This window comes from Bradyrhizobium sp. SZCCHNRI3043 (assembly GCF_032377735.1).
Lineage (GTDB): Bacteria > Pseudomonadota > Alphaproteobacteria > Rhizobiales > Xanthobacteraceae > Bradyrhizobium.
The window spans coordinates 172,311-401,708 of record NZ_JAUHID010000004.1; the positions used below are offsets into that span (position 1 = coordinate 172,311).

General features: G+C 66.2%; 199 protein-coding genes, 1 tRNA gene and 6 pseudogenes (2 of these 206 running past the window's edge). 112 read left to right on the forward strand and 94 right to left on the reverse strand.

Going from position 1 to position 229,398, the window contains the following annotated elements:
* Positions 1–175, forward strand: the 3' portion of a protein-coding gene (locus tag QX124_RS11830) for a PHB depolymerase family esterase (RefSeq protein ID WP_315797249.1). The gene continues 1,292 nt to the left of window position 1, outside the view; 175 of the gene's 1,467 nt are visible here — the last part of the coding sequence; its start codon lies off the left edge, out of view; the stop codon is at positions 173–175.
* 49 nt (positions 176–224) lie between these two features.
* Here QX124_RS11830 and QX124_RS11835 read toward each other — a convergent pair whose 3' ends face one another.
* Entirely contained in the window at positions 225–893 is a 669-nt protein-coding gene (locus tag QX124_RS11835) for an MBL fold metallo-hydrolase (protein WP_315797250.1), read from the reverse strand.
* A gap of 492 nt (positions 894–1,385) precedes the next feature.
* On the opposite strand from QX124_RS11835, the gene QX124_RS11840 reads away from it, so the two are divergent.
* Positions 1,386–1,868, forward strand: coding sequence for an MmcB family DNA repair protein (locus QX124_RS11840; RefSeq protein ID WP_315797251.1), 483 nt, complete (start codon positions 1,386–1,388; stop codon positions 1,866–1,868).
* Positions 1,869–2,025: 157 nt separating this feature from the next.
* Here the strand turns inward: QX124_RS11840 and QX124_RS11845 are convergent, their stop codons facing one another.
* The 3 genes from QX124_RS11845 to QX124_RS11855 all read right to left on the reverse strand — a co-directional run bounded on the left by QX124_RS11845 (position 2,026) and on the right by QX124_RS11855 (position 2,889).
* On the reverse strand, positions 2,026–2,286 hold the full coding sequence (locus QX124_RS11845) for a DUF1488 domain-containing protein (RefSeq protein WP_315735356.1): 261 nt from the start codon (positions 2,284–2,286) through the stop codon (positions 2,026–2,028).
* A 100-nt stretch (positions 2,287–2,386) separates the two neighbouring features.
* Positions 2,387–2,791, reverse strand: coding sequence for a hypothetical protein (locus QX124_RS11850; protein ID WP_315797252.1), 405 nt, complete (start codon positions 2,789–2,791; stop codon positions 2,387–2,389).
* Positions 2,752–2,889 (reverse strand): hypothetical protein, encoded by a 138-nt coding sequence (locus QX124_RS11855; RefSeq protein WP_315735351.1) that lies wholly within the window; start codon positions 2,887–2,889, stop codon positions 2,752–2,754. The genes QX124_RS11850 and QX124_RS11855 overlap by 40 nt, the downstream gene beginning before the upstream one ends.
* A gap of 510 nt (positions 2,890–3,399) precedes the next feature.
* On the opposite strand from QX124_RS11855, the gene QX124_RS11860 reads away from it, so the two are divergent.
* From QX124_RS11860 to QX124_RS11870, 3 genes are all read left to right on the forward strand, one after another.
* Complete coding sequence (locus QX124_RS11860) at positions 3,400–3,669, forward strand: hypothetical protein (RefSeq protein ID WP_315735348.1); 270 nt, start codon at positions 3,400–3,402, stop codon at positions 3,667–3,669.
* A complete protein-coding gene (locus QX124_RS11865) occupies positions 3,662–3,958 on the forward strand; it encodes a hypothetical protein (RefSeq protein ID WP_315797253.1) in 297 nt (98 codons plus the stop codon). The genes QX124_RS11860 and QX124_RS11865 overlap by 8 nt, the downstream gene beginning before the upstream one ends.
* 205 nt (positions 3,959–4,163) lie before the next feature.
* Entirely contained in the window at positions 4,164–4,529 is a 366-nt protein-coding gene (locus QX124_RS11870) for a hypothetical protein (RefSeq protein ID WP_315735343.1), read from the forward strand.
* A 21-nt stretch (positions 4,530–4,550) separates the two neighbouring features.
* Here the strand turns inward: QX124_RS11870 and QX124_RS11875 are convergent, their stop codons facing one another.
* Positions 4,551–5,105, reverse strand: coding sequence for an ActR/PrrA/RegA family redox response regulator transcription factor (locus QX124_RS11875; protein ID WP_315715137.1), 555 nt, complete (start codon positions 5,103–5,105; stop codon positions 4,551–4,553).
* A 174-nt stretch (positions 5,106–5,279) separates the two neighbouring features.
* A complete protein-coding gene (locus QX124_RS11880) occupies positions 5,280–6,635 on the reverse strand; it encodes an ActS/PrrB/RegB family redox-sensitive histidine kinase (RefSeq protein WP_315735341.1) in 1,356 nt (451 codons plus the stop codon).
* A 97-nt stretch (positions 6,636–6,732) separates the two neighbouring features.
* On the opposite strand from QX124_RS11880, the gene QX124_RS11885 reads away from it, so the two are divergent.
* From QX124_RS11885 to QX124_RS11905, 5 genes are all read left to right on the forward strand, one after another.
* Positions 6,733–7,524: an ABC transporter ATP-binding protein gene (locus tag QX124_RS11885; RefSeq protein WP_315797254.1), complete on the forward strand. Its 792-nt coding sequence runs from the start codon at positions 6,733–6,735 to the stop codon at positions 7,522–7,524.
* A complete protein-coding gene (locus QX124_RS11890) occupies positions 7,521–8,333 on the forward strand; it encodes an ABC transporter permease (RefSeq protein ID WP_315773163.1) in 813 nt (270 codons plus the stop codon). Before QX124_RS11885 ends, QX124_RS11890 begins: the two co-directional genes overlap by 4 nt.
* 124 nt (positions 8,334–8,457) lie before the next feature.
* Entirely contained in the window at positions 8,458–9,786 is a 1,329-nt protein-coding gene (locus QX124_RS11895; RefSeq protein WP_315735335.1) for a polyhydroxyalkanoate depolymerase, read from the forward strand.
* Between the two features lie 208 nt (positions 9,787–9,994).
* Positions 9,995–10,834: a SprT family zinc-dependent metalloprotease gene (locus tag QX124_RS11900; protein ID WP_315735333.1), complete on the forward strand. Its 840-nt coding sequence runs from the start codon at positions 9,995–9,997 to the stop codon at positions 10,832–10,834.
* Positions 10,835–11,152: 318 nt separating this feature from the next.
* On the forward strand, positions 11,153–13,834 hold the full coding sequence (locus tag QX124_RS11905) for an EAL domain-containing protein (protein WP_315797255.1): 2,682 nt from the start codon (positions 11,153–11,155) through the stop codon (positions 13,832–13,834).
* Positions 13,835–13,974: 140 nt separating this feature from the next.
* Here the strand turns inward: QX124_RS11905 and QX124_RS11910 are convergent, their stop codons facing one another.
* Complete coding sequence (locus tag QX124_RS11910) at positions 13,975–16,185, reverse strand: penicillin-binding protein 1A (RefSeq protein WP_315773167.1); 2,211 nt, start codon at positions 16,183–16,185, stop codon at positions 13,975–13,977.
* 155 nt (positions 16,186–16,340) lie between these two features.
* Here QX124_RS11910 and QX124_RS11915 point away from each other — a divergent pair, with 155 nt between their 5' ends.
* The 4 genes from QX124_RS11915 to QX124_RS11930 all read left to right on the forward strand — a co-directional run bounded on the left by QX124_RS11915 (position 16,341) and on the right by QX124_RS11930 (position 18,501).
* On the forward strand, positions 16,341–16,769 hold the full coding sequence (locus tag QX124_RS11915) for a DUF1330 domain-containing protein (RefSeq protein ID WP_315797350.1): 429 nt from the start codon (positions 16,341–16,343) through the stop codon (positions 16,767–16,769).
* Between the two features lie 400 nt (positions 16,770–17,169).
* Positions 17,170–17,484 (forward strand): metalloregulator ArsR/SmtB family transcription factor, encoded by a 315-nt coding sequence (locus QX124_RS11920; protein ID WP_315715146.1) that lies wholly within the window; start codon positions 17,170–17,172, stop codon positions 17,482–17,484.
* Positions 17,481–17,840: a polyketide cyclase gene (locus tag QX124_RS11925; RefSeq protein ID WP_315797256.1), complete on the forward strand. Its 360-nt coding sequence runs from the start codon at positions 17,481–17,483 to the stop codon at positions 17,838–17,840. The genes QX124_RS11920 and QX124_RS11925 overlap by 4 nt, the downstream gene beginning before the upstream one ends.
* A gap of 43 nt (positions 17,841–17,883) precedes the next feature.
* Entirely contained in the window at positions 17,884–18,501 is a 618-nt protein-coding gene (locus QX124_RS11930) for an ATP-dependent Clp protease proteolytic subunit (RefSeq protein WP_315735320.1), read from the forward strand.
* 257 nt (positions 18,502–18,758) lie between these two features.
* Here QX124_RS11930 and QX124_RS11935 read toward each other — a convergent pair whose 3' ends face one another.
* The 3 genes from QX124_RS11935 to QX124_RS11945 all read right to left on the reverse strand — a co-directional run bounded on the left by QX124_RS11935 (position 18,759) and on the right by QX124_RS11945 (position 23,754).
* On the reverse strand, positions 18,759–19,985 hold the full coding sequence (locus tag QX124_RS11935) for an ABC transporter substrate-binding protein (RefSeq protein WP_315735318.1): 1,227 nt from the start codon (positions 19,983–19,985) through the stop codon (positions 18,759–18,761).
* A 514-nt stretch (positions 19,986–20,499) separates the two neighbouring features.
* Entirely contained in the window at positions 20,500–20,865 is a 366-nt protein-coding gene (locus QX124_RS11940) for a DUF1304 domain-containing protein (protein ID WP_315797257.1), read from the reverse strand.
* 93 nt (positions 20,866–20,958) lie between these two features.
* Complete coding sequence (locus QX124_RS11945; RefSeq protein WP_315797258.1) at positions 20,959–23,754, reverse strand: [protein-PII] uridylyltransferase; 2,796 nt, start codon at positions 23,752–23,754, stop codon at positions 20,959–20,961.
* A gap of 196 nt (positions 23,755–23,950) precedes the next feature.
* On the opposite strand from QX124_RS11945, the gene QX124_RS11950 reads away from it, so the two are divergent.
* From QX124_RS11950 to QX124_RS11970, 5 genes are all read left to right on the forward strand, one after another.
* Positions 23,951–24,925 (forward strand): aliphatic sulfonate ABC transporter substrate-binding protein, encoded by a 975-nt coding sequence (locus QX124_RS11950; protein WP_315797259.1) that lies wholly within the window; start codon positions 23,951–23,953, stop codon positions 24,923–24,925.
* A gap of 293 nt (positions 24,926–25,218) precedes the next feature.
* Positions 25,219–26,064: an ABC transporter permease gene (locus QX124_RS11955; protein ID WP_315735310.1), complete on the forward strand. Its 846-nt coding sequence runs from the start codon at positions 25,219–25,221 to the stop codon at positions 26,062–26,064.
* Positions 26,064–26,849: an ABC transporter ATP-binding protein gene (locus QX124_RS11960; protein WP_315797260.1), complete on the forward strand. Its 786-nt coding sequence runs from the start codon at positions 26,064–26,066 to the stop codon at positions 26,847–26,849. The genes QX124_RS11955 and QX124_RS11960 overlap by 1 nt, the downstream gene beginning before the upstream one ends.
* A 56-nt stretch (positions 26,850–26,905) precedes the next feature.
* Positions 26,906–27,415, forward strand: coding sequence for an OsmC family protein (locus tag QX124_RS11965; RefSeq protein ID WP_315756858.1), 510 nt, complete (start codon positions 26,906–26,908; stop codon positions 27,413–27,415).
* Positions 27,416–27,634: 219 nt separating this feature from the next.
* Complete coding sequence (locus QX124_RS11970) at positions 27,635–28,438, forward strand: hypothetical protein (protein WP_315797261.1); 804 nt, start codon at positions 27,635–27,637, stop codon at positions 28,436–28,438.
* 214 nt (positions 28,439–28,652) lie between these two features.
* Here the strand turns inward: QX124_RS11970 and mutS are convergent, their stop codons facing one another.
* Positions 28,653–31,385, reverse strand: a complete 2,733-nt coding sequence (gene mutS, locus QX124_RS11975) for a DNA mismatch repair protein MutS (RefSeq protein WP_315797262.1) — start codon at positions 31,383–31,385, stop codon at positions 28,653–28,655.
* A 362-nt stretch (positions 31,386–31,747) separates the two neighbouring features.
* On the opposite strand from mutS, the gene pcaF reads away from it, so the two are divergent.
* From pcaF to QX124_RS11995, 4 genes and pseudogenes are all read left to right on the forward strand, one after another.
* A complete protein-coding gene (pcaF, locus tag QX124_RS11980; protein WP_315797263.1) occupies positions 31,748–32,956 on the forward strand; it encodes a 3-oxoadipyl-CoA thiolase in 1,209 nt (402 codons plus the stop codon).
* A gap of 132 nt (positions 32,957–33,088) precedes the next feature.
* Positions 33,089–33,982, forward strand: a complete 894-nt coding sequence (locus QX124_RS11985) for a dioxygenase (RefSeq protein ID WP_315797264.1) — start codon at positions 33,089–33,091, stop codon at positions 33,980–33,982.
* A 59-nt stretch (positions 33,983–34,041) separates the two neighbouring features.
* Positions 34,042–35,106 (forward strand): phosphotransferase, encoded by a 1,065-nt coding sequence (locus QX124_RS11990; RefSeq protein ID WP_315797265.1) that lies wholly within the window; start codon positions 34,042–34,044, stop codon positions 35,104–35,106.
* Between the two features lie 172 nt (positions 35,107–35,278).
* A pseudogene (locus tag QX124_RS11995) lies at positions 35,279–35,554 on the forward strand (SPFH domain-containing protein); the annotation flags it as partial.
* 359 nt (positions 35,555–35,913) lie between these two features.
* Here the strand turns inward: QX124_RS11995 and QX124_RS12000 are convergent.
* From QX124_RS12000 to QX124_RS12010, 3 genes and pseudogenes are all read right to left on the reverse strand, one after another.
* Positions 35,914–37,474, reverse strand: a pseudogene (locus QX124_RS12000) (DHA2 family efflux MFS transporter permease subunit).
* Between the two features lie 6 nt (positions 37,475–37,480).
* Complete coding sequence (locus tag QX124_RS12005) at positions 37,481–38,629, reverse strand: HlyD family secretion protein (RefSeq protein ID WP_315797266.1); 1,149 nt, start codon at positions 38,627–38,629, stop codon at positions 37,481–37,483.
* Positions 38,622–39,101, reverse strand: coding sequence for a MarR family transcriptional regulator (locus QX124_RS12010; RefSeq protein ID WP_315756866.1), 480 nt, complete (start codon positions 39,099–39,101; stop codon positions 38,622–38,624). The genes QX124_RS12005 and QX124_RS12010 overlap by 8 nt, the downstream gene beginning before the upstream one ends.
* A gap of 175 nt (positions 39,102–39,276) precedes the next feature.
* Between QX124_RS12010 and QX124_RS12015 the strand changes: the two genes are divergently transcribed.
* From QX124_RS12015 to QX124_RS12030, 4 genes are all read left to right on the forward strand, one after another.
* Positions 39,277–39,768: a Fur family transcriptional regulator gene (locus tag QX124_RS12015; protein WP_315756867.1), complete on the forward strand. Its 492-nt coding sequence runs from the start codon at positions 39,277–39,279 to the stop codon at positions 39,766–39,768.
* A gap of 199 nt (positions 39,769–39,967) precedes the next feature.
* Positions 39,968–40,921 (forward strand): DMT family transporter, encoded by a 954-nt coding sequence (locus QX124_RS12020; protein ID WP_315735294.1) that lies wholly within the window; start codon positions 39,968–39,970, stop codon positions 40,919–40,921.
* Between the two features lie 13 nt (positions 40,922–40,934).
* On the forward strand, positions 40,935–42,236 hold the full coding sequence (ispG, locus tag QX124_RS12025; protein WP_315797267.1) for a flavodoxin-dependent (E)-4-hydroxy-3-methylbut-2-enyl-diphosphate synthase: 1,302 nt from the start codon (positions 40,935–40,937) through the stop codon (positions 42,234–42,236).
* Between the two features lie 477 nt (positions 42,237–42,713).
* Positions 42,714–43,226 carry a GNAT family protein gene (locus QX124_RS12030; protein WP_315735290.1) on the forward strand — a complete coding sequence of 171 codons (513 nt, stop codon included), beginning with the start codon at positions 42,714–42,716 and terminating at the stop codon, positions 43,224–43,226.
* Positions 43,227–43,410: 184 nt separating this feature from the next.
* On the opposite strand, the gene QX124_RS12035 is transcribed toward QX124_RS12030, so the two are convergent.
* Both QX124_RS12035 and QX124_RS12040 read right to left on the reverse strand, forming a co-directional pair.
* Positions 43,411–45,018: a Na+/H+ antiporter gene (locus QX124_RS12035; RefSeq protein ID WP_315797268.1), complete on the reverse strand. Its 1,608-nt coding sequence runs from the start codon at positions 45,016–45,018 to the stop codon at positions 43,411–43,413.
* 30 nt (positions 45,019–45,048) lie between these two features.
* A complete protein-coding gene (locus QX124_RS12040) occupies positions 45,049–45,423 on the reverse strand; it encodes a nuclear transport factor 2 family protein (protein WP_315775717.1) in 375 nt (124 codons plus the stop codon).
* Positions 45,424–45,642: 219 nt separating this feature from the next.
* Between QX124_RS12040 and QX124_RS12045 the strand changes: the two genes are divergently transcribed.
* Positions 45,643–47,514, forward strand: coding sequence for a caspase domain-containing protein (locus QX124_RS12045; RefSeq protein WP_315797269.1), 1,872 nt, complete (start codon positions 45,643–45,645; stop codon positions 47,512–47,514).
* On the opposite strand, the gene QX124_RS12050 is transcribed toward QX124_RS12045, so the two are convergent.
* A complete protein-coding gene (locus QX124_RS12050; RefSeq protein WP_315735282.1) occupies positions 47,515–48,207 on the reverse strand; it encodes a DUF1345 domain-containing protein in 693 nt (230 codons plus the stop codon).
* A 9-nt stretch (positions 48,208–48,216) separates the two neighbouring features.
* Positions 48,217–49,140 carry a farnesyl diphosphate synthase gene (locus tag QX124_RS12055; protein WP_315735280.1) on the reverse strand — a complete coding sequence of 308 codons (924 nt, stop codon included), beginning with the start codon at positions 49,138–49,140 and terminating at the stop codon, positions 48,217–48,219.
* 185 nt (positions 49,141–49,325) lie between these two features.
* Here QX124_RS12055 and QX124_RS12060 point away from each other — a divergent pair, with 185 nt between their 5' ends.
* The 3 genes from QX124_RS12060 (at position 49,326) to QX124_RS12070 (ending at position 51,238) form a co-directional block, all read left to right on the forward strand.
* Positions 49,326–49,997, forward strand: coding sequence for a biosynthetic peptidoglycan transglycosylase (locus tag QX124_RS12060; protein WP_315797351.1), 672 nt, complete (start codon positions 49,326–49,328; stop codon positions 49,995–49,997).
* 168 nt (positions 49,998–50,165) lie between these two features.
* Positions 50,166–50,348, forward strand: a complete 183-nt coding sequence (gene rpmF / locus QX124_RS12065; RefSeq protein WP_006610266.1) for a 50S ribosomal protein L32 — start codon at positions 50,166–50,168, stop codon at positions 50,346–50,348.
* A 188-nt stretch (positions 50,349–50,536) separates the two neighbouring features.
* A complete protein-coding gene (locus tag QX124_RS12070; RefSeq protein ID WP_315797270.1) occupies positions 50,537–51,238 on the forward strand; it encodes a hypothetical protein in 702 nt (233 codons plus the stop codon).
* Between the two features lie 18 nt (positions 51,239–51,256).
* Here the strand turns inward: QX124_RS12070 and QX124_RS12075 are convergent, their stop codons facing one another.
* Positions 51,257–51,538, reverse strand: coding sequence for a hypothetical protein (locus tag QX124_RS12075; RefSeq protein ID WP_315775713.1), 282 nt, complete (start codon positions 51,536–51,538; stop codon positions 51,257–51,259).
* Between the two features lie 306 nt (positions 51,539–51,844).
* On the opposite strand from QX124_RS12075, the gene QX124_RS12080 reads away from it, so the two are divergent.
* On the forward strand, positions 51,845–53,512 hold the full coding sequence (locus QX124_RS12080) for a bifunctional diguanylate cyclase/phosphodiesterase (protein ID WP_315797352.1): 1,668 nt from the start codon (positions 51,845–51,847) through the stop codon (positions 53,510–53,512).
* A gap of 20 nt (positions 53,513–53,532) precedes the next feature.
* Here the strand turns inward: QX124_RS12080 and phaR are convergent, their stop codons facing one another.
* Positions 53,533–54,126 (reverse strand): polyhydroxyalkanoate synthesis repressor PhaR, encoded by a 594-nt coding sequence (gene phaR, locus QX124_RS12085; RefSeq protein WP_315735740.1) that lies wholly within the window; start codon positions 54,124–54,126, stop codon positions 53,533–53,535.
* Positions 54,127–54,509: 383 nt separating this feature from the next.
* Here phaR and QX124_RS12090 point away from each other — a divergent pair, with 383 nt between their 5' ends.
* From QX124_RS12090 to QX124_RS12105, 4 genes are all read left to right on the forward strand, one after another.
* Positions 54,510–55,688 (forward strand): acetyl-CoA C-acetyltransferase, encoded by a 1,179-nt coding sequence (locus QX124_RS12090; RefSeq protein WP_315775712.1) that lies wholly within the window; start codon positions 54,510–54,512, stop codon positions 55,686–55,688.
* Between the two features lie 271 nt (positions 55,689–55,959).
* Positions 55,960–56,685 (forward strand): beta-ketoacyl-ACP reductase, encoded by a 726-nt coding sequence (locus QX124_RS12095; RefSeq protein ID WP_315715178.1) that lies wholly within the window; start codon positions 55,960–55,962, stop codon positions 56,683–56,685.
* A gap of 151 nt (positions 56,686–56,836) precedes the next feature.
* On the forward strand, positions 56,837–57,709 hold the full coding sequence (locus QX124_RS12100; protein WP_315783357.1) for a DMT family transporter: 873 nt from the start codon (positions 56,837–56,839) through the stop codon (positions 57,707–57,709).
* Positions 57,710–57,938: 229 nt separating this feature from the next.
* Positions 57,939–59,948, forward strand: coding sequence for a putative bifunctional diguanylate cyclase/phosphodiesterase (locus QX124_RS12105; RefSeq protein ID WP_315735270.1), 2,010 nt, complete (start codon positions 57,939–57,941; stop codon positions 59,946–59,948).
* Position 59,949: 1 nt separating this feature from the next.
* On the opposite strand, the gene QX124_RS12110 is transcribed toward QX124_RS12105, so the two are convergent.
* Positions 59,950–60,384 (reverse strand): cupin domain-containing protein, encoded by a 435-nt coding sequence (locus QX124_RS12110; RefSeq protein WP_315797271.1) that lies wholly within the window; start codon positions 60,382–60,384, stop codon positions 59,950–59,952.
* A gap of 14 nt (positions 60,385–60,398) precedes the next feature.
* A complete protein-coding gene (gene gloB, locus QX124_RS12115) occupies positions 60,399–61,166 on the reverse strand; it encodes a hydroxyacylglutathione hydrolase (protein ID WP_315756882.1) in 768 nt (255 codons plus the stop codon).
* A 193-nt stretch (positions 61,167–61,359) separates the two neighbouring features.
* On the opposite strand from gloB, the gene QX124_RS12120 reads away from it, so the two are divergent.
* The gene (locus tag QX124_RS12120) at positions 61,360–62,136 is read left to right on the forward strand and encodes a class I SAM-dependent methyltransferase (RefSeq protein WP_315797272.1); all 777 of its coding nucleotides are present in this window, start codon (positions 61,360–61,362) and stop codon (positions 62,134–62,136) included.
* Positions 62,137–62,224: 88 nt separating this feature from the next.
* Here the strand turns inward: QX124_RS12120 and QX124_RS12125 are convergent, their stop codons facing one another.
* The 5 genes from QX124_RS12125 to QX124_RS12145 form a co-directional block, all read right to left on the reverse strand.
* The gene (locus QX124_RS12125; protein ID WP_315797273.1) at positions 62,225–63,058 is read right to left on the reverse strand and encodes a DUF4167 domain-containing protein; all 834 of its coding nucleotides are present in this window, start codon (positions 63,056–63,058) and stop codon (positions 62,225–62,227) included.
* A gap of 562 nt (positions 63,059–63,620) precedes the next feature.
* Positions 63,621–64,508, reverse strand: coding sequence for a peptide chain release factor N(5)-glutamine methyltransferase (prmC, locus tag QX124_RS12130; protein WP_315797274.1), 888 nt, complete (start codon positions 64,506–64,508; stop codon positions 63,621–63,623).
* 193 nt (positions 64,509–64,701) lie between these two features.
* On the reverse strand, positions 64,702–65,787 hold the full coding sequence (gene prfA, locus QX124_RS12135) for a peptide chain release factor 1 (RefSeq protein ID WP_315797275.1): 1,086 nt from the start codon (positions 65,785–65,787) through the stop codon (positions 64,702–64,704).
* A gap of 60 nt (positions 65,788–65,847) precedes the next feature.
* Positions 65,848–68,115 carry a phosphoenolpyruvate--protein phosphotransferase gene (gene ptsP, locus QX124_RS12140; protein WP_315735256.1) on the reverse strand — a complete coding sequence of 756 codons (2,268 nt, stop codon included), beginning with the start codon at positions 68,113–68,115 and terminating at the stop codon, positions 65,848–65,850.
* 302 nt (positions 68,116–68,417) lie between these two features.
* Positions 68,418–69,674, reverse strand: a complete 1,257-nt coding sequence (locus QX124_RS12145) for an aspartate kinase (RefSeq protein ID WP_315775706.1) — start codon at positions 69,672–69,674, stop codon at positions 68,418–68,420.
* A 164-nt stretch (positions 69,675–69,838) separates the two neighbouring features.
* Here QX124_RS12145 and QX124_RS12150 point away from each other — a divergent pair, with 164 nt between their 5' ends.
* Positions 69,839–70,306: a PH domain-containing protein gene (locus QX124_RS12150; protein WP_315735252.1), complete on the forward strand. Its 468-nt coding sequence runs from the start codon at positions 69,839–69,841 to the stop codon at positions 70,304–70,306.
* 47 nt (positions 70,307–70,353) lie between these two features.
* Positions 70,354–71,118, forward strand: a complete 765-nt coding sequence (ubiG, locus tag QX124_RS12155; protein WP_409997692.1) for a bifunctional 2-polyprenyl-6-hydroxyphenol methylase/3-demethylubiquinol 3-O-methyltransferase UbiG — start codon at positions 70,354–70,356, stop codon at positions 71,116–71,118.
* Between the two features lie 361 nt (positions 71,119–71,479).
* Here the strand turns inward: ubiG and QX124_RS12160 are convergent, their stop codons facing one another.
* Positions 71,480–71,761, reverse strand: coding sequence for a GIY-YIG nuclease family protein (locus QX124_RS12160; protein WP_315797353.1), 282 nt, complete (start codon positions 71,759–71,761; stop codon positions 71,480–71,482).
* A gap of 238 nt (positions 71,762–71,999) precedes the next feature.
* Between QX124_RS12160 and QX124_RS12165 the strand changes: the two genes are divergently transcribed.
* Positions 72,000–72,899 (forward strand): EamA family transporter, encoded by a 900-nt coding sequence (locus QX124_RS12165; protein ID WP_315797276.1) that lies wholly within the window; start codon positions 72,000–72,002, stop codon positions 72,897–72,899.
* Here the strand turns inward: QX124_RS12165 and QX124_RS12170 are convergent, their stop codons facing one another.
* From QX124_RS12170 to QX124_RS12190, 5 genes are all read right to left on the reverse strand, one after another.
* Positions 72,900–73,337, reverse strand: coding sequence for an EamA family transporter (locus QX124_RS12170; RefSeq protein WP_315797277.1), 438 nt, complete (start codon positions 73,335–73,337; stop codon positions 72,900–72,902). It lies immediately after the preceding gene.
* A gap of 141 nt (positions 73,338–73,478) precedes the next feature.
* Positions 73,479–73,961 (reverse strand): DUF1178 family protein, encoded by a 483-nt coding sequence (locus QX124_RS12175; RefSeq protein ID WP_315735242.1) that lies wholly within the window; start codon positions 73,959–73,961, stop codon positions 73,479–73,481.
* On the reverse strand, positions 73,958–74,836 hold the full coding sequence (locus QX124_RS12180; RefSeq protein WP_315735240.1) for a carbon-nitrogen hydrolase family protein: 879 nt from the start codon (positions 74,834–74,836) through the stop codon (positions 73,958–73,960). The genes QX124_RS12175 and QX124_RS12180 overlap by 4 nt, the downstream gene beginning before the upstream one ends.
* On the reverse strand, positions 74,833–75,108 hold the full coding sequence (gene grxC / locus QX124_RS12185) for a glutaredoxin 3 (RefSeq protein ID WP_315735238.1): 276 nt from the start codon (positions 75,106–75,108) through the stop codon (positions 74,833–74,835). Before grxC ends, QX124_RS12180 begins: the two co-directional genes overlap by 4 nt.
* Before the next feature lie 29 nt (positions 75,109–75,137).
* Positions 75,138–75,941, reverse strand: coding sequence for a ComF family protein (locus tag QX124_RS12190; RefSeq protein ID WP_315775703.1), 804 nt, complete (start codon positions 75,939–75,941; stop codon positions 75,138–75,140).
* A gap of 78 nt (positions 75,942–76,019) precedes the next feature.
* On the opposite strand from QX124_RS12190, the gene QX124_RS12195 reads away from it, so the two are divergent.
* Positions 76,020–76,877 (forward strand): methyltransferase domain-containing protein, encoded by an 858-nt coding sequence (locus tag QX124_RS12195; RefSeq protein ID WP_315797278.1) that lies wholly within the window; start codon positions 76,020–76,022, stop codon positions 76,875–76,877.
* 120 nt (positions 76,878–76,997) lie between these two features.
* Here the strand turns inward: QX124_RS12195 and QX124_RS12200 are convergent, their stop codons facing one another.
* Positions 76,998–77,408: a (deoxy)nucleoside triphosphate pyrophosphohydrolase gene (locus QX124_RS12200; RefSeq protein ID WP_315735232.1), complete on the reverse strand. Its 411-nt coding sequence runs from the start codon at positions 77,406–77,408 to the stop codon at positions 76,998–77,000.
* 182 nt (positions 77,409–77,590) lie between these two features.
* Here QX124_RS12200 and QX124_RS12205 point away from each other — a divergent pair, with 182 nt between their 5' ends.
* Complete coding sequence (locus QX124_RS12205) at positions 77,591–78,919, forward strand: TadE/TadG family type IV pilus assembly protein (RefSeq protein ID WP_315797279.1); 1,329 nt, start codon at positions 77,591–77,593, stop codon at positions 78,917–78,919.
* A 63-nt stretch (positions 78,920–78,982) separates the two neighbouring features.
* Here QX124_RS12205 and argJ read toward each other — a convergent pair whose 3' ends face one another.
* Positions 78,983–80,224 carry a bifunctional glutamate N-acetyltransferase/amino-acid acetyltransferase ArgJ gene (gene argJ, locus QX124_RS12210; RefSeq protein ID WP_315797280.1) on the reverse strand — a complete coding sequence of 414 codons (1,242 nt, stop codon included), beginning with the start codon at positions 80,222–80,224 and terminating at the stop codon, positions 78,983–78,985.
* A gap of 253 nt (positions 80,225–80,477) precedes the next feature.
* Positions 80,478–81,377 (reverse strand): peptidylprolyl isomerase, encoded by a 900-nt coding sequence (locus QX124_RS12215; RefSeq protein ID WP_315797281.1) that lies wholly within the window; start codon positions 81,375–81,377, stop codon positions 80,478–80,480.
* Positions 81,378–81,770: 393 nt separating this feature from the next.
* Here QX124_RS12215 and secA point away from each other — a divergent pair, with 393 nt between their 5' ends.
* Complete coding sequence (gene secA, locus QX124_RS12220) at positions 81,771–84,623, forward strand: preprotein translocase subunit SecA (protein WP_315797282.1); 2,853 nt, start codon at positions 81,771–81,773, stop codon at positions 84,621–84,623.
* 155 nt (positions 84,624–84,778) lie between these two features.
* On the opposite strand, the gene QX124_RS12225 is transcribed toward secA, so the two are convergent.
* Both QX124_RS12225 and QX124_RS12230 read right to left on the reverse strand, forming a co-directional pair.
* Entirely contained in the window at positions 84,779–85,213 is a 435-nt protein-coding gene (locus tag QX124_RS12225; RefSeq protein ID WP_315797283.1) for a hypothetical protein, read from the reverse strand.
* A gap of 250 nt (positions 85,214–85,463) precedes the next feature.
* Positions 85,464–86,762, reverse strand: a complete 1,299-nt coding sequence (locus QX124_RS12230; protein ID WP_315797284.1) for a flavin-dependent oxidoreductase — start codon at positions 86,760–86,762, stop codon at positions 85,464–85,466.
* A 211-nt stretch (positions 86,763–86,973) separates the two neighbouring features.
* On the opposite strand from QX124_RS12230, the gene QX124_RS12235 reads away from it, so the two are divergent.
* A complete protein-coding gene (locus QX124_RS12235) occupies positions 86,974–87,999 on the forward strand; it encodes a glycerophosphodiester phosphodiesterase (protein WP_315797285.1) in 1,026 nt (341 codons plus the stop codon).
* Between the two features lie 135 nt (positions 88,000–88,134).
* On the opposite strand, the gene QX124_RS12240 is transcribed toward QX124_RS12235, so the two are convergent.
* The 3 genes from QX124_RS12240 to QX124_RS12250 form a co-directional block, all read right to left on the reverse strand.
* Entirely contained in the window at positions 88,135–88,644 is a 510-nt protein-coding gene (locus QX124_RS12240) for a GNAT family N-acetyltransferase (RefSeq protein WP_315775696.1), read from the reverse strand.
* 62 nt (positions 88,645–88,706) lie between these two features.
* A complete protein-coding gene (locus QX124_RS12245) occupies positions 88,707–90,614 on the reverse strand; it encodes an acyl-CoA synthetase (RefSeq protein WP_315797286.1) in 1,908 nt (635 codons plus the stop codon).
* A gap of 342 nt (positions 90,615–90,956) precedes the next feature.
* On the reverse strand, positions 90,957–91,400 hold the full coding sequence (locus tag QX124_RS12250) for a MarR family winged helix-turn-helix transcriptional regulator (protein WP_315735215.1): 444 nt from the start codon (positions 91,398–91,400) through the stop codon (positions 90,957–90,959).
* Positions 91,401–91,585: 185 nt separating this feature from the next.
* Here QX124_RS12250 and QX124_RS12255 point away from each other — a divergent pair, with 185 nt between their 5' ends.
* Entirely contained in the window at positions 91,586–92,767 is a 1,182-nt protein-coding gene (locus tag QX124_RS12255) for a substrate-binding domain-containing protein (RefSeq protein WP_315797287.1), read from the forward strand.
* Positions 92,768–92,892: 125 nt separating this feature from the next.
* On the opposite strand, the pseudogene QX124_RS12260 reads toward QX124_RS12255, so the two are convergent.
* A pseudogene (locus QX124_RS12260) lies at positions 92,893–93,263 on the reverse strand (EAL domain-containing protein); the annotation flags it as partial.
* A gap of 164 nt (positions 93,264–93,427) precedes the next feature.
* On the opposite strand from QX124_RS12260, the gene QX124_RS12265 reads away from it, so the two are divergent.
* Entirely contained in the window at positions 93,428–94,318 is an 891-nt protein-coding gene (locus tag QX124_RS12265) for a hypothetical protein (RefSeq protein ID WP_315797288.1), read from the forward strand.
* A 57-nt stretch (positions 94,319–94,375) separates the two neighbouring features.
* On the opposite strand, the gene QX124_RS12270 is transcribed toward QX124_RS12265, so the two are convergent.
* From QX124_RS12270 to QX124_RS12300, 7 genes are all read right to left on the reverse strand, one after another.
* A complete protein-coding gene (locus QX124_RS12270; protein ID WP_315797289.1) occupies positions 94,376–95,695 on the reverse strand; it encodes a hypothetical protein in 1,320 nt (439 codons plus the stop codon).
* A gap of 262 nt (positions 95,696–95,957) precedes the next feature.
* The gene (locus QX124_RS12275; RefSeq protein ID WP_315797290.1) at positions 95,958–96,665 is read right to left on the reverse strand and encodes a class I SAM-dependent methyltransferase; all 708 of its coding nucleotides are present in this window, start codon (positions 96,663–96,665) and stop codon (positions 95,958–95,960) included.
* Positions 96,655–97,119 carry an Rrf2 family transcriptional regulator gene (locus QX124_RS12280; RefSeq protein WP_315735202.1) on the reverse strand — a complete coding sequence of 155 codons (465 nt, stop codon included), beginning with the start codon at positions 97,117–97,119 and terminating at the stop codon, positions 96,655–96,657. Before QX124_RS12280 ends, QX124_RS12275 begins: the two co-directional genes overlap by 11 nt.
* Positions 97,120–98,108: 989 nt before the next feature.
* Positions 98,109–99,602: a L,D-transpeptidase family protein gene (locus QX124_RS12285; protein WP_315797291.1), complete on the reverse strand. Its 1,494-nt coding sequence runs from the start codon at positions 99,600–99,602 to the stop codon at positions 98,109–98,111.
* Positions 99,603–99,896: 294 nt separating this feature from the next.
* Positions 99,897–100,859, reverse strand: a complete 963-nt coding sequence (locus QX124_RS12290; protein ID WP_315797292.1) for an acetyl-CoA carboxylase carboxyltransferase subunit alpha — start codon at positions 100,857–100,859, stop codon at positions 99,897–99,899.
* Between the two features lie 219 nt (positions 100,860–101,078).
* A complete protein-coding gene (gene xerD / locus QX124_RS12295) occupies positions 101,079–102,035 on the reverse strand; it encodes a site-specific tyrosine recombinase XerD (protein ID WP_315735196.1) in 957 nt (318 codons plus the stop codon).
* Between the two features lie 171 nt (positions 102,036–102,206).
* A complete protein-coding gene (locus tag QX124_RS12300) occupies positions 102,207–102,353 on the reverse strand; it encodes a histidine kinase (RefSeq protein WP_315735738.1) in 147 nt (48 codons plus the stop codon).
* 155 nt (positions 102,354–102,508) lie between these two features.
* On the opposite strand from QX124_RS12300, the gene QX124_RS12305 reads away from it, so the two are divergent.
* The 3 genes from QX124_RS12305 (at position 102,509) to QX124_RS12315 (ending at position 105,697) form a co-directional block, all read left to right on the forward strand.
* Entirely contained in the window at positions 102,509–103,174 is a 666-nt protein-coding gene (locus tag QX124_RS12305; RefSeq protein WP_315735194.1) for a shikimate kinase, read from the forward strand.
* Positions 103,171–104,319, forward strand: coding sequence for a 3-dehydroquinate synthase (gene aroB, locus QX124_RS12310; protein WP_315797293.1), 1,149 nt, complete (start codon positions 103,171–103,173; stop codon positions 104,317–104,319). Before QX124_RS12305 ends, aroB begins: the two co-directional genes overlap by 4 nt.
* Before the next feature lie 73 nt (positions 104,320–104,392).
* Positions 104,393–105,697 (forward strand): HlyC/CorC family transporter, encoded by a 1,305-nt coding sequence (locus QX124_RS12315; protein ID WP_315735190.1) that lies wholly within the window; start codon positions 104,393–104,395, stop codon positions 105,695–105,697.
* A 7-nt stretch (positions 105,698–105,704) separates the two neighbouring features.
* Here the strand turns inward: QX124_RS12315 and QX124_RS12320 are convergent, their stop codons facing one another.
* The gene (locus QX124_RS12320; RefSeq protein ID WP_315797294.1) at positions 105,705–105,974 is read right to left on the reverse strand and encodes a BolA family protein; all 270 of its coding nucleotides are present in this window, start codon (positions 105,972–105,974) and stop codon (positions 105,705–105,707) included.
* A 110-nt stretch (positions 105,975–106,084) separates the two neighbouring features.
* On the opposite strand from QX124_RS12320, the gene QX124_RS12325 reads away from it, so the two are divergent.
* The gene (locus QX124_RS12325) at positions 106,085–106,729 is read left to right on the forward strand and encodes a J domain-containing protein (RefSeq protein ID WP_315756912.1); all 645 of its coding nucleotides are present in this window, start codon (positions 106,085–106,087) and stop codon (positions 106,727–106,729) included.
* 43 nt (positions 106,730–106,772) lie between these two features.
* Here QX124_RS12325 and QX124_RS12330 read toward each other — a convergent pair whose 3' ends face one another.
* Positions 106,773–107,861, reverse strand: a complete 1,089-nt coding sequence (locus QX124_RS12330) for a citrate synthase/methylcitrate synthase (protein ID WP_315797295.1) — start codon at positions 107,859–107,861, stop codon at positions 106,773–106,775.
* An 81-nt stretch (positions 107,862–107,942) separates the two neighbouring features.
* On the opposite strand from QX124_RS12330, the gene QX124_RS12335 reads away from it, so the two are divergent.
* Positions 107,943–109,166 (forward strand): citrate synthase family protein, encoded by a 1,224-nt coding sequence (locus QX124_RS12335; RefSeq protein WP_315775684.1) that lies wholly within the window; start codon positions 107,943–107,945, stop codon positions 109,164–109,166.
* 5 nt (positions 109,167–109,171) lie between these two features.
* Here QX124_RS12335 and QX124_RS12340 read toward each other — a convergent pair whose 3' ends face one another.
* Positions 109,172–109,828: a DedA family protein gene (locus QX124_RS12340; RefSeq protein WP_315797296.1), complete on the reverse strand. Its 657-nt coding sequence runs from the start codon at positions 109,826–109,828 to the stop codon at positions 109,172–109,174.
* A gap of 294 nt (positions 109,829–110,122) precedes the next feature.
* On the opposite strand from QX124_RS12340, the gene cobS reads away from it, so the two are divergent.
* The 11 genes from cobS (at position 110,123) to QX124_RS12395 (ending at position 123,263) form a co-directional block, all read left to right on the forward strand.
* Positions 110,123–111,121: a cobaltochelatase subunit CobS gene (cobS, locus tag QX124_RS12345; protein ID WP_315735178.1), complete on the forward strand. Its 999-nt coding sequence runs from the start codon at positions 110,123–110,125 to the stop codon at positions 111,119–111,121.
* 144 nt (positions 111,122–111,265) lie between these two features.
* Complete coding sequence (gene cobT, locus QX124_RS12350) at positions 111,266–113,167, forward strand: cobaltochelatase subunit CobT (protein ID WP_315735175.1); 1,902 nt, start codon at positions 111,266–111,268, stop codon at positions 113,165–113,167.
* A gap of 66 nt (positions 113,168–113,233) precedes the next feature.
* Positions 113,234–114,310 (forward strand): esterase-like activity of phytase family protein, encoded by a 1,077-nt coding sequence (locus QX124_RS12355; RefSeq protein WP_315797297.1) that lies wholly within the window; start codon positions 113,234–113,236, stop codon positions 114,308–114,310.
* Between the two features lie 103 nt (positions 114,311–114,413).
* On the forward strand, positions 114,414–115,526 hold the full coding sequence (locus QX124_RS12360; RefSeq protein ID WP_315797298.1) for an NADH:flavin oxidoreductase/NADH oxidase: 1,113 nt from the start codon (positions 114,414–114,416) through the stop codon (positions 115,524–115,526).
* Positions 115,527–115,743: 217 nt separating this feature from the next.
* Positions 115,744–116,844: an LLM class flavin-dependent oxidoreductase gene (locus tag QX124_RS12365; protein WP_315775680.1), complete on the forward strand. Its 1,101-nt coding sequence runs from the start codon at positions 115,744–115,746 to the stop codon at positions 116,842–116,844.
* A 182-nt stretch (positions 116,845–117,026) separates the two neighbouring features.
* The gene (locus tag QX124_RS12370; protein WP_315735167.1) at positions 117,027–117,452 is read left to right on the forward strand and encodes a hypothetical protein; all 426 of its coding nucleotides are present in this window, start codon (positions 117,027–117,029) and stop codon (positions 117,450–117,452) included.
* Positions 117,453–117,775: 323 nt separating this feature from the next.
* Complete coding sequence (locus QX124_RS12375) at positions 117,776–119,323, forward strand: ABC transporter substrate-binding protein (protein WP_315797299.1); 1,548 nt, start codon at positions 117,776–117,778, stop codon at positions 119,321–119,323.
* A gap of 78 nt (positions 119,324–119,401) precedes the next feature.
* On the forward strand, positions 119,402–120,373 hold the full coding sequence (locus QX124_RS12380; RefSeq protein WP_315797300.1) for an ABC transporter permease: 972 nt from the start codon (positions 119,402–119,404) through the stop codon (positions 120,371–120,373).
* Positions 120,370–121,209 carry an ABC transporter permease gene (locus tag QX124_RS12385; protein WP_315773198.1) on the forward strand — a complete coding sequence of 280 codons (840 nt, stop codon included), beginning with the start codon at positions 120,370–120,372 and terminating at the stop codon, positions 121,207–121,209. The genes QX124_RS12380 and QX124_RS12385 overlap by 4 nt, the downstream gene beginning before the upstream one ends.
* Before the next feature lie 4 nt (positions 121,210–121,213).
* Positions 121,214–122,824, forward strand: a complete 1,611-nt coding sequence (locus tag QX124_RS12390) for an ABC transporter ATP-binding protein (RefSeq protein ID WP_315797301.1) — start codon at positions 121,214–121,216, stop codon at positions 122,822–122,824.
* Between the two features lie 250 nt (positions 122,825–123,074).
* Entirely contained in the window at positions 123,075–123,263 is a 189-nt protein-coding gene (locus tag QX124_RS12395; RefSeq protein ID WP_315735157.1) for a hypothetical protein, read from the forward strand.
* Positions 123,264–123,318: 55 nt separating this feature from the next.
* Here the strand turns inward: QX124_RS12395 and rpsU are convergent, their stop codons facing one another.
* Positions 123,319–123,642: a 30S ribosomal protein S21 gene (gene rpsU / locus QX124_RS12400; protein WP_315773200.1), complete on the reverse strand. Its 324-nt coding sequence runs from the start codon at positions 123,640–123,642 to the stop codon at positions 123,319–123,321.
* 456 nt (positions 123,643–124,098) lie between these two features.
* On the opposite strand from rpsU, the gene QX124_RS12405 reads away from it, so the two are divergent.
* The 3 genes from QX124_RS12405 to QX124_RS12415 all read left to right on the forward strand — a co-directional run bounded on the left by QX124_RS12405 (position 124,099) and on the right by QX124_RS12415 (position 125,076).
* On the forward strand, positions 124,099–124,305 hold the full coding sequence (locus QX124_RS12405; protein WP_315735153.1) for a cold-shock protein: 207 nt from the start codon (positions 124,099–124,101) through the stop codon (positions 124,303–124,305).
* 127 nt (positions 124,306–124,432) lie between these two features.
* Positions 124,433–124,669 (forward strand): transcriptional regulator, encoded by a 237-nt coding sequence (locus tag QX124_RS12410; protein WP_315735151.1) that lies wholly within the window; start codon positions 124,433–124,435, stop codon positions 124,667–124,669.
* A 62-nt stretch (positions 124,670–124,731) separates the two neighbouring features.
* Positions 124,732–125,076, forward strand: coding sequence for a hypothetical protein (locus tag QX124_RS12415; RefSeq protein WP_315756922.1), 345 nt, complete (start codon positions 124,732–124,734; stop codon positions 125,074–125,076).
* A gap of 60 nt (positions 125,077–125,136) precedes the next feature.
* On the opposite strand, the gene QX124_RS12420 is transcribed toward QX124_RS12415, so the two are convergent.
* Both QX124_RS12420 and rpmB read right to left on the reverse strand, forming a co-directional pair.
* Positions 125,137–126,399 (reverse strand): DUF2235 domain-containing protein, encoded by a 1,263-nt coding sequence (locus QX124_RS12420; protein ID WP_315735148.1) that lies wholly within the window; start codon positions 126,397–126,399, stop codon positions 125,137–125,139.
* Positions 126,400–126,740: 341 nt separating this feature from the next.
* The gene (gene rpmB, locus QX124_RS12425; protein WP_315735146.1) at positions 126,741–127,049 is read right to left on the reverse strand and encodes a 50S ribosomal protein L28; all 309 of its coding nucleotides are present in this window, start codon (positions 127,047–127,049) and stop codon (positions 126,741–126,743) included.
* 641 nt (positions 127,050–127,690) lie between these two features.
* Here rpmB and QX124_RS12430 point away from each other — a divergent pair.
* From QX124_RS12430 to QX124_RS12450, 5 genes and pseudogenes are all read left to right on the forward strand, one after another.
* The gene (locus QX124_RS12430) at positions 127,691–128,470 is read left to right on the forward strand and encodes a DUF3108 domain-containing protein (protein ID WP_315756949.1); all 780 of its coding nucleotides are present in this window, start codon (positions 127,691–127,693) and stop codon (positions 128,468–128,470) included.
* A gap of 448 nt (positions 128,471–128,918) precedes the next feature.
* Positions 128,919–132,479 (forward strand): helicase-related protein, encoded by a 3,561-nt coding sequence (locus QX124_RS12435; protein WP_315797302.1) that lies wholly within the window; start codon positions 128,919–128,921, stop codon positions 132,477–132,479.
* 61 nt (positions 132,480–132,540) lie between these two features.
* Positions 132,541–132,807 (forward strand): annotated as a pseudogene (locus tag QX124_RS12440) (RNA-binding S4 domain-containing protein); the annotation flags it as partial.
* A 114-nt stretch (positions 132,808–132,921) separates the two neighbouring features.
* On the forward strand, positions 132,922–133,260 hold the full coding sequence (fdxA, locus tag QX124_RS12445) for a ferredoxin FdxA (protein WP_315715248.1): 339 nt from the start codon (positions 132,922–132,924) through the stop codon (positions 133,258–133,260).
* A 501-nt stretch (positions 133,261–133,761) separates the two neighbouring features.
* Complete coding sequence (locus QX124_RS12450) at positions 133,762–134,592, forward strand: CarD family transcriptional regulator (RefSeq protein ID WP_315715249.1); 831 nt, start codon at positions 133,762–133,764, stop codon at positions 134,590–134,592.
* 401 nt (positions 134,593–134,993) lie between these two features.
* Here QX124_RS12450 and QX124_RS12455 read toward each other — a convergent pair whose 3' ends face one another.
* Positions 134,994–136,460 carry a M48 family metalloprotease gene (locus QX124_RS12455; RefSeq protein ID WP_315735734.1) on the reverse strand — a complete coding sequence of 489 codons (1,467 nt, stop codon included), beginning with the start codon at positions 136,458–136,460 and terminating at the stop codon, positions 134,994–134,996.
* A 48-nt stretch (positions 136,461–136,508) separates the two neighbouring features.
* Positions 136,509–137,285 carry a thermonuclease family protein gene (locus QX124_RS12460; RefSeq protein WP_409997687.1) on the reverse strand — a complete coding sequence of 259 codons (777 nt, stop codon included), beginning with the start codon at positions 137,283–137,285 and terminating at the stop codon, positions 136,509–136,511.
* 213 nt (positions 137,286–137,498) lie between these two features.
* Here QX124_RS12460 and QX124_RS12465 point away from each other — a divergent pair, with 213 nt between their 5' ends.
* From QX124_RS12465 to QX124_RS12475, 3 genes are all read left to right on the forward strand, one after another.
* Complete coding sequence (locus QX124_RS12465; RefSeq protein ID WP_315783486.1) at positions 137,499–138,683, forward strand: ABC transporter substrate-binding protein; 1,185 nt, start codon at positions 137,499–137,501, stop codon at positions 138,681–138,683.
* Between the two features lie 201 nt (positions 138,684–138,884).
* Positions 138,885–139,679: an enoyl-CoA hydratase gene (locus QX124_RS12470; RefSeq protein WP_315783278.1), complete on the forward strand. Its 795-nt coding sequence runs from the start codon at positions 138,885–138,887 to the stop codon at positions 139,677–139,679.
* Between the two features lie 131 nt (positions 139,680–139,810).
* Positions 139,811–140,584 (forward strand): hypothetical protein, encoded by a 774-nt coding sequence (locus tag QX124_RS12475; protein WP_315797303.1) that lies wholly within the window; start codon positions 139,811–139,813, stop codon positions 140,582–140,584.
* A gap of 112 nt (positions 140,585–140,696) precedes the next feature.
* Here QX124_RS12475 and QX124_RS12480 read toward each other — a convergent pair whose 3' ends face one another.
* The 3 genes from QX124_RS12480 to QX124_RS12490 all read right to left on the reverse strand — a co-directional run bounded on the left by QX124_RS12480 (position 140,697) and on the right by QX124_RS12490 (position 143,896).
* Entirely contained in the window at positions 140,697–141,503 is an 807-nt protein-coding gene (locus tag QX124_RS12480; RefSeq protein WP_315735138.1) for an enoyl-CoA hydratase/isomerase family protein, read from the reverse strand.
* A 151-nt stretch (positions 141,504–141,654) separates the two neighbouring features.
* Positions 141,655–142,812, reverse strand: coding sequence for an acyl-CoA dehydrogenase family protein (locus QX124_RS12485; protein WP_315797304.1), 1,158 nt, complete (start codon positions 142,810–142,812; stop codon positions 141,655–141,657).
* A gap of 19 nt (positions 142,813–142,831) precedes the next feature.
* Positions 142,832–143,896: an acyl-CoA dehydrogenase family protein gene (locus QX124_RS12490; protein ID WP_315797305.1), complete on the reverse strand. Its 1,065-nt coding sequence runs from the start codon at positions 143,894–143,896 to the stop codon at positions 142,832–142,834.
* 233 nt (positions 143,897–144,129) lie between these two features.
* Here QX124_RS12490 and QX124_RS12495 point away from each other — a divergent pair, with 233 nt between their 5' ends.
* Positions 144,130–144,909, forward strand: coding sequence for an SDR family oxidoreductase (locus QX124_RS12495; RefSeq protein ID WP_315735132.1), 780 nt, complete (start codon positions 144,130–144,132; stop codon positions 144,907–144,909).
* A 55-nt stretch (positions 144,910–144,964) separates the two neighbouring features.
* On the opposite strand, the gene QX124_RS12500 is transcribed toward QX124_RS12495, so the two are convergent.
* From QX124_RS12500 to QX124_RS12510, 3 genes are all read right to left on the reverse strand, one after another.
* Entirely contained in the window at positions 144,965–145,231 is a 267-nt protein-coding gene (locus QX124_RS12500; protein WP_315735131.1) for a GlsB/YeaQ/YmgE family stress response membrane protein, read from the reverse strand.
* Positions 145,232–145,265: 34 nt separating this feature from the next.
* A complete protein-coding gene (locus tag QX124_RS12505) occupies positions 145,266–145,850 on the reverse strand; it encodes a YidB family protein (protein ID WP_315735129.1) in 585 nt (194 codons plus the stop codon).
* A 104-nt stretch (positions 145,851–145,954) separates the two neighbouring features.
* Positions 145,955–146,671, reverse strand: a complete 717-nt coding sequence (locus tag QX124_RS12510; protein WP_315735127.1) for a hypothetical protein — start codon at positions 146,669–146,671, stop codon at positions 145,955–145,957.
* A gap of 354 nt (positions 146,672–147,025) precedes the next feature.
* On the opposite strand from QX124_RS12510, the gene QX124_RS12515 reads away from it, so the two are divergent.
* Entirely contained in the window at positions 147,026–149,152 is a 2,127-nt protein-coding gene (locus QX124_RS12515) for an FAD-dependent oxidoreductase (protein ID WP_315797306.1), read from the forward strand.
* Positions 149,153–149,180: 28 nt separating this feature from the next.
* Here the strand turns inward: QX124_RS12515 and QX124_RS12520 are convergent, their stop codons facing one another.
* The 3 genes from QX124_RS12520 to QX124_RS12530 are packed head-to-tail and all read right to left on the reverse strand — an operon-like array spanning position 149,181 to position 151,686.
* Complete coding sequence (locus tag QX124_RS12520; RefSeq protein ID WP_315797307.1) at positions 149,181–150,125, reverse strand: M28 family peptidase; 945 nt, start codon at positions 150,123–150,125, stop codon at positions 149,181–149,183.
* 23 nt (positions 150,126–150,148) lie between these two features.
* The gene (locus tag QX124_RS12525) at positions 150,149–150,766 is read right to left on the reverse strand and encodes a fused MFS/spermidine synthase (RefSeq protein ID WP_315735121.1); all 618 of its coding nucleotides are present in this window, start codon (positions 150,764–150,766) and stop codon (positions 150,149–150,151) included.
* Positions 150,763–151,686, reverse strand: a complete 924-nt coding sequence (locus tag QX124_RS12530) for a fused MFS/spermidine synthase (protein ID WP_315735118.1) — start codon at positions 151,684–151,686, stop codon at positions 150,763–150,765. The genes QX124_RS12525 and QX124_RS12530 overlap by 4 nt, the downstream gene beginning before the upstream one ends.
* 356 nt (positions 151,687–152,042) lie before the next feature.
* On the opposite strand from QX124_RS12530, the gene QX124_RS12535 reads away from it, so the two are divergent.
* The 3 genes from QX124_RS12535 to QX124_RS12545 all read left to right on the forward strand — a co-directional run bounded on the left by QX124_RS12535 (position 152,043) and on the right by QX124_RS12545 (position 155,187).
* A tRNA-Arg gene (locus tag QX124_RS12535) sits at positions 152,043–152,119 on the forward strand.
* A gap of 187 nt (positions 152,120–152,306) precedes the next feature.
* Positions 152,307–152,999 (forward strand): flavin reductase family protein, encoded by a 693-nt coding sequence (locus QX124_RS12540; protein WP_315797308.1) that lies wholly within the window; start codon positions 152,307–152,309, stop codon positions 152,997–152,999.
* Positions 153,000–153,081: 82 nt separating this feature from the next.
* Positions 153,082–155,187, forward strand: a complete 2,106-nt coding sequence (locus tag QX124_RS12545) for a tetratricopeptide repeat protein (RefSeq protein ID WP_315797309.1) — start codon at positions 153,082–153,084, stop codon at positions 155,185–155,187.
* Positions 155,188–155,225: 38 nt separating this feature from the next.
* Here the strand turns inward: QX124_RS12545 and QX124_RS12550 are convergent, their stop codons facing one another.
* Positions 155,226–155,693, reverse strand: a complete 468-nt coding sequence (locus QX124_RS12550; RefSeq protein ID WP_315797310.1) for a hypothetical protein — start codon at positions 155,691–155,693, stop codon at positions 155,226–155,228.
* A gap of 157 nt (positions 155,694–155,850) precedes the next feature.
* Positions 155,851–156,888 carry an LLM class flavin-dependent oxidoreductase gene (locus QX124_RS12555; RefSeq protein WP_315797311.1) on the reverse strand — a complete coding sequence of 346 codons (1,038 nt, stop codon included), beginning with the start codon at positions 156,886–156,888 and terminating at the stop codon, positions 155,851–155,853.
* Positions 156,889–157,771: 883 nt separating this feature from the next.
* Between QX124_RS12555 and QX124_RS12560 the strand changes: the two genes are divergently transcribed.
* Positions 157,772–158,803 (forward strand): alpha/beta fold hydrolase, encoded by a 1,032-nt coding sequence (locus QX124_RS12560; protein ID WP_315797312.1) that lies wholly within the window; start codon positions 157,772–157,774, stop codon positions 158,801–158,803.
* Between the two features lie 113 nt (positions 158,804–158,916).
* Here QX124_RS12560 and QX124_RS31860 read toward each other — a convergent pair whose 3' ends face one another.
* Complete coding sequence (locus QX124_RS31860; RefSeq protein WP_409997694.1) at positions 158,917–159,168, reverse strand: hypothetical protein; 252 nt, start codon at positions 159,166–159,168, stop codon at positions 158,917–158,919.
* Between QX124_RS31860 and QX124_RS12565 the strand changes: the two are divergent.
* Positions 159,049–159,778 (forward strand): annotated as a pseudogene (locus QX124_RS12565) (fatty acid desaturase). The gene QX124_RS31860 and the pseudogene QX124_RS12565 sit on opposite strands and share 120 nt — an antisense overlap.
* Positions 159,779–159,907: 129 nt before the next feature.
* On the opposite strand, the gene QX124_RS12570 reads toward QX124_RS12565, so the two are convergent.
* On the reverse strand, positions 159,908–161,968 hold the full coding sequence (locus QX124_RS12570) for an ATP-dependent helicase (RefSeq protein WP_315797313.1): 2,061 nt from the start codon (positions 161,966–161,968) through the stop codon (positions 159,908–159,910).
* A gap of 196 nt (positions 161,969–162,164) precedes the next feature.
* On the opposite strand from QX124_RS12570, the gene QX124_RS12575 reads away from it, so the two are divergent.
* The 9 genes from QX124_RS12575 (at position 162,165) to QX124_RS12615 (ending at position 173,019) form a co-directional block, all read left to right on the forward strand.
* Entirely contained in the window at positions 162,165–164,477 is a 2,313-nt protein-coding gene (locus QX124_RS12575; RefSeq protein WP_315797314.1) for a Tex family protein, read from the forward strand.
* A gap of 166 nt (positions 164,478–164,643) precedes the next feature.
* Entirely contained in the window at positions 164,644–165,288 is a 645-nt protein-coding gene (locus tag QX124_RS12580; protein WP_315797315.1) for an NAD(P)H-binding protein, read from the forward strand.
* Between the two features lie 331 nt (positions 165,289–165,619).
* Complete coding sequence (locus QX124_RS12585) at positions 165,620–166,513, forward strand: TRAP transporter substrate-binding protein (RefSeq protein ID WP_315797316.1); 894 nt, start codon at positions 165,620–165,622, stop codon at positions 166,511–166,513.
* Between the two features lie 35 nt (positions 166,514–166,548).
* Positions 166,549–168,564, forward strand: coding sequence for a HAMP domain-containing methyl-accepting chemotaxis protein (locus tag QX124_RS12590; RefSeq protein ID WP_315797317.1), 2,016 nt, complete (start codon positions 166,549–166,551; stop codon positions 168,562–168,564).
* Positions 168,565–168,623: 59 nt separating this feature from the next.
* A complete protein-coding gene (locus tag QX124_RS12595; RefSeq protein ID WP_315797318.1) occupies positions 168,624–169,316 on the forward strand; it encodes an alpha/beta family hydrolase in 693 nt (230 codons plus the stop codon).
* A 104-nt stretch (positions 169,317–169,420) separates the two neighbouring features.
* Positions 169,421–169,903, forward strand: coding sequence for a hypothetical protein (locus tag QX124_RS12600; RefSeq protein ID WP_315735090.1), 483 nt, complete (start codon positions 169,421–169,423; stop codon positions 169,901–169,903).
* Between the two features lie 478 nt (positions 169,904–170,381).
* Positions 170,382–171,383: an ABC transporter substrate-binding protein gene (locus QX124_RS12605; RefSeq protein ID WP_315797319.1), complete on the forward strand. Its 1,002-nt coding sequence runs from the start codon at positions 170,382–170,384 to the stop codon at positions 171,381–171,383.
* A 42-nt stretch (positions 171,384–171,425) separates the two neighbouring features.
* Positions 171,426–172,199, forward strand: a complete 774-nt coding sequence (locus QX124_RS12610) for an ABC transporter ATP-binding protein (protein ID WP_315797320.1) — start codon at positions 171,426–171,428, stop codon at positions 172,197–172,199.
* Positions 172,192–173,019: an ABC transporter permease gene (locus QX124_RS12615; RefSeq protein WP_315783232.1), complete on the forward strand. Its 828-nt coding sequence runs from the start codon at positions 172,192–172,194 to the stop codon at positions 173,017–173,019. Before QX124_RS12610 ends, QX124_RS12615 begins: the two co-directional genes overlap by 8 nt.
* A 10-nt stretch (positions 173,020–173,029) precedes the next feature.
* Here the strand turns inward: QX124_RS12615 and gtdA are convergent, their stop codons facing one another.
* Complete coding sequence (gene gtdA, locus QX124_RS12620) at positions 173,030–174,067, reverse strand: gentisate 1,2-dioxygenase (protein WP_315783230.1); 1,038 nt, start codon at positions 174,065–174,067, stop codon at positions 173,030–173,032.
* 100 nt (positions 174,068–174,167) lie between these two features.
* Here gtdA and maiA point away from each other — a divergent pair, with 100 nt between their 5' ends.
* The gene (gene maiA / locus QX124_RS12625; protein ID WP_315735728.1) at positions 174,168–174,800 is read left to right on the forward strand and encodes a maleylacetoacetate isomerase; all 633 of its coding nucleotides are present in this window, start codon (positions 174,168–174,170) and stop codon (positions 174,798–174,800) included.
* The gene (locus tag QX124_RS12630; protein WP_315735076.1) at positions 174,790–175,299 is read left to right on the forward strand and encodes a MarR family transcriptional regulator; all 510 of its coding nucleotides are present in this window, start codon (positions 174,790–174,792) and stop codon (positions 175,297–175,299) included. Before maiA ends, QX124_RS12630 begins: the two co-directional genes overlap by 11 nt.
* Before the next feature lie 38 nt (positions 175,300–175,337).
* Here QX124_RS12630 and QX124_RS12635 read toward each other — a convergent pair whose 3' ends face one another.
* The 3 genes from QX124_RS12635 to QX124_RS12645 form a co-directional block, all read right to left on the reverse strand.
* On the reverse strand, positions 175,338–176,951 hold the full coding sequence (locus tag QX124_RS12635) for a benzoate-CoA ligase family protein (protein WP_315797321.1): 1,614 nt from the start codon (positions 176,949–176,951) through the stop codon (positions 175,338–175,340).
* Positions 176,948–178,087 carry an FAD-dependent monooxygenase gene (locus QX124_RS12640; RefSeq protein WP_315797322.1) on the reverse strand — a complete coding sequence of 380 codons (1,140 nt, stop codon included), beginning with the start codon at positions 178,085–178,087 and terminating at the stop codon, positions 176,948–176,950. The genes QX124_RS12635 and QX124_RS12640 overlap by 4 nt, the downstream gene beginning before the upstream one ends.
* Positions 178,088–178,199: 112 nt before the next feature.
* Positions 178,200–179,153, reverse strand: a complete 954-nt coding sequence (locus QX124_RS12645; protein WP_315797323.1) for a RimK-like protein — start codon at positions 179,151–179,153, stop codon at positions 178,200–178,202.
* A gap of 287 nt (positions 179,154–179,440) precedes the next feature.
* Between QX124_RS12645 and QX124_RS12650 the strand changes: the two genes are divergently transcribed.
* The 6 genes from QX124_RS12650 to QX124_RS12675 all read left to right on the forward strand — a co-directional run bounded on the left by QX124_RS12650 (position 179,441) and on the right by QX124_RS12675 (position 185,545).
* Positions 179,441–180,214, forward strand: a complete 774-nt coding sequence (locus QX124_RS12650; protein ID WP_315797324.1) for a ferredoxin--NADP reductase — start codon at positions 179,441–179,443, stop codon at positions 180,212–180,214.
* Between the two features lie 210 nt (positions 180,215–180,424).
* Positions 180,425–181,990: an acyl-CoA synthetase gene (locus QX124_RS12655; protein WP_315797325.1), complete on the forward strand. Its 1,566-nt coding sequence runs from the start codon at positions 180,425–180,427 to the stop codon at positions 181,988–181,990.
* 216 nt (positions 181,991–182,206) lie between these two features.
* Positions 182,207–183,832 (forward strand): FMN-binding glutamate synthase family protein, encoded by a 1,626-nt coding sequence (locus QX124_RS12660; RefSeq protein WP_315783220.1) that lies wholly within the window; start codon positions 182,207–182,209, stop codon positions 183,830–183,832.
* Positions 183,833–183,913: 81 nt separating this feature from the next.
* On the forward strand, positions 183,914–184,600 hold the full coding sequence (locus QX124_RS12665) for an RNA polymerase sigma factor (protein WP_315735060.1): 687 nt from the start codon (positions 183,914–183,916) through the stop codon (positions 184,598–184,600).
* Between the two features lie 96 nt (positions 184,601–184,696).
* Entirely contained in the window at positions 184,697–185,218 is a 522-nt protein-coding gene (locus tag QX124_RS12670) for a DUF4142 domain-containing protein (RefSeq protein ID WP_315797326.1), read from the forward strand.
* A gap of 9 nt (positions 185,219–185,227) precedes the next feature.
* The gene (locus tag QX124_RS12675; protein ID WP_315783214.1) at positions 185,228–185,545 is read left to right on the forward strand and encodes a cupredoxin family copper-binding protein; all 318 of its coding nucleotides are present in this window, start codon (positions 185,228–185,230) and stop codon (positions 185,543–185,545) included.
* Between the two features lie 11 nt (positions 185,546–185,556).
* On the opposite strand, the gene QX124_RS12680 is transcribed toward QX124_RS12675, so the two are convergent.
* The 6 genes and pseudogenes from QX124_RS12680 to QX124_RS12705 form a co-directional block, all read right to left on the reverse strand.
* A complete protein-coding gene (locus QX124_RS12680; protein ID WP_315775643.1) occupies positions 185,557–186,858 on the reverse strand; it encodes a nitrate/sulfonate/bicarbonate ABC transporter ATP-binding protein in 1,302 nt (433 codons plus the stop codon).
* A gap of 15 nt (positions 186,859–186,873) precedes the next feature.
* Entirely contained in the window at positions 186,874–188,607 is a 1,734-nt protein-coding gene (locus tag QX124_RS12685; protein ID WP_315797327.1) for an ABC transporter permease subunit, read from the reverse strand.
* 1,042 nt (positions 188,608–189,649) lie between these two features.
* Positions 189,650–190,960 (reverse strand): hemolysin family protein, encoded by a 1,311-nt coding sequence (locus tag QX124_RS12690; RefSeq protein ID WP_315797328.1) that lies wholly within the window; start codon positions 190,958–190,960, stop codon positions 189,650–189,652.
* A gap of 309 nt (positions 190,961–191,269) precedes the next feature.
* Complete coding sequence (locus QX124_RS12695) at positions 191,270–193,255, reverse strand: carbohydrate porin (protein WP_315797329.1); 1,986 nt, start codon at positions 193,253–193,255, stop codon at positions 191,270–191,272.
* A 264-nt stretch (positions 193,256–193,519) separates the two neighbouring features.
* Entirely contained in the window at positions 193,520–193,804 is a 285-nt protein-coding gene (locus QX124_RS12700; protein WP_315735045.1) for a hypothetical protein, read from the reverse strand.
* Positions 193,805–193,942: 138 nt separating this feature from the next.
* A pseudogene (locus QX124_RS12705) lies at positions 193,943–194,434 on the reverse strand (creatininase family protein); the annotation flags it as partial.
* Positions 194,435–194,952: 518 nt separating this feature from the next.
* Here QX124_RS12705 and QX124_RS12710 point away from each other — a divergent pair.
* On the forward strand, positions 194,953–197,013 hold the full coding sequence (locus tag QX124_RS12710; RefSeq protein ID WP_315774069.1) for a carbohydrate porin: 2,061 nt from the start codon (positions 194,953–194,955) through the stop codon (positions 197,011–197,013).
* A gap of 178 nt (positions 197,014–197,191) precedes the next feature.
* Here the strand turns inward: QX124_RS12710 and QX124_RS12715 are convergent, their stop codons facing one another.
* Together QX124_RS12715 and QX124_RS12720 are read right to left on the reverse strand one after the other, a co-directional pair.
* The gene (locus tag QX124_RS12715; protein WP_315774068.1) at positions 197,192–197,467 is read right to left on the reverse strand and encodes a hypothetical protein; all 276 of its coding nucleotides are present in this window, start codon (positions 197,465–197,467) and stop codon (positions 197,192–197,194) included.
* Positions 197,468–197,696: 229 nt separating this feature from the next.
* The gene (locus QX124_RS12720) at positions 197,697–198,527 is read right to left on the reverse strand and encodes a creatininase family protein (RefSeq protein WP_315774066.1); all 831 of its coding nucleotides are present in this window, start codon (positions 198,525–198,527) and stop codon (positions 197,697–197,699) included.
* Between the two features lie 129 nt (positions 198,528–198,656).
* On the opposite strand from QX124_RS12720, the gene QX124_RS12725 reads away from it, so the two are divergent.
* From QX124_RS12725 to QX124_RS12755, 7 genes are all read left to right on the forward strand, one after another.
* Positions 198,657–199,646, forward strand: a complete 990-nt coding sequence (locus tag QX124_RS12725) for an ABC transporter substrate-binding protein (protein ID WP_315774065.1) — start codon at positions 198,657–198,659, stop codon at positions 199,644–199,646.
* A gap of 25 nt (positions 199,647–199,671) precedes the next feature.
* Complete coding sequence (locus QX124_RS12730) at positions 199,672–200,472, forward strand: ABC transporter ATP-binding protein (protein ID WP_315774063.1); 801 nt, start codon at positions 199,672–199,674, stop codon at positions 200,470–200,472.
* 83 nt (positions 200,473–200,555) lie between these two features.
* The gene (locus QX124_RS12735; RefSeq protein ID WP_409997693.1) at positions 200,556–201,284 is read left to right on the forward strand and encodes an ABC transporter permease; all 729 of its coding nucleotides are present in this window, start codon (positions 200,556–200,558) and stop codon (positions 201,282–201,284) included.
* Positions 201,284–202,267 (forward strand): 2-hydroxyacid dehydrogenase, encoded by a 984-nt coding sequence (locus QX124_RS12740; RefSeq protein WP_315753887.1) that lies wholly within the window; start codon positions 201,284–201,286, stop codon positions 202,265–202,267. The genes QX124_RS12735 and QX124_RS12740 overlap by 1 nt, the downstream gene beginning before the upstream one ends.
* A gap of 92 nt (positions 202,268–202,359) precedes the next feature.
* The gene (locus QX124_RS12745; protein ID WP_315774075.1) at positions 202,360–202,956 is read left to right on the forward strand and encodes an AprI/Inh family metalloprotease inhibitor; all 597 of its coding nucleotides are present in this window, start codon (positions 202,360–202,362) and stop codon (positions 202,954–202,956) included.
* Between the two features lie 159 nt (positions 202,957–203,115).
* On the forward strand, positions 203,116–204,768 hold the full coding sequence (locus QX124_RS12750) for a PAS-domain containing protein (protein ID WP_315797330.1): 1,653 nt from the start codon (positions 203,116–203,118) through the stop codon (positions 204,766–204,768).
* Positions 204,769–204,875: 107 nt separating this feature from the next.
* Complete coding sequence (locus QX124_RS12755; RefSeq protein WP_315797331.1) at positions 204,876–205,205, forward strand: hypothetical protein; 330 nt, start codon at positions 204,876–204,878, stop codon at positions 205,203–205,205.
* A 3-nt stretch (positions 205,206–205,208) separates the two neighbouring features.
* Here QX124_RS12755 and QX124_RS12760 read toward each other — a convergent pair whose 3' ends face one another.
* Complete coding sequence (locus tag QX124_RS12760; protein WP_315797332.1) at positions 205,209–206,615, reverse strand: PLP-dependent aminotransferase family protein; 1,407 nt, start codon at positions 206,613–206,615, stop codon at positions 205,209–205,211.
* 155 nt (positions 206,616–206,770) lie between these two features.
* Here QX124_RS12760 and QX124_RS12765 point away from each other — a divergent pair, with 155 nt between their 5' ends.
* Positions 206,771–207,631, forward strand: a complete 861-nt coding sequence (locus QX124_RS12765) for a DMT family transporter (protein ID WP_315753878.1) — start codon at positions 206,771–206,773, stop codon at positions 207,629–207,631.
* A gap of 11 nt (positions 207,632–207,642) precedes the next feature.
* Here QX124_RS12765 and QX124_RS12770 read toward each other — a convergent pair whose 3' ends face one another.
* The 3 genes from QX124_RS12770 to QX124_RS12780 all read right to left on the reverse strand — a co-directional run bounded on the left by QX124_RS12770 (position 207,643) and on the right by QX124_RS12780 (position 211,044).
* A complete protein-coding gene (locus QX124_RS12770) occupies positions 207,643–208,356 on the reverse strand; it encodes a hypothetical protein (protein WP_315797333.1) in 714 nt (237 codons plus the stop codon).
* Between the two features lie 149 nt (positions 208,357–208,505).
* A complete protein-coding gene (gene radC / locus QX124_RS12775; RefSeq protein ID WP_315735722.1) occupies positions 208,506–209,219 on the reverse strand; it encodes a RadC family protein in 714 nt (237 codons plus the stop codon).
* 274 nt (positions 209,220–209,493) lie between these two features.
* A complete protein-coding gene (locus QX124_RS12780; protein ID WP_315797334.1) occupies positions 209,494–211,044 on the reverse strand; it encodes an alpha/beta fold hydrolase in 1,551 nt (516 codons plus the stop codon).
* 146 nt (positions 211,045–211,190) lie between these two features.
* On the opposite strand from QX124_RS12780, the gene mddA reads away from it, so the two are divergent.
* Together mddA and QX124_RS12790 are read left to right on the forward strand one after the other, a co-directional pair.
* Positions 211,191–211,970, forward strand: a complete 780-nt coding sequence (gene mddA, locus QX124_RS12785) for a methanethiol S-methyltransferase (RefSeq protein WP_315797335.1) — start codon at positions 211,191–211,193, stop codon at positions 211,968–211,970.
* Between the two features lie 185 nt (positions 211,971–212,155).
* The gene (locus QX124_RS12790) at positions 212,156–213,346 is read left to right on the forward strand and encodes an MFS transporter (RefSeq protein ID WP_315797336.1); all 1,191 of its coding nucleotides are present in this window, start codon (positions 212,156–212,158) and stop codon (positions 213,344–213,346) included.
* Here the strand turns inward: QX124_RS12790 and QX124_RS12795 are convergent, their stop codons facing one another.
* The 3 genes from QX124_RS12795 to QX124_RS12805 all read right to left on the reverse strand — a co-directional run bounded on the left by QX124_RS12795 (position 213,347) and on the right by QX124_RS12805 (position 216,489).
* Entirely contained in the window at positions 213,347–214,150 is an 804-nt protein-coding gene (locus tag QX124_RS12795; RefSeq protein ID WP_315797354.1) for an intradiol ring-cleavage dioxygenase, read from the reverse strand.
* 97 nt (positions 214,151–214,247) lie between these two features.
* Positions 214,248–215,072, reverse strand: a complete 825-nt coding sequence (gene map / locus QX124_RS12800) for a type I methionyl aminopeptidase (protein WP_315773590.1) — start codon at positions 215,070–215,072, stop codon at positions 214,248–214,250.
* A gap of 97 nt (positions 215,073–215,169) precedes the next feature.
* Positions 215,170–216,489 (reverse strand): mechanosensitive ion channel family protein, encoded by a 1,320-nt coding sequence (locus QX124_RS12805; RefSeq protein ID WP_315735015.1) that lies wholly within the window; start codon positions 216,487–216,489, stop codon positions 215,170–215,172.
* Positions 216,490–216,698: 209 nt separating this feature from the next.
* Between QX124_RS12805 and QX124_RS12810 the strand changes: the two genes are divergently transcribed.
* Positions 216,699–218,492, forward strand: a complete 1,794-nt coding sequence (locus tag QX124_RS12810) for a potassium/proton antiporter (RefSeq protein WP_315797337.1) — start codon at positions 216,699–216,701, stop codon at positions 218,490–218,492.
* A 3-nt stretch (positions 218,493–218,495) separates the two neighbouring features.
* Here QX124_RS12810 and QX124_RS12815 read toward each other — a convergent pair whose 3' ends face one another.
* Entirely contained in the window at positions 218,496–219,014 is a 519-nt protein-coding gene (locus tag QX124_RS12815) for a hypothetical protein (protein WP_315797338.1), read from the reverse strand.
* A 175-nt stretch (positions 219,015–219,189) separates the two neighbouring features.
* On the reverse strand, positions 219,190–220,131 hold the full coding sequence (gene mepA / locus QX124_RS12820) for a penicillin-insensitive murein endopeptidase (protein WP_315797339.1): 942 nt from the start codon (positions 220,129–220,131) through the stop codon (positions 219,190–219,192).
* A 393-nt stretch (positions 220,132–220,524) separates the two neighbouring features.
* Between mepA and QX124_RS12825 the strand changes: the two genes are divergently transcribed.
* The gene (locus tag QX124_RS12825) at positions 220,525–222,744 is read left to right on the forward strand and encodes a putative bifunctional diguanylate cyclase/phosphodiesterase (protein ID WP_315797340.1); all 2,220 of its coding nucleotides are present in this window, start codon (positions 220,525–220,527) and stop codon (positions 222,742–222,744) included.
* Here the strand turns inward: QX124_RS12825 and ftrA are convergent.
* The gene (gene ftrA / locus QX124_RS12830) at positions 222,718–223,749 is read right to left on the reverse strand and encodes a transcriptional regulator FtrA (protein ID WP_315735007.1); all 1,032 of its coding nucleotides are present in this window, start codon (positions 223,747–223,749) and stop codon (positions 222,718–222,720) included. The two genes, QX124_RS12825 and ftrA, sit on opposite strands and share 27 nt — an antisense overlap.
* Before the next feature lie 97 nt (positions 223,750–223,846).
* Here ftrA and QX124_RS12835 point away from each other — a divergent pair, with 97 nt between their 5' ends.
* A complete protein-coding gene (locus QX124_RS12835) occupies positions 223,847–224,245 on the forward strand; it encodes a rhodanese-like domain-containing protein (protein ID WP_315797341.1) in 399 nt (132 codons plus the stop codon).
* Between the two features lie 18 nt (positions 224,246–224,263).
* Here QX124_RS12835 and QX124_RS12840 read toward each other — a convergent pair whose 3' ends face one another.
* Together QX124_RS12840 and lepA are read right to left on the reverse strand one after the other, a co-directional pair.
* Positions 224,264–226,231 carry a methyl-accepting chemotaxis protein gene (locus tag QX124_RS12840; protein WP_315797342.1) on the reverse strand — a complete coding sequence of 656 codons (1,968 nt, stop codon included), beginning with the start codon at positions 226,229–226,231 and terminating at the stop codon, positions 224,264–224,266.
* Between the two features lie 149 nt (positions 226,232–226,380).
* Entirely contained in the window at positions 226,381–228,192 is a 1,812-nt protein-coding gene (gene lepA, locus QX124_RS12845) for a translation elongation factor 4 (protein ID WP_315775624.1), read from the reverse strand.
* A 116-nt stretch (positions 228,193–228,308) separates the two neighbouring features.
* Here lepA and QX124_RS12850 point away from each other — a divergent pair, with 116 nt between their 5' ends.
* On the forward strand, positions 228,309–229,398 hold the 5' portion of the coding sequence (locus tag QX124_RS12850) for a glycosyltransferase family 39 protein (protein ID WP_315783943.1). The gene runs 515 nt beyond the window's last position; only the first 1,090 of its 1,605 coding nucleotides appear in the window; the start codon lies at positions 228,309–228,311; its stop codon lies off the right edge, out of view.

The window sequence follows — 229,398 nt, forward strand, 5'->3', positions numbered from 1 at the left end:
GAGGCCGGAGTCCAAGCCCGTGGCCGTCTCCAAGCCCGTGGAGCCGAAACGGCTGGAGTCGGCGACCGGCGAATCTTCGATCAACGGCAGTGGCGCGACCGTCAGGCCGCGGCGCCGAACCATCGACGTCGCTGCCGTGATCGACCGTGCCCTGCAAGCGGCCGGCCTGAAGTAGGCGGCCACAACCGCAGCCGTTCAGAGCTCGCTCGCGAGGGACGCGCGGGTCAGACGTCCCCGGTCAGGAACGGGTTGGTCATGCGCTCCTGGCCGAAGCTCGATCCGGCGCCATGGCCGCAGATGAAGCCGACGTCGTCGCCGAGCGGCAGCAGCTTGTCCTTGATCGATCTGATCAGCGTCTCATGGCTGCCGCCGGGCAAATCGGTGCGGCCGACCGAGCCGTTGAACAGCACGTCGCCGACCTGGGCGAAGCGCATCTCCTTGTTGAAGAACACGACGCTGCCGGGCGAATGTCCCGGGCAATGCAGGATGTCGAAGCTGAGCTCGCCGATCTCGACGCGGTCGCCCTCCTCGAGCCAGCGATCCGGTGTGAAATCGCGCACGCCTGTGATGCCGAAGCGCGCGCCGCTGGCGACGACGTTGTCGAGCAGGAACTTGTCGGCGACATGCGGGCCTTCGATCGGCACCTTCAGCGCGTCGCGCAGATCGGCCGCGCCGCCGACGTGATCGATATGGCCGTGCGTCAGCCAGATCTTCTCGACGGTGATATTGGCCTGCGCGATCGCCGCCTGAATGTTGGGCACGTCGCCGCCGGGATCGATCACGATCGCCTTCCGGGTCGCCTCGCACCACAGGATGGTGCAGTTCTGCTCGAACGGCGTGACGGGCACGATCATCGCGCCGGCCTTCGCCTTGGTGGTTTCGGGTTCGCTCATGGCGCCAGCATGCCGATTTTTCGCAGTGCGCCAAGCGAAAAACACCGCGTCACGGCGACCTGACACCTCACCGGCATCATCCATCGCCTGCCACTCTTTCGACGCTCGATGTCGATGCGATCTGGCTGTCGCCGATCTTCACTTCGTGGGCCGCAAAGTACGGCTGACGGCCTGACGGCCGCCGCGACCACGATCAACACGCCGATGCCGGTCGGGATCGACGAGGCGACATTGTTGGCGTGTCTGAGGACGGAGACGTCCGATCCAAGGTGGCGCATGCACGTGCAGGCGTTTTTCGACGAGGTCGATGTCTCCGTGATCCATAGTCTTGTCGTCGGCCATGTCGTCACGTTCGCAGAGCTACGACGTCGACCTGGATTCGAGCGCCGCCCTGCGGGCGGCCGTCTGTTAAGCGGAAGGCTGGCGTCAGGTTCCGGTTCCCCGGTGATTAGCGTGCTTGGGCGACGCCCGGAATCGGCTATGCTGTGGCGCATGGAATCGTCAGCCGCCAGGATCAGCCTCGTTCCCATCGACCGACGCCAGTCGGAGACGGCGCTGGCGATCGCGCGCGGCACCTCGCGCTTGCTGCGCTCGCTCGGCTTTGCCACCATCAGCGAGCTGCCGCTGCCGTCGGGACGTCGCGCCGACCTGGTGGCGCTGAACGAGCGCGGCGAGATCTGGATCGTCGAGATGAAGTCGTCGGTCGAGGATCTGCGCGCGGATCACAAATGGGAGGACTACCGTGCCCATTGCGACCGGCTGTTCTTCGCCTTCACGCAGGATCTGCCGTGCGAGATCTTTCCGCAGGACACCGGCCTGATCGTGGCCGATGCCTATGGCGCCCACCTGCATTGCGAGGCGCCAGAGCACAGATTGCCGGCGCCGACGCGCAAGCTCATGACGGTGCGCTTCGGGCTCGCGGCGGCGCAGCGGATCAACCGGCTGATCGACCCGCAGGGCCACGCGGACCTCTAGAGAATCCTCAAATGCGGTCCACTGGACGGGGGTTCCCCGCCTAGGTAGGTGACAGAGGCTCCGTCAGGTCACGAGTCTCAAGATGAGAGACATCAGCATCGCTGAGAGCCGATCCGCATCACCACCAGCCTGGCCGATCGATCGCCAGGCATCGCCGTCAAAAATTGGCAGCGACGAGATCGTAGGATCCCCGGCTGCCGCGGACATAGACCCTGGCGGCGGCGGCGCAGATCCGCTCGCGGTTGGAATCGAACGCGGTCAGAAAGCCCGACTCGTCCGGACGGGTGTCGGGTTGAAGGCGTCTCAACGCGCCCTCGTCGACGAAGAACGACGCTTCCATCGCGCTGTCATAGCCCCAGAACCGTACGGCACGTCGCGTGCGGTCATAGGAGCGGCTGTGATTTGGAAACTCAATCATGTGTGTGTCCGATCAGGTTCGGAGGACGCCGCCGATAGGGCGGAGGTCCTCCAAGGGGCGTCGTTCGGCGGTGGTCGCCGGCGACAACGGGTCGCGCATCTCAATCGAAAGCCGACGGCAACTCGCCGTGGCGGAAGAGGACCGTCGGCTCATCGTCATAGTCACCCATGTCGGGATCGCCCGAGGATGAGAAGGCGACGACGCCTGCCTTGCTCGACACCAGTCGTTCCGCAGTCCGGAGCGCGCTCGCTTCCGTCTTGCAGGCGATCGGCGTCTCGGCTTTCGCGCGTCCGCCCCGGCCGGCGCTGAACGCCTGAACGAAATAGATCGTTTCGCGCGCCATGTTCTGTCCTTTGGGCTGTCGAGTACGGTCGGCCGCGTCGCCGCATTGCGCGCGGCCTTGATTGCGCGCGGCCCTGCGGCCTTGCGGGAGAACCGTCCAGACTGATGAGGGCCGGAAATCTCCTAGCGCTTCTTCTTGTCGCTGGAAAAATCCGGCTGCCATGCTCCGGTCTTCTGGCTCGGCGCTGCGGCAATGCTCTTGGGCTTTTCCTTCTTGGGCTTCTTGGCTTCGCGATTGCCTTTTTGCTGACCTTTGGCCATGTCGATCTCCTCTCGGCTCGGGTTGGAGCTGGTTCAACGCATCGGACGAAGGCGCCGCGTCGATCCTGCGTGCGCGGCGTCACTGCCTATCGGCCGGGTGGCCGTCATCCACCGGCTGCCGACGGGGCGCACGGTGGTCTGATTTACGAATGCAGCGCGGCAGTTGCGAGCGCGAGAAGGATCAGCAGAAGCGGCACAATGATGGGTGGAACGATCCACTCGCTCAGACGAAACTGCGGCATTGGCTGTCCCTCGCGTGTTTGCGGCGGGAGCGCTCGTGACCCTCAGTCACCGATGAATGCCGTCGGAATGGCGGTGATCACCATTGATACACCCTGGCTCCTGCAATAGCGAGCACCAAAGCGCAGCGACACGGTCCGATGACGCCGGGCCGCTCGTCACGTCGTGCTGATGAGAAAGCGTTGGCTATTGCCGGCCGTAAGGCGCATGCTTCGAAGAGCTCGAAGTTGCGACAAGCGACAGCGAGGCTGTCGCGAAAGGTAGGCGCAGATGAGCATCCGCTCGCGGCGCGAATTCGTCACCTTCAAACATCCGTTCCGGATCAGAAGCATCGAGCGTCTCTTGCCCGAGGGCACCTACGAGGTGGTCACGGACGAGGAGCTGATCGAAGGATTGTCCTTTGCCGCCTACCGCCGGGTTGCGACGATGATGATGCTGCCCGCCGCCGGCTCGCGCTCTGCGGCCGTCGAGATGGTGTCCGTCAGCTCGGTCGATCTTGCAGACGCGCAGCGTGTCGACGCGAGTGCGTCGGATGACTGACGAACCGCTCGATCTCGACAGGCACCGCGGGATGAGCGCGCAGAAGGCCGTGGACCTGCGTCGCGGTCTGGCCGAGGCCGAGAGTCACGCGCGGGACCTGCGCGAGCGGCAGGCTGTTCTCGAGCAGCACTTGCTCGCCAACGCGGCTGCGTCGTGGCCGGAAGCCGCCGCGAAGGCGCGCTATCTCCTGAACATGTATGCCGCGAGCCTTGCGGAACAGGATACCAGGCACCGGGAGCTGATCGCCGCCGTCCTGGCCGACTTCTCCCGGCTGACGGGGGAGAGCTGACGCGAGCCGGGGCATCGGGGCGCCGCTTGGCCTTGGATCCCCCGCCCGATCCAAGACTGTTGCTGGCGCAACAACATTCGCTTGTCCCGCCCTCCCGGCAATTTCCCATCTCTGCCCGATAAATGCCCCGCATGGGGCGCAACATCTCGGAACATTTTTAAGGCTCGAGCGGTATCCAGCCGAGGGGTGCGAACAGGAACGACAGATGCGACGGGTGCTCTTGGCGTTGACACTGCTCTACGCGACCGGAGTTCGCGCGGAGGAGATGGCGTTCTACGTCCTGGGCGTGGGCGCCGATTCCTGCGAGCGCTTCATCACCGCCGCCGAGGAGCAGCCGCCCGGCACCTACAAGGCGATCGGCAATGCCGACGGCCCCTACGTCAACGCCATCTCAAAGTATCAGCAGTGGATGATGGGCTACGTCTCCGCCATCAATGCGGACCGCGGCGACGAGGGCCGGCAGATCAAGCTCGATCTGACCGAGGTCGACAGCTGGATGCGCAATTGGTGCAGCCGCAATCCGCGGCGCACCGTCTTCCATGCGCTGCAGGCATTCGTGAAGTCGCACTGAGTGCGGACGAGCCGCAAAAGCCTACTTCGGCGCGCGCTTGGCGAGGATGCGCTGCAGAGTGCGGCGGTGCATGTTGAGCCGGCGGGCCGTTTCCGAGACGTTGCGGTTGCACATCTCATAGATGCGCTGGATGTGCTCCCAGCGGACACGGTCGGCCGACATCGGATTCTGCGGCAGCTCGGACTTTTCGCTGGTGGTCGACAGCAGTGCTGCAACGACGTCGTCGGCATCCGCCGGCTTGGCGAGGTAGTCGACGGCGCCCATCTTCACCGCCGTCACGGCGGTGGCGATGTTGCCGTATCCGGTCAGCACGATGGCGCGGGCCTCGGGGCGCTTGCGCTTCAGCGCCGACACCACGTCGAGGCCGTTGCCGTCGCCCAGCCGGAGGTCGACCACGGCGAAGGCCGGCGCTGCCTTGCCGATCTGTGAAATACCTTCGGCGACGCTTTCGCAGGAAGTGACCGTGAAGCCGCGAGTCTCCATGGCGCGCGACAGGCGCTCCAGGAACGGCTTGTCGTCCTCCACGATGAGGAGAGAGCGGTCCGGGTGGTTCGTCAGTTCGGCGATGGCGCCCACGGTCATATCCTTGAGAAGAAGGCTCGATGGTTGCGAGACGTCTGATCCATCCTCATATGGTCTGCCGACCGGCCGCTGCCAAGATCGCGGGTTGCCGCAGTCTGCGGCGTGACGCCGCGCGGGGCGGGTGTGCTGTATGCCAGGACCACGCCGGCGGCAGCTGCCGCCGAGGCTTCATTCCGGCTCCGCCTCGCCATCGTCGTCCTCGCTGGCCTCGAAGCGCCGTCGCGGCCACACGATCTGGACCACGGCGCCATGGTCGGGGAAGGTGCGATTGCTGAACGAGACCTTGGCCCCGGTCCGCTCCAGCAGGGTGCGGGCGATGAACACGCCGAGCCCGAGGCCGCCGCCCTGGTTACCTCCCGGGCCGTCCTCGGCGCTGGGCCGTCGCGACAGATAGGGCTCGCCGATCCGCTTCAGGATATCAGGCGCGAAGCCGGGGCCGTCGTCGGACACCACGATCTCGACCGTCTCATTGTTCCACCAGGCGTTCACCTCGACGGCGTTGCGCGCGAAGTCGACGGCATTCTCCAGGATGTTGCCGACGCCATAGAGGATCGCCGGGTTGCGCGAGCCGACCGGCTCCTTGGCCGCGGCCACGGCGACGCGCACCTTGATGTCGACGCCGAAGTCGCGATGCGGGGCCACCGTCTCCTCGATCAAGGTCGACAGCTTCATCCGGTCGTACATCGACCCGATCGAGGACAGCTGGGTGATCTTGCCGAGAATGTCGCGGCAGCGCTGCGCCTGCTCGCGCAGGGTCTTGATGTCGGAGGTGACCTGGCTGTTGTCCTGCAGGGCGCGCTCCAACTCGCGCGAGATCAGCACGATGGTCGCGAGCGGGGTGCCGAGCTCGTGCGCGGCGGCCGCCGCGAGACCGTCGAGCTGGGTGAGGTGCTGCTCGCGCGCCAGCACCAGCTCGGTCGCCGCCAGCGCGTCCGACAGCTTGCGCGCCTCCTCGGTCACCTGGAACGCATAGAGGCTGGTGACGCCGATCGCGAGCGCGATCGAGAGCCAGACGCCGAACAGATAGATCGGCGGGAAGATCAGCGGCTCCTCGCCTTCCCACGGCAGCGGCAGGTGCATGAAGAACAAGGCGGTTGCGCAGGCCACGGCGAGCAGGCCGAGCATGATCGTCAGGCGGACGGGGAGGGCGGTCGCCGAGATCAGCACCGGCGCCAGGAACATGTAGGAGAACGGATTCTCCAGCCCGCCCGTGAGATAGAGCAGCACCGTCAGCTCGACGATGTTGAGCGCGAGCAGGCCTCCGGCGTGGGCCGGCTCCAACAACTGCATCGGGTTGAAGGCGATCTGCAGGCCGAGATTGAGCAGCGCCGAGATGCTGATCACCGCGAGACAGGGCACCACCGGCAGGTCGAACTCCAGCCCCTGCACCACGATGAAGATCGCGCTCAACTGACCGAGCGCCGCCAGCCAGCGCAGCCGCAGGATGGTGTCGAGCCGGACGCGCTGTCGCGGATGGCGATAGTCGGTGTCGGGCGTGTCGATGATCAGGGCGTCGTCGGTCATGACGGGAACCTAATGCCGCGCAGGCGCGGCGACAAATCTGGCCGGCCGTTGGTGGCCTGTTGCGGTTTGCGGCACAATGCCTCAATGAACCCCTCCCATGACGCAAGATGACGCAGTGCCGACCCTCTCATCCGATTCCAGCTCGGTTTCGTCCGCGATTGCCGTGTCGCGGCTGACCAAGGTCTACAAGACGACGACCGCTGTCGACGGCATCTCCTTTGCGATCCGCCGCGGCAGCATCACCGGGCTGCTCGGCGGCAACGGTGCCGGCAAGACCACGACGATTGCGATGATCATGGGGCTGGTGCAGCCGACCTCGGGCGAGGTCGCCGTGCTCGGCCACGGGATGCCGGACGAGGCTGCTGCCGTGCTGGGGCGGATGAATTTCGAGAGCCCCTATGTCGACATGCCGATGCGCCTCACGGTGCGGCAGAACCTCACCATCTTCGGCCGGCTCTATGCGGTGGACCACCTCAAGGAGCGGATCGCGGAGCTCGCCGCCCAGCTCGACCTGACCGACTTCATCGATCGTGCCAATGGCAAGCTCTCCGCCGGGCAGAAGACGCGCGTCGCGCTGGCCAAGGCGCTGATCAATGATCCCGAGCTGCTGCTCTTGGACGAGCCGACCGCCTCGCTCGATCCTGACACCGCCGATTGGGTGCGTGGCCATCTCGACAGCTACCGCAAGCGCCGTGGCGCCACCGTGCTGCTCGCCTCGCACAACATGCTGGAGGTCGAGCGTCTGTGCGACCGCGTCATCATCATGAAGCGCGGTCGCATCGAGGACGACGACAGCCCGGCGCAGATCATGGCGCGCTACAACCGCTCGACGCTCGAGGACGTATTCCTCGACGTCGCCCGCGGCCGCGACCGGGAGGCCGCGCAATGAACGATCTTTCGCTCCGCATCGCCCCGCACCGGATCGGCGCGATGATCCTGCGCTACTGGTATCTGCTGCTGTCGTCCTGGCCGCGGCTGCTGGAGCTGATGTACTGGCCGACCCTGCAGATCATCACCTGGGGGTTCCTGCAGACCTACATCACCGCCAATGCCGGCTTCTTCGCCCGGGCCGGCGGCACCCTGATCGGCGCCGTCATCCTGTGGGACATCCTGTTCCGCGGACAGCTCGGGTTCTCGATCTCCTTCCTCGAGGAGATGTGGGCGCGCAACATCGGCAACCTGATGATGAGCCCGCTGACGCCGATCGAATTCCTGCTGGCGCTGATGACGATGAGCCTGATCCGGTTGGCCATCGGCATCATCCCGATGACCCTGATCGCGGTCTGGTTCTTCGACTTCAATCTCTACAGCCTCGGCCTGCCGCTGGTCGCCTTCTTCTGCAACCTGATCTTCACCTCCTGGGCGGTCGGCATCTTCGTGTCGGGGCTGGTGCTGCGCAACGGGCTCGGCGCCGAGAGCATCGTCTGGACGCTGATGTTCGCGCTGATGCCGCTCGCCTGCGTGTACTATCCCGTGCAGGTGCTGCCGCATTGGCTGCAACTGGTCGCCTGGTCGCTGCCGCCGACCTACGTGTTCGAAGGCATGCGCGCGCTGCTGGCCGATCACGTCTTCCGATCGGACCTGATGCTGACCGCGCTCGGGCTCAATGCCGCCCTGCTGCTGGCGTCGTTTGCGGCATTCATTGCCCTTTTGCGTAGCGCGCGCCGCGCCGGCTCGTTGCTGGCGGCAGGGGAATAATTGCGCTTTTCCCGTGGATTTCCGGGCTCATTTCGTCGCTTTGCGGCGTTGACACGTACAACACCGCATTGACGCTTAATTGCGCATTCGGCAGTATGCTGCATTGCAGAGAGGTTGAACGAGAATGCCGATAGGTGAGTTTGGCGGTGCACCGCCCCTGGCGTCGGAAGGCAGTCCGGTCCTGACGACGCCGATGTACTGGATGTACGAAATGGCGCACGCCTCGCTCAATCCGGCGCGCGCTGTCACCGACGCCACCAAGATCCTGTTTCAGAACCCGCTCAATCCCTGGGCCCACACCCAGATGGGCAAATCGGTCGCGGCGGCCTGCGAGCTGTTCGAGCGCACCACGCGCCGCTACGGCAAGCCCGAATGGGGCCTCGACGAGACCGAGGTCAACGGCATCCGGACCCCCGTCGAGGTCCGCTCGATCTGGGAAAAGCCGTTCTGCCGGCTGCTCTATTTCGACCGCAAGCTGACCCGCCCGCTGCGCAGCCCCCAGCCCCGGCTGCTGATCGTGGCGCCGATGTCCGGCCATTACGCGACCCTGTTGCGCGGCACGGTGGAAGCGTTCCTGCCGACCCACGAGGTCTACATCACCGACTGGTCTGACGCGCGGATGGTCCCGCTGGCCGAAGGCCGCTTCGATCTCGACGACTACATCGACTATGTCATCGAGATGCTGCGCTTCCTCGGCACCAACATGCACGTCATGGCGGTGTGCCAGCCGGCGGTGCCGGTGCTGGCGGCGGTGTCTGTCATGGAGGCCGAGCGCGACCCGTTCGCACCGATCTCGATGACCCTGATGGGCGGCCCGATCGACACCAGGCGCAACCCGACCGGCGTGAACAATCTCGCCCAGGAGCGCGGCATCGACTGGTTCCGCAACCACGTCATCACCAAGGTGCCGTTCCCGCATCCAGGCGTCATGCGCGACGTCTATCCGGGCTTCCTGCAGTTGAACGGCTTCATCAGCATGAACCTCGACCGCCATGTCGACGCCCACAAGGCGCTGTTCGCCAACCTCGTGAAGGGTGACGGTGACCAGGTCGACAAGCACCGCGACTTCTACGACGAGTATCTCGCGGTCATGGACCTGGCTGCGGAATATTATTTGCAGACGGTGGAGACCGTGTTCGTCAAACATGCGCTGCCGAAGGGCGAGATGACCCATCGCGGCACCCTGGTCGATCCGTCGAAGGTCACGCGCGTGGCCTTGATGACAGTCGAAGGTGAGAAGGACGACATCTCCGGTCTCGGTCAGACCGAAGCGACGCACGGACTCTGCTCGTCGATCCCGGATCACCGCCGGGTTCACTACGTGCAACCGGGTGTCGGTCATTACGGCGTGTTCAACGGCTCGCGATTCAAGTCGGAGATCGTGCCGCGCATCAACGATTTCATGCTGTCGGCAGCCGATCCGAAGTCGCTGCTCGCCATTGCGGCTGAATGAGTGAAGACGATGGTCACCGCGCATCCGAATCCGGATGCGGGGTAACCCTTTGAAGGGACGCTAGAAACCGGAACTCAGGAGTGACTCAAGCAGTGAATGTGGCGTCGCTTCTTGAGCGATGCTTTTGAATCTGAATTCATGTTTTCGGGGGCGCGCGAGGCCCAACCGCTAGGGTGCGGAACCTTCCGAACCCCTGTATGTTGGGCAAATGATTTGTTTTTGCGCCGAGCGCTTTCCCTGGCGATGGATATGGCAAAATCCGGGCGAGTTCTTCCCTCCCGGACTGACAGAAATGGCCACTCGCGCGCTACTTTATCGGCGGCCCGCCGAACCTTCGCGTCTTCTCGTCAAGCATGGCTCGCAAATCTACTCGATTAGATTGCGGCGTCACCGTCGTGCGCGACGTTATACCCTGAGAATTCATCCGTCGGATCGCGAAGCGATCCTCACGATGCCTCCGCGCGGCACGATCATCGAAGCGAAAGACTTCGCGCAGCGTCACGGCGCGTGGATCGCGGCGCGTCTTGGCCGTCTGCCGAAGGCGGCGCCGTTCCTGCCGGGCACTTTGGTGCCGCTGCGCGGCGTGCCGCACAAGATCGTGCATCGCGCGGGCGAGCGCGGCACGGTGTGGACCGAGACGCGAGACAGTGGCGAGAAGATCCTGTGCGTGGCCGGCGGGATCGAGCACACCGAACGCCGGGTGCTCGACTTCCTGAAGCGCGAGGCGCGCCGTGACCTGCAGAAGGCCGCCGACGCCTATGCCGAGCAGCTCGGCGTCAAGGTTAAGCGGCTGTCGATCCGCGACCAGTCGAGCCGCTGGGGCTCATGCACCTCGGCCGGCTCGCTGTCGTTCTCGTGGCGCCTGATCCTGGCGCCGCCCTTCGTGCTCGATTATCTCGCCGCGCACGAGGTCGCTCATCTGATCGAGATGAACCACTCGCCGCGGTTCTGGAAGGTGTGTGGCAGGATCTGCTCCTCGGTCGAGCGCGCCAAGAAGTGGCTCGACACCTGCGGCAACGATCTGCATCGCTATGGCATCGACGACTGAGGTCTCGACGATAGAGCATCTCGACGATGCGAGTCCCAATGGCCCGGCCTTCTGGTCCGGGCCATTTCTTTGTCGGGTTCCAATCTGCATCGATGAACTCAGAACCCGCGTGCGGACTATCGAATTCTTAAGCCTTCTCGCCTGCAGTCGGAGGATATTGCCCAATTCGGCGGCGCCTTAACGCGGCCGTAACGCTGCGCTCGCCAGATTTACCGCGATCAACCCCAAGGTGACGTCCCAGCGAGCTGCCGGGTCGTTCGCTGCAACCAAAGCGCCGATCGTTTCTCTCGAAACGTGCAGCGCGCCTCGAATCGAACGATGCCTGCAAGCGAGTTCCAACCGGCCGCATCCACACAATTGCTCTCGGCCGCGCTCGACGGTGCCTCCGAGGCGATCCTGTTTCTCGACGCGCTGGGCCATGTCCAGCACGCCAACCAGGCGGCGTCGGTGCTGCTGCGGCGTGAGCCGGCCGCTCTGATCGGCGCCGACCTCGAAAGCCTGGGTCTGCCCGCGGATCTGATCCCGGCGCCCCCCTGCGACGAGACGACGGACGCGCAGCAGGAGGCGGACCAGTCCGAAGCCCGCGAAATGACGATGCGCCATGCCGATGGCGGGCGGACCCGCCTCCGCCTGTCGCTGTGCGCTCTCCCGCCGGGCCGCGACGACGAGCCGGTCCGTTCGCTGCTGTTCATTCGTGACGTGACCACCGAAGTCGACATGCGCGAGCGCAATGCGCTGCTGACGTCGGTCGCCGACCGGACCAACCGGGCCGTCATCGTCACCGATCGCGAGCTCAACGTCCTCTATACCAACGCCGCCTTTGCCGGCCTGTTCGGCTACACGCCTGAACAGGCGATCGGGCGCCGCGCCGAGGAACTGCTGATCGGCCCCTGCACTGATCCCGCCATCGTCGACCGGCTGAGGCAATGCCTCGAGGACGATCGCGGCATCGAGGAGGACGTGCTGGTCTACGACAAGGACGGCCGCGAGATCTGGACGACCGCCTATGTCAAGGCGCACCGGACCAAGCGGGGCAAGGTCAGATATCTGTTCGGGCTGCTCACGGACATCCGGGAGACCAAGCAGTTGCGCTCGCTGCAGCAGCTGATCATGGCGTCGCTGGCGTCCGACGTTTCGATCACGACCATCGCCGATCAGCTGTGCCGCCGGGTCGAAGAACTCGCCCCGGACGTCGTCTGCTCGATCCTGCACGTCGATTCCGATGGCCGCATGCATCCGCTCGGCGGCGCCAGCCTTCCGCCCGCTTATTCGGCCAGCCTCGACGGCGTCGCGATCGGGCCGGACGTCGGCTCCTGCGGCACCGCCGCCCATCTCTGCGAGCCGGTGCTGTCGCACGACATCGACAATGATCCGCGCTGGCAACCCTACAAGGCCGGCCCGCTCGCCGCCGGCCTGCGCGCCTGCTGGTCGTCGCCCATCAAGGGCAAGGACGGCCGTGTCATCGGCACCTTTGCCTTCTACTTCCGTGAATGCCGCGGCCCCAGCCCCTGGCACGAGCAGATCGTGGCCGCCTGCGTCCAGCTCGGTGCGCTCGCCATCGAGCGCCAGGAGGTCCGCTCGACGATCTCACAGGTCGCCTATCATGACATGCTGACGGGCCTGCCCAACCGCGCCCGCATCCCGTCGCTGATCGCCGAAGCCATCAAGGCCTGTCCGGAAGGCGGACACGTCGCTGTCGCCTTCCTGGACGCCGACAATTTCAAGGACGTCAACGACACGCTGGGCCATGCCGCCGGCGACGAGTTCCTGGTCGGCTTCGCCAACCGCCTGCGAGCGCAGATCCGCAACGGCGACATGCTGGGCCGTCTCGGCGGCGACGAGTTCGTGATCGTGCTGCAGAACCGCGATGCCCTGGAAGCCTCGCTCGCGGCGGCGCGCATCACCGCCGCGCTGGCGATGCCGCTGACGATCGGCAAGCGCCAGGTGCCGATGTCGGCGAGCATGGGGCTCAGCCTCTATCCTGATAATGCCAAGGACATCGAGACCCTGATCAAGCAGGCCGACGCGGCGATGTACAAGGCCAAGCGCGGCGGCCGGGCGACCTACCGCTTCTTCAGCGCCGACATCGACAAGCTCGCCGAAGAACGGCTGATGCATTCGACAGCGCTGCGCGAGGCGATCGCCAGCGAGGCCCTGACGTTGCACTATCAGCCGCAGATCCGCACCCGCGACGGCGCGATCCACGGCGTGGAAGCGCTGGCGCGCTGGCACGATCCGGTGCTCGGCGAGGTCTCGCCCGCCAAGTTCATTCCGCTTGCCGAGGAATGCGGCCTGATCGAGCAGATCGGCGTGTGGTCGATCAAGCTGGCCTGCCAGCAGATGGCGTCGTGGCGGCGTGCCGGTCTCGACATCCCCTGCATCTCGGTGAACCTGTCGCCGATCAACTTCCAGAACGTCAATCTGGCGGCGATGGTGGCGCAGATCCTGGCCGCCAACGATCTGCCGGCGAAGATGCTGATGCTGGAGATCACCGAGGGCGTGATCCTCAACGAGCGCGCCACCGTGATCGCGACCATGAACGAGCTGCGCAACATGGGCGTCGGCCTGTCGCTGGACGATTTCGGCACCGGCTATTCGAGCCTCAGCAGGCTGGCGCAGCTACCGATCGACGAGTTGAAGATCGATCGCAGCTTCATGCGCGATTTCGAGAACGACAGCGGCACGCGGGCGATCGTGACCGCGGTCGTGCGCGTCGGCCAGAGCCTCGACGTGGCCGTGGTCGCCGAAGGTGTCGAGACGGAGCCGCAGCGCAAGCTACTGGCCGAGCTCGGCTGCGATGCGATGCAGGGCTTCCTGTTCGCGCGGCCGATGGCCGCCAGCGCCTTCAGCCGCTGGCTGCTGGACTACAGCGCCCATCGCGCGAGCCTGATGCTGCGGCTCGTCGGACGCGCGCTGGCGCAGGCCTCCGGTGATGCGAAAGGCGAGGGTGCTGCGAAAAGCGAGCCGTCATCGCGGCCCGTTGCGGCCGCCGCGGGCTGATCAGGCCGGACTCACTGTCTTCCCCTGACGAGCATCGCTCGTTGTGTCGCAACACGCAGCGCATTTGCGCTTCCGTCGTCATTCCGGGTTCAAGGCCTGCGGCCTTGCCCCGGAATGACGGTGGTCGTGGTGCAATCAGATCAGCGCCGGCCGCCGAACAACCGGTCCACCAGCCAGCCGTCGAGCCCGGCCGCGGGCTCCGGACGAACATTGCTGCGGCTCGGGCTCGGCGCCGCCGAGCGCGCCGAGTAGGCTGCATTGGGTGCGGGGGCCGACGGTGCTGAAATCTGCGAGGCGATCTGCGCCAGCGTCGGCACAAGGCCGGAGCCCTGCGCGTTCGGCAGCGCCGCCACCGGCACGCCCTGATGCGCCGCGCGCATGAAGCGGGTCCAGACCTCGACGGGTAGGCCGCCGCCGGTCGCCTTCCTGGTCGGCGAGTTGTCGTCATTGCCGAGCCAGACGCCGGTGACGAGGCGCGCGGTGTAGCCGATGAACCAGGCGTCGCGGAAATCCTGGCTGGTGCCGGTCTTGCCGGCGGCGATCCAGCCCGGGATCTCCGCCTTCTTCGCGGTGCCGGAGATCAGCGTCTCCTGCATCATCTGGTTCATCATCGCCGCGTTGCGCGGCTCGATCACCTGCACCGGCTGCTCGGCCTGGCGCATGTAGAGCAGCTTGCCGTCGAGCGTCCTGATCCGCGTCACCACATGCGGCGAGACGCTGACCCCGCCATTGGAGAACGGCGCGTAGGCGCCGACCAGCTCGATCATCGACACCTCGGAGGTGCCGAGCGCGATCGACGGGTTGGGATCGAGCTTGGAGGCGATGCCCAGGCGGTGTGCGGTCCGCACCACGTTCTTCGGTCCGACCTCGAGACCGACACGCACCGCGACCGTGTTGAGCGACATCGCCAGCGCCTGGGTCAGCGTCACCGGGCCGAAATATTCGCGGGTGTAGTTCTCCGGCTTCCAGCCCTTCAGGTCGAGCGGCGCGTCCTGGCGCACCGTGTCCGGCGTCAGGCCCTGCTCGATGGCGGTGAGATAGACGAACGGCTTGAACGCCGAGCCGGGCTGCCGTTTGGCGGTCACGGCACGGTTGAACTGGCTGTCGGAATAGTTGCGGCCGCCGACCATGGCGCGCACGGCGCCGTCCGGCGTCATCGCCACCAGCGCGCCCTGGCTGACGTTGAACTTCACGCTCTTGGCCGCGAGCTCGTCGATGATGGCGGCCTCGGCGACGGATTGCAGCTTCGGATCGATCGTGGTCTCCACGACGATCGACTCCTCGACCTGGCCGACGAGGTCGTCGAGCACCTCGCCGATCCAGTCGGCGACGTAGTTCACGGTGCCCGCGCCGGCCGGCTTCACCGCCACGGAAGGATGCGCGATCTGGGCCTGCGCCTGGGCGTCGGTGATGAACTTGGCCTCGGCCATCGCCGCAAGCACGGTCTGCGCGCGCTTGGCCGCGCCCTCCGGGTTGCGGTTCGGCGCCAGCCGCGACGGCGACTTGACGAGACCTGCGAGCATCGCGGCCTCGCCGATCGTCACCTGCCGCGCGGACTTGCCGAAATAGCGCTGCGCGGCCGCCTCGACGCCATAGGCGCCGGAGCCGAAATAGACCCGGTTCAGATACAGCTCGAGGATCTCGCGCTTGGAATATTTGCGCTCCAGCCACAGCGCCAGCTCGGCCTCCTGCAGCTTGCGCGCCAGCGTGCGCTCCTGGGTCAGGAACAGGTTCTTGGCGAGCTGCTGCGTCAGGGTCGAGCCGCCCTGCGATACGCCGCGATGCAGGATGTTGGCGACGACAGCGCGGGCGATGCCGATCGGGTCGATGCCGAAATGCTGGTAGAAGCGGCGGTCCTCGATGGCGATGAAGGCCTTCGGCAGATAGGGCGGCAGATCCTTCAGCGCGACATTGGCGCCGGCCATCTCGCCGCGCTGCGCCAGCATGGTGCCGTCATAGCCCACGATCTCGATCGTCGGCGGCCGCTTGGGGATCTCCAGCGACTGGATCGGCGGCAGATGCGCGCCGGCCCAGATCACGACGCCGACCAGCGCGATCACGCCCCACAGGCCGCAGACCAGCGCCCAGTAGAACATGCGCCCGATCGGCAATCCCCAGCGCGACCTGCCGCGGCTCGGCTTTGGTTTCGGTGTTGAGGTCTTCGGCTCGCGCGCCGGCACATCGTCCTCGTCGTCGGGCTCGACCGGCCTTTTCTTCGCAGCGGACTTCTTGGGCGCGTTGTTGCCGGAGGGGATGCGATCCTTGGGGTCGAGGCGCAGATCGGCCATCGCGGCCGCAAGACCGAATCGCGGCTCCTTGCGTCCGCCGCTCTGTTTCCGTCCCCGCGCCATACGCAACCCGAGCCCGCGACCCCGCCGTCCGACCACGGTAATGTCCGGAGTTTAAGGGGCAGTTAGGAAGAGCTTAACGCGCGATTAGGAGTTTCGCGCCGCTAACGCCGCGTTATGGTTAAGTGAAGGTCAACAACAATCAGGCGAGGGAATTCATAGGCCATATCGATCCCACCAAGGAGGTGTTCGCGCAGTTCCGGGAGAATGACCGCCCGGGTCCGATCCACATGCTGAACCTGGTGCGGCTGCGCAAGGAGGCGGCCTATCCCGATGGACGCAAGGTCAGCGGCGCGCAAGCCTATGCCGCCTATGGCCGCGAGAGCGGCCCGGTGTTCGAGCGCCTCGGCGGCCGCGTAGTCTGGCAGGGTCGTTTCGAACTGATGCTGATCGGTCCGCAGGAGGAATACTGGGATCACTGCTTCATCGCCGAATATCCGAGCGTGCAAGCCTTCGTCGAGATGATCCGCGATCCCGTCTATCGCGAGGCAGTGAAGCACCGCCAGGCTGCGGTCGAAGACTCGCGCCTGATCCGCCACGCTGTGCTGCCGGTGGGGAGGAATTTCGGCGAGGTGCCGACGGCGTAGGCTGCTTTCGGCGTGCCCATCTTTGGACACCGCTGCTTGCTGAGGAAAAGGTACGTTCCCTCCCCCCTTGTGGGGGAGGGCTAGGGAGGGGGGTAGCCGCGAAGACGGTCGCCCGGAGCTACCCCCCTCCCCAACCCTCCCCCACAAGGGGGGAGGGAGCGCAGCGGTGGGCTGGGTCGGGGCGTGTCTTCATCGCCGCCGTCGTCACCCACGAAGGCGGGTGACCCAGTATTCCGAGACGGTGGTGATCGACCGAGACGCCGCGGCGTACTGGATGCCCCGCCTGCGCGGGGCATGACGTGAAGGAGGAAGCGGCGAGAACTGCGCAGCATGCTTTTGACGATCGAGCGATCGAAAAAGCCGGCTTGCATGACACATAAGTTTATGCTTATGTGTTGGCATGATCGAGAGTGACATCTTCAGGGCCCTGGCTGATCCGACGCGATACGCGATCTTCGAGAAGCTGGCGAACGGCAGCATGAATGCCAGCGCGCTTCGCGAGGGTCTGACGATCAGCCAGCCGGCGATGTCCCAGCACCTCGCGGTTCTCAGAAGCGCGGGATTGGTGAGGGAAGAACGGCAGGGTCGCTTCGTCAACTATGAGGTCGATCCGGAGGGCCTGGCGCAGATCGCGCGCTGGCTGGCGAAGTACCGCGCCTACTGGCCGTCGCGGGTCGATGCGTTGAAGGCCGTGCTGAAGGACATGGACCAATGACCGATATCAAGGCTGACCGGCAGAGCGACGATCTGGTGCTCGACTACGAGCTCGACGCTTCGCCGGAGAAGGTGTGGCGGGCGATCAGCATTCCCGCGCTGCGCGAGAACTGGCTGCCTTCAGGAGAATTGGCCGATGCCGCCCCGATCTCCTCGACGCCCGGCGAAGAAGTTCGCTACCGAATGCGCGACGACGAACCGCCGTACCTCGAGAGCATCGTGACGTTCCAGGTCATGCCCAATGCCGCAGGCGGGACCAGGCTGAGAATCATTCACGGACTGGTCGTCACGAAGCTGATGCGGCGGACGCCGCCGGCGGCGAACAGCAACCGGCGCAACCTGATGCGCGCGGCTTGACGCTCTAGTTCACTAACAACCCACTGAAACCGGGAGCTCGCGCATGCGCGACACGATGCAACTCGTCCCTATGGTCATAGAGCAGTCCAGTCGGGGCGAACGATCCTTCGACATCTATTCGCGGCTGCTCCGTGAGCGGATCGTCTTCCTCAACGGCGAGGTCAACGACACGGTGTCCGCCCTGGTTTGCGCGCAACTGCTGTTTCTCGAGGCGGAGAACCCAAAGCGGCCGATCCATCTCTACATCAATTCACCCGGCGGCGTGATCACCAGCGGCCTCGCGATGTATGACACGATGCAATTCGTCAAAGCACCGGTACACACGCTCTGCATGGGAACGGCGCGTTCGATGGGGTCGTTTCTTCTGATGGCGGGCGAGCCGGGCGAGCGTACGGCGCTGCCCAATGCAAGCCTTCACGTGCATCAGCCGCTCGGTGGTTTTCAGGGCCAGGCGTCCGACATCCTGATTCACGCCAAGGAGATGGAGCTGACCAAGCGCCGCATGATCAGGCTCTACGCCGAGCATTGCGGGCGCAGCTATGAGGACGTCGAGCGCACCCTGGATCGCGATCACTTCATGACCGCGGACGAAGCCTTGCAGTGGGGCTTGATCGACCGGGTCGTCAAGCAACGAGACCTGGGTGACGTCATCAACGACTGATACTCCCTCGACGCGACGGCGGATCCTACCGCAACAGCCGTTGTCACCCGCGATGCGGTCGAATGGCCGTCGGCGAGCGCACGCAGCGACGAACGGGCGCAACCCGTGCCGCAATGCAGAACGGGGCCGCGCTATCCCGCAGCCCCGTCCCATCGATGTTGACCGCGTCATTCCGGGGCGATGCGCAGCATCGAATCCGGAATCTCGAGGGTCCGGGCTCGTCGCTATCGCACGCCCTGGAACGACGTCGAGTGCAGCTAGCCCGCCGCGCCCTTGTCCTCCAGGATCGGGCCGAACAGCTCCCAGCGCTCACCGTTGAACTTCATCATCTGTAGTTGCTTGTTGACGCGATAGTCGGTCGGCGAGGTGTTGATCTTCATGCCCGGCAGCGACAGGTCGCCGACGACGTCCTTCAGCGACGCCGCCTGCTTCATGACGTTCTCGCGCGTCAGGTTGTCGCCGCACATCTGCAGCACCGTCACCAGGAGCTGTGCGTTCCCGTAGCCATAGACGTTGAAATTGGAGTTCTTGTCGCCGTCCGGATAATACTTGGCCATGAAATCCAGATAGCGCTTCATGCCCGGATCGTCCTTCCAGGTCGGATCGAGCGGGTCCTTGCCGTAATTGACCGAGATCACGCCCTTGGAGGCTTCGAGGCCGGCCGGTTGCATCACTGCGCCGACAGAGGTGGCATTGATATCGACGATGTGGACGGGGTGCCAGTCGAGCTCATGCAGCTTCTTGATGGCCTGAGCGGCTTGCTTCGGCGTCGCGGCGGAGAACAGCAGGTCGGCGCCGGCGGCCTTGATCTTGAGGATCTGCGAGTCGATGGTCGGATCGGACACCTCGTAGGAGGCATCGGCGACGATCATGGTCGATGCCTTGTCACCCAGGCCGGCCTTGATCCCGTTCAGATAGTCCTTGCCGAGATCATCGTTCTGATAGAGCACGCCGATCTTGGCGTTGGGATGCTCCTTCAGAATGTACTGGCCGTAGATGCGGCCCTCAGTGAAGTAGTTGGGATTGTATCCCATGGTCCAAGGGAAGTTCTTGGGGTCGGTGAACTTGGTCGCGCCTGTCGCGGCGAACAGCTGCGGCACCTTCTTCGCGTTGAGGTATTTCTGGACCGCGGCGTTGGACGGCGTGCCGATGATCTGGAAGGTCAGCAGCACCTCGTCGTCCTCGACCAGCTTGCGGACCTGCTCGACCGCCTTGGGCGGCGAATAGGCGTCGTCATACTGGATCAGCTTGATCTTGCGGCCATTGATGCCGCCCTGCTCGTTGATCATGTTGAAATAGGCAGCCTGGGTCTTGCCGATCGAGGCATAGGCCGAGGCGGGGCCCGAGAACGGCACGGTCTGACCGACCTTGATCTCGGTATCGGAGGCGCCGGGATCATACTTCTTCTGGGCCGAGGCTGACGTGACGGAGAGGGTGACGGCCAAAGCGGCCGCGCCTGCAAGACGGAAATATCCCTGTCGCATGGGGTCTGCATTCCTCCTGAATGTTGTTGTGCGGCTGGTCTGCCCGGACGGGCGCCATCGCTACAGGCAGTGTGGAGGAACGGCTTGGCGGACGCAAGGCGAGCCGCCCCCGGGACTGCGGCGGTTCCGCGGGGCGAGGGCTTAGGATGCAAGCTCGATGATCGTGACTTCGCACCATTGCGAGCCAAGCTGCCCCCTGACATTCAGTGTCGTCCCGGCCAAGCCCTGGCGTCGCGCAGCGACGTCAGGGCGCAGAGCCGGGATCCATAACCACAGGCCGCCCTGTGGCGAAGACTCGGAGTTGCGATCCTGCCTCGAACGTCGCCCGGGAGTATGAGTCCCGGGTCGGCGCACGCCGGCGCGTTGCACCGCCGTGCTTGCCCGGGACGACATCTGTGGTCGCCGCCTTAAAACGGCTTCGCCATTTTGCGCGCGAATGTCCCGGAATGACGTCCTCATGGGCACCGACATCGTCCGCAGGTGTCTCGAAGGACGGCCGCGGACTCGGTGCTGATCAAGCCGCCAGCCAGACGAGCACCAGGCCGACTGCCGCCGGCACGCTCTGGATGAACAGGATCTTGCGGCTGGCGGTGGCGGCGCCATAGAGCCCGGCGACGAGCACGCAGAGCAGGAAGAAGATCTTGACCTGGAAGGCGAACGCAGGCGCCGGCTGCGCGAGGCCCCAGAACAGGCCGGCGGCGAGGAAGCCGTTGTAGAGGCCCTGGTTGGCGCCGAGCACCTTGGTCTGCTCCGCGCGCTCCGGCGTGTTGTTGAACGCCCTCAAGCCGGCCGGCTTGGTCCAGAGAAACATCTCGAGCACGAGAATGTAGACGTGAAGCAGGCCGATCAGTCCGACGACGATGTTTGCAATCAATGCCATGGTTCGGCTCCCCCAAGCCTGCCGGGACCGGCGGTGGTGCCGGCCCCCTCGTTCAAATCGGCTCCGATCGGCTCAATGCCGCGCAATGGTCTCTCATGCCGCCGGTTGGGCGGCCGCGTCGTCGTTCGCCAACAAATGCAGCAGCGCGCTCTTGATCGCCGCCTGCCGGGTCGGCGCGTTGATCTGCGCGCCCAGGAGGTCGGTGACGTAGAACACGTCGCGGGCGCGTTCGCCGAAGGTGGCGACATGGGCCGACGCGATGTTGAGATTCAGCTTCGAGATCGCCGTCGTCAGCTCGTACAGCAGGCCGGGGCGGTCGAGGCCGGAGACCTCGATGACGGTGTAGAGCTCCGACCATTGATTGTTGATGGTCACTTCCGGCTCGACCGAGAACGCCTTGTGCTGCTTGCCCCGCGTCGTCCGCCGCGCCACGGCGTCCGGCAGCCGCAGCTTGCCCTCCAGTACCTGCTCGATGGTCTCGCCGATCCGGGTCGCACGCCGGCCCTCGTCCTCATCGCGCTCATACTCGCGGGAGATCGCGATGGTATCGAGCGCGCGGCCGTCGGTCGTGGTGTAGATCTGGGCATCGACGATGTTCGCCCCGGCGGAGGCGCAGGCGCCGGCGATGATCGACAGCAGCCAGGGATGGTCCATCGCGAAGATCGTCAGCTCGGTCACGCCGCGCGCCGGATCGAAGCCGACATTGATCGCGAGCTTGTGGCCGGCATCCTCGCTCGATCGCACGAAGCGGGCATGGCGGATCTTGCGCGGCAGCTCGACCTTGAGCCAGTAGGCCGGATAATGCCGGCCGATATAGGTGTTGAGCTCGTCCTCGGGCCAGTCGGTGAAGGCGTTACGGAATTCGGCCTGCGCCGCGGTGATGCGCTTGGCGCGGTTGACCTCGGAGAAGCCGCCGGTCAGCACCGGCTCGGTCTCGTAGTAGAGCGTGCGCAGCAGTTGCGCCTTCCAGCCGTTCCAGACGCCGGGGCCGACGCCGCGGATGTCGGCGGTGGTCAGGATCGTCAGCAGCTTCATCTGCTCGACGGACTGCACCACGGCGGCGAAATTCTCGATCGTCTTGCGGTCCGACAGGTCGCGCGACTGCGCCACCGTCGACATCGTCAGATGCTCCTCGATCAGCCAGGCGACCAGCTCCGTGTCGGCATTGTTGAAGCCCAGCCGCGGGCACAGCCGGCGCGCGATCTTGGCGCCGGCGATGGAATGGTCCTCGGGCCGTCCCTTGGCGACGTCGTGCAGCAGCACGGTGATGTAGATGACGGCGCGGTGCTCGGGCCGGATCTTGCGCATCAGGTCCGTGGCAAGCACGAACTCGTCGGCACCGCCGCGCTCGATCTCCTGCAGGAAGCCGATGCAGCGGATCAGGTGCTCGTCGACCGTGTAGTGATGGTACATGTTGAACTGCATCATCGACACGATGCGGCCGAAGGCGCGGATGAAGTGGCCGAGCACCCCGGTCTCGTTCATCCGCCGCAGCACGACCTCGGCGTCGTTGGAGGTCAGGATCTCCATGAACAGCCGGTTGGCTTCGGGATCGTCGCGCAGCTCGGTGTTGATCAGGTTCAAGGAGCGCGTGACCGCGCGCATCGCGTCGGGATGGAAGGCGAGGTTGTTCTTCTGCGCCAGCCGGAAGATGCGGATCAGATTGACCGGATCGTGCTTGAAGACGTCGGGCGCGGCGAGGTTGATGCGGTTGTTGTCGACGATGAAGTCGTCACTCTCCGGCACGCGCCGCCAGGTCGAGCCGGTGGTCAGGCGCGAGATCATCCGGCTCAGCACCGGCGCTGGCTTGGCCTGTTGGTCCTCGAGCTTGGCGCACAGGATGGCGGTGAGATTGCCGACCTCCTTGGCGACCAGGAAGTAGTGCTTCATGAAGCGCTCGACATCCTGCATGCCGGGATGGCTGGTGTAGCCGAGCCGCACCGCGATCTCGCGCTGCAGGTCGAATGACAGCCGCTCCTCGGGCCGACCGCTGACGAAGTGCAGGTTGCAGCGCACCGACCACAGGAAATCGGCGCAGCGCCGGAAGGTGCGGTATTCATGCGCGTCGAACACGCCGCGCTCGACCAATTCAGCGGTCTCGCGCACGCGGTAGACGTATTTGGCGATCCAGAACAGCGTATGCAGGTCGCGCAGGCCGCCCTTGCCGTCCTTGACGTTGGGCTCGACGAGATAGCGCGACTGGCCGCCGCGGCGGTGCCGCTCCTCGCGCTCGGCCAGCTTGGCGGCGACGAATTCGGCGGCGGTGCCCTGCACCACCTCGGTGTCGAAGCGCGCGACCAACTCGTCATAGAGCGGCCGGTCGCCCGCGAGATAGCGCGTCTCCAAGATGGCGGTGCGGATGGTCATGTCGCCGCGCGCCTGGCGGATCGACTCGTCGACCGAGCGGGTCGCATGGCCGACCTTCAGCCCCATGTCCCACAGCGAATACAGGATGGCTTCGGCGACCTGCTCGCCCCAGGCGGTCTGCTTGTAGGGCAGGATGAACAGGAGATCGATGTCGGACTCCGGCGCCATCAGGCCACGGCCATAGCCGCCGGTGGCGACCACCGCCATGCGCTCGGCGCCGCTCGGCACCTGCGAGCGGTAGAGGTGTTGGGTGGCCGCGGCGTAGAGGATGCGGATGATCTCGTCCTGCACGAAGCAGAGCTGCTCGGCGCAGCGCCGGCCATGGCGGTCCTTCAGCAGTTGCGCCTGAGCCGCTGCGCGCGCCTTGACCAGCTCGGCCTTGAGGAATTGCACCACCGCGGCGCGGAACATGTCCTCGCGGCCCGAATGCTGCGCGGCCAGCGCGTCGACCGCAACCGCGATGCCGGCGCTGTCGAAATCGGAAAGGCTATCGGGGTGGGAATTGGGGGCGACGCTGTCCATGGATGCAACCGGATATCGAACAAGGCCTGTGCTGTCACGAGACTTCCAATGCAACAATCGATCCATGCTGTCATCGGTGGTCACGGGATGATGATCGTTCTGAATGGTGCCGTCGAAAGGAAAAGCAATTCTCGCGTGCCCCTGGCATAACTCATTGAAACCACAGCAATGTTTCTTGAGGCTTGGAGGGGTGACGATGGGTGGATTGTCGAGGCGCGGATTTGCTGCGGTTGCGGCCGTGGTTCTCCTGGGATGCGGCGCTGCACGCGCGGCCGAGCCGGTGAAGGAGATCCGCTTGGACTGGGCGACCTACAATCCGGTGTCGCTGGTGCTGAAGCAGAAAGGACTTCTGGAGAAGGAGTTCGCCAAGGACGGCATCAGCATCGTCTGGGTGCAGTCGGCCGGCTCCAACAAGGCGCTCGAATTCCTCAACGCCGGCTCGCTCGATTTCGGCTCGACCGCCGGCTCCGCCGCGCTGGTCGCCAGGATCAACGGCAATCCGATCAAGTCGGTCTACGTCTATTCGCGGCCCGAATGGACCGCGCTGGTCACGGCCAAGGATTCCAAGATTGCCTCCGTGGCCGACCTCAAGGGCAAGCGGGTCGCGGTGACCCGTGGCACCGATCCGCACATCTTCTTGGTGCGCGCGCTGTTGTCAGCCGGCCTCACCGACAAGGACATCACGCCGGTATTGCTGCAGCACGCCGACGGCAAGGCGGCGCTGATCCGCGGCGACGTCGACGCCTGGGCCGGGCTCGATCCGATGATGGCGCAGGCCGAGGTCGAGGAGGGCGCCAGGCTGTTCTACCGCAAGGCCGACGCCAACACCTGGGGCATCCTCAACGTCCGTGAGCAGTTCCTGAAGGACAATCCCGAGATCGTCCGCCGCGTGCTCGCCACCTACGAGGTCGCACGCAAGGACGCGCTGGCTAATTACGACGACCTGAAGAAGACCTTCATCGCCGTGACCAAGCTGCCGGAGACGGTCGTCGACAAGCAGCTCAAGGAGCGCACCGAGCTGACCCACAGCCGTATCGGCGCGCCCCAGCGCGAGTCGATTTTGGCCGCGGGCCTCGCTTTGCAGCAGGCCGGTGCCGTCGATGCCAAGGTGGATGTGAAGGTGACGCTGGATGCCCTGATCGACGACCAGGTCCCGCTGCCGACGAACTAGAACGCACGAAGCACTGTTGCAGATACAACCAATGCTGCAGACAAAATAACGGTGTCGTCCCGGACAAGCCCGCCAGCGCGGAAGCGCTGGCGGGCGCAGATCCGGGACCCATACTCCGTGAAGGTCGTTGGGAGGCAGGCTGGAGCGGCATCTCGTCTCACCACGGCGGCCGCGGAGTATGGGTCCCGGCTCAAGGCCGGGACGACAGCAAGTTAGGAGCGCCGTCCTCGGCCCCATTACCATCCACCACCATCACCACGCCTTGCATTCCCGCGCGGGACACTGTTCTCACTATGACCATGACCGTCGAATTGCAGGCGCCGGCTGCCGCCATCCCCCAGACTGCTCGCCAGCCATGGCTCACGCGGCTGACGCGCCCGCTGCTCGGCTTGCTGCTGCCGCTGTCGCTCGCACTCGCCTGGGAGCTTGCCGTCCGGGCCGGCTGGTCCAACGGCCGGCTGGTGCCGCCGCCCTCGAAGGTCTTCACCACCATCGGCGAGCTCGCCCGCTCCGGCGAACTCTCCCGCCACATCACGATGACCTTGACCCGCGTCGGCGTCGGTTTTGGCCTCGGCGTCATTGCCGGAACTGTCCTCGGCGGCATCTGCGGATATTGGGGCCTCGCCCGGCGGCTGGTCGATCCCACCATCCAGGCGTTGCGCGCGATTCCCTCGATCGCCTGGGTGCCGTTGTTCATCCTGTGGCTCGGCATCTTCGAGACCTCCAAGGTGGCGCTGATCGCGGTCGGCGTATTCTTCCCGGTCTATCTCGGCCTGACCGGCGCGATACTCTCGGTCGACCGCAAGATCGTCGAGGTCGGCCGCATCTTCCGTCTCTCCGGGCCGGCGATGATCCGCCGCATCCTGCTGCCCGCGGTGCTGCCGGCGTACGTCGTGTCGCTGCGCGTCGGCCTCGGCTTGGGGTGGATGTTCGTCGTCGCCGCCGAGTTCATGGGGGCGTCGGAAGGGCTCGGCTACCTCCTGATCGACGGCCAGCAGCTCGGCAAGCCGGCGCAGATCGTGGCGGCCATCGTGATCTTCGCCATCATCGGCAAGGCGACCGATTGGCTCTTGGAGATCGCCACCGCGCCGCTGTTGCGCTGGCAGGACAGCTTCGCACGCCAGAGCGGAGCCGCCTGATGCTGCAGCTCACCTCCGTCACCAAGGTCTATCCCAACGGCGTTCACGCGCTGGAGCGGTTCTCGGCCGAGATCCAGCTCGGCGAGATCATCGCCATCATCGGCGGCTCCGGCTGCGGCAAATCGACCTTGCTGCGCGCCGTCGCCGGGCTCGACCGCGCCAGCGCCGGCACCGTGACGCTCGACGGTGAGGCGATCACGGCGCCGCATCCCAAGGTCGGCATCATCTTCCAGGAGCCGCGGCTGCTGCCGTGGCTCACGGTCGCCGACAACATCGGGTTCGGCCTGTCCGAGTTGCCGGCGGCCGGGCGCCGCGATCGCGTCGCGCGCGCGCTCGAACGCGTCGGCCTCGCCGACAAAGCGAAGGTCTGGCCGCGCGAATTGTCCGGCGGCCAGGCGCAACGCGTCGCGATCGCCCGCGCATTGGTGGCGCGGCCGGAGGTGCTCCTGCTCGACGAGCCGTTCTCTGCGCTCGATGCCTTCACGCGCAAGGACCTGCAGGACCACCTGCTCGACCTCTGGGCCGATACGCGCCCGACCCTGGTGCTGGTCACGCACGACGTCGAGGAAGCCGTGGTGCTGGCCGACCGCGTGCTGGTGATGCGGCCGCATCCCGGCCGGCTGTTCGAGGAGATCACCATCAATCTGTCGCGGCCGCGCGACCGCAACGCGCCCTTGTTCGACCAGTTCAGGCGCCATGTGCTCACTGCACTGGATCGCTCGCTCGACCGGACGATGCCGGACGCGCAGGGCAGGCGTGACGCCGGCGGCAGCCTGTGGTGGTGACTTTGGCGGCCCGGCCCGGTACATCTCGTCCGAAATGACTCCGGGAGAGAACGACAATGGATGCTGCCGAGCTGCGCGCCATGCAGGCGCCGATCAAGGAACGCTACAAGGCCGATCCGTCCGCCGCCGTCATCACGCTGAAGGCCAAGGGCGAGGTCGGCGGTGAGGGCCTGACCTGCAAGCTCGAGACCGGGCGCGCAATGGCTGTGGCCGGCCTGCATCCGGGGACCGGCGGCTCGGGGCTCGAGCTGTGCTCCGGCGACATGTTGCTGGAGGCCCTGGTGGCCTGCGCCGGCGTCACCTTGAAATCCGTTGCGACCGCGGTCGAGGTCCCGCTCAAGAGCGGGCTGGTGCTGGCCGAAGGCGATCTCGATTTCCGCGGCACGCTCGGCGTCGACAAGGAGGCCCCGGTCGGCTTCCAGGAGATCCGTCTGCGCTTCGAGGTCGACACCGACGCCCCGCAGGACAAGCTCGACCTGCTGCTCAAGCTCACCGAGCGCTATTGCGTGGTGTATCAGACCATCAAGAACGGCCCGAAAGTGTCGGTCAGCTTGAAGCGGGTGTAGTTGCACGGCGGCGCTGCCGCTGAGGAGACAAGCTGTTGAGGCTCGCTCGGTCTGTGCCTCCCCCGCGTGCGGGGGAGGTCGCCTCGCATCGCCGATGCGAGGCGGGTGGGGGACTTCTCTCCACACGGCACACCCATTATCACCACCCGAGCCGCGCCCCCACCCCGGCCCTCCCCCGCAGGCGGGGGAGGGAGATCACTGTCCGCGCAGCATGAGCTGATGTCCCTCGATCCCCCCTTTCTGCTGCTGCTGACCTTGCGCATGGCGATCGCGGCGTCGTTCGTGGTGTCGGCGTCGATGATCGCCGAGCGCACCGGGCCTGTCATCGGCGCGCTGGTCGCGACCCTGCCGATCTCGGCGGGGCCGACCTACGTTTTCCTGGCGCTGGACCACGATGCCGCGTTCATCGCGCAGGGCGCGCTGACCAGCCTGCCGATCAACGCCGCGACGATCTTCCTCAGCTTTGCCTATGCCGTGCTGGCGCAGCGCCGCAGCGTGCTGGTGGCAAGTGCCACGGCGGTGGCGGTGTGGCTCGGCCTCGCGGTGCTGATCAAGAGCGTGCAGTGGACGTTGTTGATGGGCATCGCCGCCAACGTCGTGACGTTCGCCATCTGCCTGCCGCTGCTGCAGCGCTATCGCCACGCCAAGATGCCGCTGATCACGCGGCGCTGGTACGACGTGCCGCTGCGCGCTTCGCTGGTGGCAACGCTCGTCGCCACCGTCACCTCGGTCTCCGGCTGGGCCGGCCCCAGCGTCTCCGGCATCCTGGCGCTGTTTCCGATCGTCTTCACCTCGATGATGCTGATCCTGCAGCCGCGCATCGGCGGGCCCGCGACGGCGGCCGTGCTGGCCAACGGCGCCTGGGGCCTGATCGGCTTCTCGCTCGCCGTCGTCGTGCTGCACCTCGGCAGCCTGCATGTCGGTGCAGCCGTGGGGTTGAGCGGCGCGCTGGCGACCTGCGTGGGGTGGAATCTCGGCCTGTGGTGGCTGGGGAGAAGGAAGACAGCTCGTCAGCTTGCGTAGGGTGGGCAAAGCGAAGCGTGCCCACCGAGTTTCATATCACGCTGCAAATGGTGGGCACGACGCTTCGCGTCTTTGCCCACCCTACGGCACCGTGAACTCATCTCTCCGTCATTCCGGGGCGCGCGAAGCACGAGCCCGGAATCCATCGGACCGAATGCACTGACGAAAAATGGGTCCCGGGCTCGCGCTGACGCGCGCCCCGGAATGACGGCAACTACGTGTTCGGCAGTTTCGCCCTCAGCTGATACAGCGCGTCCATGGCCTCGCGCGGGGTCATCTCGTCCGGATGCAGGGCCTTCACGGCGGCGATCAGCTCCTCTGCCTCCTTCGACATCGCGGGCTCGGCGGCCGCGCGCGAGGGCACCGCGAACAGCGGCAGGTCGTCGACCAGCGCACGCGCGCTCTGGCCGCGGTCCTGGGCCTCCAGTTTCGACAGCACCGATTTGGCGCGGCTGATCACCGCGGGCGGGAGACCGGCGAGCTTGGCCACCTGGATGCCGTAGGAGCGGTCGGCGGAGCCGGGCAGGACCTCGTGCAGGAACACCACGTCGCCCTGCCACTCTTTGACCCGTACCGTGGCGTTGAACAGCCTCGGCAGCTTGGCGGCGAGCGCTGTCAGCTCATGGTAATGCGTCGCGAACAACGTGCGGCAGCGGTTGCTCTCGTGCAGATGCTCGATCGCGGCCCAGGCGATCGACAGGCCGTCGAAGGTCGCGGTGCCCCTGCCGATCTCGTCGAGGATCACCAGCGCGCGCTCGCCGGCCTGGTTGAGGATCGCCGCGGTCTCGACCATCTCGACCATGAAGGTCGAGCGCCCGCGTGCGAGATCGTCGGCGGCGCCGACGCGCGAGAATAGCCGGTCGACGATGCCGATGCGGGCACGGCTCGCCGGCACGAAGGAGCCGATCTGGGCTAGCAGGGCAATCAGCGCGTTCTGGCGCAGGAAAGTGGACTTACCCGCCATGTTGGGGCCGGTGAGCAGCCAGAGCTGACCGCTCTTGTGCGCCGGCGTCGGCGACAGGTCGCAGGAATTGGCGATGAACGGCTGGCCGTCGCGCTTGAGTGCCTGCTCCACCACGGGATGGCGGCCGCCCTCGATGGCGAAGCCGAGCGAGCCATCGACTTCGGGTCGCGCATAGTTGTCGTCGACCGCGAGCTTGGCCAGCGCGGTCGCGACATCGAGCATCGCAAAGCCGTGCGCGGCAGCGCGCAGATCATCGCCGATCGCAAGCGCCGACGCGCAGAGCCGGTCGAAGATCTCGAGCTCGAGATTGAGGGCGCGTTCGCCGGCATTGGCGATCTTGGCCTCGATCTCGCCGAGCTCCGACGTGGTGAAGCGCACCTGGCCCGCCAGCGTCTGGCGGTGGATGAAGGTCGCGTTCAACGGCGCCGACATCAGCTTGTCGCCGTGCTGCGCGGTGACCTCGACGAAATAGCCGAGCACGTTGTTGTGCCGGATCTTCAGCGCCTTCACGCCGGTCTGGTCGGCATAGCGCGCCTGCATCGAGGCGACGACGAGCCGCGAGGCGTCGCGCAGATTGCGGGTCTCGTCCAGCGTCGCATCATAGCCTGACCGGACGAAGCCGCCGTCGCGCTTGATCAGCGGCAGCTGCTCGTCGAGCGCGCGGGCGAATTCGTCGGCAAGCGCCCGCGCCGGCCGCGCCAGCGCGGCCATGATCGATGCGACCTCCTGCGGCGGCTGGTCGAGCGTGGAGAGCCGCGCCAGCGCCTGGTCGGCGGCGAGGATGCCGTTGCGAAGTGCGGCGAGGTCGCGCGGCCCGCCGCGCCCGACCGACAGCCGCGCCATCGCGCGGGTCATGTCCGGCGCGCCGCGCAGGATGGAGCGGATGTCCTCGCGTGCGGCGCTGTCGGCCACGAACACATTGACCGCATCGAGGCGGCGGCCGATCTGCGCCGGCTCCGTCAGCGGCGCGGCGAGCCGCTGCGCCAGCAGCCGCGAGCCGGCGGATGTGACCGTGCAGTCGATGGCGTCCAGCAGCGAGCCGCGCCGCTCGCCGGCGAGCGTGCGCGTCAGTTCGAGATTGGCGCGGGTCGCCGGATCGATTGCCATGGTGCTGCCGGTCGCCTCGCGGGCCGGCGGCGCCAGCGGCGGGCGCTGGCCCACTTGGGTGCGCTCGACATAGGTGACGCAGGCCGCCGCGGCCGTGGCCTCCAGCCGCGACAGCACGGCGAGGCCATCCATGGTGGCGACCGCGAAATAGTCGCACAGCCGCCGCTCGGCGGTGGCGCCGTCGAACACGTCGCGCGTCAGCGGCGTCACCGCGGCGAGCTCGCGCAGCACCGGCTCGAAGGCTTCGTCCGAGTACAGCGCGTCGGAGACGATGACCTCGTTCGGATTGATGCGCGCCAGGGTCGCGGTCAGTTCCGCGAACGCGCATTCGGTGACGATGAAGTCCGAGGTCGAGATGTCGATCCAGGCGAGCCCGAGCCGGTCGCCGCCGGAGGAGCCGCGGCTGCGCGCGATCGACAACAGATAGTTGTTGGCGCGCGCATCGAGCAGATTGTCTTCCGTCAGCGTGCCCGGCGTCACCACGCGCACCACGCCGCGCTTGACCACGCTCTTGTTGCCGCGCGCCCGCGCCGCCGCCGGATCCTCCATCTGCTCGCAGACCGCGACGCGGATGCCCTGCGCGATCAGCCGGTGCAGATAGTCCTCGGAGCGCTCGACCGGCACGCCGCACATCGGGATGTCCTGGCCCTGGTGCTTGCCGCGCTTGGTCAGCACGATGCCGAGTGCCTTCGATGCGACTTCCGCGTCCTCGAAGAACAGCTCGTAGAAATCGCCCATCCGGTAGAACAGCATCAGGCCCGGATGCGCCGCCTTGATCTCGAGATACTGCTCCATCATCGGCGTGAGCTTGGCCGGCGCCTCGGCGGGCGCGGCGTCGGGCGGAACGGAGACGGAGATGGGCTGCTGGATCGTCATGGCGCGGAAACTAGCCAATTTGCCCGGACGGTCCTACCGCTTTGGCGGCGATGTCCCGGTTTTCCACGATGGGCGGTGCCTGCTGTTGCACCTCCCCCGCTTGCGGGGGAGGTCGTATCGCATCGAAGATGCGATACGGGTGGGGGAAGTCTCTCCTCACGGGGATTCTCGCTTGGGGCTGCCCCCACCCCAGCCCTCCCCCGCAAGCGGGAGAGGGGGCGCACCGGTCGCGCGGTCAACGGCGTCGTCTATGACGGGCTCCACGCATGCCACCCCGCGCTCCCGTCATTTGACCTGCTCCCATCGCACTCCTAAAACCGCCGTCAATTCTGACCAGAAACACGAAAGTTCGGGAGAGAGCGATGCGAGACGTGTTTATTTGTGATGCGGTGCGGACCCCGATCGGCCGCTTCGGCGGCTCGCTGGCGAAAGTGCGCACCGACGATCTCGCGGCGACACCGCTGAAGGCGCTCAAGGCCAAGCATCCAAATCTCGACTGGGCGGCGGTCGACGAGGTGTTCTTCGGCTGCGCCAACCAGGCCGGCGAGGACAACCGCAACGTCGCGCGTATGGCGCTGCTGCTCGCGGGCCTGCCGGATTCAATTCCCGGCCAGACCTTGAACCGTCTCTGCGCCTCCGGCCTCGATGCGGTCGGCGCCGCGGGCCGCGCGATCCGCTCGGGCGAGGTCGATCTCGCGATCGCCGGCGGCGTCGAATCCATGACGCGCGCGCCGTTCGTGCAGGGCAAGGCGACGGAGGCGTTCTCGCGCTCGGCCGAGATCTTCGACACCACGATCGGCTGGCGCTTCATCAATCCCCTGATGAAGCAGCAGTATGGCGTCGATTCGATGCCGGAGACCGGCGAGAACGTCGCCGAGGAATTCCAGGTGTCGCGCGCCGACCAGGACGCGTTCGCGATCCGCTCCCAGCAGCGCGCCGGCAAGGCGATCGCGTCGGGCTATTTCGCCGCCGAGATCACGCCGGTGTCGGTGCCCGGCGGCAAGGCAGGGCCCGTGACCGTCGACAAGGACGAGCATCCGCGCCCCGAGACCACGCTCGAAGGCCTCGCCAAGCTGAAGCCGATCGTGCGCAATCCGGGCACGGTGACCGCCGGCAACGCCTCCGGTGTCAATGACGGCGCGGCCGCGATGATTCTCGCGTCGGAGGCCGCCGTGAAGAAGCACGGCCTCACGCCGCGCGCGCGCGTTCTCGGCCTCGCCTCGGCCGGCGTGCCGCCCCGCATCATGGGCATCGGCCCGGTGCCGGCAGTGCGCAAGCTGATGGAGCGGCTCGGCCTGAAGATCACCGATTTCGACCTGATCGAGTTGAACGAGGCGTTCGCGTCTCAAGGCATCGCCTGCCTGCGCCAGCTCGGCGTCGCCGACGATGCCGATTTCGTCAACCCGCATGGCGGCGCCATCGCGTTGGGACATCCGCTCGGCATGAGCGGCGCGCGCATCGCGATGACCGCGGTGCACGGCCTCGAGGTCCGCGGCGGCAAGCGTGCGCTCGCCACGATGTGCGTCGGCGTCGGCCAGGGCGTCGCGCTGGCGGTCGAGACGATCAACTGACGAAGCGCTAAGCGCTTCGTCATTCCGGGGCAGCCCGCAGGGCTGAACCCGGAATCTGGAGATGAGTCCCAACAATTTCGAGATTCCGGGTTCGATGCTTTCGCATCGCCCCGGAATGACGGAGAATTGACCATGACCATCTCCCGCGAACAGGACGTCACGCCGGCGGTGCTGGCGGTGATGGAGCAGACCACCAATCCGCGGCTGCGCGAGATCATGGTCTCGCTGATCAAGCACCTGCATGGCTTCGTCCGCGATGTCAGGCTGACCGAGGCCGAATTCCGCGAGGCCGCCGCCCTCGTCGCCGAGCTCGGTCAGCGCACGAACGACACCCACAACGAGGTGGTGCTGATGGCCGGCTCGCTCGGCGTCTCGCCGCTGGTCTGCCTGCTCAACAATGGCGATGGCGGCAACACCGAGACGGCGCAGTCGCTGCTCGGTCCGTTCTGGCGGCTGAATTCGCCTGTTACCGCGAACGGCGGCTCGATCGTGCGCTCGGCGACACCAGGGCCGGCGTTGTTCGTCAACGGGCGCGTCGTCGATCCCCATGGCGCGCCGGTCGCCGGCGCCGAGGTCGACGTCTGGCACGCCTCCCCGGTCGGCGCCTACGAGAACCAGGACCCGGAGCAGGCCGACATGAACCTGCGCGGCAAGCTCGTGACCGATGCCGATGGCCGCTTCTGGTTTCGCTCGGTGATGATGGTCGGCTATCCCATCCCGACCGACGGGGTCGTCGGCCGCCTTCTGAAGGCGCAGGGCCGCCATCCTTATCGGCCGGCGCATCTGCACGCGCTGATCGTCAAGCCGGGATTCAAGGTCCTGATCTCGCAGGTCTACGACCCCAACGACCCGCACATCGACAGCGACGTCCAGTTCGGCGTCACCAAGGCGCTGCTCGGCAATTTCATCCGCCACGACGAGCCGCATCCGACCGAGCCCGAAGTCACCACGCCCTGGTATTCGCTCGATCACGTCTACCGGATGGAGATCGGCGACACCGTGCTGCCGCGCGCGCCGATCAAGTAGCGCTTCGGAATATCCATGCTAGTGTGGGCAAGCTGCAACCCTGAAGGGACGGCGCCCACATGTCCTCCACCGACTTGCCGTCCGTTGCCAAGCCTGCCGCGTTGACGGCGACGATGCGTGAGGCGGGTGTGCTCGAGTCCGGCGCGGTCTCGGACGTCGCCGTGATCAGCGACCGGCCGATGCTGTTGTCGCGCATCATCCGCCTTGGTTTGTCTTATAGCGGCGCGGCCCCGGACGCGCCGAAGGTGCTGATCCTGAAAATCCCGATGCCGGCCTTCGCCAAGACGCTGTGGCGGGGCGGGCGCCACGAGGTCAACTTTTATCGCGGACTGGCGCGGCTCATGCCGACGGGCCTGGTGCCCGGCTCTTACGGCGGCGCGTGGGACGAAGCCGCGCTCACCTGGCACTTGTTGCTCGAGGATCTCACCGACACGCACCAGACGGCGACGCCATGGCCGCTGCCGCCCGCGCTGCCCCAGGCCGAGGGGATCGTGCGGGCGCTGGCGCGGCTGCATGCGGCGTGGTGGGACGATCCGCGGCTTGGCGTGTCCATCGGCAGCTTCGCGACCGCGGACGAGCGCGCCGAGCGCGGCAGAACCTTTGCCGGCCACTATCAGCGCTTCGCCGATCAGTTGGGAGACCGCCTGAGCGCGGACCGGCGCGCGGTCTACGAACGCCTGATGGCGGCGACGCCGCGGCTCTCGGAACGCTATCTGTCGCGGCGAAACCTCAGCATTGCGCATGGCGACGCGCATGTTTGGAATTTTCTGGTGCCGAAGGCCGCCGACAGCGACGACGTGCGCGCGTTTGATTTCGACCAGTGGCGGATCGGCGTGCCCGCGAACGATCTCGCCTACATGATCGCGCTGCAGATCTATCCCGACCGTCGGGCGCGGATCGAGCGGCCGTTGCTCGACAGCTATCATCAGACATTGGTCGCAGGCGGTGTGACCGGCTACGACAGGGCGTCGCTGGATCAGGACTATCGTCTCGCCGTACTCTGGCACATCGCCCAGCCGGTCTGGCAATGGGCGATCCAGCTCCCGCCGGTGATCTGGTGGAATAATCTCGAGCGCATCTTCCTTGCGTTCGACGATCTCGGCTGCCGCGAATTGCTGGACTGACGGCGCCTCCCTCGAGACAGGGCCGCACGCGCGCGGCGAGGTCCTTGTCGCTACACGTCACTGCGGTGCATTTGCCGGCGTCGCTACCAGCCCCCTTAACGATCACCAGAGATTGTTCGTCGGCCTTGAACCGCCGGCAAGCATCGGCGCGACATATCGGCATGGGCATGGCGTCGAGGCCAAGTTCGTCGACGGCCTGCGCTCGGTCGCGGCGACGATGGAGCTGTTGGACCTGCAGGAGAAGCGCTCGGATTTCGTCAAGCACGTCCAGGCCGCGGTCGAGGCCGACGTGCAGTCCAACGGCCTGGAGTTGGAATCGGTGTCGCCGACCAAGCTCGACCAGACCGACATCTCGTTCTTCAACGCCGAGAACTTCCTCGACGAGCGCGACATCGCCAACAAGACCGCGAGCACCCGTGCCGAGGTGGCGAGCGCGACGCAGACTGCGTGGCAGACGGGTCGGCGCCCGCTGACGCTTTGCGTCATCGGGCCTGCCCGGGACGACAGCGGAGGTTCTCGGTTTGGGATTCTTGATACCGTCAGCCCGCGACGCGAGCGACCAATTCCCCCGGGGCTGGGGGCGGCGCTGGAGGAGCCACCGCCCCCGCCCGGCACATCACGAGTGGGGCGCTCATGAAGTGCAGTCCCTGCGCGCAACTCATACGCAGAGAACCGAGTGGGGTGGGCAGAAGATAGCCGGAAACGCGCCGGATTGAAGTTACAAATCCATCACGTCGCGGTCACCTTTTTGCTATCCCGGTCCCGCTGCGTCTCAACAGCGCACGCTTTTTCCGTCGCGGGGAACGGTCACTCCATCACCGCGTGATCGGCCGGTGCCGCCTGCGCGGCGCAGTGCCGTCCGAGTCGAGCCGATCATGACCGCGAGCGGGATCGAGACCAGGATGAACATCATGACCAGCTGGTAGTCGTGCGAGAAGGCGAGGATCTGCGCCTGCACCATCACCATCGCATCGGCCATCGCGCGACCGGCATCCGTGGACAGGTTCAGCAGGCCGGCAACATTGGGCATCTGCAGCGCGTGATTGAACGGGTTGATGTGCTCGACCAGGATCGCGTGGTTCCGCCGCGTTCCCTCGGTGAGCTGCGCGATCGCAATGGAGATGCCGATCGAGCTTGCGACATTTCGCACCAGGGTCAGCATCGAGGTTCCATCAGTCCGTAGCTCGCCCGGCAGCGTCAGGAACGCAACCGTCGACAGCGGCACGAAGACGAGGCCGAAGCCAAACCCCTGCATGATGCTGATGGTGATGATCTCCGGCACGCCGGTCTGGTCGGTCCACGCCGTCATCTGGAACAGCGACAGCGCCGTGAGCGCAAGCCCGACGATGATCAAGGTGCGGGCCTCGATATAGCGCAGCATCCGCCCGACCAGCATCATCGCGACGAACGTGCCGCAGCCGCGGGTCGCCAGCAGCACGCCGGCGGTGATGATGGGATAGCCGATGACGTTCTGCAGATAGGGCGAGGACAGCGCCATGGTCGAGAACAGCACCAGCCCCATCACCGTCATGAACACGCAGCCGCCGACGAAATTGCGGTCCTTGAACAGCGCGAACTGGATGAACGGGCGCTGCGTCGTCAGCGAATGCGCCAGGAAATAGTAGAAGCCGACGCCGGCGACGATGAACTCGATGATGATCTCGTTGCTCTCCAGCCAGCCCTGATCCTCGCCGCGGTCGAGTGCGATCTGCAGCGAGCCGATGCCGATGGCGAGCGCAGCGAAGCCGAACCAGTCGAAGGTCAGCTCCGCGTTCGGCTTGGTCTCCTCCATGAACGCCATCAGGCCGAGCACGGTCACGGCGCCGAACGGCAGGTTGACGAAGAACACCCAATGCCAGGAATAGGTCTCGGTCAGCCAGGCGCCCAGCGACGGCCCCATGATCGGGCCGAGCATCACGCCCATGCCCCAGATCGCCATCGCCTTGGCGCGCTCATGCAGCGCGTAGGAGTCCAGCATCACGGCCTGCGACAGCGGCACCAGCGCGGCGCCGAACACGCCCTGCAGCAGGCGGAACAACACCATCTGCGTGATGTCCTGGGCGAGCCCGCACATCACGGAGGCGATGGTGAAGCCGGCCGAGCAGACGATGAAGGTGCGCTTGCGGCCGAAGCGGTTGGCGATCCATCCCACCGGCGCGGTCATGATCGCGGCCGCGACGATGTAGGACGTCAGCACCCAGTTGATCTGGTCCTGCGAGGCCGACAGCGTGCCCTGCATGTAGGGCAGGGCGACGTTGGCGATGGTGGTGTCGAGCGCCTGCATGATCGTCGCCGTCATGGCGCAGATCGTGACCATGTTGCGGCGCAAGCCCGGAACCGCCGCTGATGAGGCCGCCGGCGCAGTCATGGCGCGCTACTCCTCTTTCTCCGCGGCATGCGCCGTGCCGAACAGGCCGGCCAGGGTGCGCTGGTGGCCGGTGTCGATCGCGACGTTCACGCTCATGCCGGCCTTCAGCCGCGCGACATACTTGTCGTTCTTGTCGAAATAGATCCGCACCGGCACGCGCTGCACGACCTTGACGAAGTTGCCGCTTGCGTTCTGCGGCGGCAGGATCGCGAACTGCGCGCCGGTGCCCGGCGACAGCGAGCCGATCGTGCCCTTGAAGCGGTGGTTCGGGAACGCATCGACGTCGAGCTCGACCGGCTGGCCGACCGCGACATAGGTGAAGTCGCTCTCCTTCGGATTGGCGTCGACCCAGGGATTGGCGATGTCGATCACCGAGAACACCGGTGTGCCCGCGGTGACGAAGCGGCCGAGCTGGATCTGGTCGACCTGCGTGGCGATGCCCGGCATCGGCGCGCGCAACGTCGTGTGGTCGAGGTCGCGCTGCGCTTCGTCGAGCTTGGCCTTGGCCTGGACGTAGGGTGGGAACTGCTCCAGCGGCAGCTCGGGATTGCCGAGCAGCTGCGTCTTCGCGTTCGACAGTTGCTGCTTGATGAACTGCGCCTGCGCGCCGGCCGTCACCAGCGCGTTGGCCGCGTTGTCGAGATCGAGCTGCGAGCCGAAATTGTTCTTGGCGAGCGTCTGCTTGCGCTCGACGTCCTTCTGCTTCAGGTCGATACCCTGGTTGGCGAGGTCGAGCATCTGGCCGTAGATCTTGATGTTGGCGGTGAGGTTGTCGTAGGTGGTCCGCGCCTGCTCCAGCGCCGCCTTGGTCTGGTCGACCGCGAGGCGGTAGGGCACGGGATCGATCTCGAACAGCTCGTCGCCCTTCTGCACCTGCTGGCCTTCCTTGACGACGACCTTGATGATCTTGCCGGAGATGTCGGGGGTGATGAGCACCTTCTGGGCGCCGACATAGGCGTCGTCTGTCGTCACGTAGCGGCCGCCGTTGAGATAGAGCACGAGGCCGCCGACGGCGGCGACGAGCGGCAGCACGACCAGCAGCAGCGTGCGACGGTAGCGGCGGACGAATCCGGGGCGCGCCGGCTTTTCGGCGTCGGCCGCCGCATCCGAGCCGGCTTTCTGTTCGGGGGCGAGTTTCAGGGCGGGCTCAGCCATAGCGCTGCTCCTTTCGCTGCTCGTCGCACAACGACTGCAGGGCGTTTCTCACGTTTTCTTTGATGGCCTCGAGGTGGGTCATCAGCCGCTCGGCGTCGTCGGCGCTGATGCCCTGAAGGGCGGTGTCGGTCAGATCGCCGCGCAGCACCGCGAGCTTCGCGAGCAGCGGACGCGCGGCCTTCTTCAGATAGAGCCGGTTGACGCGGCGGTCGGTGTCGTCGCCGCGCCGCTCGATCAGCCCAGCGTCGGCGAGCTTGTCGATCAGCCGCGTCAGCGTGATCGGCTGCATCTCCATCTGCTCGGCGAGCTCGGACTGCTTCATCCCCTCGTTGCGCTCCACCTTGGCCAGCACGGCCCATTGCGCGCGGGTCATGCCGAAGCGCGCCGCCTCCTTGTCGGCATAGGCGCGCACCAGGCGCTGCAGCTCGCCGAGCGTAAACAGGAAATTCACGTCCGCGGACGTGCGGGTCATGGCGGATCTCGATTCAGTGGCGGAAGAAATTGAGCTTTGGCTGTAATGAGCCTCCGATATAATAAGCAAGCTTATGAATATTTGATGGCCCCGCCGAGCGCACCGGCCCCGCCGAAGATGCATGGCTCGGCCGCGGCCTTTGGCGAGACCGGCCCGAGATGCTAGATTGTCAGCAATGACCCTCGCAAAGCCCACCTTCCCGGCGCCGGACCACGACCATGGCCGCTGCGCGGCCGATGCCCTGGACCATGCCGAGCGCATCTGCGCTCAGCGCGGCCAGAAGTTCACGTCGCAGCGCCGCCAGGTGTTGGAGGCGCTGCTGTCGAGCCACCGGCCGCTCGGGGCCTACGAGATCATCGAGGAACTTGCCAAGGTCACCGCGCGGCCCGCGCCGATCACCGTGTACCGCGCGCTCGAGTTCCTGATGGCGAACGGCCTGGTGCACCGCATCGAGAGCCGAAATGCCTTCCTCGCCTGCGCCCACGACCACGAGCAGACCGCGCTGGTGGCGTTCCTGATCTGCGAGAGCTGCGGCGCCGTTGGCGAGGTTCCGGCAGCGCCGATCGCGGAAAGCCTGAAGCTGGCCGCTGCGGCAACGGGCTTCACACCGAAGCTTTCCGTCGTCGAGATCACCGGGTTGTGCGCGCATTGCCAGAGGGCCGCGTGAGGTCCGTCACTGCGGCCGAAGCTATACACGTGTGAATGACTGTCGTATTCGAGGTTCAGCGCGAGAACGGTGCGCGCAGGGAGAGGCGAGCACCGCCGCCGCTCTACCTCCGCATCATCTCCGACCGACAAAGACAAAGCTGACCACACCTTGATGGCGGTCCGAATACAAAGAAACGCGCCAGGGAGCCAACGTCCTCGTGTCCGCAACGTCAACCTCCTCCGCCGCGACCCGGCCGCTCGGCCTGGGCGCGATCGCCGTCATCCTCGTGCTGTGCCTGTCCTGGGCGTTCAATCAGATCGCGGTGAAGCTCGCGCTGCCTGAAATTCCGCCGCTGCTGCAGGCCACCTTCCGTTCGCTCGGTGCGCTGCCGGTGCTGCTGGTGTTCGCGCGGGTGCGCGGCGTGAAGATGTTCGAGCGCGACGGCACGCTGGGGCTCGGCCTGGTGGCAGGCCTGCTGTTCGGCTTGGAATTCGTGCTGATCTATCAGGGCCTGCTGCTGACCTCGGCGTCGCGCGCCATCGTGTTCCTGTATACCGCGCCGTTCTTCGTCGCGCTCGGCTCGTTCCGCTTCCTCGGCGAGCGGATGGGGCCGGCGCAATGGGGCGGGCTGGCGCTCAGCTTCACCGGTGTGGCGCTGGCGATCGGCATTCCCCAGGCCGATGTCGACGGCCGCGTGCTGCTCGGCGATCTCCTGGTGGTCGGCGGCGGCCTGCTCTGGGGTGTGACCACGGTGTTCGTCAAAGGCACCCGGCTGCGCTTCATCGCGCCCGAGCGGGCATTGGGGTACCAGGTCGCGGTCTCCGTCCCGATCATGGCCGTGGCGGCGCTCATTGCCGGGGAGCGGTTGACCCAGGTTCCCAGCCCGTTCGTGATCGGCCTGATGGCGTACCAGTCGATCTGGGTGGTCGGGACCACGTTCACGATCTGGTTCGCGTTGATCAAGGCCTACTCGGCCAGCAAATTGTCGGCATTTACCTTCATCACCCCTTTATTCGGGGTGGTGGCGAGCTATTTCATCCTGCATGACGCCCTGACGCTGGCCTTTGGCCTGGCTGCCGTGCTTGTGATCGTTGGGCTTTTTCTCGTAAACCGCCCGAACCGCGTGGTGCTGGCCGCGACTGATCCATTGCTGAATGTCACCAAAACCTGATATCCGAGCGCCCATGAACAAGCCCGAGATCCTGACCGAGAACACCTCAGCGTCCGATGTCGCCGGACCCGCTCCCCGGCATCAGACCACCCGCGTCATGGTCGGCAACGTCGCCGTCGGCGGCGGCGCCCCGATCGTGGTGCAGTCGATGACCAACACCGACACCGCCGACGTCGACCAGACGGTGGCCCAGGTTGCAGCGCTGGCGCGCGCCGGGTCCGAGATGGTCCGCATCACGGTCGACCGCGAGGAGGCCGCCGCGGCCGTCCCGCAGATCCGCGAGCAGCTCGACAAGCGCGGCATCACCACGCCCTTGATCGGCGACTTCCACTATATCGGCCACAAGCTGCTGACCGACTATCCGGCCTGCGCCGAGGCGCTGGCGAAATACCGCATCAATCCCGGCAATGTCGGCTTCAAGGACAAGCGGGACACGCAGTTCTCGACCATCATCGAGCTCGCCAACAAATACGGCAAGCCGGTGCGCATCGGCGCCAATTGGGGCTCGCTCGACCAGGAGCTGCTCAGCAAGCTGATGGACGAGAACGCCGCTTCCGCGAGCCCGCGCGATGCCCGCGCGGTGATGCGCGAAGCGATGGTGCAGTCGGCATTGCTGTCGGCCGCCCGCGCCCAGGAGCTCGGCATGCCGAAGGACCGCATCATCCTGTCGGCCAAGGTCTCGGCCGTGCAGGACCTGATCGCGGTGTATCAGGACCTCGCCGCACGCTCCGACTACGCCATCCATCTGGGCCTCACCGAGGCCGGCATGGGTTCGAAGGGCATCGTCGCCTCCTCGGCGGCGCTCGGCATCCTGCTGCAGCAGGGCATCGGCGACACCATCCGCATCTCGCTGACCCCGGAGCCCGGCGGCGACCGCACCCTCGAAGTGCAGGTCGCGCAGGAGCTGCTGCAGACCATGGGCTTCCGCACCTTCGTGCCGCTGGTCGCGGCGTGCCCGGGTTGCGGCCGCACCACCTCGACCACGTTCCAGGAGCTGGCGCGCTCGATCCAGGATTTCATCCGCGAGGAGATGCCGGCCTGGAAGACGCAATATCCCGGCGTGGAAGCGCTCAACGTCGCCGTCATGGGCTGCATCGTCAACGGCCCCGGCGAATCCAAGCACGCCAATATCGGCATCTCGCTGCCTGGCACCGGCGAGGCCCCGGCCGCGCCGGTCTTCGTCGACGGCAAGAAGTTCCGCACCCTGCGCGGGCCCACCATCGCCGCCGACTTCAAGGCGCTGGTCATCGACTACATCGACCAGCGCTACGGCAGCGGCGCGAAAGCGCCGGAGAACGTGACCGCGGCGGAGTAGGGCGGCACGCTGGTCCCGGCTCAGCCAGCGGCGCCTCCTGTCCGCTGGGTTGATCGGGCGGTTGCTTGCGGCGAGAAGGCCTGACCATTCGTTACTCCGTCATGTCCGGGCTTGTCCCGGGCATCCACGTCGTTCCGAGGATGCCGAGCGGCGTGGATGGCCGGGACGAGCCCGGCCATGACGATGTGGCAGCAGACGGTCGCACAACTCCGATCGTCATATGCGATCCCTCTGTCGCAGGCGGGGAGCTTGAGAAAGAGTCCTCAGCTAGATTTCATGTCCAATCGGCCTGCCGTGAGAGCGACAGCCGACCTGCAACCGACGGCTGCTTGTGCCGCGCGCCGCGGTCTGAAATTTTTGCACGCGGATCGGCTGCAACGCACGCCGTGATGTCGCGGTTGCCCCCATCAGAACGGCGCCCGCCCCACTGCCGCCCGCATGATCAGCACCTTGAGGCCTGCTGAAGAGGACGCCTCGATGAATCTCGACATCCGCGAAATGGAACTCGCCGAGACCTCGATGGTCATCGACTACTTCTATTCGTCGAGCATCGAGCAGCTCGACGTGATGGGCATCGATCCGACGCGGATGCCGACCAGGCAGGTGTGGACCGGACTGTTCCAGACGCTCTACGACACGCCCTTGGCCGAGCGCGCGGCGCTGCTGGTGATCTGGCGGCTCGACGGCCGCCCGATCGGCTTCTCCAGTTGCGACCGCATCGTGTTCGGCAACCGCGCCCACATGCATCTGCACGTCACCGAGCCGGAGCTGCGCGGCCGCGGCCTCGGCACCGCATGCGTCCGCCGCAGTATCGATTTCTATTTTGAGCGGCTGCAGCTCAAGCAGTTGTTCTGCGAGCCGCACGCCTACAACACCGCCCCCAACCGCGCCCTGCAGAAGGCCGGATTCCGCTACTTGAAGACCTACAAGACCGTGCCCGGCCCGATGAACTACCATCAGGCCGTGACGCGCTGGATGATCGAGCGGTGAGGGTGAGGCTCCCCTCGATAGCGGGGAGAGATGTGCGCGGCTCTATCCACGTCATTGCGAGTGCAAGCGAAGCAATCCAGGGCCGCGCAAGGATTTCTGGATTGCTTCGCTGCGCCGCAGCGCTCGCAATGACGGCGTTTGCCGCAACATCGCGTCCTACAACCCCGCCACCAGCCCTCCGCTCCTACAGCGGCACGTGCCCATATTCGCGATTGGCGAGGCTCGCCTCTTCCAGATCGAGATCGCGCTCGATGCGGCGGCGGGTCTCGTCGGTGATCTTGCCGTCGCGCAGCATCACATGGATGAATTTGCGTTCCGCCGTGATCAGCTCGCGGGTCAGCTCGATGCCGAGCGCCGATGCGTCGTTGTCCTCGGGCTTCAGACCTTCCGGGAGCTGGTTGGTCCGTACCTCGTGGCGCGCCCGCAGCAGCCGCACCACCTCGTCCGACAGCTCGCGATCGCTGGTCATCGTTTCCAGCGACCGCAAGGCGCTGTCGAGCGCCTCGCGCCGGGCCGCGATCTCCTGCTCATGCTCGCGCTGATGCTCGGCGCGACCCTGGTTGCCGACCCCGAGCCAGCGCACGACGGCCGGCAGGGTCAGGCCGAGACCGATCAGGGTGAAGAAGATCACGCCGAAGGCGATGAACAGGATCTGGTCGCGATAGGGAAACGCATCGCCGGTCGAGAGCGTCAGCGGCAGCGCCAGCGCGGTGGCGAGCGAGACCGTGCCGCGCACGCCGGTGAAGCCGATGATGAAGGTCTGCCGCCACGGCGGCAGCGGATCGCGCGCGCGCAGCGAACTGCTCAGGAGGCGCGGCAGGATCGTCGCCGGGAAGGTCCAGGCGAAGCGTGCGATCACGACGATGGCGAGCACCAGCGCGGTCGCGATCATGATGTCGTCGAGCGGAAAGACCTTCGACTTCTCGTAGATCAGCCGCATCTGGAAGCCGGTCAGCAGGAACAGCATGCCCTCGATGAGGTAGATCATCAGGTCCCAGAAGAAGATGCCCTGCAGGCGGGTCGCCGAGGAGATCCACAGCGGTCCGTTCCAGCTCATGTAGAGGCCGCAGGCCACGGTCGCGATCACGCCGGAGCCGCCGACATGCTCGGGGATCCAGAACGCCAGATACGGCGTCAGCACCGACAGGGTGATCTCGACCTGCGGGTCGCGGGCATAGTGACGGGCGCGCAGCATCAGCCAGCCGACGCCGATGCCGAACGCGATCTCGCCGACCACGATCAGGCCGAACTCGCCGGCCGCGACCGGAAAGGAGAAGGCGCCGGTGGTGATGGCGGCCACCGCGAAGCGATAGAGGATCAGCGCTGTCGCGTCATTGGCGAGGCCCTCGCCTTCGAGGATCACCATGACCCGGCGCGGCAGATGCAGCCGGCGGGCGATGGCGAGCGGCGCCACGACGTCGGGCGGCGCCACGATGGCGCCGAGCAGGAAGCCGAGGCTCCAGGGCAGGCCGAGAAGATAGTGGGTCGCGGTGGCCACCATGGAGGCGGTGAAGATCACGCAGCCGACCGCGAGCAGCACGATCGGCCGCAGATTGCGCTTGAACTCGCGCCAGCTCATCGCGACGCTCGACGAATAGATCAGCGGCGGCAGCACCACCAGCAGCACGAGCTCGGGCGGCAGCGCGAACGCCGGCATCGTCGGCACGAAGGCGAGCGCGATGCCGGCGAGCATCAAGAGGATCGCCGGCGCGAGATTGGCGCGTCGCGCGATCAGGGCGGTTCCCGCCAACACGGCCAGCAGGATCAGGAATATCTGAAAGTGAGCTTCCATGGCTGGGGGCTTGGCGTCGTTGCGCCGGCGTCAATCCCGGAGGTCGTAGCGGTAGGACTTCGACACGATCTGCCAGCCGTCCTTCAGTTTCATCGCCACGAGATAATCGGTGAAATAGCGCGGCGGCAGCTGGCACCGCACCTTGATGAAGGCCGTCTTGTCGTCCGAACGATCGATGGTGACGATGAAGTCCTCGCGCGGCTTGCCCTCGCCCTTCGCCGACGGGCGCTTGCGCACCCAGGCCAGCCAATCCGGCACGGTCAGGATCTTGAGCTCGCCATTCTCGACCCAGCGCAGGTCAGCGGTGGGGTGGAACACGGCACCGAGCTTGTCGGCGTCGCCCTCGTAGAGCGCATCGAAATAGCCCTGAACGACGGCCTCGACGGTGGAACGGTCTGTGCTCACGGCCAACTCCCTGGGAACCTGGACAAACAAGGATCGCATTTTCGATGCAAAGCGGCGCTTGGCAAGGCATGAACTGGCGTCATTGCGCCAGCGACAGACTATAATGGCCGAGGCCAGGTCGATCGGGAATAAATCTGCGTGATCCCGGTCACAAGCCGAATGGGCTGCACTCTGATAGGCAGGTCCCAGCAGATCTCCCAGCGGTATGGGGTGGGTACGATGTCTTGGTCACTTCGATTGGGCGGTTACATCCTGACGGCAGCGCTGCTGCTGATCGGCCACCCCGCGCTCGCCGAGAAGCGGGTGGCGCTCGTCATCGGCAACTCCGCCTATCAGAACGTGCCGCAGCTCACGAACCCCGCCAATGACGGCGCGGTGATGACCGCGACCTTCAAGAGCGCCGGCTTCGACGTCGTCGATTACAGGCGCGATCTCACCGCCCGTGAGACCCGGCGGGCGCTGCGCGATTTTGCCGACGCCGCGCGCGATGCCGACATCGCCGTGGTCTACTATGCGGGCCACGGCATGGAAGTCGAAGGGGCCAACTACCTGATCCCGATCGATGCCCGGCTCGAGCGTGATACCGACGTCTATGACGAGACGCTGTCGCTCGACCGCATCCTGGTTGCCGTCGAGCCGGCCAAGAAGCTGCGGCTGGTCATTCTCGATGCCTGCCGCGACAATCCGTTCACCCGCAACATGCAGCGGACGGTGGCGACCCGCAGCCTCGGTCGCGGCCTCGCCAAGGTCGAGCCGACCAGCCCCAATACGCTGATCGCCTACTCCGCGAAGGCCGGCTCCACGGCGCAGGACGGCGACGGCAAGAACAGCCCCTTTACACTGGCGCTGTCGCGGCACATCGCGACGCCCGGCCTCGACGTCCGCAAGGCGTTCGGCTTCGTGCGCGACGAGGTGCTGAAGTCGACCGGCAACCGCCAGGAGCCGTTCGTGTATGGCTCGCTGGGCGGTGAGGACGTGCCGCTGGTTCCTGGCGTGCCGCGCGTCGTCACGCAGATGCCGGTGGCGCCGCCCGCAAATCCGCAGGCCGACATCCGGCGCGACTACGAGCTTGCGATGCAGGTCGGCAACAAGGGCGCGCTGAACGCGTTCCTGGCGCAATATCCGGACGGCTTCTACGCCAGCCTTGCCAAGTTGCAGCTCGAAAAGCTCACCGCCGAGGAGAATCGCGCCGCCGCTTCCGAGAAGGCCCGCGCCACCGAGGCCGAGCGCGCGCGACTCGTCGCGGAGGGCGCCCGCAAGGATACCCTCGCCAAGGCGGAGGCCGAGGCCAAGGCGGCCGAGCAGGCGCGCATTGCTGCCGAGAAGGCCAATCAGCTGGCACAGCAGCAGGCGGCCGACGCCGAGAAGAAGCGGCAGGAGCAGCAGCTCGCGGCGGCCGACAATCCACGCGCGGCGACATCGCCGGGCGCGCCGGCGGCCGCAGCCCTGCAGCAGGGGCCTGAGGTCGCCTCGCTGACTCCCCCATCGCAGCCGGCTGATCTCGCCAAATCCGTTCAACTCGAGCTGCGCCGCGTCGGCTGCCTCAGCGAGGACGCCGATGGCGACTGGGGCTCGGCCTCGCGCCGCTCGCTGTCGCAGTTCAACCGCTATGCGGGCACCAAGCTCGACACCCAGGCGGCCTCGGCCGATGCGCTGCAGGCGATCAAGCTCAAGCAGGCCCGCGTCTGCCCGCTGGTCTGCCAGCATGGCACCAAGCCGGACGGCGACCGCTGCACGCGCGTCGTCTGCGCCGAGGGCTCGTTCGTCAACGACGACAATGAATGCGAGAAGCGGCGCGAGAAGAAGCCGGTCGCCAAGCGCGGGCAGGACGACGAGGACATGCCGTCGCGCCGTCGCGCCCGTGCTGCTCCCGAGCCCGGCCTGCCGCTTCCCAATGCCGGCGTCGGCGTCGGCATCGGGTCGGCCCCGGGCTACGCCAGGCCGCAGACCCAGGCCGCTCGGCCGCCGAAGTCCACCGGCCAGATCTATTGCGATGCCTATCTGTGCCGCGCCGTCAGGCCCGGCTGCCGTCTCGAATATCGTGGCGGCGGTGGTCCGGCCAACAACGCCAGCGTCGAGGTGTGCAACTGATCAGGACGAGATTACGCTGGCGGCGATGTTGACCATCAGGGCGACCAGCGCGGTGTTGTAAATGAACGAGATGATGCCGTGCACGGTCGCGGTGCGGCGGATGATCTTGTCGGTGATGCCGACGTCGGAGACCTGGGCGGTCATGCCGATGACGAAGGAGAAGTAGACGAAGTCCCAGTAGTCGGCGTGCTCGTCGGTGTCGCCGCTGGGGAATTGCAGGCCCCCGGGCTTGGCGCCGCGGTAGTAGTCATGGGCGTAGTGCAGGGCGAAGGTCGCATGCACGGCGGCCCAGGACAGCGAGACGGTGAGCAGCGCCAGCGTCAGCGCCGGCGCGTCGCGCTTGGAGGCGCCGAGCTCGAGCACGATCGCGGCGATGCTGGCGAAGGCGCCGAGCGCCGTGACCAGCAGGATCACGAAACGGCCGTCGTCCTGCATGATCGCCTTGCGGCGGATGTGATGATGCTCGCTGCGAAGCATCATCGCCGCGACCAGCACGAGGTAGAGCGCGGTGAAGATGTCCCAGGCGAGCAGCAGCCGCGTGATCAGGCGGAGCGCCTGCGGCAGCAGGAAGAACGCGATGATCGCGATGCCCAGCGAAACGAAGGTGCGCGGCCGCGCATAGATGACGCGCAACGCAGCCGGCATGCTTGCGAAGCGAGCGAGGTCCGGATCGTCGGGATGGACTCCGGCCAACGCCTCGCCTCAGCTCTTGCGCTCGGCGACGAAGTGGGCGGCGGCGCGCAGCACGTCGCCCTTGGCGCCGAAGATCGACAGCGCGGCATCGCCGCGGGCGAGGAGGTCGCGGACGCGCTGCCTGGCGCCCTCGACGCCGAGCTGGGTGACGAAAGTGGTCTTGCCGAGCTCGGCGTCGGCGCCGGCCGGCTTGCCGAGCGTCGCGGCATCGCCCTCGACATCGAGCAGGTCGTCGGCGATCTGGAAGGCTTCGCCGAGCGCGCGGCCGTAATCGTCGAGCGCCTGGTACTCGGCTGCCGACGCCTGGCCGAGCAGGGCGCCGGCGATGCAGCCGAAGCGGAGCAGGGCGCCGGTCTTCATCTGCTGCACGCGAGCGACGTCGACCGGGTCGCGGTCGCCGAACCGGCCCTCGCCGGCCAGATCGAGGATCTGGCCGCCGGCCATGCCGCCGACACCGGCGCAGCGGGCCAGCGCCCGGGTCAGCGCCAGCCGGACGCCGGCATCGGGATGGATCTCGTCGCGGGTGATGATGTCGAAGGCGATGGTCAGCAACGCGTCGCCGGCCAGGATCGCGGTAGCGTCGTCATAGGCCTTGTGCAGGGTCGGACGTCCCCGGCGCAGGTCGGAATTGTCCATCGCCGGCAGATCGTCATGGATCAGGGAATAGCAGTGGATGCATTCGAGCGCCGCGCCCGCCATCAGCGCGCCGCGCCGGGGCACGCCGAACACGGCGGCGCTCTCGACCACCAGGAACGGGCGCAGCCGCTTGCCGCCGTTGAGGCTCGAATAGCGCATCGACTCGATCAGCCGCTTCGGCCTGATGATCTCGTCCGCCAGCGGCGCATCGCCGAGGAGCTCGCCGAGCAGGGCTTCGGTCTCTTCCGCGGTCTTGTCCAGGCGTTGGGTGAAGTCGGTGAGGGCCGTCGCAGTCATTTAACAAGAGCTCCAGGGGCAAAATTCGCCGGACAATCGTTGATGGCGGCGACTTCGTCAATTGCCGGGGCGATGGCGGCTTTCGGCCGCAACGGCGGAAAAAAGCAGGAAACCTCATGGAGATGTCGGATAATCCCGGCCAATTGTCCGCCGCCGCGGCGGTCCAACCCGAGCGACGCCTGCCCTTGCGTACCGTCAGAACCATCCTCCTGATCGTCGTGCTGGTGCTGCTCGTGCCCTACGCGCTGACGCCGTTCTATGCCGTGGGTCACCCCGACTCGACCCTGATGCTGTGGCGGTCGGTGACGGGGCAGCCGGTAACGCGGCACTGGATCGACCTCTCGGCGATGTCGCCGTATTTGCCCCGCTCGGTGGTGGCCGCGGAGGATGCCAAATTCTGCGGCCATCACGGCATCGACTGGGGGGCGCTGCGGGAGGTCATGGACGACGCCGAGGACGGCGAGGTCAGCCGCGGCGGCTCGACCATCACCCAGCAGGTTGCCAAGAACCTGTTCCTCTGGCAGGGCCGCAGCTATGTCCGCAAGGCGCTGGAACTGCCGCTGGCGCTGTGGATCGATCTCGTGCTCAGCAAGCGGCGCATTCTCGAGATCTATCTCAACATCGCCGAGCTTGGCCCATCCGGCCAGTTCGGCGTCGAGGCGGGCGCAAATTACGCCTTCAACCGCTCCGCCGCGGGGCTCGGCCCGCGCGAGGCGGGGTTGATGGCCTCGATCCTGCCGAACCCCGTCCGGCGCAGTGCCCGGGTTCCGGGGCCGGGCGTGCGGCGGCTGTCGGCGACCTACATGGTGCGGGCCCAGGCCTCCAGCCTGCAGACCTGCTGGGGGGAGCGGCGTTGAGACCCGAGCGGGCGCAATTTTGGCCAAAAATGCCTCGGAGAGCCCTAGCCATGCCGCACCCCTTCCTCTATAAGCGCGGCCTTGATCGGCATCCGGGCTCGCCAGCTTCATGGCTGCAGCCGTCCTTTGCGGACGATGCCTTGCAAAAATACCCTAGAGGATACCGATATGGCCGTCCCCAGAAGAAAAACTTCGCCGTCGCGCCGCGGCATGCGCCGCTCGGCTGACGCCATCAAGAAGCCGACCTATGTCGAGGACAAGGATTCCGGCGAGCTGCGTCGTCCGCACCACCTGGACCTGAAGACCGGCATGTACAAGGGCCGCCAGGTTCTGAAGAAGAAAGACGCCTGATTGTCCGCGCGGGCCGCTTTCCAAGCTGCCCGAATTCGGCCATCGATGGGGTTGAAAGCGGTCCCGTGCGACGTGATTCGCCGGGACCGTTGCGTATCTGTGTCGCGTGATCCCGTCTCGCTGTCATCATCTTCGCACCGATTGATTTTGCGCCGGGCCGCCGCCCGCGCCATCCAAGGCTTCAACCGATGTCCATGGTCGGTTTCCCGCTGCTGCTGATCCCGCTGGCGATCTACAACATGATCGTCTTCCTGATGCCGGGGGTCGCCTTCAGCGAGACGCTGCTGCGCCTTCAGCTTCCGTCCGGCGAGGTCTGGACGATCTCGCTCGGCGACATGCTGCTGGCCCTGGGCGTGCTGCTGCTGCTGCTCGAAATCATCAAGGCGGCGAAGCCGAACGGGAAATATCTGACCGATCATCTGCTGTCGCTGCTGGTCTTCGGCGGCGCCGCGGCGGAATTCGTGATGTGGCAGAAGTTCGGGAATTCGACCTTTCTGCTGCTGACCCTGCTGGCGATGGTCGATTTCTTCGGCGGCATCTCGCTGCGCACCAAGCGCGCCGCCCGCGCCCTCGTAGCCGCGCCTGCTCACGCGCCGGTTCCTGCCGACGTGCCCGTCTCTGATCCCGAGCCCGAACTGATCGAAGAATCGGTCAAAGAACCGGCCAGGGCGGAGCTTCAGCCGGCGGATGCCGCTGCCCCTCCTGCACCCGACGAGGAGTCCACCGATGCCGTGCCGGCAGCGGCCTCCGTCGCCGAATCGGTGCTGCTCGATCGCTCGGTGCCCCGGCCGGCTGCTGCGGAGCCGAAAGGCGCTGCCCCGGAGTTGCAGGCCGAGGTGACCGGCCCGGGGGCCCAAGAGCCGCCAAAAACCGACACGCCAAAGGCCTGACGCGCAGGCGAGCCGCGCTCAGATCACCTGCCGGGTCCGGCCGACGGCCCGCGTCACCGGTTGAAGCCTCGCCGCATAGGCGTTGTGCACGTCTGCCGGCGCGGCACGCCTCAGCGTGCGGGTCTGTGGCAGGTGCTCGGCGGTCGCGATCAGATGGGTGACGAAGCTGGCGTCGGGGCGGGAGGCGCGGACCATGCGCGCGCGATGCTCGTCGCTGGTGCCGGCCGGCAGCAGCACGACCGAGCGCGACGTCTCCTCCGTTCGGTCCAGGCGGCCCTCGTCCTGATCAATCGTTAACATTGCCCAACCATTACCGGCGCGCGTGTCACGTTATGGGACGCCGGAGCCTTTCGCCATTCCAACTCGCAAAGCCAATGCCGTTCCAAGCGCGTCGGGCGCTGTACGTTCCAAAGATGGTTGACGCGTCTCGGACACGCGCCCGTCGCCTCGGCATGCTCTCCGTTAACCAGAGATGCGTAGTCTGATTCGCGAAGTCGGCCGCCGCCGCTCGCGCTGATACGCGTCGGCCGTTCCCAAATCAGCGCCGGTCTTGCCGGCCTGTGCCGAAACGAGGCGATCTTGACATCCGAATTGCCACAGACCGCGATGATCCTGGCGTCCCTGGGCCAAGCTGCCTTCGTCTGGGATCTGGCGAGCGACGTGATCGTCTGGAGCGATCACGTCGGGGCGGTGTTTGCCGACGTTCCGCTGCCGCAACTCTGCAACGGCGCCGAATTCAGCAAGCTCATCGAGCCGGACCGCAGCATCCGCTCCGAGATCATGCACCAGGCGGCGCCGCTGCATGGCGCCGCCGGCACGCCGTACCGGATCGAATATGGCGTGCGCACCCACGCGGGTGCGCCGCTGATCTGGGTCGAGGAGACCGGCTGCTGGTTCGCCGGCCCCGATGGGCGGCCATCGCGTGCCCAGGGCATCGTGCGGATCAACAACGAGCGCCACGCCCGCGAGGAGCAACTGCTCAAGCTGTCACGCCACGATCCGCTGACCGGCGAGCTGAACCGGACGCACCTGTTGGCGACGCTTGCCGAGGTGATCGAGGAGTCGCAGCGGTTCCGCTTCTCCTGCGCCTTCATGCTGGTCGGCATTGATCATCTCGCGCGCATCAACGACGCCTTCGGCTTCGACGTCGCCGACGGCGTCGTGCTGGAGATCGCCCAGCGCATCCGGGGCCGGCTCCGCGGCGGCGACACGCTCGGGCGGTTCTCGGGCAACAAGTTCGGGTTGATCCTGAAGAACTGTACGATGGACGACATGAACACCGCCGCCGAACGCTTCCTCGCGACGGTGCGCGACGAGGTGGTGCCGACCAAGTCTGGTCCGGTCGCCGTCACCGCGACGATCGGCGCAGTCAGCGTTCCCCGTCACGCCCGCTCGGTCGAGGAGGCGGTCAACCGCGCCCATGAGACGCTCGACGCCGCCAAGCGCCGCCGCATCGGATCGTTCTCGACCTGGCGGCCGAACGTGGAGCGCGACGCGCAGCGCAAGGTCAACATCCGCGTCACCGATGAGATCGTGACCGCGCTCAATGAGCGGCGCATCGTCACGGCGTTCGAGCCGGTGGTGAATGCCAACACGCTTGCGCCCGCCTTCTATGAATGCCTGGTGCGGATGCGCCAGGATGACGGTCGGGCCCTCCTGGCGCCGGACGTCGTGCCGGTCGCCGAACGTCTCGGCCTGATCCGCCTGGTCGATCACCGCATTCTGGAGCTGGTGGTGGCGGAGCTTGCGAGCACGCCCGACGTCACCCTGAGCCTCAACATCTCGCCTGAGACCACCATGGATCCGGACTGGTGGGCCTCGATCGAGTCCATGATGCGCGCCCATCCGGGGGCCGCCGAACGGCTGATCGTCGAGATCACCGAGACGGTCGAGATCCAGGACGTCGACGATCTCCGCGGCTTCGTGACGCGGCTGAAAGATCTCGGCAGCCGAATTGCCATCGATGATTTCGGCGCCGGACACACCTCGTTCCGCAATCTGCGCAAGCTCGGCGTCGACATCGTCAAGATTGACGGCGCCTTCGTGCAGAATCTCGTGCGCTCGGCTGACGACCGCGCCTTCGTGCAGACGCTGGTCGAGCTGGCGCGACGGCTGCAGATCAAGACGGTCGCGGAATGGGTGCAGGACGAGGCGTCGGTCGCGCTGCTGCGCGACTGGGGCTGCGATTACATCCAGGGACGGGTGATTGGCCTCGCCTCGGTCGATCGGCCGTGGATCGGTAACGGCACGGTCGAGTTGCCGGCGGCGAGCTGATCGGCCGCCGGCCTTCGGCGTCAGCCTTGCTGCTCGTCCTTCTTCGGCTCGGACATGCGGTCGAGCCGGTCCTGCATTTCCTTCATCTGACGACGCAGCTCGTCGATGTTGTCGTCGGCGGCCGGGGTCGGCTCGGCCGCCTTTTCCTCCCCGCGGGCCGGCGGCGCGAACGGCTTGAACATCGAGAAGGTCTGCTGGAACAGCTCCATGTTGCGGCGCACCTGCTCCTCGAGCGGCGCGAATGGCGTCCCGCTGAAGGTGTCAGCGATCTGCTTGCGGAACTTTTCCTGCTCTCTGGTCAGGGTATCGATCGACTGCTCAAGGTATTTCGGCACCACCATCTGCATGCTGTCGCCGTAGAAGCGGATGAGCTGGCGCAGGAACGTGGTCGGCAGCAGGTTCTGGCCGGCTTTGTTCTCCTGTTCGAAGATGATCTGGGCGAGTACGGAGCGCGTGATGTCGTCGCCGGTCTTGGCGTCGTAGACCAGGAAATCCTCCCCGTTCTTAACCATCGAGGCCAGATCTTCGAGGGTCACGTAGGTACTCGTCCCGGTATTGTAGAGCCGCCGGTTCGCGTATTTCTTGATTGTGGTGGGTTGGTCAGATTTCGCCATGAGCTCACACATGCAAACCGAGAACAGGGAACCCGGCGGCGTCGCCGCAGGGCGAAGAGCTACGCAATGCAATAACGTAATCACTTTCGGGCGAGTTCGGCTACGGTTTTGTGCGGAACGGTTAATCCCGCAGCAGAAATCTTGCTCACGAAACGGCCAAGCATCCCAATTTGAATGCGCTGCAACAGGAATTGCTGATGCCGCCAATTGACATGTCGCAACGACGTTAACAGGATGAAGCGCGAAGGTTTCGCACTCGCCAATCCGGGGCTTGCGGACGGCTGGCACGACCGTGAACTGAAAAGATCATTTTCATTTCAAATACCCTCAAGTTCTCAAGCCCTCGCTTTCACGTCCAAGATCAAGAACCCCAGGAGATGCCCATGTCAGACGATGTCGTCATCGTCAGCGCCGCCCGTACCCCGGTTGGAAGCTTCAACGGTGCCTTTGCCAGTGTTCCGGCCCATGAGCTGGGCGCTGTCGCCATCAAGGCCGCACTGGAACGCGCCGGCATCGAGCCGGGCCGTGTGTCCGAAGTCATTCTGGGGCAGATCCTGACCGCAGCTCAGGGCCAGAACCCGGCCCGTCAGGCCTCGATCGCCGCCGGCATTCCGGTGGAAAGCCCGGCCTGGGGCATCAACCAGCTGTGCGGCTCGGGCCTGCGCTCCGTCGCGCTGGGCTACCAGGCGCTCGTCAATGGCGACTCCGACATCGTGGTTGCCGGCGGCCAGGAGTCGATGAGCATGGCGGCGCATGCGCAATACCTGCGCGCCGGCGTGAAGATGGGCTCGCTCGATCTGGTCGACACGATGATCAAGGACGGTCTGTGGGATGCCTTCAACGGCTATCACATGGGCAACACCGCCGAGAACGTTGCGAAGCAATATCAGATCACCCGCGCGCAGCAGGACGAGTTCGCCGTTGCATCGCAGAACAAGGCCGAGGCCGCTCAAAAATCCGGCAGGTTCAAGGACGAGATCGCGCCCGTGACGGTCAAGAGCCGCAAGGGCGACACCGTGGTCGACACCGACGAATACCCGCGTCATGGCGCGACGGTCGAGGCCATGGCCAAGCTGCGTGCGGCCTTCGAGAAGGACGGCACGGTCACCGCCGGCAACGCGTCGGGCATCAATGACGGCGCAGCGGCCGTGGTGCTGATGACCGCCAAGCAGGCAGCCAAGGAAGGCAAGACCCCGCTCGCCCGGATCGTGTCCTGGGGACAGGCCGGCGTCGACCCGAAGATCATGGGCACCGGCCCGATCCCGGCGTCGCGCACGGCGCTGAAGAAGGCCGGCTGGAATATCGCCGACCTCGACCTGATCGAAGCCAACGAGGCGTTCGCCGCGCAGGCCTGTGCCGTGAACAAGGACCTCGGCTGGGATCCGGCCAAGGTCAACGTCAACGGCGGTGCGATCGCGATCGGCCATCCAATCGGTGCATCCGGCGCGCGCGTGCTCGTGACCCTGCTGCATGAGATGCAGAAGCGCGACGCCAAGAAGGGCCTCGCGACGCTGTGCATCGGCGGTGGCATGGGCATCGCGCTGTGCGTCGCACGCGACTAGAAAGCCGGCACTGACTGCGAACCGTTCAGTCTTCGCAATCGCGTCCAGCTCAACTAAAGATCAACGCCCGGCGATCTCGCCGGGCGTTTTGTTCTTGATGTCCGTCAAACACGTCGCATAATCGACCACTAAAAAAATGGAGTTGAGCGAGCATCGAGGGTCGTGCGGCAAGTTGATCGTCGCACGACGTTTCATGATCCAATAACAACGGTATGCACGGTGGCAGCCAGAGGTTGTCCTGTGCGATCAGTCATCGAGGGAAGGATTCGACATGGCACGTGTGGCGTTGGTGACCGGGGGGACGCGCGGTATCGGAGCGGCGATCAGCAAGGCGCTGAAGGCGGCAGGATACAAGGTCGCGGCGAATTACGGCGGCAACGATGCCGCTGCGGAGAAGTTCAAGAGCGAGACGGAGATCCCCGTCTACAAATGGGACGTCAGCTCGTTCGAGGCCTGCGGCGAAGGTATCAAGAAGGTCGAAGCCGATCTCGGTCCCATCGACGTGCTGATCAACAATGCCGGCATCACCCGTGACACGGCCTTCCACAAAATGACGCTCGAGCAGTGGAGCGCCGTCATCAACACCAATCTCGGCTCGCTGTTCAACATGACCCGCCCGGTCATTGAGGGCATGCGCGCGCGCAAGTTCGGCCGCATCATCAACATCTCCTCGATCAACGGCCAGAAGGGCCAGTTTGGCCAAGTCAACTACTCCGCGGCGAAGGCCGGCGACATCGGCTTCACCAAGGCGCTCGCGCTGGAGACGGCCAAGGCCGGCATTACCGTCAACGTGATCTGCCCGGGCTACATCAACACCGAGATGGTGCAGGCGGTGCCGAAGGACGTGCTCGAGAAAGCCATTCTGCCGCTGATTCCGGTGGGGCGCCTCGGCGAGCCCGAGGAGATCGCGCGCGCCGTGGTGTTCCTCGCGGCGGATGAGGCGGGAGCCATCACCGGCTCGACGCTGTCGGTCAATGGCGGCCAGTACATGGTGTGATCCGCGCCGGCGGCGTTGCCTCCGGCCGCCTTCTGCGGTTAAGGAAATCGAACGCCCGCGCTCGCCGCGGGCATTCACGTCTTGGACGCTCCCCGCACGGACGAAGGCGTGGTGGCCGGCATGAGCCGGCCGTGACGGAGCCTGCCGCCTGATGTCCCAGCGAACTGCGACCCTGATCGGTCTGACCGCGATCCTGATGTGGTCGCTGCTCGCCTTGTTGACGGTGGCGACGGGTACGATCCCCGCCTTCCAGCTTGCGGCAATGACCTTTGCTGTCGGCGGCGCGGTCGGCCTGCTCAGTGTGTTGCGTCGACCGGATGGGCTGCAGGTGTTGCGGCAGCCGGCGAGGGCGTGGGCCGTGGGCGTCGGCGGCCTGTTCGGCTATCACGCGCTGTATTTCCTGGCGCTGCGCTTCGCGCCGCCGGCGGAAGCCGGGCTGCTGAACTATCTCTGGCCGCTGCTGATCGTGATGTTCTCGGCCTTCCTGCCTGGCGAGCGCCTGGCGGTCCATCACGTCATCGGCGCCGCGATCGGTCTCGTCGGAACCGCGCTGCTGTTGCTCGGCAACGGTGCGAGCTTCGCTGCGAGCCAGTTGCCGGGGCTTGCGGCCGCCTTCGTCGCGGCGTTCGTGTGGGCGATCTATTCGGTGCTCTCGCGTCGTCTGAAGGCGGTGCCGACCGATGCGGTCGCCGGCTTCTGCCTGGCGACGTCCGCGCTGGCGGCCCTGGTCCATGTTGCGGTCGAGCGAACGGTCTGGCCCGACAGCCCGACGCAGTGGCTCGCTGTTGCCGGTCTCGGCATCGGCCCGGTGGGTGCTGCGTTCTACGCCTGGGACATCGGCATGAAGCGGGGCGACATTCGGGTGCTCGGTGCGGCGTCCTATGCGACGCCGCTGCTGTCGACGGCGTTCCTGATCGTTGCCGGCTACGCGCGGCCGAGCGCGACCATCGCCGTGGCGGCGCTGCTGATCGCCGGCGGCGGTCTGGTCGCGGCCAAGGACATGTTCCTTCTGCGCAAGCGCTGACCGCGTCAGGTTGAGCGAAAGCCAGGCTGTGCCCGCTCGCATGCGGACTTCGGTACGGCGGCCCGAATCCGCCGGTTATCCTTGATGCGCACTTAACCGTGCGCAAAACCAGCGCGCCGGCCGGTAGCTCACAACCGCCGATTACGGTTTGGCGCGGTCTGCACCTAACCCGCCCTTTACCCGTCCCGCGCGATAGTTCGCGGCAAATGGTGCTGACAACGGGGCGGCGATGCCGGACGTGAGACGTTACATGGCCCGCGCGGGGGAGTTGTTTCGCGTCCCCGCCGACAATCCCGAGCTGACGCGCGCGCAGTTCCAGGCGTTCTCGAAGCAGGTGCCGCTGCTCTATTTCATTCTCATCACCAACAGCCTGGCGCTCGCCTACACGTTCCTGCCGCTGGCGCCGACGTGGCTCACGATTTCGGTGCCGGCCCTGCTATCGACGATTACCGGCGCGCGCATGCTGTGGTGGCTGCGGCAGGGCGAGGCCGCCAGCAACGACGCCGAGGTGCTGCGCAACCTGCGCGTCACCAACCGGATCGCCGGCCCGATCGGGGCGCTGTTCGTCGTCTGGTCATTCGCGTTGTTTCCCTATGGCGATCCGTTCGCCAAGGGGCAGGTCGCGTTCTACATGGCGGTCACGGTCATCGGCATCATCTTCTGCCTGATGCATTTGCGCTCCGCGGCGCTGATCGTGACCCTTGTGGTCATCGTCCCCTACGTCATCTTCTTCATGTCCACGGGCGTTCACGCGCTGCGTGCGATCGCGGTCAATCAGTTGCTCGTGTCCGGCGCCATGGTCACGGTGCTGTTCATCTACTATCGGGATTTCGCCGCGCTCGTCGCCAGCCGCAAATCGCTGCTCGCGGAGCAGGCCGCGACGCAAGCGCTGTCGGATGAAAACTTCCGCCTCGCCAATCTGGACGCGCTGACCGATCTGCCCAATCGCCGCCGCTTCTTCTCGGAGCTCACGCAGGCATTCGCCGAGGCCGAGCGGGACGGCACGCGGCTCGCCGTCGGCATCATCGATCTCGACGGCTTCAAGCCGATCAACGATACCTATGGACATACGGTCGGCGACCGCGTGCTGATGGAGGCCGCGCGCCGCGTCCGCGACGCCTGTGCCGGCCATGGCGGCCAGGTCCATCTCGCCCGGCTCGGCGGCGACGAGTTCGGACTGGTGGTCGCCGGCAACCCCACGGACGACGATCTGCTCAACCTCGGACGGCAGATCACCGAGCTGATCAAGCTGCCCTATCAGTTCGACACGACGCATACCGGCCTGTCGTGCTCGACCGGCTTTGCGCTATATCCGCGCTCGGCCATGGCCGCGGATGCGCTGTACGAATGCGCCGACTATGCGCTCTACCACGCCAAGCGCCGCGCCCGCGGCCAGGCCATCATCTTCTCGACCGAGCTCGAGGCGGAGATCCGCAGCCGCAGCGTGATCGAGCACCTGTTGCGCACGGCCGATTTCGAAGCCGAGATGGATTTGGCGTTTCAGCCGATCATGGACGCGACGAATTCGCGCACCACCGGATTCGAGGTGCTGGCCCGCTGGCACAGCCCCAAGCTGGGCACGGTGTCGCCCGCAAGCTTCATCCCGGCGGCCGAGCGGATCGGCGTCATCCGCAGCCTGACGCGCTGTCTGCTGGTCAAGGCGCTCGCGGCGGCGCGGACCTGGCCGGACGACATTCGCGTGTCGTTCAATCTCTCCGCGCACGACATCTGTTCGCCGGACGGTGTTCTTCCGCTGCTGGCGGTCATTCATGCCAGCGGCGTTCCGCCGCGCCGAATCGAGTTCGAGATCACGGAGACCGCCGTCACCTTTGATTTCGCCCGCGCCGAGCAGTCGATCGCGGCGCTGAAGGCGATCGGTTGCGGCATCTCGCTGGACGATTTCGGCACCGGCTACTCGTCGCTCAGCCACGTTCACCGGCTGCCGCTCGACAAGCTCAAGGTTGACCGCAGTTTCGTGAGCGACGTCAATGCCAACCCGATCAGCCACAAGATTATCAAGTCGCTGACCGGCCTCTGCGCCGACATGGAAATCTCATGTGTGGTCGAAGGTGTCGAGACCAAGGAGCAGCTCGACAGCCTCCGGCGTTTGGGCGCGGACTACATCCAAGGCTACTACTTCGCGAAGCCGATGCCGGCCGACGCGATTTCCGGCTTCCTCGCCCAGGAGCGCCAGCGCTTTGCCGAGCCCGCCGCGAAGGTCGCGGGCGCGAGCGCCTGACTCAGACCTCCGGCTTCCAGCCGGGCGGCGCGAGTTCGAATCCTTCGAACATGAAGCCCGGCGCCACCGTGCAGCCCACCAGCGTCCAATCGCCGGTGCTCTCGGCGGCTTGCCAGGCATGGGCAGGGACGATCGCCTGCGGTTGCTGGCCGGCTGCGAGGTCGATCCCCAGCGTCGTCGTTTGCGGCGCCTGGCCTTCGGCGGCGATCCGCAAGGTCAGCGGTGCCCCGGCATAGAAGTGCCAGGTCTCGACCGCGTCGACACGGTGCCAATGCGAACGCTCGCCGCGGGCGAGCAGGAAATAGATCAAGGTCGATGCGGCGCGGCCGGAGGCGTCAAGGGCCGGATCGCGGAAGGTCTCGCGAAAATGTCCGCCCTCCGGATGCGGCTGCAGACCAAGGCGCGCGATGATGTCGGCAGCCGAGAGCGTGGTCATCGTCGTCCCCAGCCTTACGACTTGTTCTTGCGCTCACGCAGTTCGCCGAACACCTGCTCGGCGCTGGCGCCCTTCATGCGCAGCCGCAAAGCGACGGCCGGATCGTCGGCGCGCAGGAACACGTTGGCGGTCTTCTCGTCGCCGAGCAGCGACGGAATGGTCGGCCGGTTGGCGGCACGGAGCCGCGTGACTTCCTCGGCGCGAGCCTTCAGCGCCTCGTTGTCTCCGTCGACGGTGAGCGCGAATTTGACGTTCGAGGCTGTGTATTCGTGGCCGCAATAGAGCCGGAAGTCGTCCGGCAGCGCGCGCAGCTTGAGAAGCGAGTCCCACATCATCGGATAGGTGCCTTCGAACACGCGGCCGCAGCCGACCGAGAACAGCGTGTCGGCCGCAAACAACGCCTTGTCGGCGTCGAACACGTAGGAGACGTGGTCGAGCGTATGGCCGGGCGTTTCCAGCACGCGCGCGAGCAGCTCGCCGATCTTCACGACATCGCCATGGGCGACGCGCAGGTCGACGTTGGCGATCGCCGTCGTCTTGTCGTGCGGCGCGACCACCCGGCAGCCATATTTCTGCTTGAGCTCGGCGACGCCGCCGACATGGTCGTGATGATGATGCGTGATCAGGATGTCGGTGAGCGTCCAGCCTTCGGCGTCCAATTGCCGGACGATCGGTCCGGCCTCGGGGGCGTCGATCGAGGCAGTCGCGCCGGTCGCGGGGTCATGGATCAGATAGCCGAAATTGTCGGACAGGCAGGTGAAGACGCGGATGTCGGCGGCCATGATGTCTCCGTCGGCGGGACCGGGCGAGGCACGATGGTAGCGCTCGCGATGCCAGAAGGTCGTGGAAGCGGAGCCCGGGCGCAGCGCTGCGGGGCGGCCTCCGATGTCCCGGGCAGAGATATGGCGTTAACGCTGGAGGCGCAACGCAATATTCGGCGCGCGGCAGCGCGCGCCCGCATGATACATTGACGTCATGGACGTGATCGATCTGCGGAATTTCTATTCGGGTCGCCTCGGGATCGTCGCGCGGCTCTTGATCAACCGCGGCATCCGCGCGCGCTGGCCGAACGCGGCCGGGCAGCGGGTGCTCGGCATCGGCTATCCCACGCCCTATCTCGGCTTGTTCCGCGAGGATTCCGAACGCTGCATCGCCTTTATGCCGGCGTCGCAGGGGGTGCTGAAATGGCCGACGGCGCGGCCGACGCTGGCCTCGCTGGTGGACGAGTTCTCGCTGCCGCTGCCTGATGCCGCGGTCGACCGCATCCTGATCGTGCATGCGCTGGAGATGTCGGACGACCCGGCCGGGCTGCTGCGGGAGATGTGGCGGGTGCTGGCGCCGGCGGGACGCATGATCATCGTGATCCCGAACCGGCGCGGCGTCTGGACGCGGACCGACAACACGCCATTCGGCCATGGCCGGCCCTATTCCCGCTCGCAGATCACGCAGTTGCTGCGGCAGACCTGGTTCACGCCGACCGGCTGGGGCGAGGCGCTGTTCATGCCCCCGGTCGGTGGCTGGTTCCTGAAATCGGCGATGGCCTGGGAGCGCGTCGGCGCTGCGCTGTCGCTGCCGTTCGCCGGTGTCCACATCGTCGAGGCGACCAAGCAGGTCTACCGGGTGATCCCGGCGCGCCGCGAGCGCATCCGGCTGATCCCACGACTCGAACCCGTGCTGGCGCCGTCACCGTCGGCCCCAGGATCCGGTGGCTCCGGCCGCCGCGAGGTCGGTCTGCCGTCGCGCGACGGATGACACCGGGTCGCTCCCTGCGTGCCTCTCAGCGCAAAGAAAAACGGGTGGGCTCAGGGCCCACCCGTTTCGTCATGACGGAGCGAAATCGCTATTCGCCCGGATTGAGGTCCTCGCTCGGCGCCGGCGCAGCAGCGGCTGCTTCACCGCGCGGACCATGCGGACGCCGGCGGCGGCGCGGATAGCGCTCGGCAGCGCCCTCGAAGGCGGCCGGGGCATTGGCGATCTGCGGCTGCGGGCCGGTGATGAAGGACGGCAACCGATCGACCCCGCTGTCGGCGATGACGGGCTGGGGTTGCGGCTGGGGCTGGTACTGGACGGGCTGCGGACGCTCGCGGTGCTCGCGCGGCTCCCGCTCGCGATGCTCACGCGGTTCACGGTGCTCCCGCGGCTCGCGGTGTTCGCGCGGCTCGCGATGCTCACGCGCTTCGCGATGCTCGCGCGGCTGCTGCTCGCGCTGATAGGGCTGGTTGTCGCCGCGCTCGCGCTGGCCGCTTTCGCGATCGCGCATGAAGGGTTGGGGTTGAGGCTGCGGCTGGGCCGGAACGAAGCCGGGCTCCTGGCCGAAATGCGAGAAGCTCTCGCCTTCATCATCGAGGTCGTCGACGGTCAGGTCATCGGCGTTGCGCGGTTGCTGCTGCGGCTGGTTCTGGCGGAACTGCTCCTGCGCGGCGGCAATTAGGCGGAAATAGTGCTCGGCGTGCTGGTAGTAGTTCTCGGCGGCAACGGGGTCACCCGAGGAGCGGGCGTCGCGGGCAAGCTGGACATATTTCTCGGCGACATGAGAGGCGGTACCGCGGATCTTGATGTCCGGTCCATTGGACTCGAACACCCTGGTCAGCGGATTCTGGCCGCGCCGGTTATTGTTGTTGTTACCGCCGCTGTTCCGGTTGCGCATCCGCTTGTTGTTCTGACCGTTTCTCATGTCCTGCCTTTATTCCAACCCTGCGTTAGGAGCACCGATTGCTGAGCACTGATAGTGAGCACTGATTGTTATCGGAATACCGAAAACGTATTGAGATACCTTCGCCGGGCTCGGACGCCTCGTGCGCGGTCCAAATGGCCCATCCGACCCATGCCGGTTCCGACATGCCGGTTCGACCCATGCCGATGTGATCGACAGCCGATTCTCTCGACAAAAGCGCGTTCAAAACGCGTTCCCCACCCGCCAGCCCCCTGGGACCAGCGAACCACGTCATTCAGCCAGCCACGGCGAGATGCGCCACGACCGACCCAGTTTGCTTAGCGTAAGACCTCAAGTGCAAAGTCAGGCTTTCGTTCGCTTTGCAGTCGCGGGCTGCGCAGCCATCCGGCTCTCGCGCTCAGCAGATCTGCGTTCTGGAACCTATCGCCCGGCGCGGCTCTCTGGCATCTGACTGCTGCGGTGTTCCGTGAATACCGCTCGTCGTGGCCTGCGCCGGTGCTATGGGTGGAACGTAGTCGCTCCCGGGGGATATTCCAAGAGCTTTTTCTCTATCCCCCGACCTTTACCGGAGCTTTTTTAGGCCCATGACGGTTCGGGGAATACCGGCCAGATCGGCCCGGATCGTCGAGGAATCGGCCGTCAGGCCAGCCCTCACCATCAATGCAGCGACGTCGTCACTCTGGCCAAGCCCGACCTCCACGATGACAGCGCCGCCGGGCTGAAGCAGGGCCGCTGCCTGCGGGATCAGCGCGCGGTAGGCGTCGAGCCCGTCCTTGCCCCCGTCCAGTGCGCGTAGCGGATCATGAGCGCGCACCTCGGCGTCGAGCGCGCCGATCTCGGACGACGGGATGTAGGGCGGGTTCGACACGATCAGGTCGAAACCCACAGCCAGCGCTGCGGCGTAGGAGCAGGCGACGAAGCCGGCGCGGTCGGCTAATCCGAGCGCGCGCGCATTGTCCCGCGCGGTCGTCAGCGCGGCCAAGCTGATGTCGGTGCCCAGTCCAAAGGCCCACGGCAGCTCGGACAGCAGCGCCAGCAGGATCGCGCCGGAGCCCGTGCCGAGATCGGCGATGCGCAAGCGACGCTTCAGGCCGCCGCCGGCCGCGAGATGTTCCAGCGCCAGCTCGACCACGGTCTCGGTGTCCGGTCGCGGCACCAGCGTATCGGCCGACAATCGCAGGTCCAGGCCCCAGAACTCTTTGGTGCCGAGGATGCGGGCGACCGGTTCGCCGGCCAGCCGGCGCTGCATTAGCGTTTCCAGGCGCTGCGCGTCGTCATGGGAGAGCTGTCGTCTCCCGTGCATCACGAGCCCGGTGAGGTCGAGCTGCAGCGCATGGCCGACCAGCAGCCGCGCATCCAGCTCGGGCGAGTCGAGGCCCGCATCTGCAAAGCGCGCGGACAGGGCACGGCGGGCGGCATCGATGGTCACGCCGGCGATGAGGCCGGTCATCGCGCAAGCTCCCTCCACGCGTCATCCCCGCGAACGCGGGGATCCATACGCCGTGCCGTTGCGGGACGGGCGGTCGGAGTTGCCTTCTGTGACAGCCACGAAGGCCGGTGATTATGGGTCCCGGCGTTCGCCGGGACGACACCGTTTGTGTCGGGGCAGCGTCGCATCGCCTCCTGCAATGCGCCGGTGCGCATCACGCCGCCGCACCTTGCGCGGCGAGCTGGGCTGCCTGGTGCTCGGTCGTCAGCGCGTCGATCAGTTCGCCCAGCGCTTCGCCCGCGATCACCTGCGGCAGCTTGTAGAGCGTCAGGTTGATGCGGTGGTCGGTGACGCGCCCTTGCGGGAAATTATAGGTACGGATGCGCTCGGAGCGGTCGCCGGAGCCGACCTTCTCCTTGCGCTCGGCCGAGCGCGCCGCGTCGACCTTCTGCCGCTCGGCGTCGTAGATGCGTGAGCGCAGGATGTTCATCGCGGAGGCGCGGTTCTTGTGCTGCGAGCGGCTGTCCTGCATCATCACGACGATTCCGGTCGGGATGTGGGTGATGCGGATCGCCGATTCCGTCTTGTTGACGTGCTGGCCGCCGGCGCCTTGGGCGCGCATGGTCTCGATGCGCAGGTCGTCTTGCTTGATGTCGACATCGACCTCCTCGACCTCCGGCAGCACGGCAACCGTGGCGGCCGAGGTGTGGATGCGCCCCTGGGTCTCGGTATCGGGCACGCGCTGCACGCGGTGCACCCCGGATTCGAATTTCAGCTTGGCGAAGGCGCCGCGGCCCTGCACCTCGGCGATGATTTCCTTGTAGCCGCCGACGGTGCCTTCGGAGGCCGAGATCACCTCGACCTTCCAGCCCTGCAGGGCGGCGAAGCGCTCATACATCCGGAACAGGTCGCCGGCGAACAAAGAGGCCTCGTCGCCGCCGGTGCCGGCGCGGATTTCGAGCACGACGTTGCGGTCGTCCATCGCATCCTTCGGCAGCAGCGCGACGCGGATCTGCTGCTCCAACTCGCCGCGGCGCGCGATCAGCTCGTCGCGCTCGGCCTCGGCCATCGCGCGCATCTCGGCGTCAGTGGTGGGATCGGCGATGAGCGCCTCCGTCTCGGCGAGCTCCTTGACGCCGGCGCGATACGCCTTCACCGCGTCGATCAGCGGATTGAGCTCGGCGAGCTCGCGGGTGATCTGCACGTAGCGGTCGGAATTGACCTGGCCTAGCAGCTCCGCCTCGAGCGAGGCGTGATGCGCGAGCAGGACATCCAGTTTGGCTTGGGGAAGCGACGACATGATGCAATCTGATCTAGGAGCAAACGATACGAACGGAAGACGCTTGGCGCGACGGACCCGCTACAGCGCGAGGCCTTCGCTCTCGGCGAACTCGGTCAGCTTCTGCCGCATCGAGAAGCTGCCGGCCGGTGCGGCCAGCCATTCGGCCATCTTCGTCGCCGCCTTGCCGGCGTCGAGTTCGAGGATCATCGCCTTCACAGGGCCGTGCGCGGTGGCCGACAGCGACAGCGAGCGGTAGCCGAGCGAGATCAGCGCCAGCGCGCCGATCGGCTTGGAGGCCATCTCGCCGCACAGCGACACCGACCGCTTGGCCGCCTTGGCCTTGTGCACGATCTGCTGCAACGCCCGCAGGATCGGCGTCGACAGCGTGTCGAAGCGCTCGGAGACCTTGGCATTGCCGCGATCGACCGCGAACAGGAACTGGAACAGGTCGTTCGAGCCGACCGAGATGAAATCGACCTTCGAAAGCAGCTCGTCGAGCTGATACAGCAGCGCCGGGACCTCGAGCATGGTGCCGACGTCGACGCGCTCCGGCAGCGTGTGACCGTGCTGGCGCAAGTAAGTCAGCTCGCGCTCGACGATCGCCTTGGCCGTGTCGAACTCGGCGACTTCCGAGATCATCGGGAACATGATGCGCAGCGAGCGGCCGCCGCCGGCGCGCAGCAGCGCCCGGATCTGGCCGCGCAGCAGGCCCGGACGGTCGAGGCCGAGGCGGATCGCGCGCCAGCCGAGCGCCGGATTCTCCTCGATCACGGTCTCCATGTAGGGCAGCGCCTTGTCGCCGCCGATGTCCAAAGTACGGAACGTGACCGGCTTGTGGCCGGCGGCGTCGAGAACCGTGCGATACAGCGCCAGCTGGTCGCTGGAGCGCGGCAGGCTGGCGGACACCATGAATTGCAGCTCGGTGCGGAACAGGCCGATGCCGGCGCTGCCGGTGTCCTCGATATGCGGCAGGTCGATGACCAGGCCCGCATTGATCATCAGCTCGATCGGCTGGCCGTCCTTGGTCACGCAGGGCTTGTTGCGCAGCTCGCCATATTGCGCCTGGCGGCGAGCGCGGAAGCGCACCCGCTCGGCATAGGCGGACTCGATCTCGGACGACGGCCGAACGTAGATCGAGCCCGACGTGCCATCGACGATGATGGCGTCGCCGGGATCGGCGATGCCCGGCGCGTTCGGCACCTCGCCGACGGCGGGAATGCCGAGCGCACGCGCCACGATCGCGACATGCGAGTTGGCAGTGCCTTCCTCGAGCACGAGGCCGCGCAGCCGCTTGCGGTCGTAGTCGAGCAGCGCCGCCGGGCCCATTGCGCGCGCGATCAGGATGGCATTGTCGGGCAGGTGCTCGCGCCGGGGCGCGTGGTCCTGGCCCACCAGTTGGCGCAGCAGCCGGTAGCCGAGGTCCTCGAGATCGTGCAGCCGCTCGCGCAAATACGGATCGGTGGAGCGCAGCATGCGGGCGCGGGTGTCGGACTGCACGCGCTCGACGGCGGCTTCCGCCGTGAGGCCGGTCGCGACCGCCTCGTGCAGCTTGTGCGACCAGCCCTGGTCGTTGGCGAACATGCGATAGGCTTCGAGCACCTCGCGGTGCTCGCCGCCATCGGCGACGTCACCGCGCTCCAGCATGCGGTCGAGGTCGGCCCGCAGCTTGAGCAGCGCGGCGTCGAGCCGCTTGATCTCCTTCGGCAGGTCCTCGGCGATGTAGTTGTTGATGACGACGCGCGGCTCGTGCAGCACGACGTGGCCGAGCGCGATGCCATCGGACAGCACGGTGCCGGTCTTGTGGATCGAGTGCCGCGCCGCCGGCTCGGCGCCGGGCTGGGCGAGCGCTGCGAGCTCGCCGGAGGCGATCATCTCGGCGAGCACCATCGCGGTGGTCTGCAGCGCCTCGACCTCTTCCTCGACATAGGTGCGCTTGGCGCGGTTCTGCACCACCAGCACGCCGAGCGTGTTGCCGGCGCGCAGGATCGGCACGCCAAGGAAGGAGTGGTAGATCTCTTCGCCGGTTTCCGGCCGGTACGAGAAGGCGGGGTGGCTCTGCGCGTCGTTCAGATTGAGCGGCGTCGCCTCGCTCGCGACGAGGCCGACGAGGCCCTCATGCGCGCTCAGCACGGTCATGTGAACGGCGTCGCGGTTCAGACCTTCGGTGGCGTAGAGCTCGAGCGTGTTGTCGACGCGAAGCACATAGACCGAGCAGACCTCCGCGACCATGTTGGCCGCGATCAGCACCACGATCTTGTCGAGTCGCTCCTGTGCCGAGACCTGCTCCGCCATGGTCTCGCGAAGCCGTCTGAGCAGGACGCGGGGGCCTCCCGACGCGCTTCGCATGTGGCACAATCCCCCTTCCTGGGGCCAGCCCGGCACGCGGCCGGATCTGGCGCTAAACTCGCGGCATCGAACAGCTTTCTCGATTCGGCACTATCGCACGCTCAGAGTGCCGGCCCGAACCAGAACAACCATCACTGGAGCACAGTTTGCGGCTGCCATCCTGCGATGGCGTATAGCGAATTAGGGCTTGTTTTGCCAAGCAAAACGCCTGCCACCGCGGGCGGCGTCAACGGCTTTCGAACGACCTCCGGCCCGTCCCGCTGTCACATAACGGGACAGGTGTGGTTGCGGAGGAGGATTTTCTAGGCCTGGTCCAGTCCGTAGAGCGTGTGCAGCGTGCGGACGGCGAGCTCGGTATAGGCGGCGTCGATCAGCACCGAGAACTTGATCTCGGAGGTCGTGATCGCGCGAATGTTGATGTTGCGGGCGGCGAGCGCGGCAAATCCCTTGGCGGCGACGCCGGCATGGCTGCGCATGCCCGAGCCGATCACCGAGACCTTGGCGACGTCGGTTGCGGTATCCAAGCGCTGGTAGCCGATCTTGTCCTTGGCCGCGGTGATGGTCTCGCGCGCCCGGTTGTAGTCGGTCGCCGGCACCGTGAAGGTCAGATCGGTGGTCTTGCCATCTTCCGAGACGTTCTGGACGATCATGTCGACATTGATATTGGCATCAGCCAGCGGTCCAAAGATCGACGCGGCAACGCCCGGCTTGTCCTCGATCTGGCGCACCGAGATCTGGGCCTCGTCCTTGGAGAAGGCGATGCCGGTCACGACGTGATTTTCCATGATTTGTTCCTCGCTGCAGATCAGCGTCCCCGGCGGCTGGTTGGCGTGCGGGTCGATATCCTCGGGCTTGTCGAATGAGGAGCGGACGAAGATCGGCATGTTGTGCACCATGCCCAGTTCCACCGAGCGGACCTGCAGCACCTTGGCGCCCTGGGACGCCAGCTCCAGCATGTCCTCGAAGGCGATCTTGTCGAGCCGCTTGGCCTTCGGCACCACCCGGGGATCGGTGGTATAGACGCCGTCGACGTCGGTATAGATGTCGCAGCGGTCGGCCTTGATGGCGGCCGCGATCGCCACCGCCGAAGTGTCCGAGCCGCCGCGGCCGAGCGTGGTGATTCGCCCGGTTTCGGCGTTGATGCCCTGGAAGCCGGCGATGACCGCAACTTCCTTGCGGTCGCGGAAGCGCTGGATCAGCTCGGCGCCGTCGATATCGACGATTCGCGCCGAGGCATGGGCGTCGCTGGTCTTGATCGGGATCTGCCAGCCCTGCCACGAGCGGGCCTGGATGCCCATGCTCTGCAGCACGATCGCCAGCAGGCCGGACGTGACCTGCTCGCCCGAGGCCACCACGGCGTCGTATTCGCGCGCATCATGCATCGGCGACGCCTCGGTGCACCAGGCGACCAGCTCGTTGGTCTTGCCCGACATCGCCGAGACGACGACGGCAACCTCATGACCGGCATCGACCTCGCGCTTGACGTGGCGCGCGACGTTGCGGATGCGGTCGATGTTGGCGACGGATGTGCCGCCGAATTTCAGCACGAGGCGACCCATGACGACGCGCTCATTCCCATCAGGAGGATAAGTTGACCGGCTGAGCGCGAAACCGGAGGCGCGCCAGCCGAAACGCGCGTATACATAGCGCCGCGGCTGGGGGCAAGACGGTTCCTTGTGGTGACAGGGTCAGGTTGGTGACAGGGTCAGGTGAGAGGCTTGGAATGGCGCGTTACATCGACGAAATCCTGCAACCCGGCGAGAAGGTACTGTATTCGACCAACGCGCATTGGATGTTCTACCTGCCCGCGATCGGGGCCTGGATCGTCGTGTTTGGATTGCTCGTCCTCTCCCGCATGACCGTGAACGACAGTTTGGTCATGCTGTGCCTGGCCACCGCCGCCGTCATCGCCATTGTCGCCTTGTATTGGACGGTCCGGGCCTGGTTCCATCGCCTCACCACGGAGACGGACGTCACCAATCGTCGCGTCGTCCATAAAACCGGTTTCATCAAGCGCCGTACCTTCGAGATGGCCCTCGACAAGGTCGAGAGCGTCGACGTCAACCAGACCATCATGGGACGGGTTCTCAATTACGGCGACGTCACCATCTTGGGGGTGGGCGAGGGCAAGGAAACCATTTCGACCATCGCGGAGCCGCTGGCGTTCCGGAACGCCATCACGGCGCGTTAACCCGGTACGGCGCCGCAGCTTCGATCATTGAGTATTCAGCGATGACAATGCCTCAGGATTCCCGCAGCACTTCTGTTCCCTCCGGCTCGACCGTCGATCCGGCCGAGATCGCGAAGTTCTCGAAACTGTCCGAGACCTGGTGGGACCCCAAGGGCAAGATGGCGCCCCTGCACAAGATCAACCCGCTGCGCCTGACCTACATCCGCGATGCCGCCTGCCGGAAATTCGAGCGCAACGCCAAGAGCCTGAACTGCCTCTCGGGACTGCGCATGCTCGACATCGGCTGCGGCGCGGGATTGCTGTGCGAGCCGTTCACGCGGCTGGGCGCGCAAGTCGTCGGCGTCGATCCCTCGGCCAGCAACATTGCCGCTGCCAGGCTGCATGCGGAAAAGGGCCATCTGTCGATCGACTACCGCTGCACCACGATCGAGGAGATGGATCCGCGCGAGCGCTTCGACATCGTGCTGGCGATGGAGGTCGTCGAGCACGTCACCGATGTCGGTGCCTTCCTCGGCCGCTGTGCCGCCGTGCTGAAGCCGGGCGGCATGATGGTGGTCTCGACGCTGAACCGCAACTGGAAGAGCTTCGCGCTCGCCATCGTCGGTGCCGAATATGTGCTGCGCTGGCTGCCGCGCGGCACGCATGAGTGGAGCAAGTTCGTCACGCCGGACGAGCTGACGAAATACCTGCTCGACAATCGTCTGGTCATCACCGAGCAGAGCGGCGTCGTCTACAGCCCCTTCGCCGACCGCTGGAGTCTGTCGACCGACATGGACGTGAACTACATGATGGTTGCCGAGCAGATGGTGTAGCACGGCGTCGCGCTTCGGTTCGGCCGGGGTGCTGCTCCACAACCGGTGTCGTCCCTGCGAACGCAGGGACCCATAACCCCAGAGAGTGGTTCGGGGCACGCTAGGAGATCAGGTCGCTGGCGGGCTTTCCGTGGCGCGACAGGTTCAACGTGCAGCCTGCCCCAAGACAGATCACGCGGTATGGGTCCCGGGTCTACGCCCGCTGACGCGTCGCGTCATTGGGCTTGCCCGGGACGACAGCTTTGCTCCCCCCGCCAGCTTCATTCTCGGTTGTTGTCGGTCCAGCCAGATGTCGCTCGACCAAAGGTGTCGTCCCTGCGAACGCAGGGACCCATAACCACAGGGATTGGTTTGTGGCACCCTAGGAGATCAGGTCGCTGAGATCGCGCCGTTCGAGATTGTCGCGCTCGATCAGCTCGATCTTCCAGTCGCGCTTCCAGCGCTTGAGCTGCTTTTCGCGGGTGATTGCTTCCTCGGCGACAGCGTATGTTTCCACGTAGACCAGCCGAAACACGCCGTACTTCTTGACGAAATCCGAGCCTTCGCCATCGCGATGCTGCCCAATCCGTTTTTGTATCGAGTTGGTAACACCGATATACAGGGTGCCGTGACGGCCGCTGGCGAGAATGTAGACGTAATACATCGCCGCACCATCGTGTGGAGACATCGTCTGAACCAATTGAAGCCAGTGGTTATGGGTCCCTGCGTTCGCAGGGACGACACTGGTCGTGCGGCACGAGCGTACCATAAACCTCGGACAAGTGCGCGTCGTCCCGCCGCTGACTTGCAATCCTGACATGCGACCGAATCGTCGCCTGTCCTGTTGACCCGGCGCCCCGCGCTCGTCACGGTGCCGGCCTCACCGTCGCACAGTGCCGCGCATGCTCACCATCGCCTCGCTCTGGATTCCCTTCACGCTGGTGGCTGCGGTCGGTCAGGTCGCACGCAATGCGATGCAGCGGTCGCTGACGGCGAAGCTCGGCACCTGGGGCGCGACCAACATCCGCTTCCTGTTCGGCTTCCCGTTCTCGCTGGTGTTCCTGACCGCGGTGCTGCTGGCGACCGGCGACCATCTGCCGTGGCCGTCGGCGGCGTTCTGGCCGTGGCTGCTGCTCGGCGCGCTCAGCCAGATCATCGCCACCGGGCTGATGCTGCTGGCGATGACCGACCGCTCCTTCGTCGTCACCACGGCCTATCTGAAGACCGAAGCGATCCAGACCGCGATCTTCGGCTTCATCTTCCTCGGCGATCCGCTCTCGGTGCCGAAGGTAATCGCGATCCTGATCGCCACCATCGGCGTCGTCGTCACGGCGCTTCGGCCCGGTGGCGACAAGAGCTTTGCGGAGTTGAAGCCGACCGTGACCGGCCTCGTTGCGGCGGCGGCGTTCGCCCTGTCGGCGGTCGGCTTCCGCGGCGCCATCATCACCGTCGACGGCGTCTCCTTCGTGACCGCCGCATCGTACACGCTGGTCTGGGGCCTGTTCGTGCAAACCGCGATCCTGACCGTCTACCTGCTGGCGCGCGCGCCGGACATCCTGCGCGGAATCCTGTCGCTGTGGCGGCCGTCGATGATGGCCGGCTTCGTCGGCGCCTTCGCGTCACAATTCTGGTTCCTGGCTTTCGCGCTGACGGCGGCTGCCAACGTCCGCACGCTCGCGCTGATCGAGGTGCTGTTCGCGCAGGGCGTGTCGTACTACTCGTTCAAGCAGCCGGTTTCGCTGCGCGAGGTCTGTGGCATCGTGCTGATCGTTGCCGGGGTAGCGCTGCTGATCGCAGTATAGTCAGCCCTTGATCGCGATCAGCACGGCGCCGGCCGCGATCAGGACGATGCCGATCCAGCCCTGCAGGCTCGGTCGTTCGCCGAGAAACACGACGCCGAACAAGGCGACCAGCACGACGCTGAGCTTGTCGATCGGCGCGACCAGCGTCGCGGGGCCGAGCTTCAGGGCGCGGAAGTAGCACAGCCACGAGGCGCCGGTGCCGAGCGCCGACAGCGTCAGGAACACCCAGCTCTTGGTCGAGATCGGTCCCGGGCTGGTGAGCTGGCCCGTCGCAAACAGGATCAGCGCCAGCGTCATCAGCACGATCGCGGTGCGGATCAGCGTGGCAAGATCGGAGTTGAGACCTTCGACGCCAACCTTGGCGAAGATGGCGGTGAGGGCCGCAAACAGCGCGGAGAGGAGGGCCCAGAGCTGCCAGGACGAGGAGAGGGGGGGCATGTCGTCACACCGGCGAAAGAGAGAGTGCAGGCCGAGATCTCTCCCCCGTCATTGCGAGCGAAGCGAAGCAATCCAGAATCTGTCCTCGGCTCCTGGATTGCTTCGCTTCGCTCGCAATGACGAAAAGGCCTTCTCGATTGCTCAATTCCTATCGTCCGGCAGCACCGGGATCGGGGCGACCTCGATGCCTTCCTCGATCAGTTCGCGGGCCTCGTCGAGCGAGGCCTCGCCATAGATCGGCCGGTGCTCGGTCTCGCCGTAATGCATCTTGCGCGCTTCCGTCGGGAAACGCTCGCCGACATCGTCGGCGTTCTTGACGATGTGGTCGCGCAGCTCCTTGAGCTTGGCGCGCAGCTCGCGCTCCTGCGCCATCATCAGCGCGGTCGATCCCGGCGGAATTACTTCCTGCGCTGGCGTCGGTGAGGCCGGCACTGGCACTGGAACGGCCTCGCGGCCCTTCTTGCTGACGATGCGCGGCGCCATGATCGCCTTCTCGACCTTGGTCGAGCCGCAGGTCGGGCATTCCACCAGCTTGCGCTTCACCTGCGAATCGTAGGTCGAGGAGCTCTGGAACCAGCTTTCGAACGTGTGGTCACGCTCGCAGCGCAGCGCATAGCGGATCATGCCGAGCCCCGCACCAGGTGCAGATAGTCCGGACCCGCGTTGGGATCGGCGATGCCGAACCGGCGGCCGTGCTGCAGCGAAGGAATGGTCTGGCGCACGCTCTCGACCCGCGACGGATCGATGCGCGCCACGATCACGCCGGGCTCGACGCCGCCCTCGGCGAGAATCTCGCCCCATGGATCGATGATCAGCGAGTGGCCGAAGGTCTCGCGCTTGTTCTCGTGCAGGCCGCATTGGGCGGCGGCGAACACGAAGCAGCCGGTCTCGATGGCGCGGGCGCGCAGCAGCGTGTGCCAGTGCGCCTCGCCGGTCTTGCGCGTGAAGGCGGAGGGCACGCTGATGAACGAGGCGCCGCTCTCGGCCAGCGCGCGATACAGCGCCGGGAAGCGCACGTCGTAGCAGATCGTCAGCCCCAGACGACCCCAGGGCAGATCCGAGATCACGGCCGTCTCGCCCGGCTGATAGTTGGCCGACTCGCGATAGCTCTCACCGCCCGGCAGGTCGATGTCGAACATGTGGATCTTGTCGTAGCTCGCCAGCACGTTGCCCTCGGGGCCGATCAGGAACGAGCGGTTCACGGCCTTGTCTGCCGAGAAGCGCAGCGCCAGCGATCCGATGTGCAGATGGATGCTCAGCTCCTTGGCGAGCGCCTGATAGGCTTTGAGAGAGGGATCGTCCGCCTCGCTCTTGAGCTGCTCGAACAGCGCCGTCCGGTTGAGCTGCATCATGTTGCTCACTTCCGGCGTCTGGACGTACTCCGCGCCCTGCGCGACCGCTTCCCGGATCAGCCTGGTGCCCTGCTCGAGGCTCGGCTCGGGCAGGAGCGAGGTGCGCATCTGCACCATGGCGGCGGTAAAGCTGCGGTCGTTGCTCATGATGTCGCCTTGTCTCCCGCCAGCATGGCGTCGAGTCTGCCCTCGCGATCGAGCGCATAGAGATCGTCGCAGCCGCCGACATGGGTGTGGCCGATGAAGATCTGCGGAAAGGTCGAGCCCGGGCCGACACGATCATACATCTTCTGCCGGATCGTCGGATCCTTGCCCGCGTCATGCTCGGTGAAGGGAACGTTCTTGCGGGTCAGAAGCGATTTGGCGGCCGTGCAGTAGCCGCACCCCGGACGGGTATAGATTTCGATCGCAGCGGTCATGTCGCGCTCAGCTGTTACGGAACGACAGATTATATGGGAGCGCGGGGGGCATCGACAACCCGGGCGAAAACCAGCACGCTGACCTCGGCCGCCTTGGCGCGCAGCAGAGCGCGGGCGCAGGCATCCACCGTCGCGCCGGTGGTCAGCACGTCGTCGACGATCACGATGCGGCGCCCCTGCACGTCATGCAGGCGGTCTGAAGATACCTGGAATGCGCCCTGCACATTGCTGGCGCGCTGGGCGCGCGACAGGCCGACCTGCTGCTCGGTCGCCCGCACGCGGCGCAACGCATCGCCCTGCATTCGGACGCCGCTGGACCGGGCGATCACCCGCGCCAGCGCGCCGGACTGGTTGTAGCGGCGGCTGAAGCCGCGCCGCCAGTGCAGCGGCACGGGCACCACGAGGTCGGCCTCGGCCAGCAGCTCGCGGCCGGCGCGAGCCATCCAGCGGCCCATGATCGGCGCCAAATCGGTGCGGTCCTGATATTTCAGCTGATGCACCAGGGTGCGCGCGACCTCGTCATAGCGCACGGCGGCGCGCGCCCGGGCATAGGCCGGCGGCGCCGCGATCGCCTCCATCGACAGCAGCTCGGGGCCGGGATCGTAGACGAAGGGGATGCCGAGCTTCGGGCAATACGGCCGCTCGATGAACGACAATTTGCCCCAGCAGGCCGCGCAGACGCCCTCGCCGTCGACCGGCTCGCGGCAGGCGATGCACAGCGTCGGCAGCGCGACGTCGAGCGCGAGCTTCGCGACATGCGCGAGACCGCCGTGCAGCGCGCCTACGGCTGCACGAAGTCGTCCGACGCCGATTGGAGCAAACGTCACACCCATGTATTGAGGCTAGCGCCGCAACCCACGCTGCTCAAGCGGTGCATTGCCCGGCCGCGAGGATCGGCGTAACCAGCCCCAATGATCCAGTCCGTCACCACTCCCGTTCTGTTCGATCGCAGCCTGCTCGCGCTCAGGCAGCGGCGGGCTGCGGCAGCGCCGGAGACCTTCCTGTTGGAGCGCGTTGCGGAGGACATCGAGGATCGGCTTGCGGCAGTGAACCGGTCCTTCACCGCGGCTGCCGACGTCTGGACGCCGGCCGCGGGCTTGAAGCCGTATCTTTCGGGACGCCTCTCGCAGCTCGCACATATCGCTGCGCCCGAAACGGCGGATGAGCGGCTGCCGCTGGCCGCGCAATCGCTCGATCTCGCGCTGTCGGCGCTGGCCTTTCAATTCGTCAACGATCTGCCCGGACTGCTGGTGCAGATTCGCCGGGCCTTGCACCCCGATGGTCTGCTGCTGGCGGCCATGATCGGCGGCGATACGCTGACCGAGCTCCGGCAATCCTTCGCCGCCGCCGAGGCAGAGTGCGAGGGCGGCGTATCACCGCGCGTCGCGCCGTTCGCCGATCTGCGCGACGTCGGCGGTCTGCTGCAGCGTGCAGGCTTCGCGCTACCCGTCACCGACGTCGACCGCGTCGTGGTCCGCTATGCCAGCGCGCTCGGCCTGATGCAGGATCTCCGCCGCATGGGCGCGACCAACAGCCTGGTCGAGCGCCGTCGCACGCCGACGCGCCGCGCCACCCTGCTCCGCATGGCCGAGATCTATGCCGAGCGCTTCGCCGATCCCGACGGCCGCATCCGCGCCACCTTCGATATCATCTGGCTGTCAGGCTGGGCCCCGCATGAGAGCCAGCAGAAGCCGCTGAAGCCGGGTTCGGCGACGGCGAGCCTCGAGGCGGCAGTGAAGCGGAGCCCTCGCGCGGGAGCGGATGAATAGCCACTCTCGTCATCGCCGGGCTTGACCCGGCGATCCATCCCTCTTGAAGAGTCCGAAATGTAGATGGATGCGCGGGTCAGGCCCGCGCATGACGCGTGAGCGTGAGGCTATCGCCGCGGCTCACATCAACAAGTCGATCAGATGCGGCAGCAGCGGGATGTCCGCGGGCGGCATCGGGTAGTCGCGCAGCTTGTTGGGCCGCACCCAGGCCAGTTGCTGGCCCTCGCGCGCGGTCACCAGGCCTTCCCAGCGCCGGCAGATGTAGAGCGGCATCAGCAGATGGAACGTCTCATAGGCGTGGCTCGCAAAGGTCAACGGCGCGAGGCAAGCTTCGCGCACGGTGATGCCGAGCTCCTCGTCGAGCTCGCGGATCAGGCTGGCTTCCGGGCGCTCGCCGGGCTCGAGCTTGCCGCCGGGAAATTCCCAGAGGCCCGCGAGCGCCTTGCCGGGCGGCCGCTGCGCCAGCAGCACGCGATTGTCGGCGTCGACGAGCGCGCAGGCGACCACGAGCGTGAGTTTCAGGTCGGGCATGGTCCGATCGGGTTTCGAGAGGGATGGGCCGGTCCGAGAACCAGGCGCGCCTGTTGAGGGAGTTTTAACCTAGGCCGTTTTGAGCCCCGTTTCCACGGTTGAAATAAGCCAACCTTAATGGCCGCCCGCGTATTTTCACGGGTGAACGCCGTGACCCCCTCATGGTTCGTTAGGCATCATTCATGCGAATTGTATCCAGCCTGCTTGCCCGCCTTCGCCGCGACGTCAGCGGCAACGTCGCGGTGACGTTCGCCATCGTCTGCGTTCCGCTGATCACGGCGGTCGGCTGCGGCGTCGACTACAGCCGCGCCAACCAGATGCGCGCCAAGCTGCAGGCGGCGGTCGATGCCGCGTCGGTCGGCGCGGTGTCCCGGACGGCGCCGGCCTTCATCGCCGCGGGCGCGATGACCTCGGACGGGGTGATCGCCGCCGGCAATGACGACGCGGCGAAGATCTTCAACGGCAACATGTCCGGCACATCGGGCTATACGCTGACCAGCCTGACGCCGGAGGTGAAGAAGGCCGGCTCGGTGCTGAGCGCCACCGTGTCGTTCTCGGCCACCGTGCCCATGATGTTCATGAACATCGTCGGGTTCAAGACCATGACCCTGAACGGCTCGTCGACGGCGAAGGCCTCGATGCCGCGATACATCGATTTCTACCTGCTGCTCGACAATTCGCCGTCGATGGGCGTGGCGGCGACGCCGGCGGACGTGACCAAGATGGTCAATGCGACCTCGGACAAATGCGCCTTCGCATGCCACGACTACAACGACTCCAACAACTACTATAATCTCGCCAAGACGCTCGGCGTGACCACCCGGATCGACGTGCTGCGCAGCGCCACCCAGCAGCTGATGGACACGGCGCAGCAGACGCAGACCTATACGAACCAGTTCCGCATGGCGATCTACGATTTCGGCGCGGCGTCGAAGACGATCGGATTGCGGGCGCTGTTCTCGCTGTCGTCGAGCCTGTCCAGCGCCAAGAGCGCCGCAGGCAACATCGACCTGATGGGCGTCTACGGCAACAACGACTCCTACACGGCCGACAAGGATACGCCGTTCACCACGGTGTTCCCCGCCATCAGCAACGAGATCTCGACGCCCGGCGACGGCACCACCGGCTCGCCGTTGAAATACCTGTTCTTCGTCTCCGATGGCGTCGCGGACGAGAGCAACGCCGCCTGCCTGAAGCCAAAGGCCAGCGGCAACCGCTGCCAGTCGCCGATCAATCCGGCGCTCTGCACCACGCTCAAGAACCGCGGCATCAAGATCGCGGTGCTCTACACCACCTATCTGCAGCTGCCGACCAACAGTTGGTACATGAGCTGGATCGATCCCTTCAACAAGGGGCCGTTCGGCCCGTCGCCGAACAGCGAGATCGCGCAGAAGATGCAAGCCTGCGCCTCGGACGGGTTCTATTTCGAGGTGTCGCCGACGCAGGGCATCGCGGAGGCGATGAAGGCGCTGTTCCAGAAGGCGGTCGCCGACGCACGGATCGCGAGCTGATCGACTCGGCCCCCGGAAGCGCGCTGGCATCTGCGCGCTTCCTGGCCGCGGTCGGTTGCGGAATTAGGATCGGTAGTCGCCGTTGATCGCGACATACTCCTTGGTCAGGTCGCAGGTCAGCACGCGGTCGCGGCCCTTGCCGAGCCCGAGCGCCACCTTGATCTGCACCTTCTGCGCCTTCATCGCCTCGGAGACTTCCGTCTCGTCATAGGCCGGATCGCGCGCACCCTTCGATGCGACGCGGATGCCGTTGAAGGAGATCGAGAGCTTGTCGCGGTCGGCCGGCTCGCCGGCCTTGCCGACGGCCATCACGACGCGGCCCCAATTGGCGTCCTCGCCGGCGATCGCGGTCTTGACCAGCGGCGAGTTGGCGATCGACATCGCGATTCTGCGCGCCGACGGCTTGCTCTTGGCGCCCTCGACGATGATCTCGACCAGCTTGCGGGCGCCCTCGCCGTCGCGCGCGACCTGCTCGGCGAGGTCGGCCAGCACGGCATTGAACGCCTTCACGAACGCTTTCGCGCGCGGATCGCTGGCGCGGCTGATCTTCGGTGCGCCCTTCGCCGCGGCGGTCCCGGTGGCGAAGGCGAGCAGCGTGTCGGATGTCGAGGTGTCGCCGTCGATCGTCACCGCGTTGAAGGTGTCCTCGACGCCGGCCTTGAGCAGGGCCTGCAGCGCGGGTGCCGAAATCGGCGCATCGGTGAAGATGAACGACAGCATCGTCGCCATGTCGGGCGCGATCATGCCGGCGCCCTTGGCCATGCCGTTGATCGTCACCTTGGCCTTGCCGAGCTTGACGGTCGCGGTCGCGACCTTCGGGAAGGTGTCGGTGGTCATGATGGCGCGCGCCGCGCCCATCCAGTCCTCTGGGCTGGCGGTGCCGGCGAGCCCCTCGAGCACGCCGTCGAACTTGGTCGCATCCAGCGGCTCGCCGATCACGCCGGTCGAGGCGAGAAAGATCTCGTCCTGCTTGCAGCCGACCGCCTTGGCGGCGATCGCCGCCGTCAGCGCCGTCGACTGCTTGCCTGTCTTGCCGGTGAAGGCGTTAGCGTTGCCGGAGTTGACCACCAGCGCGCGCGCCTTGCCGCCCTTCAGCTTGGCCCGGCACCATTCGACCGGCGCCGACGGGCATTTCGACAGCGTGAACACGCCGGCGACGGCGGTGCCGGGATCGAGCAGCGCCAGCAGCACGTCGGTGCGGTTCTTGTAGCGGATGCCGGCCGCCGCGGTCGCGAGCTTGACGCCCGCAACGGCGGGCATGTCGGGGACATCGGTGGGGGCGAGCGGGGAGACGGCTGAGGACATCGAGGGCTTCCGGCAGGAATGAGCGGGAAGCGCTCTGTATCATCTCGGTCGTCGTTGTGGGAGTGGATGTCACTGCACCCACTGCTGTCATCCCGGCGAACGCCGGGATCCATAACCACAGGGTCCAGTTGGGAGCCCCGGTATCGGCCACGTGCCTGTTTCAAACATCACGCGGTATGGGTCCCGGCTTTCGCCGGGACGACACCATTTATGACGCGACCATGTCGCGCCTCAAGCCAAGTAGCCGAGCCGCTTACTTCTTCGCCGGCTCGGCCGGCTTCGCCTCCGCCGGCTTGGCGGCGTCGCCAGCGGGCTTGTCCAGGCGCTCGATCTTGGCGGTCTCGCGCAGCTTGCCGACATAGTCGGCCTGGGCCTTGCGGGTGACGTAGGTCTCGATCTGGCTCTTGACCTGGTCGAACTCCGGCGGCTTGCGGCTGCGCTTTTCCTCGACCTTGATCACGTGCCAGCCGAACTGGGTCTTCACCGGGTCCGAGATCTTGCCCGGCTCCATCGCGAAGGCGACGTTGGCGAATTCCGGCACCATCTGCTCCTTGGTGAAGAAACCGAGATCGCCGCCGTCCGAGGCGCCGGGGTCCTTGGACTTCTTCTTGGCGAGTTCTGCGAAATCGGCGCCCTTGGCGAGCTCGGCCTTGACGGCCTTGGCCTCGTCCTCGGTCTCGACCAGGATGTGGCGGGCGTGCACCTCCTGCTCGCCGCCGATCTGCTTGGCGGCCTCCTCGTAGACCTTCTTCATCGCGTCCGGCGTGGTCGCGGCCTTGCCCTCGCTGGCAAGCAGGCTGTCCATCAGCAGCCGGTTGCGGGTGAAGGCGAGGCGCTTCTTGAACTCCTCGCTGTCGGCGACCTTCTTGTCCTCGGCCGCCTTGGCGACCAGCTTCATGTCGATCAGGAACGACAGGACGTTCTCGTCCTTGGTCGCCGGATCCATCTGCGCGAGGCTCTGTCCGAGCTCCTCCTCGGCGAGCGTCACGTCGCTCTTGCGGATCTCGGCGCCGTTCACCTTGGCCAGCACCGGGTTGGCATCGTCGGCGGCGCGTGCGGGCGCGGCAAGCAGGGACAACGCGAGACTTCCGGCGAGAGCGGTGGCAAGGCCGAGGCGCAGGCCGGTTTTCGTAACCGGGAACGACGTGGTCATGGAAAATCCTTGTTGAGAAGAGGGGGCTCGAGGGGGGAGGCCTCAGAGCGGCCGGGACACTCGCCCAATCGCCGTGCCTTGGCAACGCGAAAAGTCTGTCAATTTCGTGAAATCGGCGACAGGTGGGCGGCGACGGCCCGGCTGTCGGGCGCCGTTGACAACGTTCCCCCCCAGCCATATCTCTCCCCGGTCGCTTCAAGGGCGATAGCGCTTATTTTGCTGCGTTTTTGGCCGTTGAACCCTGGTTTGCCTGTCTCCCACTCATCTGGCGGACGCCGCCCGGCGCCGAAGGTCGAGGCTGGCGCGGGTGCTGCGGTGCATCACGTCGGGAACAGCAAACCCAAACCATGAGTTACGGCTGCAACGCAGACCCATAGAGGCAGGATTTCAGCAATGATCGGCGCGCTCGCCCGTAAGCTATTCGGCTCCGCCAACGACCGTCGCGTCAAGGGCTATCAGTCCCGTGTCAACGCCATCAATGCGCTGGAGCCGGAGCTCGCAAACCTGACCGACGAGCAGCTCAAGGCGCGCACCGAGGAGTTCAAGAAGCAGCTCGCCGAGGGCAAGACGCTCGACGACATCCTGGTCCCGGCCTTCGCCACCGTCCGCGAGGCCTCCAAGCGCACCCTCGGCCAGCGCCATTTCGACGTCCAGCTGATCGGCGGCATGGTGCTTCACGAGGGCGACATCGCCGAGATGAAGACCGGCGAAGGCAAGACGCTGGTGGCGACGCTCGCGGTCTACCTGAATGCGCTGGCCGGCAAGGGCGTCCACGTCGTGACGGTGAACGACTACCTTGCCCGCCGCGACGCCGGCTGGATGAGCCAGATCTACGGCTTCCTCGGCCTGACCACAGGTGTGATCGTGCACGGCCTCGACGATGCCGAGCGCAAGGCGGCCTATGCCTGCGACATCACCTACGGCACCAACAACGAATACGGCTTCGACTATCTGCGCGACAACATGAAGTACCGCCTGGAGGACATGGTCCAGCGCGGACACTTCTTCGCGATCGTCGACGAGGTGGACTCCATCCTGATCGATGAAGCGCGCACGCCGCTGATCATCTCCGGCCCGCTCGACGACCGCTCGGAGTTCTACAACACCATCGACACCTTCGTGCCGAAGCTCGACAAGTCCGACTACGAGGTCGACGAGAAGCAGCGCACGGTGACGCTCACCGAAGCCGGCATGGAGAAGATCGAGACCCTGCTGCGCGATGCCGGCCAGCTCAAGGGCGAGTCGCTCTACGACGTCGAGAACGTCTCCGTCGTCCACCACATCAACCAGGCGCTGCGCGCGCACACGCTGTTCACCCGCGACAAGGACTACATCGTCCGCGACGGCGAGGTCGTGATCATCGACGAGTTCACCGGCCGCATGATGCCGGGCCGGCGCTATTCCGAAGGCCTGCACCAGGCGCTCGAGGCCAAGGAGCACCAGCCGGTGCAGCCTGAGAACCAGACGCTGGCCTCGATCACCTTCCAGAACTACTTCCGGATGTACGCCAAGCTCGCCGGCATGACCGGCACGGCGGCCACCGAGGCCGACGAGCTGTTCGACATCTACAAGCTCGAGGTGCTGGAGATCCCGACCAACCTGCCGGTCGCACGTCTTGACGAGGACGACGAGGTCTACCGCACCCAGCAGGAGAAATATGCCGCGATCCTGGCCGAGATCGAGCGGGCGAACTCCCGGTTGCAGCCGGTGCTGGTCGGCACCGCCTCGATCGAGAAGTCGGAAGTGCTGGCCGCCTATCTCAAGCAGCACGGCTACAAGCAGATCGACTTCGGCAGCGAGCGTGCGCTCGACAAGCTCTATGCGGCGGCCCGCGCCGGCAAGCCGGCCAAGCTGTTCGCGGTGCTGAACGCGCGCTTCCACGAGCAGGAGGCCTATATCGTGGCCGAAGCCGGCGTGCCCGGCGCGATCACGATCGCGACCAACATGGCCGGCCGCGGCACCGACATCAAGCTCGGCGGCTCGCTCGAGATGCGCCTGCAGCAGGAGACCGCCGGGATCACCGACGAGGCCGAGAAGGCCGCCAAGATCGAGCAGATCAAGGCCGACATCGCCCGCTTCCGCGAGATCGTGCTGAAGGCCGAGGAGACGGTCGAGATCGAGCCCGCCAAGGGCTCCAAGCCGGCCAAGACCGTGACCAAGCCCGGCGGCCTCTACATCATCGGCTCCGAGCGGCATGAATCGCGCCGCATCGACAACCAACTGCGCGGCCGCTCCGGTCGCCAGGGCGATCCCGGCCGCTCGAAGTTCTTCCTGTCGCTGGAAGACGACCTGATGCGGATCTTCGGCTCCGACCGGCTCGACAGCATGCTGACCCGGCTCGGCCTGAAGGAAGGCGAGGCCATCATCCACCCCTGGATCAACAAGGCGCTGGAGAAGGCGCAGCAGAAGGTCGAGGCGCGCAACTTCGACATCCGCAAGAACCTCCTGAAGTTCGACAACGTCCAGAACGACCAGCGCAAGGTGATCTTCGACCAGCGCGTCGAGCTGATGCAGGACGAGAGCGTGGTCGAGACGATCACCGACATGCGTCATGCCTTCATCGACGACCTCGTCGCCAAGCACGTTCCCGAGCATGCCTATGCCGAGCAGTGGGACGTCGCCGGCCTGAAGGAGGAGCTGAAGCGCGTGCTCGACGTCGACCTTCCGGTCGAGGATTGGGCCAAGGAAGAGGGCATCGCCGACGAGGAGCTGCTCAAGCGCATCGAGACCCATGCCGACGAGCGCATGGCGGCCAAGGTCGCGCAGTGGGGCCCCGACGTGATGCGATACGTCGAGAAGACCATCCTGCTGCAGACGCTCGACCACCTCTGGCGCGAGCACTTGGTGATGCTCGACCATTTGCGCCAGGTCATCGGCCTGCGAGGCTATGGTCAGCGCGATCCGCTGCAGGAGTACAAGTCGGAAGCCTTCACGCTGTTCGAGGCCATGATCGCGCATCTGCGCGAGGCGGTCACCGCGCAACTGATGCGCGTCGAGATCGTGCCGCCGGAGGAGCAGCAGCCGGTGCTGCCGCCGATGCAGGCGCACCACGTCGATCCGAACACCGGTGAGGACGAAATGGCCTTCGCCAACGTCTCCGTGGTGCCGTCCTCCGGCGTCGCTCCGGTCCCGGCCGATGCGCGCAACCCGAACGACCCCACCACCTGGGGCAAGATCGGCCGCAACGAGGACTGCCCCTGCGGCTCGGGCAAAAAGTACAAGCACTGCCACGGGCGGTACGCGTAAGGCGCGGACTGAGGCAGTCTCTCCATCGTCATTGCGAGCGCAAGCGAAGCAATTTCAGAGTCTCGCAATCAGCTCTGGATTGCTTAGCAACGCTCGCGTTGACGAATAATTCGTTCTGGGTTGGAGCGGATGTCGAAACCTGCCTAAGGAATGCGTCATAAGCCCCTGTGAAGGGCCACGAGTAGCGATGCGGCAGCAACCATCAGCGAGATTATTGAAGTAAGAGCTGCGATCCTGAGGGCGGAAGCTTGTTGGGTCTGCTGAGCTGCCTTCTCTGAAACCAAACGAAGAAGAGCGAATAGATCTTCAGTATTGAGCGGGGGGCGTTCCTGCTCTTCGTCAGCAACGACGAATCGAGAATGTCTCAAATGAAGTGAGTAGAGCGGTTCTCCATGATCTCGCGACACGCCTCTCGACTCTCGAAAGAGCCCTTTGAAGGTTCTTAACACACCGCGCACCGCATCGACATTCTCTATCGATAGATCTTTCGCAATGCCTTTCGGTTGGCGAGCTGGCCACTTGTTCACTGCAAGATGGGTGACTACCGCCATTAAGATTTCGTAGTTCGCCGCGTAGTCCGGTCGTTGCATGATCCGTCAACTCACCAAAAAAGATTACAGAGGCCTCCGCCGATTATTGGCGGAGGGAGTCTGGTCGCTGAAATACTATGCAGTGGGGTCCTGCGGAGCTTGACTTGCCGGCCAACCGTTGGGTCCCAATCGATGCTGCGATCTACACTGCCCAACTCATAAACTCTAACTCTGCCAGCAACAAGTCATGGAAGGTCAACAGTCGCGCTGCTGCGTCGCGTGCTTGCTCGTGGCATCAGCTGAGTTCGGATCAGGCGGCCTTCACCACCTCAACGCGCGCGCCTTCCGCAATCGTCCGCGGCGCCGCGTTCAACTGCTCGATGGCGAATCCCGCGGCCTTCTTGTAACCGGCCATGAACGCCTCGCGCTCGGCCGGTGGGATGACGTCGTCGATGTTGGTGAAGGTGCCGCCGCAGCGCTCGTCGACCAGGTTGAGCAGGCCGAACGGGCCGGCGCCGCGGTTGCGCAGGATGACTTGCGAGATCGGGCCGCACAGCTTGTCGTCATAGGCCGCGAGCGCGGCTGGCGTGACGCCGTGCGCCAGCAGCGAGGCGCCGAGCACGCGGGCGTCGACGATGGCCTGGCTGGCGCCGTTGGAGCCGGTCGGATACATCGCATGGGCGGCGTCGCCCATCAGCGCCACCGGGCCGTCGACCCAGGTCGGCACGGGATCGCGGTCGATCATCGGGTTCTCATAAGCGCCGTCGGCACCGGCGATCAGCGAGGGCACGTCGAGCCAGTCATAGGTCCAGCCGGCGAAATGATGGGCGAACTCGGCCACCGGCACCTGGCGGAACCAGCCGGTCTGCTTCCAGCCCTCGGTGTTGTCCATCGTCACTTCCGCGATCCAGTTGATCAGCGCCAGCCCCGTTTTCGGGTCGGGATGCGAGATCGGATACACCACGACGCGATGGCGATGGGTGCCGAGCCCGACGAAGGACGATCCGGTGCGCATCGGCTTCGCCCAGGTGACGCCGCGCCACATCACCGCGCCACCCCAATGGATCGGCGGCTGCGAGGGGTGCATCTGCGCGCGCACCGCCGAGTGGATGCCGTCGGCGCCGATCAGCAGCCGGCCGCGCGTCTCGATGCGCGATCCATCGGCATGCTCGATGCGGGCCGTTACCGATCCGTCCGAGTTCTTCTCGTAGCCCGCAACGCGGCTGCCGAGCCGCACGCTCCCAGCGCCGGCGCGTTCCACCAGCCGGCTGTACAGCAGCATGTGCAGCTTGCCGCGATGCACGGCATATTGCGGCCAGCCGTAGCCGGCGAGCAGGCCGCGCGGCTCGGAATAGATGTCGTTGCCATTCAGCCCGACCAGCGCCCATTCGCGCGCGGGCACGCCGACCTGGTCGAGATCGTCGGCCGAGATGCCGAGGTCGTACAATTCCCGCACCGCGTTGGGCTGCAGGTTGATGCCGACCCCGAGCGGCCGCATCTCGCGCACGCTTTCGTAGACGATGCAGGGCACGCCGATCTGCTGCAACGTGAGCGCGGTCGCGAGGCCGCCGATGCCGCCGCCGGCGATGATGACAGGAAGATCGGTCATGGGCATGGTCCGTCGCACGTGAACTCGAAAGCAGAACGCGAAAGGAGGGGCAAAGGGATGCAGGCACGGCGCTGCTGCGCGTGCGGATCGCCTCCCTTCGATCCGTCCTTGGCCAGCGTTGTCGGCTGGTCCGATGGTGAAAGGCCTAGTTCAGATGCCCGGCGGAGACAAGGGGAATGGGCATTCCGCGCTGCCGTGGTAGGCTGGTGCCATGCACCGTCCCGCCCTGTTCCTCACCGCCGCTCTGTTGCTGCTCGGGTTTGCGAGCCCTGCCATGGCCTTTGACATCGAGGCCCATCGCGGCGGGCGTGCGTTGTATCCGGAGAACACGCTGCAGGCCTTCAAGATGTCTCTGGCCTTTCATGTCGACACGCTCGAGCTCGATGTCGGCGTCACGAAGGACGGCGTGCTGGTGGTCTCGCATGAGCGACGGCTCAATCCCGATCTCGCCCGCGCCCCCGATGGCAACTACGTTGCGCCGCCGGGGCCGCTGCTGATCGATCTGCCGCTTGCGGAGGTGCAGTCCTACGACGTCGGCCAGATCCGTCCGGGCAGCGACTACGCCAGGCAGTTTCCGGAGCAGCAGGTGATCTCTGGGGACGTCCCGCCGCCGCGCATTCCGACCCTGAAGCAGGTCATCGATCTCGTCAGGGGCTCGGGCAAGGATCGTGTGCGCCTCAACATCGAGACCAAGCTCGATCCAGCGCTTCCGAATGAAGCGCCGGACCCCGATCGGTTCGTATCCCTGCTGCTCGGCCTGATCGAGGCCGAGCACTTCACCGACCGGGTCATGATCCAGTCGTTCGACTGGCGCACCTTGCAACTGGTGCAGCAGCGCGCGCCAAGGATCTCCACCGTCTATCTGTCACGGCAAAGCGGCAAGACGCCCACGGTGTCGCCGACCGAGGCGACGCGCTGGACCGCGGGCTTCAACCCCGCCGATCACGGCGGCTCGCTGCCGCGGACGATTCACGCGGCCGGCGGCAAGGTGTGGTCGCCCTTTTTTACCGATGTCACGCCGGAGCTGATTGCCGAGGCGCATGCGCTTGGCCTGGAGGTCGTGGTCTGGACGGTCAATAAGCCCGCGGACATGGCGCAACTGATCGATGACGGCGTCGACGGCATCATCTCCGATCGGCCGGATGTGCTGCGCAAGGTTGCTGCCGACAAGGGGGTGGCAAATCCGACAGGCGAGCTGCGGCTGCAATCGACGAAGCCAAAGGCGCATCCGGAGTAGCGGAGCCGAGAGTTCTCACGCGTCGGGGTGAGGCGCCGCCGCGCGGGGGATACTTTGTTGTCCGATCTTTCGTCACTCCCCCTGACTGCACGTTCGATGCATCCGGACACCCAAGCACCGTTCGGGTCAGCCTGGTCAAGCCACCAGCCGTTTGGTCATGAACAGGCTGAGCGGATCGAGTCGGTAGATCCCGAACGGCCCGCAATCCTGATAGCCGGAGCTGCGATAGAGCTGGATCGCCTGCGGCTGTCTGATGCCCACTTCGAGGCTTACGCGGCCAAGCCCGCGACCTTGGGCCTCGTCTTCCAATGTCATGAGGAGCCTGCGTCCGAGCCCACAGCCGCGGGCGGTTTCGCGGACGAACAATCGCTTGATCTCGGCATGTCCTGGGCCAATGAGCCGAAGGGCGATCGATCCGAGCAGCGTCCCGTCACGGCGGGCGGCAAAAAATGCGGCTCCGGGCACCGAGAGCGCGTGGGCATCGACGGGATGATTGCTTTCAGCAGGGTATAGCGTCCGCAGATAGGCATTGGCCTCCGCGATGAGGTCGGCGACATCAGCCTGTCTGGCATCTTCGATCGCGATGGTGATGTCGGTTGGGTTCATCGTCTCTGGCCTGGCAAACGTGACGAAACGCGTCAGCATCGTGCCAGAGCACCACCGTCCCGATCAAATGCCGAGACGGCTGTCTCACGCCGAATCGCGGCTCACCCCATCACCACCTCGTGCCGGATCACGAACGGCGCCAGCAAGGTGTGCACCTCGTTCTCGACCGCCTCGCGGGTCTCCGCAGGCACGTTGCGCAACGTCACCGTCGCGATGCTGCCGTGGCTGCCGTGCGGGCCGACCTTCACACTGCAATCGATGCCGCGGTCGGTGACCTGCGACAGCACCTTGGTGAACACGCGCGTCGCGGCGTCCCAGCGCAATTGCGGCTTGAACACCTTGCCGACGCCCGTGACCGGCATCGGGTCGATCGGGATGATCTGCACCGGCACGGCGGCGCGCTCGGGCGTGCGGGCGCGCACCCAGTCCTCCAGCTCGCCCGGTTGCACGGCAGCCCCCGGCTTGAGCTGGACGTAGCCGATCGGCAGCTCGCCGGCATAGGCGTCGGGCTGGCCGACCACGGCGGCGAAGCCGACCGAGGGATGCTGAAACAAAATCTCTTCGATCGGCGCCGGATCGATGTTGTGGCCGCCGCGGATCACGAGGTCCTTGGCGCGGCCGGTGATCCACAGGAAGCCGTCAGCGTCGAGCCGGCCGAGATCGCCGGAATTGACCCAATGGCCGTCGACGAAGGCGCCCTTGTTGTGGGTGTCGTCGAGATACCCTGAGAACACGCCCGGCCCGGCCATGATGACGACGCCGATCTCATCCGCCGCGCAGTCGCGCTCGTAGCGCCCGTCGGCATCGAGCTTGACGATGCGCACCTGCGCATAGGGCAGCGGCAGGCCGACCGAGCCGAGCCGGATCGGCTGGTCCGGATAGGCCATGGTGTGCACGCTCGCAGTCTCGGTCATGCCATAGACTTCGATCACCGGCAGCTTCAGCTTGTCCATGATCGCCTGCCCCACGGCGACCGGAATCGCCGAGCCGCCGCCGGCGGCATAGCGCAGGCTGGAGATGTCGGCCGCGCCTTGCGGCACCGCCAGCGTCGCCGCCAGCACCGTCGGCACGCTCGACAGCGTCTCCGGCTTGAAGCGCTCGACCAGGCCCCAGATGTTGCGCACCGCATTCGGGTTGCGCCAGCCGGCACCGGAGAGCACGACGAGGCTGCCGCCCGCGGAGAGGGTCTGCAGCGCCTGCGTCAGTGATCCCCCGACATGGAATAGCGGCATGCCGAACAGCAGCGTCCCGCCGGGCTTGGCTTTCAGGACCAGGTTGATGCCCCAGGCCTGGTAGACTTGGTTGCCATGGCTGTGCCGCACCAGCTTCGGCGTGCCGGTGGTGCCGCCGGTGTGGAAATAGGCCGCGGTATCGCTGGCCTTGATCTGCCGGCCGCTGACGAGGTGATCGCCCGGCTGCGGCTTGATCAGGTCGTTGAAGGCGTGGATGCCGTTCGCCGGATCACCGCCGCCGCCATGGACCTGCACGATCGCCTTGAGGTGTTTGAGGCTGCCTCGGACCTTCTCGACCTTCTGCCAGATGTCGGTGCCGGGCAGGGGGCCCAGCGCCACCAGCACCTTGGTCTTGGCGGCATCGAGAATCTCGGCGATCTGGTGCGGCTCCAGCAGCGGGTTGACCGGGTTCGCGATCCCGGCGGCCTCCGCGCCGAACAGCGTCACGAAGGCGTCGGGCACCAGGGGCAGCATGAAGCTGACGACATCGTTGGGGCCGACGCCGAGCGCATGAAACATGTTCGCGGCCTGCGTCACCCTGGCGACGAAGTCGCGATAGGAGATCACGACCGGCGCGTCGGCCGGGTCGGCATTCTGCAGAAACTGGATCGCCGGCGCGTCCGGATTGGCGGACGCCCCACACTTGAGCGCCTCATAGGTGCTCTGCGCCGCGATCCGTTCGCTGTACGGCGTCTGCTCGAAGGCGCGGATGTCAGCCGTGCTGGCGAATGTCGGATAGTCGCTGCCAATGGCGCGATCGAGCAAATGAATGCCCATGGCCTGTCCTCCCTCTGGCGTGTCCTCGTCCGGCCGGACGACGGGTCCAACCGGGATCGCGCGCGGGCTCTGTTGGCGGCCCGTTCGTCGCGATCGTCACAGGACAGGATGAGGGAGGATTCGTCTTGCGTCTATCCCGGCGTTGCCGGGGCGAGCAGACACATTTGCCGCAGGCGGGATGCGGTAGGGTGGGCAAAGGCGCGTCCACCGGTGCTGCTCCGCGGTATGCAGTCAACGCGCCGTGCCCACCGTCCATCGGTGTGCAATGGTGGGCACGGCGCGAGAGTCAGTCTTAGTCAAATCAGTAGCTCGGCGCGCCTTTGCCCACCCTACAGCAGCCGCTCAGCTCGCCGCGTCGATCAGATTCTCCAGCAGCCGCTTCAGCTCGCCGGTGGCCTTGTCGCCGTAATTCTCCAGGATGTGCGCCTCCTGGCTGGCAGCGAGCGAGTTCAGCCGCTTGCACAGCGCCTTGCCATGATCGCTGATGAACATCAGCACCTTGCGGCGGTCATGGGCGTCCTGGCGGCGGTAGACCAGCGAGTCCGACACCATGCGGTCGATCATCTTGGTCAGGGTCGGGTGGTTCAGCAGCACCGCGTCGGCGAGATCGCCCATTGAGTGCCCCTCGCCGTCGGAGAGCACCTTGAGGATGCGCCACTGCTCGACGGGCACGCCCTCGGTGCTCAGGCGCGACTCCAACTGCCGGTTGATCTCCCGGTTGGCTTGCGCGAGCAGGTAGGCGAGATGTTCGGTGAGGGGGGTGTTGGGATGGGGCGGTTTGGCCACGGTGAATTTCGCTTGCGGTCCCGACTTGAATGAATGTCCGGCAGTTGCTGCCCGATCTATATGCATCCCAATTCTTGAACATTCAACATTTTCGAATAGGATATTTGCCGAACACGTGCTGATTTTGACGGCGTATGACCGCCGGCCCACAATGGGCCAGACACGGTTGCGGCCAAGGAGTGGGTGTGCTCTCGACAGGATCTGTCACGGCCGGGCGTCTCCGTCTGCCGCCATCCCTGCTGTTCAGGAGCCCGCCCCGGCGGGCCGGCCTTCCCGCACTCGCCCCCTTCGATCCTGACTGTATCCAGCGGCGCGGCTCCCAGAACCGGCTGCGCATCGGTAATTTCCTTACCTTCTCCGGCTCGCCCGGCATCTGGGGGCCGGCCGCGACCAACAGCGCGCTGCTCGCGGTGTCCGAGATCAACCGCCGCGGCGGCATCCTCGGGCGCGAGATCGAGTTGTCGTTCTACGATTCCGGCGGGCCGGTGGACGAGGTGACCGATCGTGCCAGGGACGCGCTCGAATTCGGCGACATCGACGTCGTCATGGGCTCGCATATCAGCGCCGTCAGGCTGGCGCTGCGCCGGCTCACGCGCGGCCGCACCCCTTATGTGTATACGCCGGTCTATGAAGGCGGCGAGCGCACGCCCGGCGTGATGGCGATCGGCGAGACGCCGCACAGCCAGACCCGCCCCGCGATCCACTGGCTGGCGGAGAACAAGCGCGCCCGGCGCTGGTATCTGATCGGCAGCGACTACGTCTGGCCCTGGCAGTCCCACCTTCAGACCAAGACCTACATCACCGAGGCCGGCGGCCAGGTGGTCGGCGAGGAGTTCGTGCCGGTCGGCGAGGATGATCACGAGGCGCATCTGGCGCGCATCCGCGCCGCCAGGCCTGATGTCGTGCTGATCTCGCTGATCGGCACCGACAGCATCACCTTCAATCGCGCTTTCGGCGAGTCCGGCCTCGCCGCGACCACCCTGCGTCTCGCCGGCGCGGTGGACGAAACGGTGCTGCTCGGCATCGGCGCCGACAACACCGAGAACCTGTATTCGGCCTCCGGCTATTTCAGTTGCATCGGCTCCAAGGCCAATGACGCGTTCATGAGCCGCTACACCGCGATGTTCGGCGCCGATGCGCCGCCGGTCGGATCGGTCGGCCAGTCGAACTACGAGGGCCTGCGCTTCCTGAAGGCGGCCGCCGAGCGCGCCGGCTCGCTGTCGCTGCGACCGCTCGCCGCCGCCGGCCGCAACATCGTCTATTCCGGCGCGCGCGGCGAGGTGACGATCCGCCAGGGCCGTGCCGGCATGGCGATGCATCTCGCCGCGGCTGACGGGCTCGATTTCAAGATCATCCGGACGTTCTGAGTAACGCTGCGCCGAGCTTGGCCGGGCTGCGTGCCGCGGTCACCCTCCAGGGGAGGGTGAGCCATCACATTCGCGGCCGCCTGTTCAGTTCAGCCGCAAGGCAATCACGATGACAAGATCTGCCGTCACGCGGCCGCAGCCTTCCTGGCCTGCACGTCGACGGCAGCCGCCGGCGTACCTCCGACCAAACGAATCATCCTGCTGATGGCCTCCTGCGGCATCGGCTTGCCGAACAGGAAGCCCTGTACGCTGGCGCAGCCTTCCTCGCGCAGGAAGGCGAGGTGCTGCTCGGTCTCGACGCCCTCGGCCAGCACGGGAATGTTGAGGCTGCGCCCGAGCAGCGGGGTGGCCTTGATGATGGCTGCGGCGTGCACGCTGGTCTCCACCGACCGGATGAAGCTCTTGTCGACCTTGATCTTGTCGAAGGGAAACACCTCTGCAGCGACGAGTAGCCGGTGCCGAAATCGTCCATCGCCACGGTGACGCCGATCGCCTTCGGGTTCCTGCAAGGAACTCGGGCATCGTGGCGAAACTCCCAACGCCGGCCGCAGGGCTCGCCGGCACACGGCCTTTTGCGACCCCGGTGGCCGGAACGGGTTGCCGCTCCGTGACGGAATTAATACGATCGGATGTCAGTCACATGAAAGTTGGAGTGCCCGGATGCGTGCGCAGTCGCGAGCCCTGTCGAACCCGGTCGGTCTGTGGTGGGCGATGCTGACGCTCGTCAGCCTCGCCAACATCGTGTTCTGGTTCATCCTGTACCGCCAGCTCAACGGCGGCAGCAATACCCTGGGCCAGGCTTCCCAGACCGGTTCGATGCTGGCGCTATCGGCGGCCTATGTGTTCGGCTGCGCCTTCCGCTCGGTGCTGCCGCGCGCCGACGTGCAGCGCATCTGTCTGGTCGACAGCTGGCTGTCGAGCGTGTTCGTCGGCCGCACCGTGGCGACCGTCGCCGAGATCGCCTTCGCGGCGCAATGGGCCATCATCCTGGCGCAGCTCGGCGCGATCGCGGATGCCGAGACCGCGGTCAACATGGCCCGCATCATCGTGCCGCTGATCGTCGTTGCCGAGATCTGTTCCTGGTATGCGGTCGTCACCAGGAATTTCCTCTACAACGCGATCGAGAACTCGCTGTGGGCGGTGGCCTTCCTGTTCGTCGGCATCGGCCTCGGCCGGCTGCTGCCGGAGTTCGACGGTATGGTGCGCGGGCTTCTGATCGCTGGCCTCGTCGGCGTCGCCTGCTATCTCGCCTTCCTGGTCGTGATCGACGTCCCGATGTATGTGAAGCGCTGGCGGATCGAGCGCGCCGCCGGCACGCCGCTGCTGCATCCGCTCGTCGGCCTGCGCGACTCCGCGACGCGCTGGACCGTCACCCACGAGTTCGAGCACTGGAAGGAAGAGATCGCCTGGATGTCGCTGTATTTCAGCGCCGCTGTCTGGGGCTCGCTGGCGCTGTGTGCGCTCTCGGCGATGAACGATCAGCCGCATGATCGCGCGCAGGCGATCGGTGCGCCGCCGGCCATCGTCCAGCACGACGCCGATCGGTCCTGACGCGACATCCCGCCGTGACGGTCACGGCGGGATGCCTGCCGGCTGAGCGCCGGTGTCTCAGCCATGCATCGCGAAGTGATGCGCGTCGTCCATCTGGACGATGTGGCTGTAGTCGGCGTGCGGCGCGTCGTGCACGGCCACCGGCGCGTGGTCGAAATTCGGCGGCACGATGCCGGTGTTGCCCGCATGGCCATGGTCGCCGAAATTGTCGACGATGATCGGGTTGTGCGACGAGCCCTCGCCGTGCAACGGGCCGGGGAAGCCAGGGCCGGGGCCCTGGCCGCCCTGGACGTTGTCGCCGGACTGATGGATCGCTTGCGCGATCGAGTCCCAGAACCCGCCATGGCTGCCGCCGTCCTGTCCCGCATGAGCGATCTGGATGCTGCCGTCGCTGCGCAGGCCGTCCTGGGCCAGCTTGAAGACGTCGCCGATCGCCGCGCCGAGATCGCCATGGCTGAGGTCGTTGACCAGCGAGCCCAGGTCGTGGCCGATCGCGTCGAGCTGCTGCCCCAGCGAGTGGCTCAAATCGCCGGCGGTCTGCGCCAGCCCGTTGAGCCCCTCGCCGACGAAATGGCCGACGCCATCGACGATGCCGGTGCCGACCGCATCGGCGCCGTGGGCGATGCCGGAGATCGCCTCGCCGATCGGTCCGCCGATCAGGTGGCCCGCCGCCGACGCCGTGTCGGTGACCACGCCGATGGCGCCGTCGGCCACCGCCACGCCGGCGTCGAAGCCGCCCTTCACCACCGCGCCTGCGGCGTCCAGTGCGTCCATTCCGACCTCGCCGGCCGTTCCGACGATGGTGCCGGCCATGCCGAGCGCGCCGTGGCCGACTGCGCCGGCCGCCTCCAGCCCGGCCTCGCCGAGGCCGACCGCGGTGTGTGCGAGGTCGCCGGCGACGTCGAGGGCGCCATGCGCCACGTCGCCCCCGACCTTGAGTCCGCCATCGACGATGTCGCCGCCGATATGCTTCACGTCATTGATGGCGCCGTCGATGTCGCCATGCACCAGATGGCCCACCCCGGACGCCACGTCGCCGGCGACGTTGATCCCGGTATGGAGGACGTCGCCGCCGACATGGACCACGGTCGAGGCCACGTCGCCGACGGTGTGAAGCAGGCCGCCGCCGATCGCCTCGGCACCGTGCCCGATCGCGCCGAGCACGCCGCCCACGGTATGGATGGCCTCGCCGCCGAGCGCACCGATGCCATGCACCACGCTGCCCACGGCATGGGCCGCATCGCCGGCGACGTGCTCGACCGTGTGGACCACGGCGCCCGCCGCGCCACCGACCGCACCCGCCACATCCTTCGCGACGTCCTTCACGTCGTCCACGGCGGAACTGACGGCATCTCCGATATCATCCCAAAAGCTCATGACCTGCTCCTCTCGGTTGCGTCACCTCGCCTCGGGTGACGCGCCGTTTGTCGCAGATCGCGTCCCGGCGCTCCGTGCGCGACATCACGCAAGCTGAGACGTGGCAGGGCTCCGGCGCGAAGCCTGTCCGTAAGCCGAGTCATCCACCTCTTCGGGGGCCGCAGGGAGGGACATGCGCGGATGCCGGCGCAGGCCGGGCAACTAATTAGCAGGCTCTGATCGCGATCGTTCGGGGAGCATCGGTGTGATGCTCGGCGGCGGTTCAGGCGTGACCGATCCAGCCATGCCAGGTCAGCGCCGTGAAGAATGGACGAACATCGCGAAAGCCGCCGTCACGCAGGATGGCTTCATCCTCCCCTGGGCTCAGCATGTTGACGCTGGCATCGACGGTCGCGCGCATCGTCTTGGCCCTCTCGGGGTCCGTGCCGGACGCAACGGCATAGGCCGCGTACCGATCCAGCCACAGCGACCTCTCGACTGGCTCGTTGGGCAGGCAGCTATGGGCCACCACGAAAGGCGCTCCAGGGTGGAGCCGGTCGTGCACGGCGCGGACTGTCCGCAAACGTTCCGATGCTGCCAGAAAATGCAGCGTCAGCAGGCATGTCGCCGCGTCAAACGGGCCGGCCGGCGCATCGTCGATGGTGCCCTCGATCAGTTCGACCCGGCTCGTCCGCGCGCCGAGCGTGCGTTCGGCGAGTCGCAGCATCTGCGGTGCCGGATCGACGCCGACGAAGGTCCACGATGGTTGCGCTTCCGCCAACGCATTGAGCTCGAGCCCGCCGCCCGCGCCCAGCACGAGCACCCTCGCATGTTCGGGCGCCCGCTCGGCCAGCAGGACCGCCGTCATCCGGTGCAGCCCGTCGAGACCGGGCACGAAGCGCCGCGGACCATCCGTGTAGCGCGCGACGAATTCGGGATCGGAAAACGCGCGGATGAACTGCTGGGCGCCGTCGGCAATGTCAGCCGGCATGACAAATGTCTCCTTTGCGAGGTCGCTTGCGTCGTTCGAGGCGGTCATGGAAATCAGCGCTCAGCGCCGCCAGCGTGATGGCGCCGAGACGGGACAGCAGCAAGGTCTCGGCGGCCCGGATGGAAGTGTCGAGCGCCGCATTGACCGCCTGCTCGACGAGGCAGTCGGGAGTCTCGCTCCGATGGCCGATGGCGAACAGCGATGGACGCCCGAGTGAATCGTAGACGTCGCGCAGGGTGACGGTCGCCAGATCGCAGGCGAGCGTCCAGCCGCCGCCATGGCCTTTCTCGGAGCGCACATAGCCGCTGTCCCGGAGGCCGGCCATGATCCTGCGGATCACGACCGGATTGGTCTGCATCATCGCTGCGAGCGCCTCGGACGTGACCGGACCGTCGTGCTCCGCCATGTGGAGCAGGACGTGCAGGATGCCGGACAACTGGCTGTTGGGTCTCATGTAACTTTTAATATGGCATGATATTCCAGCCGTCAACCGGCCGGCCCAGCCATGAAGGCTTGGGCGACGACGCCGGCGCCTCTGCCCGTCGGGCGATTCGGTCCTGCGTCCCGCGTGCGGCGGGCGGGTCCATGCCTCGCAGCGATGAGAAACGTGCCGCGCGTAAAAACTGAATTTTCCTGCGCGTTCAAGCTGATTTGGGCTGTCCAGTCCCCTTAGCAAAAATATGCCGCTTCTCGTTTTCGGAATTTCGTGATTTATTCCGTTCGTCCCGCCTCATCGACGAGGGGCGCTGCGCGGTCGTCACGAAGCGTGGAGTGCGGGATGCGATGGGCGGGCCGGTTTGCAGCGTGATCATTCGCGCGGACGAACAACATCGGCTCGCACGGTCAAGTCGCGTGGTCCTGGCCTCCCGATGCTGAGGTCAAGTCGGCTGATGATGCCCCGCGCATCTCGCCGGTGATGGGGGCAAGACAGCCCGGTCCCCAGGGAGATCGCGAAGCAGCCGTTAAGACTATCGCGCAGGGAGGGCCGGGTCGTCCGGCTGGACCTGCGGTACCTGCCGCCTGCATTTTTTTCGCAGGCGGGCCACGGGCCTCAGTCGAGGTCCGGCCTTCCCTGCACCCTCGCTTCGGAGGAGGGTGAGATCGATGCATCACTCGGACGCGAAGAGCGCCGCGAGGACAATGACGCGCATCCCCAAATGCAGTTTGAGATTGCTGACTACGACGGCACCACAAACGCGGTGCTCACCCTCCCCTGGAGGGGGAGGGGCGCCTTACGAGGAGCGAAGCGAAACGTGAGGCGGGGTGGGGTGATGTCTCCGCGCGCAAAAGCATGCGTGGAGAGATCACCCCACCCCGCTCGCCCGCTTCGGGTGCGATCGACCCTCCCCCTCCAGGGGAGGGTGGCACCGAGCGCGCGGCTAGCTTGCGCGTCCGGCGGCCCTCGGTATCTCGCAAAAAAAGCGGCGCTCGATGGACGGCTTACTATTTGAATCCTGCGAACCGGCTGTCGAACGAGTTCGACTGCAGCACCGGGACGGCGCCGGAGACCAGTGCGGTCTGGGTCTGTGCCGGCGCCGACGCCGTGGTGGTAGGCGCGTCGCTGCTGGCGGGCTTGAACGGCGGCCGCGCGGCAGCCTGCCTGGCCTCGGCCGGCTTGGCCGCGACCGGCTTGGGCGCAGGTTTGATCTCGGCGGGCTTGATCTCCGAGGGCCTGGCCTCCGCGGTCCTGGTCTCGGGCTTCGCCGTCGCAGCCTTGGTGTCGGCCGCCGCATTGCCGCCAATCCCAACCTTGCGGGCGAGGCTCGACATGAAGCTCGGCTTCTCCGGCGCACTGACACTGACCGCTGCCACGCGGGTGGAGGGCGCCGCTGCGGGAGCCGGAGCCGCATTGGCCGGCATCGCGGCGACCTCGTCGGCGCCGGGTGCGCGCGGCGGGTTGACATGACCGGGGATCGTGCCTGGCGCCGGCGAGAAGTTGGCGAGCGACAGGCCCGGCGCTTCGCCGGCATCGGACAGGCCGGTGGAGGCGCCCGGCACGCGGCTGGCGAAGATCGGATTCATGCCGCCATCGATACCGGTGTTGAGCTTCGCGACCGGCGTGCCCTTGGCGACGAGCTTGGCGTATTCCACCTCGTCCGCCTGCTGCTTGTCGCGCACGGCGGCGGTGATCTCGTCGGGAACGACATAGGCCGGGCACTTGGCGGCGGCGTCGAACACCGGATCATGCGTCGCGCCCGGCGGCTTCTGGGCGTCGAAGACGTACTTCTTTTCGCAGAAGTCGACCTTCGGCTCCTGCCGGGTGACTTCGAAATGGTCGTAGCCTTCCTTGATCATGCGCCAGAACGGCATGTTCGGATTGTTGCGGTGCCTGGCCATGTTCACCGGCGTCATCCGGAACGGATAGGCCTGGAACTGGAAGGCCCGCTGGCCGCCGAAGAACGACTCGCGCCCAAGCGCATAGATCTCGGCGATCTGCTCGTCGGTCATGGCGAAGCAGCCGCGCGAGGAGCAGTCGCCATGCACCATCAGCTGCGAGCCGCTGCGGCCCAGCGCCTTGTCGAAGGCGTTCGGATAGCCGGTGTTGAAGGACAGGTAGTAGGCCGACTGCGGATTCATCTGGCTCGGATTGATCGAGTAGAAACCCTCCGGCGCCTGGCGGTCGCCCTCGCGCACCTTGGGTCCGAGGTCGCCGGACCAGCGGCAGATCGGATAGGTCTTGAGCAGCGCGAACTTGCCGGAGCGGTCCTGCTTCCAGACCTCGAGCTCGGCCTCCTGCTTGAACACGCGGACCAGGATCGGCGACTGCAGATCCATGTCCTTCTCGCCCATCGTCGCGACGAGCTTCGGCGACACCGGCTGGTTGGCCTTGGCGTTGGTGGCGAGCGCGACCTGATCGCTGTTGCAACCCGTCAGCAGCGCACCGGCGGCCAACACCGCCGAGGTCATCAGAACCCGGACGAAAGCGCGGTTGATCAAGACAATGCTCCCCGCAAACCCGGCATGCCGCAACACCCCAGTCTCATCTCACCCGATCGGCCCGAAAGCTGGATAAATCACGGGTCGACCCTGCGTCATGCCGTCAAACCATTGATTAAAATTGTAGCCTTTGACCCCACGACCCGCAACCCGCGCTCCGGTGGAGCCGCGAGGCCCTGGCCGCTTTGGTCAACAACTTCTAAACAGCAGAGCCCGCCGGCGGGGCCGAAATGCGGCCAAACGGCTGGAAAGACTCACAAAACCGCGAGCGCCGAGCGCTCGGCTCCCGCCCGCTCAGCCGAGCTTGCGGCCGATCTCGATGAACTTCTGCCGGCGCTGCTTGCGGATGGCGTCGGTGTCGAGGCCCTTCAGCTCGTCAAGCGCCTGGGCGATCGCCTCGCCGGTGGCCGCGATCATCGCCGCGGGATCGCGGTGGGCGCCGCCGACCGGCTCCTTGAGAATGGTGTCGACCACGCCGAAGCGAAGCATGTCCTGGGCGGTGATCTTCATGCTGTTGGCGGCTTCCTGCGCCTTGGTGCCGTCGCGCCAGAGGATCGAGGAGGCGGCTTCCGGCGAGATCACGCTGTAGATCGCATGCTCCAGCATCAGCACGCGATTGGCGGTGGTCAGCGCGATGGCGCCGCCCGACATGCCCTCGCCGGTGATGATCGCAACGTTGGGCACGCCGAGTGCCAGGCAGGCATCGGTCGAGCGCGCGATGGCCTCGGCCTGGCCGCGCTCCTCGGCGCCGATGCCGGGATAAGCGCCGGCGGAATCCACCAGCGACAGCACCGGGATGCCGAAGCGCTCGGCCATCTCCATCAGGCGGACCGCCTTGCGGTAGCCTTCCGGACGGGCCATGCCGAAATTGTGCTTGAGGCGGGATTCGGTGGTGGCGCCCTTTTCCTGGCCCATGACGCAGATCGGCTCGCCGCGGAAGCGGCCGAAGCCGCCGAGCAAAGCGGCGTCTTCGCCGAACTTGCGGTCGCCGGCGAGCGGGGTGAACTCGGTGATCAGCCCGCCCACGAAGTCCGTGAAGTGCGGCCGCTGCGGATGGCGGGCCACCATGGTCTTCTGCCACGGCGTGAGCGTGGCGTAGAGCTCGGCCAGCGCCTGGCCGGCCTTCTCCTCGATCCGGCTGACCTCCTCGCCGATATCGGTGCCGGAGGCGGCCATCGCCCGGAGTTCGTCGACCTTGGAATCGAGCTCGGCAACAGGCTTTTCGAAATCGAGGTAGCTGCGCATGGGATCCGGCATGGAAGAGCTGAAGGAAGAGCGCTGGGAGACGAAATCGGTTCGGCCTTCGGACCTGAAGCCGAAGGACTTCAGGAGCTTAGGGTACGATCGGTGCCCAGCCTCCCGGCATCGCGCCGGGATCGCGGGCAGGATGGCGCTCTTTCAGGGCAGACGGGCGCGAAGTCAAGCCGGCCGGGCGTCACGCCGGCGGATTTGGTTTCGGGAAGGTGTGAAGCGACGTCAGGTCTCGGCCAGCGGGTGCAGGTCGCGCACCAGGCTCTTGAGCCGTTCCTCGACCACGTGGGTGTAGATCTGGGTGGTCGAGATGTCGGTGTGGCCGAGCAGGGTCTGGACGATGCGCAGGTCGGCGCCGTTGTGCAGCAGATGGCTGGCGAAGGCATGGCGCAGCACGTGCGGCGACACCAGCCGGGCTGGCAGGCCGCTCGCCACCGCCAGCTCCTTGAGGTCGCGGGCGAAGTGCTGGCGGGTGAGGTGGCCGCTCTCGCCGAACGAGGGAAACAGCCATTTGCCGAACGTCGCGCTGGCCTTCTTCTCGGGCTTCAGCGCATCCAGGGCGGCGAGATAGTCGGCCATCGCCTGGCGCGAGGCCTGGTTCAGCGGTACCAGCCGCTCCTTGTTGCCCTTGCCGCGCACCACGATCATGCGGGCATCGTTGCGGGCGGCCGTCCGCGGCAGCGCCACCAGCTCGGAGACGCGCAAGCCGGTCGCGTAGAGCACCTCGAGCAGGCAATACAGCCGCAGCGCACGCAGCCGCTGCGCCGGCGAAGCGTCCGTGCCCTCGCTCAGCTCCTTCGCGCGGGTCAGCATCCGGTCGACATCGCCGATCGACAATACCTTGGGCAGCGGCCGGCCGCGTTTCGGGCCGGACAGGATCGCGGCGGGATCGTCGCTGCGGATGCGCTCGCTCAGCAGGAAGCGAAACAGGTGTCGCATCGCCGACAACCGCCGCGCCACGCTGGAGGACTTGAAGCCCCTGGTGTCGAGATCGGCGAGATAGTCGCGCAATGCCTGGGTGTCGGCCGTGGCGAAGCCGTTGGCCTTGCCGCCGAGAAAGTCGGAGAGATCGGTGAGGTCGCGGCGATAGGCGTCCAGCGTGTTCTGACCGGCGCCCTGCTCGGCGGCCATCATGTCGAGGAACAGGCTCATCAGCCTGGCGTCGGAGGCCTTGACCTTCATGTCGTGAAATCCGCTGCGTCCGAGGCGATCGAATCACTACGAGGTATTCGTGCCGGCACGTCGAGCGGTGACTGCAAATCTGGCCGATATCGCGGCGCCCGGCCGCCTCAGACAATCGTAAAATTCTTAATCAATGCCCTGTGGCTTTTCGGTTCGCCGCAGCGGTGCCGATCATCTCTTCTGGAACCTGTCCGGCGGGATCGTCACCGTCATCTCGCGCGGCTTCGGGTTGACGAAATTCGCCAGCGCGTAGATCGCGCCATAGACCACGCCGACGATGATGGCGATGACGGTCAGGAAGCGGAACAGGCTGGGCATGTCGGTCGCGCAGGCCACCAGAAAGGGAACAGTTTCATCCAACATGTTCGCATCGGCCTTGCAAGCCCGTCGGGCAGACCGGGCAGCTCGCCTTGGCTCGGGGAGCGGAACAGGATGCCTTTGAAAGCAGCAGGGCCTGGGTTAGAAGCGGAGAAATGACCGAACCGACGCAACCAGCATCTGGACCTGTCGCCCAGGAGGCCGCGATTCTCGCAGGCCTCGGCAAGCGGCTGATCGTGCTGGTCGGCATGATGGGGGTCGGCAAGTCGACCGTGGGCCGGCGGCTCGCGGCGCGGCTCCGGCTGCCGTTCGTCGATGCGGATACCGAGATCGAGACCGCAGCCGGCATGACCATACCGGAAATCTTCGAGTCGCGCGGCGAGGACTATTTCCGCAACGGCGAGGCGAGGGTGATCGCCCGCCTGCTCGAAAATGGTCCGGCGGTGCTGGCAACCGGTGGCGGCGCCTTCATGCGCGAGGATACGCGGCGGCGCATCCAGGAGAAGGCGGTCTCGGTGTGGCTGAAGGCCGATGCCGACGTGATCATGCGCCGCGTCCGGCGGCGGGCCGACCGCCCGCTGCTGCAGACGGCTGATCCCGAAGGCACGGTCGCGCGGCTCCTGACCGAGCGCGAGCCGGTCTACCAGCTCGCCGACCTCACGATCTTCTCGCGCGACGTGCCGCACGACCGGGTCGTCGAGGACTGCCTGGAGGCGCTGCAGGCGTTCTTCTCTCCACCGGAGACCGCGGCGAGGCCCACCGGACCACAACCCGATCCAGTTCAATCCGATCCTCCGCAGGCGATGGGCGCGCTCCGATGACGGCACCACTGAAGCATTCCGATCCGATGATCGTCGACGTCGCGCTCGGCGAGCGCGCCTATGACATCGTCATCGGCCGTGGCGTGCTCGCCTCGCTTGGCCAGCGCATCTCGGCGCTGCGGCCGGGTGTCCGGACGGCCATCGTCACCGACCGCACCGTGGCCGCGCACTGGCTGAAGCCGACCGAGGCGATCCTGGCGGAGGCGGGAATCCCGTCGTCCACGATCGTGGTCGAGGAGGGCGAGGGCTCCAAGACCTATGCCGGCCTCGAGAAGGTCAGCGAGGCACTGATCGCCGCCAAGATCGAGCGCAACGACCTCGTCGTCGCGCTCGGCGGCGGCGTGGTCGGCGATCTCGCCGGCTTCGCGGCCGCCATCCTGCGCCGCGGGGTCGACTTCGTGCAGGTCCCGACCTCGCTGCTGGCGCAGGTCGATTCCTCCGTCGGCGGCAAGACCGGCATCAACTCGCCGCAGGGCAAGAACCTGCTCGGCGCCTTCCACCAGCCGGTGCTGGTGATCGCCGACACCGCGGTGCTCGACACGTTGTCGCCGCGCCAGTTCCGCGCCGGCTATGCCGAGGTCGCCAAATACGGCCTGCTCGGCGATGCCAGCTTCTTCGCCTGGCTGGAAGCCAACCACGCCGACGTCGTCAAGGGCGGTGCGGCGCGCGAGCACGCGGTTGCAACCTCCTGCCGCGCCAAGGCGGCGATCGTCGCCCGCGACGAGCGCGAGACCGGTGATCGGGCGCTGCTCAATCTCGGCCACACGTTCGGCCATGCGCTGGAGGCCGTGACCGGCTTCTCCGACCGGCTGTTCCACGGCGAGGGCGTCGCGGTTGGCGCGGTGCTGGCGGCGCAGTTCTCGGCCGAGCTCGGCATGCTGCCGCCCGACGACGTCACACGCATCGAGCGTCACCTTGCCGCGGTCGGTCTGCCGACCCATCTGCAGGACATCGCCGGCTTCGCCCAGGAGGGGATCGGCGACGCCGACCGGCTTTTGGCCTTGATGGCGCAGGACAAGAAGGTCAAGCGGGGCAAGCTCACCTTCATCCTGATGGAAGCCATCGGCCGCGCCGTCATCGCGAAGGACGTCGATCCGGCGCGCGTTCGCGACTTCCTGCAGGCCAAATTGCGCAGCAGAAGCTGATCCCGGGCTTTACGCCGTGTTGAGCAGTGCCAACGGATCATCGGCGGCCTCCCTACAGAGCGACATCGGCGTCATGGACTGGATCACACTCTCCGTCGTCATCATCCTCCTCGCCGCCTCCGCCTTCTTTGCGCTGAGCGAGACCGCGCTGACCGGTGCCTCCCGCGCCTCGATGCTGCGGCTGTCGAAGCAGGGCAATCGCGACGCCGACGTGGTGTCGAGCCTGTTCGACATGCGCGAGCGGTTGATCGGCGCGCTGCTGCTCGGCAACAACATCGCCAATATCGCCGCGTCCGCATTGGCGACCGGCATCTTCACCGCCTGGTTCGGCGAGGTCGGCGTGCTCTATGCGACCGGCGTGATGACCGCGCTGGTGGTGATCTTCGCCGAGGTGCTGCCGAAGACGATCGCGATCAATGCGCCCGATCGCGTCTCGCTCACGGTTGCCAGACCAATGCGGGCCGCCGTGATCGTGCTCGGTCCCGTGCTGGCCGTGATCGAAGCGATCGTGCGTGGGCTGATGCGGCTGATCGGCTTCAAGGTCGGGGCCAATCAGCCGATCCTGTCGCCGACCGAACGCCTGCGCGGCGCCGTCGATCTCCTGCATCATGAAGGCAAGGTCGAGAAGCAGGACCGCGACATGCTCGGCGGCCTGCTCGACTTGCGCGAATTGCAGGTATCCGACGTGATGGTCCATCGCACCGAGATGGTGATGGTGAATGCGGACCTGCCGCAGGAGGAACTGGTGCGCGAGGTGCTCGCCACCGAGTACACCCGCATCCCGCTGTGGCGCGGTACGCCGGAGAACATCATCGGCGTGCTGCATGCGAAGGACCTGCTGCGTGCGATCCGCGCCGCCGAGGGCGATGTGTCGCACATCGACGTCGCCTCGCTGGCGCTGCCGCCCTGGTTCGTGCCGGAGATGCGTTCGGTGTCGGAACAGCTGAAAGCGTTCCGCCGCCGCAAGACGCATTTCGCGCTCGTGGTCGACGAGTATGGCGAGGTCGAAGGCATCGTCACGCTCGAGGACATCCTGGAAGAAATCGTCGGCGACATCTCCGACGAGCAGGACGTGCAGGTCGCCGGCGTGCGCGTGCAGCCGGACGGATCCGTCGTCGTCGATGGATCGGTGCCGATCCGTGATCTCAATCGCGCGATGGACTGGACGCTGCCGGACGAGGAGGCGACCACTGTCGCAGGTCTCGTGATTCACGAGGCGCGCTCGATCCCCGAGCGCGGCCAGAGCTTCACGTTCTACGGCTTCCGCTTTCGCGTGCTGCGCCGGGAGCGCAATCGCATCACCGCGCTGCGCATCGTACCGGTGCCGCGCGGCGAAACCGAGGAGACGCGGCCGCGCCGTGCAGGCACGGCGTTCTAGTTGGGGATCAAGCCTCGCCCGGCGCCTTCGCATGCAGCGCGAGCGCGTGCACCGAGCCGGCAAGTTCCGCTGCCAATGCGGCGTTGATCAGGCGGTGGCGATCGACACGGCTCTTGCCGGCGAAGGCCTGCGACACAATATACACGCGGAAATGGGTCTCACCGCTCGGCTGATGGCCCATATGGCCTTCGTGCAGATGTGATTCGTCCTGAACATCGAGGCTTTCCGGCGAGAAAGCTTCGCGCAACTTTTCGATGATAGCATCTCGGGTCCGCATGGTCTCTGGAAATACGCATCAAATTATTTTTCGTCAATCGGCGGTCCCCGCCAGAGGTATTCGCAATGTCAAGACTTGAAGCTTTCGGCGTTGCGTAGTCAAAGTCCGCCATGGCGATCGATTCAAACAAATTCTTCGACTCCATCCGCATCAAGCCCAAGAAGCAGGCTGCGCGGCAGCCGGTGGTGCGCGAGGAGGCCCAGCCCTGTCAGTGGCCGGATTGCAAGAACAAGGGCTCGCACCGCGCGCCCAAGGGACGCGAGAACGTGCGCGAGTATTGGCACTTCTGCCTCGACCACGTGCGCGAGTACAACCAGTCCTATAATTTCTTCTCGGGGATGAACGCCGAGGCGGTCGCGCGCTATCAGAAGGATGCGCTGACCGGACATCGCCCGACCTGGAAGATGGGTGCCAACACATCGGCCAAGCGCGGCACCGGCAGCGCCGAGGGCGATCTCGGCGATGCCGCCGATCCGTTCAGCGTCTTCGCCGAGATCAACGGCCGCGGCAGCTGGCGTCCGGATCCCCAGTCGGCCCCCAAGGCCGAGACGCGCAAGGTCTTCAACGCCGAGCGCAAGGCGCTGCAGGTGATGGGCCTTGGTCCCGATGCGACGCTCGAAGACGTCAAGGTCAAGTACAAGGCGCTGGTGAAGCAGCACCATCCCGACGCCAATGGCGGCGACCGCTCCACCGAGGATCGCCTGATCGAGATCATCAAGGCCTACAACTATCTGAAGACGGTGGTGAAGGGCTGATGCGCGACAGCGCGCGAGGCTGCCGCGCGTCGCGCTCGACAGTTCAGGGCCTCGGCCCGATATAGGCCGAGCTGGGCCGGATCAGCCGCCCCGTCCGCTGCTGCTCGCGGGCATGCGCCGTCCAGCCCGCCGCACGCGCCACCGCGAAGATCGGCGTGAACGCCTGGCGCGGAATCTTCAGCGCATCGAGCAGGATGGCGGTGAAGAATTCGACATTGGTGTCGAGCACCCGCTCCGGATTCTTCTGCCGCAGCGCTTGGCGGATGTAAGCCTCTACCTCGCTCGCAAACGGCAGATCAGCCCCGCTGCCCGCCAGCCGCTCGATCGCGCCCTTGAGCACGTCGGCGCGCGGATCGCGCACGCGATAGATCCGATGCCCGAACCCCATCAGCCGCTCGCCGCGGCCGAGCGCCGCATCGACCCACGGCTTGATGTGGTCGCGCGTCCCGATCGCGTCCAGCATCTCCAGCACCGGCTCCGGCGCTCCGCCATGCAGCGGGCCGGTGAGCGCGCAATAGCCGGCGGTCACCGACGCGAACAGGTCGGCCTGGGTCGAGGCCACGACCCGCGCGGCGAATGTCGAGGCGTTCATGCCGTGATCGCTGACGGTGACGAGATAGGTGTCCAAGGCCGCCACCTCCCCGCCCTCGGGCCTATCGCCACGCACCATCCGCAACGTATCGGCGGCGTGGCTGGCATCAGGGTCGGGGGCAATCGGCTGCGCTTCCTGCGCGCGCTGGACCAAGGCGCCGGCGATCACCGGGCAGGCGCCGACGATCGTGGCTTCGTCGTCGAGCCCGGGTTGGGGGCGCAGCGCCGCGACCGCGGCGCGGAAGCCGTCGATGACCGACAGGCCGGAGGTCGCGGCGAGCAGCTCGGGCAGCCGGGCAAAGGCACGCTCGCGGGCACGACCAAGGCTGGCGCGGACCTCGGCCTCGCCGACGGTGCGCTTCGTGGCCGCGCTCCATAGCCGGGCGGTCACGCCCTCGAAGCCGTTGGCGGCGGCGAGATCGGCCACACGGGCGCCGGCGATGATGAGCTCTCCCTGCTGGCCGTCGACGTGGCTGAGCACGGTCTCGGCGGCGGCGATGCCGTCGAGGCCGATCGGGGTCTTGCCGAGGTGGATGGTCATGGCGGGTCTCCTTCACGAGTGGTCACGCCGGCAAGATCCGCCCAGTCGACAACTTGATCAATCTTGATTAAGCTGATCAATATGAAAAAAGACAGCGGACTTTACCTATCTGCCCGTGAAGCTTCGGCCGAGCTCGCGATCTCGCCGGCCACCCTCTACGCCTATGTCAGCCGCGGCCTGGTCCGCTCCGAGCCGTCGCCGAACTCGCGCAGCAGCCGCTATCGCGCCGAGGACATCCGCGCCCTGAAGGAGCGTCGTGCGCCGGCCCCCGAGCCGCGCGCTTTCCGCAGCTTCGATGCGGATCTCCCCGTGTTCGATTCCGCCGTGTCGACGATCACCGAAGCCGGTCCGATCTATCGCGGCGTCAATTGCGTCGACCTGGCCGCGCGCGACACGCTGGAGCATGCCGCGACACTGTTGTGGGACGTGACCGCGCTCGATCCGTTTGCGCCAGACAACCTTCCGGCCGTGTCGGAGGAGATGAGTCTCATCGCCGATGCCGCGCGGCGCGCGGCGCCGATCGACCGCGCCATCGCGGTGCTGGCGCTGGCGACACATGCTGATCCCGCGGCCTTCAACCGCGCACCCGACGGTCGGGCGCTGGTCGGCGCCCGCATCGTTCGGCTTGTGGTCGCAACCATGCTGAACCAGCCCGCGTCAGCCGATCCGCTCCATGTTCAGGTAGCGCGGAGCTGGGCGCCCGGACACGAACATGCGCCGGACCTGATCCGCCGCACCTTGGTGCTGCTTGCCGATCATGAGCTGAACGCGTCGACCTTCACCGTCCGCTGTGCGGCGTCGACGGGCCTCAGCCTCTACGATGCCGTCATCGCGGGTCTTGCGGCGCTCAAAGGGCCGCAGCACGGCGGTGCCGGCGTGCTGGCGTCGCAACTGGTGAAGGCACTCATCGATCGCGATGTCGCGCCGCTGATCCGCGAGCGGGTGGCGCTGGGCGAGCGCTTCGCCGGGTTCGGGCATGGCGTCTACAAGCGCGGTGATCCGCGCGCGATCTCGCTGCTGGAGGCGCTGACGCGGGCCGGCGCGCCGCGCAAATTCACCCGCGAGGTGCCGGAGCGGATCGCAGAGGCGACCGGCGAGTTCGTTAACATCGACTACGCGCTTGCGGTGCTGGTGCATAGTCTGCGTCTGCCCGCCGGCAGCGAGCTGGCGCTGTTCGCGATGGCCCGCTGCGTCGGCTGGATCGCCCACGCCTGCGAGCAGCTGCAGCATGGCCGCCTGATCCGCCCGCGCGCCCGCTATATCGGACCCGCACCCGGCCGCGGCGCCATGTTGGATTCGCTGTAGCCGTTCTAATCCGCGGCGCCGGCCGCCAGCTGCGTCTCGCGCCGCTTCCGCGTCAATCTGAGGACCAGCCAGACCACGATCGTTCCGGCGATCGCCGCGATGATCCAGGTGGATTTGGCGATATGGCTATGATGCGGAATGCCGCCATAGCGGTGCAACAGCTGCACGGCGAATACTCCGGGCAGGACATGGGCGCAGGCCCACAGCACGATGGCAGGGATGTTCACGGCGTAGAAGCGCGGCGGAGGGATGTCGAGCGCGCCGGCCGTGATCGGCACGACGGCGCGGATCGGCGCGACAAAGCGGGCGAAGAAGATCGCCAGGGTGCCGAAACGGTGGAAGAAGGCCTCGCTCTGCGCCACCAGGCGCGGATAGTTCGAGAACGGCCAGCTCGTCAGGATCTCGCGCTGCCTGCGATGGCCGACCCAGAACGCCCCGCCGTCCCCCAGCACCGCGCCCAGGATGGCCGCCGCCAGCACCCATTGCAGGGTCAGCTCGCCGCCCGGAATCAACGCGCTCAGCGCCAGGATGATGGTCGTGCCTGGAACCACCGAGCCCACGATCGGGATCGCCTCCAGCAGGGCGGCCAGAAACAGGGTGAAATAGGCCAGTCCCGCATGCGCTGAGACGAAGGCAATGAGGGGATCGAGCAGATGGGCCACGCGGTTCCTGTTGGTGGAGAGGGTGGGCGGGAGCTCCTCGATAAGTAGGAACCCCGGCTCCGGGTGCCACGTCGAGATCCTGGGAAGAGCCGGTGGGCGAAAAGGTGGCACGATTCGCAGGGCAGCCTTTCGAAAACGGCCACTCATGCCTATCTCGATGATATAACGACGGAACTTTGATCAAGGCTTAGGCTTCTGCCCGCGCGTGCTCTCTGCTAGGCTGGCGTCGAAGCCCTTCAACCGCAGCCAAACATGAAATCTGGTTTCGGGAATGCCCGGGACCTCGGAGGATGAATGACGACCGCCGCTACGACCAATGCGCAGGAGATGACCGGTGTGCCCGACATGAAGGTGTCGGTGCGGCAGGTGTTCGGGATCGACAGCGACCTTGAGGTGCCGGCTTTTTCCGCAAGCGACCCGCATGTCCCCGAGGTCGACGCCGACTACCGCTTCGACCGCGCCACGACGCTTGCGATCCTGGCCGGCTTCGCCAAGAACCGCCGCGTGATGGTGACCGGATACCACGGCACCGGCAAGTCGACCCATATCGAGCAGGTCGCGGCGCGACTCAACTGGCCCTGCGTGCGCGTCAACCTCGACAGCCACATCAGCCGTATCGACCTCGTCGGCAAGGACGCGATCGTGGTCAGAGACGGCAAGCAGGTCACCGAGTTTCGGGATGGCATCCTGCCCTGGGCGCTGCAGCACAACGTCGCACTGGTGTTCGACGAATATGATGCCGGCCGTCCGGACGTGATGTTCGTGATCCAGCGCGTGCTCGAAGTGTCGGGCCGGCTGACCCTGCTCGACCAGAACAAGGTGATCAAACCGCACCCGGCGTTCCGTCTGTTCGCTACCGCCAACACCATCGGGCTCGGCGACACTTCGGGCCTCTATCACGGCACGCAGCAGATCAACCAGGGCCAGATGGACCGCTGGTCGATCGTCACCACGCTCAACTACCTCGCCCATGACGAGGAGGTCGAGATCGTGCTGGCCAAGGCCAAGCACTATCAGAACGCACAGGGCCGCGACACCGTCAACAAGATGGTGCGGCTCGCCGACCTCACGCGCAACGCCTTCGCCAATGGCGATCTGTCGACGGTGATGAGCCCGCGCACGGTGATCACCTGGGCCGAGAACTCCGAGATCTTCGGCGACATCGGCTTTGCCTTCCGTGTGACGTTCCTCAACAAGTGCGACGAGCTCGAGCGTCCGCTGGTCGCGGAATTCTATCAGCGCTGCTTCAATGCGGAGTTGCCGGAATCCTCCATCAACGTGGCGCTGAGCTGACACACCGGCGTCCTCCTGGCCTCGGGCCGGGACCCATACGCCGCGGCCTCTCTCGTCGGGTGATGCGGGAGAGCGAGTGCGAACAAACGAACGCCGGTGGTTATCGGGCCTGGCGTTCGCCGGGACGATAGCCGCAGGAATCAGATGACCACACCGAGCAACAAGCCCCGTCCTGGCGTCAAGGAAGCACCGACCGAACCTTTCAAGAGGTCGGTCACGGGGTGCCTGCGCGCGATCGCCAGGGCGCCCGAGCTCGAAGTCTCCTTCGCGGCCGAGCGTCCCGGCCTTGCGCCGGGCAAGGCTCGGCTGCCCGAGCCGGCGCGCAAGATGACCAAGCGTGACGCCGCCGTGGTGCGCGGCCATGCCGACTCGATCGCGCTGAAGCTTGCCTGTCATGATCCGAAAATCCATCGCAAGCTGATCCCGGGCAATCCGCAGGCGCGTGGCGTGTTCGAGGCGGTCGAGCAGGCCCGCGTCGAGGCGATCGGTGCAAAACGCATGGCCGGCGTCGCCAGGAATCTCACGGCGATGCTCGATGATCACTTCCATCGCGGCAAATATGACGAGATCACCGACCGCGCCGACGCGCCGCTGTCGGATGCGCTGGCCATGATGGTGCGCGAGCGCCTCACCGGCATGGCGCCGCCGAATGCGGCGCGCAAGGTGGTCGATCTCTGGCGTCCGTTCCTGGAGGACAGGATCGGCCAGCGTCTTGATGAGCTCGGCCGCTTCACCGAGGATCAGGCCAAATTCGGCGACCTCGTCCACGATCTCTTGTCGGCGCTCGATCTCGGCGATGAACGCAACGCCGATTCGGAAGAGGACGAGGACAACGACGACAACCGCGACGGCGACAATGAGCAGTCCGGCGCCGAGGGCTCGCCCGAATCCGACGCTGCGCAGGAGATGAGCGCGGACCAGGCGCAGACGACGTCGGACGAGATGTCGGAGAGCGCCATGGAGGCGGCACAGGCCTCGGCGTCCGACACGCTCGATGACGGCGAACTCGGCGACGACGAGACGCCGGGTGAGGCGACGCGTCCGAACCGCGGCGGTGCCAACGAGCCGCGCGGCCCCGAATATCACGCCTTCGCGCCGAAGTTCGACGAGATCATCGCGGCGGAGGACCTGTGCGACCACGACGAGCTGGAGCGCCTGCGCTCCTATCTCGACAAGCAGCTTGCGCACCTGCAAGGCATCGTGGCGCGGCTCGCCAACCGGCTGCAGCGCCGGCTGATGGCGCAGCAGAACCGCGCCTGGGAGTTCGATCTCGAGGAAGGCGTCCTCGATCCGGCGCGGCTGTCGCGCGTGGTCATCGATCCCTATCAGCCGCTGTCGTTCATGCGCGAGAAGGAGGCGACCTTCCGCGATACGGTCGTCACGCTGCTGCTCGACAATTCCGGCTCGATGCGCGGACGCCCGATCACGGTGGCCGCGACCTGCGCCGACATTCTCGCCCGCACGCTCGAGCGCTGCGGCGTCAAGGTCGAGATCCTCGGCTTCACGACGCGGGCCTGGAAGGGCGGGCAGTCGCGCGAGGCGTGGCTCGCCGCCGGCAAGCCGGCCAACCCCGGCCGCCTCAACGATCTCCGCCACATCATCTACAAGTCGGCCGATGCGCCGTGGCGGCGGGCGCGCAAGAATCTCGGCCTGATGATGCGCGAGGGGCTGCTGAAGGAGAACATCGACGGCGAGGCGCTCGACTGGGCGCACAAGCGCCTGCTCGGGCGTACCGAGCAGCGCAAGATCTTGATGATGATCTCGGACGGTGCGCCGGTCGATGACTCCACGCTGTCGGTCAATCCGGGCAACTATCTGGAGCGGCATCTGCGCCACATCATCGAGGAGATCGAGACTCGCTCGCCGGTCGAGCTGATCGCGATCGGCATCGGCCACGACGTCACGCGCTACTACCGTCGCGCGGTGACCATCGTCGACGCCGAGGAGCTCGGTGGCGCCATCACCGAGAAGCTCGCCGAATTGTTCACGGAGACCCACGCGGCGCCGCAGCCTGCGCCGGGGCAGAAGCGCAGGCTGCATTCGTAAGCGGCCGTCGGCCGGCTGCGTCCCTCCTCCGCCTCGGAGGAGGTGGGGGAGGGGGCTCCGCTGACGATGTCGCTGCAGGCGATTGCCGACCGCAGGCGCTTTCTCGCGCTGACCATCGGCGGAGTGTCGGCATTCGCATGGTCCACGACGGCTCGTGCGCAACTCGCGCCGACGCCTGTCCGCAGACGCGCAGCTTCCGACGAGCACTCCGTCACGTCGCCGGTGAAGATCGAGGTCAATGCGCGACCGCTGCCTGCGTTCGACCTCCGCGATAGGACCCATCTGCGCTTCGGGATGCTGCAGTATCGCAGCGGCGTGGCGCTGACCTCGTCCTATCCCGGCTTCGGCGGCCTGTCCGGCATCCGGCTCGATGCCAAGGGTGAACGCTTCCTCGCGGTCAGCGACAAGGGCGGCTGGTTCACCGGCCGCATTGCCTATTCCGGCCGCGAAATCGCGGGGCTCGCCGATGTCGAAGCGGCGCCGCTGCTCGGTCCGGACGGACGGCCCATCACCGATCGCGGCTGGTATGATTCCGAGTCGCTCGCTCGCGATGGCGACATCGTCTATGTCGGCCTCGAGCGCGTCAACCAGCTCCTGCGCTACGATTTCGCCAAGGGCGGAACCGGCGCGCGCGGCGAGATCGTGCCGCTGCCGCCGGCCGCCAAGCGGCTGCCCCACAACAAGGGACTGGAAGCGTTGGTAGTCGTGCCGAAGGGACTGCCGCTCGCCGGCGCCCTGATCGCGCTCTCTGAGCGCGGTCTGGACCCGAACGGCAATCTGCTCGCCTTCCTGATCGGCGGACCCGCGGCGGGACAGTTCAGCATCGTCCGCAGCAACGAGTTCGACGTCAGCGATGCCGTGCTGCTGCCGTCGGGCGATCTGCTGGTGCTCGAACGCAAGTTCTCGCTGTTCAACGGGGTCGGCATTCGAATCCGCCGGCTGATGCTTGCGCAGATCGCGCCGGGCGCGCTGGTCGATGGTCCGGCGATCTTCTCCGCCGATCTCGGGCAGGAGATCGACAATCTCGAGGGCATCGATGCGCATGTCACGCCGGAGGGCGAGACCGTGCTGACGCTGGTGTCCGACGACAATTTCTCGATGATCCAGCGCACGCTGCTGCTGCAGTTCACGCTGGTGGAGTGAGCCGCGGCGCCGCTGCGGCGCCTCGCGTTGACCGCGCCTCGTCCATGATCGACACTCGCCGCCATCAGATCATCGCGTCCACCGTCGCAACCTGGAACTCAGCATGAGCGCCCTGTTTTCTCCGATCAAGCTGCGCCACCTCGAACTCGCCAACCGCATCATGGTGTCGCCGATGTGCCAGTACTCGGCCGAGAATGGTGCGGCCAATGACTGGCACTTCACCCACATCAACACGCTGGCGCTGTCGGGCGCGGCGATGTTCTGCATCGAGGCGACGCATGTCGAGCCGATCGGGCGCATCACCCCCGGCTGCCTCGGGCTGTGGGACGATACGACGGAAGCTGCGCTGAAGCCCATCCTGACCTCGGTTCGCAAACATGCGAAGGCTGCGGTCGCGATGCAGCTCGCTCATGCCGGACGCAAGGGCTCCAGCCACAAGCCGTGGGATGGCGGACAGCAGATTCCGCTCGCGGACGGCGGATGGCAGACGGTCGCGCCCTCGGCCCTGCCGCACAAGGATGGCGAACTCGCGCCGCAGGAGCTCGATGCAGCCGGACTGAAGCGGGTGTGCGATGCGTTCGTTTCCGCAGCCCAACGAGCCGCGCGCCTCGGCATCGACGGGATCGAGCTCCACGGCGCGCATGGCTATCTGCTGCATCAGTTTCTGTCGCCGATCGCCAACCAGCGCAGCGACGCCTATGGCGGCTCGCTCGAAAACCGCATGCGGTTTCCGCTCGACGTGTTCGATGCGGTGCGGGCGGTATTTCCGGCGGACAGACCGGTCGGCGTGCGCGTCTCGGCGACCGATTGGGTCGACGGCGGCTGGGATCTCGATCAGACCATCACGTTTGCGCAAGAGCTGAAGCGCCGCGGCGCCGATTGGATCGACGTCTCCTCGGGCGGCGTGTCGCCGTTGCAGAAGATCACGCTCGGACCCGGCTATCAGGTGCCGTTCGCCGCGGCCGTGAAACAGGCGACGGCGCTTCCCACCATTGCGGTCGGTCTCATCACGCAGGCGCAGCAAGCCGAGGAGATCGTGGCCTCGGGCAAGGCCGACATGGTCGCGCTGGCCCGCGGCATGCTCTATGACCCGCGCTGGGGCTGGCACGCCGCAGCGGAGCTCGGCGGACAAGTCGCCGCACCTCCGCAATATTGGCGCTCGCAGCCGTCGACGCAGAAGGAGCTGTTCGGCAAGACGACGTTCGGCGCACGCTGACGTGCAATTGATGACCGCAATGTTGCGCATCAGCGTTGCAAAATTCTGCGGTCATCATTCCGCCCGCGACACGGCTGACGATTGTCGCTGTCGGACGAAGTGCTAGACTTCGCAGACCACGTGCGGCGATGCCGACTCGTCTGGTCGTGTTTCGTCTCGCGTGACGATGAGCGCATCGCAAAGATGCGCCGCAATATAAACGCGAGAGGAAAGCGCCATGGAAATCGGATATTTCACGATGCCCTCGCATCCGCCGGAGTGCGGATTGAAGGAGGGGCAGGAGTGGGACCTGCAGGTCCTGCGGTGGCTCGACGAGCTCGGCTATCAGGAAGCCTGGATCGGCGAGCATCACACCGCGCCCTGGGAGCCGCATCCGGCGCCCGACCTGATTCTGGCGCAGGCCTTCCGCGAAACCAAGAACATCCGGCTCGGGCCCGGCGGCTTCCTGCTGCCCTATCATCACCCGGCCGAGCTCGCCAATCGCGTCGCGATGCTCGATCACCTCTCCGACGGCCGCCTCAATTTCGGCATTGCCGCATCCGGCCTGCCGAGCGACTGGGCGATGTTCAACGTCGACGGCATGAGCGGCCAGAACCGCGAGATGACGCGCGAGGCTCTGGAGATCATCCTGAAGATGTGGTCCGAGGACGCGCCATGGACGTACAAGGGCAAGTACTGGACGGTGACCAAGCCCGACGTGATGTTCGACTTCCTCAAGCCGCACATCAAGCCGGTGCAGGCGCCGCATCCGCCGATCGGCGTCGCCGGCCTGTCGAAGAACTCCGACACGCTGAAGCTCGCCGGTGAGCGCGGCTTCATCCCGATGAGCCTCAACCTCAACCCCGCCTATGTGTCGTCGCACTGGGACTCGGTCGAGGCCGGCGCCGCCAAGTCCGGTCGCAAGCCCAGCCGCAGCGATTGGCGGCTGGTGCGCGAGGTGTTCGTCGCCGATACGGACGAGGAAGCCTGGCGCTTGTCCTCCGGCGACATGATGGGACGGATGATGGGCGAATACTTCCTGCCCCTGCTCGGTCATTTCGGCTTCAAGGACTATCTGAAGCACTCACCCGATGTGCCCGATTCCGACGTGACGGTGGATTATTGCGCCAAGCGCAACTGGATCGTCGGCTCGCCGGCCACGGTGACCGAGAAGATCGAGAAGATCTGGCATGAGGTCGGCGGCTTCGGCACGCTGTGCGTGTTCGGCTTCGACTACAAGCACAGGCCGGAAGCCTGGCACAACTCGCTGCGCCTCTTGAAGCAGGAGGTCATGCCGAGGTTGAGCCACCTCAATGCCGACCTGACCAGGGCCGCCTAGTATGTTGGCGCCAGCATTCGCCCTCCCTTTCGGGCAGTGCTGGCATCAAAAGAAATGTAGCTAAAATTTTCGCGCGAGTGCAGCTTCAGATTTGACGTTTGGGTGACGGTCTTGCCGTTAGGACGGTCCAGGCGTCGAATCCGCTGCATGCGCGTGGCGGGTCTGACATTTGGGGGCAGGTCATGCGGTTTCGCGTCAGGAAGTTTGCCCATATCCTCGAACGCTCGGGTTTGGCTCTGGCGGGGGCCGCCTGCGGCGTCTTCGTCGGGGCGCATGTCGGCTCCAGCGTTCCGTTGCTGACCACGCAGGGCTTCCTGATCGTGATGATGCTATCTGGGGCACTGGGCTTCTATCTCGGCATCGACACGCCGCAACTCCCTTTTCATCCGCATGACGAGGACTCACCTGCGGAGACGAAGATCGATACGGCCGAATTCCTGAGCGCCGTCGGGACCTTCCTTGCGACCCTGACGGCGTTCTTCGCCGTCGCCATCATCATCCTGCGCGAAGATCCGCACATCGTCTGGACGTCGCTGATCATGGTCGGCTGGATCATCGGCGTGATCATGCAGATCGTTTCCGGCGCGATCGCGCGTCTGCGGCGCTGATTTTCCCTGTTCAATTTTTGGGCTAACGCTGTCGCGAGTTTCATCTTGCGGCCGCGATTGCGATCGTGTGAGCCCTTGCATCAAGGGGCTCGACCTGTGAGCCGCGTCGTCCGGGGGCGCATTGCGCGACTGACACAGGTCCTGGCGACGTTTCCAAAGCGTTGCCCGCGGTCGTATTGGAGCCCGTTCTACGGCGCTGCGCGTGGACGATCCAACAGCCCATGCGCCCAGAGCAGGCATCACATCAGAAGCCGCATGGCGATATCGCGCACCTTGGCGCGCTTGATGCATCGCGGCCCGCAATGACATTTGGGAAGTTCATCATGTTGAAACGGGTGCTGCTGGGTGTAGTCATTGGCTGCGGACTGTCCGCGGCGCAAGCGGAGGAGCCGAAGGTCGGCGGCGTGGTCAATGCGGTGATTCAGCCCGAGCCGCCGGGCCTGATGCTGGCGATGGTCCAGAACGGCCCGACGCAGATGGTGTCCGGCAACATCTTCGAAGGCCTGCTGCGCTACAGCCCCAAGCTCGAACCGCTGCCCGGCCTCGCCGAGAGCTGGACCATCAGCCCGGATGCCAAGGTCTACACTTTCAAGCTGAAGGCCGGCGTGACCTGGCACGACGGCAAGCCGTTCACCTCGGCCGACGTGCTGTTCTCGATCGAGATGCTGAAGCAGGCGCATGCGCGCGCCCGCAACAACCTCGTGATGGTCGAGAAAGTCGAGGCGCCGGATGATCTCACGGTGGTGTTCACGCTGAAGGAGCCGTTCGGTCCCTTCATCGGCATCTTCGAGGTCGGCTCGATGCCGATGGTGCCGAAGCACCTGTATGAGGGCACCGACTACAAGACCAATCCGAACAACAACGCGCCTGTCGGCACCGGCCCCTTCATGTTCAAGGAATGGCAGAAGGGCTCCTTCATCCGGATGGTGAAAAATCCGAACTACCATGAGAAGGGCAAGCCTTATCTCGACGAGGTCTACTGGCAGATCATTCCCGACGCCGCCGCGCGCGCGGTCGCCTTCGAGACCGGCAAGGTGGACGTGCTGCCGGGCGGCTCGATCGAGAATTTCGACGTGCCGCGCGTCTCCAAGCTGCCCGGCGCCTGCGTCACCGGCGCCGGCTGGGAGTTCTTCTCGCCGCTGGCCTGGATGTGGCTCAACAACCGCAATCCGATCCTGGCCAACAAGAAGGTGCGTCAGGCGATCATGTACGCCATCGACCGCGACTTCGCCAAGGACGTGATCTGGAACGGCCTCGGCAAGGTGGCCACCGGCCCGTCGGCGTCGACCATCAAGTTCTACAGCGACGACGTGCCGAAATATCCGTATGACCCGGCCAAGGCGAAGGCGCTGCTCAAGGAGGCCGGCTACAAGGGCGAGAAGATCCGCATGCTGCCGCTGGCCTATGGCGAGACCTGGCAGCGCTGGGGCGAGGCGGTGAAGCAGAACCTGCAGGATGTCGGCATGAACATCGAGACGATCGCGACTGACGTCCCGGGCGGCAACCAGAAGATCATGGAGTGGGACTACGACATCGCCTTCACCTATCTCTATCAGTACGGCGACGCCGCGCTCGGCGTCTCCCGCAACTACATCACCTCGGCGATCGCCAAGGGCCAGCTGTTCAACAATGTGGAGGGCTATTCGAACCCGGAGGTCGACAAGCTGTTTGCAGAGGGCGCCACGGCGTCGACCGACGCCAAGCGCAAGGAGGCCTATGACAAGGTGCAGAAGATATTGGCTGAGGACGTGCCCGTGGCCTGGCTGCTCGAGCTGCAGTTCCCGACCATCACCAAGTGCAAGGTGAAGAACCTCATCACCACTGGCATCGGCGTCAACGACGGCTTTCGCGATGCCTGGCTCGACAAATAGCGACACTCCGGGGCGCGGCCATGATCCCCGCGCTCCGGTGTTTCACTGTCTTGCCGAGCTGACCTCCACGGACCTTTCATGCTCTCCTTCATCGCCCAGCGCGTCGTGAAAGGCGTCATCGTCCTTCTCGCCATCATCGTGCTGAATTTCTTCCTGATCCGGCTGGCGCCGGGCGATCCGGCCGTCGTCATTGCCGGTGAAGCCGGCGCCTCCGACCAGATTTTCGTGGCGCAGTTGCGCGAAAAATTCGGCCTCGACCGTCCGCTGCCGGAACAGCTCCTCATCTACGTCAAGGGCATCGCCAGCCTCGACCTCGGCTTCTCGTTCCGCCAGCAGGCGCCGGTCGCCAGGCTGATCGCCGAGCGGCTGCCGGCGACCCTGCTGCTGACGCTCACCGCGTTCGCGATCTCGCTCGGTCTCGGCATCCTGTTCGGCGCGCTCGCCGCGCGCTTCGCTGGCACGATCCTCGATACTGCAATTACCGTGCTCGCGCTGATCTTCTACGCGACGCCGCTGTTCTGGATCGCCCTGATCGCGATCCTGCTGTTCTCGGTCTGGGTCGATTGGTTGCCGAGCTTCGGCTATGAAACGGTCGGTGCCGGCTATACGGGAGTCCGCCACGCGCTCGACGTCGCCGCACATCTCGCCATGCCGGCTGCCACGCTCGGCCTGTTCTTCATGGCGACCTACACCCGCATGACCCGCGCTTCGATGCTCGAGGTCAAGCGGCTCGACTTCGTCAAGACCGCGCGCGCCAAGGGCCTGCGCGATGGCGTCATCCTGCGCCGCCACGTGCTGCGCAACGCGCTGCTGCCGGTGGTGACCCTCGCCGGCGTTCACGCCGGCACCCTGGTTGGCGGCGCGGTGCTGACCGAGACGGTCTTCGCCTGGCCGGGCATCGGACGGCTGATGTACGACGCGCTGATCCAGCGCGACTACAACCTGCTGCTCGGCGTGTTCGTGGTCTCCTCCGCCATGGTGCTGATCTTCAATCTCGTCACCGATCTCGTCTACCGACTGGTCGATCCGCGCATTGAGTACGCCTCATGAGGCAGTTCTGGCGCACCATGCTGCGCAGCCCGAGCGGCATCATCGGGCTGATCATTCTCGTTCTGGCGATCGTGATCGCGGTGGCCGGGCCGGTCTACTTCCCCAATTCACCATGGCGCATGGTGCAGCGGCCGTTCGTTCCGCCGTTCACGCTGTCGAAGGTCCCGCTCGGCACCGATGCGCTCGGACGCGACGTGCTCGCCGGCTTGATCTTCGGCGCCCGCGTCTCGTTGCTGGTCGGTCTCGTCTCGACACTCGTTGCGCTGATCGTCGGCGTGCCGCTCGGCGCCATCGCCGGGTATTTCGGCGGCCGCGTCGATGATGCGCTGATGCGCTTCACCGAGTTCTTCCAGACCATCCCGAGCTTCGCGCTCGCCATCGTGCTGGTCGCGATCCTGCAGCCGTCGATCTATTCGATCGTCGCCGCCATCGGCCTCGTCAGCTGGCCGCCGGTGGCGCGGCTGGTGCGTGGCGAGGTGCTGTCCTTGCGGACCCGCGAATATGTCCAGGCAGCCATCGTCACCGGACAGAGCAATGCCTGGATCATCTGGCGCGAGATCCTGCCCAACGCGCTGTCGCCGGTGATCGTGCTGGCCTCGCTGATGGTCGCGACCGCGATCCTCCTGGAATCCTCGCTGTCGTTCCTCGGCCTCGGCGATCCCAACCTGATCTCCTGGGGCTACATGGTCGGCGCCGGTCGCACCGTCATTCGTCAGGCGTGGTGGATCACGGTGTTTCCTGGCGTCGCGATCCTGCTGTCGGTGCTCGGCCTCAATCTGATCGGCGAGGGGCTGAACGATGCGCTCAACCCGCGCCTGTCGCGCGAGGGCAGGTGAGAAGATGGCCGATCCCGTCGTTGCCATCAGGAACCTCCGTATCGCCTTGCCGACGGGCGCAGAGCGCGCCCATGCGGTCGACGGCGTCTCGTTCGATCTCGCCGCCGGCAAAATCGTCTGCGTGGTCGGCGAATCCGGCTCGGGCAAGTCGATGTGCGCGCATGCGCTGCTCGGCCTGCTACCGGATACTGTCAGAGTCGAAAGCGGCGAGATCCGCTTCGAGGGACGCGACCTGCTTGCCGTCGATGCCGAAGGCTGGCGCGATCTGCGCGGCCGCCGCATCGCCATGGTGTTCCAGGAGCCGATGACCGCGCTCAATCCGCTGATGCGGATCGGCGAGCAACTGATGGAGGTGTTCGAAGCGCATGATCTGCTGAGCCCCCGGGAGCGCCGCGCCAAGGCGCTGGCGCTGGCGCGTGAGGTCGGGCTGCCAGATCCGGAGCGGATCATCCGCGCCTATCCGCATCAGCTCTCCGGCGGCCAGCGCCAGCGGGCGATGATCGCGATGGCACTCGCGCTCGAGCCGGCCGTGCTCGTCGCGGACGAGCCGACCACCGCGCTCGACGTCACGACCCAGGCGCAGATCCTCAAGCTGATCCGCAACCTGCAGGCCAGCCACAACATGGCGGTGATGTTCATCACCCATGATTTCGGCGTCGTCGCCGATATCGCCGACCAGGTCGTGGTGCTGCGTCATGGCAGGGTGGTGGAGGAGGGCACGGCCGCCGCCGTGCTCGGCCATCCGCAGCATGACTACACCAAGGCGCTGCTCGCCGCCGTGCCGTCGTTCGATCCGCCGCCACGGCAATCACGCGAGGATGCGCCTCGGGCGGTGGAGGTGATCGGCCTCGACAAGACATATGTGACGCCGACCGGCTGGTTCCGTCCGAAGCGCGAGACGCGCGCGGCGCATGCGGTCAATTTCGCAATCCACCAGGGCGAGACGCTCGGACTCGTCGGCGAGTCCGGCTCGGGGAAGTCATCCGTTGCGCGTCTGGTGATGCGGCTGATCGAGGCCGATCGCGGCACGGTGCGGATCGGCGATGTCGATCTCACGGCGCTGGACGGCCGCGCATTGCGCGCGCAGCGTCATCGCATCCAGATGATCTTCCAGGATCCGTTCGCCTCGCTCAACCCGCGCCGCAAGGTCGGCCGCATCATCGCCGACGGCATGGTCGCCCGCGGCACCGCGCTCGACGCAGCGCTGAAACGCGCGCAGGAATTGCTCGGCATGGTCGGGCTCGACGCCGGCGCCATCGGCCGCTACCCGCATGAATTCTCCGGCGGCCAGCGTCAGCGCATCGGCATTGCGCGCGCGCTCGCGCTCGATCCGGAGATCATCGTCGCGGATGAAGCGGTGTCGGCGCTCGACGTGTCCGTCCAGGCGCAGGTGCTGCGGCTGCTGGAAGATTTGAAGGCGCGCCTTGGTCTGTCGATGCTGTTCATCACGCATGACCTGCGGGTGGCCGCGCAGATCTGCGATCGGATCGCCGTCATGCAGAAGGGCGAGATCGTCGAGCTGAAGCCGACCGCGGCGCTGTTCGCCAATCCCGAACACGTCTATACGCGCGAGCTGCTCGCTGCCGTGCCCGGCCGCAAGCACGGGATGGCGTGATTGTGCGTAAGCCGTCGGCCGGTCGGAACGATGGAGCACCGGGTCGGGTTCAATTCCTTGCAACATCTTCGGCGTATTTGGATTATAATAGGAAGGGCCCCCGATGAGGCCGCAGGGTGGTCGTCCAAGCCGGTCCGCGCCAAGACAGCGGGCTCCGCCTACCCGAGGCCGTCATTGAACCGTGCCCATGCTATGCCAGTCTCGACAGGATGTCGCAGCGGCGTTCACCATTCCAACGAGGACTGTCATCATGTCGGAGCGCAAGCCAACGGCCGCCGTGCGCGAGGCTCACAAGGCCTTCAAGCCGGCCGAGCCGCCGAGGAGTGACTATGAAAAGGCTCAGACCGCGTTCGATCAGAACCGCGAGCGACTGAAGGCCGAGCGCCTGGCGCGCGAAGCGGCCGACAACGCCGGTAAACAACCGAAAAAGCTGGCGTGAACGCCAGCCTCTTTCCGTCGGGTCCGTCGTTTTCGGCGGACATGCCGTCGTTCGCTCAGCTGCGCGGCGTTGCAGAGGTGAGTGAATCCCGCGGCCGATCACGATCGGGGCGCGTCGAGGTCGTGGAGGGCAGCACGCCCGGCCGCGACGCAGGTACCTTCTTGACCGGCGCAGGCAGCAGGCCTTCGCGGATGGCCAGCTTGCGCGCGACTTTGCGTTGGCGCCTGATCGCATCGGATTTCTCGCGCGTCTTGCGTTCCGATGGCTTCTCATAGGATCTGCGGCGCTTCATCTCGCGGAATACGCCTTCGCGCTGCATCTTCCGCTTCAGGATGCGCAACGCCTTCTCGACGTCGTTGTCACGAACAAGAACCTGCAAAAGTGTCCTCCTTGTCTTCATCTCTATCGATGAAATTAGGTTGGCGAAGCCGATCAGCGCTGCGGCGGGGGAGCGGCGCGCTCAGCAGAGCGGCGTCAATGAAACGTGTTGCTCACAATGTGATGAGCACAATACGTGCGAGACACGATGATCCCCTTCGTCGGAAGGCGGGAGCACGAGTGTCTCTCAGCCATCGATGGCCAGGCCGTTACCGATGGTCCAGTGAAGATAAGGGCAATTTGCTGATATTGCCAGCGTGAGCCGACTCACGGTTCCGGCTCTCGGCAAACTATATTTGCCCCGTGGCCTTGTATTCCCCCAGAAAATCTCTACCTTGAGGTAGTTCGATTAGCCGCTGTGCCTTTCTGAATGTGCCTGTGGGCTATTTCCAAAAGTCATCGCTCAGTTGAATGAGGATCGCGTGATGGTCGCGCGATTAATGATTTGGAGATAGACATGCAGGGTACCGTCAAGTGGTTCAACGGCCAGAAGGGCTTTGGTTTCATTCAGCCGGAGGATGGCGGGAACGACGTGTTCGTTCACATCAGCGCGGTTGAACGCGCTGGTCTCGCTGGCTTGGCTGAAGGCCAGAAAGTCAGTTTTGAGGTCAAGACGGACAAGATGCGCGGTAAAACCAGCGCAGAAAATCTCGCGCTGGTCTGATCGTACTGATCTGACGTCTTGGGCCATTTCACGGATGTACTGAAATGGCTGGTTTGCCCGCTCGATCCTGTATTGAGCGGGCTTTCTGCGTCTCGACGGTAACCCGCATCTCCGGAAGGATCAGTCGATGGCCACCAAGAGGATGTCAGAACGCTCCCCCGAAAGCATTGCGCGGTCAGAGCGCCAGCGCGTCGCCGCCGAGGACGGGGCGAAGGCGCGCGCCGAATGGGACCAGCGCGCGATGGCGGTCCGCAAGAACATGGAGCGGCTGCGCGTGTTGCGGCTCGCCAAGGAAGCGGAAGCTGCGCAAGCGGGTCCTGTTGCTGCGCCTGCGCCGAAGCGGCGGAAGAAGGTCGCTCGCTAGGGCTGCTTCATCTCGCCTTCCGACGTCGGCTGCCCGGTGGAACTATCGGAACTTCAGATCCGTTGCTGGTGCTCGAACAAACGGGCGATCCATGCCTGATCATTACGCCTCAACCGCGTCCCGCGTACAGATCCGACCTTCGTACCGAGGAGGCTGACGTGGCCAAGTTGACAGCTACAGACGTTCGCATTGCAAAGGACGAGACGCAGCGTGGAGGCCAGACGATCGCATTTGCGCTTGCAATCGGCGCTACGCGGCAGGTCTGTCATCTCGAGACCTGCTTCGGCACACGCAATCAGGCGTTCGCTTATCTGCAGCGAAACCGCACGGCGTTCGAGCAGATGGCGCGCGAGCAGTTCGCCCGTGGCGAGGTGACCGACGGCGTCATCCATCTGCGCATGATCTGAGGCGATCCGCCACGCGCGAGCCTCCGAAGACGCTGCCCGACGCGCTACGCGCCGTTGCTGCTACTCCGCCTTCTGTTTGACCGGAAGCGGGACGCGCTCATAGGACGCGGGCAGATTGACGGGCCGGTAGTCCTGCGATTCCGCGATCCGCATCAGCACGCTCTCGTGGATGAACGCGCCCTCGGGAATGAAGCGCGGCTCGCAATTCGGAATGTAGAATCCGAAACGCGCCTTGCGCTCCGGCCATTCCTTGTACGTCGCGCTCTTCGGCAGCCATTCGAGCAGCCGCCAGGCCGGCCTCATCGAATCGTGCAGGGGGCCCTGGATGCTCGGCGCCACATAGGAGAACGGGCTGTTCTTGCGCTGCACGCCCCAGGCGAGCTGGTTCACCGTGCGCGGATTGACCGCCAGCCCCGCCTCGACCGCCTCGTCGATCATCCACAGCAGCGGATACTTCGAGACCGCCGATTGCGCCTCGGGATAACCGCCGCCGACGTCGCAATGTACGCCGGCGAACCACACCTGCTTGGCGTCCTGCGGTCCCGCATGCGCCTTGTTGAAGCGGTTCGGCGTGAAGGTCTGCGGCATGTTCCACGGCTTCAGCCGGAACATGCAGCGCCGTTCGTCGATCGCAGCGGCCTGCCGGAAAATCTTCACGCTCGGGTTCTCGATCGAGAAGGCGAGCTCCTCGAGGCTGGGGAGGGCGAGGAACCGGTCGGTGCGCGGCACGATGACGCTGGCCACCGTGTCCCACACGCCGACGAAATGGATCGTTGGCCAGCGTGTCGAGGTGATGCGCGCGAATTGCGCGGCCTGGTCGTCGCGGCTCTCGGGAATCGGCCCTTCCTCCTCGGTGCTCTCGACCTCGGTGGTGATGCCGCGTCCGGCCTTCGGATTGTCGGAGGAGTACTTCTTGTAGGCGATCACGCCCGAGCCGGCGAGATTGATCTGATCGGGCGAGATCAGCCCGACCTTGTGGATCAGTCCGGCAAGCACGCGCACGGTGTAGGCGCCGCGTGAGAAGCCGAACATGAAGATGCGGTCGCCTTGCTGGTAATGCGTGGCGAGGAAGCAGTAGGCCCTGATGATGTTGTCGTCGAGGCCGTACCCGGTGGCGAGCCCCAGCACCATGTTGAAATTGGCCCTGAAGCGATGCCAGCTGTCCGGCTGTGTCAGGGTGCCGACGCCGGGATCGTAGAACACGGCCTGGAGCGGCGTCGTCTTGTCGGTCTTGCGCAGGCAGCGATAGAGCTTGAGCACGTTCGAGATGTTTTCGCTGATCTCGTTGCCGGTGCCGTCGCAGCAGATGACAATATTCTTCATGACAAAGGAATGTCCGCGATAATGCTACCGCAACGAGTGTAGAGCATCGGGCTGGTGTTGGGGAGGTCGGTTCCTATGGCACTTCGTCTGGGTCGCTGTTGCGCGCCGCGCGACGGACATAGCGAAGTGATTGAATGGCGCCGCCGTACGAACGGATGGTCACTCGACGTGTCCGGTCGCCCCGCGCCGGCTGCCGTGTCCAGAGTTGTCGGCTGGTCACGGCATCCGCAAGCAAAACGGCCGGATCTCTCGATCCGGCCGTTTCGATATCTCGCTTCGCTCGAAGCCCCGCCTGTGACGCGTCCGGCTTCTGCATCAATCGTGGATTTCGGCTTGCTCTCTCAGCTCGCCTTGGCGACCGGGGCAGCGTCCGCCGCTTTCTTCTCGATGGCGCGCTTCAGCTCCAGCGCGCGCGGCGACAGCGCCGCAGCGTTAGCCTTGAGCAGATAGGCGTCGAGGCCGCCATTGTGGTCGACGCTCTTGAGCGCGTTGGTCGAGACGCGCAGGCGCACGTTGCGGCCGAGTACATCCGAGATAAAGGTCACGTTGCACAGGTTCGGCAGGAAGCGCCGCTTGGTCTTGATGTTGGAGTGGCTGACCTTGTGGCCAACCTGGGGGCCCTTGGCCGTCAGTTCACAGCGCCGCGACATGGCAGTAAATCCTCTCTCATCCCCGCACCCTTCGTCCGCCTGTGTCGGCGGGCCGCGGGGGTCCAAAACTCGTCCAGCTCGTCTCTGGGAGATGCGGTCCTATAGGGGGGATGCGGCTTTTCGTCAAGGTTTTGAGGGATGGGGCCGGTGGCCCCTTAGCCACGCGCCGAATCGCAGGGCTGCCTCGCTTCACGGCGGCGGTATTTGCACCCGCGGCACGGCGTCCGGCCATAGGCGTCCGCATGGCCGTTTTTCTCTGAAAGACGTCGTACAATCAACATCATAGCCGATCGCCGGAGACCACATAAAGGGCGTATTCGGGCGTGATGAGTGGACGTTCGCGCGATGGCGCGTCAAACCGGCCCGTCGAGCCCCGGCGGATTGCAGGGGCTCACGGGGAGTTGGGCCGCCCGATGCGGCTTCGCCGGAAGCGGAGCCGGACGTAAAGCGCTGGACAATCGGCCAGGATGTGACCGGTTCGCGTTGTTCAGGAGCGTTTTTGGCGTAAGTAACAGCAGTGGCGCGGCACAGGGGCCGGGGCCCGACAAGCGGATCGGCAGGACCATTTCGACGTGACCAACAGCACGGCCTTCTTCCGTTTCCGGCGCCTGGCGGTGGCCGGCTCCATCGCGGCGCTCCTGCTGCTGGCCCCCCACGGCGCCCGAGCACAGGCCCGGCTGGACGCCCAATATGAGGCTTCGCTGGCTGGCATCCCCGTCGGCAAGGGCACCTGGGCGGTCGAAATCGGGGATGATCAGTATGGCGCCGCAGCTCAGGGCGGCACCGCGGGCCTGCTCAAGAGCTTCTCCCAAGGATCGGGCACCGGGTCGGTGCAGGGACGCGTCGTCAACGGCGCTCTGGTCGGGCAGAGCTACCAGGCCTCGACCACCACGGGAAAGAAGTCCGAGCAGATCCGCATCAATCTGCAGAACGGCACCGTGAAGGATTTCGCCATCGAGCCGACGCCGCCGGTCGATCCCGACCGCATTCCGGTAACGGATGCCCACAAGCGCGGCGTGCTCGATCCGATGACGGCCTCGCTGGTGCGGGTGCCGGGCAATGGCGAGCTGCTGTCGCCGGACTCGTGCCGCGGCGCTGCGCCCGTGTTCGACGGCCGCATGCGCTACGAGCTCAAGCTCGACTACAAGCGCATGGAGAACGTCAAGGCGGACAAAGGCTATCGTGGTCCGGCGCTGGTCTGCGCGGTCTACTTCACGCCGGTCGCGGGTTACATCCCGGACCGGCCGGTGATCAAATATCTCGCCCAGGCCCGCAACATGGAGATCTTCTTCGTGCCGCTCGCGGGCACGCGCATCCTGGTGCCGTTCCGGGTCGTGATTCCGACCTCTTTCGGCAAGGCGATGCTCGAGGCGACCTCCTTCATCACCCAGGCCTCGCCGCACGTCGCGAAAACGCAGTAGCGCGCGGCGGAATCCTCGTTGTCCGGCCGGCGCCGTCATTGCGAGGCCGCCCGGAAAGCCAGCACGTGTGATCCGGCGCGCGGCCTGAACGACGGCTCGCGTGAATCCGTTTGACTCTTCGCCGATTCTGATTCGACTCGGGCCTGCTCGAAACAGCGCCAGTTCCCTCGCGAAAGCGTTGCTTGTCGAGACTGTGAAAACTTGATCTAGTGCTGCCTTGATCGCGCGGCGCGAGATGTTGCGGTGAACGAAGCCGGAAAGGCGCTGGAGTCAGCGATTCGGGCGTGATTCGTTCTCAAGGCGTTCCGAAGCTTAAGCTGCGTCCCTATATGCGTAGCAATGTGACACAGGTGTGAGGATCGCAGCCTCTCAGAACGACGATAATTCCAGCATCCATCGCGCCTGACCCGCGCGCCTGCAACGCCGGCCTCGAGACCCAATTTAACGAATGGCTTTTTCGTCTTCTTCGGCAGCCTCGCCTTTCGAGCGCGCGTCCGACCGTGCTCCCGGAAGCGGCGTCACCGCCGTGCTCGGCCCCACCAACACCGGCAAGACGCATCTGGCGATCGAGCGCATGCTCGCGCATTCCTCCGGCATCATCGGACTGCCGCTGCGGCTGCTCGCGCGCGAGGTCTACAACAAGATCGCTGATCGCGTCGGCAGCGAGGCCGTTGCGCTGATCACCGGCGAGGAGAAGATCAAGCCGAAGAACCCGCGCTACTGGGTGTCGACCGTCGAGGCGATGCCCAGGGATCTCGACGTGTCGTTCCTCGCCGTCGACGAGATCCAGATCGCCGCCGATCTCGAGCGCGGCCACGTCTTCACCGACCGCATCCTCAACCGGCGGGGCCGCGACGAGACGCTGCTGCTCGGGGCTGCGACGATGCGCCCCATCATCGAGCGGCTGCTGCCGGGCGTATCGACCGTGACGCGGCCGCGGCTGTCGCAGCTCGAATTCGCCGGCGACCGCAAGATCACGCGACAGCCGCGCCGGACTGCCATCGTGGCCTTCTCGGCCGACGAGGTCTACGCCATCGCCGAGCTGATCCGCCGCCAGCATGGCGGCGCCGCCGTGGTCCTGGGATCGCTGTCGCCGCGAACCCGCAACGCGCAGGTGGCGATGTTCCAGAACGGCGACGTCGACTATCTCGTCGCCACCGACGCGATCGGCATGGGGCTCAACCTCGACGTCGACCACGTCGCCTTCGCGTCCGACCGCAAATATGACGGCTATCAGTTCCGCCGGCTCACGCCGTCGGAGTTTGCCCAGATCGCGGGCCGTGCCGGACGGGCGACGCGCAACGGCACGTTCGGCACCACCGGGCGTTGTGCGCCGTTCGAGCCCGAGCTGGTCAATGCGCTCCAGAACCACACCTTCGATACCGTGAAGGTGCTGCAATGGCGGAACTCCAGGCTTGATTTCGCGTCCTTGAGCGCGCTTCAGGTCTCATTGGCGATCGCGCCGGGGCATGAGGCGCTGACGCGCGCGCCGATCGCGGAGGATCTGCGCGTGCTCGATCATGCCGCGCGCGACGCCGAGGTGCGCGACATGGCGCATGGCGCGGCCGCGGTCGAGCGTCTCTGGGAAACCTGCCAGATCCCCGATTATCGCAGGCTGTCGCCGGCCGCCCATGCGGAGCTGGTGACCACCGTGTTCGGCTTCCTGATGCAGAAGGGGCGTATTCCGGACGCCTGGTACGCCGCACAGGTCGATCAGGCCGACCGCGTCGATGGCGACATCGACACGCTGTCGGGGCGGATTGCACAGATTCGTACCTGGACCTTCGTGGCCAACCGGCCAGACTGGCTGCGCGACCCTGATTATTGGCAGGGGATTACCCGCGAGCTCGAAAATAAATTGTCAGACGCCCTTCATGAACGGCTCACGGAGCGTTTCGTTGATCGTCGTACCAGTGTATTGATGCGGCGCCTGCGGGAGAACAGTGTTTTGAATACGGAAATCGGCAAGACCGGCGAAGTGATCGTTGAAGGGCACGCGATCGGCCGTCTGGATGGATTCACCTTCGCGCCCGACGCCGCCGAAGCCGGCTCGGAGGCCAAGGCCTTGCAGGCTGCTGCCCAGAAGGCGCTGGCCGGCGAGATCGAGGCGCGCGCCGAGAAGCTGTCCAGCGCGCCCGACGAGCACATCGTGCTCACCGCCGACGGCACGGTGCGCTGGACCGGCGACGCGGTCGCGAAGCTGGTCGCGGCCGACGACGCTCTGCATCCGCGCCTTCGCATCATCGCCGACGAGCGGCTGACGGGTGCTGCGCGCGACAAGGTGCAGGCGCGGCTCGATCTCTGGCTGAAGACGCATATCGAGAAGCTGCTCGGCCCGCTGTTCGAATTGTCCAAGGCCGAGGACATCACCGGTATCGGCCGCGGCATCGCGTTCCAACTGGTGGAGGCGCTCGGCGTCATCGAGCGCGCCAAGATCGCGGCCGAGATGAAGGATCTCGACCAGCCGTCGCGCGCCACGTTGCGCAAATATGGCGTGCGCTTCGGCGCCTATCACATCTACGTCCCGGCGCTGCTCAAGCCGGCGGCGCGCGCGCTCGCTGCGCTGCTGTGGGCCGAGAAGCAGGGCAATGTCGACATGTCCGCGCTGACCGGCGCGCAGCATCTGGCGAGCTCGGGCCGTACCTCGTTCCCGGTCGACAAGGCACTGCCGCGCGATGCCTATCGCGTGCTCGGCTACAAGCAGGCGGGCGAGCGCGCGGTGCGCGTCGACATCCTGGAGCGGCTGGCCGACCTGATTCGTCCCGCCCTGGCCTGGCGCGACAATGCACCGGGCGAAAAGCCCGCCGGCGCCTTCGACGGCCGCGGCTTCGTGGTGACGCAGGCGATGACCTCGCTCACCGGCTCGGCCGGCGAGGACTTCGCCTCGATCCTGCGTGCGCTCGGCTATCGCATGGAGAAGCGTCCGCCCCTGCCGCCCAAGCCGATTGAGAAGCCCGTCGAGGCTGCTGCTGCCGAGGCTGCTGCTGTGGAAACCGCTCCGGCTGAGCCGGCAGAAGCGCAGGCCGTGCCGGGCGAGGACCTCGCGCCTGTCGCCGGCGAGCCGGCCGACGAGCAGGTTCCTACCGTCGCGGAGGCCGCCGTCGCTCCGGTGACCGAGCAGACCGTCGCCGTGCCCGCGGCGGTCGGCGAGGAGCAGGCGGAAACCGCGTCGGTGTCGGCCCTGGCATCGCTGCCGACCGTCGATTTCGTCACGCCGGATGCGGCGGACGAGGCGTCCGTGGCCGAGACGGCTGCCGAAAGCGTCGTCGCCGAGGCGGAAGCCGCCGTTGCTGCGGATGCGCCGCAGCCAGAAGCCGCTGAGGCCGTCGCGCACGAGGCAGCAAGCATCGGCGATGCTTCGGCTGAAGCTGCCGGGACTGAAGCTGCTGCTGGATCTACCGCGACCGCGGCTTCTCCCGCCGAGGCTCCCGCGGCTGCCGCCGAGCCCGTCCTGGTCGAGGTCTGGCGGCCGGGCGGGCGCTCGGAGGAGCGCAGGCCGCGCCACGACCATCATCATCGCGGCCGGCCCAACCGTCCGCAGCACGAGCGCGGGCAGGGTGCCGGCGGCGGGCAGGCGCCTGCCGGGACGGCTCCGGCCGAGGGCGGCGAGGCGCGCGAGCGCCATCACCGCGGCCAGGGCCGACGCGACCGGATGAAGGAGTTCGGCAAGGACTTCCGCAAGGGCCCGCCGGAGGCTGGTGCGGCTCCAGCCGAGGGTGCATCAGCGCCGGCGCGCGAGGAGCGCGGGCCGCGCCGCGACCATGACGCCAAGGGGCGCGACCAGAACCGCGATCGCAACAAGGGCGGCAAGTTCGGTGGTGAGGGACGCGGCGGCCGCGACTTCGGCAAGGGCGGTCGCGACAAGCGCGACAGCGGTCCGGCGCTGCGGCCCTACGCCTCGAGTGGCGGCGGAGGCCGGGATCGCGACCGTCCGGTCGATCCCAACTCGCCGTTTGCCAAGCTTGCCGCGCTCAAGGAGCAGCTCGCGGCGAACAACCGCAAGGATTGAGCGGCAAGATCGGTTGGCTAGATAGGTTGGAAGGACAACGCCGACGTCCGACACCCCGTCAGAGCGCCAGCGCCTCGACAAATGGCTGTGGCATGCGCGGCTGGTGAAGGCGCGCACCAGCGCCGCGGCGCTGGTGTCGTCGGGCCATGTCCGGATCAATGGCGTGCGCGAGACGTCGCCCGGCCATGGGGTGAAGACCGGTGACGTGCTGACCATCGCGCTCGACCGCAGCGTGCGCGTGCTCAAGGTGACCGGCTTTGCCGAGCGCCGCGGCGATGCCGCCTCCGTGCGCGGACTGTACGATGATCTGGATGGCGGACGATCCTGATCGATTGCGCCAGAGCAATATCCGGTTCAGTTCTTCGCCCCGCTTCACTTGCGGCACAACACGTCCTGCGCTAGTCCAAGCCAGCCGAATTGTCGATCCGTTCCGGAGCCTTGGATGACTTACGTCGTCACCGAAAACTGTATCAAGTGCAAATACACCGATTGCGTTGAGGTCTGCCCGGTAGACTGCTTCTACGAGGGTGACAACATGCTGGTCATTCATCCGGACGAATGCATCGATTGCGGCGTGTGCGAGCCGGAATGTCCGGCCGACGCGATCAAGCCGGATACCGAGCCGGGGCTGGAGAAGTGGCTGGGCGTGAACGCCGAATATGCCAAGTCCTGGCCCAACATCACCCAGAAGAAGGACCCGCCGGCCGACGCCAAGGAGCACGACGGCGAGGATGGAAAGTTCCAGAAATATTTTTCGTCGAAGCCCGGCGCCGGAGACTGACGGTCGTCTCGCTACCTGCGCGTTCACCAGCGCGCCCCGGCCTGCGGGGTGCCGTCGCGCCGATCGAAATCGTTACGCGGAAACAATGGCCTAGAACACCTCTTGCGGCGAGCGGGACGCGCTGCACGAGTTGTTCTATTCCGGCACGCTTCACTTAACCCTAACTTCGTGGATCCGTCACAATACCGCCCCTGCGGCCTCTAAATCATTGATTTTTGCGGCAAATGTGCTATATATAGCACATTCTCAGAGCCGAACCCGGCCATGCGTAACCTTTTTGGCCGCCCTTTTAGGTTCCCGCAACATCAAACAGGGGCGTGGCAGTTCCGCGCGCAGGCTGTGTCACAGAAAACGCGTAAAAAGAGTGCTTCCAAGAGTACAAAAAAAGCCGCCGCGGCCAGCCGCAGCGTTTCCAAGGGCCGTGCCCGGGCTCCTGTAAAGGAGATTCGGGCTGCCGCGAAGGCCTCGGCTGCCAAGTCCACTAAGAACAAAAGAAGCGCAATGCCTGAAAAGACTGCCAAGACTGCCGCGAAAGCATCCGCCGCGAAGACCACTCTTGCAAAGGACTCTGTTGCCAAGGCTGCGCCTGCCAAGGCCGCCGCTGCGCCCAAGGCTGCTACCAAGACCGCCGTTCCCGCCGCTGCTGCCCCTGTTGCCAAGCCCGCTGTCGCCGCCAAGCCGGCTGCTCCCGCCGCGGCCGCGCCGCGCGTCGAGGAAAAGAAGCTGCCGACCCAGCGCCAGGGCTTCAAGACCAACGAATTCGTCGTCTATCCGGCTCACGGCGTCGGCCAGATCCTGGCCATCGAGGAGCAGGAGATCGCGGGCGCCAAGCTCGAGCTGTTCGTCATCAACTTCATCAAGGACAAGATGACGCTGCGCGTGCCGACCGCCAAGGTCGCCAATGTCGGCATGCGCAAGCTGTCCGACCCGGCGCTGGTGAAGAAGGCGCTCGAGACCCTGAAGGGCCGCGCCCGCGTCAAGCGCACCATGTGGTCGCGTCGCGCCCAGGAATACGAAGCGAAGATCAATTCGGGCGACATCGTCGCGATCGCGGAGGTCGTGCGCGATCTCTACCGTTCGGAGTCGCAGCCCGAGCAGTCCTACAGCGAACGCCAGCTCTACGAAGCGGCGCTCGACCGTCTGTCGCGCGAGATCGCCGTCGTGCAGCACTCGACCGAGACCGAGGCCGTCAAGGAGATCGAGACGCAGCTCGCCAAGAGCCCGCGCCGCGGTGCCAAGACGGAAGCCGATGCGGTCGCCGAAGGTGATGCCGACGCCGAGGGCGATGATATCGACGGCGACGACACCGCCGTGGCCGACGAGGCCGCCTGATCGACCGTTCGCGCGTTTTCCAATTAGTTGCTTACGAAAGCCCGGCCGAAAGGTCGGGCTTTTTGTTTGGGATGCACGTCGACGGCACCGCTTCATGGCCATGGTGTAGACGTGCTCGCCGTTCGCGAGTTGGCGATGGACTGCGTGCGAAGGTGGGGCGCTGGTCGCACTTGCTCCGCTGTCGTCCCGGCGAACGCCGGGACCCATAATCCCGGGCGCTTGCAAGGACGCGCGCTGGAGCTCCAGCGCTCAAGCCATTTGCACTTGTGGTTATGGATCCCGGGTCGGCGCCCGGCAACGCTGTCGCGTTGCCGGTCTTGCCCGGGACGACAGTTGTGGTGTGGCCGTCCTGGCATGGCATCAACCCGCCGGGGCAAGCGGGGAATCCGTCCCTCAGCCCGTCACTCCACCACGATCTTGACGCGGTCGCGGACCTTGACCTGGGCGCGGGCGTCGAGGCCGTTGAGAACGCGGAAGCGCTCGACCGGACGGTCGACGCCGGTCATGCGGTGCGCGAGCGACTCGACCGTGTCGCCCGGCTGCACGGTGATCACCTTGATGCGCAGCGGCCGCGCCGACTGGATCTCCTCCAGGCTGAGCCGGCGGAACGAGTTCACCGTCTCCCGCGCATTGCGCTCGCTCTCGGTGGTCTTCTGGCGAGAGGCGAAGATGAAGCGGTAGACGTCGCTGCCGACGCGCAGCGCGTAGACCTTGAACTGCCAGGGATCGCCGCTCGCCGAGGTCGAGGCCGCCGGGAAGCCGTTGATCGTCAGCTCCTCGGTCGCCGACTTGTCGACGTTCTCCATCCAGCCGGAATTCAGATAGTCGCCGAGCGTCTGCTGCGCCGGCACGCGCACCACGTCGAAGCGCATCGCCTGGGCGCCGCCTTCGCGCACGCCGATCACCGCCTGCGCGGTGTTGTCGAGCGTGAAGTTCTCCGGCGCCTGGAAGGTGAAGCCGAGCTTCGGATGCAGGAAGCGCCGCCCACGCACGAAGCCCTCGCTCGGGTCCTCGCCATAGACGATGTTGTCGACCGCAGCCAAGTAGGTCTCGCGGTCATGCTCCCTGGCCTCGGGGGAGACGTATTGCTTGGCGATGGCGGCAGCGTTCTGCACCCGCTCCGGCGTCGCCGGATGCGACGACAGGAAGTCCTGCGCGCGCGGGTCGATCGCCACCTTGCCGGCCTTCAGCTCGGCGTTGCGCTCCATCGAGCTCAGGAAGCGCGCCGCGCCGTAGGGATCGAACTTCGCCTTGGCGGAGATGCCGACGCCGATGCCGTCGGCCTCGAACTCCTGGGTGCGAGAGAAACTCGCCATCGTCAGCTTGGTCTTGGCGAGCGCCAGCGCCGTCAGGTCCGGATCATTGCCCATGTCGGAGACGACGCGGGTCACCACTGCGGCCTGCCGCGCCTGGTCCTCGCGAATCGCAGCATGGCGCGCCAGCACGTGCGCCATCTCGTGGCTCAGCACCGACGACAATTCGGAGGTGTCGTTGGCGAGCGCAATCAGGCCGCGCGTCACGTAGAGCTGGCCGGTCGGCAGCGCGAAGGCGTTGACCGCACCGGAGTTCAGGATCGTGACCTTGTAGCCCTGGTCGGGCCGATCGGACACCGCCACCAGCCGGTCGACGATCTTGCCGATCAGGCCCTCGAGCTGGGGATCCTCATAGGCACCGCCATAAGTAGCAAGAATGCGCTCGTGCTCGCGATCGCTCGCCGGCGTCGTCTGCACCATCGCCGGCTTCGGCCGCGGCGTCGGCATCGGCGCCGTCGCCTGCTGCAACTTGCCCATGTCGCTGCAACCGGACAACGCCAGTCCCAGGCACAGCAACGCCGGTGCGATCCACGAACCGCAGTTCATCACCGTCATGCGCTTTCGAACAGACAGGCTCACGTCGCTACTCACGTACCTCAGCGGTCAATTCCCGCTCAAAATCTCGATCTGGGCGATCTGCGTCAGTTCCAGTCTCGGACCCGCATGCGCTTCGATCCAACCGCGCACGCGAATCTGTCGATTCGCAAGTGATTTGACGTCGATGCCGGCACCTTCCAATACCGCCATCATACGCTTTGGAATAGTCACCGCGAAGCCCCGTGTCCAGCTACGAGCGAAGTTCAGATAAGTTGTTGTCCCCGTCTGTCGTACGGACAACACCTTCCCTTCGACAACCGTAAATTGCCCTAGGCGAGACAAAATATCGTCTGGACTTTCCGTGTTTTTTATGACGGTCCCAATCTTCCAGAGGCCGCGTCCGGCGCTGCGTGCCTCGGCTTCCGCCGCACCCAGGCTGAGGGCGCAATCCCGGTCCGGCAGGTCGATCCCGCGCAGCACGGCGCCCTGCCGGAGCAGCTCGCTCTGCACCGGCTGGTCCGCACCGGCCACGAAGGCGAAGGCGCGCTGCCGGCCGTAGCGGTCCGGAGTGTCGTCCTCGCCGCGCAGCACGACGTCGCGGCCGCGCAGCAGCACGCGCAGCGCATCGATCGCTGCCGCGTGCTGCTCGTCCGGCGGCGCCTCGAGGCCGGCGAGCCTGACCTCGCGGCCGTCGTCGAGACGGAAGCTGCGCGCATCGATGATCTCGCTGACGTGGCCTTCGCCGAGCTCGGCGAACATGCACGGCGCGGCGTGACTCGCCGACATCATCGCGATGATCGCGACGCTCGCACCGAGCGCAATCGGCCTCCATCTGCCCTGCATTCTGCGCACTCTCGCCATGCTGCATCATCGCACGAAATTTCCATTCCACTGAGCGGAAAGCAGCAGCAGCGGTGCCTTTGCTGAGCGCTTGCCGCCTGCGACCACGTACGCCATGATGCGAACTATCAAAGAGGCCGTCGCCATGTAGCGACGCGCCCGGCAGGGAGGATATCGATGACCAGAACCATCCGCGGCGCGGCGGCGTCGCTGTTCATGCTGGCGTCGGCGCTGACGTTCTCTGCGGGCGTGGCGCATGCGCAGAGCAAGCCGCCGCTGAAGATCGGCGGCATCCTGGACATGTCGAGCCTCTACGCCGACATCACCGGTCCCGGCAGCGAGACCGCGGCGAAGATGGCGGTGGAGGATTTCGGCGGCGAGGTGCTGGGCCGCAAGATCGAGGTGCTTGCGGCCGACCATCTCAACAAGGCCGATCTCGCCGCCAACATCGCCCGCGACATGCTCGACAACCAGGGCGTCGAGATGATCTGGGATGTCGCAGCCTCTGCCACCGCGCTGGCCGCCGGCGAGATCGCCAAGGCGCGCAACAAGATCATCATCTTCAACGGTCCCGGCTCTGTCAGGCTGTCCAACGAGGCCTGCGGCCCGTACACCGTGCACTACGTGTTCGACACCTTCGCGCAGGCCAATGTCACGGGATTGGCGGCGGTGAAGTCCGGCCTCGACAGCTGGTTCTTCCTGACCGCGGATTACGCCTTCGGCCAGGATCTGGAGAAGGACACCACCGCCGTGGTGGTGAAGTCGGGCGGCAAGGTGCTCGGCAGCGTGCGTCATCCGCTCAATACGTCGGACTTCTCGTCCTTCCTGCTCCAGGCGCAGGCCTCCAAGGCCAAGGTGATCGGCCTCGCCAATGCGGGCGGCGACACCATCAACGCGATCAAGCAGGCCGCGGAGTTCGGCCTCAGCAAAGGCGGCCAGAAGCTGTCGCCGCTGCTCGCCTTCGTCTCCGACATCGATAGCGTCGGGCTCGAGACGGCGCAGGGGCTTCTGGTCGCGGAAGCGTTCTATTGGGATCTCAACGACGACACCCGCGCCTTCACCAAACGCTTCATGGAGCGCACCAGGCGCGTGCCGACCTCGGCCCAGGCGGGGGTCTATTCCTCCGTCACGCACTATCTGAAAGCCGTGAAGACGGCCGGGACGACCGATGCGGACGCCGTCATGAAGGTGATGCGGGCGACACCGATCAACGACATGTTCGCCAAGGGCGGCCGCATCCGCGAGGATGGACGCATGGTGCATGACATGTACCTGTTCGAGGTCAAGAAGCCGTCGGAATCGAAGGGGAAGTCCGACGACTACAAGCTGCTCGCGACCGTGTCGGGCGACGAGGCATTTCAGCCGCTCGAGGCGTCGCGCTGCCCGCTTGTGAAGAAGTGACGGCCGGGGCCACGGCATTCCGGGGCGCGCCTGCGCAAGGCGCAAACTCTGCCACGACATCCGTCGTTCCGGGGCAACGCGCAGCGTTGAACCCGGAACCTCGATGTGAGTCCATCAGCTCGGGATTCCGGGTTCGACGCCGCCGTGTCGCCCCGGAATGACGGGAGACATAACACCGGGAAACAACAAGGAGCGCCGGCCATGACCACCAACACGACAGTCCTGCAGCATCTCGACTCCGGCCTGCTCACGATCACGATGAACCGTCCGGAGCGACGCAACGCGCTCAACAGCGACATGACCAAGGGCCTGGTCGAGGCGGCGCATCGCGCGGCCAATGATCCCGAGGTGCGCGCCGTGCTGCTCAAGGGCGCCGGCGGCACCTTCTGCGTCGGCGGCGACGTCAAGGCGATGGCCGAAGCCAAGACCGCGCCCTCGTTCGAGACCAAGGTCTCGACCTTGCGCGAGCGCATGGAGGTGTCGCGGCTGCTGCACCAGATGCAGAAACCGGTGGTGGCGCAGATCGACGGCGCGGCCGCCGGCGCCGGCCTGTCGATCGCGCTGGCCTGCGATCTGCGGGTGGCCGGCGAGTCGGCCAAGATCACGACGGCCTTCGCCAAGGTCGGGCTGTCGGGCGATTTCGGCGGCACCTATTTCCTCACGCAACTGCTCGGCAGCGCCAAGGCGCGGGAGCTGTATCTGACCTCGCCGGTCCTGACGGCGCAGGAGGCGCTCACCCTGGGCATGGTCACCAAGGTCGTGCCCGACGCCGAGGTCGAAGCCGCCACGCGCGCGCTGGCGCTGTCGCTGGCGCAGGGGCCGAGCGTGACGCTCGGCTACATCAAGCGCAACATCAACAATGCCGAGACGATGACGCTGGAGGCCTGCTTCGACGCCGAGGCGATGCATCACTCGCGCTGCAGCGACACAGAGGATCACAAGGAGGCGGCGAAAGCCTTCGTCGAGAAGCGCGCGCCGGTGTTTCAGGGTCGGTAGCTCCGCGTTCTCCGTCATTGCGAGCGACGCGACGCAATCCAGGGTCATGGCCTGAGCTCTGGATTGCTTCGCGTCGCTCGCAATCACGCCGCGGGCCTGTGTGAACACGTGATTCCTCAAAGAGGGCTGCGATGGCTTACCTCCACCTCCGTCAGATCTGCCTGGTCGCGCGCCGGCTCGAGCCGGTGGTCTCGGACATCGCCGCGATCATGGGGCTGGAGGTCTGCTACCGCGATCCGCATGTCGCCAAATACGGACTGGAGAATGCGCTGCTGCCGGTCGGGCCGATCCTGCTCGAGGTGATTGCGCCGACCCGCGAGGACACCGCGGCGGGACGCTTCCTCGACAAGACCGGCGGCCGCGGCGGCTACATGGCGATCTTTTCCTGCGATGATCCCGATGGCCGCGCCGCCCGTGCCAACGAGATGGGTGTGCGGACCGCCAACGTCATCGATCATCCGCCCTATCACGGCGTGCAACTGCATCCGCGCGACTGCCGCGCCGCCTTCATCGAGCTCAATCACACCGAGGGCAGCGACGATGTGCTCGGCCCCTATCCGCCCGCCGGGCCGGATTGGACGCGCGCGATCCGCAGCGACGTGACGACGGCGATGACCGAGGTGGTGCTGCAGAGCCCCGAGCCGGCCTCGCTCGCCGCGCATTGGGGGCACATTCTCGATGTGGTGCCGTCTGCCAGCAGCGACGGTCTTCAGCAGTTGAAATTGCCGAACGCCGGTATCCGTGTCGAACCCGGCGAGCGAGAGCTCATGAGCGGCCTGACATTCCGCGTCGCCGATGCTGCACGTGTGGCCGACGCCGCGTGCGCCCGTGGCTGTGCGGTTTCAGGCGGTTGTTTCACACTTGGCGGCGTTGCGTTCGCGTTGCAGGGGGCGGTCGCCAATTAGTCAATCGGCATGCCCGGGCTTGGTCGGGCATCCACGTTCTTCTTTCCGCGTGTCAAAGACGTGGATGGCCGGGACGAACCCGGCCATTCTGACGTCGGAAGCGCGAGGCCCGTCACCGCCCCTTGAAGTTCGCGAAGCGCCGCTCCTCCGTTGCCTTGACGCCTTCCTTGAAATCCTCGGTCGCGCGCAGCCGGGTCTGTTCGGCGAGTTCGTGCTCGGTCGCTGCCATCACACGGTCGGCGAGGCTGGCGCGCATCGTCGCGCGGGTCGACAGCAGGCCGAGCGGCGAGCATTCGGCGATCTCGGCGGCGAGCTTCATCGCGGCTGTCCGTACCTGGTCCTGCGGCACGCATTCATTGGCGAGGCCCATCTTCAGCGCTTCCTCGCCGGTGACGCGGCGGCTGGTGTAGAACATCAGCTCGGCGTTGTTCTTGCCGATCAGCTCGGGCAGCGTCACCGTCAGCCCGAAGCCGGGATGGAAGCCGAGCTTGGTGAAATTGGCGGAGAAGCGCGCTTCCGGACAGGTGACGCGGAAGTCGGCCGAGACGGCGAGGCCGAGCCCGCCACCGATGGCGGCGCCGTGCACGGCGGCGACGACCGGTTTCTTGCAGCGGAAAATCCGCACGGCCTGCATGTAGAGATGGTTGATCGCCCCGAGGCTGTCCGCCGGATCGCCTTTGGCGCCGGCCGCTTCCTGCGCCTGGCGCGCCGGATCGGTGAAGTTGGCGCCGGCGCAGAACGCCTTGCCCTGCGCCGCCAGCACCGAGGCGCGGATCTCGATGTCGCGGTCGAAGCCTTCGAGCGCGTCGGCGATCTGGTTGATCAGCGAAATGTCGAAAAAGTTGAGCGGCGGCCGGCGGATCTCGATCAGGCCGACATGGCCGTGGATCTCGACGCCGATGTCAGGGAAGTGGGTCATGATGTGGTCTCCGATTCTGCTTTCCGGGCGTCATTGCGAGCGAAGCGAAGCAATCCAGAATCTTGGCGCGGCTCTGAATCGCTTCGCTGCGCTCGCGACGACGGTTCATTGCCAGCGCTATCAGTTCGCGACCGCCGGAATGCTGTCTGCCTCACCTCAGTCCCAGCCCGCGCGCGATGATGCCGCGCAGCACCTCAGTGGTGCCGCCCTGGATCGTCAGCTTCGGCGCGGTCTGCATCGCAAATGTCAGCTGGTTCTCCAAGGTTTCGCGATTTCCTGCGTTCTCCTCGACGAAGGCGGCGAGGTCGCGGACGCGGTGCGGCAGCTGCTGCTCCCATACCGTGCCGACGTCCTTGACGATCGAGGCCTCGACCACCGGCTCCTTGCCGGCCTGCAGCATGCCGGCGACCGACACCGACATCCGCCGCATCGCATGCAGCTGCGCTACCAGCCGGCCGATGCCCTCGGCGCTGCGCGTGTCCGGATCGGGACCGATAGCGCGCACCAGCTCGGTCAGCACGTAATAGGTTTCGAGGAAGCGCTCCGGCCCCGAGCGCTCATAGGCGAGCTCGGAGGTGGCCTGCTTCCAGGCGCCGTCGATCTCGCCGAGCTGATGATCGTCCGGCACGAAGGCGTCGGCGAAGACGACCTCGTTGAATTCCTTCTGCCCGGTGATCTGGCCAATCGGATTCACCTTGATGCCGGGCGACTTCATGTTCACCAGGAACTGCGTCAAGCCATGACGCCTGTTCTCCTTGGTCGACGGCGAGGTGCGGAAGATCGCGATCATGTAGTCGGCCATGTGCGCCGACGTCGTCCAGATCTTCGAGCCGTTGATCAGCCAGCCACCCTCGGTCTTGGTCGCGCGCGTCTTGGCTGCGAACAGGTCGGAGCCGGAGTTCGGCTCGCTCATGCCGATCGCGAAGCACAGCTCGCCGCGGCAGATGCGCGGCAGGATGTCCATCTTGATATGCTCGGGTGCGTAGCGCAGCAGGATCGGGCCGCTCTGCCGGTCGGCGACGAAGAAGCGCCTGACGGGCGCGTTGGCGACGCGCATCTCCTCGGTCACGACATAGCGCTCCAGGAACGAGCGCTCGTGGCCGCCATATCGTTTCGGCCAGGTCATGCCGATCCAGCCGCGCGCGCCGACGCGGGCCGCAAACTCACGTGCGTCGGCATCCTCGCGCTTGGGCTGGTACGGGTTGAAGGTGCCGGCCGCGATCTCATCAGCGAGGAAGGCGCGCACCTCCTTGCGCAGCTCCTCGCATTCCCTCGGCAGCCGGATCGGATCGAAACGAAGTGCGCTCATGCAACAATCCTCTTCGTCGTCAGCGCGAGGCGACCAGCGGCCACAGCTCATCGGCACCGCGCGCGGCGACGCGATTGCCGAGCTCCACGGCCCAGTGACTCTCGGATCCGAAATCGTCGCGCCAGGCCAGCGCGCGCAGCGAGAAGCGGTGCAGGATGTGCTCGGTGGTGAAGCCGATGGCTCCGTGGACCTGATGCGCGATCGCCGCACCCTTCTCGGCGGCCTCGGCGCAGCGGATCTTGGCCGCGGCGGCTTCGAGAAACACCGCGTCGTCGAATGCGGTGGCCCGCGCGATCGCATCCGCGGCCGATGTCGCGGCCGCGCTCGCGGCGGCGCTCTCACCGGCCAGCCGTGCCAGGTTGTGCTGCACCGCCTGGAATTTGCCGATCGGCTTCTCGAAGGCCACGCGCTCACCCGCATAGTTCACGCTGATCGCGAGCAGCCGATCCAGCGCGCCGGCGATCTGCAGTCCGCGGGCGACGCCGCCCATCAGCATCAAGGTCGTGGCGTCGAAGCCGGCCGGTGCTGGCCGGCGTGCCAGCGGCGTGATTGTGTCGAACGTCACCGTGTCGCTGGGATCGTTGGCGAGGTTGAGGCCCGCCTCGATGCGCAGGCGCGCGGTCTCGACCAGCGCGATCGACACGCCGTCTCCGCCCTGGGCGAGCACGGCAACATGCTGCGCCGTCCTGGCGAACGGCACGCCGCGGGCGCGGCCGGACAATGTGCCGTCGGTGTCGAGCGTGATCCGGTCCCTCGGATGAGCCGGCGCGATCGTCATGGGGCCGTCGGGCGAGGCAATGCCGCCTTGCTGCAGCAGCCAGCCCGCGAGCAGCGTCTCGGCCAGCGGCACCGCAATCGCAAAACGGCCGGCGGCATTGATGATCTCAAAGCCGTCGGCGAGGTCAGTGCCGGCGCCGCCGAACTCCTCGCCCACCCAGGCGAGCGGCAGGCCGGCCTCGCTCAGCGCCCGCCACAGCGGCGCCGTCCAGCGGCCGTCCTTGTCGTGATTGATCGTCTGCGGGTCGGCGAGATCGGCGAAGATCTTTTCCGCGGTCGCAACGACGATGTTCTCAGCTTCCGCCACAGCGCTCCTCGCCCTCGTTGTCGTCGGTCTCGGCGCGCCATGTCCTGCGCGCGCCGGCGATGTTTTGCCGGCATGATGAGCGCAAGCGACGGTCCTGACAAGCGTAGCCCGCTGCAGGGCCCCGTCCGCTCGCCGCATGGAGGCGAGCGATTTCCGCGCTGCGGAGATTTTGCCGATTTTGCAGATGCAGCGATGTTGGCTAAGAAGAAGCAAAGCAAACAGGGAGGTGCGGAATGGCTGAAGGTCTGTGCGCGATCGTGACGGGTTCGGCGTCCGGCCTCGGAGCCGCGACCGCGTTGCTGCTGGCGAAGGCCGGCATGCGCATCGTCGTGAACTATTCGAACAGCAAGAGTGAGGCCGAGCAGACTGCCGATCTCTGCCGCAAGGAAGGTGCCGAGGTCGTCGTCGTCCAAGGCGACGTGTCGCGCGACGAGGATTGCCGCAAGATCGTCGCCGCCGCTGCGGCCTGGGGCCGGCTGGATGCGCTCGTCAACAATGCCGGCACCACCAAGCACGTACCGCACGATCAGCTCGACGGCCTTTCGGCCGAGGATTTCCAACGCATCTTCGCGGTCAACACCATCGGCCCCTTCCAGATGGTGCGCGCTGCGCGGCCGCTGCTCGAAGCGGCGGCCAAGGCGACGGCGCGTGCGTCCGCGGTCGTCAACGTCTCGTCGGTGGCCGGCATCAGCGGCGTCGGCTCGTCGGTTGCCTACGCCGCCAGCAAGGGCGCGCTCAACACGATGACGCTGTCGCTGGCCCGCGCCCTGGCGCCCGCGATCCGCGTCAACACCGTCTGCCCCGGCTATATCGATACGCCCTGGTTCACCAAGGGCCGCGGCGAGGCCGGCGCCAAGCAGGTGCGCGATGCCGTGGTGGCGCGGGTGCCGCTGCGCGCGGCTTCATCCGCTGAGGATATCGCGCAGCTCGTGGCGTTCCTGGCGAGTCCGGCGTCAGGCCACATGACCGGCGAGGTCGTGCGCATGGATGCGGGGATGCATCTGTTGGGGTGAAATGGTCATGGCGAGCGGCCGCTGTGGTCGCTCGCAATGACGTGGCGTGAGGCGGTTACCGATTGAAATCGCGGATCGTGCCGCTGGCGACCAGCCTGTTCCAGATGAATAGCACCACGACCGCGCCGAGGGTCGCGGTCACGTAGCCCGCGCCCTGGTCGGGGCCGTAGCGGCCGATGGCCTGCCCGATGGCGGTGGCGAGGAACGCGCCGAGGATTCCGAGCACGATGGTCAGGATGAAGCCGGAGGGATTGTTGGGACCCGGCGATAGAAGCCGCGCCAGGAAGCCGGCGACCAGCCCGACGATCAGAATGTGCAGCATGAGTGTCGTCCTTCCCGTCAGCGATCGCGGAGCGTCAGATCCGGCCCGCCAACTCGTGCTCGGTCGGCAGCCGCCCGTCCGGCGTGAGCTGATCGATCACTTTCGGCAGGTACTGGCTCAGCCCGTTCAACAGCTCCTCGCGCGACAGCCCGCTCTGCGCGGTGAGCTGATCGATCTGATCGGCGCCGAGCGCATTGGCGAGATCGCCGGGCGAGATCGGCTTGTTCTCGCCGGGGGAGACCCAGGAGTTCGCGGTGTCGCCATGGCCCTTGTCCTGGAACTGGCGCAGGAGATCGCCGAGCCCGCCCGACAGCACGCTGCCGGCGGCACCGCCCGCAAGCAGGCCGCCGAGGCCGCCGGCGATGATGTTGCCGAGGCCGCCACTCAATCCGCCGCCGAGCGGTCCGCCTTGATTCCCGGTCGGCTGGGGCGGCGGGACCGGCGCTGGCGCCGCGTTCGGCTGCTGCCCATTCTGCGAGAAATGCTTCACCGCTTTCCACGCCAGCAAAGCGAGGATCGCCATCGTCATCGGCGACATGCCGCCGCTCTTCTGCGTGGTCGGATGACTCGGCCCGTTCGGGCCGTTCTGCATGCCGTTGAGGATATCGAGTAGACCCATGACCCTGCCTCCTGCGCCCCACGCCGACAAAACCTATGGGCTTGCACGCGGCGTTACAAGCCGCGTGCAGAATGGTCGCACAGGGGGAACGTGTCGCGCGCGGCTCAGTTCCTGGCTTCGGCCCGTTTCGGCGCCTTGGCTCCGGGCGGCGCGGCCGCGGTCTGGCTCGGGCCGGTGAACATCCGCTTCAGTTCGTCGAGCTTCTCGGACAGGACCGGAAAGTTGCACGAGAACGAATCGCGGCGCCAGCCGTCCTTGGCACATTGCGCCGCCTTGATGCGGGCGCGTGCCTCCACGTTCGACGTCGGCGGTGGCAATCCGCCTTGCGCGGACGAAGCCGGCGGCTTGCTCGGCCGTTGCGGCGGCGGGGCCGGCATGGCCGGCTTCGGCGGCTCGATCGCGGCCCGCGCCGTCATGTCCCTGAGCGAGGGCTGGAGGTCCTGCGTTTGCGGCCGCGACATCATCGCCGAGCTCATGTTGGCGTGGCGCTGGCGCTCGAGGTATTGCGTATACTGCTGGTCGATGAACTTCTGCTCTTCGGCCGTGGGATTGGGACCGGCAATGTCGAAGCTGCGATCCTGCATGAAGTCGTAATAGACATAGCCGCCGCCCGGCTTCCGTCTCCCGGCAAATTTAGCGTTGCACTGCGCCAGCGCCGCCGTCTTCTCCTCCTTGGAGGCCGACTTCTCGGCGGCGTCGGCGCATTCCTCGAAATCCGTCGGGGAGCGGCTCCACCACTCTGCGTGCGCGCGTGGAGGTTGCACGGCGGGCAAGCAGGTGATCGCTGCAAAGATCAGTACTGGCAGGCGGGGTGGGTACACGAACGGCAATCCTCAGCGGCTCCCCGCCTCAGATGACGGGAGATTGTCGCCATTTTGCGGCGAGGTGTGACTCCAATGCTGCGTAATTTGCGACTTTCTTCTTTATTTGCCGTGGTTCCGTGATCTGGTTGCCACAGTCGGGTCGGCATTGACGGCGGTGCCGCTCGTGAATCGCACCTTGCTGTGGCGCCGGAACGATACGCAGCATCTTTCCACCATTTTCATCCCGCCGTAGTTGACAAAACTAATCTTGACGTTGGAAAGATTGGTGTTGACGGAACCGGGCGAGCGCTCCTATGAATATCTTGACAATGGAAAGATAAACTGCGCGCGTCCGGCGCGGAGGAGGCGGCCATGAAAGTGTTCCTCACGGTCAAGCTGGCGCTGCTGCCGTTCGTCGTGTTCTGGGCGCTACTGGCCTGGCACCAGCCGGCATGGGCGGTGTGGTCCGCGCTGGGCCTGGCGCTGGCCGCCAATGTCTGGCGCGCCTCCCGGGGCCAGCTCGCGCCGCTGGAACTCGGAAGCCTCGCGCTGTTCGTCGTGCTGGCGATCGCCAACGACGTCGCGCCGAATTGGACGGCCGGCAATGCGCTGTGGCTGTCCTTCGCAGGGCTCGGCCTCATCAGCTTTGCTTCGCTCGCCGTCGGTCGTCCCTGGACCGCGGACTATTCCCGGTCGGCCTATGCCGACAGCGCCGCGACGCCCCAGTTCCACCTGATCAACATGATGATGACCGGGCTCTGGGGCGTCCTGTTCCTCGTGCTCGGCCTGTGCCGCTGGGCCGGCGTCGCCTCCTGGATCACGACGATGATCGTCGTCGTCGGCGCGCTGATCTCGATCTTCGGCCCGCGCTTCGCGATTCGCCAGGCCTTGCTGCGCATGCGGGCCGCGCGCGAGGAGTGCCAATGGCCGGCGCCGAGCTTCACCCAAGCGGCCGACACCGAGTGCGACGTCGCGGTGATCGGCGCGGGCATCGGCGGGCTGACGGCGGCAGCCCTGCTCGCGGAATCCGGGCTGAAGGTGAAGGTGTTCGACCACCACGTCGTGCCCGGCGGCTTCTGCCACACTTATCTGCGCAAGGCCCACCACGACAACAAGCCGGTGCTGTATCGCTTCGATGCCGGGCCGCACGATTTCTCCGGCGTCTGGCCCGGCGGGCCGGTCGACAGCGTGCTGCGCCGGCTCGGCGTCGCCGACCGCATCCAGTGGAAGCGGGTCATTCACTCCTACCGTCTCGCCGGCCGCCGCATCGACGTGCCCGAGGACTGGCGCGCCTATGTCCGACTGCTCTGCGAGATGTTTCCGGCCAGCGCGGACGGGCTGACCCGGCTGTTCGACACCATCCATGCCATCTTCGAGAGCATGTATGCGACGGGGCAGGGCCGCAGCGGCATTCCCGGCATGCCGGCCACATTGGAGGAGATGCTGGCCTTCCCGCGCAAGCATCCGCAGGCGTACCGCTGGATGAACCGCCCGTTTGACGAGCTGGTCGTCGCCCATGTCTCCGATCCCGAGCTGATCGCCTATCTCAATGCGCTGTCGGGCTATCTCGGCGACGGCAGCGAGAAGCTGAGCTGCGCCCAGATGGTCCCGATCTTCGGCTACTACTTCAAGGGCGGCTTTTATCCGGTCGGCGGCTCCGGCCACCTCGCGGACGTGCTCGCCGAGGCGGTCACTGCCCGGGGCGGCGAGGTGCATCTGAAATCCAAGGTCGCGCGCATTCTGGTCGAGGACGGCCGTGCCGCCGGTGTCGTGCTCGGCAATGGCCGCACGGTCCGCGCGCGTGCGGTGGTCTCGAATGCCGATCTCGGCCGCACCTTGACCGAGCTTCTGAGGCCCGACGATCTGCCCGCCGTCTTTCGTGAGCGTGCCCGCAGCCTCGCGCCGGCGACGTCGTGCTTCTCGGTGCATCTCGGCCTCGACATGGTGCCCGACATCGCGCCCGCCACGCATCTCGACTCGCCGATGGGGATCGGCCTCGCGGTGATGTCCAAGCTCGATCCGTCGGCGGCGCCCGAGGGACATGCGACGATGACGATCATCACCCTCGTTCCTCACGAGCAGGCCAAGGGCTGGTTTCCGGGCGAGGGCGGCGACGACTGGAAGGCGTGGCGCCGCTCGCCGGACTACGAGGCGCGCAAGCAGCAGCTCGGCGATGCCATGGTCGCGGCCGCCGAGACCATCATTCCCGGCCTGTCGCAGCACATCGTCTACCGCACCGACGCCAGCCCCGTGACCTATGCGCGCTACGACCTCGCCAGCGACGGTGCGATCTATGGCCTGGCCCGGTCGGGACGGCTGAAGGGCGCCAAGGCTCCGCTGCGCAACCTCGTCATCGCCGGCGGCGGCAATGCCGGAGCGGGCGTCGAGGCCGTGGTGATCTCGGGCGCTGAGGCGGCCGAAGCGCTCGTGCCCGGCCTGCTGGCGCGCGCATCAGAGGTCGCGTCGGATCCGCTGAAGGCACGGGCGCGGGCGGCGTGAGCGCGCCGCCTGCCGCAGCTCGGGCGCATCAAGGCGTATAGAGGTAGCGCAGCAGGGTGCGGCCGACGGTCTCCAGGCTCTGCGCCGAGCACTGCTCGATCGTATCCTGCGTGGTGTTGAAATAGGGCTCGTAGTCGAAGTCGATGACGAGGAAGCTCGGAATCCCGGCCTGCTGCAGCGCCGTGTGGTCGTCGCTGATCGGATACGCCGTGGGCTCCGGCGAGAACGCCGATGGCGCGATACGGCTGCCGATGCTCCAGAACCTCTTGACCTCGGGCAGCGCCGAGGCCAGCGACGAGGGCTCCGGCTGCAGCTTGAGATCCTTGTCGCAGACCATGTCGAAATCGACCGCCTTCTCCGGCTTGTGCGCCGGATAATAGGTCTTCAGATTGGCCGCGAAATGCGGCGAGCCCAGCGGACGCCAGGTCGGATCGCCGGCGCCGAGCGATTTCGGCCCCTCCTCGCCGTCGAAGAAGATCATGTCGATGCCGACGTCGGGCTTCGGCGACAGCGACAGCACGCGTGCGGTCTCCAGCAGCAGCGCGACCGCCGAGGCGGAGTTGTTGGCCCCCGGCATCGGTGCGTCCGGCGATTTCGGGTCGCGATAGGCCTTGACGATGCTGTCGTAATGCGTCGCGACGATGATGCGGCGCGGGTTCTGCGCCTGGAAGCGGGCGATGATGTTGGTCAGCGGGATCGTCTTGCCGTCGTCGCCCTTGGCGGTGAAGCTCTGCGTCAGCACCGCGTCCGCCGCGCTCTTGGCCATCGCCGCCTTGATGTAGTCGATCGTTTTCTGATGTCCCGGCTCGCCCATCGAGCGCGGCGTGAATTTCAGCAGGTCCGCGATATGGGCCATCGCGCGCTGCCCGTCCCAGAGCTCGATCTGCGCCTCTGCGGCGCGTGCCGCGGGGGATGCAAACAGCAATGCCGCCATTGCCACCGTAGCGGTCAGGCGAGGCCAGAACTCAGTCATCGAGAAGCTCTTCAAAATGAAAATCAGGACGTCTTCTTGCCGAACGGAATGAACAGGATGCCGGCGCAGACAGCCAGCGCCACCGCGAAATAATAGGTGATCGCGCGCGAGCCGATCGTCGGGATCAGCGCGAAGGTCGTGACCAGCGTGCCGACGACGTTGCCGATGGTCGAGACGCCGTAGACCAATCCGGCGACGCGGCCGGCCTCGTCGGCCGAGCGCGTCAACAGGCTGACGGCGATCGGGGAGAAGGTGCCGAGCAGGGTCAGCGGCACCAGCAGCAGCGCGGTCGAGGCCATCAGCGTGGCCGCCGGACCGTCGCCGACCGTGTCGAGGATGTCGGCCATGACGATGTCGGCCGTCGCCGGCACGAGCGCCATGTAGGCGGCGGCGATCAGGATCATGGTGCCGATGGTGCGCGTCGTCGGCTGCCGGTCGACGATGGCGCTGCCGGCGAAATAGCCGATCGCGAGCGCGCACAGCACCGTCGAGATCAGGCTGGCCCAGGCGCCGATGCCGCTGCCGAAATACGGGTTGAGATAGCGGCTGCCGAGCATCTCGAAGCCCATCAGCACGCAGCCGACCAGGAACGAGCAGAGATAGATCGCCAGCAGGCCCGAGCGTGACACCGGCGCGCTCACGGCAGCTTCCTGTTGTGGCGCTCGATGCTCTTCAGCGCCTCGACCGGCGCGAAGTCGTCTGTCAGCACCTTGGCGTTTGCATCGATCACCTGGCCGCCGTCGATCTCGATGCGCTTGCGCTGCGCCAGCATCTCGGCAAGCTTGTAGCGGAAGCCGAACTCCTTGTCGCGCTCCTGCGCGATGGCGGCGAGATCCTCGGGCTTCCGCTCGTCGCCGAGATAGCCGACCATGACGATGTTGCCGCCGGCCTCGTAGAAGTCGACCTGCGGGAACACGCTGTGAATGGTCTTGACCGCGGCGTCGAACAGCATGGTCGACGGCTCGACGTTCTGCGCCACCACGCCGCCCTCGGCGAGATGGTCCTTGACGAGCTGGTAGAACTCCTTGGTCAGCAGATGGAACGGCACGAACGGGCCGCGATAGGCATCGATCAGGATGATGTCGTAGCGCTCCTTGGATTCCTGCACGAACAGCCGGCCGTCGCGGTTGGCGACGTGGAAGTTCGGCTCCTCCTTGATGCCGAAATATTTCTTGGCGAGCTCCAGCACGGTCGGATCGAGCTCGACCGAGGTCACCTGCACCTTGGGCAGGGAGCGGTGCAGGTACCAGGCGGTGCGGCCGCCGCCGAAGCCGATCTCCAGGATCGAGCGGACGTCCTTGGCATACATCACGCTCGCGGTCATGAAGCGGGTATAGTCGACCGGCAGATCGAGCTCGTCGCGGGTGTTGTAGACGCTCTCGGTATAGATGCGCCGGTTGTGACCGAAGGTCATGCTGCGGTAGGGCGCCTGCTCGTAGACATAGATGTTGTTGTAGAGCGACTCCTTGGACTCCAGCAGATGGCGGGTATCCTGCGCGCTTGCGGCGGCGACGGAGAGGAGAGCTGCGAGCGCGCCTGAAATGACCGATCGGATGAGCATCGACTTGTCTGTTTCCCTCGGCTGAAATGGGCAGGCGGCTGGCCCGGCCGCGTGACGCGCTCAGGCACGACCAATACGGCGATCCCAAGGCCGGGGTCCGGATCGGCGCCGTTCTCTTAGACCATCGGCTGCCTTCCGGATAGTCAAACCACCCCTCCCTACGGGCCTGTGATCGGTAGGCGCCCCGCCTCAACCGGGATCACGCGGCCGCGTTCCCGCCGTCTTCCCCTCACAGGACCCGAGCGTCGTTGTGCCACGGCCGGCCGTCCGGTTCAGGCGACGACCGGAGAGGCTTCCGGTCGGTGGCCGGGTCTGCTATGGAGGCGGCGAAGCAGGTGCACTTCGGTGCAGGCTCCGGTCCCGTAGCTCAGCTGGATAGAGCGGCGGTTTCCTAAACCGTAGGTCGCATGTTCGAGTCATGCCGGGATCGCCAACTGCCGCAGCCTTGCGCGCGCAGACCTCTCCAGATCAAGCCCGGCGCACGCGTGATCCGGCCCGTTCGGGAATCGGGTGGAGCGGTTCGCTGCCATCGAGGAACTTCTCCGGGTGAGACGGCGGCCTGAGCCCCGTCCGTGCGGCGCGCAATCGCCGCCGAGATGCATCACCCTGGAGCGCTTTCCATGCATACGACCATCGAGCCGGGCATCCTTTATTTTGGGACGCCGGTCGTCCTCATCAGCACCGTCAATGAGGATGGCGGCTTCAATCTCGCGCCGATGTCGTCGGCATTCTGGCTCGGCCGGCGCTGCATGCTGGGCCTCGCCGCCGGATCGAAGACGCCGCAGAACATGCGCCGCACCGGCGAGTGCGTGCTGAACCTGCCGTCGGTCGATCTCGTCGCCGCCGTCGATCGCCTGGCGCAGACCACGGGATCGGACCCGGTGCCGGCGATGAAGCAGCGCAAAGGCTATCGCCACGTGTCCGACAAGTTCGCCGCCGCCGGGCTGACCGCAACGGCGTCGGAGACCGTTGCGGCTCCGCGCGTCGCCGAATGCGCGGTCCAGCTCGAAGCGCGCATCGAGTCGGTGCATGGCATCGCCGACGACGACGCGATCCTGAGGGGGCATATCCAGTGCTTCGAGGTGCGGGTGCAGCGGGTCCATGTCGACGAGGCCATCCTGATGGACGGCACGCGTGACCGCATCGACCCGGACAAATGGCGGCCGCTGATCATGAGCTTCCAGCAGTTCTATGGCCTGGGCGCGCGCCTTCACGAGTCGCGACTGGGCACCATTCCGGAGGCGGCCTATCGTACGCCCGACGTCGAGCGCGCCCGCAAGGCGGCCATGCGGACGGAGGTGGCGGCAGGCTGAGCCGGCTCGGCCCCGAGTCTCGCCTGGAATCGCGCTGCCACACGTTCAACTCTGCATCCGAGTGCGAGAGGTTGAGGACATCATGGGGGCTGTTGCCGTCGGGCGGCTGCTGATCGAGGCGGCGGAACACTACAATGCCGGGCGTGCCGGTTCGGCCAAGGCCCTGTGCAGCGACATCCTCCAGGCGGTGCCGGATCATCTGCCGGCGCTGCATCTGTCCGCGATCCTCGCCTTCGCCGATGGCCGCATGGCAGACGGCGCGGAGCTGCTGGCGTGCGTGTTCGCACGCGATCCCAACCATGCGCCGGCCTATGTGACGCTCGGCGACGCGCTGGCGGTGAAAGGTGAGCGCGACGGCGCTGCCGACGCCTTTGCGCGCGCCGCAGCGTTGAGGCCGCACGATGCCGCCATCCACAGCAAGCTCGGTAGCGCGCTGCTGGAGCTCGCGCGCTTTACCGAGGCCGAAGCCGCCTATCGCCACGCGCTGGCGCTCGATCCGGTGCTGTTGCGCGCGCGCTGGAATCTCGCGCTCGCCTTCAACCGGCAGGGGCGGCTTGCCGAGGCGGAAGCGGCCTATCGCGAGCTGCTCGAGCGCGAGCCTTCCTATCCCGGTGCATGGCGGGCGCTGGCGCATGTGCTCGCCGACCAGGCCAGATATGACGAGGCCGTGCCCGCCTATCTGCATGCGCTGGCGGCGCAGCCGGCCGATGCGGGCCTCCACCTCGCCCTCGGCGACGTGCTCTACAAGCAGCGCGCCTACGCTGACGCCGCGATCCATTACCGCCGCGCCGGCGATCTTGCGCCGGGCGATGCCAAGGCCGCGCGATTGCTGGGGCACGCGCTGCACGAGGCCGGCCGCCCGGCCGAGGCCGTCGAGGCCTATCGCCGCGCCGCGGCGCTCGATCCCACCGATGTGGTCGTGCTCAGCAATCTCGCCGCCTGCCTGTGCGGGACAGGCCAGCTCGACGCCGCCATCGCCGCCTGCGAGCACGCGCTGGCGCTGCAGCCCGATCACGCCCCGGCGCATACCAACCTCGGCATCATCCATGAGCTGCGCGGCGAGATCGATGATGCCGTCGCGGCGCATCGCCGCGCCGTCGCCGCCGATCCGGCCTATGCCAAGGGCTACGCCAATCTCGCGGTGGCGCTGCGTAATGCCGGCGACATCGACGCCGCGCTGGCGGCCTCGCATCACGCGATTTCGCTCGCGCCCGACAACGCGCTCGCGCGCTACAATCACGCGCATTTCCTGCTGATGTGCGGCGACCTCGTGAACGGCTTCGCCGAGCATCGCTGGGGCCGCGACTGTCCTGATCTCTCCGCGGGCATGCCGCGTTTCGGCGCGCCGGAATGGCAGGGTGAGCCGCTTGAGGGACGCACGTTGCTGCTGTTCGCCGAATATGGCATCGGCGATGCGCTGCAATTCGTGCGCTATGTGGATCGCGTCAAGACGATGGGCGGCAATATCGTGCTGCAGGTGCAGCCGGCGATCGCGCCGCTGCTACGCTGTCTGGAGGGCGTGACCGTGGTGCCGCGCGGCGCGCCGCTGCCGCCATTCGACCTGCAGGCGCCGCTGATGGATCTGCCGCGCATCTTCGGTACCACGCTGGAGACGATTCCGGCCGAGGTGCCTTATCTTGCGGCCGATCCGATCAAGGTGACCGCGTGGCGCAACGTGCTCGGGCGCGCGCCGTCGTTGAAAGTCGGCGTCGTCTGGGCCGGCAATCCCAGGCACAAGGGCGACCGCCAGCGCTCGCTCACCGCGCAGGCGGTGCTGCCGCGGCTGGTGATGCCGGGCGTGCAGCTCTATTCCTTGCAGAAGGAGCCGCGACCGGACGATGCGCCCGCGCTCGCCGAGCTTGGCACCGACGTCATCGATCTCGCGCCGCTGCCGAGCGACTTCGCCGAGACCGCGGCCGCCGTTGCCGCGCTCGACCTCGTCATCTCCGTCGACACGTCGGTGGCGCATCTCGCCGGCGCGCTCGGCCGCCCGGTCTGGGTGCTCTTGCCCTATGCGCTCGACTGGCGCTGGCTGCGCGACCGCGCCGACACCCCGTGGTATCCGACCATGCGGCTGTTCAGGCAGGAGAAGCCGATGGCTTGGGACGGGGTGCTGGCGCGGACGGCCGGGGAGCTTGCGCGGCTGGCGGCAGGTGAGCGCGGGCCGTTGTTGCCCGGGCAGGTATGAGGCGGTGAGCGACGTCGAAGGCTTACAGGGCCTGACGCTTATCGCATGGCCATGCGTGCGGGACCGGTCTGATCCGAGCGCGTGGACGGAAACGACAATCGCCACAAGCTGAAGAGCATCGGGAGTTGGAAAACGAAGCTGATCGCCGCAGCGCCCGCCAGCACCTCGAAACGTTGCGCCTCGATCAGAGCCTTGGCGCTCGGGACGACGTGGACCAGGCCGTCGGCGACGTAGACAAGCGCAACGATCCGCCAGATGTTGGCGGAGAGCCAGCCCATACTGAAGGCGTGATCGAACAGCGCGATCAATCCGCCGAGCGCGAGCGTCGAGCTCACCATGTGAGACGGCGTATCGTAGAAGCCGGGCTCCAAGGCGGCCTGAACGAACCAGAGTCCGTAAACCACCGCGATGATCTTCAGCAACATCAGTTCGTCCCCAGGCTTGCAAGCTTGTCGTCCGCCTCCGGGCAGCCGATCGGATTGCTCCCCCTTGATCGGAGCAGGCACGCGCGACGTCGAGCTTACGATGCGTGTCACGAAGGCTCTATTAATCGGCTCGCTTGGATTGTCCTGAACGAGCCGTTTTGGTCGCGCCTCTGATCCAGGTCCCGTGATGCAAGAGCCAGGCGCGGTTGCGGACATGGTGACGGACCGCGTAGGCAGCCTACTGCTCCCCCAGCAACTCCCTCACCCTCGGCACCACCACCTTGCCATACAGCTCGATGCTCCGCATCAGTTTCGCATGCGGCAGCGGACCGGCTGAGTATTTCAGCTGAAACCGCGACAGGCCGAGCGCCTTGATCGTCGCGGCGATCTTCTGCGCCACCGTCTCCGGCGAGCCGACATAGAGCGAGCCGTGATCGGCCTCCTGGACGAACTCGTCGCGGCCCATCGGCGGCCAGCCGCGCTCGCGGCCGATGCGGTCGCGCATGGTCTTGTAGTCCGGCCACAGCTCCTCGCGCGCCACTTCGTCGGTGTCGGCGACATAGCCCGGCGAATGCACGCCGATCGGCTTCGTCTCGCGGCCGAACTGCTTGAGCGCGCGATGGTACAGCTCGACATAGGGGGCGAACCGTTTCGGGTCGCCGCCGATGATCGCGAGCATCAGCGGCAGCTCGTAATGCGCGGCGCGCACGACAGACTCGGGACTGCCGCCGACGCCGATCCAGGCCTTCAGCCGCCCATGCTCGACCGGCGGATAGACCAGTTGATCCCTCAGCGGCGGGCGCAACTGGCCCTGCCAGGTCAGCGGCTGCTGCGGCAGCAGGCTGACGAACAGATCGAGCTTCTCCTCGAACAGCGCCTCGTAGTCCTTCAGATCGAAGCCGAACAGCGGGAAGGACTCGGTGAACGAGCCGCGGCCGAGGATGACCTCGGCGCGGCCGTTCGACACCGCGTCGAGCGTCGAGAACCGCTGGAACACGCGGATCGGGTCATCCGAGCTCAGCACCGTCACCGCCGAGCCGAGCTTGATCTTCGTGGTGCGCGCGGCGATCGCCGCCAACGCCACCTCCGGCGCCGAGATCGCGAAATCGCCGCGATGGTGCTCGCCGAGCCCGATGAAATCGAGCCCGAGCTGGTCGGCCAGCACCGCCTCCTCGACGACGTCGCGGATCACCTGGGCATGGGCGGCCATCGCGCCCTCCGCGTTGCGGGTGACGTCGCCGAACGTGTCCAGGCCGAATTCGATTGCTGTGCTCATGTCTCATTCCGTTGCGTCGGGCCGTCATACGGCCTCTGCTCGTCAGCTGGAAGGGGCGTAGCCGGATTGCAAGCGGCTGACGCGAAACACAAGGTTTCGACAAGCCCTTCGTGTCCACCGTCATTCCGGGGCAATCGTCGGCGCGCAGGCGCAAGGCGCCTGCGTGTTGGCGATTGAACCCGGAATCTCGAAGTGAGGAAGGCAATGTCGAGATTCCGGGTTCAAGGCCTGCGGCCTTGCCCCGGAATGACCGGGGCTCAACTGGTCTGGAATGAGACACTTTCGGCGCTCGAATATTTTTCTTTCGTTTTTACCGAAAGTATGCTCTACTGCGTCCATCCTGCCTCATCGATGAGGGGCGTACGCGCGGTCGTCACGAGACGCGAGGCGGGGATGCGGTGGCCGTAGCGGGTCGCAGCGCGGTGTCGCGCCGACGAACGATCCGTTGCGGACAGTCAAGTCGCGTGGTCCTGGCCTCCCGATGCTGAGGTCAAGCCGGATGATGGTGCGGAAGCGCATCACGCCGACGATGGGGGCAACACAGCCGGTCCCCAGGGAGAGCGCGAAGCAGCTGTTAAGACCATCGCGCAGGGAAGGCCGGGATGTCCCAGCCGAACCTGTGGTTCCTGCCGCCTGCATTTTTTTTCGCAGGCGGGCCATGGGGGCGGCGAGCTCCCGGTCTTCCCTGCGCCCTCACGTTTCAGAGGGCACGCGATCCGGACAAAGCTCGGGCTTGAGCGGCCGCGAGGGTACGAACCCATGGCCTCGGCTGATGCGATTGCCGCCCGCGCCTCTTGCGCGGTCATGCCATGCCAAAAAATGGGCGTGTGGCCCGGCCGCGCATCACCTAGGCTCCGTTCATCGATCACACGGGATGACGTGCATGGCGGCGGGCAGCGACTATCAGATCTTCGAGGCGGGCGACGTCGTGTTGCAGTCGGGCGTGACGTTCCCGTCGCTGCGGCTCGCCTACAAGACCTATGGCACGCTGAACGCGGCCAAGGACAACGTCATCCTCTATCCAACCTCGTTCGGTGCCCAGCATATCGACATCGAATGGCTGATCGCGCCCGGCGGCGCGCTCGACCCCACCAAGTACTTCGTCATCATTCCGAACCTGTTCGGCAATGGGCTGTCGTCGTCGCCCTCGAATACGCGCGAGCTGTTCGGCGACGCGCCGTTCCCGTCCATCAGCTATCACGATGCGGTCGCGGTGCAGCGGCGGCTCGTGGAGGAGCAGTTCGGGATCGGCCGGATCGCGCTGGTCTATGGCTGGTCGATGGGCGGCATGCAGGCCTATCACTGGGCCGCCCGTCATCCGGACATGGTGGAGCGTGCGGCGGTGGTGTGCGGCAGCGCGCGCTGCTCGCCCTACAATCACCTGTTTCTCGATGCGGTGAAGGCGGCGCTGATGGCCGATCCCGCGTTTCGCAACGGCCGCTTTGCCGAGAAGCCGGTGGCCGGCCTGCGCGCGATGGGGCGCATCTATGCGGGCTGGGCGATGTCCTACGAGTTCTACCGCGACGAGGTCTGGCGCGAGCAGGGCTTTGGCTCGCAGGAGGACTATCTCGCCGCCACCTGGGACTTAGCCTTCGTGCATCGCGACGCGAACAACCTGCTGGTGCAGATCGCGATCTGGCAGGGCGGCGACATCAGCAATTGCGCGGCGTTCGGCGGCGATCCCGACCGTGCGCTCGGCGCGATCACCGCCCGCATGCTGCTGATGCCGGGCCAGACCGACCGCTATTTCGATTGGCGCGACAACGAGCGAGAACTTCCCAAGCTGGTGAACGCCCGCTCCGCGGCGCTGCGGCCGATCCCCTCGATCCACGGCCACCGCGCGGGCAATCCGATCCGCATCCCGGCGGACCGCGATTTCATCAACGCCAACGTCTCCGCCCTTCTCCAGAGCTGACACCCGAGTTCGACATGACCGACGTGCCCACCGACGAATTCGCGCCCCGTCCGAAGCTGCTGACACCGCCGGTGCTGCAGCAGCTCTGCACGCGCTCCAACCTGCAGGGCGCGCTACGCACGCTCAGCCATTACGGTGCGATCATCGGCGTGGGTGCGCTGATCGGAGCGATCGCATCGACGCATGGTGTGCTGTGGGCGCTGCCCTTGCTGCCGGTGCAGGGCGTGCTCATCGCGTTCCTGTTCATGGCGGTGCACGAGACCGCGCACAAGACCGCCTTCGACAGCCGCAGGCTCAACCTCGCGGTCGGCTATCTCTCCGGCTTCCTGATCGGACTGCCTTATGAATATTACTGCCTGTTCCATTGGGAGCATCACCGCCACACCCAGGATCCCCTGCGCGATCCGGAGCTGATCGTCGGCCCCAAGCCGCGCTCGGAGACGCAACTCGCGATCGCCTATTCCGGCCTGGTCCAGATGGGCCGGCCGGCTGCGACTGCTGCTGCAACATGCGATCACCGGCGAGGTGACGGTGCCATGGGTGCCTGCCGGCCGCCGCGCCACCATCGTGCGCGAGGCGCGCGCCTATGCCGCCGGCTACGCGCTGCTGCTGCTCGGCTCGCTCGCGCTGCAAAGCGCGCTGTTGCTGTGGGTCTGGGTGCTGCCGCTGCTGCTGGGGCAATTGGTGTTGCGACCCTATCTCTACGCCGAACACACCGGCTGCGACCATACCAGGAGCGCCTTCCAGAACACCCGCACCACCTTCACCACGCGCGCCGTGCACTGGCTCGCCTGGAACATGCCCTATCACGTCGAGCACCACGCCTATCCCGCGGTGCCGTTCCACGCGCTGCCGAAGCTGCATGCGATCGTCGACGGCGAGATCAAGTATCGCGGCGAGGGCTACATTGCGGTGACGCGGCAGACCTGGGCGTGGTTTCGGGCGCAGTGGAAGGAAAGCAAAGCCGAGACGTGATGAAATTAGATCCTGCGGCGAGCGCGGTGCTTACCTCGCCCCGCTTGCGCGGCGAGAGATCCGGCCAAACGACGCAAACGGCGCGAGCAGCAAGGGCCCAGTTCGTAGCAGGGAGGGCGAAGGATCCGCTCACCGCCAGCGCTCGCGCATGCGGGCACCGAGGTCGATGCGCGGACCCTGGCTCGCATACGCCGCGCCCGGCTGCGCCCGCGGCCAGCTGGTGCGTTCGAACAGCGGCACCAGCGCTTCCGGAATGAACCGCGTGCGTGAGGCATAGACGTGACGATCGCCGCGCACCGGCTGGCCATGGACGAAGAAGCGCTGCGGCACCAGCAGATGCAGATCGTCCTTGGCGCGGGTCATGGCGACGTAGAGCAGCCGGCGCTCCTCTTCCAGCTCGGCGCTCGTGCCGGCGCCGAGATCGGAGGGCATGCAGCCGTCGACGACGTTGAGGATGTGCACGGAATTCCACTCCATGCCCTTGGCGGAATGGATGGTGGAGAGGATCAGATAGTCCTCGTCGAGCAAAGGCACGCCGGACTGGTCGGAGGTGGCGTCGGGCGGGTCGAGCGTCAGCTCGGTGAGGAAACGCTCGCGCGATGGATAGCCGCTCGCGATCTGCTCGAGCTGCAGCAGGTCGGCGGTTCGCACCTCCGCATCTTCATGAACGCGCTCGAGATGCGGCTGATACCAGTGCCTGACGCGCTCGATATCCCCAGGCCAATCCGAGACGCGCAGCTGCTCCAGCGTGCGCACGAACGCGGTCCAGTCCTCGCCGGCGCGCGCCGGTGCGGACTGCTCGCACAGGCGCGCGATCGGATCGGCACTGTCGCTGATGGCATCGAGCAGGCGCTGCGCCGACGCGGGTCCGATGCCGGGGATCAGATGCAGCACGCGGAAGCCGGCGATGCGGTCGCGCGGATTCGCGACGAAGCGCAAGCAGGCCAGCACGTCCTTGACATGGGCGGCATCGAGGAACTTCAACCCGCCGAACTTCACGAACGGGATGTTGCGGCGCGTGAGCTCGAATTCCAACGGCCCGCTGTGCGACGACGTTCGGAACAGGACGGCCTGCTGCTTGAGCACGATGCCTTCCTCGCGCTTCGCCAGCACCTGCTCGACGATGTAGCGCGCCTGGTCGGTCTCGTCGCTGATCGTCACGAGCTGCGGTTTGCGCGAGCTCGTGCGGTCGGTCCACAAATTCTTGGTGAAGCGCTCGCGCGCCAGCCCGATCACGCCGTTGGCCGCGGTGAGGATCGGCTGCGTCGATCGGTAGTTGCGGTCGAGCGTGACGATGTCGGCGCGCGGGCTGAACTGATCGGGAAAATCCAGGATGTTGCGCACGGTGGCGGCGCGGAAGGCGTAGATCGACTGCGCGTCGTCGCCGACCACCGTCAGTCCCGCGCCGTCGGGCTTCAAGCCGAGCAGGATCTGCGACTGCAGCCGGTTGGTGTCCTGATATTCGTCGACCAGCACGTGGTCGAAGCGATCGCCGATCTCGCGCGCGATGGTTTCGTCCGCCATCATCTGCGCCCAGTAGAGCAGCAAATCGTCGTAGTCGAGCACGGCGTTGGCCTGCTTGGCTTCGACATAGGCCGCGAACAGGCCCTTCAGCTCGGCGACCCATTCCGCGCACCATGGAAAGTGCCGCACCAGCGCTTCCTCCAGCGGCATGTCGGCGTTGACGCAGCGCGAGTAGATCGCAAGGCAGGTGCCTTTGGTCGGAAAGCGCCGCTGCGTGTTGGACAAGCCGCGCTCGTGCCGCACCAGATTCATCAGGTCGGCGGAATCCTCGCGATCATGGATCGTGAACACAGGGTCGAGGCCGACACGCTCAGCGTAGTCGCGCAGCATCCGCGCGCCGAGGCCGTGAAACGTGCCGGTCCAGGTGAGCGCGGCCGTGATCGGCTCGGCCTTGCTGCCCAGCACCTTGCGGGCGATGCGCTCGACCCTGCGGCTCATCTCGCTCGCCGCGCGGCGCGAGAACGTCATCAACAGGATACGGCGCGGATCGGCACCATTGACGAGCAGATGTGCGACGCGATGCGCGAGCGTGTTGGTCTTGCCCGATCCCGCGCCGGCAATGATCAGCAGCGGCGGGCCCGGTGCGGCCAGCGCACCGCCATGCTCGACGGCGCGGCGCTGCTCCGGATTGAGATCGTCGAGATATGTCGCAGCCGTGGCCTGCACGAATCGTCCCTCAGCCTGCAAGAATCAGTGATTTGCGCCTCATGTGCAACGCGATGGCCCGGTCGCGGCAGCGTTTTACATGATTCGCAACCGGTCTTTTTTGTCACGGTTGCCCACAGAGCGTCCGCCAGCCGCTTGCGCTGGCGCGCGTGCACTCCTATCCAATCAGCCCCGTCACGAATCTCGGAAGAACACCGTGTCGAATTTTGCCTCCATCATCGCCGCTGAGCTCGCCGTCAGGGATGCCCAGGTCCAGGCCGCGATCGACCTGCTCGATGGCGGCGCGACCGTGCCGTTCATCGCGCGCTACCGCAAGGAAGCGACTGGCATGCTGGACGACACGCAGCTGCGCACGCTGGAGGAACGGCTGCGATATCTGCGCGAGATGGATGCACGGCGCACCGCGATCATCGAAAGCATCAAGGCACAGGGCAAGATGACGCCGGAGATCGAGCTGGCGCTGGCGACCGCCGACACCAAGGCCCGGCTCGAGGACATCTACCTGCCGTTCAAGGAGAAGCGCCGCACCAAGGCGCAGATCGCCAAGGAGGCCGGACTCGAGCCGCTCGCCGACATGCTCATCGGCGATCCGATGAAGGCGCCGGAAGTCGAGGCCAAGGCGTTCATCAAGAAGGACGGCGACAATCCGGTCAAGGACGTCAAGGCGGCGCTGGAAGGCGCACGCGCGATCCTGGTCGAGCGCTTCGCCGAGCATGCCGATCTCGTCGGCTCGTTGCGTGAGGAGATGTGGACCCGCGGCGCCGTGAAGGCGACGGTGCGGCACGGCAAGAAGACCGAGGGCGCGAAATTCGCCGATTACTTCGACTTCTCCGAGCCGTTCACCAAGCTGCCGTCGCACCGCATCCTGGCGATGCTGCGCGGCGAGAAGGAAGAGGTGCTGCAGCTCGATTTCGGCGATGGCGAGCCGGAGGATTCGAAGGACCCGACGCTGTATGAGAACCGCATCGCGGTGACCTTCGGCATCTCGCGCCAGGGCCGCCCGGCCGATCAGTTCCTGTCGGACTCCGTGCGCTGGGCCTGGCGCACCCGCATCAAGACCTCACTGGCGCTCGATATCCGCATGCGGCTGTGGCAGGAGGCGGAGAAGGAGGCGGTGCGCGTATTCGCGGCGAACCTGCGCGATCTGCTGCTTGCTGCTCCCGCCGGCGGCCGCGCCACGCTCGGCCTCGATCCCGGCTTCCGCACCGGCGTCAAGGTCGCGGTGATCGACCGCACCGGCAAGTTCGTCGACCACGCCACGATCTATCCGCACGAGCCGCAGCGGCAGTGGAACGAGAGCATGCTGACGCTCGCGCAGCTCTGCATCAAGCATCGCATCGAGCTGGTCGCAATCGGCAACGGCACTGCGTCGCGTGAAACGGAGAAGCTGGTCAACGATTTGATGAAGCTGAAGCCGGATCTCAAGCTGACCAAGGCGATCGTGTCGGAAGCCGGCGCGTCGGTCTATTCGGCCTCGGAGTTCGCCGCGAAGGAATTCCCCAATCTCGACGTGTCGATCCGCGGCGCCGTTTCGATCGCGCGCCGCCTGCAGGATCCGCTCGGCGAGCTCGTCAAGGTACCGCCGGCCTCGATCGGCGTCGGCCAGTATCAGCACGACCTCAATCAGTATGAGCTGGCACGCGCGCTCGATGCCACCGTCGAGGACTGCGTGAACGCCGTCGGCGTCGACCTCAACACCGCCTCGGCGCCGCTGCTCGCACGCGTGTCGGGCATCGGGGAGAGCCTCGCACAGAACATCGTCGCGCACCGTGACAGCAACGGCCCGTTCCCGAGCCGCGACAAGCTGAAGGAAGTGCCGCGGCTCGGACCGAAGGCGTTCGAGCAATGCGCCGGCTTCCTGCGCATCCGCGACGGCGACAATCCGCTCGACGCCTCCGGCGTGCATCCGGAATCCTATCCGATCGTGAAGAAGATCCTCGAGGCGACCAAGAGCGACATCAAGGCGCTGATTGGTGAGACCAAGGTGCTGAAGGCGTTGAGCCCGACGAAGTTCGCCGACGAGCGCTTCGGCGTGCCGACGGTCACCGACATCATCAAGGAGCTGGAGAAGCCCGGCCGCGATCCGCGTCCGGAGTTCAAGACGGCCACCTTCCAGGAGGGCGTCGAGAAGATCACCCATCTCAAGCCCGGCATGATCCTGGAGGCGACTATCACCAACGTCGCGGCGTTCGGCGCCTTCGCCGATATCGGCGTGCACCAGGACGGCCTGATCCACATCTCGGCGATGTCCGAGAAGCGCATCAATGATCCGCGCGAGGTGGTGAAGCCGGGGCAGGTCGTGAAGGTGAAGGTCCTCGACGTCGACGTGCCGCGCAACCGCATCTCGCTGACGCTTCGGCTGTCCGATCCGCTGCCGGCGAAGGGCGAGAAGCGGACCAGCGCACGGCCGCCGGCGGCCCGCATGACCACGCGTGAGGAGAAGTCGTCGGGCGGCGGCGCGCTTGCGGCGGCGATGGCCAAGGCGGCGGAGCGGCGCAAGGGCGCCTGAGGCGGATGGCGATGAGGCGCCGCGGAGGGCATGTCCCCTCTGCGGCGTCGTGTCTGCAGCGTCATGCCATTCGGCGGCGTGTCGTTGCCGTCTTCCCTAGTTGCCGTCTTCCCTATCTGTGCGGTGATGCTTACCTTGCTCGGCGGGCAGCGAGTGGAGACCGAGCATGACGAACCGGACCGTGATCATTGCCGGCGCGACCGGGCTGGTGGGACGGGAGCTTCTTCGCGGCCTGCTTGCCGACCCGACCGTGGATCGCGTGCATGTCGTCGGCCGCCGCGCGCCGCCTGACCATTCGCCCAAGCTGACGGCGCATGTCGTGGACTTCACCGCGCTGCCGTCCCTGCCGCCGGCCGACGAGCTCTATCTGGCTCTCGGGACCACGATCAAGGTGGCCGGGAGCCAGGCCGCCTTCCGCGCCATCGATCACGACGCCAACCTCGCCGTCGCCAAGGCCGCGCTCGCGAGCGGCACCAGGCGCGTTGGTCTGGTCAGCGCGATGGGCGCCGACAGCAGCTCGCCCGTCTTCTATAGCCGGGTGAAAGGCGAGCTCGAGGACGATCTGACCGCGCTGCCCTTCGAGGGCCTGGTGATCGCGCGGCCTTCGCTGCTGGTCGGCGAGCGGACGGAGCTGGGACAGCCGAGTCGTCCGGGCGAGGAATGGGGCAACAGGCTGAACAGCATCATCGGCTTCCTGATTCCGGCGAACTACAAGCCCATCGCGGCGGCGGACGTCGCCAATGCGCTGCTGATGGCAGTTCCTACGGTTGCCGGCACGCGAGTGATGCTGTCAGGGGCCATGCGCCGATGATCGAGCCTGCCGCTCTTGCGTAGCGGCTTGGTCTCACCATTTTCGATAAATAGAAATCAAGTATCGCGCCGCGCCTCAGGCTTTGGATCGACAGGTGAACTCGGCGGTCTCCGTAGTTTTACGGCCGTATCGCATGTGACTATCAGGGAGTGAATGGCTGAAGCGGGCAAGACGGGAATCGCGTCTTAACATCTTAACCATATCTCGCTGGTAGTTGTGCATCGAGGAAAAACGAACCCGGTGTTTCATGCGCAGACAGCTGCTTGAAGTTTGTTTCTTGGCATTGGTGGGAACCCTGCTCGGAACCCAAGCGGCGACGGCGTCTCCGCGAATGGTGTCGCTGGTCTTCAACTCGCAGATTCAGAACCCGCAGCAGATCGGGTCGGACGAATTTCGCGTGAAGCTGCAGGCGTTGGCCGGCAAGCGGCTCATCATTGATGAGCGTGCGGGCAACGCATTCGGCAGCGAGGCGGCGGTGCTGGCTGCAACCCGGAGCGGCGCGGTGGACGTGGCCGTGGTGTCCGGCGGCATCGCCAGCGCGGTGGTCCCCGAGCTTGGCGTCTTCGACATCCCGTTCCTGTTCCGTGACACCGCGCATGCCAAGGCGGTGGCGCAGGGGCCGGTCGCCGCCGCGATCGGCGCCAAGTTCGCCGACAAGGGACTGGTGCTGCTGGCGCTGGGCAAGCAGGGCTTTCGCAATCTCACCAACTCGAAGCGTCCGGTCCGTACCGTCGATGACGTCAAGGGCCTCAAGATCCGCGTGATCCCCAATCCCGTCTACCAGACGACCTTCAAGGCGCTCGGTGCCGACGTGATGCCGATGGATTTCCCGCTGGTCTATGCCGCGCTCAAGGACGGTCGGCTCGACGGTCAGGAAAATCCGGTCGCCACCATCGCGGCCAATCGCTTCGAGGAGGTGCAGAAATATCTGACGCTCACCGGGCATTTCTTCGCGCCGATCGCCTTCGTCGCCAACCGCGCGATGTTCGACCATCTCGATGCGGCGGACCGTGACGCGCTGGTTGCCGCCGCCAAGGCAGCTGCGGAGGTCACTTGGCAGGCCCAGCTCGATGCGCAGAAGCTCGATGAGCTGCGCAAGGGCGGCATGGAGGTGATCGAGACGTTCGATCGCAAGACCTTCGTCGATGCGGTCAGGCCGCTCGATCCCGACTTCGAGAAGCGCTTCGGCAAGGAGCTGCTCGCCACTATCAGGTCCACTCCGTGAAACAGCCGGGCAAATCGATGAAATTGTCTTCTCTGATGTCTTGGATTGGCGTCCGCCCACGAATCTTCGGCGGCTTTGCCTTGATCCTGAGCTTCCTGGTGTTGCTCGGCGGCTTCGCCATGATCCAGGTCGGGCGCATCGGCGGCACCGTGGACGAACTCGTCACCAGCGCGGCCGGGGACGCCGGCATGTCGCAGGTGCGTGCCGCGCTGCTCGGTGCCAACGGCGCGGTTGAGAGATTCATCCGCACCTGGAATGTCGGTGACAAGGATGCGGCCAGCAAGGCCATTGACGCCGTCGGCGGTCTCGCCGATCAGGTCGAGAAGCAGTCCGGCAGGCTGAAGGTGCTGGCTGACGGCGTGGGCCCGGTGCGAAGCGCGCTGGCGGCCTATCGCTCATCGTTCGCTGCCGCGGCCGAGGCCGTGGACCGCCTGCGCGCGGCGACGACCAAGACCGACGCCTTGGGCGCCGTCGCCGGAATCAACATGGGCGGCATCCAGGTTGCCCTCGCCAATCGCGCGGGCAGCGAGCCGTTGATGAATCCGTTGCGTCTGGCCAGCGTCGTCGACGCGGTCCGTATCGCGGTGATGCGCTATACCAACACGTTGTCGAATGGCGATGCCGACGACGCCAGGCTCACCTTCGTCTATGCCAAGCTCGCGATTGCCGATACGGAGGCCGAGATCGCGGGTGTCGATGATGCCAAGCTGAAGGCCCTGGTTGCGGCGCTGAAAGAGGCCCTGACGGCGGATGCGGCTGCGCTCGAGGAGGTGATCAAGGTGGCCACTGACCTGCGCGCCAAGCAGGCGGAGCTCGCCAAGGCGAGCGCCTCGATCGATACCCAGGTCAGCCGGATCAACCAGCAGCTCGGTGCGGCGCGCGCAGAGCAGGCCGCGAGGACCGGCGTCGCGGTCGAAAATACCAAGCAGACCGTCATCGTGACGGCAGCCGCAGCCGTGATATTCGGCGCGGTGCTTGCCTGGCTGATCGGCGCCAGCGTGTCGACCCCGATCCGCGGCATGACGGACCGCATGCAGTCGCTGGCGGCTGGCGAATTGGACCAGCCGATACCCGGCGGCGAGCAGCGCGACGAGATCGGCCGGATGGCGCGCGCCGTGGAGATTTTCCGTGACAATGCGCTTGCTGTACGCCGCATGGAGCAGGAGGCCGCGGCACAGCGTGAGGCTGCGGAGGCCGAGCGCGCCCGCATGATGTCCGATCTGGCTGGTCGATTCGAGCAGGGTATGCAGGGCGTCATCACCGGCGTCGGCGGGCGTGCGACCGAGATGGGCGAAAGCGCCAGCGAGCTGGCGCGCGTCGCAGAACGCGGCCGTGGCCTTGCGGAAGCGGTCGCCAGCCGGGCCGAGCAGGCGTCCGTCAATGTGCAGACCGTGGCCTCGGCGACCCAGGAGCTCGCGGCCTCGATCAGGGAGATCTCCTCCCAGGTCCAGCGCTCGGTCACGGTGTCGACCCGGGCGACGCACGAGACGCAGCGGACATCCGAGCTGATCGACGGGCTGTCCAGCGCGGCGGAGAGGATCGGCACCATCGTGCAGCTGATCCAGGCGATCGCGAGCCAGACCAACCTGCTGGCGCTCAACGCCACCATCGAGGCGGCGCGCGCCGGCGAGGCCGGCCGTGGATTTGCGATCGTCGCGAGCGAGGTGAAGAACCTCGCCTCGCAGACTGCGCAGGCGACGGAGCAGATCTCGAGCCAGATTGCGACCATCCAGAGCGCGACGCAGGAGACGGTCGGCGCGATTGCCCAGTTCGGCACGACCGTGCGGGAGATTGCCGAGATCTCCAACGCGATCGCCGCCGCGGTGGAGCAGCAGGGGGCTGCGACCAGCGAGATCGCCCGCAACGTCGAGCAGGCGGCCAGCGGCACGGCGGCGGTCACGCAGGAGATCGGCGACGTGCGTAACGTGGCCGGGCAGACCGATGCCGGCGCTGAAGCTGCGCTGGCGGCGGCAGCCGCGCTGCAGCAGCAGGCCGCTTCGCTGAAGAGCAATGTCGCCGACTTCCTGCAGACGATCCGGACCGCGGCCTGAGCTGCAAAGTCGGTGGCGACTGGAGTTGACGCAAGGAGCGCAGGCTCACACTCTGCGGCATGACCGAGCACCAGCCGCGTTCCCTCACACTTCCCATCGACGGCGCGGGCGTCGTGTCCGCGCTGTTCATGTCTCCGGCGGAGGCGCGCGCCTGCTTCGTGTTCGCCCATGGCGCGGGCGCCGGCATGACCCACGTCTTCATGAACCAGGCGGCCGAAAGCCTTGCTGCACGCGGCATCGCGACGCTCCGCTTTCAGTTTCCCTACATGGAGAAGGGCAGCAAGCGCCCGGATCCGCCCGCGCTCGCCCACGCCGCGGTGCGGGCTGCCGTGGCGGAAGCCGCGCGGCTCTGCCCGGGACTGCCGCTCGTCGCGGGCGGCAGGTCGTTCGGGGCGCGAATGACGTCGCAGGCGCAGAGCGCAGCGCCGCTGCCAGGCGTGACCGGGCTCGCCTTTCTCGGCTTTCCGCTTCACCCCGCCGGGAAGCCCTCCATCGCGCGCGCCGATCATCTCGATGCGATCGAGGTTCTGATGCTGTTCCTGCAGGGGACGCGCGACAAGCTGGCGGAGATGGAGCTGCTCGCGCCCGTCGTGAAGCGGCTGGGACCGCGCGCGACCGTGCATTGGATCGATCAGGCCGACCACGCCTTCCACGTGCCTGCGCGCTCCGGCCGGAATGATCGGGCCGTCATGGAGGACCTGACGGAGGCGTTCGCGGCGTGGCTGGAGACCCTGGAAGCGCGTGCCGGCTGACGCGCCGAGCGCCTCTTTCGGAGAAAAATGGCATGAGAACAAAGATAGAACTTCTCCGTCACCAGAGGTTGAGGCATAGTTATAATAAAAGGGAGGGGAGTTCGATGAGGTCGGCAGTGTTGGCGGTGTCGGTGTGCGCGCTCGGCGTGCTGATGCTCTCTGCAGCTCCGTCGCGCGCCGATGCCAGGCTCACCGGCATGGTGGTCGTGAAGGGGACTTGCCAGAAGCTCATCGTCGCGGGAGAGGATCGCAGCTCCGAATGCAAGGGCGCGCTGCTCAATACCGACTATGACGATCAGCGCACCGGCTTCTACTTCACCTTGCTCGACGGCAGCGTGGTCACGTTCTCGAACCGCGGCGATCTGCAGGAGCAACCCGGACCGGACAAGTTCGTCACGCCGGTCGATATGATGATCATTGGCCAAAGTCGGAAGACGATCAACAAGGTGACGGCGAAGGGGCAATGCCGTCACGGCAATCCCTTCAAGGGACCCGACCTGATCGAATGCACGGCCGACAGCGAGATCGGCCGCTTTGAAGGGCTATTTCTGTCCAATGGCGAGAAGCCAGTGATGCAGACTTTCTGAGGCCGTCACCCCTGTGCGCAAGCAGGATGAGCCAGCAGGAGAGCTCGTCGCTGCGTCGCCGGTCGTCACTCGCCACCGTACGGTCCACGCGGCAAATCCGGCCTGCTCGGCAATATCCACTTTGTCAGAGGATCGCGATGAGAAAGACAGCTTCATCCGTTTGGCCGCTGGCCCTCGGCGTGGCGAGCCTGCCGGCCAAGTCGGTCCGTGCAGAGGATGGATTGAAGGGGATCGAGACGTTTCACGGCGCCTGCAAGAAGCTCACGGTCGCGGAAGGACCGGACCGCCGACTGCAAGGGCGTTTAGCTCAACACGCGTTACCGTGATGGACGAGCCGGCTTGGAGCAAGACGCCCGTCCTCTGAGGCTGCGATCTCCCGACTCCCGAAAATTTGGCGCGACATCAGGCTCGAAATATTGCAACAAGTCGGCGTCGTCGTTGGGCCGGGTGTGCAGGTCGCCAGATCTTGGAGAGTGTGATGTTCCGATGCGTTGGCGTCGTCCTGGGGCTGCTCTGGAGCCTCGTATCGATCAGCACCGCGCTGGCCGACGACGCCAAGCTCCGGATCGGCGTTCTCCGGCTGTCCTCGTCCGCGCCGGTGTTCATCGCGTTGGACAAGGGCTACTTCCGCGAAGCTGGCCTGGACGTCGAGCTGAAGTTTTTCGATGCAGCGCAACCGATCGCCGTGGCGACGGCCACCGGCGACGTCGATGTCGGGGTGACCGCCTTCACCGCAGGACTGTATAACCTCGCAGGCAAGGGCGCGTTGAAGATCATCGCCGGCATGAGCCGTGACCGCCCCGGGTTTCCGCTGATCGGCTACTTCGCCAGCAACAAGGCTTACGAGGCAGGTCTCAAGGCGCCGAAGGATATTGCCGGCAAGCGCGTGGCGATGACCCAGGTCGGGTCGAGCTTTCACTATTCGGTGGGGCTGCTGGCCGACAAATACGGCTTCAAGCTCGCCGACGTGAAGATCGTGCCGCTGCAATCGATGTCCAACATGTCGGCGGCAATCAAGGGTGAGACCGTCGACGCAGCGCTGATGCCGGTTTCCGTCGCACGCAAGCTGATGGAGGAGGGCGCCGTCAAGCATCTTGGCTGGGTTGGCGACGAGACGCCGTGGCAGGTCAGCGGCGTGTTCGCGGGGCCGAAAATCTTGGCCAACACGGCGCTGGTCGGCAAGCTGCTGGCGTCGCTTCAGCGCGCCGAGCGCGAGTATCATGATGTCGTGCTCGCCTCGGTCAAGGACGGCACTGCCGCGATCGACGTCAAGACCAGGCCATTGCTGGAAATCATCGGCAAGTACACCAACCTGCCGGTCGAGCAGGTGGTCGGCAATTGCGCCTATATCGATCCTGACGGCAAGCTCGATGTGAAGAACATCGACAGCCAGATCAAATGGCTGCAGGCGCAGGGGTTCGCGGACCAGGGCTATGATGCGGCCGCGATCATCGCCAAAGACCTTGTGAAGCCGGATTGATGAAGGCGGGCGCAGCGCGGAACTGCAGCGGGATCGCCTGACATGGACCTGATCGCCGAGACCATCAGCCATCGTTTCGACGCGCTCGAAGTGCTCGATGGCGTATCATTCACGGTCGGAGCCGGCGAGGTGGTCGCCGTCGTTGGGCCGTCCGGCTGCGGCAAGAGCACGCTGCTGGCGATCCTCGGAGGGTTGTTGCAGCCGAGCAAAGGTCAGGCGCTGCTGCGCGGAGCCCCGCCGCCCGGCAGCCTCAATCCCCTGACGTTCGTGTTCCAGGACTTCGCGCTGCTGCCGTGGGCAAGCGTCGCCGACAATGTTGCCTTTCCGCTCCTCCATACGTCCCTGTCGGCGCAGCAGCGCGCCGTCGCCGTCGACGATGCGTTGCAGCGGACCGGGCTGGCAGACTTCCGGACCGTCTATCCCAAGCAGTTGTCGGGCGGCATGCGCCAGCGGGTCGGCATTGCCCGGGCGCTGGCGGTCCGCCCGGCGATCCTGCTGATGGATGAGCCGTTGTCGGCGCTGGACTCGCAGACCCGCGAGCTGCTGATGGAGGACTTCGTCGATCTGCTCGCCGACGGCACCATGGGCGCGGTCTATGTCACGCATAATCTCGAGGAGGCAGTGCGGCTCGCCGACCGCATCGTCGTGCTGTCGCGTCGTCCTGGCCGCATCCGGAAGGTCGTCAGCGTCCCGGCGACGCGGCGCAGCCGCGGCAATGCCGGAGTACGCGCGCAACTGCTGGACCTGCAGAACGAGCTCTGGGGGCTGATCCGGACCGAGGCAATCGATGCCGAGCGCGAGGTTCAGAATGCTTGAACGCTCCCCGGCCGAATCGCCTGAGGTCGTCGGCACGCAGGCCCGGAAGGTGCCGTTCCGGGGCGGCGGCTTCACGCCGGCCGCAAGCCGCTGGGCCGGCTGGCTCGCGCTCGCGGCGGCTCTCGGTCTGTGGCAACTGATCGGCAGCGTCGCCCTGGTCAATCCCTTGTTCCTGCCGACGCCGCTGATGATCCTGCGTGCCCTGTATCGATTGGCCGAAAGCGGCGCGCTCTGGCAGCATGTCTCGGCATCGTTCGTGCGCATCGTATCCGGCTGGGCGCTCGGCACCGCCACCGGCATCGTCGTCGGCTTCTCGATCGGGCTGTGGCGCATTGCGCGCAGCATCGGCATCACTTTCGTCTCGGCGCTGTTTCCGATTCCGAAGATCGCCGTGCTGCCGCTGCTGATTCTTTGGCTCGGCATCGGCGAGCAACCGAAGATCGCGACGATCGCGCTAGGCGTGTTCTTCTCGACCACGATCTCGGTCTATAGCGGCGTCGATGCGGTGCCGCGCAACCTGATCCGCATGGCGCAGAGCTTCGACGTGCCGTTCCCGACCATCGTCCGCCGCGTGATCTGGCCCGGGGCGCTGCCCTCGATCCTCGCCGGTTTCCGCATCACCGCGTCGGTGGCGCTGATGCTGGTGGTCTCGGCGGAGATGATCGGCGCCGAGACCGGCATCGGCACCTTCGTGCTGCAGGCCGGCAATCTGATGCAGACCGATCAGCTGATGGCGGGGATCCTGATCCTGTCGCTGTTCGGTCTCGCCGTCGGCCGGCTGATCAGCATGCTGGAAGCGCGGCTCCTGCGCTGGCGCTGATCCGGCGGTGTCAGGCGTTGCCGCGATCCTCCCGGAACAGGTCGAGCTTCTCCTGCACCGGGCGATCCGAGAACGAGAACAGCACGGCATCCTCGTCCGGCTCATGGCTGACCCATTGCCAGCTCGGAACGACGAACAGATCGCGCGGTCCCCATTCGAAGGTCTGGTCGCCGATGCGGCTGCGGCCCTTGCCTTCGATCGCGGTGAACACGGTCGCGTCGGTCGAGCGATAGCGCGCAGTCTTGAAGCCCTTCGGCAGCAGCTGGATGAAGGTGCCGATCGTCGGCATGGCGAAGTCGCCGGTCTCCGGATTGGAGAACTTCAGCTTCAGCCCGTGGCACGCATCCCATTCCTCGCTTCGCTTGGCGCTCTCCAGCGCCTCCCGCGTGTAGGAATAGGGATAGTTGAAGATCGGCGACGTCCGCGATCTGCGCTTGGCGTCGACCGGCAGCAGGTTGTGGCCATAGCGGGCGAAGCTGTCGCCTGAGGGGCGTGCGACCTTCTGCTGATCCTCCTGCGCGCCTTGCGCGAAGGAGGCGTCGAGGAACTGCACCAGGGGAATGTCGAGGCCATCGAGCCAGAACATCGGCTCGGAGGTCTCGTTGCCGTGATCGTGCCAGGTCATCGACGGCGTGATGATGAAGTCGCCCGGCTTCATCAGGGTGCGCTCGCCCTCGACGGTCGTGAAGGCTCCCTTGCCTTCCAGCACGAAGCGCAATGCGGACTGGCTGTGCCGATGGGCGGGTGCGACGTCGCCGGGGATCACCATCTGAATGCCGGCATAGAGCGAGGTGGTGATCTTGGACTGCCCACGCAGGCCCGGATTCTCCAGGATCAGCACGCGCCGCTCGGCCTCCTTCGCCGTGATCAGACGCCCGGCCTCGACCATGTAGTCGCGTATCGCCGCGAACTGCCAAAGATGCGGACGGCAGGCGCTCTTCGGCTCGGGCGTGATGAGATCGCTCATCACGGTCCACAGCGCCGTCATGTTTTCGCCGTCGATCTTCTTGTAGAACGCCTCGCGTTCCGGGGTCGAAACTGCGGCCATGCGCGCCTCCCGATCAGATGTCGTTATTGATTGACAGTATACTGTCAATCCCGCTACCGTCAATTGCGACCAGAGCTATCAATTCGGGAGGACTGCCATGATGAAGCTGCACGGCTATTTCCGCAGCAGCGCATCCTATCGCGTGAGGATCGCGCTCAATCTCAAGGGTCTCACGGCCGAGCATCTGCCGCATCATCTCCGCAAGGGCGAGCAGCGCGCGCCCGACTATCTCGCGCTCAACCCGCAGGGCTTCGTCCCGACCCTCGAGGACGACAGCGGCGCCGCGTTGATCCAGTCGCTTGCGATCATCGAATGGCTCGATGAGACCCATCCCGAGCCGCCGCTGCTGCCGAAGGATCCGTTGCGCCGCGCCCAGGTCCGTGCCTTCGCGCAGGTGCTCGCCTGCGACACCCATCCGGTGCAGAACCTGAAGGTGCTGGCGCGGCTGCGTGAGCTCGGCCTGCCCGAGGACAAGGTCACGGCTTGGGCCGGCTGGGCCAACCGCGAGGGGCTCGCTGCGTGCGAAGCGCTGATCAGGCATGAGCCTGGCCCATTCTGCTTCGGCGCGACGCCAACCTTGGCCGATCTCTGCCTGGTGCCGCAGCTTGGCAATGCACGCCGCTTCGGCGTCGATGTCGCAGCGTTCCCGCGCCTGCTGCAGGCCGAAGCCGCGGCGAAGGCGTTGCCGGCTTTCGCCGATGCTGCTCCGGAGCGTCAGCCCGATGCCGAGTAGGCCGCCCGACATCACGATGGACGCAGTCTACACCAAGCCGGGCTATCTGTTCCGGCGGATGCAGCAGATTGCGGTGTCGATCTTCGTCGAGGAGTGCCGGGAGTTCGACCTGACGCCGGTGCAATATGCAGCGCTGGTCGCGATCCAGACGCACCCGGGCATCGATGCCACCAGGTTGTCGGCGGTGATCGCCTTCGACCGTTCGACGCTCGGCAGCGTGATCGAGCGGCTGGAGAGCAAGGGTCATATCGAGCGCAGGCCGTCGGCCGAGGATAAGCGCGTCAAGCTGCTTTATCTGACCAGGACAGGTGGCGCGCTGCTCCGAGCAATCATGCCTGCGGTCGATCGCGCCCAGGCCCGCATGCTGGCGCCGCTGAAGGCCGCGGATCGCAAGATGCTGATGGCGTTGCTGGCGCAGCTCGTCGATCTCAACAACGAGGTCTCGCGGGTGCCGCTGCGTGCCGAGGATGCGCTTGAGCATCTCGGCAAGACCGGCTGATCGCGGAAGTCCGCGGTTGTCGGGCGGAAGGCATAGGCTCACAGCCGCATCACCGCCTGACGGTCGATCTTGCCGGTGCCCGTTTTCGGTAATTCGTCGATGAAGACGATCTCACGCGGATATTTGTAAGGCAGCAGCTTCGCCTTTACGTAGTCCTGCAGCGCCTTCGTCATTGCCGACGCGTCGTGCGATCGGCCATTGGTCACCACCACGGCCTTCAGGCTCATCCGCCGATCCGATAGCTCATGCGCGAACACGGCGCATTCCCTGATATCGGGATGCTCGGCGAGGCAGAGCTCGACCTCGAGCGGATAGACCCATTGGCCCGAGATCTTGACCAGGTCGTCGGCGCGGCCGCGGAAGAAATGGAAGTCGTCGGCATCGCGCACGAAACGGTCGCCGGTGTAGATCCAGCCGTCGTCGCGGATCGTCTCCGCGGTCTTGTCCGGACGGTTCCAGTAGAGCGGCGTGTTGGAGTCGCCGCGCACCCAGAGAATGCCCTCTTCGCCGGTGGCGACCTCGCGTCCTTCGCCGTCGCGCAGCGCGATCTCGTAGCCGGGAACGCGCAGTCCGGCGGCGCCGAGCTTCTTGCGGTCCTCGCGGTTCGAGAGATAGACGTGAAGAACCTCGGTCGAGCCGAGACCTTCGACGATCTCCAGGCCGGTCAGGCTCTTCCAGCCGTTGAAGACCTCGGCCGAGAGCACCTCGGCCGCGGAGACCGCGAGCCGCAATGACGAGAAGTCCGCCTCCTTCGCACCCTCAGCCTTGGTGAGCGCGGTGTAGAGCGTCGGCAGGCCGAAGAACACGGTCGGACGGAAGCGGCCGATCGCATCGAAGATGGCGGCGGGCTTCGGCTGGCCCGGCAGCAGCAGCGTCGTCGCTCCGGCCGAGAATGGAAAGGTGATCGCATTTCCGAAGCCGTAGGCGAAGAAGATCTTGGGCACCGAGAAGCAGACGTCGTCCGGCTTCAGCCGCAGCACGTTGCGGGCGAACGCCTGCTCGCTATAGGCCATGTCGTGCTGCAGATGGACGATGCCCTTGGGACGTCCGGTCGAGCCGGACGAATACATCCAGAACGCCATCTCATCGCGGTGCGTGTCGGCCTCTGGCAGCTGATCGGTGAAGCCTGGCAGCCACGCATCGACCGCGACCGTCGCTGCGACGGCGGTGGCCGGCACCGCGCCATTGACGACAACCAGCGTCTGCAGTGCGGTATCGGCACAAGCCTGCGCGTCGAATCGTGCCGCAAACTCAGCATCGGCGACCGCGACCTTGGCGCCGGAATCAGCGAGATAGAATTGCAGCAAATCCGGCGGCGTCAATGTGTTGATCAGCAGCGGCACGAAGCCGGCGCGTACCGCGCCGAAGAACGCAGCCGGATAGGCCGGCGTGTCGTCGAGGAACAGCAGGACACGGTCGCCGCGGCTGAGCCCGAGCGAGGTGAAACCGTTACCCCAGCGGCAGGCCTCGGCACACAGCTCGGCATAGCTGCGCTGACCGGCCGGGCCGATCAGCGCGGGCTTGTCCGCGTTGCCCTTTGCTAGATTGTCGAACAGCACGCGGCCGGCATTGTAGCGGGCGGGAATCGCGAAGCCGATCTCACGCGCGCCGGCGCTGTCGCGCGGAACGTGGTCGGCGATCTCTCGCGTCATACGCGTGCTCCCGTGTTCCGAGATGCCTCGTAGCGGGCCATGAACTGCGGGGCCATGGCTCGCAGCCGCGTGTCGTCGATGCGGCCGGACCGGGTGATATAGCTGTAGGCAAATTCCATCAGGCCGAGCGTCATGTGCGCCGAGAAGGACTCGTACCACTCGGCGCTGGTCCGGGCCGCCGCCACCAGCTTCTTCACGATCGGCTGCCGCTCGGCCTGATAGCGGGCGAGGCCGTCCGAGAGGCTGGTCTCCGCATCGAGCGCCTTGGCGAGCGCGATCGCATCCTCGATCGCCAGCCGCGTCCCGGAGCCGATCGAGAAGTGGGCGGTATGCAGCGCGTCGCCGATCAACACCATGTTCCGGTGCCACCAGTGCTCATTCCAGACCCAGGGAAAATTGCGCCATACCGATCGGTTGGAGACCAGCGCGTGGCCATCGAGCGTGGCGGCGAACACCTGCTCGCAGACGCGCCGGGATTCATCGACCGACATCTCGGCGAAGCCATAGGCGTGCCACGTGGCGCGATCGCATTCCACAAGGAACGTGCTCATGTCCGGCGCATAGCGATAATGGTGCGCGTTGAAGCTGCCGCGGTCGGTCGCGACGAAGGTCTGCGACAGCGTGGCAAAGGTCTTCGACGTGCCGTACCAGGCGAACTTGTTGCTGGAGTAGGAGACGGAGAAGCCGAAATCGCCTTCGAAGCTGCGGCGAACCAGCGAGTTCAGTCCGTCGGCAGCGACGATGAGGTCGTAGCCTGCGAGCTGATCCAGCGACTGGATGATCGTGCCGTAACGGGCCACGACGCCGACGCTTTCGGTGCGCGCCTGCAGCAGCTTCAAGAGTTCGAGCCGGCCGATCGCAGAGAAGCCGACGCCGTCGATCTCGACGTTCTCGCCACGCAGATTGAGCGTGATGTTGCGCCAGCTCTCCATGCACGGCGCGATCGCATCCACGGTGTCGGGATCGTCGGCACGCAGGAATTCGAGCGCCTGGTCGGAGAACACGACGCCAAAGCCCCAGGTCGCCCCGGCCGGGTTCTGCTCGAACAGATCGACCACGGCGGCGGGGTGCCGCTTCTTCCAGAGATAGGCGAAATACAGCCCGCCAGGGCCGCCGCCGAGCACGGCGATGCGCAAGGGCGTCCTCCACATTGACAGTATACTGTTTAGTTTGGATCGGAGACTAATCCCTCATTTCGATCGAGGCCAGGGAAATCTTATTGCTGAAGATCGAGCCGGCGGCCGCAGGTCACCCCGACGGGCTTCTGCCAAAGATCGCGTCGAGTGCGGCGATATAGGTGCTTTCGACCAGCTCCGGCACGTGCCGGCCGAGCGCCTCCATCTTCACGCCCGAATTGATTTCGAGCACCTGCCAGCGCCCATCGGCCAGCACGAGGTCGACCGATGCGTAGCGGATGCCGATGACGCGTGCCGCCGCGGTCGCGAGCGCGGCACAGAGGTCCCGCTGCGCGCCTGGTTCGAGCAGCTCGGGGTGAGCTCCGAACTCGAGATTGTGCCGCCAGCTCAGCGGGCGCTGCTCGCCGCGCGGCACGATCGCGCGCAAGGCCGACGCGTCGAATTCCCCATCGAGGCGCCGCAGGAGCTGTGCGTGCCCCGTGGCCGGAGTCGCCGCCAGCGCGAGATCGAGCAGCGGCTGCACGCCGTCGCCGGTCACGGTGGGGCGCTGCTTGCGGTAGACGATCATGGACGCGTCATCGAGCTGCACGACACGGACTTCGTCGACGATGTCCATGAGCGGTGCGATCGCAACGTTCGCGCCGGTCCCGAAGATGCGGTTCGCTGCGCGCAGCAGTTCATCCTTTCCCGTGACGCGGACCACCATCCGTCCAGAGGTACCCTCGTTGGGCTTGACCACCAGCCCGCGCGGATACGTTTCCAGCAGCGCCAGCGCGGCCTCGGCCGTCTGCCCGGGCTGGCCGCTAAGGGCAGGAGCAAGAAAGAACGCGTGTGGAACCGCGGCAATCCCGTCGGCTCTCAGCAGCGCCGAGGTCGCCGCTTTGTCACAGGCCAGTCTGTGCGCCACCGCACTGTTCAGGCCGAGATCATAGCCGAAGATCAGGTGACGCCGGTTGGCATCCTCGAGCACCAGCAGCCAGCCGTCCTCCCGCACGTCGAGCGCGATGCCTCGTTCGACGCAGTAGCGGGTGATGGCGGCGAGCTGGGTCTGCGGATGGTTAATCATTGCTCAAGGATTGGGCCAGGATGCGGAATTAAAGTGCTGGAAAATTGGAATCTCGGCAAGTAAATTACCCTTATCGTTTGTGTACGAACGAACGGCCGATCGAGGCGAATCTGGGCATCAGCCGGCATGCATTTGATCGTGATCAATGGTGCGTCCATGCGGGTTGATTATTCGCTGTTTTCACGTACATCAGGCGCCGAAATCGCTGGATCTATAGGGTTTTTGCGGTCCTGCCTCCGTCACGACTTGTTTCTTCCAACTTCAGCCCACGTGAAAAAACAAACGACATGAGCGCGTTCTATAAAGAGAAAGTTCTTTCCGTTCACCACTGGACGGACACCCTGTTCTCCTTCCGAGCCACCCGCGATGCGGGCTTCCGCTTCCAAAATGGTCAGTTCGCGATGATCGGCCTCGAGGTCGAGGGCCGCCCGCTGCTGCGTGCCTACAGCATGGCCAGCGCCAATCACGAGGAGGAACTCGAGTTCTTCAGCATCAAGGTGCAGGACGGCCCGCTGACCTCCCGGCTGCAGCAGATCAAGGAAGGCGACACCATCCTGGTCGGCCGCAAGGCGACCGGCACGCTGATCCCCGACAATTTGCTGCCCGGCAGCCGGCTGCTGCTGCTGTCGACCGGCACCGGCCTTGCCCCGTTCGCCAGCCTGATCAAGGACCCCGACGTCTACGAGCGGTTCGAGAGCATCGTGCTGGTCCATGGCTGCCGCCAGGTCGCCGAGCTCGCCTATGGCGAGAGCGTCGTCGCGAAGCTGCGCGAGGACGAGCTGTTCGGAGAGCTGCTCGACGGCAAGCTGCAGTATTATCCGACCGTCACCCGCGAGCCGTTCCGTAACCGCGGCCGCATCACCGACCTGATCTCGTCGCAGCAGCTGTTCAACGACATCGGCCAGCATGAGCTCGACATCGCCAAGGACCGCATCATGATGTGCGGCAGCCCGGCGATGCTGGAGGAGCTCAAGACCATGTTCGAGTCGCGAGGCTTCCTCGAAGGCAGCGGCAACCAGCCCGGACACTTCGTGATCGAGAAGGCCTTCGTCGAGCGCTGAGCCGCCGACCCTTCGTTTGCGACTTTTCTGAAAGAGCGCCTCGACGCAATCGGGGCGCTCTTTTCGTTGGCAATATCCTCCTTGCGCGCGTCCGAGCGGCCGTGCGATTTTCGGCGCCAAGACCGGGCCTTCAGACGTCCGGCGCGAAACAGGGAGGGGACTTGGATTGCCCGCGTGGCGGCCATCCCCGTGATGACAGAGGGGATGAGCATGGATTCCATCGTACGGCGACAGACGCTCGGTGATCTCCTGCGGCGGAGCGCGGCGCGGACACCGACCAAGACGGCCGTGATCTGCGGCGAGATCAGCTGGACCTACGCCGAGTTCAACGCCATCGTCGACCGCCTCGCGGCCGGCCTCGCCGCCCAGGGGGTCGCCAAGGGCGAGCGCGTCGCGATCCTCGCGCGCAACTCGCATGCCTTTGCCGCCCTGCGCTTCGCGCTGGCGCGGCTCGGCGCCGTGCTGGTGCCGATCAACTTCATGCTGAAGCCGGAGGAGGTCGCCTACATCCTCAAGCACGCCGGGGCGCGGCTGCTCGCGACCGACAGCGGCTTCGCCGGCGTGGCGCGCGCCGCCAAGGCACTGGTGCCGGCGGTCGAGCAGCTGATCTGGCTGCCGTCGGAGGGCGCGAGCGAACGGCAGGGCGACATGATCGATTTTGCCGAGCTTGCGGCTTCGACGGCGCAGGTGCCCGCGGTCGAGATTGCAGGCGGCGATGTGGCGCAGATCGTCTACACCTCGGGCACGGAGTCGCTGCCGAAGGGCGCGATGCTGACCCATGACGCCGTGATCTGGCAGTATGTCAGCTGCATCGTCGACGCCGGCATCGCGGCCGAGGACGTCACCTTGCACGCGCTGCCGCTGTATCATTGCGCCCAGCTCGACGTGTTCTTCGGACCGTCGATCTATGTCGGCGCCACCAACATCATCACGGCATTTCCGACGCCCGACAATCTGCTGCCGCTGATCGCCAAATATCGCATCACCTCGTTCTTCGCACCGCCGACGGTGTGGATCTCGATCCTGCGCTCGCCGCTGTTTGAGACCACGGATGTGTCGACCCTGCGCAAAGGCTATTACGGCGCGTCGATCATGCCGGTCGAGGTGCTGCGCGAGCTGGCGCAGCGGCTGCCGAAGGTCCGACTGTGGAATCTCTACGGCCAGACCGAGATTGCGCCGCTGGCGACGATGTTGGGACCCGATGATCAGCTGCGCAAGCCGGGCAGTTGCGGCCGCGCCGTGCTCAATGTCGAGACCCGCGTCGTCGATGACGACATGAACGACGTCGCGCCGGGCCAGGTCGGCGAGGTCGTGCACCGCTCGCCGCATCTGATGCTCGGCTACTTCCACGATGACGAGCGCACCGCCGCGGCCTTCCAGGGCGACTGGTTTCACTCCGGCGATCTCGCGACCATCGACGATGAAGGCTACATCACCATCGTCGATCGCAAGAAGGACATGATCAAGACTGGCGGCGAGAACGTCGCCAGCCGCGAGGTCGAGGAGGCGCTCTATTTGATCCCCGAAGTGTCCGAGGTCGCCGTCGTCGGCCTGCCGCATCCGCGCTGGGTCGAGGCCGTGGTGGCGATGGTCGTGGTCAAGTCCGGCTGCGAGCTGACCGAGGAGGCGGTGCTGAAGCAGGCCTCGAGCCGTCTCGCCACCTTCAAGACGCCGAAGCGGATCGTGTTCGTCGATGCGCTGCCCAAGAACCCCAGCGGCAAGCTGCTGAAGCGGCAGCTGCGCGAGGCGCATTCGGGGTTGTTCGCGCAGGGGTAAGCGGCTGCCGTCTTCGAACAGTGCATATCGGCGCCGGGAGTCTCGGAGGCCCGCCCGGCGCTGCGGCTCGATCTCGCAGCGCGGCAGTCGACAGAAGGCGGCTATCGATGATGTGATATCATCGATGGCCGATTGCGCGCGCTTGTGTAACGATTGCTTCGCGATACGCGTAGTATGGTGACACCAGACCTTCCACGAGCCGCTTCGAGGCCTCCCATGGATACGCTGCTGCTCCCGTTTTCGCCGCGCTTCATCGTGCTGACGATCTGCGCCACGGCGACCGCCCTGTTGCTGATCCTTGGTATCTACGACCGCAAAATCTTCGATCTCGTCCTCATCCCGCTCTTGATCTTCGGCGCGCTGACCTTGCTCGGCGTCCGCGATCTCATGCAGAAGAGCCACGCGGTGTTGCGCAACTACCCGATCGCGGCGCATCTGCGTTTCCTGCTCGAGGAGATGCGGCCGGAGATGCGGCAGTATTTCTTCGAGAGCGAGAAGGACGGCATGCCGTTCTCGCGCGACACCCGTGCGGTGGTCTATCAGCGCGCCAAGATGGTGCTCGACAAGCGCCCGTTCGGCACCCAGGAGGATGTCTACCGCGAGGGCTATGAATGGATGCACCATTCGATGTCGCCCAAGCCGCGTGCGGAGGAAAAATACCGCATCTCCATCGGCGGCCCCGATTGTGCAAAGCCCTATTCGGCCTCGGTGTTCAACATCTCGGCCATGAGTTTCGGGGCGCTGAGCCCGAATGCGGTGCGCGCGCTCAACGGTGGCGCCAAGCGCGGCGGCTTCGCGCACGACACCGGCGAGGGCGGCTTCAGCCCGTACCATGCCGAGATGGGCGGCGACATCATCTGGGAGATCGGCTCCGGCTATTTCGGCTGCCGCCGCCATGACGGCACGTTCGACGCCGACGCGTTCGCGCGGGTCGCAGCCACCGAGCAGATCAAGATGGTCGAGCTCAAGATCAGCCAGGGCGCCAAGCCTGGCCACGGCGGCGTGCTGCCGGCTGCCAAAGTGTCCGAGGAGATCTCTAAGATCCGCGGCGTCGCGATGGGCGAGGACTGCATCTCGCCGGCGGCGCACCGCGCGTTCTCGACGCCGATCGGCATGATGCAGTTCATCGGCGAGATGCGCCGGCTGTCGGGCGGCAAGCCCGCGGGCTTCAAGCTGTGCATCGGCCATCCCTGGGAATTCCTGGCGATCTGCAAGGCGATGCAGGAGACCGGCATCTATCCCGACTTCATCGTCGTCGACGGCAATGAAGGCGGCACCGGTGCGGCGCCGCTCGAGTTCATGGACCATCTGGGCATGCCGATGCGCGAGGGCGTCAACTTCGTGCATAACGCGCTGGTTGGGATGAACATCCGCGACCGGATCAAGATCGGCGCCGCCGGCAAGATCGCCACCGCCTTCGACATGGCCCGCGCAATGTCGATTGGGGCCGACTGGTGCAACTCGGCGCGCGGGTTCATGTTCGCGCTCGGCTGCATCCAGTCCTTGAGTTGCCACACCGACCGCTGCCCGACCGGCGTTGCGACGCAGGATCCGACGCGCGCCCGCGCGCTGGTCGTTCCGCACAAGATCGATCGCGTCTACAACTATCATCACGCGACCCTGCATGCGCTGGCCGAGCTGCTCGCTGCCGCCGGCCTGGAACATCCGCAGGACCTGCGTCCCATCCACTTCTCACAGCGGACGTCGACCACCGAGGTCTCCTCCTTCGCAAAACTCTATCCGGCGCTGCGGCCGGGTGAGCTGCTCGAGGGTACGCAGGACATCCGCTTCCGTGATGCCTGGGCGCTGGCGCGGCCTGATACGTTCGCGGCGGTGCAGTGAAGCGCCTCGCGCAATCTTTTTTGGGAACCTTCGGGCTCGAATTCCATCTAAGCCATGCGTGCTCAGTTGGGATGATCGACAATGCCTTGGACCATAGCGACCACAGTCTCTGCGGCGACGACCGCCGAGGATGACCTGATCCGACGGGCAAAAGCCCGCGACGAGGCGGCCATTCGGGCCATCCTGCAGGCCAACAACCGCCGCCTGTTCCGGATCGCCCGCGGCATCCTGCGCAACGACAGCGAGGCGGAGGACGTCGTGCAGGAAACCTATGTCCGCGCACTCACCCATCTGGACGAGTTTCGCGGCCAGTCCAGCCTGTCGACGTGGCTGGTTCGCATCGCGATGAACGAAGCGATGGGGCGGCTGCGCGGACAGCGACCGGCATTGCAACTGGATGCGGAGCGAGAGAATAAACCTGGGGCCGAGGTGATCCAATTTCCCGCCACGTCGAGCGATCCGGAGAAGTCTGTGGCACAGCGCCAGATCCAGGCCGTCGTCGAGCGGGCCATCGATGAACTGTCCGAGCCGTTTCGCCTCGTGTTCATCGCCCGCGTGATCGAGGAGATGAGCATCGACGAGACCGCGGACTTGCTGGGGTTGAAGCCCGAGACCGTCAAGACGCGCCTGCATCGCGCCCGCGGCATGTTGCGCGAGAACGTCGAAAAAGAGATCGGCCCCGTCCTTATGGACGCGTTTCCCTTCGCTGGCGCGCGTTGCGAGCGGCTGACGGATGCCGTGCTTGAGCGTCTGGCACGTCCGAGCTGAAGATTCTTGGGAACGTCGGCTCCCGTTTTTCATCCAATCCCTGTGCAGCCATTCATCCGCCGGCCACGAGGTCCGGCGGCACAGGAGATGAGAGCCATGTTCAAGCATATCGGCACGACGGTCGTCGTGCTCTGCCTCACGAGCAGTGTCGCGCTGTCGCAGGGCGCCAAGCTCAACGATCCGCAGATCGCCCATATCGCCTACACTGCGGGCGAAATCGACATCAAGGCGGCGAAGCAGGCGTTGGACAAGTCCAGCAGCAAGGAGGTCAAGGAGTTCGCCCAAGGCATGGTGCGCGACCACGAGGCGGTCAACAAACAGGCCCTCGCGCTCGTCAAGAAGCTGAAGGTCATGCCTGAGGACAACGACACCAGCCGCGCGCTGTCGAAGCAGGCGAGCGAGAAGCTCGACGAACTCGGCAAACTCAAGGGCGCCGCGTTCGACAAGGCCTACATCGCCAACGAGGTTGTCTACCACAAGACGGTGAATGGCGCGCTGGAAACGCAGCTCATTCCGTCGGCGAGCAATTCCGAGCTGAAGGAGCTGCTGCAGACCGGCCTCAAGCTGTTTCAGGGGCACGAGCAGCACGCCGAGCATGTCGCGGCGGATCTGAAGTAGGATCAGCCGATGCTGTCGGGACGTCTCGCCTTCCTGAGTGTGGTCGTGCTTGCCGCGGTGAGCGTTCCGGCGCGCGCGGCCACGATCCGGATTACGATAGATAAGCTCGCGTTTTCGCCGGCCGTGGTCTCGGCCAGGGTCGGCGACACCGTCGAATGGATCAACAAGGACGCGCTGGCTCATACGGCCACGGCGCGGGATGGCGCCTTCGATGTCACTTTGCCGCCGAGCAAGACGGTGAGCTCGGTCCTCAAGAAGGCGGGTACGCTCGACTACTACTGCCGCTTTCACCCGAACATGAAAGCGACCCTCACGATCGCGCCGTGACGCCGCAAGGCTCAATGCGGGTTCTCCAGGCTGAAGGTTTCGGACTGCTCGTCATAGGCGAACAGCTCGGCATAGCGGCCCCATGACACGATGGTGTGCAGCGTCTCGTCGGCATAGTGCTCGGACATGTAGTCCTCGAGCTCGATGCGGAAGCGCGCCGCTGGTGCTGCGTGCGCGGGGCGGTCGTCGAGCACGCGGCGGATCAGCCCCATCAGCGGCACGTTCTCCATCAAATGCTGCGCGAACAGCTTCTTGCGTTCGTCGGTATCGAGATGGGCGAACCGCCGTCCGGCCTCGGTCAAGGTCAGATCGCCTTCGCTGAGCTGGGCGAAGCGCAAGAGCTGCAGCGCCTCGGCCAACGGAAAGATCTCGTCGACCTCGAGCTGCAGATGGCCCGCCAGCACGGGCAAGTCGGCATGCCCATTATAGGGTTCGCCGGCAAGCGTCTCGACCAGGCCGGAGATCGAGTTCGAGGACACGTGGCTCAGCACCATGCCGACGCCGGCGCTCGCGGTGCTCGGCAGCTTCGGCTCGGGCCGCTGCGTCATGCGCGCGTAGAGGCTGTCGACCAATTGGCGGAACGCCGCATCGAGCCGGTTGCGCGGATGCGGCAGGTCGACCTTGAACTCGGCGGCGACGCGGCCGGGATTGGAGGAGAACACCAGGATGCGGTCGCACATCAGCACCGCCTCCTCGATGTTGTGCGTCACCATCAGCACCGATTTGATCGGCAGCCGGCCGTCGGTCCAGAGATCGATGAGGTCGGTACGGAGTGTTTCGGCGGTCAGCACGTCCAGCGCCGAGAACGGCTCGTCCATCAGCAGGAGGTCGGGATGCACCACCAGCGCGCGGGCGAAGCCGACGCGCTGGCGCATGCCGCCCGACAGCTCCTTGGGAAAAGCGGATTCGAAGCCGTCGAGGCCGATCAGATCGATCGCCGCGAGCGCGCGCTTGCGCCGCTCAGCGGCCTCGATGCCGAGCGCCTCCAGGCCGAGCTCGACGTTCTGCAGCACGGTGAGCCAGGGAAACAGCGCGAACGACTGAAACACCATGGCGACGCCGCGCGGGGGGCCGGCGATGATCTCGCCGCGGCAGCGCGCTTCGCCGGAGGAGGGCGACACCAGGCCGGCGATGATCCGCAGCAAGGTCGATTTGCCGGAGCCGGAGCGTCCGAGCAGGCCGACGATCTCGCCGGCGCGGATCGTGAGGTCGACCTTCTCGAGCACCACGAGATCCTCGCCGCTGCCCTTCGGAAACAGCCGGCTCACGCTCTTGATCTCGATCAGCGATGTGTCTTTGACCTGGTCGCGCATGACAAATTCTCCCGGTCAGCCGAGCCGCAGCCGGCGTTCGCCGAAGGCGTAGAGCGGCCGCCACAGCAGCCGGTTGAACAGAGTGACGAGAATGCACATCACGGCAATGCCGAGCACGACGCGGGGGAAGTCACCACGCTCCGTGGCCGCGGCGATGTAGGCGCCGAGGCCGCTCGCGGTGAGATGGGTATCGCCCCAACTCGCGACCTCGGCGACAATCGCCGCGTTCCACGAGCCGCCGGAGGCGGTGATGGCGCCGGTGATGTAGTAGGGGAAGACGCCGGGCAGCACGACCTTGAACCACCAGCGCCAGCCGGTCAGCTGCAGGCTCGCGGCGGCCTCGCGCAGGTCGGTCGGGAAGGCGCTGGCGCCGGCGATGACGTTGAACAGGATGTACCACTGCGTGCCCAGGATCATCAGCGGGCTCAGCCAGACATTGGCGTCGAGGCCGTAGCGCACGATCAGCACGACGAACACCGGGAAGGCGAGGTTGGCCGGGAATGCGGCGAGGAATTGCGCCAGCGGCTGGATGCGTTCGGCGAGCTTCGGCCGCAGCCCGATCCAGACGCCGACGGGGACCCAGATCAGCGACGCCAGCGCGATCAGCACCACCACCCGCACCAGCGTGATCAGGCCGTAGCCGATCGCAGAGAGGATATCGCCGAGCGCCAGCGTTGCCGAGAGGTAGAGATAGGTCTTCCAACCGGCATAGGCGCAGCCGAGGATGACGACGGCGAGCCAGAGGCCGTCGACGAGCTGCGACGGCGGCGCGTGGCGGACGGGGCCGCTCCAGGCGCGGGGCCAGTTGAGGCGCAGGTTCGAGAAGGTGCGGTTGACCGCTGCGAACGGGACCGACAGCGAGCGCAGCGCGCGGGTGCGCCGGAACAGATCGAGCATCCAGGAGGTCGGCGGATTGCCGGAGGCGGTCTGCTCGAAGCGGAACTTGTCGGCCCAGGCCACGATCGGACGGAATAGCAGCTGGTCATAGGCGGTGATCACCAGCAGCATCGTCAGCAGCGCGGCGGCAATTGCCGTGAGATCCTTCTGCTGGATTGCGAGTGCGACGTAGGAGCCGATGCCTGGCAGGGTGACCGTGGTGTTGCCGACGGTGATCGCCTCCGACGCCACGACGAAGAACCAGCCGCCGGACATCGACATCATCGCATTCCAGATCAGGCCGGGCATCGCGAAGGGCACGTCGAGCCGCCAGAAGCGCTGCCAGCCGGAGAGGTGGAAGCTGCGCGTCGCGTCCTCCAGATCCTTCGGCACGTTGCGCATCGACTGGTACATGCTGAAGGTCATGTTCCAGGCCTGGCTGGTGAAGATCGCGAACACGCAGGCGAGCTCGGCACCGAGCACCTTGCCGGGGAACAGGTTCATGAAGAACACGACGGTGAACGTCAGGAAGCCCAGGATCGGCACCGACTGCAGGATGTCGAGCAGCGGGATCAGCACGATCTCGGCGCGCCGGCTCTTGGCCGCCAGCGCGGCGTAGACGAAGGTGAACACCAGCGAGCAGGTGATTGCGAGCAGCATGCGCAAGGTGGTGCGCAGCGCGTAGAGCGGCAGGTTGGCCGGATCGAGCGAGACCGGGACCACGTCCAGCGCCGACAGCGGCTGCGTGGTCTGCTCGCCGCCATAGACGATCAGCACCATTGCGCCGACCACGATGATCAGTGCGACCACGTCCCAGACGTTGGGGCGCACGGCGTCGCGGAGCACGGTTGTCCGGAGGTCCTGAAGCATCATCCGCGTGTCTCGTCTCGTCGTCCGCAGCCGACGGCTCCGGACGTCTCCTTGTCATGGCGCTGAGGGCTGGTTCGCGCCGGCGGGGCTGCCGGCCAAATCCGCACCCTAAGTGCCCTCTGTGATGGTTTGATTTCAAGCGGCGTCTGCCGGGATCCGGCCCCGTGGTCCGGCCTATCAAAGGATACGCAGGCCGCGTCTTCACGTTCCCGCGACATCGGATGTCCGGGGTGTGCTGGTCCGTCGGCCCTCGTTGAGCGTGAGGGCGCAGGGAAGGCCGGACCTCGACTGAGGCCCGTGGCCCGCCTGCGGAAAAAGTGCAGGCGGCAGGTACCAAGGTTCAGCCGGAACGACCCGGCCCTCCCTGCGCGATCGGTTTTAACGGCTTATACTTGCTCTCCTCGGTGCACCGGCTTTCTGGCCACCGTGGCGACGCGCGCATCACGCGCGCTGCCGCGGACCTCAGCGTCGGGAGGTCAGGACCACACGATTTCGCCGTCCGCGACGACAGCGCTCGTCCAGCGCCGCCGTCACGTCCATCGCATTGCCGGTCCAACGTTCGTGACGACGCGCGTACGCCCCTCATCAGGACCGGAATGGGAGGAGCATAGGACAGGAATTATGATTTTCGGAAGCTGTTTATTTTTCGCAGGGCTCTTGAAGTGGGTCTTCATATTGAGGGCGCGGGGGAAATGAGTGTTTTGGCGCAGGCGACATGCGTGGCGCATCGGCCGTCCGCCGGCGTGTTGGAGATCGGCACTCCGCCCGACGGGCGAATCGGGGATTGCAAAAGTTGTTTGTGGCACGCAGGCGCGGCGCGATCGGTCAGCGCCTCCCCCCGCGTGCGGGGGAGGTCGCATCGCATCGTCAGATGCGATGCGGGTGGGGGATTGCTCCGGAAAGACTGCCGCTGTGGCACCCCCACCCCAGCCCTCCCCCGCAAGCGGGAGAGGGGGCGCACCGCCGGTGCCGCGCCTGCGCGGGTCTCTCGATGATGCGGGCCGAGATACGCATCATGAAACGCCCTGGCGCAATTGAGCGAGCGCTACCCCACGTTCGGCTCGCCGCCCTCGGGGGCGAGCCTGGTCGCCAGGATCTTGTCGATACGGCGGCCGTCGAGGTCGATGATCTCGAAACGCCAGCCTTGCAGCTCGAAGCTCTGGCCGACCTCGGGCACGCTGCCGAAGTGCTGCAGCACGAGGCCGGCGACGGTGTGATAGCCGCGATGCGGCGGCACCTCGATCGCCAGCACGTCGGCGAACTCGTCGAGTTGCATCCAGCCGGAGACGAGCAGCGATCCGTCGTCGCGGCGGAGGCAGGCCGGCTCCGGCGGACCTTCCTCGGAGGAGAACGCGCCGACGATCGACTCCAGAATATCCGCCGCGGTCACGACGCCTTCGAACGCGCCGTATTCGTCGTGGACGAGCCCCATATGCACGGGCGCCACCTTGAGAATCGCGATCACGTCGCGCGCATCGACGGTGGAGGGAATGATCGGCACCTCGCGCACCAGGCTGCGCAGGTCCGGCGTCTCGTCGCGCAGATAGGCCGCCAGCAGGTCCTTGGCCTGGAGCACGCCGATCGGACGGTCGCGCTCGCCGTCCGACACCGGCAGGCGCGAATGCGGGCTCTTGGCGAGCAGCTCGCGAATGGTCTTGGGATCGTCGTTGAGGTCGACGACGTCGACCTCGGGGCGCGGCGTCATGATGGCGCCGACCGGGCGGTCGCCGAGCCGCATCACGCCGGCGATCATCTCCTTCTCGCCGGGCTCGAGCACGCCTGCGGTCTCGGCCTCGCGCACCAGATGGTGGATCTCCGCCTCCGACACCTTCTCCTCGGCCTCGCCGGAGCGGCCGAGCAGCGTCAGGATCAACTTGCCGGAGAGATCGAGCAGCACCACGAGCGGCAGCGACACCTTGGCGAGCACCTGCATGGCCGGCGCGACGCGGACCGCCACGGCCTCGGGGTCGCGCAGCGCCAGCTGCTTCGGCACCAGCTCGCCGACGATCAGGGTCGCATAGGTGATGGTGGTGACGACCAGGCCGACGCCGATGATGTCGGCAACGGAGGCGGACAGGCCGAGCTCCAGCAGCCACTGCGTCAGGCGCTGGCCGAGCGTGGCGCCCGAGAATGCGCCAGAGAGCACGCCGACCAGGGTGATGCCGATCTGCACCGTCGACAGGAACCTCCCCGGATCGGACGCCAGCGCCAGCGCCCGACGGGCGCCGGCGATGCCCTTTTCGGCCAGCATGGCGAGGCGTGCCGGCCGCGACGAGACGATCGCGAGTTCGGACATCGACAACAGCCCGTTGACGACGATGAGGACGACGATGATGGCGAGTTCGACGGAGAGCATTTCGACCTGGTCTGGCGCCCGGAGGGGGCGGGATGGGGACAGGTCCTAGCATATGGGGGTGGCAAGCGCCCAATGCCGCGTTGCGGTGGGGGCATGGCTGGAGACGGGTGGGCGGTCAGATTGGGGCTTGCCGCGCCTGGACCTCCGCTGTCGTCCCGGCCTTGAGCTGGGACCCATAGCCACCGGCGGTCGTGAGGCGGGCAATCGGCAGTGACGTCCCTCGATAGCTTCCGCGGTATGGGTCCCCGCGTGTGCGGGGACGACACCGAGTGAGGAGCTATGGCCTGCGCAAATAAAAACAGCCGCCGCTCAGAAATCCCCGTGCAGCCGCCCCGAGAAGATCGACACCGGACCGCGGTCGGCGTTGTAGGCGGGATTGCTGATGAACTGATAGTCCGCCGTGAAGGTCAGGTATTTGTTGATCGAGTAGGCGTAGTAGGCCTCGATGATGTTCTCGCGCCGGTAGTTCAGCGCGCCGTCGCCGATCAGCGGGCCGAGGCCGCCGGCGGCGAGGAAGGCGCGGTGGTCGCGCGACAGCCCGTTGGTCACGCCGGCGAGGCCGATCGTGTCGTCGGGACGGCCCCAGCGCGTGCCCTTGATCGAGGTGCCCAACGACAGGCTGCTGTCGATGTCGGTGAACGCCATGATCTCGGTTTTGCCATCGTTCCAGCTCCAGCGGCCGAACAGGCCGACATCGTCCGAGAGCGCCTGGTCGAAGCTGATCACGTAGCCGTATTTGCCGCGGCCGCGGCGGGTCTGGCCGATGTCGAGATTGAGCGCGGGATTGTCCAGCGTCTCGCGATAGCTGCCGGAGAAGGTGTTGTTGAACCAGCCGATGGTGCGCAGATGCCCGGGTTGCGAGAACAGCTGATAGCGCGTCTCCAGCTCGACGACGTAGCTGCCGCGTCTGAAAACCTTCGTGTCGAAATTGTTCGAGTTCGACTCGGCATCGACCAGGAAGTAGCCGGCGCGCAGCGCCCAGTTCTTCTGGTTCAACTCGGCGGTGGCGCCATAGGTCAGTCCGAGCTTGTCAGCGGCATAGTCGAAGGCGCCGGGCGCCCAGACCGACCAGTTCATGAAGTCCTTGCGTGCGTCCTTGGCGTAGGCGTTGCCGTCGAACACGTCGAGCACGGGGAATTTTCCGATCTGAAGCGTGAGACGCGAGATGTCCTGCTTGCCGGACAGCTGCAGCTGGCCGCTGCCGAGCTGCTCCTGCTCGCCGCCGAAGCCGAAGGTCTGGCGCAGGAACAGCCGCGAGGTGTTGTAGTGCGGATAGGGGAAGTCGGACTTCTGCGCTTCGCCATTGGGGAAGCCGCCTGCTCCGACGGTGTTGCTGAGGCCGAAGCCCTGCAGCAGCTCGGGATTGTAATAGACCTCGCCGCCGTCCCATAGCCGCGCATTGATGTACAGGCTGTTGCTCCAGGTCTCCTGGAACTGGTGCGCCGGCGTCAGGCTGTTGGCGCCGGTATAGGCGGCGCGGAACGCCGGATAGCCCTGGCCGAGCACGGTCGCCTGGCCGTGGATCTCCCAGCGGTCGGATTCGGGATCGGACGGATCGCTCTTGAGCTTCAGGTCGGGACCGCCGGCGAAGTCGAGCTTGCGGTTGAGCCCGACGCGCAGGGTCTGGAATTCGAGCGCAGAATTGTAGCTGGCGCCGTTGGAGAAGCGGACGCCGCCGTTCTCGAAATGGCTGTAGAGATATTCGAGGCGCCAGCTCCAATGCGGCGCAAAGCTGCGCTCGATGCCGGCGCCGGCGGCCCAGCCGAGCCGCGTCGTCAGCAGCTTCTCGGTGTCGCCGGCCGCATTGGTGTTGATAAAGCGGCCGCCGGTCCAGGCGAGGCCGCCGGTGGCGTAGACCAGCCAGTCGCCCTTGATGTAGCCGACGCGGCCGCGGGCGGTGGCGACATAGTCCCACAGCTCCGAGACGTTCGAGATGGGCGTGCCGAGCATCGCGACGGTGTGGTTGGAGGTGAGATAGTTCGGAAAGCTGAAATCGCCCTCGAGCCCGAGCAACAGCCCGGAGCGGGTGACCCAGTTGTAGCCGGCCTGCACGCCGCCAGTGAGACCGCTGAACGGGCTACCGGCGCTGACCGTCCCGCTCGGGTCGGTCAGCGTCGCCTGGGCGCGGTCGCGCGTATAGCCGGCATGGACGCCGACATAGAGGCCGGTCCAGTCGAACACCGTCTGCGCCATCCGCGCCTTGACCGGCAGGTCGGCGGCAGCGGCGGGGGCAGCGAGCGCGGCGATCATGGCGCCGGCCGCGATCATCTCCCGGGTGCAGTTCGAACGGATCATGGCGGCGGATTCCCAAGGCGAGGCAAACGACACAGGCAAACGTCACAACTGATTGCCCGCGCACAGTCACGAGAAGATTACGGAGTCGTCGATGTTCGATCGGAAGTGTGGACGGCACGCGGTAATTTGTGGATGATTTATATTGCGATTAATTCGCAACAGCAAGCGTGAGGCGGTCTCATCCGGTTTCCGATTGAGGGTGTGGCGCCCACGCAACAATCAGCCCGCCCGGGCGGCCGGGCGGGACGCGACGAACGCCCGGCATCAATAGCCGCAGGCCCTGACGCGGCCGACATACTGGCCGTAGACGTTGTACTGCGGCACCCAGCGGCAGTACCGATAGCCACCGCCATAGGAGTAGCTGTCGTTGCTGGCGGCGATGGCGCTGCCGACGACGGCGGCTCCGACGAGGCCGGCACCGACGCCCCAGCCCCAATGGTGATGATGATGGAAGCCGTTGGCCGCCGCAGGCGTCGACGTTGCGGCGATGCTGCCGGTCACGGCGAGCGCGGTCAGCGCGAGGGTGGCAATCTTGGTTTTGATCGACAGCTCCTGTTTGATGTTGCGGCGGCCGGCGTCGGCCGCTTGCCAAATTGGACGGAGCCTTTTCGAAACCGGTTCGAATCGCCTGATGGCGATCGACGCCATCCGGAGATTCATCAGAAGATCCAGAATGTTATCTTTGGCTCAGGAGCCCGGCAGCGGGCCGTGGCCGAGCGTGGTCACGTCGAAGTTATCGACGTCCTCCAGCAGCGCGCAGAACGCCCGCGCGCCGTGGTCCAGCACGCGCTCGCCCTTCTCCGCCGAGGCCTGCGTGGCATCGCCGACCGCGCCGCCCGCATTCAGGTCCTGCGTCTGCCAGGCCATCGGCGCCGGCCGCTGCGTCGAGAGCACCTCGTAGGTCGTTTCCATCTCAGCGCCGCGCGAGGGGAAAGCGGCGATGGCATCGCTGCGCACCAGCGTGGGATGGCGGGCCAGCATGATCGAGGTCTCGACGGCACCGCCATGGATGCCGTGACGCAGCTCGTCGGCGGAGAACAGGCCATCGGGCGCGCCGAAGCGCGACCATGACGTCGTCACCACCAGCATGCGGTGATCTGCGCGCAGATCCTGCGCGACCAGGGTCATCGCGGCGCTGTTGCCGCCATGGCTGGTGACAATCACGAGCTTCGTGATTCCGATCGCGCGTATAGCCGGCGTGGCCGCCGACATAGACACCCGTCCAATCGAACTCCGTCTGTGCGACCGGCGCTTTCAGCGCCAAATCCGCGGCCTGGGCCGCAGCTCCCGAGCCGAGGACGACGACGGCGGCAAGCCCGGTCCAGCTTCGGACGCGCGATCGTCCGGATCGTATTGGCGTAACCGTCGGCAAGCGTATGGACCGCAAGAGCAGGAGTGAACAGAGGCGCTGGTGATGCGGACCCTAGCGAATATTGCAAGTTACTTACAATGACTTTGAAGTCACACGTCACGGCTCGCGCGCGGAAGCGGTGATTTTCGATGGCCCTATCGGCTGTGGGAACGGGTGTCGGCCCTTCGCGATCGAGCTCGCTTGTGACATGACGTCGCAAGGCAATCGAGCTGACGAGCGATTCGAAGACGGAACTGCCGCATGGTGGGAGACCCGCGTGTTGCAAATCCGTTACGAGATGATGTCAGAACGGCACTGATCGTAATTCTCACGTGAATTGAACAAGATGGACCACCGGCTCCTGGCTCGGGCGACGCTCGGTCTCCTGCTCACTTTGTCCAAAACCGCGACAGCGGCCGATCTCGGGTCGGTAAATTCGCGGCCGCAGTCGTATGACAATTCGGCGGCCCCTGACTGGAACGGATTCTATATCGGCGGGCACCTCGGCTACGCCGCAGGCAAGTCCGGCTGGACCGCCCTCGAGGCCGGCGCCGGCGTCCCGATGCTCTCGGGATCGACCGGCCTGTTTAACTCCTATGATGCCTTCAAGGGGACCGGCAGCTATCTGTTCGGCCTGCAGGCCGGCTACAACCGGATGCTGTCGCCGCGCCTCCTGCTCGGCGTGGAGGGGGACTTCTCGGCTCCGAACACGCTCGCCGGCGTGCGGGCCCCGACCTCCCCGGCAACTGGCCAGGCGGCCTATCGCGATACGGTGCTGGGGACGGGTACGCTGCGCGGGCGTATCGGTTACGACTTCAATCCATGGCTGGTCTACGCGACCGGCGGCCTCGCCTGGAGCTACGACCGTCTGGAGCGGACTCAGCTCGCGGGCACGGCCGGCAATGCGGCGGTGGGCGACGTCGATATGGCGCTGACCTGGCGGCTCGGCTGGGTCGCCGGTCTCGGGGTGGAAGTGCCGATCGCGCCGGCCTGGAGCGCCAAGCTCGAATTCCTGGACTCCGAGTTCGGGCATCATCGGAAACGCTTCACCGCGGCCGGCCAGCTCTACGACTCCGATTTGTCGATCCAAAGGCTGCAACTCGGGCTCAACTACCAGCTGGGCACGGATCCGGCCAAGAAGGACCTGCTCGGCAAGGGCATCGTGCCACCCGAGCTCGACAATTTCGCCGTGCATGGCCAGACCACGATCACGACGCAGTACGACTTTCCGTTCCGTGCCCCCTATGCCGGCCGGAACAGCCTGGATCCCAATATCGGCCGCGAAACCTTTGACCTCGACCTGTACGTCGGTTTCCGCCCCTGGGACGGCGCCGAGATCTGGATCAACCCCGAAATCGACCAGGGCTTTGGCCTGAGCGGCACGTTCGGCGTCGCCGGCTTCCCGAGTGCTGAGGCCTACAAGGTCGGCTCAAGCTATCCCTATGCCCGCATTCCGCGCGCCTTCCTGCGCCAGACCATCGATCTCGGCGGCGAGAGCCAGAAGGTCGAGGCCGGCATCAACCAGTTCGCGGGATCACAGACATCCGATCGTCTCGTCTTCACCGTCGGCAAGTTCGGCGTCGTCGATATCTTCGACCAGAACAAATACGCCCACGACCCGCGTGCCGACTTCCTGAACTGGACCTTGGTCAATACCGGCACGTTCGACTATGCCGCGGATGCCTGGGCGTTCACCTATGGCGCAGCGGCCGAGTGGTACACCGGCCCGTGGACGGTCCGCGCCGGTATCTTCGATGGTCCGGCCGTCCCAAACAGCACCGATCTCGATGCCAAGCTCGGCCAATTCCAGATGGTCGGCGAACTCGAACGCCGCTACGAGCTTTGGGGGCAGCCGGGCAAGATCCTGGTCACCGGCTATCTGACGCGGGCCCGCCTCGGCAATTTCCAGGATGCGGTGACCCTGGCGGCGCAGACTGGAGCCGCTCCGGATCTCGCGGCGGTCCGGACCTACAAGAGCAAGCCCGGCATCTCCGCCAATTGGGAGCAGCAGATCCTGCCGGGGCTCGGCGTGTTCGCGCGCGCCGGCTACACGCCCGGGAAGCTGGAGGCCTACGCGTTCACCGACGTTGACACGACCTTTGCCGCCGGCACCTCGGTGTCAGGCAGATTCTGGGGACGGCCGGACGACACGTTCGGCCTCGCAGGGGTGGTCAATCAGATCTCGCCGGCGCATCAGGCCTATTTGGCCGCGGGCGGCTATACGGCGCTGATTGGTGATGGGCAGCTGCCGCACCCCGGGGCCGAGAAGATCCTCGAAGCGTATTACTCGCTGCCGGTGTTCAATTGGCAGTTGACGTTTGACTATCAGTTCATCGTCAACCCGGCCTACAGCCGCGATCGCGGGCCGGTCTCGATCATCGGGTCGCGGCTGCACGCGCAGTTCTGAGTCGAACGACCTGCCACCCCGACAATCCGCCCGGGGGGGGGATAGCCGGGCGGGTTGGGACACGGGTCTGAGCTGATGGGGACACCCGTATCAGACGCGGGACCGGTGCTGCAGCGCGTTCACGAGCCGACGTGGCGAGCCCTGGTGGATTCGGTTGGGCAAGGTGACCGTCGCGCCATCAATAGCCGCAGGCTCTGACCCGGCCGACGTAACGTCCGAACGCGTCGTACTGGGGCACCCAGTGGCAGTACCGATAACCGCCGTAGTAATAGCCGTCGTTGCTGGCGGCGATGGCGCTGCCGACGACAGCGGCGCCGACGAGGCCGGCTCCGACGCCCCAGCCCCAGCCGTGATGGAAGCCATGGGCCTCGGCAGGCGTGGAGGTCGCGGCGACGCCGCCGGTCACGGTCAGGGCGGCGAGGGTCAGGGCGGCAAGCTTGGTCTTGATGGACATGGAAGGCTCCTGTTTTCCGTTGGGCGGCCGGTGCTGGCCGTCTGTCAAATTGGACGGAGGCTTCTCGAAAGCGGTTCGAATCGCCCGAACAAGGCCGGGGCGGTTCAGAGATTCGTTTGAAAATCCAGTTAGATCATGATGCGATTCCACGGAATCGCATCATGATCTCATCTCTTTGTTTGAGCATGATCTTTCCGGAAAACCGGTTTCCACTTTTCCGGATCATGCTCTAGTTGGGCCCAATCCAACGGCTCGCCAGCGGGCCGCCGCCGAGCCCGTTCACGTCGAAGTTATCGATATCCTCGAGCAGCGCACAGAACGCCCGCGCGCCGTGGTCGAGCACGCGCTCGCCCTTCTCCGCCGACGCCTGCGTGGCATCGCCGACCGCACCGCTCGCATTCAGGTCCTGCGTCTGCCAGGCCATCGGCGCCGGCCGCTGCGTCGAGAGCACGCGATTGTTCTTCTCGATCTCAGCGCCAGATGACGCGAAGGCAGCGATGGCGTCGCCACGCACCAGCTCCGGATGACAGGCCTGCATGATCGAGGTCTCGACGGCGCCGCCATGGATGCCGTGCCGCAGCTCGTCGGAAGAAAACAGGCCGTCGGGCGCGCCGAAGCGCGACCACGATGTCGTCACCACCAGCATCCGAAAGGCGGCGCGCAGGTCCTGCGCGACCAGGGTCATCGCGGCGCTGTTGCCGCCATGGCTGGTGACGATCACGAGCTTCCTGATTCCCGCGCGGGCCACGCTGTCGCCGAGCGCTCGCCAGCTCCGCAGCGCGGTCTCGGTCGGCAAGGTCAGCGTGCCCGGATAATCGATATGCTCGGTGGAAATGCCGACCGGCTGCACCGGCAGGAAGGTGACCGGCAGTGCCGGCGGCAGCAGCGCGCGCACGCGGGCGAGATAGGCTTCCGCAATGTAAACATCTGTGCCGAGCGGCAGATGCGGTCCGTGCTGCTCGGTGGCCGCGAGCGGCAGCACTGCGATCCAGCGCGCCGCCTCGGACGTTCCGATCAAGGGCCAGTGCAGCTCGGTCCAGTCGCGGGGCGGGGTGGTCATCGTGCTGGCTGTTTCTTTCGTGCCTCGGGCAGGGTACTTATCGCCCGACCATAGCACTTCGAACGGCATCTTGGGCGAGACTAACCGGGGAATCCAATCATGACGCAGGGGCTTCTGTCGCGAACGTTAATGGCGGCTTTGCTCGTCGCGGGTGCGCTGGTCCCGGCGGCCCAGGCCCAGACCCTGGACAAGGTCTCGTTCGGCACCAACTGGGTCGCCGAGGCCGAGCATGGCGGCTTCTTCCAGGCGGTCGCCGACGGCACCTACAAGCGCTACGGTCTGGACGTGACGATCGTGCCGGGCGGTCCGAACGAGAACAACCGCATGCTGCTGATCTCCGGCAAGATCGATTTTTTCATGGCCGCGAACACGCTGATGTCGTTCGACGCGGTGGCCAACAACGTGCCGGTGGTGTCGATCGCCGCGATGTTCCAGAAGGATCCGCAGGTGTTCCTGACGCATCCGGAGTCCAGGATCACCAAGCTCGAAGAGCTGAAGCCGCTGACCCTGTTCGTCTCCAAGGAAGGCATCTCCAGCTACTATCAGTGGCTGAAGTCCGAATACGGCTTCTCGGAGAAGAACGTGCGTCCCTACACGTTCAATCCGCAGCCGTTCATCGCCACCGCGCAGAGCGCGATGCAGGGCTACGTGACATCAGAGCCGTTCGCGGTCGAGCGCGCCGCCGGCTTCAAGCCCGGCGTGATCCTGCTCGCAGACAACGGCTTCAACACCTATTCGACCCTGATCGAGACGCGGCGCGACCTGATCGAGAGCAAGCCGGACCTGGTGCAGCGTTTCGTCGATGCCTCGATCGTCGGCTGGTACAATTACATCTACGGCGACAATTCTGCCGGCAATGCGCTGATCAAGAAGATGAACCCGGAGATGACCGACGACCTGCTGGCCTATTCGGTCGCCAAGATGAAGGAGTACGGCATCGTCGATTCCGGCGACAGCGTGGAGAAGGGCATCGGCGCCATGACGGAGGAGCGCATCGCCAGCTTCTTCGACAAGATGGTGCGGGCCGGCGTGGTCAAGTCGACGATCGACTATCGCAAGTCCTATACGCTGCGTTTCGTCAACAAGGGGGTCGGCATCGATCTCCGGCCGAAGAAGTAGGACGCTTGAGCGGCGCTTTCAGCACATGAGTTCACCCCCTTCGTCCGAGCGCGCCGTTGCGACCGCGGTACGCCTGCGCGGCGTCACCAAGGTGTACGAGTCCGGCGTCGCCGCGCTGGGGCCGATCGACCTGACGATTTCCAAAGGCGAGTTCGTCTCGCTGCTCGGCCCCTCCGGCTGCGGCAAGTCGACGGCGCTGCGGCTGATCGCCGGGCTTGCGAGCCCGAGCGGCGGTATGGTCGACGTCGCGGCGTTCGCGTCCGAGACGCATCCGGGCCATCGCATCGGCTTCGTGTTCCAGGAGCCGACCTTGATGCCCTGGACCAGCCTGCGCGACAATGTCGGCTTGCCGTTGAAGCTTGCGCATGTCCCGGCCACGGAGGCACGGCCGCGGATCGATGCCGCCTTGGCGCAGGTCGGCCTGTCGGATTTTGCCGATGCATTCCCGCGCGAATTGTCCGGCGGCATGAAGATGCGCGCCTCGCTGGCGCGAGCGCTGGTGACACGGCCCGACATCCTGCTGATGGACGAGCCGTTCGCGGCCCTCGACGAGATCACGCGCTTCCGCCTCAACAACGACCTGCTGGCGCTGTGGCGCAGCCTGAACATGACCGTCCTGTTCGTCACCCATTCGGTGTTCGAGTCGGTCTACCTGTCGCAGCGCGTGCTGGTGATGACGGCGCGGCCCGGCCGGCTCAGCGCCGAGATCCGGATCGACGTCGACGCGCGCGATGATGCGTTCCGCGCCTCGCCGGACTACGCCGCATATTGCCGCCGCGTCTCGGACGCGTTGGCGCCGGCCTACACCGGGGTGCATGCGCTGTGAGCGGCGTACGAGAGCAGAGAACGTTTGTCGCGGCAGCGCGGCTGGCGAGCCTCGCCTTTCCGGCCTTGGTTTTCGTCGCAGCGATGACGGCGTGGGAGTTGGTGGTGCGCGTCAACGGCATCCAGCCTTATGTGCTGCCGGGGCCGCTGCTCATCCTGAAGACCTTGGTTGCCGACTGGGACATTCTGGCGCAGTCGCTGCTGACGACACTGATCACGACGCTCGAAGGCTTCATCGCCGCCGCCCTCGGCGGCATCGCGCTGGCGCTGCTGTTCAACCAGTCGAGATGGCTGGAATGGGCGTTGTTTCCCTATGCCGTGGTGCTGCAGGTGACGCCCGTGATCGCGGTCGCGCCGCTGCTCCTGATCTATCTGCCGCAGCAGACCGCGGTGGTCGTGTGCGCCTGGATCGTCGGCTTCTTCCCCGTGCTGTCCAACACCGCGCTCGGGCTCAACTCGGTCGATCGCAATCTCGCTGGCCTGTTCCAGCTCTACGGCGCCTCGCGCTGGCAGACCTTGCGCCATCTGAAATTGCCCGCCGCTCTGCCCTATATTCTCGGCGGTCTGCGCATCGCCGGCGGCCTGTCGCTGATCGGCGCCGTCGTCGCCGAGATCGCCGCCGGCAGCGCCGGCGCGGGATCAGGCCTCGCCTATCGCATCGCAGAATCCGGCTATCGTCTCAACATACCCCGCATGTTCGCCGCGCTGGTGCTGCTGTCGGTCGCCGGGATTGTCATCTATGGCTTGCTGGCGCTAGTTTCGCACCTCGTTTTGCGGCGCTGGCACGAAAGTGCTCTTGGAAAGGACAACTGATGGCGGCCACTTCGTCTGACAAGATCGATGTTCTGATCTATGGGCCGCTGCGGCCGATCCTGGAAAAGGGTTTCCCGGACAGCTTCACTGTGCACCATGCGACGACACAGGCCGATCTCGAAGCGCTGCCAGCGGACGTGAAAGGGCGGATCCGCGGCGTCGCGGTGACCTTCCACACCGTGAAGACCGATGCCGCCGTGATGGCGATGCTGCCGAAGCTGGAGATGATCGCAAGCTTCGGTGTCGGCTATGATCATATCGCGGCCGCCCATGCCGGTCAGCACGGCATCATCGTCACCAACACGCCCGATGTCCTGACCGAGGAGGTCGCCGACGTCGCGATGGGCCTGTTGATCGCCACCTGCCGCGAGTTCATCAAGGCCGACCGCTTCGTGCGCTCCGGCGAGTGGACGTCGAAGCCCTATCCGCTCAGCGTCGGCTCGCTGCGCGACCGCACTGTCGGCATGGTCGGCATGGGCCGCATCGGCCAGGCGATCGCGCGCCGGCTCGAAGCCTCGCTGGTCCCCGTCGTCTATCACTCGCGCAATCCGGCGGCCGGTGTCGCCAACAAGCACTATCCCGACCTGCTCGCGATGGCGAAGGACGTCGACACGCTCATCGTGATCGTACCCGGCGGCGCCGGCACCAACAGGATCGTCAATGCCGAGGTGCTGAAGGCGCTCGGACCGCGCGGCGTCGTCGTCAACGTCGCCCGCGGCTCGGTGATCGACGAGCAGGCTTTGGTCGAGGCACTGAAATCCGGCGCGATTCTCGCGGCCGGCCTCGACGTGTTCGAGAAGGAGCCGGCGGTGCCCGACGAGCTCAAGGCGATGGACAATGTCGTGCTGCTGCCACACATCGGCTCGGCTGCCATCGTAACCCGCAACGCGATGGATCAGCTGGTGGTCGACAATCTCAAGGTCTGGTTTGCCGGCAAGCCGCCGCTGACGCCCGTTCCGGAAACGCCGGTGAAAGGCCGCTGATGAAACGTTCGCTCCCAATGCTGATCGCGCTGCTGTCGTCAGTGGCGGGCGTCCCTGCCGTTGCGCAGGACGCCGCCGGCCTGAAGAAAGCGATGATCGGGCAGTGGGAGCTTGCGACCACTGAGCGCAGCAAGACCTGCGTCGTGACCTTGAAGCCGGACGCGGCGCCGCGTGGGCAGAAGCTCGAGCTGGAGCCGGGCTGCGCCGCCGCGCTGCCCTTCACCAAGGACATCGCCGGCTGGAACGTGAAGGGCCTCGACATCGTCAGTCTCCAGGCCGCCAATGGCGAGGCGGTGATCGACTTCACCGAGGTCGAGGCCGGCATCTTCGAGGGACTGCGCCAGGGCGAAGGCGTCTACATCCTGCAGAACCTCGCGGCGGCGCGGTCGCTGGCCAAATCGATGGACCAGATGATCGGCGATTGGGCCATGGTCCGCGGCAACGGCGCCACGATCTGCAGCCTGGTGCTGACCAACAACGACGCCGGTCACGACAATTTCCAGGTGTTCGTGAAGCCGAAATGCGACGCCGCCATCGCAGCGTTCGCACCGAGCCAGTGGCGGCTCGAGCACGGCCAGATGATGCTGATGTCGGATCGCGGCGAGACATGGCGGTTCGAGGCGGACGACAATGCGCAGTGGCGGCTGGTGCCGGACAGCGCCAATCCGCTGATCATGCTCAGGCAGTAGGACGAGACGCGCGCCGTTGAGCGGCCTTGCCGCGCGGCGGGCAAGCCTCTTCCGGCATCGGATTTGGTTAACGGTCGGTTACGCGCCTGTTCCACCAATTGGAACTTGTTGTTTACGCATCTTGCGTCTGATGGTTGCATTCCATCGAGGGGGCCCGTCATGCGTGAGTTGTTGCGCCGGTTCAACAGGTCGCTGCCGTCGTTCAGCCTCAACGACAAGATCTCTGCGGCTGCGGCCACGTTCGCCGTCCTGGTGATGCTGTCGACACTGGGCGCGCTGTCGGCGCTGCGCGAGCAGCGCCTGTTCTACGACCGGCTCGAAGCGCTTTCCATTGCAGCCCGCAACATCGAGCGCACCAACGCGCTGATCTACGCGGTCGTGATGGAATCGCGCGGCATCTACATGTCGTTGGACCGCACCGTCGCGCGGCGCTACGCCGACTCGCAGCTTGCGAAGATTGCGCAGCTGAGCAAGGTGGTCGACGAATGGGAAAGCCGGGTCACAGATGACGACGCCGCGCTGTTCGCCCCGTTCAGGAAGCGGATCGATCAGTTCGTCGCATTCCGCACCGAGATGGCGCGGCAGACGATCTCGGTCGGATCGTCGGCGGCGCGCGAGCTCGGCGACAATGACGAGAATCGCGCGGTGCGCACCGCGCTCAACGAGGACCTCGAGAAATTGTCGCGGCTCTATGCCGACCGCACCCGCGAGCTCGGCGAGGCGGCCGACGCGCGCGGCATGGCCGCGTTCTATCTGGGCGCGCTCGGGGCGGTGATCATCGTGCTGATCGCGGCCGCGGCGCTGGCGCTGCGCTGGGGCGTGCTGATGCCGCTGCTGGATATCGCCCGCGTCACCGACCGCATCGCCGCCGGCCGCATCAAGCTCAAGATTCCCCATGCGCGGCGCCATGACGAGATCGGACGGGTCGCGCATGCGGTGGAGACTTTCCAGAACGGCGCCTTCCGGATTCAGGAGCTCGAGCAGCACGAGGTCGAGATCGAGCGCCAGCACGCCGACATCCTGCGCGAGCACGAGCGGCTGGAGCAGGGCGCGCTCAGCAACCAGCAGCGTCTGGATGCCGCGGTCGCCAACATGGCCCAGGGCCTGATCATGCTCGACAGCTTCGGCTACGTGCTGATGGTCAACGAGCAGTACCGCAAGCTCTACGGCGTTCCTGCCTCGGTTGCGAAGCCCGGTGCGCATGTGCGCGAGATCCTCGCGCACCGCGCCAAGCTCGGCCTGCTGCGTGAGAAGCCGTCGGAGTTCCTCGCCGCGCTACGGGAGCGCATGAAGGAGCGAAGGGCCGAGATCGTCGAGGTCGAGCTCGCCGACGGCCGCATCATCCGCATCTCGGAGCGTCCGATGGACGGCGGCGGCTGGATCGCGACGCATGAGGATTTCACCGCGCAGCGCCGTGCCGAGCGCAAGCTCGCGCGCGCCGAATATTTCCTCGCCGCATTGCTGGAGAACATCCCGCAGGCGGTGCTGGCCAAGGATGCGCAGTCGCTGCGCTACATGTTCGTCAATCGCGCCGCCGAGCGTCTGTTCGGCGTGCCTCGCACCGACATCATCGGCCGCACGCCGGGCGAACTGTTCTCCGCGCCGACCGGCGCGATCCTCGAGGAAGCCGCCCGCGAACAGCTCGCAGGGCGCGGCGACGATGAGCCGCGAGCCCATAGCATCCTCACACCCGGAAATGGTCCGCGCGACATCGTCGTGCGCCGGCTGCCGGTCTCGATCGGCGAGGGCGAGCCGAAATATCTGCTGAGCATCATCGAGGACCGCACGCAGGATCAGCGCGTGGCGGCATGATGCGTCACGTGGCAACGCCTTGGATTGCCCTGCCTTGACGTCGCCTTGATCTGCATCAAGAACGGCCACGCCGGGCGGACTAGCGTGCCCGGAACGGAGGCCTGTTCATGATCCGACGTCTGGGGATTCCCTTTGCTACCCGCCTTGGCGCTGCGGCGCTGCTCACGCTCGCCGTCGTCGCGCCGGTGTATCAGGCTGCTGCGCAGGACGTGCTCGGCGGAGCGATCCTGGGCGGCGCCGGCGGAGCGATCCTGGGCGGCGCGATCGGCGGCGGCCGGGGCGCTGCGATCGGCGCCGTGATCGGGGCCGGCACCGGAGCTGCAATCGCGGCCGATGGCGAGCGCCGTCGTGGCGGCTATTATTCCTATCGCAATGGCTGCTATTTGCAACGCGGCGACGGGTCATGGGTCCGCGCACACCCGCGCTACTGCTACTAAGTCTTACCGGTCGGCTGAATTGACCGCTTGGCGGCGCGACGAACGCGCGGCCGGTGGCTTTGTCGCGCGCTCCAGCGCGTGAATGACGCGCGGATCCTCGCAATGCGCGACGTTGAAGCGCATCATCGTGGCGGCGGATTGCGCCGCGCTGAAGACGTCGCCGGGCGCGAGCACCACATGTTCCTCGAGCGCGGCCTGGGCCACCTCGATCGCCGTGCAGCCGTCCGGCAACCTGCACCACAGATGAAAGCCGCCGCGCGGCATCAGCCAGGGCGCGATGCCGATGCGCTGCAGCCGTGCAGCCACGCGCGGCCGCGCCCGCGCAAGCCGAGCGCGCAGCTCCTCGATGTGCTTGCGGTAGCTGCCGCTGGTCAGCACCTGGGTCAGTGTCTCCGCGGCGAACTGTCCGGGGCCGCCGAAGCCGGTCGCGATCTGCAGGTCGATCAGCGGCTCGATCCAGTCGGCGCGCGCGGCGATGTAGCCGCAGCGCACCGAGGCCGACAGCGTCTTGGAGAAGCTGCCGACCAGGATCACCCGCGCGAGCCCGTCGAGCGCGGCGAGCCGCGGCGATGGTTCGGGTTCGAAATCGCCGTAGATGTCGTCCTCGATGATGATCGTGTCGTGCGCGGCGGCGGCGTTGAGCAGCCGGTGCGCGGTCTGCAGCGACAGGGTCGCGCCGGTCGGATTGTGCAGGCCGGAATTGGTGATGTAGAGCCGCGGGTGCTCGGCTGCGAGCATCGCCTCGAACCGCGTGACGTCGGGTCCGCCCGGCGTCATCGGCACGCTGACGATCCGTGCCTGATGCGCGCGCAGCAACGCAAGGAAATTGAAGTAGCAGGGATCGTCGACGAGCACGGCGTCGCCGGGACGCAGCAGCATGCGGCAGATCAGGTCGATCGCCTGCGTGCCGGACGAGGTCAGCACCAACTGCTCGCTGAACGCGTCGATGCCGAGGCCGGCAAGGCGGCCCTGCAGCAGCCGTCGTAGCGCCGCCGATCCTCGCGCCGCGCCGTAGTCGCTCAGCACTGGGCCGCCGCCGCGCGCCAGCGTGCGGACCGCGCGCCGCAGCGCGTCCTGCGGCATCCACTCGGCCGGCAGCCAGCCGCAGCCGGGCGTCAGCGTTCCCGGCCCGGCGTCGAGCGACTGCCGCGACACCCAGAACGGATCGACCGCGCGCGGCCAGCGCGGCTCGCGGTCGGCGAGGGCCAGCGGCGGCAGCGCCGTGTCGGCGACATAGAAGCCGGAGCCGCGCCGGGCCCGGATGACCCCCTCGGCGGCGAGCCGGTCATAGGCCTCGACGACGGTGGCCGGCGAGACGCCCATCGCCGCGGCGAAGGCGCGGATCGACGGCAGGCGCTGGCCGACGTCGAGCGCGCGCGTCGCCAGACGCTGCCGGATCGCATCGACCACGGCGGTGGTCCGCGTGCCGTCTCGGCGGGACGCGAGCGTCCTTGATTCCAAAGTGTATTGCCTCCTGCATCAGTACAGAATGTCGAGATTGTATCGGTCTGTGACTGCCGCAACAAGCCCGATCCGGCTATGGGATCTGCGAGGAGGAGCCGTGCATGAAGGGATCGATCGAAGGTTGGGGGAGCGGCATCGTCGGCATGACGATCTTCAGCGGCTCGCTGCCGGCCACGCGGGCGGCGCTGGAGGGATTTGCGCCGCTGTTCCTGACGGGCGCACGCGCGACGCTCGCGGCCGTGCTGGCTGCGCTTTGTCTTTTGCTGTTGCGGCAGCCGCTGCCCGGCCGGCGTGATCTGGTGTCGCTCGGGATCGTATCGCTCGGTGTGGTCATCGGCTTTCCGCTGCTCACGGCGCTCGCGCTCCAGCACATCACCTCGGCCCATGCGATCGTGTTCGTCGGTCTGCTGCCGTTGTCGACCGCCTTGTTCGGCGTGCTGCGCGGCGGCGAGCGGCCGCGGCCGTTGTTCTGGCTGTTCGCAGCCCTTGGCGCTGCGGCGGTCTCGGGCTTCGCCCTGTCGCAGGACGGCGTCGCGGCGCCGATCGGCGATCTCGCGATGATCGCCGCGATCATCGTCTGCGGCCTGGGCTATGCCGAGGGCGCCATGCTCACGCGCCGGCTCGGCGGCTGGCAGGTGATCTCGTGGGCGCTGCTGTTGTCCGCACCGCTGATGCTGTCGATGGCGGTGCTGACGCTACCCGGCGCGTCACATGACATCACGGCCGCGGCGTGGCTAGGCCTCGCCTATGTCTCCGTCTTCAGCATGTTCATCGGCTTCGCCTTCTGGTACCGCGGGCTCGCGCGCGGCGGCACTGCGACGGTGGGCCAGCTGCAATTGCTGCAGCCCTTCCTCGGCCTCGGTTTCGCGAGCCTGCTGCTGCATGAGCCGGTGTCGGCCACGATGATCGCCGCAGCCGGAATCGTCGTCGTCTGTGTGGCGATGGCGCGCCGTTGGGCGTAAGCCGTCAGCGGCTATTTGCGGTGGTAGAGTCCGGTGAAGCTGACGCCGGCACCGCCGCAATCATTGTTGTCCTCGACCAGCAAAAGCGCGCCGATGCGCTGCAGACGCACGCGGCACTCGTCGCCGGCATTCGGCCGATCGAACGGCGTGCTGCCGTCGTCGACGAAGGCGATGAGGCCGCCCTTGGGCTCTGCCGTCGCGCCGAGCGATCCGTTGCGCAACTCGCGACCGGCCGGCAGCACCTGATCGCCTTCGATCCTGAGCCGGTTGCCGGCCGCTTTCTTGATCGTCAGTCCCCCTCCCGGATGCTCCCAGCTTCCGGCCCAGTCGGACATTGCCGGCGCGGCCATCGGCGCGACGGGGGTGAGGGCTGCGCGCGGCAGCCAGCCGGTGGTCCAGATCTGGGCCCTCGCACGCGGCGCCTGGTAGCTGACGCAGACGAAATCGCCGTGGGTCCTGCCGACCAGCACGAGGTCGTCGCCGACGAGGTACGCCTTCTTCCGGCAGGCCTCGGTCGCGGCGGGACAGCCTGCGGCCTTGAAGTCATCGTCATAGGGGCTCTTGACGAAATTCACGCGCGGCTGGCCGCTCACTTTGGCGACGACGAGTGGCCGCGCATCGTCCCAGCCGATGCCATTGCAATTGGCGGGATCGTTGGCGTCGTAGGCAGCCGCCGCCGTGACGGTCAGGACGCCGAGGATCAGTCCGATGAAGGCCGCGCGCATCCGTCATTCCTCTCCACGCTTCGCCAGCATTAGCCGACGTGGGAAGACGACCGGTTCAACGCGCCCCGACGTTTCGTCTATCCCGCGGCGATCTTTTGGCGGCTCCGACCGCAGCACGCTGCATGCGTCGTCTCGTCGGCGTCGGGCCTTCACATCACCCCGATGCTCTTCAGGCTGGTGTGGCCGTTCTTGCCGACGATGATGTGATCGTGAACCGTGATGCCGAGCGGCTTGGCGATCTCCACGATCGTCTTGGTCATCCGGATGTCGGCCTGCGACGGCGTCGGATCGCCCGAAGGGTGATTGTGCACCAGGATGATCGCAGTGGCCGACAATTCGAGCGCGCGCTTGATCACCTCGCGCGGATAGACCGGCGTGTGATCGACGGTGCCGGTCTGCTGCACCTCGTCGGCGATCAGCTGGTTGCGCTTGTCGAGAAACAACAGCCTGAACTGCTCCTTGTCGGCGAACGCCATGCTGGTGCGGCAATAGGTGATGACGTCCTGCCATGACGCCAGCGCGTGCTTCTGCCGCACCTCGCCCTTGGCGATGCGGTGCGCGGCGGCGGCGATCAGCTTGAGCTGGGTGATCGAGGCGTCGCCGACGCCGTCGATCTCGCGCAGCCGCGGCTCCGGCGCGTGGATCACCTCGGCGAACGATCCGAACGTCTTCAGCAGCGCCTTCGCCAGCGGCTTGACGTCTCGCCGCGGCAGCGCGGCGAACAGCACCATCTCCAGCAGCTCGTAGTCGTTGAGCGCGTCGGGGCCGGCGCTGTGGAAGCGCTCGCGCAGCCGCTGCCGGTGGCCGTGATAGTGCGGCGTGTCCGGCGGCGTATCGTTGGGAGGAGGGGCTTTCTCGGGCATCGGCGTCAGCATGCCGTGATGCCGCATTTTTGCAACCTCGAAGTGCTCGCGCGCCGCAGGGCGCGCCTTGCTGGGCCGCGCGCCCGGTCAGCACGAGGATGAGGCCGATGATGAGCGAGAACGCTGTGGGGTAGAAGGTGAGCGCAACGCCGAAGGCGCGGCCCGCCGCGCCCCTGGCATAGCCGAGCCAGAACAGCAGCCGCCCGAGGCCGAACAGGATCACGAGCGTGAGCAGCACCGGACGACGTCCTTCTCGTCCGTCGGGCGATCCTGCTTATGGCTGCAGACTGCCGATAATGGCTTCGATGCTGGCGAGGACGGGCCTCTGATCGCCGGCGAACATCCAATGGTCGGCGCCGTCGAACTCGACGAAGCGCGCGCGGCGGATATGGCTGGCGAGATGCCGCCCCGCCCCGACGAGCACGGCGCGGTCACGGCGTCGGTGCAGCACCAGGGTCGGTGCAGAGACCCGGGCGAGCAGGTGGCGGACGTCCATATCCCTGAAGGCTTCGAGCAGGCCCTTGATGGCGCCGGGGCTGGATGCCGCGCGAAGCAGTCCGGCCCACCAGGCCCGTGCCTGGGGATCGCCGGCCAGGCTCGGTGCGAACGTCTCGATGCCCGCCGGTCCGCCCCATTCGGCCACGAGCTGTCGCAGCCAGATGCCGTACTGGCCGGCCTGCAGCGCATGCGGATAGTCTGATGTCGCGCTGCCCTTGGCCAGCGAGGCGAACAGGATCAGCCCGGCGACACGCTCGGGATGGTCGGCCGCGAAGGTGATGCAGGCCGGTCCGCCCTCGGAGGCGCCGAGCAGCACCGTGCGCCGGCTGCCGGCGGCGTCGAGCACGGTCGCGATGTCCCGCGCCGTCGCCTCCACGCTGGGGCTGAAACCGACCCGGTCGGAGAGCCCGATGCCGCGGCGATCGAACAGGATGAGGCGGCCGATTCTGGCGAGCGCGGACAGCAAGGCCCGACAGCGCGGCTCCTCCCAGATCCGCTCGACATGCGAGACGAAGCCGGGCAGCAGCAGAATGTCCAGCGGACCGGTGCCGTAGGTCTGATAGGCCAGATGAACGCCGTCGCCCAGGACATAGCGCGTCGGCGGCGCGCTCTCGCCTTGCGCCGCGACGCCCTGCGTCAGCAGCGCCAGCGTATCCGGTTCGGGGGAGACGCCGAGCTCGTCGCGCAGGCGCTGTGTCAGGGCGTCGAGATGACGCTCGGCGGCGGCGCGGTCGCCGGCCAGCAGCAGGCTGCGGATCAGGGCGCGGCCATAGACCTCGCTGAGCGGATCGAACGCGACGAGGCGCCGGGCGTGGGCCGCCGCCGCGGCATGGTCACCGGCCGCGCTGCGATCCTGCACCACGCGCTCCAGCGCCTGGACCGCCCGGCCGCGCAAGGCTTCGCGCCGGAAGAAGGCCCATTCCTCGAACTGCGGACAATCGCCGGGCGTGAAGCCGTCGAGGAAGTCACCTGCATAGAGGCGGCAGGCCAGCTCGAATTCGCCGCGGTCGCAGGCCGTTTCGAACAGCCCGGATTCGACCTCCAGCTCGACCGCGGCCGCCCACCGAATCGTCGCGCGATCGATGGTGAGGCAGCCGACGCCGAGCGTGAGCTGGAGCCGGTGCAGCAGGCGGCGCAGCCGCGCCCGCGCCACCTCCTCGGAACTCTCGGGCCAGAGCATTGTCGCCAGAACGTCCCGCGCGACGGGGCCCTTGGCCTCCGCCAGATAGACCAGCAGAGCGAGGCCCTTGCGCAGCGACAGCGGGCATGGCTGGCCGTCGCGATGCAGCTCGGGAAAGCCGAATGTCCGGACGCGGAACTGAACCATTGTCGTGCGACCTGCATGGCTGCGTCCGGGGGACGCTCGGGGGACGGTCGATTGGTAAGGCTCAGGCTCGCGCGGGACGTGAACGATCCCAGGATCGGGCGTCTCGATCACGGCCATGCCGTCCTCGATGCAACAAGGAAACATTCATGTTCGGACGTCTCCTCATCATGCTCTACGCCATCACGAGCTATGCCGTCTTTCTTGGGTCGTTCGTCTGGGCGGTCGGTTTCGTCGGCAATTACAACTATCTCACGGCCAAGTCGATCGACGTGGGCGTGTCCGGCACCGTGACCGAGGCCGTCGTCGTCGACGTGCTGCTGCTGGCGCTGTTTGCGGCCCAGCACAGCGTGATGGCGCGTCCGGCTTTCAAACGGTGGTTCACGCGCATCATTCCGGCGGCGGCCGAGCGTAGCACCTATGTGCTGCTGTCCAGCGTGATCCTGCTGCTGCTGTTCTGGCAATGGCGTCCGATCCCGATCCCGGTCTGGCGCGTCGAGGGCGTCGCCGCGGCCGTGCTGACCGGCGTCCACTGGCTCGGCTGGCTCATCGCGCTCAGCTCGACCTACATGATCGATCATTTCGATCTGTTCGGCCTGCGGCAGGCCGTCCTCGCCCTCCGCGGCACCGATGCGACGGCGCAGCCGTTCAAGACCCCGCTGCTGTATCGCCTGGTGCGCCACCCGCTGATGCTGGGCTTCCTGCTCGCGTTCTGGGCCACGCCGGAGATGTCGGTCGGTCATTTGCTGTTCGCGGTCCTCAGCACGGCCTACATCCTGATCGGGCTGCAGCTCGAGGAGCGGGACCTGATTGTCGAGTTCGGCGAGAGCTATCGGCGCTACCGCCAGCGGGTGCCGATGCTGCTGCCGCGGCTGATCGGCGGCCGGCGCACCGAAGAGACCGAAACGTCAGCGCGTGGCATGCGCTAGCGGCCTCGATTGCCTGCTCCCTCCGCTCCGGCTTGGGCGATGCAGCGCCCACGTAGACGTGAATTGGTGCGGGGGACCTCAGCACCTATGTCGGGCTTGAATGCTGCGATGCAAAATCACAGCTCGACAGCCTCTGTTCTCATAAGGCCCTATGGCCTGCCGTTTCCGCCCGAGAGAGATCCGCGTTGACCACCATCACGTCCGATTCCGGCGACTCGCTGTCCGCCTGGATCACGCTGCTATTGGCCTTTTCCTGCGGGCTGATCGTCGCCAACATCTATTATGCGCAGCCGTTGATCGGGCCGATCAGCGCCGACCTCGGGCTGCGGCCGCAGCTCGCGGGACTGCTGGTGACGATGAGCCAGATCGGCTACGGCGCAGGTCTCTTGTTCGTGGTGCCGCTCGGCGACCTCATCGAGAACCGCAAGCTCGTCATCGCGACCATCATCGTCGGCGCCGCCGCACTCGGCTGTGCGGCGCTGGCGACGAGCCCATCGACCTTCCTGCTTTCGGCGCTGCTGATCGGCTTCGGCTCGGTCGCAGTGCAGATCCTGATCCCCTATGCCGGGCACATGGCGCCGGAGGCGATCCGCGGCCGCACCGTCGGCAATGTCACCACCGGCCTGATGCTCGGCATCATGCTGGCGCGGCCGCTCGCGAGCTTCGTTGCGGCGCATGCCTCCTGGCACGTCATCTATGCGGCCTCGGCGCTCGCCATGCTGATCCTTGCCGTCGTGCTGCGCCTGGCCCTGCCGCCGCGTGAGCCGCAGGCGCGGCTGAGCTACGGCCAGCTGCTCGGCTCGATGGTCGAGCTCTATCGCGACACGCCGGCGCTGCGCCGCCGCGCGCTGTACCAGGCCGCGCTGTTCGGCGGCTTCAGCGTGTTCTGGACCACGTCCCCGCTGCTGCTGGCCGGACCGAATTTCCGGATGTCGCAGACCGGCATCGCCCTGTTCGCGCTGGCTGGCGTCGCCGGCGCGATCATGGCGCCGGTCGCCGGCCGCATCGCCGACCGCGGCTGGACGAGGCCGGCGACGGTTGCGTCGATGCTGCTGTGCGCTGCCGGGTTCGCGCTGACACTGTTGGTCCCCCTCGGAACGACTTGGTCGTTGATCTCGCTGGTGATCGCCGCCATCGCGATCGATTGCGGCGCGCAGCTCAGCCTCATTCTCGGCTATCGCGTGCTGTTCGTGCTCGGCGCAGGCCAGCGCAGCCGACTCAACGGGCTCTACATGACCACCTTCTTCGTCGCGGGCGCAGCAGGGTCGGGCCTCGGCGCGTGGGCCTATGCGCATGGCGGCTGGACGGCCGCCGCCGCATTCGGCACGGCGCTGCCGCTCGCCGCGCTGGCCTATCAGTTCACCGAACCGGATTGATCAGAACGGGCTGCGCCTCAGCCCGGGCACCAGCGCCGCCAGCCGGTCCTTGATCCACGGCGCCGGCGGCAGCTTGCCGGTGGGCATCTCGACCGCGGCGGCCGGGTTGCGCCTCACAGCCAGCGTCAATGTTGCGAGATAATGGTCGCGCTCCTCCTTCACCGCGCAATGCGCGCGGTGATCGGGATCGGCCTCGGTCGCGACGCGGTCGTTGGCGTTGATGACGAGCCGCTGCTTAGGCCGTCCGGTGTAGTCGGGCACGTTGGTGTAGATGAACTCGTTCAGCGCCTCGGGAAAGAAGGTTTGTCCGGTCAGCACCGTGGCCTCGTCGACAAACACCCTGAAGTGGATGTGCGTGGCGCGGCCGGCATACCAGCCGGGATAGATCGTCCTGAAGCCGGCCCAGCCCGCGGCATCGGCCATCTGCGTGCCGCGCAGATAAGTCTTGCCGCTCTGGTCGAGCTTGTGATTGTCGCTCTGACCGGGATAGCCCGAATAGATGCCACGGGCGTCGCAGTGCCAGACGTCGACCCGCGCGCCAGGGATCGGTGCGCAGGAGCCGGCCTCGATGACGCGAAGGCGCAGCCTGAGCGGGACGCCCGGCCGGTCCTCGGCGATCTCGGCGCGCACCAGCTTGGGATCGAGATAATAGGGTCCCGACTCCGACTGCGGCGTCAGGATGCAGGCATCGTCGGCATTCGCCGATGCAGGAACTGTCCCCGACGCGGCGCGCGCCGGCGGCGTCAGCAGCGCTGCGCCCGCGGAGAGAAGGCCGAGAACGCCACGGCGTGTTGCGATGGTCAGAGCTGCCTCCCGCAATCGCATGCGATGGAGCCGGCAGTCGATCAGCCGGACATGGCAACAATCGGACGCCCTGCGACCATTCGTCCAGGGAGCCCGCTCACACCTGCGTCAGCGGCTTCTCGCCATGGCGCTCCGACAGCGTGAAGATCTCGACGCCGTCGGCGGTGACGCCGACCGAATGCTCGAACTGCGCCGACAACGAGCGGTCCCGCGTCACCGCGGTCCAGCCGTCGGACAGGATCTTCACATGCGGCTTGCCGAGATTGATCATCGGCTCGATGGTGAAGAACATGCCGGGCTTGAGCAGCACGCCCTCGCCGGGCCGGCCGACATGGATGATGTTCGGCTCGTCGTGGAACAGCCGGCCGAGGCCATGGCCGCAGAAGTCGCGCACCACGCTCATGCTCTGCGGCTCGACGAAGCTCTGGATCGCATGGCCGATGTCGCCGGTGGTGGCGCCGGGCTTCACCGCGGCGATGCCGCGCATCATCGATTCGTAGGTGACCTCGATCAGCCGCTCGGCCTTGCGCGCGATCGGGCCGATCCCATACATGCGGCTGGAATCGCCGTACCAGCCGTCGACGATGAAGGTGACGTCGACATTGATGATGTCGCCTTCCTTCAGCGGCCGGTCGTTCGGCATGCCGTGGCAGACCACGTGGTTGATCGACGTGCAGGTCGAATAGCGATAGCCGCGATACATCAGCGTCGCCGGATAGGCGCCGTGGCTGAAGGCGAAGTCGCGGACGAAATCGTCGATCCGCGAGGTCGGCACGCCCGGCTTGACGATGTCGGTGAGCGCATCGAGGCACCTCGACACCAGCGCGCCGGCCTTGCGCATGCCGGCAAAGCCGCTCGGGCCGTGCAGCTTGATCTGGCCGTTCTTGCGCGCAGTGGTGTCGGTCGCTTCGATATAGTTCATGGGCCTGTTTCGTTCTCAGGGGTGTCGCGGGGTGATCGCCTAATTTAATGATCGTGCCGGCCGGTGCAAGCCGGGTGTGCACGGCCGGATCTGCCGCCTAGCCGGTCGGCACCTCCAGCGTGGTCTCCACCGGCAGCGCACCGCCGCGAACGCGAAGCTCTCGCACCGGATACGGCACCCTGATGCCCTCGCGCTTGAAGGCCTCCCACAGCGCCAGCATCACCTCGCTCTTGACGCTGTCCATGTAGCTGGGGTCGGCGATCCATGTGGTCAGCGAGAACTTCATGCCGGCCTCGGTGAACTCGGTCAGCAGGCAGTTCGGCGCCTTCGATTTCAAGGTGCGCGGCGTCTCGGCCGCGATCTCGGTGGCGAGCTTGCAGACGACCCGGGGATCGGCGTCGTAGTTGGTGCCGAAATTGACCTTCACCAGCGTGTTCTTGTCGGTGTAGGTCCAGTTGGTCACCTTCTGGGTGACAAGGTCCTCGTTCGGGATCAGGAACTCGCGGCCGTCGCCGGCGGCGACCGAGATGTAGCGCGTGTTCATCGCGCTGATGCGCCCCGAGCTGTCGCCGATGGTGACGAGATCGCCCGGCTTCACCGATTTGTCGGCCAGCAGGATGATGCCGGCGACGAAATTGGCGACGATGCGCTGCAGGCCGAGGCCGATACCGACACCGGCGGCGCCCGAGAAGATCGCGAGCGCCGACAGGTTGATGCCGACCGCGCTGATCGCAATCGCGACGCCGAGGATCATCAGGCCCATGCGGACCATCTTGATCAAGAGCACCTGGATGGACGGTGTCAGGTCGGTCGAGCGGGTGATGCGGCTCTCGACGAAATTGCTGGCGATGTTGGTCAGCCACAGCACCGCGAGCAGCAGCACGCCGAGCTTGATCACCAGCAGCGGCGTCAGCCTGAGGCCGCCGAGCACGACCGAGATGGAATCGAGCGCGTCGACCACGTTGTCGAGCTGGCCGATGATGCTGAGCGCGGCGACCAGCCAGGCCGAGATCGACACGATCTGCACGATGAAGGTGCTGCGGATCACCGAGGTGATCAGCCGGATCACGAGCCAGGCCAGCGCCAGCTTGAGCGCGACGGCGAGCAGGTAGCTGCGGCTCGGCCAGGTCCACAGCAACATGCCGGTGCGGGCGATCCGCATCAGGATCACGAACACGACCGTGGCGACGCTCTCCAGCAGCACCCGTAGCAGCTGCCGCAGCGGGCCCGGCCAGCCCATCGCCAGCGAGGTCATGTCGATGCGCGCGCGCACGGCGGCGCGTGCCGCAAAGGCAATGCCGGCGCCGCTCAGCACCAGCCCGAGTTGAAGATAGAACCACGGCGAGGTGACCTCGGCGCCGATCGAGCGGCCAACGGTCTGCAGGAATTCGAGAACGTCTTTCAGGTCGAGGTCCATCAGCGGGGTCTCGGAGGGGAACAGTGGCGCGGGTTGGCGGGGTCAGCGGGATTTAGTTCGTTTTCGTCACGGGCGATTGCCGCGAAATATACCCCGAACACGGCCGAGGATGGAAAAATGGGCATATCGCCGCGATAGGAGCAAATCCGGTTGGCGTGCAAGTGTGGCGACGATAAGGATGTAAAACTCGGATTCATCAGCGTTTTTTCATGACATCCCTCGACGCCGTCAGCATTGCCATCCTCCTCGGTGCGGTCCTCGTCATGGCCGGTATCCTGTCGAGCCTGCTGGCGCTGCGCTTCGGCGCACCGCTGCTGCTGGTGTTCCTGGTCATCGGCATGCTGGCGGGCGATTCCGGCCCTGGTCATATCGAATTTCAGGACGTCCGTACCACCTATCTGGTCGGCTCCGTCGCGCTGGCGCTGATCCTGTTCGACGGCGGCCTGCGCACGCGCTTCCAGAGCATCCGCACCGTGCTGGCGCCCTCGATGGTGCTCGCCACCGTGGGCGTGCTGATGACCGCGTTCATCACCGCGCCGGTGGCGAAATATGCCCTCGACCTCGGCTGGACCGAGGCGATGCTGGTCGGCGCCGTCATCGCCTCGACCGATGCCGCGGCCGTGTTCCTGCTGGTGCACGCCCAAGGCCTGCGGCTGCGCCCGCGCGTCGGCGCCACGCTGGAGGCGGAGTCCGGCAGCAACGATCCGTTCGCGGTGTTCCTCACGCTGATGCTGGTCGAGCTGATCTCGGTCGGTCACGGCTCGTTCGGACATTTCGCGTTCGAGTTGGTCCGCGAAGCGGTGCTCGGCACGCTGTTCGGCATCGTCGGCGGCCGCCTCGTCGTCATCGGCCTCAACCGGGTGGCGCTGCCGCAGGGTCTGCACGCGCCGTTCGTGACCACGGCCGCTTTGGTCATCTTCGGCATGGCGCAGATCGCCCACGGCTCCGGCTTCCTCGCGGTCTATCTCGCCGGCCTCATCGTCGGCAACCGTCCGACCCGCGCGCACAACTCTGTCGTCACCTTCCTCGATGCCGCGACCTGGCTCGCCCAGATCGTGATGTTCGTGCTGCTCGGGCTGCTGGTGTCGCCGCAGCGGCTGCTCGACAGCCTGCTGCCGGCGATCGCTGTTGCGCTGATGCTGATGCTGGTGGCGCGACCTGTCGCGGTGTTTCTCTGCCTCTATCCGTTCCGCTTCAACTGGCGGGAGAAGGCGTTCATCGCCTGGACCGGCCTGCGCGGCGCGGTCGCGATCTTCCTCGCCTCGATCCCGCTGCTGGTCGGGCTGTCCAAGGCCTATCTCTATTTCGACGTCGCGTTCGTGGTCGTGATCATCTCGCTGCTCGCGCAGGGCTGGACGCTCGGCGTGGCCGCGCGCAAGCTGCACGTGGCGCTGCCGCGCACCGATCGGGGCCCGCGCCGCATCGAGCTCGATCTGCCCGGCCAGCTCGAGCAGCAGCTGGTCGGCTATTCGATCCGCTCCAAGAGCCTGTACTTCCGCCGCGGCCTGATCCCGTCCTGGTCGAAGCCGACGCTGGTGATCCGCAACGAGCAGATTCTGGCGCCGCCCGAGGCCGAGCCGATCGCTCCGGGCGACTATCTCTATCTGCTGGCACCGCCGGAAAAGGCCGAGTCGCTCGACCGCTTCTTCGTCGACATGCCGCCGTCGGCGGCGCCCGACCCGCATCTGCTCGGCGACTTCATGGTCTCGGCCGAGCATACGCTCGACGAGGTCGCCGGCATCTATGGCATCAAGCTCGACGAGGGCGAGGACAAGCTGACGCTCGCCGACTATTTCGACATCCATCTCGACAACGCGCCGAAGGAAGGCGCGACCGTGGCGCTCGACACCATCGTGCTGGTCGCCCGCTCGATCTCCGGCGGCCGCGTCAACGTGGTCGGCCTGCGCCTACCGGAGGACGAGGAGGATGTGCCGGTGCTGACGCGCAAGGAGCGGATGAAGCGCAGGCTGGCCAGTGTCTGGTCGTCGGTCGCGGGGGTGTGAGCGTCATTCTGCCGCCGGCAGGACGGCGATCGAGATCGTATTCTCCGGCGCGCCGCTGACCTGCAGCACGAGGGGCTGCGATCTCAGTTCGTACTTCATGGTCTTGCGGATGCCGTCGCAATCGGTGGCGCCGCTGAAGCCGGCCGGCTTGAGGATCTTGCCGTCCTGCACGACGTCGATCCAGGCCGCGGCCGACAGGCTGATCGTGTAGACGCCGGCCTTTGGCGCCGCGGTGATCCGCGTGAGGCCGGCGAAAGTGCCGTCCTTGGGCGCGCGTTCCGGCGGCATCGCCAGCTTGGCCTCAGCCGTCGGACGCAGCTCCAGCACGATGCCGGTCGCAGGAATGGCGGCGATCTCCACACCCGATGCGAGCTTCTGGCGGTCAGCCGAGGTCAGCGCGGCGCGCTCGCGCGCGATGTCCCATTTGAACTTGTCGCAGCCGATCGGTTCGGCGGCGAGCGCGACCGTGCTGGCGGCCAGCGTGAGGAGGAGGGCAGTCGCGGCGGGACGGATCAGGATCATGACGGACTCGCTACCGTTACGCCGGGCAGCGGCGCGCGGCATCTCGATACCGAGATAACAGGAGGTGGAGGGACCGTCATCCCCTTCGATCGTCGCGCTGACGGCGCGAGCGACGTCATCTTAGAGCGATCCAGCCGTTACCGCGACTCCTTCGTCGCGTCGGCTTTCGGCCGCATCAATTCTTGGCGTCCGGCGCATGCAGCACCGTCCGGCAGCCAGGCGGCAGTTGCGCCATCGTGATCGGTTGCGGCGGTTTGGGCGGCTCTTTCGGCGGCGGCGGATGCAGCACCGCGTCCGAGAACCAATAGTCGAGGTCACCGCAGCCGTCGCCGCCCTCCTGGTCGGTCTGGCCATGACAGTCCGGGTTGCCCGGCGGGCACACCATGCGGATGTGGAAATGATAGTCGTGGCCCCACCACGGCCGCACTTTGGTGAGCCAGCTGCGGTCCCCCCTCGCGTCACGGCACAGCGCCTTCTTGATCGCGGCGTTGACGAAGATGCGTTGCACCGACCGCTCCTGCGCGGCGGTGCGGATCACGGCGAGGTGACCCTTCGTGAACACGCGCGGATCGACGTCGAGGCGATCGGGCCGCACCATCATGACCGCCGACATCTCCTCGCGCTCGTTGCGCGACAGCCGATGGTCGGGCATGGGCGTCAGCCAGATGTCGGCGTCGAGCCCGATCTGATGGCTGGCATGGCCGCTCAGCGCCGGCCCGCCGCGCGGCTGGCTGATGTCGCCGACCAAGATGCCGGGCCAGCCGGCATCCTTGTGCGCGCGGGTCGCCAGCCGTTTCAGCAGCGCGATCAGGTTGGGATGACCGAAATTGCGGTTGCGCGACAGCCGCATCACCTGCCAGCCCTCGCCATTGATCGGCATTCGCTCGGCGCCGGCGATGCAGCCGCGATTATAGGTTCCAATCACCTTGGTCGGTTGCGCCGAGGGCAGGATCCTGCGGGCGAACAGCTCCTTGGCCGGTGTATCCGGATCGTCCGGATGCGCCAAGGGCGGCAGGGCCTTCGGCTCGACGCTGCCCTTGTCCTGGGCACGGGCCGGAGCCGTCGCGGCAATGACGGCCGAACTGATGATGGCGACCAGAATCAGGCGGACATGCATGGAGCGAGTGTAGCGGCTGCCGACCGGTCGAGATGCCCAATTCTGCGTCAACGTCAGGCATTCGAGCCACTTTAACCTGATTTTAACCCTGCTGCCGGATTGGCGGAACAGGCTGAACACGGCTCAATTGCGTGAGTTCGTTCGGTAAATGAACACCACGTGCGGGGCCATTGCACGGTATGCGGGTCTTTTTTGGTCTGCGGCAACCGACGTCACTTATCGCTGGTTGTACCGCAGCCCTTGGTTGATCCTCCGCGCAAGTCTCAGCTCTCCAAATACGCGAGTGCGTCTGCCTGTTCCCGTAACCAGTGGCTGTCGTGCCCCGCATCAAGATACCATTTTTTCAGAAACGTGGCCGAAAACTGCTCGTCGAGAAGGAGAGTGAGGCACGCAATGCGGCCCGTTCGGCCACCCACGGCAAAAAAGCGCAATCGCGTGCCAAGCGCCCGCGATGCAATTCACCCGGTCAAGCCGAGCCCGAAATTGCGGCGGCACAACCTGCGCAACCTCGGCCCCGTCGATGAGATCGCGGGCAATTGCGCCGAAGTGGCGATGGCGGAGGCGAAGAAGGCGCATGATCGTCTCATCGAAGCGATCGACATTCTTCCCGAGGGTATCGTGTTCCTCGACGCCGACGGCCGCTACATTCTCTGGAACAAGAAATACGCCGAAATCTACAACCGCAGCTCGGACCTGTTCGAAGCCGGCGCGCGGCTGCAGGACACCATCCGGGTCGGCGTGGCGCGGGGCGATTATCCGGAAGCCGCCGGGCGCGAGGAGGAATGGATCGCCGAGCGGCTGGAGAGGCTGTTCCAGCCGAGCGGCCGCCACGAGCAGAAATTGTCCGACGGCCGCACCATCCTGATCGAGGAGCGCCTGACCGGCGATGGCGGGATCGTCGGCCTGCGCGTCGACATCACCGAATTGAAGCAGCGCGAGGAGTCGTTCCGCCTGCTGTTCGACGGCAATCCGGTGCCGATGATCGTCTGCGCGACGGATGATGGGCGCGTGCTCGGCGTCAACGAAGCGGCGGCCCAGCATTACGGCTATAGCCGCGCCGCCTTCGAGCGGCTCGGCATCCGCAACCTGCAGGCCTATGAGAGCGAGCCGCCCTGGGCCGGCGAGCAGTCCGGCGAGGAGCAGGCGGCGCGCACCTGGAAGCATGTCCGCGCCGATGGCGCCCTGATCGATCTCGCGATCTATTCACGCCATCTCGTCCACAACAGCCAGCCCGCCGTGCTGCTGGCGCTTATGGACATCACCGAACGCAAGCGCGCCGAGGCGCGGCTCGCCTTCCTGGCCCAGCACGATGCACTGACCGGCCTGCCGAGCCGCAACCTGCTGCGCCAGAAGATCGATGACAAGCTCGCCCAGATGCGGCGCGGCTCCGAGAAAATCGCCGTGCTGGTGCTCGGCCTCGACAATTTCAAGTCGATCAACGACACGCTGGGCCACGCCGTCGGCGACCGGCTGCTGCGCGGGGTCGGCAAGCGGCTGCGCTCGATCCTGCGCCAGGAGGACATCGTCGCCCGTCTCAACTCCGACGAGTTCGCGGTGGTGCAAGGCGGGCAGGCACGGCCGGAGGATGCGGCCCAGCTCTGCCGCCGGCTGTTGCAGGCGATCGCCGATCCTTATCTCATCGACGGCAGCTCGGTGACGATCGGCGCCACGATCGGCATCGCCATGGCGCCGAACGACGGCGACGATGCCGAGAAGCTGCTCAAGAACGCCGACATGGCGCTGTCGCGCGCCAAGAACGAGACGCGCGGCACCTTCAGCTATTTCGAACCCGGCATGGATGCCCGCGCGCAGAGCCGGCGCAAGATCGAATCCGAGCTGCGCGAGGCCATCCAGCGCGACGTGCTGCAGCCGCATTATCAGCCGCTGATCGACCTCTCGACCGGACGCATCACCGGGTTCGAGGCGCTGGTGCGCTGGCCGCATCCCGAGCGCGGCATGATCCCGCCGTCGGAGTTCATCCCGGTCGCCGAGGACACCGGCCTGATCTCGGCGCTTGGCCGCGCGATGCTGCGCCAGGCCTGCAGCGACGCTGCAAAATGGCCGGACGACGTCCGCGTCGCCGTGAACATGTCGCCGCTGCAGTTTCGCGTCGGCAACGTGCTGTCGCTGGTCATGGACGTGCTGAAGCAGTCGGGCTTGCCGCCGAGCCGGCTCGAGCTCGAGATCACCGAGACCCTGGTGCTTGAAAAGAGCGGCCAGGTGCTGGCGACCCTGCATGCGCTACGCGCGCTCGGCGTCCGCATCTCGATGGATGATTTCGGCACCGGCTATTCCAGCTTGAGCTATCTGCGCAGCTTTCCGTTCGACAAGATCAAGGTCGACCAATCCTTCATCCGCGATCTCGCCGCCAATCGCGAGGCGCAGGCGATCGTCCGCTCGATCGTCAGCCTCGGCAAGGGGCTCGGCGTCATCATCACGGCCGAGGGCGTCGAGACCGAGGCGGAGCTCCGCTGTCTGCGCGCCGAGGGCTGCCATGAAGGGCAGGGTTATCTGTTCAGCCGGCCCCGGCCCAATGTCGACATCGTCCGGCTGTTGCAGGCGCAGCGAGATGCCATGGACGGTGCCTCATCTGGCAACGCGCTGGTGGCTTGAGCGAGCGACGCTGGCTGATGTCGGGCGCGCCTCGAAGCGCCGGCGATACGCCGCGGGCGATGTTCCGACGATGCGACGGAAAGCGACGCGAAACGTTTCGAGCGACCGGTAGCCGCACTGCGCCGAGATGTCCGCCAGGGAGAGCGTCGCAGTCTCCAGCAGCTCCCGCGCCCGCGCCATGCGCTCCTGCTGCAGCCAGGCCGCAGGGCTCGCGCCAGTGCTGTCCTTGAACGACCGCAGCAAGGTGCGCTCGCTCATCCCGGCGCGTTTTGCCATCGCGCTGATCGCAATCGGCTGCGCCAGTCGCGCCCGCGCCCAGTCCATGACCTCGCCGATCGTCCGTCCCGGGCGCGCCTGGACCGGTGCGACGACGTACTGCGCCTGCCCGCCGTCCCGGTGCGGCGGCATCACCAACCGCCGCGCAACGGTGTTCGCAACCTTGCTGCCGAAATCACGCCGGACCAGATGCAGGCAGGCGTCGATGCCCGCCGCGCTGCCGGCCGAGGTGATGACGTTGCCCTCGTCGACATAGAGCGTGTCCTCCTCGACCTGAATGCGGGGGTAGAGCCGCTTCAGGTCGGGGATGTGCCGCCAATGCGTCGTGGCGCGTTTGCCGTCCAGCAGGCCTGCGGCTGCGAGCACGAACACGCCGGAGCAGATCGACAGGCATCGCGCGCCGCGCGCAGCCGCCTGCGAGATGGCGCGCAGCAGGCGCTCGGGCGGCCGCTCGGTGCGATCGCGCCACCCCGGCACGATGATCGTGCGGGCGTCCTTCAGGCGCGCGAGCGGCGCGCCGGCCTCAACGACGATGCCGCCGATCGCGCGTGACCGCCGTCCCTCGGCCGAGACCACCTTGAACCGATACCAGGAGAAATCGAACTCCGGCCGCGGCAGTCCGAACACTTCGACCGCGATGCCGAACTCGAACGTGCACAGCCCGTCATAGGCAATGACGGCGACGAGGCCGGGATCCTGACGATGGCTGCTGGCTGCGGCTGGCGGCATTGGCGGAAACTTACCGGACTTTGTCGGATCCGTCACTTGGGGCGCCGGGCATCTCGGGCGAGATTCGGGCCTGTTTACATCACTGCATGGAGACCCAATGACCACGCATGTCACCGAAGTGCCCGCCGCTCCCTCAGCGCTGGCGCTCCAGCATTTCGAGGCGATGCTCGGATTCGAGACCGATTGCTGGGACGTTCACGAGAGCCTCCGCGCGGCCGCTCTGGACTTCATCCTGGTCGACGTCCGCGGCCCGGCCTCGTTCGCGAAGGGCCACATCGCGGGCGCCATCAACATTCCGCACCGGACCATGACCGCGGAGCGGATGGCAGAGTATCCGAAGACCGAGCTTTTCGTCGTCTACTGCGCCGGTCCGCATTGCAACGGCGCCAACCGGGCGGCCATCCGCCTCGCGCAGCTCGGGCTGCCGGTCAAGATGATGATCGGCGGCATTGCCGGCTGGCTCGACGAGGGCTTTGCGCTCACGCCGGGCGGCTGAGCGCAAGCGGCCCGCCAGCTACGCGGCCTTGCGCAGGCCGGCGAGGAAGGTGTCGACGCTCTTGAACAGGTCGTTCGCACGCTTGCCGAGGTCGCGCGTGGCGACCATGACGTGGTCGGCGAGCTGGCGTGACTGCTCGGCGGCGTCACTGGCGCCGACGACGTTCTGCGACACCTCGTTGGTGCCGGACGCCGCCTGCTGGACGCTGCGCGCGATCTCGCGCGTCGCCGAGTCTTGCTGCTCGACGGCGGCGGCGATGGTCGCGGCAATGCCGCTGATCTCCTGGATCGTTGTGCTGATGCCGCCGATGGCGGTCACGCAGTCGGACGTCGCGGCCTGGATCGAGCTGACCTGGCCGGCGATCTCTTCCGTCGCCTTGGCGGTCTGGCCGGCCAGCTCCTTGACCTCGGCGGCCACGACCGCGAAACCGCGGCCCGCCTCGCCGGCACGCGCCGCCTCGATGGTCGCGTTGAGCGCCAGCAGGTTGGTCTGGCTCGCGATCGCGTCGATCAGGCGCAGCACGTCGCCGATCCTCTCGGCGGCTGCGGCGAGGCTGCCGACCATCTCGGTGGTCTGGCGCGCCTTGACGACCGCGGCATCGGCGACCTTGCTGGAATGCGCGACCTGGCGGCCGATCTCGGTCACCGAGGAGGCGAGTTCTTCGGAGGCCGCGGCGACGGTCGACACGCCGCTCGAGGCTTCCTCGGACGCGGCAGCGGCGGCCGCTGCACGCTGCGAGGTGCCGTTGACGCTGACGGTGATCTCGTGGACGACGCGCTCCATGTCCGCCGTGGCCTTGGCAACCGAGGACACCACGCCCTTGACGTCGGCCTCGAACCGGTCGGCCATCTGCCGCTGCAGCGCCTGTTTCTCCTGCTCGGCGCGGTGTTGCGTCGCCTCCTGCGCCTCGCGCAGGCTGGCCGTCTCGATCATGTTGCGGCGGAACACGTCGACCGCCTGAGCCATCGTGCCGAGCTCGTCCTTGCGCTGGCCGCCGGGGATCGCGACCTCGGTGTCGCCGCTCGACAGCCGGTGCATGACGGCGGTGATCGCGACCAGCGGGCGCGAGATGCCGCGGGCGACGAACAGCGCGACGATGACGGCGAGCAGCAGGATCACGACCGTGCCGATGATCAGCTGCTGCTGCGCGCTGCTGGCTGCGGCCTCATAGGCCGTGGTGTCCTTGATCAGCTCGAGCACGGCGATCGGGTCGCCGGCGTAGTTCCTGATCTGGCCGGCATAGACCGCGGCGGGCTTGCCGGCCAGGGTGGCGTCGCGCAGCAGCGCCGTGCCCTTGAACACCGCGAGCACCTCGTCCGAGGTGGCGACGACATCGTCGCCGAACGTCGACGACAGCCGCTTCGGCTGCCCGTTGTCGATCCAGTAGACCGCGAGATCGATGCCGAAGCGCTGCTTGGCGCGGTCGACGAATTCTTTGCCGAAGGCGGCGCCGACGTCGACGGTCGCGATCACCTTGCCGTCGCGCATGATCGGCGTCATCCCGAAGATGCCGAGCGACAGCCGGCTCTGCTCGACGCCGGCGATCAGGCGGCCGGTCTGGTTGGCCTGCACCACGGTGATGCGGCGCTTGGAGGTGTCGTCGCCGAACACCTTGGGCTCATGCACGCGATAGAAATTGGTGGCCGGCGGCGCCCATACGTTCACCAGCGGAATGCCTTGCGCCTTCAGCGACGTCATGGCGCCGCCGAGCAGGGCGCCCAGCGCGTCGCGGTCGCCCTTGAGGTAGGCATCGGCGATCGGCGGCAGCGCCGCCAGGGTGGAGCTGACCGCCAGCGCGGCGCGGCCTTCATAGTCGATGCCGGCCGACACGCTGTCGAACTGCAGCTTGAGTTGCTGCTCCAGCGCCAGCCGGGTCAGGGCGCGCTGCTGGATGACGGAGAAGGTGCCGAGCACGGCACAGGCGATGGCGACGGTGAGCGAGAGCGCGACGATGAGGCGGGCGGAGATGGACCGGAGGCGGGACATTCGGGGCATTCCTTGCTTTGCAGCAAGGGTCCCAGAATACCATTAAGGAACGGATACCGTAGTTGCACGGGAGCGCTGGTTCCGCTTTGGAATCCGGATTCTCCTCAGTCTATCGTGCTGATGAAACCGGAGAGGGGCAGACCCGCGCCTCAGCTATCCACCTTGAGGGCGGCGATGAAGGCTTCCTGCGGGATGTCGACCTTGCCGAACTGCCGCATCTTCTTCTTGCCTTCCTTCTGCTTCTCCAGAAGTTTTCTTTTACGCGTGATGTCGCCGCCGTAGCACTTGGCGGTGACGTCCTTGCGCAGCGCGCGCACGGTCTCGCGCGCGATCACCTTGCCACCGATCGCCGCCTGGATCGGGATCTGGAACATGTGCGGCGGGATCAGATCCTTCATCTTCTCGACCATGGCGCGTCCCCGGCCTTCGGCGCGGGTCCGGTGCACCAGCATCGACAGCGCATCGACCGGCTCGTTGTTGACGAGGATCTGCATCTTGACGAGATCGGCCGGCTTGTAGTCGGTCAGGTGATAGTCGAACGAGGCGTAGCCCTTGGAGACCGATTTCAGCCGGTCGTAGAAGTCGAACACCACCTCGTTGAGCGGCAGGTCGTATTTGACCATGGCGCGGCTGCCCACGTAAGTGAGCTCCTTCTGATTGCCGCGGCGGTCCTGGCAGAGCTTGAGCACGCTGCCGAGATATTCGTCAGGCGTCAGGATGGTGGCCTCGATCCACGGCTCCTGGATCTCGGCGATCTTGACCACGTCGGGCATGTCGACCGGGTTGTGGATCTCGATCTCCTCGCCGTCGGTCAGCTTCATCTTGTAGATGACGCTTGGCGCGGTCGCGATCAGGTTGAGATCGAACTCGCGGGAGAGGCGCTCCTGGATGATCTCGAGGTGCAACAGGCCGAGGAAGCCGCAGCGGAAGCCGAAGCCGAGCGCGGCCGACGTTTCCATCTCGAAGGAGAAGCTGGCGTCGTTGAGGCGGAGCTTGCCCATCGCGGCGCGCAGGGTCTCGAAATCATCGGCATCGACCGGGAACAGTCCGCAGAACACCACGGGGATTGCCGGCTTGAAGCCCGGCAACATCTCCGTCACCGGCTTGCGGTCGTCGGTGATGGTGTCGCCGACGCGGGTGTCCGCCACTTCCTTGATCGCGGCGGTGATGAAGCCGACCTCGCCGGGGCCGAGTTCGTCGACCTGGGTCATCTTCGGCGTGAAGAAGCCGACGCGCTCGACGTCATAGGCCGCACCCGTGCCCATCATGCGGATGCGCTGGCCTTTCTTCATCACGCCGTCGACGATGCGCACCAGCACGACGACGCCGAGATAGACGTCGTACCAGCTGTCGACCAGCAGCGCCTTCAGGGTGGCGTCGCGATCGCCCTTCGGCGGCGGCAGCCGGGTGACGATCGCCTCCAGCACGTCGGGAATGCCGAGGCCGGTCTTGGCCGAGATCATCACGGCATCGGAGGCATCGATGCCGATGACGTCCTCGATCTGCTGCTTGATCTTCTCGGGCTCCGCCGCCGGCAGGTCGATCTTGTTGAGGACCGGGACAATCTCGTGGTTGTTGTCGAGCGCCTGGTAGACGTTGGCGAGCGTCTGCGCCTCGACGCCCTGGCTGGCGTCGACCACCAGCAGCGAGCCCTCGCACGCCGCCAGCGACCGGGAGACTTCGTAGGCGAAGTCGACGTGGCCGGGCGTGTCCATCAGGTTGAAGATGTAGTCCTTGCCGTCCTTGGCGCGGTAGCGCAGGCGCACGGTCTGCGCCTTGATGGTGATGCCGCGCTCGCGCTCGATGTCCATCGAATCGAGCACCTGCTCCTTGCCCGCCATCTCGCGGTCCGACAGCCCGCCCGTCATCTGGATCAGGCGGTCGGCGAGCGTGGACTTTCCATGGTCGATATGGGCGACGATGGAGAAGTTGCGGATGTTGGGAATGGGGACGGTCGTCATGGGTCGCGCAGATAGCACCCCGAGCCCCCAACCAGCAACCATATTGCTGAATTTCCAGGGCCTTTCTTCACGGCAAGCTGATTCCCCGGGCGCTGAAAACAGGCTACCGAGGGCGGATGTCGAGTACCTCTCTCCCGCCTCTCGCGGCGCGCATGCGCGGCCGTCTCGGACCGCGGCGAATCTCCGCCTGGCTGGTGGCGCGCGCCACGGCGCCGGCAACGTCGATCTGGGTCGTCATCGGCTTCGCGGTGGTCCACGCGGTGCTATGGACCGCGATCCTCACCAATCTGAAGGCAGCGCAGGACGTCCACATGGACGTCGCCGAGGCCTATGCCTGGGGCAGCCGCTTCCTGCTCGGCTACGGCAAGCATCCGCCGCTGTCGGGCTGGATCGCCGGGCTGTGGTTCGCAGTGTTTCCGGTCAAGGACTGGGCGACCTATGCGCTGGCGATGGCCGTGAATGGCAGCGGCCTCGTGATCGTCTGGCTCGCGAGCCTCAAGGTGGTCGACCGCCGCCGCGCCTTCTTCGTCGTGGTGATGGTCGCGCTGTACCCGATCTTCAATTTCAAGGGCTTCAAGTACAACGCCGACCTGGTTCAGCTGCTGACCCTGCCGCTGTTGGTGCTGGCCTATCTCAACGCGTTCGAAAAGCGCAGCGCCGCCTCCGGCCTGTGGCTCGGCCTCGCCGGCGCGGCGGCGCTGATGACCAAATACTGGGTGCTGACCATGATCGGCGCCATCGGCCTTGCGGCGCTGCTGCACCCGGAACGGTTGCGCTTCCTGGCGTCGCCCGCGCCGTGGGTCGCGATCGTCACCATGCTGGTGGCGATGATCCCGCATCTGGTCTGGCTGTGGCGGGTCGATTTCGTCGCCATCACCTATGCCGGGGATGTCTATACGCTGTCGGACCGCGGCCGGGCTGCCGAGCTCGTGCTCGGCTATGTCGGCCACAATCTGGCGCTGCTGGCTTTGCCGGTGGCGCTGGCGGCGCTGGTGATGGCCTGGCCGCCGCGATTCGCCTTCCGCAACTGGCGCGGCGGTCCCAATCCCGGCGTGAATGTAAGCCAGGCGATCAATGTCTGGCTGGTGCAGGCGATCGTCGCCGTCGGGCCGCCGCTCGGCGGGCTCGCTTTCACGATCTACATGAAGACCGATTGGGGCATCTCGCTGTTCTTCCTGGTGCCGCTGGCGCTGGTCGCGATCCCCG

Coding starts and splice junctions, on each gene's coding strand:
- QX124_RS12305 (WP_315735194.1), top strand. CDS start 102,509: ATGACCGAACCGACGCAACCAGCATCTGGACCTGTCGCCCAGGAGGCC.
- QX124_RS12680 (WP_315775643.1), bottom strand. CDS start 186,858: ATGCGCGACCAGGTCAAAGACACATCGCTGATCGAGATCAAGAGCGTG.
- xerD (WP_315735196.1), bottom strand. CDS start 102,035: ATGAAGGTCAAGGCCTCCGACGCCAGGCTGATGAGCCTGTTCCTCGAC.
- QX124_RS12460 (WP_409997687.1), bottom strand. CDS start 137,285: ATGCAGGGCAGATGGAGGCCGATTGCGCTCGGTGCGAGCGTCGCGATC.
- QX124_RS12320 (WP_315797294.1), bottom strand. CDS start 105,974: ATGCGGACCCGAGATGCTATCATCGAAAAGTTGCGCGAAGCTTTCTCG.
- QX124_RS12720 (WP_315774066.1), bottom strand. CDS start 198,527: ATGACCACCCCGCCCCGCGACTGGACCGAGCTGCACTGGCCCTTGATC.
- QX124_RS12605 (WP_315797319.1), top strand. CDS start 170,382: ATGTTCCGATGCGTTGGCGTCGTCCTGGGGCTGCTCTGGAGCCTCGTA.
- QX124_RS12615 (WP_315783232.1), top strand. CDS start 172,192: ATGCTTGAACGCTCCCCGGCCGAATCGCCTGAGGTCGTCGGCACGCAG.
- argJ (WP_315797280.1), bottom strand. CDS start 80,224: ATGTCCTCAGCCGTCTCCCCGCTCGCCCCCACCGATGTCCCCGACATG.
- QX124_RS31860 (WP_409997694.1), bottom strand. CDS start 159,168: ATGGAACAGGCAGTAATATTCATAAGGCAGTCCGATCAGGAAGCCGGA.
- QX124_RS12110 (WP_315797271.1), bottom strand. CDS start 60,384: ATGACCACGCTCTCGGCTGCCGACATCATCGCGCGCCTTGGTCTGCAG.
- QX124_RS12330 (WP_315797295.1), bottom strand. CDS start 107,861: ATGACCATCCACCTCGGCAAGACCCCGATCGGCCTCGACGGCATCGCC.
- QX124_RS12205 (WP_315797279.1), top strand. CDS start 77,591: ATGCGAATTGTATCCAGCCTGCTTGCCCGCCTTCGCCGCGACGTCAGC.
- mepA (WP_315797339.1), bottom strand. CDS start 220,131: ATGCATGTCCGCCTGATTCTGGTCGCCATCATCAGTTCGGCCGTCATT.
- QX124_RS12505 (WP_315735129.1), bottom strand. CDS start 145,850: ATGGGTCTACTCGATATCCTCAACGGCATGCAGAACGGCCCGAACGGG.
- QX124_RS12695 (WP_315797329.1), bottom strand. CDS start 193,255: ATGATCCGTTCGAACTGCACCCGGGAGATGATCGCGGCCGGCGCCATG.
- QX124_RS11850 (WP_315797252.1), bottom strand. CDS start 2,791: ATGGCAGCCGGATTTTTCCAGCGACAAGAAGAAGCGCTAGGAGATTTC.
- QX124_RS12835 (WP_315797341.1), top strand. CDS start 223,847: ATGACCACGCATGTCACCGAAGTGCCCGCCGCTCCCTCAGCGCTGGCG.
- QX124_RS12735 (WP_409997693.1), top strand. CDS start 200,556: ATGACGGCGTGGGAGTTGGTGGTGCGCGTCAACGGCATCCAGCCTTAT.
- QX124_RS11895 (WP_315735335.1), top strand. CDS start 8,458: ATGCCGATAGGTGAGTTTGGCGGTGCACCGCCCCTGGCGTCGGAAGGC.
- QX124_RS12805 (WP_315735015.1), bottom strand. CDS start 216,489: ATGGACCTCGACCTGAAAGACGTTCTCGAATTCCTGCAGACCGTTGGC.
- gloB (WP_315756882.1), bottom strand. CDS start 61,166: ATGGCCGCCGACATCCGCGTCTTCACCTGCCTGTCCGACAATTTCGGC.
- QX124_RS12315 (WP_315735190.1), top strand. CDS start 104,393: ATGGACTGGATCACACTCTCCGTCGTCATCATCCTCCTCGCCGCCTCC.
- QX124_RS12405 (WP_315735153.1), top strand. CDS start 124,099: ATGCAGGGTACCGTCAAGTGGTTCAACGGCCAGAAGGGCTTTGGTTTC.
- ispG (WP_315797267.1), top strand. CDS start 40,935: ATGAACAAGCCCGAGATCCTGACCGAGAACACCTCAGCGTCCGATGTC.
- QX124_RS11890 (WP_315773163.1), top strand. CDS start 7,521: ATGAACGATCTTTCGCTCCGCATCGCCCCGCACCGGATCGGCGCGATG.
- QX124_RS11840 (WP_315797251.1), top strand. CDS start 1,386: ATGGAATCGTCAGCCGCCAGGATCAGCCTCGTTCCCATCGACCGACGC.
- QX124_RS12165 (WP_315797276.1), top strand. CDS start 72,000: ATGCTCACCATCGCCTCGCTCTGGATTCCCTTCACGCTGGTGGCTGCG.
- QX124_RS12540 (WP_315797308.1), top strand. CDS start 152,307: ATGCATACGACCATCGAGCCGGGCATCCTTTATTTTGGGACGCCGGTC.
- QX124_RS12740 (WP_315753887.1), top strand. CDS start 201,284: ATGGCGGCCACTTCGTCTGACAAGATCGATGTTCTGATCTATGGGCCG.
- QX124_RS12160 (WP_315797353.1), bottom strand. CDS start 71,761: ATGTATTACGTCTACATTCTCGCCAGCGGCCGTCACGGCACCCTGTAT.
- QX124_RS12240 (WP_315775696.1), bottom strand. CDS start 88,644: ATGCTGACGCGTTTCGTCACGTTTGCCAGGCCAGAGACGATGAACCCA.
- QX124_RS12595 (WP_315797318.1), top strand. CDS start 168,624: ATGACCGAGCACCAGCCGCGTTCCCTCACACTTCCCATCGACGGCGCG.
- QX124_RS12070 (WP_315797270.1), top strand. CDS start 50,537: ATGTCCATGGTCGGTTTCCCGCTGCTGCTGATCCCGCTGGCGATCTAC.
- QX124_RS12145 (WP_315775706.1), bottom strand. CDS start 69,674: ATGGGTCGCCTCGTGCTGAAATTCGGCGGCACATCCGTCGCCAACATC.
- lepA (WP_315775624.1), bottom strand. CDS start 228,192: ATGACGACCGTCCCCATTCCCAACATCCGCAACTTCTCCATCGTCGCC.
- QX124_RS12375 (WP_315797299.1), top strand. CDS start 117,776: ATGTTGAAACGGGTGCTGCTGGGTGTAGTCATTGGCTGCGGACTGTCC.
- QX124_RS11945 (WP_315797258.1), bottom strand. CDS start 23,754: ATGGACAGCGTCGCCCCCAATTCCCACCCCGATAGCCTTTCCGATTTC.
- QX124_RS12120 (WP_315797272.1), top strand. CDS start 61,360: ATGGACGTGATCGATCTGCGGAATTTCTATTCGGGTCGCCTCGGGATC.
- QX124_RS12420 (WP_315735148.1), bottom strand. CDS start 126,399: ATGAAGAATATTGTCATCTGCTGCGACGGCACCGGCAACGAGATCAGC.
- QX124_RS12235 (WP_315797285.1), top strand. CDS start 86,974: ATGCACCGTCCCGCCCTGTTCCTCACCGCCGCTCTGTTGCTGCTCGGG.
- QX124_RS12230 (WP_315797284.1), bottom strand. CDS start 86,762: ATGACCGATCTTCCTGTCATCATCGCCGGCGGCGGCATCGGCGGCCTC.
- QX124_RS11925 (WP_315797256.1), top strand. CDS start 17,481: ATGACCGATATCAAGGCTGACCGGCAGAGCGACGATCTGGTGCTCGAC.
- QX124_RS11860 (WP_315735348.1), top strand. CDS start 3,400: ATGAGCATCCGCTCGCGGCGCGAATTCGTCACCTTCAAACATCCGTTC.
- grxC (WP_315735238.1), bottom strand. CDS start 75,108: ATGACCGCTGCGATCGAAATCTATACCCGTCCGGGGTGCGGCTACTGC.
- QX124_RS12170 (WP_315797277.1), bottom strand. CDS start 73,337: ATGCCCCCCCTCTCCTCGTCCTGGCAGCTCTGGGCCCTCCTCTCCGCG.
- cobT (WP_315735175.1), top strand. CDS start 111,266: ATGACCACACCGAGCAACAAGCCCCGTCCTGGCGTCAAGGAAGCACCG.
- rpmB (WP_315735146.1), bottom strand. CDS start 127,049: ATGTCGCGGCGCTGTGAACTGACGGCCAAGGGCCCCCAGGTTGGCCAC.
- QX124_RS12225 (WP_315797283.1), bottom strand. CDS start 85,213: ATGCAACGACCGGACTACGCGGCGAACTACGAAATCTTAATGGCGGTA.
- QX124_RS12475 (WP_315797303.1), top strand. CDS start 139,811: ATGGCTTACCTCCACCTCCGTCAGATCTGCCTGGTCGCGCGCCGGCTC.
- QX124_RS12435 (WP_315797302.1), top strand. CDS start 128,919: ATGGCTTTTTCGTCTTCTTCGGCAGCCTCGCCTTTCGAGCGCGCGTCC.
- QX124_RS12610 (WP_315797320.1), top strand. CDS start 171,426: ATGGACCTGATCGCCGAGACCATCAGCCATCGTTTCGACGCGCTCGAA.
- QX124_RS12480 (WP_315735138.1), bottom strand. CDS start 141,503: ATGACCCACTTCCCTGACATCGGCGTCGAGATCCACGGCCATGTCGGC.
- QX124_RS12515 (WP_315797306.1), top strand. CDS start 147,026: ATGAAAGTGTTCCTCACGGTCAAGCTGGCGCTGCTGCCGTTCGTCGTG.
- QX124_RS12840 (WP_315797342.1), bottom strand. CDS start 226,231: ATGTCCCGCCTCCGGTCCATCTCCGCCCGCCTCATCGTCGCGCTCTCG.
- QX124_RS12080 (WP_315797352.1), top strand. CDS start 51,845: ATGATCCTGGCGTCCCTGGGCCAAGCTGCCTTCGTCTGGGATCTGGCG.
- QX124_RS11935 (WP_315735318.1), bottom strand. CDS start 19,985: ATGCGACAGGGATATTTCCGTCTTGCAGGCGCGGCCGCTTTGGCCGTC.
- QX124_RS12075 (WP_315775713.1), bottom strand. CDS start 51,538: ATGTTAACGATTGATCAGGACGAGGGCCGCCTGGACCGAACGGAGGAG.
- QX124_RS12365 (WP_315775680.1), top strand. CDS start 115,744: ATGGAAATCGGATATTTCACGATGCCCTCGCATCCGCCGGAGTGCGGA.
- QX124_RS12190 (WP_315775703.1), bottom strand. CDS start 75,941: ATGGGTGTGACGTTTGCTCCAATCGGCGTCGGACGACTTCGTGCAGCC.
- QX124_RS12485 (WP_315797304.1), bottom strand. CDS start 142,812: ATGAGCGCACTTCGTTTCGATCCGATCCGGCTGCCGAGGGAATGCGAG.
- QX124_RS11990 (WP_315797265.1), top strand. CDS start 34,042: ATGTCCTCCACCGACTTGCCGTCCGTTGCCAAGCCTGCCGCGTTGACG.
- QX124_RS12245 (WP_315797286.1), bottom strand. CDS start 90,614: ATGGGCATTCATTTGCTCGATCGCGCCATTGGCAGCGACTATCCGACA.
- rpmF (WP_006610266.1), top strand. CDS start 50,166: ATGGCCGTCCCCAGAAGAAAAACTTCGCCGTCGCGCCGCGGCATGCGC.
- radC (WP_315735722.1), bottom strand. CDS start 209,219: ATGCCCGAGAAAGCCCCTCCTCCCAACGATACGCCGCCGGACACGCCG.
- QX124_RS12125 (WP_315797273.1), bottom strand. CDS start 63,058: ATGAGAAACGGTCAGAACAACAAGCGGATGCGCAACCGGAACAGCGGC.
- QX124_RS11865 (WP_315797253.1), top strand. CDS start 3,662: ATGACTGACGAACCGCTCGATCTCGACAGGCACCGCGGGATGAGCGCG.
- QX124_RS12380 (WP_315797300.1), top strand. CDS start 119,402: ATGCTCTCCTTCATCGCCCAGCGCGTCGTGAAAGGCGTCATCGTCCTT.
- QX124_RS12560 (WP_315797312.1), top strand. CDS start 157,772: ATGGCGGCGGGCAGCGACTATCAGATCTTCGAGGCGGGCGACGTCGTG.
- QX124_RS12750 (WP_315797330.1), top strand. CDS start 203,116: ATGCGTGAGTTGTTGCGCCGGTTCAACAGGTCGCTGCCGTCGTTCAGC.
- QX124_RS12715 (WP_315774068.1), bottom strand. CDS start 197,467: ATGTCCATCAAGACCAAGCTTGCCGCCCTGACCCTCGCCGCCCTGACC.
- QX124_RS12465 (WP_315783486.1), top strand. CDS start 137,499: ATGCTGGCGTCGGCGCTGACGTTCTCTGCGGGCGTGGCGCATGCGCAG.
- mddA (WP_315797335.1), top strand. CDS start 211,191: ATGTTCGGACGTCTCCTCATCATGCTCTACGCCATCACGAGCTATGCC.
- QX124_RS12730 (WP_315774063.1), top strand. CDS start 199,672: ATGAGTTCACCCCCTTCGTCCGAGCGCGCCGTTGCGACCGCGGTACGC.
- QX124_RS12555 (WP_315797311.1), bottom strand. CDS start 156,888: ATGAGCACAGCAATCGAATTCGGCCTGGACACGTTCGGCGACGTCACC.
- QX124_RS12300 (WP_315735738.1), bottom strand. CDS start 102,353: ATGCCCAGCCTGTTCCGCTTCCTGACCGTCATCGCCATCATCGTCGGC.
- QX124_RS12645 (WP_315797323.1), bottom strand. CDS start 179,153: ATGATTAACCATCCGCAGACCCAGCTCGCCGCCATCACCCGCTACTGC.
- QX124_RS12765 (WP_315753878.1), top strand. CDS start 206,771: ATGAAGGGATCGATCGAAGGTTGGGGGAGCGGCATCGTCGGCATGACG.
- QX124_RS11910 (WP_315773167.1), bottom strand. CDS start 16,185: ATGGCGCGGGGACGGAAACAGAGCGGCGGACGCAAGGAGCCGCGATTC.
- QX124_RS12385 (WP_315773198.1), top strand. CDS start 120,370: ATGAGGCAGTTCTGGCGCACCATGCTGCGCAGCCCGAGCGGCATCATC.
- QX124_RS11870 (WP_315735343.1), top strand. CDS start 4,164: ATGCGACGGGTGCTCTTGGCGTTGACACTGCTCTACGCGACCGGAGTT.
- QX124_RS11960 (WP_315797260.1), top strand. CDS start 26,064: ATGCTGCAGCTCACCTCCGTCACCAAGGTCTATCCCAACGGCGTTCAC.
- QX124_RS12325 (WP_315756912.1), top strand. CDS start 106,085: ATGGCGATCGATTCAAACAAATTCTTCGACTCCATCCGCATCAAGCCC.
- QX124_RS12600 (WP_315735090.1), top strand. CDS start 169,421: ATGAGGTCGGCAGTGTTGGCGGTGTCGGTGTGCGCGCTCGGCGTGCTG.
- QX124_RS12710 (WP_315774069.1), top strand. CDS start 194,953: ATGGACCACCGGCTCCTGGCTCGGGCGACGCTCGGTCTCCTGCTCACT.
- QX124_RS11970 (WP_315797261.1), top strand. CDS start 27,635: ATGTCCCTCGATCCCCCCTTTCTGCTGCTGCTGACCTTGCGCATGGCG.
- QX124_RS12590 (WP_315797317.1), top strand. CDS start 166,549: ATGTCTTGGATTGGCGTCCGCCCACGAATCTTCGGCGGCTTTGCCTTG.
- QX124_RS12030 (WP_315735290.1), top strand. CDS start 42,714: ATGAATCTCGACATCCGCGAAATGGAACTCGCCGAGACCTCGATGGTC.
- QX124_RS12825 (WP_315797340.1), top strand. CDS start 220,525: ATGCGGCCCGTTCGGCCACCCACGGCAAAAAAGCGCAATCGCGTGCCA.
- QX124_RS12690 (WP_315797328.1), bottom strand. CDS start 190,960: ATGCTCTCCGTCGAACTCGCCATCATCGTCGTCCTCATCGTCGTCAAC.
- QX124_RS12215 (WP_315797281.1), bottom strand. CDS start 81,377: ATGACCACGTCGTTCCCGGTTACGAAAACCGGCCTGCGCCTCGGCCTT.
- QX124_RS12500 (WP_315735131.1), bottom strand. CDS start 145,231: ATGCTGCACATTCTGATCGTCGGGCTGGTCGCCGGCTTCCTGGCGCGG.
- QX124_RS11900 (WP_315735333.1), top strand. CDS start 9,995: ATGATTTGTTTTTGCGCCGAGCGCTTTCCCTGGCGATGGATATGGCAA.
- QX124_RS12045 (WP_315797269.1), top strand. CDS start 45,643: ATGTCTTGGTCACTTCGATTGGGCGGTTACATCCTGACGGCAGCGCTG.
- QX124_RS12035 (WP_315797268.1), bottom strand. CDS start 45,018: ATGGAAGCTCACTTTCAGATATTCCTGATCCTGCTGGCCGTGTTGGCG.
- QX124_RS12745 (WP_315774075.1), top strand. CDS start 202,360: ATGATCGGGCAGTGGGAGCTTGCGACCACTGAGCGCAGCAAGACCTGC.
- QX124_RS12655 (WP_315797325.1), top strand. CDS start 180,425: ATGGATTCCATCGTACGGCGACAGACGCTCGGTGATCTCCTGCGGCGG.
- QX124_RS12280 (WP_315735202.1), bottom strand. CDS start 97,119: ATGAGACCCAACAGCCAGTTGTCCGGCATCCTGCACGTCCTGCTCCAC.
- QX124_RS12355 (WP_315797297.1), top strand. CDS start 113,234: ATGTCGCTGCAGGCGATTGCCGACCGCAGGCGCTTTCTCGCGCTGACC.
- QX124_RS11955 (WP_315735310.1), top strand. CDS start 25,219: ATGACCATGACCGTCGAATTGCAGGCGCCGGCTGCCGCCATCCCCCAG.
- QX124_RS12665 (WP_315735060.1), top strand. CDS start 183,914: ATGCCTTGGACCATAGCGACCACAGTCTCTGCGGCGACGACCGCCGAG.
- QX124_RS12275 (WP_315797290.1), bottom strand. CDS start 96,665: ATGCCGGCTGACATTGCCGACGGCGCCCAGCAGTTCATCCGCGCGTTT.
- QX124_RS12725 (WP_315774065.1), top strand. CDS start 198,657: ATGGCGGCTTTGCTCGTCGCGGGTGCGCTGGTCCCGGCGGCCCAGGCC.
- aroB (WP_315797293.1), top strand. CDS start 103,171: ATGACGGCACCACTGAAGCATTCCGATCCGATGATCGTCGACGTCGCG.
- QX124_RS12055 (WP_315735280.1), bottom strand. CDS start 49,140: ATGACTGCGACGGCCCTCACCGACTTCACCCAACGCCTGGACAAGACC.
- QX124_RS12635 (WP_315797321.1), bottom strand. CDS start 176,951: ATGACGCGAGAGATCGCCGACCACGTTCCGCGCGACAGCGCCGGCGCG.
- QX124_RS12015 (WP_315756867.1), top strand. CDS start 39,277: ATGACCCTCGCAAAGCCCACCTTCCCGGCGCCGGACCACGACCATGGC.
- QX124_RS12585 (WP_315797316.1), top strand. CDS start 165,620: ATGGTGTCGCTGGTCTTCAACTCGCAGATTCAGAACCCGCAGCAGATC.
- QX124_RS12455 (WP_315735734.1), bottom strand. CDS start 136,460: ATGACGGTGATGAACTGCGGTTCGTGGATCGCACCGGCGTTGCTGTGC.
- QX124_RS11930 (WP_315735320.1), top strand. CDS start 17,884: ATGCGCGACACGATGCAACTCGTCCCTATGGTCATAGAGCAGTCCAGT.
- QX124_RS12670 (WP_315797326.1), top strand. CDS start 184,697: ATGTTCAAGCATATCGGCACGACGGTCGTCGTGCTCTGCCTCACGAGC.
- ubiG (WP_409997692.1), top strand. CDS start 70,354: ATGCCTCAGGATTCCCGCAGCACTTCTGTTCCCTCCGGCTCGACCGTC.
- ptsP (WP_315735256.1), bottom strand. CDS start 68,115: ATGCGAAGCGCGTCGGGAGGCCCCCGCGTCCTGCTCAGACGGCTTCGC.
- QX124_RS12780 (WP_315797334.1), bottom strand. CDS start 211,044: ATGGTTCAGTTCCGCGTCCGGACATTCGGCTTTCCCGAGCTGCATCGC.
- QX124_RS12650 (WP_315797324.1), top strand. CDS start 179,441: ATGAGCGCGTTCTATAAAGAGAAAGTTCTTTCCGTTCACCACTGGACG.
- QX124_RS12265 (WP_315797288.1), top strand. CDS start 93,428: ATGCGTGCGCAGTCGCGAGCCCTGTCGAACCCGGTCGGTCTGTGGTGG.
- prfA (WP_315797275.1), bottom strand. CDS start 65,787: ATGTCGTCGCTTCCCCAAGCCAAACTGGATGTCCTGCTCGCGCATCAC.
- QX124_RS11950 (WP_315797259.1), top strand. CDS start 23,951: ATGGGTGGATTGTCGAGGCGCGGATTTGCTGCGGTTGCGGCCGTGGTT.
- pcaF (WP_315797263.1), top strand. CDS start 31,748: ATGCGAGACGTGTTTATTTGTGATGCGGTGCGGACCCCGATCGGCCGC.
- QX124_RS12770 (WP_315797333.1), bottom strand. CDS start 208,356: ATGCGCGCGGCCTTCATCGGACTGATCCTCGGCGTCCTGACCGTCACG.
- QX124_RS12390 (WP_315797301.1), top strand. CDS start 121,214: ATGGCCGATCCCGTCGTTGCCATCAGGAACCTCCGTATCGCCTTGCCG.
- maiA (WP_315735728.1), top strand. CDS start 174,168: ATGAAGCTGCACGGCTATTTCCGCAGCAGCGCATCCTATCGCGTGAGG.
- ftrA (WP_315735007.1), bottom strand. CDS start 223,749: ATGCCGCCAGCCGCAGCCAGCAGCCATCGTCAGGATCCCGGCCTCGTC.
- map (WP_315773590.1), bottom strand. CDS start 215,072: ATGAACTATATCGAAGCGACCGACACCACTGCGCGCAAGAACGGCCAG.
- QX124_RS12100 (WP_315783357.1), top strand. CDS start 56,837: ATGTCCCAGCGAACTGCGACCCTGATCGGTCTGACCGCGATCCTGATG.
- QX124_RS11885 (WP_315797254.1), top strand. CDS start 6,733: ATGACGCAAGATGACGCAGTGCCGACCCTCTCATCCGATTCCAGCTCG.
- QX124_RS12395 (WP_315735157.1), top strand. CDS start 123,075: ATGTCGGAGCGCAAGCCAACGGCCGCCGTGCGCGAGGCTCACAAGGCC.
- QX124_RS12810 (WP_315797337.1), top strand. CDS start 216,699: ATGACATCCCTCGACGCCGTCAGCATTGCCATCCTCCTCGGTGCGGTC.
- QX124_RS12580 (WP_315797315.1), top strand. CDS start 164,644: ATGACGAACCGGACCGTGATCATTGCCGGCGCGACCGGGCTGGTGGGA.
- QX124_RS12010 (WP_315756866.1), bottom strand. CDS start 39,101: ATGACCCGCACGTCCGCGGACGTGAATTTCCTGTTTACGCTCGGCGAG.
- QX124_RS12005 (WP_315797266.1), bottom strand. CDS start 38,629: ATGGCTGAGCCCGCCCTGAAACTCGCCCCCGAACAGAAAGCCGGCTCG.
- QX124_RS11965 (WP_315756858.1), top strand. CDS start 26,906: ATGGATGCTGCCGAGCTGCGCGCCATGCAGGCGCCGATCAAGGAACGC.
- QX124_RS12360 (WP_315797298.1), top strand. CDS start 114,414: ATGAGCGCCCTGTTTTCTCCGATCAAGCTGCGCCACCTCGAACTCGCC.
- QX124_RS12180 (WP_315735240.1), bottom strand. CDS start 74,836: ATGAGCAACGACCGCAGCTTTACCGCCGCCATGGTGCAGATGCGCACC.
- mutS (WP_315797262.1), bottom strand. CDS start 31,385: ATGACGATCCAGCAGCCCATCTCCGTCTCCGTTCCGCCCGACGCCGCG.
- QX124_RS12660 (WP_315783220.1), top strand. CDS start 182,207: ATGGATACGCTGCTGCTCCCGTTTTCGCCGCGCTTCATCGTGCTGACG.
- QX124_RS12090 (WP_315775712.1), top strand. CDS start 54,510: ATGTCAGACGATGTCGTCATCGTCAGCGCCGCCCGTACCCCGGTTGGA.
- QX124_RS12495 (WP_315735132.1), top strand. CDS start 144,130: ATGGCTGAAGGTCTGTGCGCGATCGTGACGGGTTCGGCGTCCGGCCTC.
- QX124_RS12150 (WP_315735252.1), top strand. CDS start 69,839: ATGGCGCGTTACATCGACGAAATCCTGCAACCCGGCGAGAAGGTACTG.
- QX124_RS12470 (WP_315783278.1), top strand. CDS start 138,885: ATGACCACCAACACGACAGTCCTGCAGCATCTCGACTCCGGCCTGCTC.
- QX124_RS12370 (WP_315735167.1), top strand. CDS start 117,027: ATGCGGTTTCGCGTCAGGAAGTTTGCCCATATCCTCGAACGCTCGGGT.
- prmC (WP_315797274.1), bottom strand. CDS start 64,508: ATGACCGGCCTCATCGCCGGCGTGACCATCGATGCCGCCCGCCGTGCC.
- QX124_RS12685 (WP_315797327.1), bottom strand. CDS start 188,607: ATGATGCTTCAGGACCTCCGGACAACCGTGCTCCGCGACGCCGTGCGC.
- QX124_RS12270 (WP_315797289.1), bottom strand. CDS start 95,695: ATGAGCTTTTGGGATGATATCGGAGATGCCGTCAGTTCCGCCGTGGAC.
- QX124_RS12450 (WP_315715249.1), top strand. CDS start 133,762: ATGCCTGAAAAGACTGCCAAGACTGCCGCGAAAGCATCCGCCGCGAAG.
- QX124_RS11940 (WP_315797257.1), bottom strand. CDS start 20,865: ATGGCATTGATTGCAAACATCGTCGTCGGACTGATCGGCCTGCTTCAC.
- secA (WP_315797282.1), top strand. CDS start 81,771: ATGATCGGCGCGCTCGCCCGTAAGCTATTCGGCTCCGCCAACGACCGT.
- QX124_RS12335 (WP_315775684.1), top strand. CDS start 107,943: ATGAAAAAAGACAGCGGACTTTACCTATCTGCCCGTGAAGCTTCGGCC.
- QX124_RS12630 (WP_315735076.1), top strand. CDS start 174,790: ATGCCGAGTAGGCCGCCCGACATCACGATGGACGCAGTCTACACCAAG.
- QX124_RS12290 (WP_315797292.1), bottom strand. CDS start 100,859: ATGCCGGATCCCATGCGCAGCTACCTCGATTTCGAAAAGCCTGTTGCC.
- QX124_RS12545 (WP_315797309.1), top strand. CDS start 153,082: ATGGGGGCTGTTGCCGTCGGGCGGCTGCTGATCGAGGCGGCGGAACAC.
- QX124_RS12815 (WP_315797338.1), bottom strand. CDS start 219,014: ATGATCCTGATCCGTCCCGCCGCGACTGCCCTCCTCCTCACGCTGGCC.
- QX124_RS11905 (WP_315797255.1), top strand. CDS start 11,153: ATGCCTGCAAGCGAGTTCCAACCGGCCGCATCCACACAATTGCTCTCG.
- gtdA (WP_315783230.1), bottom strand. CDS start 174,067: ATGGCCGCAGTTTCGACCCCGGAACGCGAGGCGTTCTACAAGAAGATC.
- QX124_RS12675 (WP_315783214.1), top strand. CDS start 185,228: ATGCTGTCGGGACGTCTCGCCTTCCTGAGTGTGGTCGTGCTTGCCGCG.
- QX124_RS11880 (WP_315735341.1), bottom strand. CDS start 6,635: ATGACCGACGACGCCCTGATCATCGACACGCCCGACACCGACTATCGC.
- QX124_RS12175 (WP_315735242.1), bottom strand. CDS start 73,961: ATGATCCGCTATGCGCTGCGCTGCGAGCGTGACCACACGTTCGAAAGC.
- QX124_RS11845 (WP_315735356.1), bottom strand. CDS start 2,286: ATGATTGAGTTTCCAAATCACAGCCGCTCCTATGACCGCACGCGACGT.
- QX124_RS12530 (WP_315735118.1), bottom strand. CDS start 151,686: ATGCTCATCCGATCGGTCATTTCAGGCGCGCTCGCAGCTCTCCTCTCC.
- QX124_RS11835 (WP_315797250.1), bottom strand. CDS start 893: ATGAGCGAACCCGAAACCACCAAGGCGAAGGCCGGCGCGATGATCGTG.
- QX124_RS12410 (WP_315735151.1), top strand. CDS start 124,433: ATGGCCACCAAGAGGATGTCAGAACGCTCCCCCGAAAGCATTGCGCGG.
- QX124_RS12200 (WP_315735232.1), bottom strand. CDS start 77,408: ATGCCCGACCTGAAACTCACGCTCGTGGTCGCCTGCGCGCTCGTCGAC.
- QX124_RS11985 (WP_315797264.1), top strand. CDS start 33,089: ATGACCATCTCCCGCGAACAGGACGTCACGCCGGCGGTGCTGGCGGTG.
- QX124_RS12095 (WP_315715178.1), top strand. CDS start 55,960: ATGGCACGTGTGGCGTTGGTGACCGGGGGGACGCGCGGTATCGGAGCG.
- QX124_RS11920 (WP_315715146.1), top strand. CDS start 17,170: ATGATCGAGAGTGACATCTTCAGGGCCCTGGCTGATCCGACGCGATAC.
- QX124_RS12755 (WP_315797331.1), top strand. CDS start 204,876: ATGATCCGACGTCTGGGGATTCCCTTTGCTACCCGCCTTGGCGCTGCG.
- fdxA (WP_315715248.1), top strand. CDS start 132,922: ATGACTTACGTCGTCACCGAAAACTGTATCAAGTGCAAATACACCGAT.
- phaR (WP_315735740.1), bottom strand. CDS start 54,126: ATGGCGAAATCTGACCAACCCACCACAATCAAGAAATACGCGAACCGG.
- QX124_RS11855 (WP_315735351.1), bottom strand. CDS start 2,889: ATGGCCAAAGGTCAGCAAAAAGGCAATCGCGAAGCCAAGAAGCCCAAG.
- QX124_RS12520 (WP_315797307.1), bottom strand. CDS start 150,125: ATGACTGAGTTCTGGCCTCGCCTGACCGCTACGGTGGCAATGGCGGCA.
- QX124_RS12195 (WP_315797278.1), top strand. CDS start 76,020: ATGATCCAGTCCGTCACCACTCCCGTTCTGTTCGATCGCAGCCTGCTC.
- QX124_RS12105 (WP_315735270.1), top strand. CDS start 57,939: ATGCCGGACGTGAGACGTTACATGGCCCGCGCGGGGGAGTTGTTTCGC.
- cobS (WP_315735178.1), top strand. CDS start 110,123: ATGACGACCGCCGCTACGACCAATGCGCAGGAGATGACCGGTGTGCCC.